This window comes from Mycobacterium sp. AZCC_0083 (assembly GCF_014202335.1).
GTDB lineage: Bacteria > Actinomycetota > Actinomycetes > Mycobacteriales > Mycobacteriaceae > Mycobacterium.
This window is the reverse complement of sequence record NZ_JACHGP010000005.1, coordinates 283,515-500,416: the sequence shown is the minus strand read 5'-3', so window position 1 is coordinate 500,416 and position 216,902 is coordinate 283,515. Positions and strand designations below refer to the sequence as shown.

Below are 216,902 nucleotides of genomic sequence, written 5' to 3'. Positions count from 1 at the left end.
GTGGGAACTGTAGCGGTTTGTCGAGTGCGTAGCCGAGCAACTGGGCAGGAGTAAAGGATTTGTGTGGGTCGGCTATGTATGGATCGGAGAACTGCCCCTGAGCGGCCGAGTCCTTCAGCCGGTCGCGATGCGCCGTGATGGCGTGCCACGCCTCGGCGTCGATCCCCACTGGTTGCGTCAGGTCGAAATCATCGGCCATACCAGGAGTTTCGCAACGGCCCAAGGTGGCGCGCCGCTAGAGTCGCATCGGGAGCGTCCTTGCCTGTTCGGGACCGCGAGCTTGTGCCACGTTTGCGTCGGGCTCCTCGCTATGTGTGTGCCTGCCGCTGGCGCAGCCGCGTGAAGCCACCAGCGGCGAGGCGATACACGATGCGTGACGGCGGCATTAGGTAGGACGCCCGGGTGTGCGGTGCGTAGAACACCTCGTCGATCGCCTCGAGCCAACCGGTGTGAACTGCCTGGCATTGGCCGGCAACTCCACGGGAAAACCAGTGCGCCGTCAACCCCGCGCGGCGCGATCCCGGCGGCACGAGCTCCTGCGGCGCCCGGAGGGTGAGGCCCCGCGGACCGGTGCCCACGACATCGACCGGCACGACAAACGGGCGTGCGTCATTGCCGACCCAACCCAGCAACACGTCGGGCAACAGGCGCGCCGCCACAGCCGTGAGCGTCAACCCGACGCGGGGACCGGTCCCGTTTGCCGGTGGTCTCTGCGAGGGCGGCGGTGTGTCTGGAAGAGGGGCGCCGTGCACGGTGACCTTTCCTGCGCACCTGAGGTTTGACCACGCGGCGATGCGCTCGACGGCGACGCCGACCTCGACACGGCGTGCATACACCCGCATCCACCACTTCCACGCCGGGCCCGACGTACTCCACGGCTCGAAGCGCTCCCAATGCTCCAGCACCGTCGATGGGAAGTCTTCGACGATCGGCCCGACCGTTGCCGAGCCCTGGACGAGCACATACTCGCCGCGATCGTGGGTGGCGTGCGCACGCGTGTGAAATGCCAGCGCCACGTTCGGATTTCGCCGAATGTGAGCGATCTTCCGCCACGCGCCCACCGACGTATTAAACGTCACGACCCCGCGCCCACGATCGTGCATGCCGAAGTTCGTCACCGGGGTGAGCACCACCCCGCCGGCGGGTGTCACGTAGCCGAGCATCGCTACGTGATCTCCCGTGAGGATCGCCTCGACCTCGTCGGTCCAGCCAATAATGGACGTCACGTCTCGGAACATTATCATACGACTCGTCCAGTAACATGGTGGCCATGACCGTACGCTCGCCAGGACGCCCACGTAGCGAGGCGGCGCGCCACGCAATCCTCGGCGCCGCCACCGCCCTGATCGACGAGCAGGGCTACGGCGCAACCACGATGGAGGGCATCGCCCGGCGTGCCGCTGTGAGCAAGCAGACCATCTACCGCTGGTGGCCATCACCGGCTGCGATCGTCCTCGAGGCCCTCAATGAGGGAGCCTCGCGCATCGCGCCCGCGGCCGAAACCAGCGACCTCGACCACGACTTGCGCCTTTTCGTGCGGCGCAGCGTGCTTGGTGCCCGAGGTAAGGTCGCACGGCTGCTTACCGCGCTGATGGCAGAGGCACAACGCGATGAGTCGTTCGCCGAGTCCTTCCGCGAAGGTTTTCTTGCCCAACGCCGTGCGGTGATGCGAGAACTACTCCACCGGGCCCGTTCCCGCGGACAACTGCAGGCCGGCGTCGACATCGACTTCCTGATCGAAATGTTCTACGGCGCGCTGTGGTATCGCCTGCTTGCTGCCAGCGGGCCGATCAACCAGCGTTTCGCCGACGACCTCACCGACTCGCTGCTCGTCCTTGCACAACGCGGCCGATGACCAGGCGAGTCCCACAGAAGGATGGACGCCGGCGTCCCTAGGAACTGCAGGGATTCGTGAGACAAACCGGACCGCGATCAAGTTGAGACAACTTGGAATATCGCAGATCAGTGCGTCCGCCATGCCCAATCGCCGCTGAGACGAGTTAGCCGCGGGCTCTTTCGGCGTATCTCTCTGACGTTAGGGCGCTCGCCCCGTGTCACTCCGCATAGTTCCCCGCCGCGAGGTCCTCGAGCAGGCTCGGGTGCGTTGGCTGCCACGGCGAGAACTCGGCCATCGGGGCGGTTCCGGCTCTCGCGGTGAACCGCCGCAATTTGATGAAGCTGACGGGAACCGGCGTAGCGGCACTGGGCGCACTGTCCATCGCTGGCTGCGCCGCCGCCACGACGGACGATGCCGCGCAAAGTCCGGAGTGGGACAAGACCTTCCCACCGAGCGACCTGGTGAACGTGGAACGCGTATCTTTCGTCAACCGGTTGGGCATCGACCTGGTCGGCGATCTGTCCGTCCCGACGAACTTGGACCGGTCGACACCGTCACCGGCCGTCATCGTGGGCCACCCGTACGGGGGCGTGAAGGAACAGACCTCTGGGCTCTACGCCCAGCAGATGGCAACGAGAGGCTTCGTCGCGTTAGCCTTCGACAACTCCTACGGGGCGAGAGCGGCGGATCACCGAGATCCATCGCCTCGCCGGAGGCCTTCGTCGAAGACTTCAGCGCCGCGGTCGACTACCTCGGACTGAACCCCGTGGTGGACCGCAGCCGCATCGGCGTCATCGGGGTGTGCGCCAGTGGCGGCTGGGCGTTCAGCGCAGCGCAGATCGACCACCGGATCAGGGCGCTGGCCACCGTCAGCATGTACGACATGGGCCGACTGAGCCGCCAAGGCCTGCACGACGCCGTCCCGTGCCAACAGCGGATGTCGACGCTCGATGAAGTGGGTGCCGAGCGCTGGACGGAAGCTGGCGGGGCGCAACGTGAAATGGTCGGGCTGCCAACACAGCTCAGCGCCGACACGTCGGCGGCGGATCGCGAGTTCTTCGACTACTACCGGACCCGGCGAGGGCAACATCCGCGCTCGACGACGGAGTTCACCTTCACCGGATCGGCGGTGCTGAACAACTTCTTCCCGTTCGCCCAGATCGAGACCATCTCCCCGAGACCGATCCTGTTCGTCGTCGGCGAGAACGCACACTCCAGGTACTTCAGCGAGGACGCCTTTGCCAGAGCCGCCGAGCCCAAGGAGCTGTTCGTCGTGCCGGGGGCGGGCCACGTCGACCTCTACGACCGGGTCAACCTGATCCCGTTCGACAGGCTGCAGGCGTTCTTCGACCAGCACCTCTCCGCCGAATGACCGACGCGCAACCGAGTGTCTAATTGGAGTCGGCGGACATGCCGACGTCGACGACGGCGATCAGGTCGCCACCTTCATCGCCTCGATCGTCTCCCCACGCACGAGGCCGGGGAATTGCGGTAGCTGTCGACGAGAGCACCTTGGCTCACAACGGCTTTCACGGGAAAGTCATTCTGTGAACTACGTCTAAGCGTCTGCCCGGGCAGAGAGATGGGCTCACGGGAAACAGCAATAGGTGCCTCAAGGTGAGTGGGTTTGGGTCAGACTTGCTCCGAGGTGTTGGCACTGACTCGGTGCGTCCAGCGAGCCAGCTTTGGCGGTGCTCCCAGTGACCATCAGTGCCACCCCTAACAAGGCGACCATCGCCGCCCCGGCCTTCGGCCTTGCTCTACCACGGGGTTACGGGCATTTCCGAACGCGGTCAGCTACGCGTGGCCACCGCCGCTCTGCGATCAGCTGCGGAGACACTCATCGACGCCGCGACGAAAGGTGGGCGGTGATCACCATGCATCGCAGCGCAGCATTCGACGGCTTTTCCCTGAGCCCATAACGACTCTCACCACGACAGCGCCAGCACCTGGTTGACGATTTGCATACTGGGCGGGCTGTCGGCGGCTGTGGGCTCACCGTCGCACTCCGAACCGCCCGTGCCGCCCGTAATTAGGAAGGCCTGAACATGCAGCCATTCACCGTGGCCTGGGACGAGGCCGATCTCCGGCGCTTGCGCCAGCGGGTGCGGGACTACCGCTTCCCGGTCGCGCCCGAGAATGCGGGATGGCGCTACGGCTGCGATCCGGAGTTCCTGCGGAGATTGTGCGCCTACTGGGTGGACGGCTTCGACGTCCGTGCCGCCGAGGCAAAGCTGAACCGATTCCCGCAGGTGCTCCACCGCGTGGAGAACATCGACATCCACGCCGTCCATGTCGTCGGCGAGGCCGGGTGCCAGCGTCCGCTGCTGCTGACCCATGGATGGCCCGGCTCGGTGTTCGAGTTCTGGGAGGCGATTGAGCCGCTGGCATTTCCGTCCCGTCACGGCGGCGAACCGGAGGATGCGTTCGATCTCGTCATCCCCTCGCTACCGGGCTTCGGTGTCTCGGGCAAGCCGCGCTCGCCGGTCGGGGCCCGCACGGCCGCACGCCTTTTCGACGCGCTCATGCGCGATGGGTTTGGCTACTGGTCCTACCTCGCCCAGGGCGGCGACTGGGGCGCGGCAGGTACCGCGTGGTTGGCATTGGAGCATGCCGGGTCCGTGCGAGCGATCCACCTCAACTCCGTCCTCGTGCAGCCCGACGCCGAGCCGGACACCGACGAGGAGAAGTCCTGGCGGACTAGCCGCACGGAGGCCGAAAATCAATTCGGTGGCTATGAGATGCTGCAACGGACTCGGCCCCACTCGCTCTCCTATGCCATGCAGGACAATCCCGTCGCCCAGGCCGCGTGGATCGTCGAGCGGCTGCATGACTGGGCCGACCTCCGCGAGCGGCCGTTCGGGGCGGTCTTTACCATGGACCAGCTGCTCACCGAGGTAATGATCTACGTCACCAACGACGCTTTCGCGACCGCTGCGTGGTTCTACGCCGGCGCGCAAGCCGAGCACGCGAACGTCATGCCGAAAGGCCTCCGGGTTGAGGTGCCCACTGCGATCGCCGCCCACCCCGATCCGCGGGCACCGTTCCCGCCGCGCAGTTGGCTCGAACGGGGCTACGACGTCGTACGCTGGACCGAATTGCCCCGCGGCGGCCATTTCGTCGCCATGGAAGTGCCCGAACTTTTCGTCGCCGACGTGCGGGCATGGGCAAGGGATCATCCCGGCGGATAAGACTCTTCACGAAGAGCTTGGGTTGTTGACAACCTCTGACAGGGTTGACCATCAACCATGATTTGACGTCAGCGGGGACGGTAACGCGATCGGAATCAGACGCAACACGCGGCGGCCGGAGGCCAACTTCGCGGCGGTGGGCGCAGCGGGGTCGAAGGTGAGCGGCTCACCGGGCACGCCCAGCGCGCCCGGGGTGACGTTGCGAATGTCGCACGGTCGCAACGGATGTTTGATGACGGCTCGATCGCGAACCTTCGCCTGCGCCGCGCCGATGGCGTTGATCGGCGGATAGCGAGCCGGTGTGCCACCGGCTAAGTCCGGTAGAGCCGGCGATTATGGTGCGGAAATACGCCAACGCGCCCCCGGCGTCCACGGCAATCGGTTCCGGTGGATTTCGAGCCACGCACCGCGCCCGTAACAAACTGGCATCGACGAAACCGGTCGAAATGGACTAACGCCGACATCCCGAAGCGAGCCACCATAACCGCATGAGCCAACGCCGAGTCGGCGCTACCGCGGAGTCAATGAGCCGTTGGTGTCATGAGCCGCCGAATCACGGTGCACCGCGACGAGGCAGCGCTGTACGCCGTTCGCTGACGAGTCAACCAAAGGAGTCAAAATGTCCACTCAGCAATTCGACGTAGCCGACGAATCCTGCTCTGCAACAACGGAGTCAAGCCCGCCCGAGCAGGCCGGCCAGAAGTTGGCCCGCAACCTCAAGCTGTGGCAGGTGGTGGCGATCTCGATCGGCGTCATGGCGCCGTCCTTCGCGATCACCAGCCAACCCCAGTTCGCCGCCGCGAGCGTGGGCCGTGCCGCTCCGCTGTCGTATCTGCTGGCGCTCGTCGGGGTCCTCACCGTGGCCTACGGGTTGGGACGGCTCAGCCAGCGGATGCACCACCCCGGTGCGGTGTATGGGCTGGTCGGCGCCTCAGTCGGTCCGCGGACCGGAGTCGTCGCCGCCTGGGCACTGGCGGGCACGTACTTCTTCCTTGTGCTGCTGTGCTCGATGGCGGTCGGCATCTTCGGATGTGACCTGTTGGAGAACCTCGGTGTCTGGCACGACCCGCCCAGCTGGGCGGCCTACCTGCTCGCAGTCGTCACCGTGGGGCTATCCACCTGGTTGGGCATCGTTCCGGCCCGCCGCGGTACCAGCATTGTCATTGTCTGCGAGGCGATTACGGCGTTGCTGATCACGCTCGCCGCGGTCATCGTCCTGGTACGGCTGGCCTCGGGGACCGCGCCCACGGGCAATCACATCGACTTCCACGTCTTCGTCCCCGAACCCGGATCCTCGCCATCGGCGTTGTTCGTCGGAATCGTGATGGGGTTCTTGTCGTTCGCCGGATTCGAGGCCGCCGCCGTCGCCGGTGCCGAGGCCGAAAACCCGCGCAAGAACATTCCCCGCGCGATCGTCGGAACGACGGTGGTCATCGGATTGTTCTACGTCTTCATCGCCGCCACGGCGATGATGGGTTTCGGCACGTCGCCCGGGGGGGTCGACAAATTCACCAAGTCGCCGTCGCTGATGGGTGATCTCGGCACCTCCTACGTCGGACACGGATTCGGCAACCTCATCACCGTGGGCACCATCATCAGCGCCGCCAGTTGCGCACTGGCCTGCGCGGTCGGCGCTGCTCGCATCATCTACACGCTGGCCTTCGACGCCACCGAAGGCAAGTCCGCGCTGGCGTCGGTGTCGACCAAGTACGCCACACCCTGGGGCGCCACCGCGGCGGTCGGCGTCACCGCCCTGGCGGCACTCGCGCTGTTCGGCTGGGGAATGCACGCCGATGCACAGAATGTCTTCGACTGGACCGCGACGATCGGCACCCTGCTGCTGCTGGTGGTCTACCTGCTGGCAACCGTCGGTGCATTGCGGGTGCTGTTCTTCAACGGCCCACTCCTGGTCCGCCGATGGGAGATCGTCATTCCACTGATGGCCATGGCCATTCTGGTGTTCACGCTGTACAAGAACATCCATCCCACCGACACGCCGATTGGAGAGCCCATCACCGCGGTCATCTGGATTCTGTTGGCTGCTCTGCCGGTGCTGATCATGCCGGCCGCGGCGCGCAAACTTGGCAAGGCGATACGCGATCACGACGGCATGCGTGTCGTGCCGACCGCCAAACACGCGGCACCCGCCACGGGGGCTGCGTCGTCATCCAATGGCGAGGCCTTCCAGGCAGTTTGAGGCACACCCCGGGGGCGGGAGCAGAGTCTCTCTGCTCCCGCCCCGCTGTGCCCCTGGGCAAGCACTGGTTGCCTCACGTCCACGTCGTCGATTCCCCCGTGACGCACAACCCGTTCTCCGTGGTCACGACCACCCGGACGCGCGGCGAAATTACGCCCCGCCGGATCGTGACTCTGCGTCGGAATCCTAGAAGCGCCCGCTCGGTCCGCCGGCGCTGGTAACCACTCAACCAAACCACCGCTGCCGTCAGGGGTTTCAACGATCACCGGCCTGCGCGGCCTACACACCATGTCATGCCGCGATAACGCAAATAGATTGCGATCGCACGTAATTGACGGCCGAGCGTGATGCTTGCGATGACGATCGTAACGTGGTCGATTCGCGACCAGCGCCCGGCCGCCGCGGCGCCTGGGCCCCCGGGAAGCCAGTTGCACTCGGTGCGGTGCATCCGGCGAGACCAATCGACGCCGCCGCAGCAGACCACTATGTTGCCGCGTGCAACCACCGCATGACATCGATGCGAACAAACCCAGGTGATCACAGATCCCGGCGATGCCGTCGCAGGAGGGGGTGGGCACCCCGGGATGCGCAGCTGCAGCGGCAGGCTCACACTGCGAAAGGAGGTGATCACGCATGTCGTCCGGCTTGGACATTCCCATCACCGTAGATCGCAACAGCCCCGTACCGTTGCGCGAACAAATCGTGTCCGAACTTCGCGGCGCGATCCGGCGCGGACTACTGCAGCCCGGATACCCGATGCCCTCCACCCGCTTGCTCGCGCAGGAAACCGGGCTCTCCCGCACCACCATCGTCGCCGCCTATCTCGAGTTGGAAGGGGAGGGCTGGGTCGAGGGCACCCAAGGGTCGGGCACCTTCGTAGCTCACCGCGACGACCTCGAGTCGACGCCCGCGACGCCACGGCCGAGCGCTGCACCCAGAGCGATCCCGCTGCTCGACTTGCGGCCCGGTGATCTGGACCCCTCGCTGGTGGCCCTCGGTGAGTGGCGCGCGGCGTGGCGAAAGGTCGTACCTCGTAGCGCCCCGCCACCGGCGGAAGGTACGCCCGAATTGCGGAGCGCCTTGGCGTCCTATCTCGGCGCGGCCCGCGGTCTGCCGTGCGAGGCCGACGACATCTTTCTGTGCGCCGGAACGGCAGAAGCGATGGTCGTGCTGGCGTTGGCGTTCGGTTGGGTCGGACGCACCGTGGTGGTCGAAGAACCCGGATATCCCGCGGTGCGCGCCGCGCTCACCCGGTTGGGCGTCGACTGGGTACCCGTCGATGCAACCAACCCGGAATTGCTGCGCTCCAACCTCGACGCGCTGCCCAGATCCGTTGGCGCGCTCTACATCACTCCCAGCCACCAATATCCGCTGGGCCACCGGCTGGATTCACCAGTGCGCCGCGACCTGCTGGATTGGGCCCAAAAGAACGGCGCCGTGATCGTCGAGGACGATTACGACGCCGAATTCCGCTTCGGCGTACCCCCGTTGCCCAGCCTGGCCGGTCTCGACGAAGGATCCAACGTCGTCTTCATGGGCACCATGTCCAAGGTGCTCGACCCCGGCCTGCGGCTGACTTACCTTCGCGTTCCCGGGCATCTGCGCGCCGCGGTCGCCGCGACCCGAAACGACCTCGGATCGACCGTCGCCGCCCCCACCCAGGAAGTCGTGGCCGATCTGATCACCACCGGGGTCCTGACCCGCCACATCGCCCGGGTCCGCAAGGTCTACGCCGACCGCCGCCGCGTCATGCTGCGCGAACTGAAGCGACTGCCGGCGATCAGCGGCCTGCGCGGCATAGACGCTGGCCTTCATCTGGTAGCGGACCTCCACAGCGTCTTCGACACCAGCCTCATCGCCCGCCAGGCCCGGGCACGCAATCTTCTGATCGCCGCGCTCGACGAATACCGAGTCACACCAGACCCGGCCAACCCGGCACTCGTGCTGGGATACGCCAAGGTGACCCCCACCGAAATCAAGACCGGCATCGGTGTGCTGGCCGAAGTCCTCGACCGCAGCCGGTGAGTCCCATCTCGACGCACCCCGGTGATCGCCGAACTGCGTCGGACCGCTGTAACAGCCGTAGCGCTGCGTTAACACAGTGGTCTGATGTAGAACAGCGAAAGTGGCCTACCAACAGTGGATTCGGGTAATCGAGGATGGAGCGCATGACCACCACTGCCGACACCGCCAAGGACCTCCCCGAGTCCGGCGACCTCGAAGTCCACCGCTACAAACAACTGCAGCGCTGGGCGAGCCGGGACCTGTTCGACGTACTCGACGCCGGGCTCATCGCACACGTCGGGTTCGTCCGCGACGGCAAGCCCGCGGTGATCCCGATGGCCTACGCCTTCACCGACGACGCGATCCTGATGCATGGCTCCACAGGTGCCGGCCTGAACAAGGCGGCCAAGCGCGGGGTCGACTTGGCGGTGACCATCTCGGTATTCGATGGACTGGTCTACGCCCAATCGCTGTTCGACTCCACGGTCAACTACCGTTGCGCAGTCATCCTCGGCACCGCCGAGCCAGTTCCCAACGAGGACAAGGAAGCAGCGGTCAAGGAGATCTCGCACCGTCTCACACCCGGCAGATGGGATGAAGTCCGCCCGCCCACCCCGCGTGAACTCGCCGCCACCTACGTTCTGCGCATGGCGCTGGACCAGGCCAGTGTCAAGATCCGCTCCGGGCATCCCGACGACGACCCCGAATCGGGCATATGGACGGGCTATCTACCGTTTCAGACGATCGTCGGTGACCCCGTGGCCCAAGACGGGGTCGACTGTCCGCTAACGCCCGCGGTGCACGACGCCAAGGCCCAATGGGCACGTCGACTGTCCTGACGTCGCGGTCTGGCGACTGAATATCCTGCACGGGAAGGAAACTGGCATGTCTGCTCTCTCTAGTCCCGCCGTCGCCAACAATGGTGCAGTCACGGGGCTTCCAGGATTCGTCGAGGCCCACGGGCGGTGGACACCGCAGCAGCACGCCGCCGCGGGCGAGCTGGCGAAACTGATCTCCGACGACCGGCTGGATCTGGTGCGGGTCGGGTTCACCGACCCCCACGGCCTGGTACGAAGCAAATGCTTGAGCGCCAAGGTATTCGGCGAGGCGCTGCACGCCGGAATGGACTGCAGCGCCTTTCCCTTCATCTCCGACACCGGAGGCGACCTCGTCGTGGACCTGTTCGCGCCGGGCGCGGGCGTGGGCATCGCAGACCTCGAAGGATCCTCGGACATCATCATCGTGCCCGATCCGCTCACCTTCCGGATTCTGCCGTGGACGACGGCGCGCACCGGCTGGATCCTGTGCGACGAATACTCCAAGTCCGGTGAGCCACTGTCGCTGTCACCGCGGGCAGCCCTCAAGGCTCAACTCGGCCGGCTCGCTCAACGGGCGCAGAGCCTGGTCATCGGACTCGAAATCGAGTGGCATCTCACCCGGCTCACCGACCAACCGCTCCGGACCAACGACATCGGCGGATTCGGCCGCCCCGGCTCACCGCCGACCGTAGTCCCGGTCGACGTCGGATACCAGTTCAACAGCGACCTGCTCAACGACGCGGTAGCCGGTATCGTCGAACCCCTGTGCGCGACACTGCGTGAGCTGGGACTGCCTTTGCGCAGCGCCGAACACGAATCCGGCCCCGGGCAGATGGAGTTCACCTTTGAACCCATGGACGCCCTGGCCGCAGCCGACGCCGCGGTGCTCTTCCGAAGTGCGGTCAAACAGATCTGTTGGCGCCACGGCTACCACGCCTCCTTCATGTGCAAACCGGCCCTGCAAGGTTTCGACCCCAGCGGGTGGCATCTGCACCAGTCACTCAAAGACCAGCAGTCCGGTGAAAACCTGTTCATGTCAACCGATCCCGACCAGCTGCTGTCCACCCTCGCTGCAGACTACGTCGGCGGTCTAGTTCGCCACGCCCGCGAGTCCAGTCTGCTGACCGCCCCAACCGTCAACGGCTATCAGCGCTACCGCCACGAACACACCCTCTCACCCAGTGTCGCGGGATGGTCGAAAGACAACCGCGGAGCCATGATCCGGGTCCTGGGTGCGCCATGGGACTCCAGCTCGCACATCGAGAACCGCATCGGCGAGCCCGCGGCCAATCCGTACCTTTACATCGCCTCGCAGGTCATCGCCGGCATCGACGGGATGGACAACCATCTCGACCCCGGAGACATGACCTCCGACCCACACCACCATGACGGACCCGCCATCGCGACCACGTTCCAAGACGCGGTCGACGGACTGGACGGCAGCATGTTGTATCGCCAACACCTCGGGGATCATCTCGTCGAGATGCTGTTGCGGATGAAACGCAACGAATGGAAGCGATTCAGCGGCACGCGCACCGATCAGGCAACGATCGCCAACGACGTCACCGACTGGGAGCAGCGTGAATACTTCCGCTTCTTCTGACCCGAAACCGCCCGCCGCTCAGACGAAAGGAAGTACTCGTGCAGATCCTGGTCCTACAACACGTCGACTGCGAACCGCCTGCTGCCTACACCAGCGAACTCGGCCGGGTCGGCGAGATCCACACCGTCCGGATGGGCGTCGACGCCCTGCCCGCGGCTACCGACTTCGCGGCAGTGATCGCCATGGGCGGCCCGATGGGGGTAGGGAACCGCGACCACTTCGACTGGATTGATGCCGAAATCGACTACCTGCGTGGAGCGCTCGCCGAGGGCCTACCCGTGTGGGGGGTGTGTCTGGGCGCTCAACTCCTGGCCGCGGCGCTCGGCGCCATCGTGTACACCGGCACCGTGCCCGAGGTCGGCGTCGACCGGGTCCGACTGACCGCCGCGGGGAAGGAAGACCCCGTGTGGGGCAGCTTCGACACCGAATTCCCCGTCCTGCAGTGGCATTCCGACACATTTGCGCTGCCCGCCGGCGCCGAACTGCTGGCCAGTTCCGACACCTACCTCCATCAAGTGTTCCGCCACGGCACCAGCTACGGCGTGCAGTTCCACATCGAGGCATCTCACGACCTGGCCAGCCAATGGCTGGAGATCGCCGAATACCGCGCGTCGCTCGAGCAGGCGCAAGGGCCCGGCGCCGCCTCCGGCTTCCTCGCCCAGCTCAAGAAGGCCGAACACGCGATCTTGGCGCAAGCAGCCAACGCCATGTCGGCGTGGCTGCAGAACTGCGTCCTGAGCCGCGTGCGCTGAACCGCGATGACACCTTCTGCTCCCTCGACCGACGACCTGACATGTCTGAGCAGCCGCGATCTAACCGACGGCTACCGCACACATCGATTCAGGCCCTCCGAAGTCACCGACGCCGCACTCGCGCGGATCTTGGCCACTAGCGACAAGTACAACGCCTTCATCACGCTGTCCGAAGAACACGCGCGCCGACACGCAGCCGACCTCGATCAGCTCGTGATGACCGAGCCCGACCGGATCGGTCCGGGCTTCGGGATACCGATCACCATCAAAGACATCACGGCGACCGCCGGAATCCGCACCACCCGCGGCGCGGCCAGGACCGCGGAATGGGTGCCCGACTTCGACGCCGAAGCCGTCGCACGCCTCAGGCGTGCCGGCGCGATCGTGCTCGGCAAGACGAACACCTCAGAAGCAGCGTGGAAAGCCGAAGGCTCCAACCCGACCTTCGGGTCCTCCTTGAACCCGTGGGCGCCCACGATGACGCCGGGCGGATCCAGCGGCGGCGCGGGTGTGGCCACGGCAATGCGGTACGGAACCTGGGCCACCGGCACCGACGGTTTCGGCTCCATCCGCGTGCCGGCGTCCTTCTGCCACGTCGTCGGCTTCAAACCCACCCTGGGATCAGTCCCTTACTATCCCGTAAGCACCGAATTCCTCTCTCACATCGGCCCGCTGGCACGCACCGTCGGCGATGCGCGTGACGCCTACCAAATCATGTGCGGCCCGCACCGCCGGGACCCGCTCGCCACGACCACCCCGACGCCGGCCATATCCAAGACGCACATGACCATCGGCGCGATCGACGAAGTCGACTCCGACCACGTGGACCCGTTCATCCATGCCGCGTTCGACCAGTTCGCCGCCTGGTTCGACGACCAGAGCCACCGAACTCGATCCATTCAGCTGCCCGCAGGCGGAGCCGACATCGTCGGCACCATCATCTCCGCCTTCACCGCAACCGAACTCGACGGCGAAACCGACACCCAGCTCGCCCGCCGCGATCCGGACCTCGTCGCGTTGGCCCACGCAGCCCGAAAACTGTCCGCAGTCGACCTCGCCACCGCACAGAGCCGCCGCATCGACTACTTCCACGCAGTCGAAGATCTCTTCGATACCGTCGACTACCTCATCTCCCCGACAGTGTCGAGACTGCCATTCCCGGCGGGACAGCACTCGCCGCCGCCGTATCACCAGCAGGTCACGCATTGGCACCGGTGGTGCAGCATGACCTACCCCTGGAACATCGCCGGGAACCCCGCAGTGTCGATTCCGTGGACCCGAACAGTCGACGGGCTACCCGTCGGCATGCAGATCATCGGCCGGCACGGCGACGACCTCGGTGTCCTCGCTCTCGCGGAAACCCTTGAAGAACAACGACCCTGGGCCGGGGAATACGCACTGCTGTGACTGCGCCCGGTCAAAACGGTTATGCCCGCTGGGCCGAGCCAGGCGAGGAACGAGATCTGGGCACGATCGCGTTGCGTGAGTTGCGCGCCGCCGCTACTGATCTCAACTAACGTGCGAACGACGAGCCGCCATCTGCACGCCACGTGCTGCCGGCCAAGGGTGCGGCCGCGGAGGCGTCGACCGCAACGGCCAACGGGAGCCCGATGCGAGATCAGGTATCGAGCGAGGATGGGCCAGCGCCTTTGCAACAGATGTCACGTGACGAAATCACTTGCCTACGCGCCATCATCCGAGCTGAGCGTCCCGCAGCCTGAATATGTGCCATTCACGGGAGTGGACACGAAAATGGGAATACCTAGTGTGGACATCGAATGAGACAGCCGATATCGGCGCAGTTCAGGGCACCGCGGCTGACACTGGACATGAAATTCGAGAATCTACATCTGTCTGCCATGATCTCCAGCGCACGAGACCTCAGGGCAGACAACGGCTATCCGATTCGCCAACGAGGCCAAACGTGTCCACCACCGTGCAATTGGGCAGCCCGAAGCGCCGTCTGACATGAGCATCGAATTGCCTCAGCAACATGAAAACCACAATGCCGCAAGTACATCCACAAAAAAACGACCCATACATCGGGCGCGCTGAGTTGAGTCAATCCGTGACGGGTGCATCTGAGGGCCCGTGAAACGTGCGGCGGTAGGCGCTGGGGGATACGCCGATCGTGTTCCGCAGATGCGCCCGCAAGGAGGCTGCAGTACCGAGGCCCGCGGCGCCCGCGATTTGATCGATGGGCAGTTCGGTCGATTCGAGCAGGCGACGCGCGTGGTCGATGCGCTGCCTGATGAGCCACTGACTCGGGCTCGTACCCGTCTCGTCGCGGAACCGTCGACTAAAGGTCCGAATGCTCATCGAGGCGTGACGGGCCATGATCGCCAGCGTCAGGTCGGAATCCAAGTGCCGCAGGGCCCATCCGCGGGTGGAGGCTGTAGACGCGTCACCGCTGTCCGGCATGGGGGTCGCGACGAATTGGGCTTGCCCGCCTTCCCTCCACGGCGCGACGACGCACGCGCGCGCAACGGCGTTGGCGATACCGCTGCCGTGATCTAGGCGGATGAGGTGAAGACAAAGATCGACGCCCGCCGCCGCCCCGGCCGACGTGAGCACATCACCGTCGTCGACGAACAGCACGTCGCGGTTGAGCAGCACGGTGGGGAATTCGCAGGAGAATGCTGCGGCGTGGTTCCAGTGTGTCGTCGCCGGGCGGCCGTCTAACAGTCCGGTCATCGCCATGATCTGAGCGCCAGTGCAGATGGACAGGATTCTCGTGCCCGGCCGCGGGTGGCGAAGTGCCTTGACTACCAAGTCAATCTGGCACCGGTCTAGCCGGCACAGGTCCACTGCAGGTACGACGATCGAGTCGGCCGATCTGATCGCACTGAGATCCGAACCAGGCTTGATCATGAAGTCGGCATTGGTGCGCACGGATTCTCCGTCCACCGACGCGGTGACCACTTCGTAGAGCGGTCGTCCGGCCCCGTCTAGGGCTGCCCCGAACAGGCGGGCGGGTATCGAGAACTCGAACGGGATGACCCCATCCACCGCAATCACCACGACACGGTGCCGCCGTCCATCTGTCCCCTTATCGATCATGGCCAGATTCTTTCACTTATTGGCGTTCGGGCCACTGTCGGCCCCGCAGCTCAGGCCGCAAGCTGGGCGACATGCAGATCGGAATGGGTTTCTTCGCATCATCCGTGCCAGACAACGTCGCCTTGATCAGACGGGCGGAGCTTGCGGGTGTACCGGCGGCTTGGGCGGTCATGCCCGTAACTAGTTACGACACGCCCACACTGTTTGCCGCCGCGTTGGCCCGAACCGAACGCGTCATCGTCGGCACCGCCATCGTGCCCGCGTTAACGCGTCACCCGGTCGCATTGATCAGCCAGGCTGCCACCCTCGAAGCGCTTGCACCCGGCCGGCTGCGCCTAGGCGTCGGGACCGGCAATCTGGTCGTGACGGCGGACGTACTTGGCGCGCCGGTGTCGCAGCCCTTGGCGCGGATGGCCGAATACGTCACTGTCCTGCGGTCCGGGCTTCGGCAAGGAGAGGTGCATCACCAAGGAACCTTCTACACCGTCGACGCCGTATTCCCTTCCGCGCCGGGGACTCCCGTCGTGCTGGCCGCGCTGGGCCCCAAAGCCTTCGAGACCGCTGGAGTGGTGGCTGACGCGGCGATGTCCTGGCACTGCCCGCCGGCTTACCTCGACGACATCGCCCGACCTGCACTCGCCCGGGGCGCCGAGTCGACCGGCCGTGCTGTTCCGCACATCGTGCAGCAGGTGTCCGTTGCCGTCACCGAGAACCGTGCGCAGGCCTTGGAGTGGGCACGTCCGCACCTCGTACCCTTCGTGAACTCACCGGTGTACGCAACCATGTTCGCCGCGGCCGGATATCCGCAGTCCGGCGACGGCACGGTCACTGACGATCTGCTCGATGCGCTGGTGATCTGCGGCTCGCAGGAAGCGATCGCCGAAGAACTCGCGCGACGAGCTGAGGTGGACGAGGTGTTCGCCACTCTCATGGCTGGACCGGACGCCGACGCCGAGATGGACGTCCTGTTGCGCGCCGTGGCCACCGCCGCGCGATCGGCTTGAGCCTGGCCAGGTGTGAGCGCATTGACCGATGACTCTGTTCTCTCGCACCATTTCCGTTGCCTGTCACAGGGACGAAACCCGGACCTGCACCACCGCAGGCTGGGACTTCGGGAAATGACACGGAGTTTGAGAACCGACATTGATGTCGTCCCTGTAGGCCTGTGAGGTTAGTTGATGTGGTTGGAAGCGTAGATGCGGCGTGGCGCGTAGGGTCCGAGTGTGGCCGAACTGATCTATCGACCGCCGACCGAACTGGATTACTTCGATGTCATTGTCGCTCTTGACAAGTGGTGGGATTATCCGCAAGCCGATGCTCGGAGCATGCAGCGGGCCGCGTTGGTGCCCCGCCTATTCCTTCAGCACTTCACAGATACGAGCTTCGTTGTGTTCGACGAGGACCGGCTCAGAGCTTTCCTCATTGGCTTTCTGTCTCAATCCCGGCCGGAAGAGGCCTACATCCACTTTGTCGGCATTGACCCCGGCTATCGAGGCCGTGGGCTGGGTGCTGACCTGTACGAACGGTTCTTCGCTATCGTCCGCAAGCACCGCCGTCGCACCGTCCGCGCTATCACGTCTGCTTCCAATGCCAGATCGCAGGCTTTTCATCGACGCATGGGATTCAGCGTTAGTGACCCCATCGCGAACTACGACGGTCGAGGCAGTATGCACGTGACGTTCGTCCGAGAACTCTGACACAGTATCTGGCGAGACGTCGTCTGTTCGTAGCATCGCAAACGCCACTCACCACGCTTGCACGCCAACAGCTAGTGACGTCCATGTCTCGTTTCCAAAGAAACGAGACTGCGATGAGCGCCCCTAGTCGCGGTCCAACGCGCGACGTCGCGGTGTCTCGTTTCCGGTTTCATATCGCGCAGGCATGCCCTCGAACGACGGGAGGCAGTGGACACGCTATTCGCATCGTAGGAAATGAAGCACTTCGTGAGACACACGGCGGTGCAGCCGCCGTGAGACAGTCTAGGAATGCCCAGCTCACCTTCGAGTTCGTCATCAACGGTCCGCAAGGGCAGGCGCGCGGGACATTGAGTGATGTGACGATACTGAATCAGCCGGGGCCGCCGTTGCCATTGAGTTGGACGATCGGCCTGCTGCCGCTCATCGCCCTCGCCGTGTTCATCACCGTTGCGTCGCGACGCACCAAGCCGAGGCGCCAGCCGTTGACCGTCTAGGTTTGTGATGTTTCGACGCCGACCGGAATGACCGGCAGCAGGAGATAGGACTGGTACGGCCCGTCGGTGTGGAGTGTGGCGGTGCGGCCGTAGATGTCGGCGGGCGGGTCGCGAACGTCTTGGTGGACGAATGGACCGGATCCGACGGGGCCGCCGAAACCGGTGGATGTCACCTTGGTGTGTCTCCCAGCGGCGCCGGGGTAGAGAAACCGTCCTGGCCCTGGTGTCGCGCACCATTGAAGCTGGAACGCCCCGAACGCAACCGCTGATCTCTTGGGTGGCCATGAAAGGGCTCCTCGGCCAGCGGATGGGGACGCTTACGCGACGGCTGCGCCCACCAGATTTCCGATGACGTAGGTGACGCCCAGAGCCAGGGCACCGCCGACGACGTTGCGCGTGATCGCGCGTTGCTTGGGCGCGCCACCCAACGCAGCCGACGCCGCTCCGGTGATGACGAGGGCTAGGAGTACCGCCGCGACCGTCACCGGTACCCGCAATATGTTGGGCGGCAGCAGAATTGCGATCAAGGGCAGGAGTGCGCCGACGGTGAAGGACAGGGCTGATGACAGGGCGGCCTGCCAGGGGTTGGTCAGATTGGTCGGATCGATACCCAACTCCACGTCTGCATGCGCGGCGAACGCATCATGGTCGGTGAGTTCTTCGGCAACTGTGCGCGCGGTTGTCGTCGACAACCCCTTGGCCTCGTACAGCGCCGCGAGTTCGTCCAGTTCCGCCGCGGGGTCCTCGCGTAGCTCTCCGCGTTCCTTATTCAGCAGCGCCTGCTCGGTGTCACGCTGAGTGCTGACAGAAACATACTCTCCCAACGCCATCGAGACGGCCCCCGCGACCATTCCTGCGACTCCTGCGGTCAGGATCGGGTCTCGAGACGCCGTTGCTGCGGCAACTCCGACCACGATGCCTGCCGTTGAGACGATCCCGTCGTTGGCGCCCAAGACGCCGGCCCGCAGCCAATTCAGTTTCGATGACACCGAGCCCACATGTGGCTCGGCGGGATGGGACGTGGTCGACATGGTCGCAACGCTAGACATCGAGGTGGGCCACCGCCAGCAAACGTAGCCTAGCCAAAGGGTCCACGACTGTCCTTGGCTATACGGGTCGCTGCGCCGCTGGCGATGATCGTGACGGCTGTAATGAGGTACTGAGCCACGCGTTTCAGCTTCACCGCGCTTCCCGAATGTGGACGGCGGCGGTGTCAGGGCGTTTCCGAGCGAGCAACCGATTGCTCTCCCCAGGTTGCCTTCGCTCCCGAATCTCCGATGCGATAGACCTGTACTGTCGTCGCTACGCTCGCGATGATGACGACGCCCGCGATGAGCCACCGCGCAAGGGGTTTCACGGATCTCCCGCGCGCCTCCCGGAGATGGACTACTACGAGCAGCATCGCTGCGGCCGTCAACGCGATGGCGAAGTACAGCATCGTGTCGCCCAGCTCGGTGTGGGCGTGCAGTAGCGGCGACCGGCCCTTGAGCTTCTCCAGCCATTCGCCCGCGTCCGTCGTCAAGGGGGTCAGAAGTGTCGTGATGACGGTGAGCGTCAGCACCAGCCATACCAATCGTTGGCGTGCTGCGGGCCACAGCGCACAGATGATCGCGAGAATGGCGGTGAGCGGAGCCAGGACGACGATGAAGTGCACGAGTAGAACGTGGGCGGGTAGCCCGTTGAACGTCGACAAAATTGTTTCTCCTCGAAACGATGTGGGATTGCGCGAAGACACGATCTCGTTCGATCTATGAAGAAGGGCCTCGCTTTCGGTCGGCGGATGCCGGTTCGTCGGTGATCAGTGAGAGGGCAAGCCGAGGGCAGCGGTCAACGGCGTTGTGCGCCTGAGGAAGTGCCGAGGGTGGAACCGCGGGCTCGCGGGAGCCGTCTCGCGCGATGGGGTAGCCCCAGTCGTCGCGGTGAAGGAGCCGCGGCAACAGTTCGGTGCACAGGCCGCGTCCGTCGCAGCGCGTCCAGTCGATGTGCAGGCGTCGCGGGCATGGCGTGTACGGCGTCCTCACAGTGCTCCCGAGTCGGGGCGTGGTGAACGTCCGTTCGGCACCGATGCCAGGGCGGCTTCGCATCCGCCCTGGCGATGGTGGGTGACGTCGGAGGCGAAGGCGTGCAGTGCGCTACGGGCCAGGCGCGCGGTTCCGTCGGGGTGCCGGCAGGCCCCGCGGCCGTCGACGAGGTCGCTGACCCGGTGTATCTCCTCGACGAGGAGGTCGTCGACTCGGCCGTAGGCGAGGTCGTCGAAGAGCTGGCTCAGTCGGGGCAGACCGTTCAGGCAGGGGCCGCATTGGCGGGCGCTGTGTTCGGCGAGATAACCGAGGATGTCTGCAGTGTGCGCGAGGCCACATTCGTCGCGCCCGAGTGCGTGAACGATGCCTGCGCCCGGACTGGCCCGCAGAGGTGCGAGGGAGGACTTCGACAACCGGACGCCGGTCAGCGTCTCGGTCGGGATCCAACTGCCGTGGTAACCGCCGATGAGGACCGCACGCAAGGTGCGATGGTCGCTGAATCCGAACCGCCCGGTCACGTCGGTCAACAACGCTCCGGTGGGCACTTCGACGACGCATCGCTTGTTCAGCGCACCCGACAGCGTGACGAGCATGGAGCCTGGTTGCGTCCGGTCACCGATCGAGCGGAACCATTCGGCTCCGTACCGGGCGATCAGGGCGACGTGGGCGAGTGTCTCGACGTTGTTGATCAGCGTGGGCCGGCCCCGCACACCGGATGCGGTGGTGAGGAGCTTGCGGTCGCGGGGGAGTGCCGGACCGCCCTCGATGCGCCTGACGACCGCCGACTCCTCGCCCGAGATGAAACTGTCGGGAGCCTCGACGGCGGCTACTCGGTACCGGTCACCTCGTGCTGTCGCCCTTTCATCGATGGCGTGCTGCACCGTCGAGAGCAATCGAGACGGGACGTAGATGTACACCTTGTCGGCCGCCACCGCTGCGGCGGCGACGTTCAGGCCGTCGAGGACGAGGTGGGGTGCGCGCGACAGCAGCGCGGCGTCCTTGTAGCTGAGGGGCTCGCCCTCGGCACCGTTCCCGATCACGACCGGTTTGCGGCCGCTGACCGATGCGATCTTGCGGCCGGTCGGGAAACCGGCACCACCCCGGCCGGTCAGACCCGACTCATGAAGCGCGCCAACCAAATTCGTTCCGGCCGAGCCGGGCAGCGCGCCGAACTGCGCACGGTGTTCGGCCAGGCTTGGTCCGTGGGCGGCGAACAGACGATCAGTCGTCGGGGTTTCAGCGGGGTGGTGTCGTGGTGTGGTCACGGACGATGAAGTCCCCGTGCGAATGCGTACTCCGTGTAGTTGGCCCGCAGCCGCCATGCCAGGGCGACGGCAACCGTCAGCGCACAGGTCGCCGCGACCAGCAGAAACCACGTGTGACCGGAATCGGTTCCGTTGCCGAGTGCGTGGGCCAGGGCGATCGGCCAGAGCGCATACGTCGCCCAGTGGACGGCGCGGAAGACCCGCACACCCAGTCGGTGGCGCAGCAGGCTGGTGGCGATCACGACGACGAGCACGTCGAAGGCGAGGGTCCCCAAGCCGAGCCACAGGGGTCGATAGGCCCCGAGGAACGGTACGGCGAAGTCGATGAGCCGTAGTTGTGCATAGGGATCCAAGAACAGCAGCGCGATGTGGAGCGCCACCAGGAGCGTCCCGGCCAGCGCGGCGAACCGATGGACGTCGGCGACGGCGAATCTCGGCAGCACGAACAGCCGCCGACCCGATCGCGTGGCGATGCCCAGTGCCACCGAAATGGTGAGGAACCCGAGCGCCGTGACCCCGGTGCCGCGGCCCAGTGCCCAGAAGGCTTCGTCGGTCATCGGACAGCGTCCGGGTCGGGTTCCGGCCATCCGCCGATGGTGTGCACGCCCCGGTCGCGGTCCACCAGTCGCGCGGGGACATCGAGGGTCCGGATCCAATCCAGCGCACGCCACCCGCGGACGATCGCGGCCGTGCTCACGGTGTTGGCGGCAAGGCAGCTTTGCGCGGCGACGCTGACGGTGCGCCACACCGAATCCGCTGAGCGGCTGGTCTGCGGGTCGATGATGTGGTGAACCAGTTCCTCGCCGTGTCGCCATCGCCGGCGAACCGTGCTCGAGGTAGCGAGTGCGGTTCCGCCCGGCAGGGCCACCGAACTTGCCGGATCCTCGTCGGCGTCGTGGACCAGTACCTGCCACCCGTCCTCGGGTGATGATCCTGCGGTGGCGATGTCACCGCCGAGATTGATCAATACACCGGTCCCGGTGGCGTGGTGGACGCGCTGGGCGCAACGGTCCGCGGCGATTGCCTTGGCCGTGGCTCCGAGATCGAGCACGATCCCCGATGGCACCGTCACCACCCGACCTTTCAGCGCAATCATCGACCAGTGCGCAGGCACACTGACGGACATGGCCGGCTGCCGCTCGCGATCCAATGCTGCGATGTCGCGGTCATAGCCGAGGGCGATCATCGCGCCGCCAATCGTCGGGTCGACGTCACCATCGGTCTGGTGGGCCGCGACGAGGGCTGCGGCCAGCATCTCTGCCAGCACCTCGCTCACGTAGGTGGGCCGACCGGCTGACGCGGCGAGAGCATTGATTTCGGAGTCGGGCCGGAAGCGCGACGCGGCCGCTTCGATGGCGTCGAGTTCGGCATCGACTTCCCGCCGCGCGCAGGCCCGCGAATCCGAACCGGTGACGACGAGCTGCATGTCCGTACTCCACCGTTGCCACCGGGTTGTCGTGGTCTCCTCGTCGGCGATCCGGTCTGCGGCGGTGGTCACGAGCCGCCGGATCTCGTTACGGGACGGGAGTAGTTCGGGGAATTCACCGTCGTTGGGGTGGTCAGGCGCCGCGGGGTCGTCGGCGTCACGGTGGCCTTGGGAGTCGGTATCTGATGGGTGACGGGGACCGGGGCCTGCTCGACGGTTTGTGCGGGTGTGTACTCGGGCACCGGTTGATAGGTCCTGACCGGGGGTTGATCAACCGTGGTCTCGAGGGTGACCTCCGGCGTCGGCGCGTCGATTGTGGCGGGCGGCGCCAACTCGGTGGGCACCGCGGCGTCGACAGGGATGTTCACCACTGGCGGCCTGAAGGTGTCGGCATATGCAAGCGACGAGGCGCCCGCGACACCTGCGGCGCCGATGCCGACCAGCACCCACGAGGTGACGGTGGCGCGGCGAAAGCCCAGCCGAGGTGAGTCCATGTCCCGAAGGGTGTCATCGGCTTCTTACAGCCTTCGAAGAACTGGCGTGGCACGCTCGTGAGGTGGCCGACGGACACCCAGCTCAGACATTGCTGATCGTCGAGGACGACCGTGCGCTCAGCGTGATGCTCGCCGAACTGTTCACCGAGGAGGGTTATCTCGTCGACGTCGCGCACGACGGCCAGCAAGGGCTGCACCGTGGCCTCACCGGCCGCTACGACGCCGTGATCGTCGATCGAGGGTTGCCGGTGATGGACGGTGCCGATCTCGTCGCCGTGCTCCGATCACGTGGTGTCGCCACCCCGGCGCTGGTGCTCACCGCTCGTGGGTCCGTCGCGGATCGGGTTGAGGGCCTTGACGCCGGTGCGCAGGACTATCTGCTCAAACCGTTCGAGATACCCGAACTGCTCGCCAGGGTACGGGCACTGCTGCGACGGCCCGACGGTCGTTCGACGCTACGCGTTGGTGGTCTCTGCCTGGACCGCCTGACGCGCAGGGTCACCGGCAGCGCCGTGGGCGGCGACGGGGTCGAACTGTCCGAGCGTGAGGCGGCGCTGCTCGGCGTTCTGATGAGCGCCCCGAGACAGGTTTTCACTCGGGGCCAACTGCTCGAGAGAGTATTCAATGGTGTCGACTCTTCCGGCGCCGTCGACACCTACGTCCATTATCTGCGCCGCAAACTCGGCCGCGACGTCGTGCGCACGGTGCACGGTACGGGCTATCGCCTCGGAGCCGGATGACGCCGCTCGGCGTGGTTCAACGTGCCGGACGCATCGCCGCGGTTCAAGCGTCGCTTGCGCTGGCCGGGTTGTTGCTGGTGGTGGGCGCCGTCATCTTCTTCGTCGACGTCCGTGTGCAAGGCCAGCAGATCACCTCCCAGCTGAACTCGGTTGCCGCGAGCGCCGACGACGTCAACGATCCGCCGCCGGGAACGATCCTGATCCTGCGGGATCGCTTGGGAAAGGTGCAGGCCAGCACCGATGGTGTACCGGCCGCGGAGCTGCTCGCACGTCCGGTCGGATTCTCCGACCATCAGTTCGGCGGCGCTCACTACCGTGCCGTCGTAGCCGACAAGCCGCAGGGCCGCGTCGTTGCGCTACTCGATCTCGGTCCCTACGACTCCGCTCGGAGTCGTCTGCTGCTGTCGCTGGGTATCGCAGAGCTCGCCGGAATCGTGGCGTCCGTCGCCGTCGTCGTGCTGCTCACCCGACGGTCGATCCGCCCCCTCGCCGAGGCTTTGGCAATGCAACGACGTTTCGTCGCGGATGCCTCGCACGAACTTCGCGCACCATTGACGGTGCTGCACACCCGCATCCAGTTACTCGCCCGCCGCTTCGACGACGCAAACGCCGAGCAGACCAAGGAACAAATCGACGCGCTCGCTGCCGACACACGCGCACTTGGTGAGGTGATCGAGGACCTGCTTGCCTCCGCCGCCATGACCGAAGAGGACGCACCCCGCGATCGCATCGATCTCGCAACTGTCGCTCACGTTGTCCGCGACAGCATGTTCCAGCATGCCGAGACAGCTGGGGTGAGCCTCGTCGTCGAACCCGAGGGCGTCGTCGTGGCCGCCGAAGATCTCGTCGTGCTCGGGTCGGCGTCCGCGCTCCGCCGCGCGATCACCTCGCTAGTCGACAATGCACTCGCGCACGAGCATCCGGGCGGAACGATTGCCATCGCAATCCGGCGCCACAAGGACAACGTCCACATCGACGTGCGTGATGACGGCGTCGGAATCGACCCCTTCGACGTGGACACGTTGTTCACCCGCTTCTCACACGGACAAGCGCACACCGCCACCGGAGATCGTCAGCGCTACGGCATCGGCCTGGCACTCGTTCGAGAGATTGCGCACGCGCACCGCGGCGAGATCACCGTGACGCAGACACCCGGCGGCGGAGCCACTTTCACACTCATCATTCCCGCCGCGACTCTCGACGCCTGACCCCATCACCCGTCAGCGGGTACGGCGGATCCGGGCACGCCGGTGCCCTGCATGCGCCGGGAGTGAACACGACGGTGGCGAGTGAAGATGGCCATTGTCTGGCCAGTTGGTCACAGCTCTGAGATTCGGGATCAATGACAACGCCGGGGTGTCGTGGATCGGTTGGGTTTAGGCGACGCTGGTGTCATGACGGTCCAGGAGCTCGCTAGCGGATCTGCGGGAGATCGAACATGGTGACCAGGCCGGGATCTTCGAATACGACGATGCGGGTGATGCCGGTGGCAGTGACGGTGAGCACCGCGATCCCGAATGCATGCAAGCTGCCGTCCTCGCCTCTGTAGTACGCGGCGGCGGCGGGCTGGCCGTTGGCGTCGATGGCCAGCATGCGCCAGTCGCCGGGCGATCCCAGAACTTGGGTTGCGATGAACGGCAGGCAGGTCGTGCGGCCGGCAAACCAGGTCCGCGATCCAATCATCTCTAGTGCGGCGTCGTGCCTTAGCGCTTCTTCCAACATCGACGGGTCGGCATTTTCGAAGGCAGCGATGTACTGCTCGAGCAGCGCGCGGGCTTGGGGTTCGGTCGGTTCGACTACGTCGTCGGCGCTCGGGGCCGCCTCTTCGATCCGGGCGCGGGCTCGCTGTAACGCGCTCTTGACGGCCGGGACGCTGATGCCGAGCATGGTGGCGACCTCGGCGGCCGGGAACGCGAGTACATCGCGCAACATCAGCACCGCGCGCTGCTGCGCAGGCAGGTGCTGCATGCTGGCGATAAGCGCCAACCGCAGACTCTCGCGCAACGCGACGACGGCTGCCGGATCGTCGGATGGCGAGCTCACCAAGGCAGTCGGAATCGGCTGGAGCCACGCCACATCCGGCCCCGCCGAGACGGGTTCGGCGTAGGGATCGTCGGCGGGACCGCCGAGCGCCGACGGTAATATGCGTCGGCTGCGGTGTTGCAGGGCGGTGAGGCAGGCGTTGGTGGCGATCCGGTAGAGCCAGGTACGTATCGACGACCGGTTTTCGAATCCACCGTAGGACCGCCACGCCCGCAGGTAGGTCTCTTGCACAGTGTCCTCTGCGTCGTGCACGGAGCCGAGCATCCGGTAACAATGCGCCATCAGCTCGCGTCGGAACGGTTCGGTGTCGCGGGCGAACTCTCCCTCGCCCGCCGCGAGATCTACGGCACTCATGCGGTCGCCGGAACGGGTGGCCACTGGTAGACCTTCTCCGGTGTGATGCGCACGATCAGCCGATCGGCCTCGGGCTCGGGCGGCGGCGTGGTTCCACCCATGTATCTGTCGTACATCTCGTACAGCAGCGACTTCTCCGGGTCCTCGGTGATATTGACATTCCCGCGGATCTCGACATACCGGCCTGTGTCGGTGTCCCGCACGAGAAGGCTGATCCGTGGGTCGCGCATCATGTTTCGTGTCTTCAACCGGCCCTTGATGGTGCTGAACAGCACCGTGTCGCCGTCACGCTTGACGAATATGACCGACGACTGCGGTCGGCCATCGACATTCGATGTCGCGATTGTTGCCACGTGCGGCCCGTCGAGGACCGCCCGCGCCACATCGTTGAGGTTTACCGTCATCGCCGTTCCTATCGTTGATGAATCCTGCGTATACGGATCTGGGTGCGGTCGGGAGTGATGTCACGGCCACCTCCACATGAATAGACCGGTAAGTCGCCGGAAAGGAATCGCTGGCGGCAAGACGCAACGGGGAGCGCGAGCCCCGGCGCGCGTTTCACCCCGGGCACGGAGCGGTGATCCTTTGACGCGCCGCCGAGCTGATGATGTCGTTCGACTGCTCCAGATTCGTAGGGATTCGGCTAAGGATCGGACAGCACCTGTGCGATCTCCCAGACGTGCCCGGCGGGTCGGCGAACGCGGCGGTGCGTCGGCCCCACGGCTGATCCACCGGGCCGTTGATCATCGTCACATCGTGCTGCTCAAGTTCGGAGATCACTGCGTGCGCGTCCGTGACGTTGACGGTCAGCAGCGAACGGACGCCGATGCTCTCCGCGGCCACGGAGGCGGGCGCAATCAGGTCGTGTGCCTCGAACGCCACCAGCAGGTTGATCATCACGTTCTTGAGCTTGAGCACCGCGGACTCGTCGTCCTCGGAGATCACCTCCAGGCCGAATACGTTGGTGTAGAAGGTCTTCACCGCTGGTAGGTCCTCCACGAACAATGTGATGACCTCAAGTTCATTCAGTGCCTTGATCACATGCTCGCCTCCACTTGCGCTGTACAGGACTACAGCCCGATGGCAGCACTGCCGTGCGGAGCTGGTCAGCCTGAGATGATTTCGAGCTCCTGCCGCGCGTTGAGCAACATGACGAGTGCACCGCTTCTTCGTTGGCCACGCCGCGATCCTTGGGTCGTGGACGGGTTCACTTCGAACACCGCGAGAGGTTTGGTGTGCCCGGTTTCGTCAAACGGGGGTGACGCGGTAAGGGTAGTTGGCCGTTAACCGTGGCGACTATTGCCGGACGGAGTACAACTGTCAAAAGCTATGGATGTCAGCACATCTCACGCGTCGACTCAACAACTCACAGCCGAACCCGTCACCGCAACCGACCCTCGACCGGCGGTGAAGTACGCAGCGGTGAAGTACGCAACCGAAGCGATCGGAACATTCTTTCTGGTAGTCACCATTGGCACCGCGGTAGGCAGTCACAGCCCTCTGGCCCCGCTGGCCATCGGCGCGGCGCTGATGGTGACGGTCTACGCCGGTGGCCATCTCTCGGGTGGGCACTACAACCCCGCGGTCACTCTGGCCGCGCTGATACGCCACCGGATCGGTATGCGTGATGCGCTCGGATACTGGCTGAGCCAGATCGGTGCCGGGCCGATCGCGGCGCCACTTGCGTAACTCCTGCGAAATAGCCTGTCCAGGTTGACAAATCGAGTTGCGGTCGGCCGATAGTGCGAGGACTATTTGGATATGCGAATCAAACGGAGAGATTCGGATCGTCCGTGTCTGGGGTAACTGCGGGCCGCCTCCAGGGTTTCAGCCGAGCACACCTTGACGCTGGGTCCCGGCCGGTCCGGCCGCACTCGGCCGCGGCCGCCATGCTCGCCCACCTGCTGTAGTTGGAGATTGCACGATGGTTCGTAGGACGCTTGTACTCGCGATCGGCTCGGTCGCGCTCGGGGTGCTCGGATGCTCGCCTGCTGGACAGTCACAGGTACCAACCGCAACGGCCACGAAAGAGGACGTCGGCAGCGCCGGATTGCCTCCGCCGCTCGTGGTACCGGCAGGGAACAGACTCACCTCGTCGCTCGACGGTTCCGGTGTGCAGGTCTATCAGTGTGTCAAGGGCCAGTGGACGCTTTTGCAGCCCGCAGCCATCTTGACCGAGGGCGGTAAGCCGGTCGGTTTGCACTTCAAAGGCCCGGTTTGGGTCTCCACGGTCGATGGCAGCGAGGTGGGTGCGGCACCGGTGGCGACGGTCACCCAGAGCGGCGCCATACCGGAACTGCTGCTCAAGGCCAACCAGAATCAGGGAGAGGGCATGTTCAGCAAGGTGACATACGTTCAGCGGCTACGGACCTCGGGTGGCGTGGCACCGGCCGGATCGTGCCCGGAGGGGTCGCAACAGGCCATTCGGTACTCGGCGGTCTACCGCTTCTGGTCCGCCCCCTGACCGCTCGAACGAGGTCGACGGTCCGCATGGTGACCGGGTGGCTACAGTCGACCGACTACGAAGCTCGCGGCTTGCGCCGCCATACCGTTTGCAACATACGAGCCGTGAGCGCCGGTCGGTGGTCCAGGGGGAGCGCCGTTGCAGATCGTGTCGCCGGGCGCGCACAGGTCGATGGTCTTCGGGACGTAGAGCGGGCCGATCGTGATCTGCGGGGCGCCGGAGTCGCCGAGAAACCGATTCGACGGTTTGCCGAACAAGGTCACTGCGGCCACGTGGGCGGCTACCTCGGGCGGCATGGGCGGGGGTACGAACGCGGCAGGAACTCCAGGGGGCACGTCGGGTGAGGTGACAAAGCCCGCAACCGCCGCGCCCTGCGAGAACCCGCCAAGCACGATCCTGGTGCGGGGACAGTCCGCGGCCGTTGCCTGGATGTGGTTGGTCGCATCCCTGATGCCGTCGATGACGCTCAGGGCGAACTGCAGAGGGTCGCCAAAGTCGTCGCTGGCGGCGTAGTTGACGGCGTACGCGTCGACCGACCTCGCACCAGTCTTCGAGCGCAACGCATCAACGAAGCCCTGCCCGATTCCGCCGACGCCGGGTGGCTCGTCGGTGCCGCGGGCGAACACCACTTCGACGTCGGGGCACGGTTGCGCGTGCGCGGGCGGGGCCGAGGTGCCCAACATTGCCCACGTAACGATGAGAGTTGCGACGAACGCACGGATCATTAGGCCACCAAGCACTCCAAGAGTCCGTCCGTTGGTGTTGATCAAGACCATCTCGCTTCCATCACTCGCGGGCCGCGGTCCTCCCCGACGATGCTACGCAGCCGGGAGATGTGCGGCAGCGCTGCGGGCATGGGTGGCCGCGCGCGCAGAGTCGCGCCTTGGGGGACGGCTGGACCTACGCAGTCGGTGATCGTCGCGGAAGCCACGTGAGCCGAAATTGGCGGAAATCATTTCGCGAAAGCGCATGCGCAAGCGCTTGCCCAGTACCTAGGCTCCTGAACAACACGCGGCGCGACCGGCGTCGCATCGGGGACAAGGGAGTCCAGATGTTCGGAAAGCGCAACAGAAACTTGCACGTGGTCGGGACGGTTCTCATGGCAGGCTCGCTGATTCTCGGTCTGACCGCCTGCGGCGGATCGAGTTCGGACAGCGTCAAGGTCGGACTGATCACGAAGACCGATTCGAACCCGTACTTCGTGAAGTTGCGTGAGGCCGCCCAGGCGCAGGCCGACAAGGACGGCGCCCAGTTGATCGCGCTGGCGGGTGCGTTCGACGGTGACAACGAGGGCCAGGTCGCGGCCATCGAGAACATGGTCGGCCAGGGCGTGAAGGGCATCCTGATCACCCCGAACTCGTCCACCGGTGTGCTCGACGCGATCAAGAAGGCGCGTGACGCCGGCGTCGTCGTCATCGCTCTCGACACCGCGACCGACCCCGAAAACGCGGTCGACGCCACCTTCGCCACCGACAACAAGGCCGCGGGCGTCAGCCAGGGCAAGTGGGTGAAGGCCGCACTCGGCAACGCGGCGCCTCAGGTGGTGATGCTGGACGGAACGCCGGGTGGCACTGTCGACACCTTCCGCCACGATGGATTCCTCGAGGGCTTCGGCATCACGAACGACTCACCGGAGATCGTCGGCCGGGAGAACACCAACGGTGACCAGACCAAGGCGCAGACCGCGATGGAGAACATTCTGCAGCGCGCTCCGGGCATCAACGCGCTCTACACCATCAACGAGCCGGCAGCCGCCGGTGCGTACCAAGCGATCCAGTCCGCGAACCGCGCCGCGCAGATCACCATCGGGTCGATCGACGGAAGCTGCACCGGTGTTGCGGACGTGAAGGCCGGAAAGATCGGCGCCACGGTGATGCAGTTCCCGGCGAAGATGGCCGAGCTGGGTGTGCAGGCCGTGGTCAAGTTCGCCAAGGACGGAACCAAGCCCAGCGGATTCAACGACACCGGGTCGCAGCTGATCACGGACAGGCCCGTGCCCGGACTCGAGTCGCAGGACACCGCATGGGGCGAAAAGAACTGCTGGGGCACAGCCAGCAAATGACCACTGGCGCTCCCGCTACCGCGACGCCATCGGTGTCGAGTCGATTCAACGTGGGGAGCATCCTGCGTGAACCGTTGCTCGGTCCGCTGGCGGCGCTCGTCATCGCCATCGTCATCTTCAGTGCGGTCTCGGATTCGTTCCTCAATCCGCAGAACGTGTCGCTGATCCTTCAACAGTCGGTGGTCGTCGGCATTCTCGCCGTGGGCCAGACGCTGATCATCCTCACCTCCGGCATCGATCTCTCGATCGGCGCGGTTGCCGTCTTCGGAACCATCGTGATGGCGCAGAGTGCGGGCGCCAACGGACCGGTCGTGGCGCTCGGGTCGACGCTCCTGGTGTGCGTGGTCTTCGGTGCGGTCAACGGCGGGCTCGTCACGACCCTGCGATTGCCACCGTTCATCGTCACGCTGGGAACGTTCACCGCGATACAGGCGGCCACCCGCCTGCTCGCGGGCTCCGAGACCTACCGCGTGGAGAAGGGACCGCTCACCTTCCTGGGCACGTCCTTTCGCATCGGGTCGTTCTCGACCACGTTCGGCGTCGTGGCGATGCTGCTGGTCTACCTCGTGATGTGGTACGCACTGTCCCAAACCTCTTGGGGCAAGCACATTTACGCTGTCGGTGGCAATCCGCAGGCCTCGAATCTCTCGGGCATCAAGTCCGGGCGGGTGCTGTTCTCCGTCTACGTCACGACGGGTGTGATCGCCGCCATCGCCGCGTGGGCTGCTCTCGGGCGAATCCCGAATGCCGACCCGAACGCGTACCAGAACGCCAATCTCGAGACCATCACCGCGGTGGTCATCGGCGGAACCAGTTTGTTCGGTGGGCGCGGAGGCGTCGGCGGCACACTGGTGGGCACGTTGATAGTCGGCGTTCTCCGCAACGGTCTCACTCAGGCCGGCGTCGACAATCTCTACCAGAACATCGCGACCGGCATTCTCGTGATCGTCGCGGTGGCCGTGGATCAATTCGCACGCAGGAGATCACAATGACCATCCCGACGAGCGGCGTACCCGTTCTCGAAGCGCGCGGCCTCGTCAAGAAGTACGGCAGCGTGACGGCCATCAACGGAGCTGACTTCGAGCTCCGCGAGGGCGAGGTCCTCGCGGTCATCGGCGACAATGGCGCCGGAAAGTCCAGTCTCATCAAGGCTTTGGCAGGCGCGGTGATCCCAGACTCGGGTGAGATCCTGATGAACGGAACACGCGTGTCGTTCAGGAACACCCGAGACGCCAGGGCAGCCGGAATCGAGACGGTGTACCAGGATCTCGCAGTGGTACCGGCTCTCGACATCGCGTCGAATCTGTATCTGGGACGCGAGGTGCGACGAAAAGGTATCGCGGGCAGCCTGTTCCGCCGACTGGACATGCCGAGAATGCGCCAGGAGGCGTCGCAGCACCTTGCGGACCTCAAGATCGGCATCAAATCCGTGAACCAGGCCGTGGAGACGTTGTCCGGTGGGCAGCGTCAGGGTGTCGCGGTGGCGCGGGCTGCCGCGTTCGGCCGCGGCGTGATCATCATGGACGAGCCGACCGCTGCTCTCGGCGTTCGGGAGTCAGGACAGGTCATCGACTTGATCCGGTCGATCCGCGACCGCGGTATTCCAGTGGTGCTCATCAGCCACGACATGCCGCACGTGTTCGAGGTGTCCGACCGGATCCACATCCATCGACTCGGACAACGTTCCGGCGTCGTCGATCCCAAGAAGCGCTCGATGTCTGAGGTAGTCGCGCTCATGACTGGTGCAGAGGAGCCGACCGATGAGGAACGCGCCGGTCTCTGAGAAGGCTCCCGTCGGGGTCTTCGTCGGGTTGGCGACTCTCGACGTGATTCACCGCATCGCGAAAGCGCCTGCGGTGAACCAGAAGATCACGTCGACCGCTCAGTTCGTCGCTGCGGGCGGACCCGCCGCGAATGCGGCCGTCACCTTCGCGGCACTGGGCGGCGACGCGATCCTCGTGACCGCCCTCGGCGACGATCCGCTCGCCGATTTGATCCGAGCCGACCTCGCCGCGTACGGCGTCAGCGTTCTGGATGCGGCGGCGGGCACCACCCGAGCGGTGCCCGTCTCCGCGGTGTCAGTCGTCGAGTCGACGGGTGATCGATCGGTCGTCTCGCTCGACGCCGTGAACTCCGACGCGCCGCCACCTGGAGACCTCGGTGACCTCGTGGCGGATGCCGACGTGGTGCTCGTCGACGGGCACCACCCCCTGATCGCCAGTGCTGCCGTTCGACAGACGGCTGCACGGGGCATCAGACTCGTCGTCGATGCCGGCCGATGGAAACCGGTGATGGACGACATCATTCCGTACGCAACGGACATGGTGTGCTCCAACGACTTTCGAATGCCGGGCGTCGGCGGCCCGGGGTCTACCGCCGCGGCGCTGGTCCGCAGCGGTGTTCGCACCGTCGTCTCCACGCACGGCGGCGATCCCGTCGAGTGGTGGTCGGACGGCGCGTCCGGGTCCGTACCGGTGGAACCGGTGGTGGTTGTCGACACACTGGGCGCGGGCGATGCCTTCCACGGTGCGTATGCGTACTTCTCGACCCGGCTCGAGAGCGGCGTCGCCGAGCGCATCGATCGCTCAGCTCGCGTGGCGGCACTACGGTGTTCGGTGGTCGGGCCTCGGGCATGGCTGAGCGAACTCCTCACTGAGCTGACTCGAAAGCGAGAACGGTGACCATCGAGCACGACGTGCAGGACGCCACACTGGACCAATTGCTGGACTCGGCCAAAGCGCTCGTCGTTCCCGGCGAACGCCGCATCCTCGGTCTTACCGGAGCCCCGGGAGCCGGGAAGTCAACCGTCGCAGAACAACTCGTCACCGCTCTGGGCTCGGATACCGCAGTGCTCGTTCCCATGGACGGTTTTCATCTGGCCAACGAAGTCCTGATCGACGTGAGGCGTCGGGATCGCAAGGGCGCGCACGACACGTTCGACGACGGCGGGTACGCCCGGCTGATCGCGGCCCTTCGAGCACAGCGCGTGGGCGACCCAGTCGTGTACGCGCCCCGGTTCCGGCGCGAGCTCGAAGAGTCGATCGGCTCGTCCATTCCCGTCCCGCCGACGGTGCCGCTGGTCGTCACCGAGGGCAATTACCTTCTGCTGGAATCCGACGCATGGCCGGCGGCACGGGCCTGCATCGACGAGGTGTGGTTCTTGGCCCCCGACACCGACGTTCGCCACGCACGGCTGCTGTGCCGACACGAGGCGCACGGCAAGTCCCCTGAGGACGCGGCGTTCTGGGCCTTCGGCTCCGACGAGCGCAATGCCCAACTGATCGAGTCGACCGCAGGGCGCGCGGACCGGATCGTGCGACTCCAATGACCACGATGGTCGACGTCGCCCGCATCGCCGGCGTCTCCGCGTCCACGGTCTCGCACGTGCTGAACGGCACGCGCAAGGTCGACAAGGCCACTCGCCTGCGCGTCGAGGCGGCCATCGAGAAGACCGGGTACCGGCGCAACGTCGTCGCACGATCACTCGCGGCAGGGCGCACGCACACGGTCGGACTCTCGATCTCCGCGCTGACGAACCCGTACTTCGGGAGCCTGGTCCATGCCGTGGAACGGGCGCTGTCGGACGCCGGGTACGTGCTGATCGTCGGAGATTCCCACGACGACGTGGATTCGGAGAAACGCGTCACCGGCTCACTTCTGGACCGGCAGGTCGACGGGATGATCGTGGCACCAGCGGCCGGGTCGGAGCGGGTCACTCTCCCCGAAATCACCCGCACCGGAACCCCTCTCGTTCTGATCGACCGCGGCCTCGACATCGAGTGCGATCAGGTCGGCCCGGAGAACTTCTCGTCGGCGCGGTCGTTGACCGAGCACCTGCTCGACCTCGGACATCGTCGGATCGCCGTCGTGCGCGGGATTGCCGGGATCTCGTCCACCACTGAGCGATTCGATGGTTATTCCACGGCGCTCGCAGACCGCGGTATTGCGGTCGACGCCGATCTGGTCCTCGACGGCTACTCCAACACAGACGTGGCAGAACGCGAAGTCCACTCGCTGATGTCGGGGGAGAGCCGGCCCACCGCGCTGGTGTCCTTGAACAACGCCATGACCATTGGGACGCTCAAAGCCGTCCGCAGTCTTGGTTTGACGATTCCGGCCGACGTGGCATTCGTGTGTTACGACGACTTCGAATGGTCGGACCTCTTCGAACCCAAGCTCACCGCGGCGGCACAAGACGTCGAGACGATCGGCGCCACCGCGGTCCAACTGCTCTTGGACCGTATTCGGGGACACGATGGCGCGCCGCAACGAATTCGCGTGCCGACGACGTTCCACCATCGCAATTCGTGCGGATGCACTTAACGCTCACCGATAGGACCTCCGATCATGCCGATGGCAACACCCGATCACTACGTTGCGATGCTCGATCGCGCCAAGGAGGGTGGGTTCGCCTAGCCAAGCCGTGCGCTGAGATTGCCCGCGGCCTGGCACACCGCGGCGCCGAAGCCGGCTTCGGATTCCTGGGTCAGGCGGCTCATCGGGATGTTCACACTGAGGCTCGCGATCGGCTTCTCGTGACCTCCCATGACGGCTGCGGCAACCGAGCCCACGTCGGACCTCCACTCCCCACGATTGACGGCGAACCCCCGTTCCCGGATCGCGGCCAGCTCGGCGCGCAGCTCGTCGGGGTCGGTGATCGTCGTGTCGGTATAACGCGGCAGCTCGTCGACTAGCAGTGGTCTGAGGACCTCGGAACTGCTATTCGCGAGTACCGCCTTGCCGTTGGCGGACGCGTGCAGGGGTAGTGCGTGCCCGAGCGCCATGCTGGTGCGTACCGGTTTGTCCGTCTCCAGCCGCTCGATCAGGACCATCTTGCCGTCCTCGGGGACCGTCAGGTGAATGGTTTCCCCGGTGCGCCGGCGCAGCTCCTCCATGATCGGCAAGGCCGCACCGCGCAGATCGAGATCGCCGCTGGCCCGACCGCCGACCGCGAGCGCCCTGGTGGTGATCACCCACCGAGTGACCTCGCCCGCCGCCGGTCGAATCCACCCAGCTGTGTGGAGCGTGACCAGCGCACGCTGCACCGAACTCTTGGGCATGTCGAGTACACGAGCCAACTCGCCGACGCCGATCGGCTGCCGTGACGCGACCTCTTCCAACACGCGGAGCGTGTTCAGCACGTTTCGCAATGTCTTGACTCCTCGACGGCTCATACCTACTATCGCCGGACCTTTTCACGGCACATTGTGCCATCTCACAGCACAGAATGGAACTTGGTGTAGTGACCGCTCACAGTGGACGGCATTTCCTGCAAATCCCCGGACCGACCAACGTCCCCGACCGGGTGCTGCGCGCCATCGCGCAACCGACCATCGACCACCGCGGACCCGACTTCGCCGAGGCCACCCGGGACTTGTTGCAACGGGTCAAACCGGTGTTCGGCACCAGCGGTCCGGTCGTCATCTATCCCTCTTCCGGCACCGGGGCATGGGAAGCGGCGCTGGTCAACACCCTCTCGCCCGGCGATCGCGTGCTGGCGTTCGAAACCGGTCACTTCGCCAGCCTGTGGCGTGAAATGGCGGAGCGCCTCGGGCTGGTCGTCGACTTCGTTCCCGGGGATTGGCGGCGGGGTGTCCAGCCCGCGGCCGTCGCCGAACGGCTCGCCGCCGACACGGCACACAGCATCGCGGCGGTGATGGTCGTACACAACGAGACCTCGACTGGAGTCGCCAGCCGGATACCGGACGTCCGGGCAGCCATCGACGAGGCGGGTCATCCTGCGCTGCTGCTCGTCGACACGATCTCCTCGCTGGGGTCCATCGACTACCGGCATGACGACTGGGGTGTCGACGTGACGATCAGCTGCTCGCAGAAGGGGCTGATGCTGCCCCCGGGCTTGGGCTTCAACGCGATCAGCGAGAAAGCGCTCGCCGCCGCACCGGAGGCGGGGCTGCCGAAGGCTTACTGGGACTGGGCGCCCATTCTGGAGGCCAACGAGCGCGGTTTCTACCCCTACACGCCGGCCACCAACCTGCTCTACGGCCTTCGGGAAGCGTTGCTACTCCTCGAAGAAGAGGGGCTGCCCAACGTGTTCGCCCGGCACAACCGCCACGCCGAAGCGACCAGGGCAGCCGTCCGGGGCTGGGGCCTCGAGGTCCTGTGCGCCGACGAGCGCGAGTACTCCAGTTCCCTGACCGCCGTTTTGGTGGGAGCGGAACACGATGCGGACAAGGTCCGCCAGATCATCCTGGACCGCTTCGACATGTCACTGGGCACCGGCCTGAGCAAGCTCGCCGGGCGCGTGCTCCGGATCGGCCACCTCGGCGACTTCAACGACCTGACGCTCGCCGGAACTCTCGCCGGCGTCCAGATGGGGCTCGAACTGGCCGGCGTGGACGTCGACCCCACCGGGCTCCAAGCCGCGCTGGAGGTGTTGCGTGCCGAATGAAACCCCGGCGCGTACCGGCTTTTTCGACGACGAAAGGAAGTGAGCAGCGGTCCATAGCGGTTTCTCGGTGGATCACGTCGTAAGCCCGCTACGGGCGCACGGCGGATCCGCGAGGTCGGCGCCGGAACCCGGCGTCTCCTCCTGCTCTCGACTCTCAATGCTGTGCCCCAAGCCGGCGCCGACTGCGCCGACGCACCTACAAGGAGGTAGGTAGTTGATCGAGCGTGCCCCTCGGCGCCTGTCCGACATGAAGCGATGGACCTATATCTTGCCGGTCATCGTCTTCATATATGTCATCTGTTACATCGACCGAACGAACATCAGTTTCGCGCTGCCCCACCTCAAGACCGACATGCATCTCACGGGGGCTCAACAGGGTCTGGCGAGCGGCATCTTCTTCTGGGGGTACCTGCTTCTGCAGATCCCCGGCGGATACATCGCCGAACGATGGAGCGCGAAAAGGTGGGTCGCGATCCTATTGGTGCTGTGGAGTGTGGCCGCGATGGCCTCCGGCTTCACCCACACCTTCGGCGAACTCATCTTCGCCCGTTTCCTCCTCGGGGTGGCTGAGGGTGGCGTGCAACCCGCACTGATGATCACCATCCGGCGCTGGTTCCCATTCGCCGAACGAAGCAGGGCATACGCGATCTTCAAGCTGTACACACCGATCGCGGCGATAGTCGCCGCCCCGTTCTCCGGCATCATCCTGACCTACGGGGACTGGCGCTGGATGTTCATCATCCAGGGCGGGGCTCCGCTGGTCGTCGGGCTGATCGCCTGGCTGGCGGTGGTCCGCGACACGCCCGCCAAAGCGGGCTGGCTGTCCGAGACCGAGCGCAACTTCATCGAGAGTTCTCTGATCGAGGAAGGCGAGCCACTCAAGCATCAGGCGACGTTCAAGGCCGCCTTCACGAGCCGGATCGTGTGGCAGTTCGCCCTCATTTACACGTTGACGCAGATGGGCCTGCTCGGCCTCACTTTGTGGCTGCCGAGCGTGCTCAAGAAGGCCTTTCACACCGACATGCAGGTGGGTTTCGTCGCGATCCTCCCCCAAATCGCCGCGGGTGCCGCCATCATTCTCGTCGGCCGGTCGGCGGATCGGCGGGGCAGCCACGTCGCCCATATGTCGGTGGTGCTCGGTGCCGCGGCGGTGATCCTCGCAGGCGCAAGCCTGATCTCCCCGCAACAGAAGTGGTTCGTGCTCGGGGCGATGATCCTCGGCACCGCGGCCTCGATCGCGTGGTACGGGCCGTTCTGGGCGACGGTTACCAAGCTCGTCCCCGTGGCGGCCGCGGGCGCGGGGATGGGCCTCATCAACGGCGTCGGCAACCTGGGCAGCTTCTTCGGGCCGTACATCGGCGGATGGCTGAGCGACCTCAGCGGCGGGGGATACGCGCTCACCCAGGCGTTCTTCGGCGGGGTATTCGGCATCGCGGCACTGCTCGTCCTGACGTTGCGCAAACAGTTGCGCGCAGCGACGACCCTCGAACCGGCCGGAACGGAGAAAGTACCGAAAGAGGAAGAACCTGCTTCGAACCCCGTGTGACTCAACTAAGCCACCGTGGCGGCGGGCCCGCCTGGCGGATCGGCCGCCGCGGTGGCGCCCGTTGCGAATGACAGCGGCGCGAAAGGACTCGTGATGACCTTCCCCACGACTGATACAGCCGCGACTGATCGGTCAGGCGTGGCCCCGCGCCTAGAGCGTGCGCTCAGCGCGGCGATTGACGGCGAGGTGGCCTTCGACGAGTACAGCCGCCACATATTCGCCCGCGACGCCAGCATGTACTCGATCACTCCGCTGGGCGTCGTGTTTCCCCGTCACGCCGACGACGTCGCGGCGACGGTGAGGATAGCCGGTGAGCTCGGCGTGCCGATCGTGCCTCGGGGCGCGGGAACGAGCCTGGCCGGCCAGACGGTGGGACCCGGCCTGGTGGTCGACCTGTCGCGCCACCTGAACCGGATCGCGGAGCTCGACCCGGTGGCCCGCACCGCGCTGGTGGAGGTCGGGGTGGTGCAGGATCAGCTCAACCAGGCCGCCGCCGCCCACGGGCTGATGTTCGGCCCGGACACCTCAACCAGCAACCGGGCCACGATCGGCGGGATGATCGGCAACAACTCCGCGGGAAGTGGCTCCCTGACGTACGGCATGACGATCGATCACGTGCGGGCACTGGACGTGGTGCTCTCCGACGGCTCGCGCGCCCGTCTGGAACCCGTCGACGAGGCCGAGCGGAAACGCAGGGCGACGGCGGAGACGCTGGAGGGCCGTATCTACCAAGGGCTTTCGGATCTGGTCGGCGCGAACGAGCAGATCATCCAGGCCGGGATGCCTGCTTTCTGGCGACGCGCGGGCGGTTACCGGCTCGACCGACTGGTGGGCTTCGGGGATGACAATCCGTTCGATCTGGCCAAGTTCGTGGTGGGTGCGGAGGGCACGCTGGTGATCGTCACCCGCGCTCTCGTGGACCTGGTGCCCAAGCCCGCGCGCACGGTCTACGCCGTCGGCCACTTCACCGACACCGCGAGCGCAATCGCGGCTACCACGGATGCGTTGAGCTGCGGACCCCACCAGGTCGAGCTGATGGACCGCACGATCCTGGACCTGTCCCGGCAGAAGATCGAATACGCCGAGCTCGGAAATATCCTCGTCGGCGACCCGGGTGCACTGCTGTTCGTCTCGTTCACCGGTGACGACGAAGTGAGCCAAATCGCCAAGCTGGACCGGCTCGACGGGCTGTGGCGGCAGAACGGGCACGGCTACCACACGCTGCGCGCGATCAATCCCGCCGATCAAGGGGCGTTGCTGAAGGTCCGCAAGTCCAGCCTGGGCTTGCTGATGGCCGCCGGCGAAGGCACTCGCCGCCCGCTCGCCTTCGTCGAGGACACCGCCGTCGATCCCGCTCAGCTGGCCGATTACACCAGGCGGTTCAAGGAGATCCTCGACGACCACCAGCTGGAGGCGGGTTTCTACGGCCACTGCTCGGTCGGCTGCCTTCACGTCCGCCCGTTCGTCGACCTGACGAAACCAGACGAAGTGATCAAGATGCGCATGGTCGCCGAAGCGGTCAAGGATCTCGTCGCCGAGTATGGCGGGGTCAACTCCAGCGAACACGGAGACGGCCTTGCCCGCAGCGAGTTCAACCGGGAGATCTTCGGCGACCGCCTGTACGAGGTGATGCGCACGGTCAAACGCATCTTCGATCCTGGTAACGGCATGAACCCGGGCAAGATCGTCGACGCGCCACCGATGACCGAGAACCTGCGCGACCGTGACGCGCTGCCGCCCGCCCAGCCCGTGACGACGGCGCTGCGGTTCGAGGTCGTCGGCGGCATGCGTGGCGCCGCAGATCGCTGCATGAACATCGGCCTGTGCCGGAAGTCCACTTCGGGTGTGATGTGCCCGTCCTACATCGCGACCAACAACGAGGAGCACTCCACCCGCGGCCGGGCCAACGCGCTGGTGAAAGCACTGTCCGAACCGGACCCGCACGCCGCTCTTGGCGGCGAGCGGCTGCACGAGATCCTCGACCTGTGCCTGATGTGCAAGGCCTGCAAGAGCGAGTGCCCGATGAGTGTGGACATGGCCTCGCTCAAGGCCGAGACGCTCGCGCATCATCACGAGATCCACGGAGTCCCGCTGCGCTCGCGCATCTTCGGCTCGATCCGCCTGCTCAACAGGATCGGCTCCGCGACGGCCCCCCTATCGAACCTGCCCGGCCGGTCCGCATTCGTACGCCGGATCATGGACGGTGCGCTCGGCATCACGGCTGCCCGCCCACTGCCCGTTTTCCAGCGGGACAGCCTGCTCCGCTGGTTCCGCCGCCACCGGCGGGCCGTGCCCCGGGTCCAGGCGTCGTCCGGCACCGTCACCTGGCTCGCCGACTCGTTCACCACCTTCACCGAGCCGCACATCGGCGCTGCGGCCATCGAACTGCTGGAGCGCTCGGGCTGGCGGGTCGAGCTCGCGGGCGGCGGCTGCTGCGGTCGCTCGAGCATGTCCAAAGGTTTGCTCGACGACGCGAGGAAGAAGGCATCGGCGTTGGTCAGCTCGCTGGCGACCAACACCGACCCGGGCTCGCCGATCGTCGGCTGCGAGCCGTCGTGCCTGTTCATGCTGCGGGACGAGCACGTCGCACTGCTGCCCGGCTCGGAGTCGGTGCACGCGGTCGCGGGCCGGGTCAGGCAGGTGGAGGAACTGCTCGTCGAAGCGATCGACGAGGGTCGGCTGACCCTGCGCGCGGATTCCCGGCTCGCGGGGCGGCGGATCCTGTTCCACGGTCATTGCCACCAGAAGGCCGAGGTCGGCACGGCCGCCTCGATGGCCTTGCTGCGCCGGATTCCGGGCGCGCACGTCGTGGAGATCGACGGCGGCTGCTGCGGGATGGCCGGCTCGTTCGGTTTCGAGTCGGAGCATTACGACATGTCCATCACCGTCGGCGGGGACCGGCTGTTCCCGGCGCTCGCGGCCGAGCCGGAGGAAACGATCGTGGCCGCGACCGGTGTGTCGTGCCGGCAACAGATCTTCCACGGAGCTGGCCGCACCGCGTGGCACCCGGTCGAGCTGGTACGCGAGGCGTTGGCCGGCCCCGGCCAGGAATAGGAGACACAATGCGTCTTGTTCGCTACTCGCTTGACGGGAGGACCGGGCGTGGCGTGGTGGTCGGGGATGTAGTGCACGAGTTTCCCGGCGGGAATGCCAAGCCGGGCAACGTGGTGGGGAAGCTGGCGGAGCTGACGTTGCTCTCCCCATGCGATCCCCGCACGATCGTCTGTGCCGGTAGCAACTACGCCGGTCAGATCGCGGAGAAGGGCAGGCCCTGGCCGGAGCAGCCACCACTGTTCCTCAAGTCCCACAACGCGATAACCGGCCCGGACTCGGTCATACTGCGGCCTACGGAGGTCCGGCGCTTGGAGTACGAGGGCGAGCTGGCCGTCGTCATCGGCCGCACCGCCCAGGACGTGCCTGCCGATCGTGCGGCGGACTTCGTGCTCGGCTACACCTGCGCGAACGACGTCACTGCGCACGACTGGCGTGACGACGGACAGTGGACCCGCGCGAAGAGCTCCGACACCTTCTGCCCAATGGGGCCGTGGATCGAGACCGACATAGCCGATCCGTCGGCGTTGCAGATCACCACCCGGGTCGGCGGCCGAGTCGTCCAAGACGGATCGACCTCGGACATGGTGTTCGGGATAGGCGAGCTGCTGGCGTTCGTCACTCGATGGATCACGCTCGAACCCGGGGACGTGCTGCTGACGGGCAGTCCTGCCGGGGTAGGTCCGATGGTGCCCGGTGACATCGTCGAGGTCGAAATCTCCGGTATCGGCACGCTTCGCAACACGGTGGCGGACCGGGGCTGATCGAACCCCGATTCACTTCGTACGGCGGGAACCATGAAGGCGGAGGACAAATTGACGACAGGATCGAACCCACCCTTGACCGGCGTCACAGTGCTCGAGGTCGGCGCGTTCATGGCCGCTCCGTACGCGACGATGCAACTGGCCGATCTCGGCGCCCGGGTGATCAAGGTAGAGAATCCGGACGGAGGCGATCCCGTCCGCGCCAGCGGGCCGTTCATCGACGGGGAAAGCTCCCCGTTCGTGCGGCTGAACCGCAACAAGGAATCGGTCACGCTCGATCTCAAGGCTGAGCGCGACAATGCCGCATTCCGGGAGCTCGTACGGGCGGCCGACGTCCTGGTCGAGAACCTCCGGCCGGGGGCGATGAGCCGGTTGGGACTCGACTATGCGGCCATGCGCCAGGAGAACCCGCGGCTGATCTATGCCTCGGCGTCCGGGTGGGGCCAGGACGGCCCGCTCGCCCACCTCCCTGGTCTGGACATCATGGCGCAGGCGCGCAGCGGCCTGATGAGCGTGACGGGCTTTCCCGATCGCGAGCCAGCCAAGGTCGGCGTCCCGATCTGCGACCTGGTCTGCGCCCTGTACCTCGCCTTGGCGGTGACCGCGGCACTGCGCGAGCGCGACCGGTCGGGGGAAGGGCAGCACATCGATGTCTCCCTGCTGGAATCCGGAGTCTCCTTCGCGGTATGGGAAGCCGGTATGTATTTCGCCGACGGAACCGTCCCGCGCCCGAACGGATCCGCACATCAGAACAACGCGCCCTACCAGGCCGTGCGGACTGCTGACGGCCACGTCACCATCGGCGCGACCACTGCAAAGACCTGGCCGGCGTTCTGCCACACGCTGGGCCTCGACGACCTGCTCTCCGACCCGCGATATGTCGATGCCTACTCAAGGCGGCAACATCGCGAAGAGCTCGTCGAGACCATTGAAGAGATCACCACGACCCGGACTACGCGGTCCCTCGTGGACGACCTCGAGCTGGCGGGGGTGCCGTGCGCGCCGATCCTCGATTACTCACAGGTGTTCACCGACGAGACGTTGCGACAACGCGACTTCTTCTGGGCCGCACCACACCCCACGCTGGGCACGGTCGAGCAGCTGGGATCTCCGATGCGCTTCTCGCGCACGCCCGTGCGGCGGGCGCATGCCGGACCGCCTCTTGGCGATTCGACCGCCAAAGTCCTCGCAGAGATCAACCATGTCAACAGAAAAGGTGACGAGCAGCGGTGAACACTTCCGAAGTTGAGATCGGCGCCGAAGACCACGTGCTCACCGTGACGTTCAACCGGCCGGATCAGCGCAACGCGATGACCTGGGCTATGTATGAGGCGCTCGAGCAAGCCTGCGACCGAGCCGACTCCGACGGCGACATCCGGGTCATGGTCCTGCGCGGCGCCGGCGGTCGCGCATTCGTCGCGGGTACGGACATCAGCCAGTTCGCCCAGTTCTCCACCGGTCAGGATGGGGTGGACTACGAGCGCCGGGTGACCGCGGTGCTCGACCGGCTGCAGGCCGTGACGATCCCCACCGTCGCGTCGATCGACGGCTACTGCGTGGGCGGCGGTCTCGGCATCGCCTGCGCGGTCGACCTCCGTGTCGCGACACCCCGAGCGAAATTCGGAGTGCCGATCGCACGCACACTGGGGAATTGCGTCTCGGTGGCCACCCTTGACCTGCTCGTCAAGAACCTCGGTCACTCACGAACGATCGCGCTGTTGCTGACGGCCGAGTTGATGAGCGCCGAGGAGGCCCATTCGGCGGGATTCCTCGTGGCGCTGGCGGACGATCTGGAAGAAGCAATCAAAAAGATCACCGACGGCATCGTGGCCCATGCGCCCTTGAGCATGTGGGCATCCAAAGAGGGCCTGCGCAGACTGCACCGCAGCGGACGCGACGCTGACATGACCGACATCGTGTCGCGCGTCTACGGCTCCGCTGACTTCCGGAACGCGGTCGAGGCGTTCACGGCGAAACGAGCGCCGAGCTGGAATGATCACCGCGACTGGACGACCAGCGAAGGCCCCTAGCGTCGCGGCCGGACGGGCGATGCGCTGAGCCAGCCAACTGATGGGCGCATGCTGGGCGCGTAATTCTCTACACCTGCTCCTCGACCTGGCAGAGTGACGCCGTGTCCGAAGACGACGACGCCGTCCGCGCCTTGCTGGCCTACCTGGGCGCGGCGATGGTGGCCACGGGGCAGCCGGTCGGCGACGTGGAGGACGAGCTAGCCGAGGTGAGCAACGCACTGGGCTACCCCGATGTCCAGATCGCGGCATCACCGACCGGCGTCTTCTTGAACCTGATCAGCGGCGCCCCCGCAACGTTCGAGTCGGTCAAGGGTGGACTGCGTCTCGACCAGGCCGCCGAGGTCCGAGCGATCCGTCATCGGTTGTCGCAGCGTGCCCTGACGGTGGCCCAGGCCACCGAGGAGCTGCTTGATTTGCGCCATCGTCCGCCCCGCTACCCGCAGTGGATGGCCAACCTCGGCTGGATCGCGATCGCCACGGGAATCGCTCTGATCCTCCAGCCCGGTGGTGCCAACGTCGCCTTCGCCGCCGTTGGGGCGGTCGTGGTGGTCGCCCTCTTCCGGCTGGGACAGCGGTTCGGCCTGATCGCCACGCTGCTCCCGACGCTTGCGGCCTTCCTTCTGGCGTGCGGGGTGTTCGCAGCCGCCAACGCGGGTGTGCTGGACGGACCGCTGCGTACCCTGCTGCCGCCGTTGGCGGTGCTATTGCCCGGCGCGTTGATCGTCACTGCGATGTCTGAGTTGGCCGCCGGCGACATGGTGGCCGGAGCATCACGGTTGACCTTCGGGCTGGTCCAGCTGCTCCTGTTCACCCTGGGCATCGTCGCGGCCAGTCACGTAATCACGGTGCCCGCAGCAGAATTGACCAATCTCCGCGTCGACACACTTGGCTGGTGGGCCGCGCCGTTGGGGCTGATCCTCATAAGCATCGGAATCGGGGTCCTGGAGAGTCCACCGGTGCGGCTGCTGCCCTGGATCACCGTGGTCTTGATCCTTGCCTTCGCTGCCCAGAGTTTCGGGCAATACGTCGGTGGCGCGGCGCTCGGCAGCTTCCTCGGCGCCGTCGCCGCCACCCTGGGGTCCTCGCTCGTGGAGGCCGTTCGCCCAAATCTGCCCCGGTTGGTGGTCTTTCTGCCGGCCTTCTGGCTGCTCGTCCCCGGTAGCCTCGGTCTGCTCTCCACCACGGCCCTCATCACCAATCCCGGCGGTGGTGGTGCGAACGCGTTCGGCGTGGTGACGGTGGTCTGTGCCATCGCGGTCGGGTTGTTGGTCGGTGCGGCGGTCGCACGGTCCTTTGGCGGTGCTCTCCACAGGCTGCGCAGCGGGTACCCGCTGCGCCGACGCGGTCGGCTGGGTCGGAGCCTGCTGCGCTGACGACTCCCTCGCGCAGCCAGCGGACCGGACTAGCCTTTTGAAGACGCGCCCCGAGGCACTGGAGGTCACCGCATGACGCCACCGGCCCAGCCACTGATGAGCGCCGCCGAGACCGTCGTTCACGATCTTCGAGCCGTGCTGCCACAGGGACGGGTAATCGTCGACGCCGACGTCGTCCGCAGCTTCAGCCGGGATCAGGCGGCCGGAGCTCCGGCCGGTGAGCCAGCAGCGGTCGTGCGTGCCCGCAGCACCGAAGAAGTCCGTCGGGTGGTCGAGATTTGTCTACGTCACCGCACCCCGGTCGTGGCGCGCGGAGCGGGCACCGGGCTGTCCGGTGGCGCAAACGCCATCGACGGCTGCGTGGTGCTCTCACTGGAGGCGATGTCGGAGATCCTCTTGGTCAATCCGTTGGAACGGTTGGCGGTGGTCCAGCCGGGCGTGGTCAACGACCACCTTCGAGCGGCAGTGGCGGAGCACGGGTTGTGGTACCCACCAGATCCCGCGAGTTCGCCGTGGTCGACGCTCGGTGGCAACGTCGCCACGAACGCAGGCGGAGTGTGTTGCGTCAAGTACGGCGTCACCCGTGAGTACGTGCTCGAACTCGAGATGGTGACCGGTTCGGCGGAAGTGGTGCGCATAGGGCGCCGGACCGCCAAGGGCGTCGCCGGCTACGACCTGGTCGGCCTAATCGTCGGGTCCGAGGGCACATTGGGCATCGTCACCGAGATCACGGTCCGCCTCCGCAGCTTGCCAAGCGCGCCCATCACGGTTGCGGGGTTCTTCCCGTCGCTGGTGGCAGCCGGTGTCGCGGTGCGCGCGGTCGGGGCGGCGGGCATCACCCCGTCGGCGTTGGAGCTGATGGACAGGTATTGCCTTCGCGCCGTGGATGATTGGAAGAACATGGGCCTGACGGCCGCGGGAGATGTGCTGTTGCTCGCGCGGGTGGATGACCCGGACCCCACCGGCACCGCACTTGCCGATGCGATCGTCGAGCACTTCCGCGCCAGCGGCGCGTCCTGGGCCGAACGGTCGAGTGACCCCGATGAGGGTGAGGCCTTGTTCGCGGCTCGTCGTCTGGCCTACCCGGCACTCGAGCGGCTGGGACCGGTGATCACCGAAGACGTGTGCGTGCCCAAGGAGCACGTCCCCGAGATGCTGGCGCGCATCGAGGCGCTGGCGGCGCAACATGGGGTGCAGATCGCCAACATCGCGCACGCCGGCGACGGCAACCTGCACCCCTTGATCATCGGACCACCAGACGACGACGCCGACCTGTGGCGGCGGATCCACGCCGCATTCGACGGCATCCTCGATGCCGCGTTGTCCTTCGGCGGCACCATCACCGGCGAGCATGGTGTCGGCTTGCTCAAGCGCCGCGGTCTGGTAAACGAATTGTCGCCTGCGGTAATGGGACTCCACCGGGCGATCAAGGATGCACTCGACCCCGCGGGAATCCTCAACCCCGGCAAGATCTTCGATCAGGTGGACGGTCATTTGGCGGCGACATCACGTCAGGCCTAACTCACGCAATCGACGATGCCCGACGTTGCACGACCCCATAGAACGCTCTCGCCGCAATCAGTCGAACAGCAACTCGCGCATGACTTGGATGTGGTCGGGCAAGACCTTGGCAACGAGGGCTTCGCGAAGCGGTGGCGATAGCGCGAGCCGCCGGTCAGCAACTGGTCATTGCGCCAAGGCGCGCGAGGCGGCCGAGCAGCGATACTTCGCCGAAGAGAACGAGCCATTGCGCGACGATGGCGTGCCCTTCGTCGGCGAGGTCGCCGGCGAGATAAAGCTTGCACTGCTGGGCGGTGCGACGGCGCTGCTCAATCCGATTCAATGGCCCGAACCCTTCGGGCTCGTGATGATCGAGGCGGCCACCTGGACACCACGCCGCTGCAATACCTTCGCCGGATTCGACTGCACTACGCCCACCACGAGCTGTTGGCCGCCGACCGCAGGTAGGTCACTGTCGCCGCGATCGCCTCCCGCTGGGGATTCATGCACGCCAGTCGCTTCGCAGTCTTCTACCGCCAAACCTATGGCCGAAGTCCACACATCACGTCGCGAAGCTGACAGCCTGCGGACTCGCCAAGCCACGCCGGCGACACGGCCGATCTTGGTCGGTCGGCCACCGCCGGAGGCATGAATGTGCTTTCGTGACAGCACTACTCACCGGCGCGGGCAACCCCTTGGGACGTGCAGGAGAAACGCTACCGGCGTCCCGGCCGGAAGGTCACAGCCCATTGCAATCACTTCCCCACCACTCCAGGTACCGGTCCGGTCGCTCCATGACAACCACTGTGCTGACAGGACCAATCCTTGGTGACATTTCCGGCTCCCTAGGCGCACGCGGTATCCGAATCTGATTGCCAGACTCGTTGTTCGGAGGTTACCGGCGGGCCATACGTTCGAGCCATCGGCGGTCGGAGCCTCCGTTGCACCCACCCGTGCGGACATAGGAGTAGTCATGGCATTGATGCGATTCGATCCGTTTCGCGAACTCGACCGGTTTGCCGAGCAGGCGTTGGCCGGCGCACGCACTGCGCGAACTCTGCCCATGGAGGCGTTGCGGCGCGGTGACCAATTCATCGTCGCCCTCGATGTACCGGGCATGACCGCCGGTGACATCGACGTGACGGTCGAGCGGAACGTCATAGAGATCAACGCGCGCCGCCGTCCGCTGCGGCAGGAGGGCGATGAGCTGATCGTCGACGAGCGGCCACAGGGCGAGTTCCGGCGCCAACTGTTTCTTGGCGACAACCTCGATCCGAACAAGCTGAGCGCGGTATGTGACAGCGGCGTGCTGACCTTGACCATCCCGGTGTCGGAGGCGAGCAAGCCCCGCAAGGTTGAAATCGACACCGCCAACGACGGCCAGCAGGCCATTCAGGCCGAGTCCGCGCAGCGCCAAACCGTGGACGCATAGGGGCTGTTCGATTGGATCCAACCATTGGTCTCCGCGCTGGTGCTGGCAGGCTACGGCCTGGTTTTCGGTGCCATCGTCGGCGCCCTGATCGGCCTCGCGATCCACGCGATGCAGGGCGGTCGACGCGACTTCCACTCGGTCAGCGGACTACGGCCCAGGTCCTACGACGTCCTCGCCGAGGTTGGGGTAGCCGATCGTGCGCTGCAGATGTTGACCAGTGACGAGCGAAGTCGGGAGTAGACGCTGGCAACAGCGCCAGCAACCATCGCCCTGGATTGATTGCACGAAGATCCGACGAGTCAATTGGAGTGAAATGTGACTCAAGTTGCCTACCTCGAAACGGGAGGAACCTTCACCGAGGCGGCGCTGGTCGGAATGGCCGCGGACGGCATGGTCCCTTGTCTGCTCCCAACGGCTGGGCTGACACCCGTGCCGGTCCACACCAGCCCGGCCGCCTTGGCCGCTGTCCGGTCCCATGACGCCGACTACGCGTGCGTACCGATTGAGAATTCGGTCGACGGGTCTGTGTTGCCGACGCTGGACAGCCTGGCGACCGGGACGCCACTGCAGATCTTCGCCGAACTGACCCTTGACATCGACTTCGCCATTGTGGTGCAGCGCGGCCTCACAGCGGCCGACGTCAAGACCGTGGCAGCGTTTCCAGTCGAGGCCGCCCGGGTGCGGCACTGGCTGGCGGCGCACCTGCCCAAGGCGCGTGTGGTACCAGCTGACTCCAACGCGGCTGCGGCGCATGCCGTTTCGCACTTTCGCGCCGATGCCGCGGTCAGTACCGAGTTGGCCGCCGCACGGTATGGAGTGCCGCTATTCGCTTTCGATATCGCCGACCAACGCTCGCGCACCAGATTCGTCCTGGTCGGCCCACCGGGCTTGCCGGCGGCCCGCACCGGTGCCGACCGGACATCGGTGGTGCTGTGCATCGACAACGCCTCGGAGGCGCTGGTGTCGGTCCTGCCGGAGCTAGCGGTCCGCGGGGTCGAGCACGCCCGTATTGAATCGTGGTCTACCCGAACCAATTTGGGCACGCGCACGTTCTTCCTGGACTGTGTCGGACATATCGAGGACCCACCGGTTGCCGAGGCCCTCACGGCGTTGCACCGACGTTGCGTGGATATGCGATATTTGGGTTCGTGGCCAATGGGGTAGGCCGCGGGCGATATGCGCCGAAGGTGGTCCAGGCGTCCAATGGTTTGGCACCGCCCGTCGGATGTGGCTCGTGCAGCTCGCCGGGTGATCCACTCACTCGTCAGCGCGCTTCAGCGCCGCGTCCAACTCACGCGACACCTCGTCGGTGATGCGGGCCGCCATCGCGCTCGGGTCGGACGGCGCGGGCGCCTCCGCGGTGACGCCGGCATAGGCCTCCAGTGCCTCGGACGCCAGCGGACTCCACTTCTCGATCCAGCCCCACACCACCTCGGCATTGGCGGTGTTGTCGTCGACGATGTGCCGCAACAGCGCCGCAGTCCACTCACGATGCCAGCGAGCATCCTCGTCGAGCACAAACAGAACCTATTTTCTTCGGTCTGCCAGGACAGTTTCGGGCCAGAGTCTTCGCAACCTCGGAATGATCGACCAAGCATTTCATCGGCGCACCTGACAGCTGGGAAACGACTGGTAGTGCCTGCAGGCAAGACTTCGAAGTGCCCTGGCTAGTTCGGTCGGGACTGCCAACGTTGGACCGGCTGCCCTTCTGACCGAATTGATCCAGCAGGTCGAACTTGCCAGGGCGGGTCGACTTCGCACGCCAGCGGGACCGCCACCTGTAACCGGCGAAGTGGTTTGACCCCAACCACCGACTCGAAGGTGGACAGGCCGGTGAGTCTCTCCTCAGCCTGTCAGGCCAGGTGCGTGCGTCGGGCTTGGGACCGACAGGACCATGTGGATGACGGCATTGAGGTGGAAGGTTCTCATACAAGCGGTCGCCTGCGGTTGATGGCCACACGACCCGAATTGGTTTGGGTGCGTGCCGATTCCGCAGGGATGCGGCCTAGCGGAGTGCTGGGCCGCGGCAACCGGCAGTGAAGTCGAGTGGAGACGGAGGCGCTGAGCTGATGCACCAATCGTCGACCCTACGGCCCGGGATTTGGATACTGCGGCTGCTCGCCGTCATGGTCACTTTCCTGGCCGCATGCAGCAGCTCGACCAACTCCGACTCGACCAGCACTCCGGCGGCACCCCCCGGCTCGACGGCCCCAGTCACGGCGGCCGGCGCGGATCTACCGGCACTGGTCCGACGGGTTGAGCCCTCGGTGGTCACTGTGCTCACCGAGGGCGGCCTTGGCAGCGGCATCGTCTATGGGAACGACGGCACGATCGTCACCAATGCCCACGTGGTCGCAGGCGCGCAGGACGTCACCGTAGCCCTCGCCGACGGGCAGCAGGTGCCGGCAAAGGTTCGTGGCGCCGATGAGATTGCCGACGTCGCCGTCATCCAGGCCAACCGTAACGGCCTGCCTGCTGCGACATTTCAGAAGCCGCTGCCGCAGGTCGGTGAACAGGCCGTAGTTCTGGGCAGCCCGCTGGGATTCGAGGCCACAGTCACATCCGGCATCATCTCGGGACTGCACCGTCAGATTCCCGGGTCGGCTGCCACCGGCGCACCGCTGGTCGACCTGATCCAGACCGACGCCGCCATCTCGCCGGGTAACTCTGGGGGTGCGGTACTCGATGCGCAAGGAGACGTCGTCGGGATGAGCGTGGCCTACATTCCGCCGGCGGCGGGTGCGGTAGCCCTCGGGTTCGCGATCCCGGCTGCGACCGTCGTCGACGTCGCCGACCAGCTGTTGGCCACCGGTGCCGCCCGCCACGCGTATATCGGTGTTCAGCCCGCCACCTTGACCCCAGAAATCGCGCGGCTGCTGGGAATCAACCGCACCAGTGGTGTGGTCGTCATGCAGGTCGAGACGCCAAGTCCGGCAGCGGAGGCAGGCATCCAACCGGGCGACATCATCACGAGTTTCAACAGCCGGGACACCGCGACGGCAGAGGAGCTCATAGCGGCACTTCGCGGCCTCAAACCGGGTGACCGCGTCCAGTTGACCGTGCTCCGCGGAGCGGAGACCCAACAGATCACGCTCACGGTCGCAGAGCGCGCCCCTACCTAGAGCTGACTGTCGCTACATCGTCCGACGTGCGTTCCCTGGGTGCCATTGACCTGTTGGGCCGAACCAGCCCGGCGAGATTGCGCCTGCGGGTCCGATTCGGTGTCACCGACGGCATGCCAACGTTGAGTGGGACCCGTCCGGGCGGGTCTGGAGCGTTGGAACGGAGGTAACGTGTGACCCATTCGTCGGGTATTCCATTGTTCGAACGGTTCTTTCGCTCGGTCGCAAGCATCAAGGTCGACAGAAACGACGTCCGTCGATTTCGGGAGTTCGTCGACGAGCAGATCGATGACATTGCCATCGCGGCGCGCAACTCGGCTAAGTGGAACGGGCGTGATGTGATTGTGGCGCAGGATCTTCCGATCACCAAGGGCGTCCAGGAGCGCATGCGCGAATTCGACAAGCTGGAGGAGGCCGAGGAGATCCGTGAACTGTTGCGCCAGGTAGTCCGACTACCACCCGGGGACGTCACGTTCGCGGAGGATGCGGAGGCTCTGTTGCCAGAGTTGTTCGGCGGGTTGAGTATCGCGTTGGCCCGTTCGTTTCGCGTGGTGGACGCGACGGTGTCCAACCCGTCGACCGAGCATTGGAATCAAGTGTTCACGCTCTTTCGTCTGGTGTTCTGATGTCCATCGGTCTGCACGCTGTCGTAACCGCGTTCTCTGATGACAACCACTGATGAACGGAGAGGGGAAGTGAAATGACATTGTCACTGCAACGTTCTGCCAGCCAGGCGGACAGGTGGCACCCGTTGCGCGAGTTCGAGAATCTCTATTCCGAGATGGATCGGTTTGCGCAGTCGGTGTTCGGTGGACTCACGGGTGAGGGTGCCTGGGCGCCCGCGGCCGATATTGTCGAAACCGACAGCGCTTACATCATCGAGGTCGAGCTCCCAGGGGTGCGGCGCGAAGACGTCGATGTCACGCTGAACGGCAACGAATTGGTGGTGACCGGCGAGTTGAAGGAGCGCAAGCGCGAGGGCTTGTTCCGCCGCCGTACACGAAGGGTCGGTGAGTTCGAGTTTCGTGTCACGTTGCCGGGCTACCTGCGGGATGGCGACATCGAGGCATCTTTGGCGTATGGCGTGCTGAAAGTCTATGTGCCGAAAGCGGAAAGCACGAGGTCAAAGAAGATCACCGTGAGTGAATCGGGCAACGGCCCACTCTAGACATCCGTTAGCCGGGCTGCGGTCAGGCATCGAGGTTGAGGAATCGCCACGCCCGCGTCGCTGCATGGAGGTTGAATCGGGTATCGACCTTGTGGAGATCGTGGCCGGTGAGTTCAGCGATGCGTGCCAGCCGGTAGCGCAGCGTGCTGCGATGGATGTGTAGTGCGGCTGCGGATTCGTCATAGTTTCCACCGCATTCCAGATAATCGCTGAGAGTCAGGACCAGTTCGGAGTTCCTGCTCTCGTCGTAGTCCAGCAGCGCGCCCAGCCATTCGCGCACGAAGGCTTCGACCGCACCGCCGCCGTGGGCAGCGTCGATGAGGCGGTAGAAACCGAGTTCGTCGAACGCCGCTGCGCCTTCCGGATTGGCCGAGCGCAGCCGGATGTTCATGGCGCGACGGGCGTTGATGAAGGACTGCGGCAAGTCATCGGGTACTTCGCAGCGAGTGCCGATTCCGATCACGCTGGTCGCCCTCCCGAGCCTCTCACTGATTGCGTGGTGCAACGCGCGCGGCTCGGGGCGGCCGCCGGTGACCAGAACGACCAGGCCCTCGTGGCGTCCCTGCAAGTAGTTCAGATGCAACGCGGTCGCAGCGTCCCCGGCGGCGGTTGCCAGCGCACTCTCCGCGCGATCGGCGGCTTGCACCACCACCACGTAGTGCGGGCGTCGCAGGTCATGGCCCAGTGCATCGGCCCGGGCGTAGGCGCCGTCCCGGTCGGTTCCGGCCAACAGATCGTCGACCAATTCGCGGCGGAGGTGGAGCGCGGCCTCGGCAAGATTTCGCTCGTGGGAAAGCTCCAGCGCCAACACCACGGTGCCGTAGCGCAGGGCGAACATGCTGTCCTCGGTCACCGTGTCATCCGGATCCTGCAATACCAGGACCCCGAGGATCTCGGTCCTGGGCTGGACGAGCGTGAAAACCCGGCTCCCGATCCGCGCGGGACCGTTCTGTGCCGCCAGGTGGTGCAGCAATTGATCACGCTCGTTGGGTGTCTGTTTGGGATAGGGGTGGGGTTGTCCGGGTCCGGCCCAGCAACGCAGGTTGCCGAACCTGTCCTCGAGCCCGACCGGCAATGCCGTCAGACCAAACAACGCTTCCGCGATGCCCTGCTCGCCCATTCCCGCCGCTACCGCCGCACTCAGAACCTCGTGCATGTTCGTTTGCCATTGCAACCGCAAAACCGTGGTGGCGAGATCGCGATTCGTTTCCTCCAGATCGGTGTTCGTCTGTGCCAGCTGCCCGGTGTAGCCGATGTCGCGCTCGTGCATCGCGACGTATGCCAAGGCAGCGCCGGCTTGTTGGGCGAGGATTGTCAGCAGCAGGATCTGATTTTCAGGCGGTGCACTGAGGGCACCAAGCACCAGGCAACCCTTGACGGTGCTTAGGTGAGTCAGCGGAAGCGCCCACCCCCACCCGTCTTGAACGTCGACGTGCCCATCGCAGCCGCACTCGCGAAGCTGCCGTTCGATTTCGGGATGCTCGGGTTGGGAGGGTGGGAAGCGAACGAATCCGCCGTCCACGGACCGGTAGCTGGACACGACCTGACACTGTGAGAGGTTGCCGACGGCGACCGTGGCATCCCGGAAGATCTCGCCGACGTCGCGATCACTAAACGCGATGTGCGAGAGAGTGGCCAAACTCCCTGACGAAACCTGTCCGGCTTCCATGCTGCGTCCTCGTGGGCTAAGCGATCCACCGTCACGTTCGAGTGGCCGTGCTTGGCAACTCCCTCGCGTGCCACGTCGGAGCGTCTGTTGACGCGCTACTGCGACGGCATACCCACCGCTGGCGATCCCGAATCGTATTACCGGTCCGACAGTGCTCGTCGTATCGACCTCGTGGTGCTGCCAGGACGAATCGGAACCGCGAATTTCGGCTGTCCGGGCGCATGCGACGGTTCCTGCTGATTGCCAGACTCCTTGATTGGGAAGCGATTACGACGAGTGCGCGACGGCCAGCGGTTGCCGGCGCTTCCGTGAAACGCGTTCGCAACATGGGAGAAGCCAGCGATCCGCGGGCCGTGATGTGGACGAGGTTGGGGCCGTGCGCTGCCAACCCTGACCAGTGACAACCGAAGGGAAGAGACGATGGCAACAGCGGTAGGCATCGACCTCGGGACCACGAACTCGGTGATCGCCGCCTGGCAGGGCGGGGAACCGATCGTCATCCCCAACGCCGAAGGAGCGCGCACAACGCCCTCGGTCGTGGCGTTCACGGAAGGTGGCGAGCGCCTGGTGGGGCAACTTGCCAGGCGCCAGTCGATCATGAACCCCAAGGGCACCATCTATTCGGCCAAGCGATTCATCGGCCGCCGCTTCGACGAGATATCGGAAGAAGCCAAGGCGGTCAGCTTCGACGTAGTCGAGGGCGACGGTGGCGCCGCCCGGTTCGACGTACGCGGCAAGAAGTATTCGCCCGAGGAGATCAGCGCTCAGGTGCTGCGCAAACTGGTCGACGACGCAGGCAAGTTCCTCGGCGAGCGGGTCAAGGAAGCGGTGATCACCGTTCCGGCCTATTTCAACGACGCCCAACGCAACGCCACCAAGGATGCCGGCCGCATCGCCGGCCTCGACGTGCTGCGCATCATCAATGAGCCCACGGCTGCGGCGCTGGCCTACGGGCTGGACAAGAAGGGGCACGAAACGGTGCTCGTCTTCGACCTCGGCGGCGGCACGTTCGACGTCAGCCTGCTCGACGTGGGTGATGGGGTGGTGGAGGTCCGTGCCACCGCCGGCGATTCGCACCTGGGTGGCGATGACTTCGACCGCCGCCTCGTCGACTACCTCGCCGATGAGTTCCAGCGTGAGGACAACATCGATTTGCGGAAGGATCCGCAGGCGTTGCAGCGGCTCTTCGAGGCGGCCGAGAAGGCCAAGGTCGAACTGTCGTCGGTGACGCAGACCCAGGTCAATCTGCCGTTCATCACCGCCGACGCAAGCGGACCGAAGCATCTGACCACCACGATCATGCGATCGAAGTTCGACGATCTCACCGCGGACCTGGTCGAGCGAACGATGGGCCCGGTCAAGCAGGCGATGAGCGACGCCAAGGTGAGCGCAAACGACATCGACGAGGTGATCCTGGTGGGCGGTTCCACCCGGATCCCCGCAGTCCAGGCCTTGGTGCGCCGGCTCACCGGCGGCAAGGACCCCAACATGAGCGTGAACCCCGACGAGGTCGTCGCGCTCGGCGCCGCGATCCAGGCCGGTGTGCTCAAGGGCGAGGTCTCCGATGTCTTGCTGCTCGACGTCACCCCGTTGTCGCTGGGGGTCGAGACCGCAGGCGGGCTGATGACCAAGATCATCGAGCGCAACACCACCATCCCGGCGCGGCGCAGCGAGGTGTTCACCACCGCGGCGGACAACCAGCCGGCCGTGGATGTGGTCGTACTGCAGGGTGAACGGGAGCTCGCCCAAGACAACCGGGCGCTCGGTCGATTCAAGCTGGAGAACATCCGTCCCGCACCCCGGGGTGAACCGCAGATCGAGGTCACCTTCGACGTCGATGCCAACGGCATCCTGAACGTCACGGCACGCGACAAGGACACCGGTGCAGAGCAGGGAATCACCATCAGCGAGCAGTCCAACCTCGACAAGAGCGAGGTGGACCGGATGCTCGCCGAGGCCGAGGCCAATCGCCGCGAAGACGAGCAACTGCGCAAGGCCGTCGAGGCGCGCAACGCCCTCGACTCGGCGGCATACCAGGTGGAGCGTCGGCTTGCCGAACTGGGCGATTCGGCGGCGCCGCACGATCGGGCACGCGCCGAGATGCTGGTCGCCGATGCGCGACAAGCCGTCAAGGAAGACGCACCGATGGACCGGGTGCAGTCCCTGACGTCCGAGCTGCAACAAGTGCTCTATGGGCTACAACCCATGCCGTCCGGCGGCGGCAACGGGCAACCGACCGGTAACGGGCAGGGCTCTGTTGTCGGTGACGACGATGTGGTCGACGCCGAGTTCGACAGGGGCTGACCGGCAATGGTCAGCCACGCAGAGCAGTCCAAGACCGAAGAGGACGACGGCCGAGTAGACGAAAGTCCGTCAGGAACGGTTGCCCACCAACACGATTCGGACAAGGAACTGGCTAAGCTCGAGGACCGATGGCGGCGTGCCGTGGCAGATCTGGACAACTTGCGCAAGCGATATGCCCGCGAACTGGATCGCGAACGAACAACGGAACGATCCAGGGTGGCCGGCGCGTGGCTGCCCATCGTGGACAACTTGGAGCGGGCGATCAGTCACGCTGGTGACCAGTCCGACGCGGTCCTCGATGGCCTGCGAGGCATTCTCGAACAAGCGCTACAGGTCCTCGAGCAGTTCGGCTATCCGCGCGACGCGCAGGCGGGGGTGCCGTTCGACCCGGAGCGCCACGAGGTGGTCGGTGTGGTGGACCAGCCGGACACCACACCCGGGACGGTCGTCGAAGTCGTTCGACCCGGCTACGGCGACGGTTCGAGGCAACTGCGCCCGGCGGCCGTGGTGGTTAGCCGACGCGGGGAGTGATGCTCCGTGGCCCGCGACTACTACCAAGTGCTCGGGGTTTCGCGGGATGCGACCGCCGATCAGATCCAGCAGGCGTTCCGCACCTTGGCCCGCAAGTATCACCCCGACGTCAACAAGGATCCATCGGCCGAGGATCGGTTCAAGGAAATCAACGAGGCCTACCATGTGCTGACTGACCCCGAAACCCGCAAACGCTATGACCGATTCGGCGAAGACTTCAACAAGGTTCCCGAGGACTGGGAAGAGCGTGTGGGCGCCGGTGCTGGTGGCTTCCGCGGCGGACGGCCCTCCGGTGCTCGGGTCCGCTACGGCCAGGGCTTCGGCGGCGCCGGCGGCATCAACATCGAAGACCTCTTCGGCGACATGTTCAGCGGCAGTGGCGGATTCGGGCCGATTCCGGGCGCCGACCAGGAAGCAGTGCTCGAGCTGACCGTCGAGGAGGCCTACCGGGGCGGCAAACGGCAGCTCTCAATAGGTGGCCGCGACTACGGAGTGAACATTCCCGCCGGCGTCGTCGACGGTCAGCGGATACGGCTGGCGGGAGAGGGAGGCCGCGGCAGCGGCGATGGACCGGCAGGAGATCTGTACCTGCGGGTGCGCATCAAGCCGCAGCCCCGCTTCCGGCTCGACGGCCGCGACATCACCGTCGATCTGCCGGTGTCGCCGTGGGAGGCGGTGCTGGGAACCACCGTCGCCATCCGGACTCCCGGCGGCGAAGCGAAAGTCAAGGTGCCGGAGGGGTCTTCGACCGGCCGGCGCTTGCGGCTGCGCGGTGAAGGCATGCCCAACCCGCACGGTGCCGCTGGCGACCTTTACGCGGAAATCAAGGTGATGGTGCCACCGAAACCCACTGCTCGGGAACGCGAGCTGTTCGAGCAACTAGCGGCCGAGTCCACCTTCGACCCAAGGAGGGGACGATGACCGCCTCACGATATGTCTTGGTGCGGCGGCCAGGAATGCAGCTCGACGACTTCGCCACACGCTGCGGCTTGCATCCCGACATGGTGCGCCGACTGGTGGCGCTGGGCCTGCTCGCATGCCGGCAGGATGCCCGCGGCGATATCTGGTTCGAGCCGTCTGCGCTGGTGACAGTCGGCCGCATCCAACGGTTGAGGGCCGGGCTGGGACTGAACTATGCGGCGATCGGATTGGTACTCGACCTGCTCGACCACATCGAAGAGCTGGAATCGACTTCTCGCCGAAGGAGGACATCACGGTGGACATCAACAAGCTGACGCAGAAGTCACAGGAGGCGTTGGCCGAAGCGCAGAGCATTGCGACCCGGATGGGTCAGAACGAGGTCGACGGCGAACACCTGTTGATGGCGCTGATCGACCAGCCCGAGGGCCTGGTACCGCGGCTGCTTGATCAGGCCGGCACCGACACCGCGGCATTGCGCGCAGACGTGGAACGCGAGCTGAACCGCCGGCCGAGGATGAGCGGCCCGGGTGCCGCGCCGGGCCAGGTCTCCGTCACCAGGCGCCTGGCGAACCTGCTGGAGGCCGCCGAACGGGAAGCCAAGCGGCTCAAGGACGACTACGTGTCGGTGGAACACCTCGTCATCGCCCTTGCTGAGGAAGGTTCGGCGACCGCCGCCGGACGGATCCTGGCCTCCCACGGCGTGACTCGGGAATCGTTCCTCGGCGTGCTGACCAAGGTCCGCGGCAACCAGCGGGTCACTTCAGCATCGCCGGAGGCCGCCTACGAGGCCCTGGAGAAGTACGGCCGCGACCTGGTTGCCGAGGCCCGTGCGGGCAAGCTGGACCCGGTGATCGGCCGAGACGCCGAGATCCGCAGGGTCATTCAGATCCTGAGCCGCAAGACGAAGAACAATCCGGTGCTGATCGGCGACCCCGGCGTCGGCAAGACGGCGATCGTGGAGGGGCTGGCCCAGCGGATCGTGCGCGGCGATGTTCCGGAAGGCCTGCGGGACAAGACAATATTCTCCCTCGACATGGGTTCGCTGGTGGCAGGTGCGAAGTATCGCGGTGAGTTCGAGGAACGGCTGCAGGCGGTGCTATCAGAGGTGAAGGCCGGCGAGGGCCGAATTCTGCTGTTCGTCGACGAGTTGCATACCGTGGTCGGCGCCGGGGCGACGGAAGGGTCGCTGGACGCCGGCAACATGCTCAAGCCGATGCTTGCCCGCGGCGAGTTGCACATGATCGGCGCCACCACCCTGGACGAATACCGCAAGCACATTGAGAAGGACGCCGCGTTGGAGCGCCGGTTCCAGACCGTGCTGGTCGACGAACCTGACGTCGAGGACACCATCTCGATCCTGCGCGGCCTGCGCGAGCGCCTCGAAGTCTTTCACGGTGTGCGGATTCACGATGGGGCGCTGGTGGCGGCGGCCACGCTGTCGCACCGCTACATCACCGACCGGTTTCTGCCCGATAAGGCCATCGACCTGGTGGACGAGGCCTGTGCCCGGCTGCGCACCGAAATCGACTCGATGCCAGCTGAGTTGGATGAGATCACCCGTCGAGTCACCCGACTGGAGATCGAGGAGGCGGCGTTGGCCAAGGAGACCGACGCAGCCAGCAAGTCCCGTCTGGAGGAGCTACGCAAGGAATTGGCCGATCTGCGAGCGGAGGCAGATGCCCGGCACGCCCAGTGGGATGCCGAACGGCAGGCCATCCGGCGGGTGCAGGAACTGCGCGGGCAGCTCGAGCAGCTCCGGCACGAGGCCGAGGAGGCCGAACGCAACTACGACCTCAACCGGGCCGCCGAACTGCGCTACGGCCAAATCACCGAGCTGGAACGCAAACTGCACGCGGCCGAGGAACAGCTGATGTCCAAACAGGGCGAACAGCCGCTGCTGCGTGAGGTCGTCACCGAAGACGAGATCGCCGAAATCGTGGCCGCATGGACCGGCATCCCGGTCGCGCGGTTGCAGGAGGGCGAACGGGAGAAGCTGCTGCGGCTCGACGAAATACTGCACGAGCGGGTGATCGGCCAGGACGAGGCGGTCCAGCTGGTCGCCGATGCGGTGATTCGAGCCCGCTCCGGTATCCGCGACCCGCGCCGCCCGATCGGCTCGTTCATCTTCCTCGGACCCACCGGGGTCGGTAAGACCGAGCTCGCGAAGACGCTGGCCGCCGCATTGTTCGACAGCGAGGACAACATGGTCCGGCTCGACATGAGCGAGTACCAGGAGCGGCACACTGTGAGCCGGTTGGTCGGTGCGCCACCGGGATACGTCGGTTACGAGGAGGGCGGCCAGCTGACCGAGGCGGTGCGTCGCAAGCCGTACTCGGTGGTGCTGCTCGATGAGATCGAAAAGGCGCACGCCGATGTGTTCAACACTCTGCTGCAGGTGCTCGACGACGGCCGGCTCACCGATGCACAGGGACGGCAGGTCGACTTCCGCAACACGGTGGTCATCATGACCTCCAACATCGGCTCGCACCATCTGCTCGACGGCGTCACCGCGGACGGCGAGATCACGCCCGACGCGCGCGACCGGGTGATGGCCGAGCTGCGCGGACACTTCCGGCCCGAGTTCCTCAACCGCGTCGACGACATCGTGCTGTTCACCCCGCTGTCGATGGTGCAGATCGAGCGGATCGTCGAGCTGCAACTGGCCGAGCTGCGGGATCGGTTGGCGGAAAGGCAAATCGAACTCGACATCTCCCCGGACGCGCGACGGATGATCGCCGAACATGGCTACGATCCGGTGTACGGGGCGCGGCCGCTGCGCCGCTACATCGCCCACGAGGTGGAGACCAAGATCGGCCGGGCGTTGCTAAGCGGCGACATTGCGGGCGGTGGCAAGATTCGCGTCGCCGTGGAGAACGGCGAACTCGGCGTGGGCTATTTGGAACCGGCCCTGGCGGCCTGACGGAGGAGGCGCCATGGAAACAGACATCCTGACGTGCCCGCACTGCGGGAAACGCAACCGGGTACCCGCGGTCGCCGCGGGGAAGCCCCGGTGCGCCAATTGTCACCAGTGGCTGCCGTGGATCGCGGCGGCCGGCGACGAGGACTTCGCTGACGTTGCCGAAAAGTCCGCGGTTCCAGTACTCGTCGATCTGTGGGCGACCTGGTGTGGACCGTGCCGCATGGTGAGTCCGGCACTCGAGCAGCTCGCAGGAGAACGCGCCGGACAACTCAAACTGGTCAAGGTCGACGTGGACAAGGCACCGAAGATTTCGCAGCGGTTCTCGGTGCAGGCGGTGCCGACGCTGCTACTCCTCGATCACGGGGAAGTGCTTGGGCGACAGGCAGGTGCCGCCCCCGTTGCGGCGCTGCGCAATTGGCTGGACCAGTCATTGTCGGCGAACAGCGCGAAGGGTGCACGGTCATGACATCAGTAGCTACGGATCCACACGTGGCGGCGATTCGCCAGGTGCGCCCGCACACGAACGGCTGCGAGGAATGTCTGCGGCTCGGCACACCGTGGGTGCATCTGCGGCTGTGCCTGACGTGCGGACATGTCGGCTGCTGCGACTCGCCGCCCATGCGGCATGCCCGCGCGCACGCGCACACCGTGGGCCACCCGATCGTGCAGTCCATGGAGCCGGGACCGGCGTGGCGGTGGTGCTACGTCCACGAGAACTATGTCTGAGGTCGTCACCGACCAGCCCGCCTCGACTCCGCTGGCGGAAACCCCCGACGTCTACGGTGCGTACCCGCGACTGTCCGACGATCAGATCGCCAGCCTCGAGGCAGGCGCCGCCCGGCGTGCCGTCGACATCGGCGAAACGCTTGTCCGCGAGGGCGAGTGCTCCGACTACTTCTTCGTGATCCTGTCCGGCAAGGTCGCCGTCGCCACCACCGACGACATGGGCAATCGGCGCGTGATCCGGGTACATGGCCCAGGGCGGTTCCTCGGGGAGGTCGGCGACCTCGAAGGTCAAGCCGCGTTCTACACCGCCGAAGTGATGGAACCCGGCGAAGTACTCGTGGTACCGACCGAGCGGGTGCGGGCCCTGGTCGCCCACGATCCGGTGCTCAGTGACCTCATCATGCGCGCGTACCTGGTACGCCGCTCGCTGCTCATCCAGGGCGGAACCGGATTTAGGATCATCGGCTCCTGTTATGACCCGGATACGGTGCGGTTGCGCGAATTCGCTGCGCGAAATCGGTTACCGCACAGATGGATCGACCTGGAACGTGACAAGCGCGCCGCCCGGCTGCTGCACCGGTTCGGAGTATCGCCCCAAGACACCCCGGTGGTGATCTGGGGCGGTGAGGTGCTGCGCAACCCGACCAACACCGAGCTCGCCCGCCGGGTCGGACTACCGGTACCCGACACAGTGCCCGACGAGGCCGACGTCGTCGTGGTGGGCGCCGGTCCGGCCGGGCTTGGCGCGGCGGTGTATGGCTCCTCGGACGGTCTGATCACCGCGGCCATGGAGCGGATCGCAACCGGCGGGCAGGCCGGGACGTCATCGAGGATCGAGAACTACCTCGGATTCCCTGGCGGCATATCGGGCGCCGACCTGGCCGAACGGGCCGTCCTGCAGGCCGGCAAGTTCGGCGCGCGGATCATGGTCTCCGCGGAGGTCACCCGGCTGGAATCCGACGGCGGGCACCACCGGTTGACGCTCGCGGACGGCGGGTCGGTGGTGGCCAGGGCGGTGGTGCTGGCCACCGGAGCGCGGTATCGAAAGCTCGCCGTACCGGGGATCGAATCGAACGAGGGCAATGGCGTGTACTACGCCGCCACCTTTCAAGAGGCGTTGATGTGTGGCGCCGGTCCAGTCGTCGTCGTGGGGGGTGGTAACTCCGCCGGTCAGGCAGCGATCTTCCTCGCGTCGCGGGTTTCCCGGGTGTATGTGGTGATCCGCGGCGACGACCTGAACAAGGGCATGTCCCGATATCTCGTCGACCAGATCAACCGGCACACCCGCGTGACGGTCCTGTCGTGTACCGAGATCGGAGAGGTGCACGGAGACGGTGAACTCAGCACCGTGGTCACTGAGGACAAACGGACCGGTGAGCGCCATTCGATCCAGGCCCGCGCCCTGTTCGTCTTCATCGGCGCGGATCCGAATACCGCGTGGCTCGCCGGCGCCATCGAACTCGACGACCGCGGCTTCGTGCCGACCGGTCCGGCAGCTCTGTATTCGGACACCGACGGCGGTCAGGGGCGAACGCAGCGTCGGCCGATGATGCTGGAAACCAGCCGGCCCGGTGTGTTCGCGGCGGGCGACGTCCGTAGTGGTTCGGTCAAGCGGGTGGCGTCCGCGGTCGGCGAAGGATCCATGGCAATCCGCCAAATCCACGAGTACTTCGGGACCTGATCGGCGGCGGTCGGCGGCGGAGTATTGATGCCGTGCTGGTGCCCAGCACGGCCACCAGGGACGTTTCACGTAAGCGGGTACGGGTATCCCAGACCCAATGACTGGCGCCCTGTCATCAATCTTGCTGATCGCCGATCCCGGTGTCCCGGCGTTGATCGCCGAACGCCTTTCTGAATCGCTTCCCAGTGCGCTGACGGACCGTGCGGACGGTGCTTTCCCGTCTGCAGCTTCTGACGGGCATCGTCTACGCCAACCGCCCATGGCGATTGGCCGTTGGTTTGTACAAGGTGTTGATGGCGGCGTTCGCCGCGGGAGCCGTGAGCCTTGCGTATCCGACGATTTGGCAGCTGTCGGCCACCATGGGTCCGTGGCGGTTGGGCGCCGCCACGATCTTGGCGAGCACGGCAATGATCGCGTGGCTCATCCTCGACCACGAACTATGGGAAAGGCCACGTTCGGCCGGCGAACGTGAACGCGCGGCGCTGTACAACGTAGCGACGGTGGTCACCCCGACGATCGGCGTCGCCATCCTCCACATCGGGCTGTTCGTCCTGCTGCTGCTGACCGCATGGTGGACGCTTCCGCCGCAACTGGTCGCTGACACCATCGGCCATCCCGTCGGCCTCTCGACCCTTCTGATGATGGCCTGGCTGGCGGCGGCGGTCGCAACCTTGGGTGGCGCCCTGGGATCGGGTTTGGAGGATGACGAGGCCCGTGAAGGCAGCGGCATATGGGGTCCGGCAACGCCAGCGATTCGACAAAGCGAACTGACGCACCGCGTGACACGACGCGAGAGACTATCGCCTGCACTGCAGTTCGGGCGGCTTCAGTGCCCCCGGCCCGAGACGATGTCGGCCATCGTCGCGATCGGAGAGGTGTTGCGTCGGCCGCGCGACTCTGCCCGGTCGGCGGCGTAGTAGGCCGCATACATGGCTTGGACGGCGATGTACCGCAGGGGTTCCGGTTCCCACTTGCGCACCTGGTGGTTGACCCACGGTAGTTCGGTGAGCGGCGACGAGGACTTCAGTATCAGGTCGCGCAGGGTGCGGCCCGCGAGGTTGGTCGACGTAACGCCGGTCCCCACGTAACCGCCCGCCCAGCCGAGCCCAGTCGAGGGATCGAGTCCCACCGTCGCCGACCAATCACGCGGAACGCCAAGCACTCCCGACCAGACGTGCTCCACCGACGCCGAAGCCGTCGAGGGAAAGAACCGGGTCAGGATGGTGCGCAAGAGGTCGACGGTCTTCGGGTCGGTCGCTCCGTCGACGTCGGTGCCCGAGCCATAGCGGTACGGAGCTCCTCTACCGCCGATGGCGATGCGGTCATCAGCCGTGCGCTGGGCGTACATGTAGGCGTGGGCCTGGTCCCCGAGCGTCTCGTAGCCGTTCCACCCGATCTGTGCCCAGGTCTCGGCCGGTAGGGGTTCGGTGACGATGAGCGAGGAGTTCATCGGTAGCCACGTACGCCGGAGGCCGTCGATCTGCGCGGTGAAACCCTCTGTCGCCCTGACGATCGTGTCGGCCGTGACCGTGCCAAACGTCGTCGCTGCCTGGTGCGGGCGGATCTCGGTAACCCGCGTGCCTTCGAAGATCTCGACTCCGAGCGATTCGACGACCCGGGCGAGCCCCGAGGCGAGCTTGGCCGGGTGCAGCCGTGCGCAGTGCGGGTGCCACATCGCTCCCGTCGTACCGTGCACGTTGATGCGTGCCGTGGCCTCTGCCGCGCTCAGGAGCTCGACATCGGTCATCGGCCACGTTTGGGCCTCGGCGGCGGCGCTCACCAAGCGGGCTTGCTGGGCGGCGTTCGTGGCAACGGTGAACTCGCCGCCCTTGATCAGGTCGCAGTCGATGGTCTCGGCGTGGGTGACCCGGATGACCTCATCGACCGATTCGTTCATCGCAGTCTGGAAGCGCCCCACGGACTCTCGTCCGTGTGACTTCAGATAGGAGGCGCGACCGCCCGTGATGTCGTTGGTGAGCCAGCCACCGTTGCGGCCCGACGCGCCGAAGCCCGCGAAGCGTTGCTCCAGCACGACGATCCGCAACTGGGGTGCTGCCTTCTTGAGGTAGTAGGCCGTCCACAGACCGGTGTAGCCGGCCCCGATGATGCAGACGTCGGCCTGGGTGGAACCCGGCAGGGAAGGCCGCGGGGCCTCCCGTCCAATGCTGTTCCACCAGAAGGAGACATCGCCGTTGACCAGTGGCATGCTCAGCGCCCCACCATCGCGCTCGTCAGGCCGGCGGCCCCACCGCCCGAACCCGTTGGATCCCTGCGGAGTATCAGCGCCGCGATGCCGAGCACGATCAGGGTGAGTACCAACATCAGTGTGGACATGGCAGCGATCTCCGGCCGCAGCGACGCCTTCAGCGACGCGAAGATGTACACCGGCCACGGCGTCGAGCCGGCGACCGAGACGAACGACGAGACGACCGTGTTGTCGAGGCTGAGGGTGAAGGCGAGCAGTGCACCCGAGATGACGGCCGGACGAATGAGGGGCAGCGTGATGTCGGTGAACCGCCGCAACGGCGGAGCGTACAGGTCGGCGGCCGCCTCTTCGAGGCTCTCGTTCATCCCCGTCATGCGGGCACGCACGATGAAAGTGACGACAGCGCTTGCGAAGAGCGAGTTGGCGATGATGAGGCGCACCTGACCGATGTTGAAGGCGGCGAGCCCCCCATCGACACCGAGGGTGACGAACCAGGGGAGCAGCGAGATTGCGCTGACGATCTCCGGCGTCACCATGACGAGCCCTAGCAGGATCAGCAGCCCGGGCGCCCACCAGCCGGGCCGACGGGTCAGTGCGATCCCGGCGAAGGTGCCGAGCAGTGTCGCGACTACGGCGGTGCCGGTGGCGGTGATCAACGAAACGATGATCGAGTTGGTGATCGCCGGATTATTGAGGGCCGCGACGTAGGCCTCCATGCCGACCCCGTCGAACTGCTGCAGGGTGCGCCCGGAGTTGAACGAGAACACCACGATGACGACGATCGGGAAGAAGAGGAACGCCAGACCCAGTAGTCCCCAGACGGTCAGGAACGTGTCGGCGGGACGAATCCCGTGCCGACGGGAGGCACCCGTCACCGCCACGGTCATGAGGGCTCCTTGGATGGGAGTTTCAGGGATGTCATGGCGGTGATGATGCGACCGGCCACTTTGAGGACGCCGCCGACCACGGCGCTGGTGCCGAAGATGGCCAGCATGAGCAACACGGCCATCGCTGCGCCGAGCGCCCAGTTTTGCGCGCTCTGGAACTGGGCGGCCACCATCTGACCAACCATGCTGCCGCTGGCCCCACCGAGAACTGTGGGGGTGATGTAGTCGCCCATCAGTGGGACGAACACCAGCAGCATTCCGGCGGTCACTCCTGGCGCGGCGAGCGGAATCGTAATGCGGCAGAGCGTGTCCCACGCCGTGCCGCCGAGGTCGCGACTGGCTTCGAGCAGCTTCGGGTCGAGACGTTCCAGCGCCACGTACAACGGAAGGATCATCAGCGGCAGATAGTTGTAGACCACGCCGAGCTGAACCGCAGCCGAGGTGTACAGCACGTGCAGCGGCCCGTCGGTCAGGTTGGCCCATTGCAGCAGCTTCGATACGAAACCCGTTGGGTTCAGCGAAATTTGCCAACCGATGGTGCGAACGAGAAAGTTGGTCCAATACGGGATGAGCACCAGGCCCAGCACGACACCGCGCCACTTCGGGGCCAGCTTGACCGCCATCCAGTAGGCCATCGGAAACGCAATCACCAGGCACAGCACGGTTCCCGTCACGGCGATCTTCAGCGTGCGAATGAAGATCGCGAAGAACGCGGGTGAGGCAGCCTCGCCGTAGCGGTCCAACGAGAGGATGTCGTTGGCATGGGTCGTGTAGATGCCGGGTTTGTGACCGAAGCTGTACCAGACCACGAGGCCGAACGGGAGGATGAAGAACAGCAGTATCCACACGCTGATCGGCAGGGCGCCGAGTCCGTTGGGCAGTCGCAGCCGTCGTCGCGAGGGCTGGCCGTCCGCCGCACTCGGCACCAGCCCAGGGCGTTCCTCCAAGACGGTCACTTGCCCGCCGCGGCCTTTAGCTCGTCGTAGATGCCGATGATCGTGCCCTCAGCCGACGTCATTTGGCTGTAGACGAGCTTCTTCATGACGGTGTCGCTGATGAAGACCAAGTCGGGCCGCTTGATGTCGGCCTTCTTGGCTGCCTCCTCGATGCCTTCGATCCCGGTGTTGTAGCCGATGTAGAGGAGTTCCTTGAGGGAGACGACCGGGTCGAGCACGTAGTTGATGAATTCGTACGCAGCGTCTTCGTGTGGTGCGCCCTTGACGATGGCCCAGTTGTCCTGCCAGAGGTTGGCGCCCTCCGACGGCCAGACCCACTTGTACCTGTCGGGTTCGGCGTTGGCGAGTATGCCAAGGCGGGCGTCTCCGTTCCAGCAGTGAATCAGGGTGCGGGCCGAGGACGAGATGGAGGCGTTGGTCGACGACTCGAAGGCTTGCACGTGCGGGGCGATCTTGTCGAGGATGAAGGAGCGATAGGCCGCGATGTGGGCGGGATCGGTTGTGTTCTCGTCGATTCCGTTGGCGTAGAAGTAGGTGTACGAGACCTCGCTCTGGTCTTCGAGGAGCGACGTGCTTCCAGATGCCTCCTTCTGTGCGGCGTCGAGGAAGTCAGCCCACGATGTCAGGTCGCGCTTGATGACGGTGGTGTCGTAGACGTAACCCGTCGAGCCCCAGTCCTTGCAGACGCTGTACTTGTTGCCGGGGTCGAACTCGGTGTTGACGACTTTTGCGTTGAGGTTCTTCATGTTTGGCAGCTTGGTGTGGTCGAGCTCGGTGAGCAGCCCGGCGGTCGCCATCTGTTGAATGTTCGAGTGGGTGGGTACGCAGATGTCGTAGCCCGTCGTGCCCTTCGCCGCACTGAGTTTGGCGATCATCTCGGGGTTCGAGCCATAGGAGTCGACTGTGATCTTGGGGCCCTTGGCCGAGGTGAAGTCGGTCAGCACGGCGGGGTCGTCGTACTCACCCCAGGTGTAGATGTTCAAGCCGTCTGATGACGAGCCGCCGCTACTCGACCCACTGGAGCACGCGGCGAGAAACGCTGTGACCCCGAGCGCCGCGGTGCCGCCGAGGAAGGTTCGTCGGCTGAGCGAGTTCTTCAACACTTCGGGAACGAGAACGCGAATGGGCTGGTGTTGATTCATGAAGTGCCTTCCAAGTCGGGGTCGGGGGAGCTGTGGGGCGAGCGAAGCGACGGGATGAGAGATGGCAGGGGGGCGAGCGGCTACGACGTGAAGATCCGCACGGCGTCGGCCGACCACGAACACGTCACGGGCGAACCGAGTTCCGTGGGCGGGTTGGCTGCGCGGGGCAGACGGGCGAGGATCTGATCGTCGCTCGGCGTGTGAACGACCAACTGCAGGCTGTGGCCGAGTTCTGAGACCCCGAGCAGCGTGCCGGTGACGGAGTTGACCGGGCCGTCTGACGCGGGACCCGGGGCTCCCGACTGCGACGAACTGACGACCACCGACTCCGGCCTGATCGCCGCGGTGACCTCAGCGCCGCTCGAGGCTGGCACGCCGCCCTTGGTGGGGCGTGAGGAGTAGAGCGAGAGGCCGGCGGTCTGCACGCGCACCCCCGCACTGTCGAAGGACGAGATCGCGCCCGCGAAGGAGTTCTGCCTGCCGATGAACCCCGCCACGAAGGACGACTCCGGAGAGTCGTAAACACTTGAGGCCGTGCCGATCTGCTCGATGCGTCCGTCCTTCATCACCGCGACCCGATCGCTCATCGAGAGTGCTTCCTCTTGGTCGTGCGTGACGAAGATGAACGTCGTGCCGAGTTCACGCTGCAGCAGCTTCAGCTCGACCTGCATCTCCTCCCGTAGCTTGCGGTCCAGCGCGCTCATCGGCTCATCCAGCAGCAGAACGGCTGGCCGATTCACCAAAGCCCTTGCCAGAGCGATGCGTTGCTGTTGGCCACCGGAGAGCTGTGCCGGCTTGCGGCTGGCGAAGGCCGTCATCCTCACCATGTCGAGGGCGCGACTCACCCGGTCGGCGACCTCCGCCTTCGGCACGCCCGAGAGCCGCAGCCCGTAGGCGACGTTGTCGGCGACCTTCATGTGTGGAAACAGCGCATAGGCCTGGAACACCGTGTTCACCGGGCGTTTGTGAGGTGGCAGGTTCTCGACGTTCTTGCCGGAGATCTGGATGGAACCGTCGTCGGGGAACTCGAATCCACCGATCAACCGAAGCGTCGTCGTCTTGCCGCACCCGCTCGGCCCCAGCAGGCTGAGGAACTCGCCGGCCTGCACGGTGAGGCTGATGTCGTCCACGGCAGCGGCGTCCCCGTACCGCTTGGTGAGCGAGCGCAGTTCGACGGAGCCGGACGCGGAGGTCACGTGGGCGGGGGCTTCGGTGGTCACATCCATGATGCTCATGCCGAGACCAGACTCGAAGTCGCCTCGTAGACGATCTCGCCGCCGATGATGGTGTAAGCGACGGTGGCTGAACCGATCTCGGCCACCGGGGCGGCGAAGATGTCGCGGTCGAGGATGACGATGTCTCCGGCCTTGCCGACCTCGATGCTGCCCGACCGCTGCTCGTCGTGGTTGAGGTAGGCCGTGCCGAGGCTGTGTGCGATCAGCGCGTCCGCGAGGGACAGCGCCTGCTCGCCGAGGAAGGGTGCAGCGGCCAGGCCGGCCGCACCGACGTGGGCCCGGTTGACGCTGGTGTGGATGATCTCCAGCGGATTTGCCGTGCTCACTGGCCAGTCGCTTCCCGAGGCCAACGGCGCCCCGGCTCTCTGCAGTGAACCGAACGGGTATTGCCACGCGGCCCGACGGGTGCCGAGGAACGGAATCGTCAAGAGGTCCATCTGATCCTCGTGCCTCGCCCAGAGCGGCTGCATGTTGGCGACCACCTTGAGCTCGGCGAACCGGGGGACGTCATCGGGGTGAACCACCTGAATGTGTGCCAGCGTGTGGCGGAGGTCGGTGTCTCCGTTGGCCTCTCGGGCGGCCTCGACCGCGTCGAGCGACTCGCGCACGGCCCGATCGCCGAGGGCGTGGAAGTGCAACTGGAAGCCAAGGGCGTCGAGCTGAACCGCGATCTCCTTGAGCGTGGTGGGGTCGACGAAGCTCTTGCCCATGTTTTCACCGGGGCAGCCGCACGCGTCGAGATAGGGCTCGAGCATCCCTGCCGTGAAGTTCTCGGCGACCCCGTCCTGCATGATCTTGACCGTGGTCGCCGTGAACCCTGCGGCCAGAGCGCGCTCGCGCTTCTCGACGAGTTCGGGAATCTGCTCGAGTCCGCGGTTGCGGTCCCACCACAACGCGCCGACGACGTGCGCCTTCAGCACGCCGGATGCGGTGCCACGCAAGTACGAATCGAGAGGGTCGGGGGTGCCGTTCGTGGCGCCGACGATCGCGTCTTGCCAGCCGGTGACGCCCCAGGCGAACAGTTGCTTCTGAGCGATCTTCAGCGCCTCGTCCATGTCGTCCTGGCTCGGCGGTGGCGTGTGCCGTGCAACGAGGTCCATGGCTCCCTCCTGCAGCGTGCCGATCGCGTGGCCGTCGGCATCACGCTCGATCCGACCGTCGAACGGGTCGGGCGTCGAATCGTCGATACCGCCGATCTCGAGGGCCTTCGTGTTGACCCAGGCGCCGTGACCGTCGCGGTTGGGAAAGAACGCCGGCCGGTCGGGAACGACGGCGTCGAGCGCCGCGGCGGTGGGCAGCCCGCCTGGGAATGAGTCCATCGACCAGCCTCCGCCGACGATCCACGACAGCTCGGGATTGGCCGCCGCGTACTCGGCTATTCGCGTGAGGTAGCCGTCGGCGCCGTCGTACGGGGACAGGTCGCAGGCGATCATGTCGAGACCGGCGTGATACGGATGGATGTGGCTGTCTTGAAAGCCTGGGGAGACCAGGCCGCCGGCCGCGTCGATCTCGACGGCATCAGTGGTGGTGAGCGCGTCCGCGCCGATCGCGGTGATGATGCCATCCTCGATGAGAACGGGCTGTTCAACGATTCCGGCGGGTGTGAAGACGTGGCCTCCGGTGATCAGCAGGCGGTCGGGAGTAGCCATGGTGTCATTCCTTAATCTGGTGTGTGGGTAGCGAATTCAGCGGATTCGTGTCGATCGGCGGGGTGAAGTGCGACGTGATCCACATGGCTTGGGCTTGCGTCGCACCGATGTTGACGGCCCGGTGGGGAACCGACGACAGGTACTCGACGCTGTCTCGGGGTCCAAGGATGAACGTTTGGGAGGCGATCGAGATCTCGATGTGGCCACTGAGCACGTAGAAAAGTTCCTGCGCGTTGTCGTGGGCATACGCTTCGGGTCCGGTCGAGCCGCCGACCTCGAACGTGCCCTCATACACTTCGAGCTGCTGGATCGGCGGCCGCGAGAGCAGCAGCTTGTGCAGTCCGACGTCGGTGGAGAAGACGGGTCTCTCGTGCGCCCGCAACACGGGTCGCGCAACGGGTGCTTCGTCTGAGAGCAGGTCGGCCACCGAGATGCCGACGGCCGCTGAGATGCGCTTCAGCGCACCCACCGAGACTCCGCACTTGCCGTTCTCCAGCTGGCTGATGAAGCCTGCACTCACCCCTGCCCGAGCCGCGACATCCCGCGTCGACAGTCGGGCGCGTTCGCGGGCCTGCCGGAGCCGGGTTCCGAGCTTGGCACGGGCCGCAGAGTCGACGTCGGTCACGGCAGTCGTGGGTTCAGAAAACACGTGCCTCATTTCGCTAAGACGTACTTAACAGATCGCTTACTGTCGAACGTTATGACCAGAATCGTCGAGGCGCAAGAGGGGGCGCTCAGGCCCGCGAACTCTTAACACGTCGGAAATGCAGACCTCGATCAACACTGGTCGGAGGCCGTTTTCGCCGTAGTCTGGTGGGTCAGCCGTCCGTCGACAACGGAGAATCTCAGAGTGTCCGCTGCCCAGATAACCGACAGGATCCGCCGTGAACTGGCCGCCGCTGGTGACCCAAGCCGCGCTCCCGCGATGCAGGAGTACATGAAGTCGGACATCCCCTACTACGGCGTTCGGCTGCCCGACGTTCGTCGGATCTGTCGACCGATCTTCGCCACGCACCCCATCGAGTCAGCAGCTGCCTTCGACGACACCGTCGAGGGTCTATTCGTCGCCGCAATGCACCGTGAAGAGCGGTACGCCGCAATCGAACTCGCGAAACACCCGCTCTACCGCACGCACCAGACACCGGACAGAATTCCGCTGTACCGCCGACTGATCATCGCCGGCGGTTGGTGGGACACCGTCGACGACATCGCTAGCAACTTGATTGGCCCGATCTTGGTGGCCCACCGCGCCGAAGTTGGGCCGATCGTGCTTGCCTGGGCGACTGATCAGAATCTGTGGGTGCGCAGAACCGCGATCATCGCGCAGTTGGGCTCGAAACGGCGCACGGATCTGACACTGCTCACTCTGGCCATCGACGCGAACGCCGGTGACACCGACTTCTTCATTCGCAAGGCCATCGGGTGGGCGCTGCGGCAGTACGCGCGCACTGACCCGGCGTGGGTTCAAGCGTTCGTCGATGCCCGGGAAGATCAACTCAGCGGGCTTTCGAAGCGGGAGGCTCGGAAGCACCTCTGAGTGCTTCCCCGTTCAGCGCGCTAACGCTTCCGCGCAGGTCGTCGACAACACAGGCATGACCCCATTCCGTGTGGCCGCATCCCTCGCCGTCACGCTGGCCGCACCTTGGTCATGGGTGGCAACGGCCCACGCCGAAGCTTTCGCGCAACTCGGTGCAGTTCCGGTGGTGGCGTCGCCGACGTGTGCCGGAAACGTCAGCGCCGAGGCCCAGGTGACGCCGGTGCAGGTCGACGATCGCGTCGATGACGGTGTCCGCGTTGCGATTCACTACGACGCCGGCATCTACGACGGTTCCTGCGCGGTTACCGTGCACGCCGATTGGGCGAATCTCGACACCGGTGCCTCTGGAACCGGTGACATCACCGCGGTATCCACGATTGACGGGCACTACGGTTTCATCGGTTACGCCAACACCACGTTCGCAACGGGTAGCGGCACGGTGGTCGTCACACTCAGTTCGCATCCGGGCGCAGAACTGCGGATCACGGCGTAGGACTTGGCTGCGCCGAGTCCCGATCACGACGGGCCTAGGCGAGCCACTGGCGCGCGTGGTTCTCCGTTGTCAACGCTTGCACTGGCGTCGATACTGAGTGACTGAACCTCGTCCAACGCGTGCGGGGTGATCTCTCCCCACACCCGCTCCTGGCCCCGATGGCCGGGCGTATCGGGTGGGGAGAGGGAAGAGGAACGGCCGAATGACATCTGCCACTGAAGAATCTCGCTCCGAGAAGGGTTTGGCGTGGGTCGCCCAGTCGCTGGCCAGTTGGACGGAGAAGTGGTTTCCGGACGCGTATGTCGTTGCCTTGGCAGGTGTCGTCCTCGTCACCGTCGCCGCGCTCGCCAACGGGTCCTCTCCGCAGACGGTTGCCAACGCCTTCGGCAACGGCTTCTGGGATCTGACGGCCTTCACCCTGCAGATGGCCATGGTGGTGCTGACCGGATACGTCGTCGCCACGAGCCCGCCGGTGGCCAGCCTGATCGATCGCCTCGCCGGCGTGCCCCAGTCGGCGAGGAGCGCAGTGAGTTTCGTTGCGTTCCTGTCCATGTCGGTCTCCTTCCTGAACTGGGGACTCAGTCTGGTGTTCGGTGGTCTGCTGGCCCGCGCCATCGCACGTCGAACCGATCTGCGGGTGGACTACCGTGCGCTCGGCGCCGCGGCCTTCATGGGACTGGGTGCGGTGTGGGCCCTGGGGATGTCCTCCTCGGCCGCTCAGCTGCAGGCAACCGCCAGCTCGCTGCCCGACGCGCTACTGAAGATCACCGGGGTTCTCGACTTCGGCACCACGATCTTCACGTGGCAGTCCCTGCTCACATGCGCCATCCTCATCGCGCTGACCGTGGTGATTGCGCATTTCTCCGCACCGCGGGGCGCGGCCATCAAGACCGCCGAGGATCTGGACGTGGACCTCGACGACCAGACCGAAGAGGTGCCGCCACGCGCGCGGCCGGGAGAGTGGCTTGAGTACAGCCGCGTCCTGCCCGTGCTGGCGGGCCTGATGACGTTGGGGTGGTTGATCTCCCAGTTGGTCACCAAGCCAGTCCTGACCGTCGTCAGCAGCCTCAACGGATATCTGCTGGTCTTCCTCATCCTGGGCCTCGTCCTGCACGGCACGCCACGCAGGTTCCTGCAAGCCGTCGCCAAGGCCGTTCCAGCCACAGGCGGCATCCTCGTCCAGTTTCCGCTGTACGCCGCCATGGCGGCGATCCTCACCAAGGCAGAAGGCAGCGGCGGCCGGACGGTCTCGGATCTGCTGGCGGAACTGTTCACGAACGTCGGCGGCGGGGCCTTCGCACTCGTCATCGCCCTCTATACCGTCGTGCTGGGTCTGTTCATCCCATCCGGCGGCGGAAAATGGTTGGTCGAGGCCCCCTATGTCATGCAATCGGCCACGGATGTCCACATGAACCTGGGCTGGACGGTTCAGATCTACAACGTGGCCGAAGCGCTGCCGAACCTAGTCAATCCGTTCTTCATGCTGCCGCTCCTGGCGGTGCTCGGGCTTAGGGCCCGCGATCTAGTCGGATTCACGTTCTTGCAGTTCATGTTTCACCTGCCGGTGGTTCTGGCGCTGGTGTGGCTGCTCGGAATGACCTTCGACTTCGTCCCCCCTGTTATGCCCCCTGCACAGTAAGCCCAGCATGCTGGCTCTCCGACTCGCGACGGCATGACACTCCTTGCAGCACATCACTGCCATGCCTGCCATCACGACGTCTTGGGCAGCCCTGGCGGATTGATCACCGAGCTCTTGACCGCCTCGCCGCCCAACCCCCAGTGATCGAGCGCCTTTTGGTACGTACCGTTTTCGATCGCGTGATTGATCGCCTTCTGAACCGACTCGATCAACCCGTTGTCCTTCTTGGTCAATGCGGCGATCTCTCCCTGAAGCTTGTCACCCGCGCCGGAGAAGGTGGCCAGGATCTTGGTCTCCTTCGTCGACGACGAGTGGTAGACGGCGGTTGGGTTGGGCCCGAGGTATCCATCGAGGCGATGTGAAGCCAACGCCAGGTAGTAGTCGCCGGAGTTCTGGAAGTAGACGATCTCTGCCGGCTTCACCCCATCGGCGACGTTCTGAGCGTTCCAGTCGACCAGCAGCTGCTCCTGATTGGTACCGGAGTCGACCCCAATCCTCTTGCCTGCGATGTCCTTTCGCTCCTTGAACTGCCAATCGGAGTCCTTCGGCACCTCCAACGCGAGGTTGTCCAGCCGGTAGGTGGCGAAGTCGTACTTCTCCTTGCGTTCCTCGGTCACCGTGACGTTGGAGATGAACAGGTCGGTTTCGCCGGAATCGATCTTGACGAAGTTCTGCGCCCAGTCATAGTTGGATCGCTCCACCTTCAAGCCAAGGACGTCACCGATGAGGTGGGCGATGTCGACCTCGCTACCAATGGGGGTGGCATTGTCGGTGGCGTAGAAGCCGAGTGGTGGAACCGAATCCACCGATCCACTGACCCGCAGGGTGCCGCGGTCGCGGATGGCCTGCGGAACCAATGCCGCGATCTCGTCGACCTTCCCGGTGGTGACCCGACCCGACTGCTGAGCCGTCAGGTCGAACGTCACGCCGTTGTCGGCCTTCAAGGTGTCGCCGGACGTGGGTTCGCTGCAGGAGCTGACCGTCAATGCGGCGACAAACAGTAACGCGGTGACGACGCGGCTCGTTCCAATGGTCACGGCTCGAACTTTCTGGCTGATGGGGTGGGGTTACAGCACGTGGGACAGGAATTCCTTGGTCCTGGCATGCGCGGTGTGGTCGAAAACCTCTGTCGGCGTACCCTGTTCGACGACGACGCCGTCGTCCATGAACACCACGACATCGGCGACTTCACGGGCGAATCCGACTTCGTGGGTGACGATCACCAGCGTTGCGCCGTCTCGGGCGAGCTGGCGAATTACCTCGAGGACTTCACCAACCAACTCGGGGTCGAGGGCAGAGGTGGGTTCGTCGAACAGGATGACCTTGGGCCGCAGCGCAAGTGCACGTGCGATCGCGACGCGCTGCTGTTGACCGCCGGACAGCCACCGCGGATAGTCGTGCGCTTTGTCTGCGACACCGACACGTTCGAGCAGCGCTTTGGCCTCCGCCTCGACCTCGCTGCGACGACGCTTCTGCGCCGAAACTGGTGCCTCGACGACGTTTTCGAGCACCGTCAGATGGGGGAAGAGGTTGAAGTTCTGGAAGACGAAACCGATCTGGGAGCGCTGCTGTCGGATCTCACGGGTGCTCAGCTCGTGGAGTTTGCGCCCTTTGAGGCGGTAGCCGACGAGTTCTCCGTCCACGCGGATCAAACCCGCGTCGACCTTCTCCAGGTGGTTCAGCGTGCGCAACAGCGTTGACTTACCCGACCCCGACGGGCCGAGGATCGCGACGACCTCACCGGGCCGAACCGTGAGGTCGACGCCCTTCAGGACTTGGTTGGCGCCGAAGGACTTGTGCACACCCCTGGCCTCGATGGCCAACCGCGAATGAACGATCGGCGACGTCGCCAGGCCAGGCTTTGATTGGTGCTCAACGGTTTCGGTCACTTCGTCACCCCACGCGGTGGGAGCGGCAGATCAGCGATCGTGCGTCGGAGCCGTTGAATCGGAGTAAGCGGCGGGTTGCGAAGCGCGCCCTTGGCGTAGTGGCGTTCAACGTAGAACTGCACGATCGACAGCAGGGAGGTGAACACGACGTACCAGACAGTGGCGACCATCAGCATCGGTACCACCCGTCCGCTGCGGCCGTAGATGATCTGCACCTGATAGAACAGTTCGGCGATGGCCATCACCGAGACGATGGAAGTGCCCTTGAAGAGCGAGATCACCTCGTTGGTCGCGTTCGGCAGAATGGACCGCATGGCTTGGGGCAGGATGATTTTGAAGAACTCGCGGCGGCGTGGAATGCCCAGCGCCGCAGCCGCCTCCGTTTGACCCTCGTCGACGGAGATGATCCCGGCTCGGACGATCTCCGCGGAATACGCCGCCTGGTGCAAGGCCAATCCGATGACGGCCGCGGTCGAGCCGTTGATCACGCTGTTGACGTTGAACTCGAAGAATGCCGGGCCGAAGGGAACTCCGACGGCCAACGTCTGATAGAGGTAGCCGATGTTGAACCAGAACAGCAACTGCACGATCAGGGGGATGGACCGGAAGGCCCACACGTAAGACCAGGAGATCACCTGAAGCACGGGGTTGCGCGACAGCCGCGCCGCCGCCAGCACGACGCCGAGGCCGAATCCGATGAGCGTTCCCCAGAACGTCAGCTGGATCGTCAACCACAACGCCAACATCACCGATCTCGCGGTGAAGTACTCCGAGAAGGTGTCCCAGTTCCACCCGGGATTCGTGGCGAGCCCGTGCAGGAACTGGGCGACGACAACCAATGTGGCGATGCTGGTTACCCAACGCCATGGGTGCCAATTGCGGGCAACGGTGAGTTCGCTTGCGGGAATCAGGGTGCCGTCGTGGGCGACGATGCCATCGGTGCCGACATCGGAATCTGTGCCGTGCGGCGATATCGCGCCGGTGGACACCGCGGTCAATGCGGACTTCTTTCGTCGATCGGCGCTGGGTCGGCACCGTCCCAAGTTCCTGCGGCCGCACTCGCGGCTGGAGGAAAACCTAGGCCGCCGCCGGGAAATGAGCGACGATTTCTACCGGCGTGATCCGATGTGCGGACCGTGAACGTGCCGGTGTCAATCGCGCCCGAGTCGTCGGGGGTCGCCCAAATCAGTGGTGATCGAGTCGGTGATGGCATCTTCCACGCGACGCGGCCCTTCATCGTCGAGGCCCGTCGCCGCTCTGAGGAACGGCCCGAACAGCCGCCAGCCCAGCTGAAGAGCCAGGGCGTCTGCGGTGGCCACCCGAGCCGTGTACTCGTCGCCGTGGTGATCGCGGGCAGCCGCGACGAGCTGTTCCACGTTGGGGAACCGGTGCTGAAGCTGCCCGACGTCGAATCCGTCCAACAACGCGCGGGCGATGACCTTCCAACTGCGTTCAGCGCGGGCTTCTACGACGTCGCGAGATGCGCATGCATCTCGTGCGGTCACCAGGTCTTCGGCGAGATAGTCCAGGACCGACGCCACGATGGCTTCCTTGTTGCCGATGTGGCGAAAGATCAAGCCGGCGTTGACTCCTGAGCGGTCGGCGATGTCCCGCAGCGATGTGGCTGCCGGCCCACGCTCGGCGAACAGATCAGCCGCATGGGACAGCACGGTCGACCGAACACGCGTGCCCGCGTCGTTGCGCCCGCCGCTTGCTGTAGTCATTCGACTACAGTAGCGTGTAGTCAATCGACTACAGATGCGCGAGGATCTTGAATGACGGACACATTGCAGGGCGACGACGTCCCCGCCTCTCCCGGTCGACGGCAGGTCCTCGGCCTCCCGCTCACCGTGGGACCGTTCAATCACGTTGCAGCCGAACGCGATCGATTGGCGTCTCTGCAATGGCAGCACTTCGACGCCGAGCAGATCGGCGTGACGGTGGGGGCACGCATCTCCGGTGTGGATCTCACCGAGCCGCTCAGCGACGGCGTGCTCGGTGAACTGCGCACGGCGCTGCATGACTACAAGGTCCTCTTCTTCCGGGAACAGCCCTTGACGGCGCAGGCGCACGCCTGCCTGGCCCGCCAATTTGGTCCGCTGGAGGTACATCCGCTCCTGCCGTCCAACGGCGCGGATCCCGCGTTGGCCCGCTTCCAGAAGGACGCCACCACATCGGGCTACGAGAACGTGTGGCACCACGACGTCACCTGGCGACCCGAACCGTCGATTGTGGCGATACTGCACGCCATCGACGTGCCCCCCATCGGCGGTGACACGTTGTTCGCGGACATGTACGCCGCCTACGACTCACTCGACGACGAGACCAAATCCGAGATCGAGCACCTCGACGCGGTACACGACTTCACGAATGCCTTCGGCGGGCTGTTGCCGGCGGCCAAAGTCGCTGAGCTGCAGGCGATGCATCCGTCCGTGCGCCATCCGGTGGTATGCACACATCCGGTAACCGGGCGCCGGCACCTGTACGTCAATCACGCGTTCGTCCGCCGCATCGACGGATACTCCCAGGACGCCAGCATCGACCTGCTGGATCGGTTGTGCCGCACCGCGAACGCACCCGAACACCAGTGCCGTTTCCGGTGGGCCGTCGACTCGGTCGCGATCTGGGACAACCGAGCCGTGCAGCACTACGCCGCCAGCGACTACTGGCCCCATACCCGGGTGATGGAGCGTGCATCGGTGATCGGTCCGCGGCCGCAACGCTGAAGGGCACACCGTGGAAACAACTGCGTACATCGATAGAGGAGAGAACATGCCAGACCTCATGGTCAAGGACCACGAGTCGCACGACGCCGGCCGTTGGCTCAAGTCCTATTACGCTCTGCGAGGCGCGGTCTCGCTCATTTGGGTCGCTACAGCACTGACCGTCGGAACGTCGTCGCCGTTGGTCGCAGGCGCACTGCTGATGATCTACCCGGCATGGGATGCCCTCGCCAACGTGGTCGACGCGCGGCAGAACGGCGGCCTGCGCCGCAATCCGACCCAAGCGTTCAACGCGGCGGTGAGCAGTCTGACCACCGTTGCGGTGGCGGTCGCCCTCGCCGCGAGCATGAACGCGGTTCTTGGGGTGTTCGGTGTGTGGGCCGGGATGTCCGGCCTGCTGCAACTGGCAACGGCCGTGCGTCGTTGGAAGCACGCCGGTGGGCAATGGCCGATGGTCGTCAGCGGCGTCCAATCCGCGGCTGCCGGTGCGATGTTCCTCGGGAAGGCCGGCGCACCTGAGGCGCCCAGCGTTGCCGACATCGCTCCCTACGCCGCGTTCGGCGCCTTCTACTTTCTCGTGTCCTCCGTCTGGTTGATCGTGGCGGCTGCACGGCGCCGACGACAACTCACCATCCATGCGGGCCGGTGAACCAGGCTGACCTCACGGCCCGGATTCGCAGTGGTGCAGCTCACGTCGCCGAGGTGAACATTGTTGCCCGCGGGCTCGTAAAGGGGACGCAAGGTTTCCCACCACCGGAGGTAGGCACGTGACGATTTCAGCTGACCGACAGGCACTCCCGACGCGCACGGACCTGGTGGGCAGGGCCGTCGCCCTGCAGCCGCTACTGCGGGAGCATGCGGGCGCCGGGGACGCGGATCGCAGGCAGGCTGACGCGGTGATCGCCGGGCTGACCGAGGCGGGGTTGTTCCGGCTGTTCACGCCGAGCAGGTTCGGCGGCTTCGAGACCGACCTGCGCACGGTCCTCGAGGTCACCGAGGCGCTCGGAGAAGCCGACGGCTCGGCGGCCTGGCTGGTGTCGGTCGCGTCGGTGGCTGCCTGGATGACGGGGTTCGCCTCCGCGCAGGCGCAGCAGGACATCTTCGGCCCCGACTCCGACGCCCGCATCGCCGGCGGCAGCGCACCCGCACCGGCGCGCCGGGTGAGCGGCGGCCTGCGGGTCAGCGGGCGCTGGGCGTATGCCTCGGGGTCACACCACGCCACGTGGGCGTCGCTGGGCGCCATGGTGAGCGATGACGCAGGCAACCCGGTCGACGCGGTGCTCTGTCTGGCACCGGCCGCCGATTTGCAGTTGGAGGACACCTGGCGGACCGTCGGGATGCGCGGCACCGGCAGCAACACCTGGATCGCCGACGACGTCTTCGTGCCTACGCACCGGATCATCTCGATGGGCGCCCTGGCAGCGGGCGAGTTGACCCCAGAGACCGACGAGGTGATGTACCGGATGCCGTTCGTGCCGCTGGCCACGCTGCCGCTGCTTGGTCCGCTGCTCGGACTCGGCCGCGCCGTTCTGGCGTTGACCGTGCACGAGGCGCCTCGAAAGGCGATGCACCACACCTTCTTCGCCCGCCAGAGCGACTCGGTGGGGGTTCAGGTGCAGATCGCGCAGGCTGCGCTGATGCTCGATACCGCTCGGCTGCACGCCCATCACTGCGCCGACGAATTGGACGCCACCGCCGCGCGTGGTGAACAGACCGACTACGCCACCCGCGCTCGCGTGCGGGCCACCGCCGGGTATGCCGCCCAGCAGGTGCTCGACGCGATCAACATTCTGATCAACGTGCACGGCGCCGCCAGCTTCGCCGAAAGTAGCCGGCTGCAGCAATTCTGGCGCGACGCCAACACCGCCGCCCGCCACGCCGGGCTCAACGTGGCGGTGGGTTACGAGATCCTCGGCAAGGACCTACTGGGGATCGACGAGCCCATCAGCCCGATGGTGTGAGTCCTCGTACCAGCTAGCGGTGGACGACGACCTTGCCGACCATCCGGCCCGTTTCGACGTCGCGGTGGGCCTCGGTCAAACCCGAAGCGTCGAACGATGGAATCGACGGTGCGCGTCAACAGGCGCTGCTGCGCGATCAGGTCGTAGCTGAACAGCGGCCGCGTGAACATCAGCTCCCAATGCCAAGCGATGCTCTTGGCCTTGAGCGGCAACACGTCCAGGCCGGCGGGCTCGTCGATGGCAGTGATGTGGCCGAACGGGCGCACGATGTCTACGAAGGTCTCGACGTTGCCCTTCGAGTGGGGCGAGAACAGGTAGTCGACACCGTCGGGTGCCCAGTCCTGGGAATCCGCTCGGCTGGCCGTCGCGATCACCCGTACCCCCGTCAGCGCCTTGGCCAGCTGCACCATCACCGACCCGACACCACCGGCGGCGCCGAGGACGAGCAGGTCTCCCCGTGACTCGCTGGTCAGTCCGAATCGCTCGAACAAGGTTTCCCACGCGGTGATGGTGGTCAACGGCAGGGCGGCAGAATCCTTGAAGGACAACGACTTCGGCTTGGGTCCGACAATCCGCTCGTCAACGGCCTGCAACTCGGCGTTGCCGCCTTGGCGGGTGATGTCCCCGGCGTACCAGACCTCGTCTCCCGGAGAGAACGTCGTCACCGCAGCACCGACGGCTTCGACCGTGCCTGCGGCGTCGTATCCGAAGATGACCGGCGTCGCGGACGGGTCCAAGCCGGCACGCCGTTTGACGTCGACCGGATTGACCGACACGGCAGCGACGCGCACCAGGACGCGGCCGCACTTCGGGGACGTCGATCTGGACGTCCTGCAGTGCGTCGCTGGCGGTGAGGGGTTGGCCCACGAACGATCCGACGGCAGCCATCGTGCCCATTGGTGACTCCTGTCCTACGGTTGTGCCCGGCCGATATGGCCAGGCGAGCGGTGGCAGCGTAGGACGGCGACGACGGTTTCCCGCAAGGCCACCTACTATCACTGGATATCGATGGAGGCGACGCGGGTAGTGGCCTATTCGACGGAGTCGAGGTGGTGCTCGGCCCACCTTCGTAGCGATGCCAGCGGTACCGCCGCGCTACGTCCGGTCGCGGTGAGCTCGTAGTCCACGCGCGGAGGAACGGCGGCGTACGCCTGCCGTGCGACAGGTCGTAATCCTCTAGTCGACGCAACGTCTTCGTCAGCGACTTCGGGGTCACATTTCCGACCCCGCGTTGCAACTCGCCGAATCCAAGGGGCCCGTCGTGCAGGGCTCCGATGACCAACGCGGACCACTTGCTTGCCAAGACGTCCAACAGGTCCCGGCAGGGGCAGTCCGCGTCGTAGACGTCGTGGTTGCCGTGGCGTCCGGTACTGCAGGCCGTGCATTGCTAGCAAAGTGCCGATTCGAGCCAACGCGCATTTTGGCGGCGATACGCTGCGAAGATTCGCGAGCGGCAAACGTCAAAGCGATCGATTTGAGTCCCCGTTTGAAGGAGCGACAGATGAGTTGGGTGACGGCTTCAGAAGTGCGCGGCAGGCTGGCCAGAACGGCATTTGCGGCAGGAGTTGCCGGAGTAGCCGTGATCGGCGCGACGATTCCGGCGAACGCAGCGCCAGCCTTCGGTCAGGACGATCCGGCATGCGACTGGTTGGGGTGGCGGCATCCCCTCTGCGCTGGAGGCATGTTCGATTCGCCGCCGGATGATGGGATACCGGGCGACAACGCGGCGATAGGCGGGATACCGGCCCCGGCGATGGTGCCGAACATCGATGGCTCGCTCAGCCCTCCCGGCACGCCGGGCGCCATCTAGGCGCCGGCGAAATCTCACCGGCCGCTCGGCGATTTCGCTTCCCCTGCGCTGGACGGCGGACGGGCTGCCACTGGGCGTGCAGTGGCGCTCCCGTTGGCGGATCGGGCGGCTCCCATCTAGGCCGCTATACCGAAAAAGACTGTTCATCACACCAGAGGGACATACTCCGAAGTTGCTGTGAACTGTTCGTAGTTCGTCCACCTCATCGGCGAGGCGCGACTCGCCCCAGTCCGGTGTTGTGGAGTTCGGTTCCGTGTCGTACCGTCAACCAAGTTGATTAGCTTTGCTACAGGAAATTTACTACCGTCCGCGCCTGTCGCCGCTCATGAAAGGGTCACGGATGCAGCGGGTTTCGATCAGACGGCGACTGAGCCAGCGCTGGATGGTACTGGTGGCGGTGGCTGTGATCGCGGTGGCCGGCTTTGCCGTGTATCGGCTGCACGGAATCTTTGCCTCTCAAGACGTCACGTCCACACCCAGCGGCTCCGGAAACGACATCGTCCCGTTCAACCCCAAACACGTGGTCCTGGAGGTCTTCGGCCCGCCGGGCACGGTGGCAACCATCACCTACCTGGACGTCAACGCCCAACCGCAACGCGCCGACGCCATCACGCTGCCCTGGGCGTATGACACGACCACCACACAACCGGCGGTCGCCGTCAACGTCACCGCTCAGGGCGACAGCGACTGGATCGGCTGCCGAATCAAGATCGACGACGTGGTCAAGGACGAGAGATCGGTGAACAAGGTGAACGCCCTCACCTACTGCCTGGACAAGTCCGGATGAGCACCCAACGGGTTCCGGACCTCATCCGACGGTTCGCGGTGCTCATCGCACTGTTCTGGCTGGCCCTTGCGGTGCTGACGAACGTCTTCGTGCCGCAGCTGGAGACCGTTGCCGAATCGCACAACGTGTCGCTGAGCCCGCAAGATGCACCGTCGTTGCAGGCCAGTAAACGCATCGGCAAGGTGTTCGGCGAGTTCGACTCCGACAGTTCGGCGATGATCGTCCTGGAGGGCGATCAGCCGCTCGGTGCCGACGCCCACCACTACTACGACGGCTTGGTCGACAAGCTCTCCAAGGACACCAAGCACGTCGAGCACATTCAGAACTTCTGGGGGGATCCGCTGACCGCGGCCGGGTCGCAGAGCTCCGACGGCAAATCGGCGTTGGTGCAGGTGTACCTCGCAGGCAACCAGGGCGAGTCGCTGGCCAACGAGTCGGTCGATTCGGTGCGCAACATCGTCGACCACACACCGCCGCCGCCGGGTGTCAAAGCGTATGTCACAGGCGCCGCGCCCCTGGTCACCGATCAGTTCGAGGTGGGCCGCCACGGCACCCTGAAGACCACCCTGATCACCCTTGGCGTGATCGCGATGATGCTGTTCTGGCTCTACCGCCGCCTCACCACGGTGTTTCTCGTGATCTTCACGGTGATGATCGAGTTGACCGCGTCTCGCGGCGTCGTCGCCGTGCTCGCGAACGCAGGCATCATCAAGCTGTCGACGTACTCGACCAACCTGCTGACGCTCCTGGTCATCGCCGCCGGAACCGACTATGCGATCTTCATTCTCGGCCGCTTCCACGAAGCGCGTCATGCCGGCGAGGACCGCGTGTCGGCGTTCAACACGATGTACCACGGGACCGCGCACATCATCTTGGGTTCGGGCCTGACGATTGCCGGTGCGGTGCTCTGTCTGACCTTCACCCGGCTCCCGTATTTCCAGAGCCTCGGCGTGCCCGCCGGTATTGGCGTCCTCGTCGCCGTGGTGGCGGCGTTGACCCTGGCACCGGCCCTGCTGATCATCGGCCGCCATTTCGGGCTGTTCGATCCCGCGCGCCCGTTGCGCACGCAGGGCTGGCGGCGCATCGGCACGGCCATCGTCCGCTGGCCAGGGCCCATCCTTCTGGCGACGATCGCCGTCGCGCTCATCGGTCTGCTCGCCCTGCCCGCCTACAAGACGAGTTACGACGCCCGGCCCTACATGCCCGCCAGCGCCCCGGCCAATGTCGGCTACGCGGCGGCCGAACGCCACTTTTCCCAGGCGCGGCTGAATCCCGAGCTGTTGATGATCGAAGCCGACCACGACCTACGCAATTCCACCGACATGATCTTGTTGGAACGGGTCGCCAAGGCGGTCTTCCACACCGACGGCATCGCACAGGTGCAATCGATCACCCGGCCGCTGGGCACGCCCCTCGACCACACGTCGATACCGTTTCAGATCAGCGCGGGCAGCGCGTCGCAGATCAACAATCTGCCATTTCAACAGGCCCGCGGGGCCGACCTGCTCAAACAAGTTGACGTGATCAACAATTCGATCGACGTTCTGCGCCAGCAGTATGCGCTGCAACAACAATCCAGCGCCGTCACCGACGAACAGGCCAGGGCGTTCCAGAGCACCGTGGCCACGGCAGGAGATCTCCGGGACAAGATCGCCAACTTCGACGACTTCTTCCGGCCACTGCGCAACTACTTCTACTGGGAGCCACACTGCTTCGACATCCCGGTCTGCGCGGCGCTACGGTCGCTCTTCGATGCGCTCGACGGTATCGATCAGCTGACCAGTCAACTGTCCGACGTCGCGGGCAGCATCGCCAAACTCGATGCGCTGCAGCCGAAACTACTCGCGCTGATACCGCCACAGATCGCCACCCAGCAGACCAACCGCGACCTGACGCTGACGAACTACGCCACCACTTCGGGTATCAACGACCAGACTGAGGCGGCACTGCAGAACTCGACTGCCCTCGGCCAGGCGTACGACGCGTCGAAGACCGACGACTCCTTCTATCTACCGCCGGAGGCGTTCACCAACCCCGAGTTCCTGCGCGGGATGAAGCTGTTCATGTCACCGGACGGCAAGGCCGCCCGCATGATCATCACCCATGACGGCGATCCCGCTACGCCAGAGGGTATTTCGCACATCAGCGCCATCAGGCACGCCGCCCAGGAAGCCGTAAAGGGCACTCCGTTGGCCGGGTCCAAGATCTACATCGCCGGCACCGCTGCCACCTACAAGGACATTGCGGACGGCGCCAAATACGATCTCATGATCGCCGGGATCGCAGCGCTCTGCTTGATTCTGCTCGTCATGATGTTCATAACCCGAAGCATCGTCGCCGCGTTCGTCATCGTGGGTACCGTGGCGCTGTCGTTGGGTGCCTCGTTCGGGCTGTCCGTGCTGATTTGGCAGGACATCTTGGGCATCGATCTGTACTGGATCGTGCTCGCACTGGCGGTGATCTTGCTATTGGCGGTGGGGTCGGACTACAACCTGCTGCTGATCTCCCGGTTCAAGGAGGAGATCGGTGCCGGCTTGAACACCGGCATCATCCGGGCGATGGCCGGCTCCGGCTCGGTGGTGACGGCAGCCGGTCTGGTGTTCGCCGCCACGATGGCCTCGTTCGTGTTCGCCGACTTGCGGATCCTCGGCCAGATCGGGACGACGATCGCGCTCGGCCTGCTGTTCGACACGCTGATAGTGCGTTCCTTCATGACGCCATCCGTCGCAGCATTGATCGGCCGCTGGTTCTGGTGGCCCCTGAAGGTGCGTCCCCGCCCAGCCAGCCAAATGCTTCAGCCCTACGGATCACGTCAAGCGGTTCGTCAGCTGCTGCTATGGGAAGACGACGACCCGATCACCGAAGCGCCGCGACACGCCAAACCGTGATCGGATGATCGTGCGTGATCGGATAATCGTGGAAGGCAGCCGCTTTTGCTAGCAGACTGTGGCCAGCTCGTCGGTCCGCTCGGGCTCCAGCACCGGCACGTCCTGCAGTTTCCCCTTCAGCCCCGCGACCCTGCGCAGTTGCGCGGCCATGTTCATGGAGGTCAACATCGGGATGCCTCCGATGAACGTTCGGAAGGAGGGATGGCCGCCGTCGAGATGAAGCATGAAGAGGCAGCCGACCACGTAGAAGAATCCGATCGTGAACAGAGCTGCGGGTATCGCGTACGCGAGCGGTGATCGAGCGTCAGCAACCAGCTCGGTCGCATAGTCCACTTCGTCTTGCGACATCGGTTCGCGCTTGCGGAGTTTGGCCAGCACCGCCTTGTGGGCGCCCACCTTTTCACCCAACGGATGGGATGTCCGAGTCTCCAGCCGACCGATGTACACGAACACGCAGGTGGCGAATACGACCTCCATCACGGCAGCGAGCACCGTGAGATCGCCCCATGGACCGAGATTCACACTTCAAAGATTACCTGAACTAAGTATCTATGTCGGCTCTCACAGGAACATCACAGGAAAGGCCATTCCCGCCGTATCACCCTGACCGTTTGTGCATCTGGCGACGCCCCAGCGGCGTGTTGCGTCGTCAGATTCACACGCCCGCGATTGCGCGCCGCGCAAGCCGTGTCGTAGGGCATGGGTAGCGTCGGTCGGGCGTTGACCTCGACGTGAGGGGGTGCGATGGCTGAGTTCGCCGCGACGCCGATCTTGGCGACGGGCACCGCTGGCGTATGGGACGTGATGTGTCCAGGACACATTCGGCCTCTCGCTGACGAAGAGTGCGCAACGTCCACCCACCTGGTCTTCCCGTATCGCGGTGTCTACGTTCATCACGTCGGCAGCAATCACACCGTCGTCGACGCCAGCCAAGTCCTGTTCATCAACGAAGACGAGCCCTATCGGGTCAGCCATCCGGTCGACGGCGGAGATTCGACATTGTCGATCAGGGTCGAACCCGAAACACTGATGGAGTTGACGCCAATCGGCTATCGACATCCGAACGGCAGGGCAGCGTTCGATCGCCTGGGGGTCCACGCCGACAACCGCACCCAACAACTCGCGGCCACCGTACGTCAGCGTCTTCGCCGCGGCACCGTCGATGCATTGGAAGCCGAAGAGCTGACGCTCGAACTAGTCCGGCACACGCTCGGCGAGAAGAGATGGAGCGCTCCCAACAGCAGTGGGGCCGGTCCGCGCAGACTCGCCGACCGGGTGAAGTTGCTGTTGTCGTCTGACGTCGGTCGCCGGTGGACCTTGAGCGAAGCCGCCAGATCGGTTGGGGTTTCCCCGGTGTACTTGACGCAGGCCTTCAAGCACTTCGAGGGCGTTCCGCTGTATCGCTATCACCTGCGGTTGCGCCTAGCGCGGTCCTTGGATCTTCTCGCCGACAGCGACGACTTGACCAACTTGGCTCTCGACCTTGGATTCACCAGCCACAGTCACTTCACGGCCGCGTTCGGGAAGGTCTACGGCGTGACGCCGTCGGCATTCCAACGCTCCGTCGCTTCCTGAATTTTCTGATAGCGCCGCTCTGACGCGCCCCCGTAGCGTCGAGCACATGAGTCAGAACGACAAGGCGGCCCGGTTCGCCGAACTGCACGTCAAGGGCACGCCCCTGGCGCTGTTCAACGTTTGGGACGCGGGCAGTGCCAAGGCGGTCGAACAGGCGGGAGCGCCAGCGGTCGCCACCAGCAGCTGGTCGGTCGCCGAGGCGCAGGGTTACCGCGACGGCGAAGACATCCCGATCGCGCTCGCCAGACAGATCATCGAACGCATCGCGGCAACCGTGGACGTCCCGGTCAGCGCGGACTTCGAGGGCGGCTACACCGACGACGATGCTGCGTTGGCGGACAACGTCTCTCAACTCCTGGGTCTCGGCATCGTCGGGATCAACTTCGAAGATCGCGCGATCAAGGGATCGGGCTTGTACGACACCGAACGGCAGGCCACACGGATCAGCGCCATCCGACGAGCTGCGGACAATATGGGTGTTGCTCTGTTCATCAATGCGCGCACCGATCTGTTCCTCGGTCAGGGCAACGAGCCCAGTGTGACCGTCGACGAGGCCGTCAACCGGTCCAAGGCCTACGCAGACGCCGGGGCATCCGGGTTCTTCATTCCGGGCCTCCAGGAGGAGGCGTTGATCGCACGGATCTGTGAGCAGTCGGCACTCCCCGTCAACGTGATGGTGATGGACGGTCTTCCCGACAACGAACGACTGGCCCAAATCGGTGTTGCGCGAATCAGTTACGGCCCCATTCCATACATCGAGGCCATGAATGGCGTGCAGGATCGGGCCGCACGACTTTGAGCGTCGGTCAGGGTGGGGACCTGACTCTCTTCGATGAGCCTCGCGACCAACAACAGCCGGCAGTCAACATCGCTGCCTTCGACGGCGCGACGGACCATCAACTCGATGAAGAGTCTTCGATCACCCAGGTACATGGACTGGTCACCGGTCACGACGAACTCCTACGCCAACTCGGCGAGCTCGCCGGATGGGAGCAACGGCGACGCTGGATGTACAACCGTGAAGTCGACGAACCGCGGCTCACCCACGAGTACCGCGACTTGGCCACCGCCCCAGCGTTTCTGGTCGAACTGGCCGCAGCGCTCGGCGAATACTGCGGCGTGCCCTACGACGGGATCTGGATGAACTGGTATCGCGACCACCGGGACAGCACCAGCTGGCACGCCGACCGACCGGCCAACGTCCCCCAGACCGCGATCGTTCCGGTACTCAGTCTGGGAGCCACGCGCCGATTCCTGATTCGGCCGAACACTGGTGGACGAAGCCATCCCCCGTCGCTGCGCTCACCCCAGCGCACGACGTTCGTTCCCGCCGGCGGAGACGTGCTGATCATGCGGGGACGGTGCCAGCGAGACTGGGTGCACAGCGTCCCGAAGCAACAGTCACCCGCGGGTCCGCGCATCAGCGTGAACTTCAGCAGCAGCACCCAAGTGGGGGCCTAGGGTCAGCGGAAGCAGACGTTCAACGTCGCGAGGCCGAAGATCTTCCGGTCACCGGACTTCGCGGCGACGATCACCACACCGCTGCGGGTCGCCGGGTCCAACGACTTGATCCGGCCACTGAACTCGATGTCTGCGCCCCCGGCGGCCGATACGATCGCGGGCGCAGACAACCGCACCGCGTAGCGGGTGACCGCGCCGGGATCGCCTGACCATGCGGACGCGAAACCGGCACCCAAACCCATGGTGAGCATTCCGTGCGCGATCACGTCGGGCTGCCCGGCCAACTTGGCGATGTCCTCGTCCCAGTGAAGCGGGTTGGCATCGCCGGACACGCCCGCGTAGTTCACCAGGTCGCCGCGGGACAGGCGGGCGTGGTGCACCGGTAGCTCGTCGCCGACGTTCACGTCATCGAAGGACGGCGTTCCCAGCGTGCGGGTGGAGTCGGCCGCGGCGATGCGAACATCGCCCTCGGGTCGCACCGTCTTCCGGTATTCGGCGCCGGTTCCATCGGCTCCGAGCATGTTCACGTCGTGCATCATCACGCCCTGCACGGCCGACTTGATCGCCGGATCGACGTCCTCGGCGGTGACGCCGACGACGGTGGTGTGCAGGGTGTGTACCCGCTCGCCTGCCGCGTCGGTGAAGGTGTTGGTCACGGTGACGAGGTCTCTGCCTGCAATCCTGCGCACCGACGACAGTTCGACGTCGGTGCGCAGTTCGTCGCCGGCCACGATCGGGCGGTGCTGCTCGAAGACTTCCTCGGTCTGCAGGTACATGTCATAACCGACGACCACCGACTCGAACATGCGTTGATTGCAGGCCATGGCCGGTGCCGACGTGAACGTCAGCGGCGCCACGACGTCCGGGTACCCCAGCTTTACGGCGGAGGCGACGTCCCAGTGCGCGGGGTGATAGTTCTGCACTGCACGGGCGAACTCGCGGACCTTCTCGCGGCCGACCAGATAGGTGCCGTCAGCCTGGTAATAGTGGCCAACCCGCGATTGGAGCTCCGACGCTTCTGCTGCTGCGGTCATGAACTTGCTCAACTCCTGTTCGCTGCGGCCGACGAAGGCACACTAACGCGCGGACACTGCGGCAACCCACACCGATGGGGTTCGAACCGACTCCCACCTGAATCGCTCTATGATCGATTGCTTTGATCGCGAGATCTGGGACGGCGCTCCACGGGGGGTTGAGTTGGTCTATCGCGTCATTCAATGGGGTGCCGGTAACAACGCGCAGGCCCTGATCCCCGCGGTTCACCAACACCCGGATCTGGAGCTCGTCGGCTGTCGGGTGTGGAGCGAAGAAGAGGACGGGATCGACGTCGGCGTTCTCGCGGGTATCGGACCCATCGGTATCAGCGCCACTAGCGATGCGCAATCGCTCGTCGATACCGACGCCGACGTCGTCCTGTTCTTGCCTGCGATGCTTCCGGATACCACCGAGAGCGACCGCGAGGCCGTCGAACTGTTGCGATCGGGCAAGAGCGTGATCTCGCTGACCGGCGACCACTCGATGCCCGCTGCCGCTGGGAACGGATTCGGCGAAGCCGTCGAAGAAGCCTGCCGCATAGGCCGTTCCACGTTCACGGCGGCCGGAGTCAACCCGGGCTTCATCGCAGAACGCCTGGCGCCCACGCTCACCGGGCTGTGCGCCGACGTCACGGCAGTGACCATCGCGGAGACCTATGATTGCAGCAACTCAACTGCCGCACTGCTTTTCGATACGATGGGCTTCGGCCTTGAGTTGAAGGATTGGTCGCCCGAGTCCTGCTCGGACGACATTCCATCGGTGCTGGTATCCCGATGATTCCCGAGGTGATCAAAGCCGCACCCGGGATACTTCTGCCGAAGATCCAGGCACCGTTCCGGCGGCGGCTCACGGGCTGACAGTATCCCGTCAGCCAGCACGTGGATAGTGGGACGCATGAGTGCCGACCTGATCGCCGCCCTACCCAAAGTCGAACTCCACGTTCACCTCGAAGGCACGCTCGAGCCCACGATGCTGCTGGACCTGGCCTCCCGCAACGACATTGAGGTGCCCTGGAGCAGCGTCGACGAGCTGCGCAAGGCCTATCTCTTCGATGGACTGGAACACTTCCTGGTTCTGTTGTTCCGCGGGGCGGGCGTGCTGCGACAACGTCAAGACTTCTACGACCTCACCGCGGCCTACCTGCAGCGCGCGCACCACGACGGGGTCCGTCGCGCCGAGATGTTCTTCGGGGCGCAGACCTTCCTCGATGGCGGCGTCGACATCGGCGTACAACTCGACGGCGTGCTGTCAGCCATCGTCGACGCCCGTGACGATCTCGGCATCGACGGCGCGCTCATCCTCACTGCCCAACGACATCGGACACAACAGGCCGCCCTCGAGCTGGTCGAGTTGACCAAGCCCTGGCATCACCGCGTGCTCGGGTTCGGGCTCGGTGGCGCTGAACGGGGAAACCCGCCGTCCAAGTTCGTCGACTACTTCAGCACCTGCCGGCGGCTCGGCATGCGCACCACCATCCACGCCGGCGAGGACGGCCCATCCAGTTATGTTCGCGAGGCACTCGACCTCTGCCATCCCGAACGCATCGACCACGGCGTGGCCGCGGCTGACGACCCGGATCTGGTCAAACGCCTTGTCGACGAGCGCATCCCGCTGACCATGTGCCCGCTGTCCAATCAGCGACTGCAAGTCACGCCAGACCTGGCGAAGCACCCACTTCTCCAATTGCACGACGCCGGGGTGCTCGTCACCATCAACTCTGATGACCCGCCGTACTTCGGCGGATACGTCAACGACAACTATCGCGCCGTCGCCACGGCCCTCGACCTGTCCGATTCGGTGCTCGCAGAAATTGCGGCGAATAGCTTCCGTGCGAGTTTCGCCGGTGCGGCTGACGTCCTGGCTGGCCTGACGGACATCACTGCCTGCCTGCAAAGTCAGTGAACGGGGGTCCTACTCGGCGTCGGTTCGGAGTAGATGGACTGCTTGCCAGTCGATGCCCGACGGAGCCGCTGCGAGTACGGCCGCCAATAGGCCGAGGCGAGCCTCTCGCAGATCCGGTTGGTCTGCCATCACAAGCACGTCGTCGAAGAACTTCTGGAGCGCGGCGACGAGACCTGGGGTACGCGAGGTCCAATCGACGAGGGGTACGTCCGGCAGTTGGGCGACTTCGGCGAGCGCGTTGACCAGTCCGACTTCGGCCTCAGTGGTCAAGATCGACACATCGTAGGAACGGACTGCATCGGGCGGCAGGATGCGGATGACCCGCTGCAATGCCTCCACCAAATCGAAGAACAGCTGCCCGTGCCGGGTCATCGACTCCGCGATGTCTGCTCGCAGACGATCCGCGCGGAGAGGCGATGCCGTTGCTGTCGGCGCCACCGCCGAGATCAAGGCGGCGGGAACCTGCTCGTCGCGCAACCGCTGTGCGAAACGGGCGTCCAACAACTCACTCGCAACGGTGAGAACGCCTATGTCGACCGTGCATCCACTGGTGCGCAGGTGCTCCGCTGCCGTCTCCAAGCCGAACGGGAGTGTGAGGGCGGCCAATTCTGGTGCCGTGCGCAGGATTCTCACGATTCCCAGCGCTGCTCTTCGCAGCCCGTAAGGGTCTGACGTGCCGGTGAGCTTGGCTCCGACCGCAAGCATGCCGACGAGCAGATCGAACCGGTCGGCAAGGGCGAGAATCTTGCCGATGGTGCTGACCGGCAGGTGGTCCGCGTGGTGCCTGGGCAGCTCCATCTCGTAAAGGGCTTGGGCAACCTCTTCGGATTCCCCTGCCTTCATGGCGTATTCGCGGGCCATGATTCCCGCCAGCGAGGTGAACTCGACGACCAAGTGGGATGCCAGATCGAACTTGGTCAGCGAACTCGCCTGCGCGAGGTTCTCCATCTCAGTACTCGAAAGTTCGGCGCGGGTCGCGAAAGCCTTTGCAAGAGTCGCGATTCTGTCCGCTCGGTCCGACACTGATCCGAGCCGCTCATGAAACGTCAACGCCGTGAGTCGACGCCGCAGTTCTCGCGGTTCGATCTCGCGGTCGGCCCGCCAGAAGAAGGCGGCGTCTTCGAACCGTGCGCGCACGACGGTTTCGTTCCCGCGGCCTACGATCTCGTGATCACATTGCCCGTCGGCCATGGTGATGAAGAAGGGCAGCAGCTCGCCCGTGGTGGTGCGAACGGGCAGATAGCGTTGGTGCTTGCGCATCACCGTGGTGAGGACGTCATCGGGCAGGTCGAGGTATTTCGGGTCGAACCGACCGAGGATTCCGACCGGCGACTCGACCAGATCCGTAATCTCATCTAGCAGTTCGGCTTCGGCGTCAGTATCGACAACGCCACCGGCTTGCCGCGCCAAGTCCTCGGCGAGAGCAACGACAGCGATACGCCGGTCTAATCTGTCGATGAGGATGCCCTCGGACTGCATGAGCGGCGCGTACTCCTCGGCATGCGTAAGGGTGGTGGACGCTGAGTGCGACTGCTTGCGATTGCCTCGGGTGACCCGCCCCGCGAGAAGGGCTCCCGCGGTGACTGGCAAGACGGTGTTCCCCAACAGTGCGAGCATTGCCCGGATCGGTCGGCTGTAGGTCAAGACGGGGTCGTTCCACCGCATGTTCTTGTCGGATCGCAATCCGGCCACGAGCTTCGACAGCAGCTCGGTCAGGACCGCCGTCGCCGGGCGCCCCGGCTGTGGAACGTCCAGTGCGACATGCTCGGTCCCGTTGAAGTCGATGCGACTCAGATCGGCAACGTCGGCAGACTGCGTCCGCAGAAACCCGAGGAGTGCCGGTGTCGGCGCTCCGTCCGCGGCAAACGCCGAAGCCACCTTTGGCCCACGCTTGACGTCGACTCGGTCGCTTTCTCGTTGGGCGATGTCTTCGATTCTGACCACGACGCGCCGGGGTGTGGCGGTGACATGCACTCGCCCATGGGACAACGCTGTGTTGGCGAGTAGCTCGGTCAAAGTCTGTTCGACCTCGGCGGCCACGGTCTCGACAACGTGCGGTGGCAGTTCCTCGACCAGGATCTCGAAGACCAACAGCCCTTCGGCGACGTCGTCCACCGGATCTGGCGCGGACGCCAGCGGGAGAGGCGTATGGGTCCCGCGTGGATGACCAGCGCTGGCCCTCAGCTCGGTCCACAGTTCGGCGACCGCGCGTGATTGCGCACGCATCGTGGCGAACCACTTGGCGCGTTCGGTCGTCGACATGGCGCCGCGCGCGTCGAGGACGTTGAATGCGTGCGAAGACTTCAGCACGAAGACGTGGGCGGGAACGGGCAGGCGAAGTTCGGTGAGTCGGCTTGCTTCGTTGGAATAGGTCTCCAGCAGAACACGTGTCGCGTCAACGTCGGCCTCGTCCAAGTAGTATCGCGACATCTCGTATTCGGACTGTCCGAATACCTCGCCGTAGGTGATGCCAGGCGCAAACAGGATGTCCTTGAAGTGGTTGACCCCTTGAATGGCCATGAGGATGCGTTCCAGGCCGTAGGTGATCTCCACGGGAACCGGGTCGAGATTGATGCCACCTACCTGTTGAAAGTAGGTGAACTGCGTGATCTCGAGGCCGTCCAGCCAGACCTCCCAGCCAAGGCCCCATGCGCCGATCGCGGGCTGTGCCCAGTTGTCCTCGACGAACCGCACGTCGTGTGCGTTCACGTCGATGCCCAACACAGACAACGAACGAAGGTAAAGCTCCTGCGGATTGCCGGGTTCCGGCTTCAGGATCACCTGAAACTGAGTGTGCGTCTGGAGGCGGTTCGGGTTCTCGCCGTATCGGCTGTCGTCGGGACGGACCGACGGCTCGACATACGCCGATCTCCAGGGCTCCGGGCCGAGCACACTGAGAATCGTTGCGGGATTCATGGTGCCCGCACCCACTTCGGTATTGAATGGCTGCGAAATGACACAACCGATCTCGGCCCAGTAGTTCTGCAGGCGAAGTATCGATTCCTGCATCGACAGCGGATCGGCGGGCATCCGGAAATATTAGCCTGCGCGGAGCGGGGCGAAATCCGCGTCTACGCTGTGCTCGGCATGCTTCCCTCGCACGCCCAATTATCAAGGTAGCAAGGCAGTTCCGGTCAATCGGCGCCGCTGACGTCGCGGCCCGAGTTCGCAACGCCGGCTACGTCACGGCGTTGGACAACGCCGAGGACCTGCCGTCACACGGCGCCGCGGTGAACATCCGCTTCTTCGGTTCCTAAACCCAACGGGCCCTGCGCGATCGCGCCGCGGCGGTCGCCGCCTGCTACGGAGCGTCGTCCTCAGTTCCGAAGGCCTCGGGATCGGCGAGCGGAATCAGCAGGTGTGACGGTGTCAGGCCGCCCTGCTTCACCCGGTAGACGCCGCCGAGCAACGCCTGCCGTGCCGGCTTGGTGGGCACCAGCTGCGGGAAGTCGTACGTCGTCATCGTCAGGCGCAGGCGGTGATTCGGCGCGATCAATGCCGCGGTCGGGAAGATCTCGATGTCGTAGCGGGTCAACTCGCCGGGCTCCACGGGCTGTGCGGCCGCGGTGGAGCTGACGTGATGAGGCCTCAGCACGGTGCCGTCGGGCAGATACCAGGTGCGCTCTGGGTCCAGTGCGCGATGCGAGCCGAGCAGTGCGCCCTCGGTCAGGGGGCGGCTGGCGCCATCGGGGGCCACGTCGTCGAGGTGAGCGACCCACACGGTCTCGGACGTGGTGGCCGTCGCGTGCACGGTCAACGTGATCGGCCCGGCGACCAGCTTGGGGGAGTCGAACGCTTCGGTGGTGTAGGTCAGCGCCTCGCGCTGTAGCCGGCGGTTGTCGAGGTCATAGCGGATGGGTCTGCCGCGCCGGGAGGCCAGGTAGCTGGTCATGCCAAGGCTCCACTGCTCAAGGCTGCGCCCCGCGATCGGGCCGCGCGCCACGTAGTTCAGCGTGGCCTCGCTCTCTGTCGCGTCGGGATCCGGTGCCAGCCGGTTCGCCGACGACAGATGGAAGCGGGTCGGCGTCGCGTCGGGGAACGGGTAGTCGCTGCTGCGGAACCATTGGGAGCTGCCGATGGGCTGGACCACCACCGGCGGTCCGGACACCGCCGCGGCGGGCGCGTCCTTGAGCCACTGGTCGAACCAGCGCAATTGCAGGGCGTTGAGGTGCAGTCCGTCGAAATCCGACACGTGATACCAGGGGCCCATCAACAGCCGAAAGCGGTCAGACACCTCCTGACCGGACTCCATCGGCGCGTAGACGGGCCGCCCGGCGGCGGCGTTCTGCAGTGCGGCGTAGTTCAGCGGGGCGCCGCGCTGGAAGGCGTCGTGCCAGCCGCCCACGAGGAAGACCGCCACCCCGTTTGCCACGATGTTCGGCAGCACCGCGCCGGGCCGCATGTTGTCCCAGAACGGTCCGTCGAACGCGGGCTCCCCGCCGCGGGCGGCCTCGGCGGCCAGGGTGCGGAAGTACTGGCGTTGGGCACGTCCCCGCCGCCGCACCTCGGCGACTCCGCCTGCGCGGGGCCGGGGGTGGCCGCCGCGGGACGCGAACTCCAGCGTCGGGTTGACCAGGTTGAGTAGGGAGTAGGTCGCGCCATACGCCCGCACCGTGCGCATGTGCGGGATGCCGCCCATGGTCGTCGCATCGCGGTAGAAGTCGTTTGCGGCCATCACCGGGAAGATGGCCTTCAGCGGCGAGTCGGGCCCGACGGCGGCCGCGGTGAAGAGCTGGTTGATCGCGAGGTAGGAGATGCCGAACATGCCAACGCGCCCGTTGGCGTTCGGCAGCTTCGACGCCCACTCGACCAGGTCGACGCCGTCCTGCGCCTGCTCCGGCCCGAACATCTCGAACGAACCGCCGGAGACGCCAGTGCCGCGCACGTCGACCATCACCTCGATGTAGCCGCGCCGGATCAGGTACGGGGTCGCCCCACCACCGATCTGCGCGGCCGGTGGCGGCGCTTTCTTCCCGTACGGCGTCAGTGACAGCAGCACCGGGAACGGTCCGGTGGCAGGTTGTCCGGTCGCCGGCTCGGTCGGGTAGTGGATGTCGGCGCGCAGTACGACGCCGTCGCTCATCGGTACCGCGATGTTGTGCCGCACGCCGATCCCGTATCGGGCAGGCGGGGCGTCGAAGGCCGGTGTCAGCGGCGACGAACTGGTTCGCCGCGGTGCGCGCTTCGTCGTCGAGCCGGCTACCTGGCGCGGTACGCGCAGTTTCATCCCACGACCGTATGACTTGGCTGTGGGCGTAGCGCACAGCGGGTCCGGGCCATGGCCCGCCGAGGGCTACCTCTCGCCGATGTCAACTTCACGCAGACGGAACCCGCCGCAGGCCGTCGACCACGAGCGCCAGCAGCCGAGAGCGCTGAGCGTCACCGCGGCCCTGGTCGCCGAGCCAGGCGATGGCGGCGGAGATGTCGAGCAGATCCTCGCTGGCAATGTCGTCGCGAACCTCACCCGCTGCGACGGCGCGCTCCAACAGCGCCGCCCCGGCGCGCTTGCTGCGTTTGCAGTTGGTGTCATTGCCTGCCTCCGGGTTGACCAGGGTGCGGGCAAGGCCGTCGAACAACCCGGCCTGTGCAATGAAGGCTTCGAGCCAATCAGTAAGCGCAGCAACGGGCTTCGTCGAGGTCAGCAGTTTGTCGCCGAGTTCGGCGAGCGCCAGCAATCCGTCGTCGATCACGGCGAGGGCCAGATCGTCACGGCTGGGGAAGTGCCGGTACAACGTGCCGGGACCCACGCCGGCTGCCTTGGCGATGTCATCGAGAGACGCGCTGACGCCGCCACGGTCGAACGCCTCCACTGCGGCGTCGAGCAGAGCGCGCCGGTTACGGGCAGCGTCGGCGCGCAATGGCCGAGGCGCGGTCGACGACCCAGTCATCCTGACACCTTTCGCTCGACAAGCGGAGACTCTCTCCGTATGGTTACCGGAGAAGCTCTCCGAATTCTAGCGAGGTATGAACCGATGCTCATCACCGCAATGCCCATGCCGAACCCCGCGCACTCGCTGCCGCGATTCGTCGACGCGTTGACCGACATCGCGGAAGGGGGATCGGAGTCGATATGGCTACCGCAGCTGCCTGCGATGCCGGGCATCGCGGGCTGGGACCCGCTGATCGTTCTCGCGCTGCTTGGCCAGCGCGCACCCGCGGTGAAGCTGGGCACCGCCGTCAGCGTGATCTACGGACAGCATCCCTTCACGCTGGCCCGACAGGCGTTGGCTGCGTCGGCTGCCGTTGGCGGTCGCCTGACGCTTGGGCTGGGCCTCAGCCACCCCCCCGTCGTCGAAGCCCTGGGTTACCGCTACGACAAGCCCGCCGCGTTCATGGACGAATACCTGACTGCGCTTCTGCCCGCACTGGCCGGCGTGGCCGTCGACGTCCACGGCGAGTTCATCACTGCCATCGGACAAGTCGAAGCGCGGGATGCGCCTGTGCCCTCGGTCGTCCTCGCGGCACTGGGTCCACGGATGCTGCGTATCGCAGGATCACGCACCGATGGCACCGTGACCAGCTGGGTCGGACCGCGCACCCTGGATGCGCACATCGTGCCGCTGTTGACGAAGGCGGCCGCCGCCGCGGGTCGCCCTGCGCCGCGGGTCGTCGCAGGCCTTCCCGTGGTCGTCACGGACTGCCCTGACGATGCCCGCGCCGTCATCGACGAGGAATTCGCTGCCACTGGCAGCCTGCCCGCCTACCGTGCGATGTTCGAACGCGAAGGCGTCACCGGACCTGGAGACGTCAGCCTCGTCGGCGACGAGGCGGAGGTAGAAGCCCAGTTGCGCCGTCTCGTCGAAGTCGGCGTCACCGAATTCGTCGGAACGCCGCTAGGCGATGCCGCAAGCCAGGCCAGGACGCTCGAATTTCTCGCAGCCGCACGCACGCACTAGGGAGCGGGCGGGAAGTCGATGACGTCCCATGCCAACGGCAGCTGGTTCGTCCGCTCGCTGGGCTTGGCTTCTGGCACGAACCGCGCACCGTCGAGCCTGCCGGCGAAGGTGAACCGGTCGATCTCGAATGGCACGTTGTCGCTGGAGAGCGGAACCGGGGCCCGGGTGACGTGGAAGTGCAGGTGAGCCTCGGTGGTGTTGCCGGAGTTGCCGAGGCGTCCGATGACCTGGCCGCGGGTGACCTTGTCGCCGACCTTCACCGACGCCGAGCCAAGGCGCATGTGGGCATAGAAGGCGAAGTTGCCGCTGCCGATGTCGATGATGACGTAGTTCCCGCCCAGTTCCTTGAAGGCTTGGTCTGGGGTGATGACTTGCGGTGTCGCGTCCCTGTTGTCGGACACCACCACTGCGACGGTGCCGTCGGCCACGGCCAGCAGCGGGGCGTCGTAGGCGAGGTAGTCCGCGTTGCGCGTTCCGTCGCCGGTATGCGTGGTGACCGGGTTCTTGGCCGGGTCGATGCGCAACCAGTCGATGGCGTAGCGCTCGCTGCCGTTGAGCCTGCCGCCGACCCCCATGACCGCGCCGCGGTGCGGTGAAACGACGCAGCACGCGTTGCCTGCCACCCAGTCGTCACCGGCGAGTGGTGGCCCGATCACGACGGGCGCCGCCGCGCTGGTGCGGACCGCGCCACCGATCTGCGTGACGGAGTCCGGGTATTGAGCGCTGACGGATGGCTGGTACTCCGGCGTCGCCTTGCCGAGCGTGATGGCCAGTCGGTGCGTGACGTCGGCGGGGACCTCTCCGCGACTGTCGTACACGTCGTCGAGCACGAGAACTGCGGTGCGTCCCGCGGGGATCTCGGTGACGGGGGCTGGCGACAGGTTGGGGATGAGGATGGTCCGCTCCACGGTTTCCTGCTGTCCGATGGTTGCGACTGCCGCGCCGTCTGGCCCGTCGGCGAGCGTGTCTACCTTCGTGATCGTCGCTGGTCGCGGGCCGGAGTTCAGCACCGAAAGCTCGTAGGCCACGTGGACCTTGCCGTCGGTTCCCGTGACCGGGATCGGGTCGGGGCCGATCGTCGTGATGGCGAGTGGCGCGACGACGTCGACGTCGAGGGGGTAACCGGGCGGAATGCCGCCACGGTTGTCGGCGGCGGGCGTCGGCGCTGGACTCGAGGTGCCCGACCCCGTCGAGTCCGAGGACGACGAGCACGCCGCGAGAAGTACGGCACAAGCCAGCAGGAGGGTCGGTGACGTGCGCATGAGATGACTTGCCTTGCCTGTAGGTGGTGACGGTAAGCAAGTGATTCGTCGGTGGTGCCGTCTCGCGCCGGAAGCATAACTGGTCGATCCCGCTGGACGGGGTGTTTCCGTGCGCTAAGAATGTGGTCTGGAGTGGTGGAAAGGACTGCATGGCAAGTCTATTGAGGCGGCCACGGTCGCGCGGGCTAGGAAAGCGCGCATGGTTGCTGACGTGGTCGATTCGTCTGATCCTCTGGACGCTGGGCTTCACGCGCGTCATCCGAACCGAGATCGTGAACGACGACATCGTGCCGGACAAGGGCGCGGTGATCCTGGCCGCCAACCACACGTCGATGATCGACGTGTTCTTCATCCTGGCGGCGCTCCGGCGTGAGGGGATCGCGATGGCGATGGCGGAGCTGTGGAAGTCGCCGCTCACCCGCTGGCTCGTGGAAGTGCTTGGCCAGATACCCGTCGTCCGGGGCGACTCGGAATCTGGGAAGGAGGCGATGGAGAGCGCAGCCCACGCCTTGGAGGACGGGGCGTTGGTCGGGATCTTTCCCGAAGGCAAGTGCGTCAAGCCAGGAGACGTCGCGCCCTACCGGCCCGGCGTCGCGGTGCTGGCCAAGGACACGGGCGTGCCGATCATCCCGGTCCGCCTCGTCAACGCCAATGAAGTCCTGCCGCTGGACAAGAAGTTCCCAAGATTCGGAAGCACCGTGTACGTGATCTTCGGGGAGCCGATCGATCCCGATGAGTTCGCTACGGTCCCAGAACTACTCGACGAGGTGCAGCTGCGCATCAGCTGCCTGGAAGTGCCGCAGTGATCAACTTCTCGATCAACTGGGCAGGCGCGTCCTCCGGCAGTAAGTGGCCCGCGTCGTCGATCCACGTGAGTCCCTGGTTGGTGACGTGTTGTTCGACCCACTGCCCGTGAGCCGCGGGCAGGATCTGATCGTCACGACCCCACAGCAGAGTTACGGGAATGTCGATGGTGTCGAGTAGGTGTTCGTATTCGGCGGTATCGACCTGGCTGAGCTGGCGGTACTGCCGGTAGAACGCGGCTTGCCCGTCGGGCCCGAGCCATGGTGCCAAATAGGTTTCGAGCACATTGGGCCGATAGCCCTGTCGAGTGCCTGCACGCAAGTGAGCGGTAACCAGAGCTTCGTGGGCGTAGGCGGGGAGTCGTTCGAAAACGCCGTGGTGCTCGCGGATCAGCCCGAAGAGGCCGTGCTCCCACGCGCCTCCGACCACGGCGTCGAAGAGGGTCAGATCCGAGTACGCAGTGTGTTCGAGCAGCAGTGCTCGCAGCACGATGGCACCCCCGATATCGCAGGCAACTACACTGGGACACTGCAGGTTCCACTGATTGAGCAGTTCTGCAAAATTGCGTCCCTGCGCAGCGAGGGTGAGGTCCTGGCCGTCGCGTCTCTCTGATTGGCCATACCCGAGGTGATCGAAGACGTAGACGCGACGCCCGCTGCGGGCGAGTGCCACCGCAACGTCCCGCCACAGGAACGACGAGTAAGGCGTGCCATGGACGAGGACGATCGGTGGCCCTTCGCCGAGGGATTCCCAGCGCACGGTGCCGTCCGCGAGTTCTATCGATCTGCTCAAGATCCAGGTCATTCGGACTCTCTATCCGGAAGTAGATCGCGGCGGGCATGCTGGCCGACCTCGTGGTGTGGTCCGACGATCTCTATAGCCACGAACGCGAGCCCGAGGAGCTGCTTGATCAGCATGCAGAAGTGACGCTGGTCGGCGGAGAGATCGTGCACTCAGCAGGCGCGCTCTCCGATCGTGTCGGCGCCGTGCTCGGCGAGGACCCGGTGAGCGCGGGGACGGCCGTGTCCCACGTGCACTGCCACTGACCTTCTCAGGCGGCGGTCATGAGGTAGTCGGCCCCGCCGACGTAGACGATCCCCTGGGGGTTCGGGGAATCGGCGGCGCCGACGATGGCAGCGGCGAACTCGTCGACGGTCGGGAGCGTCCCATGTGCGCGGCGAGCATCCACTTCGACCGGATCGCGTCGTTCCAGGAGCTTGACGATGATGGTGCCCTCGATCATGTCCCCGGAGACCACGGTGAGGTGGACACCGGCTCGGCTGAACACGGAACGCATGGCATAGAGCGCGGTTTCGCCTGCGCGCTTGCTTGCCGCGACCGCGGAGTAACCCTTGGGCACCGCCTTGTTTGGAAAGAAGTGGGCTTGGTGGCTGGTCACGAAGACGATGCGTCCGTCCGCAGGCATCACGGGCAGCGCCAGCTGGGCGAGACGTCTCTGCGCGTCGCGATTGAGGCGCATGGCGTAGCCGGGGTCGCCGTTCAGTTCGAGGCCACCCGAAGCGTTCAGAATGAGGGCATCCAAGCGCCCGAAGCGCGACTTGACGGAGTCGATCATCGCCGTTGCTTCGGCTTCATTGGAGATGTCGGCGCCCATCGTCGACGCGTGGCCGCCTGCGTCGCGGATGGCGGCGGCGATGGTGCTCGCGCGCTTGGCCTTCTCGCGATAATTCACGATGACGTGCGTGTCGGGGCTGGCGAACTGCCGCGCGACTTCCGCGCCGACGCCCCTCGATCCGCCGGTTACCAAGACGATTCGCGTAGGTCCGTTGTGCATGTGCGGCTCCTTCCGTCAGTGGTGAGTACCGAGCGATGGGTGCAACCGTACACCTAAAATAAGGAACATAAGAGAAAAATAAGATCACGTTAAGGTGTCGGGGGCCGGCGGCGTCCGGCGCACGCGTCGCCGTCAGGGGCGCTGATGCGACGATGGGCGCATGACAGCAACGCTCGTCGCGAAGAACGTGGCAGGCGGATTCGCCCATCGCACCCTCTTCGAAGGAATCGACCTGACCGTGGCGCCGGGCGACGTCGTCGGCGTCGTCGGCGCCAACGGTGCAGGCAAGAGCACACTCCTGCGGATACTGGCCGGGGATCTGGAGCCGCTCGAGGGTGCGATCAGCCTCGCGCCGGCCGATGCGTTCGTCGGGTGGCTGCCGCAGGAGCACGAGCGGGTGCCGGGGGAGACCGTTGCCACCTACATTGCGCGCCGCGCAGGATGCGCCGCCGCGACGCAGGCCATGGAGGCCGCCGCCGCGGCGTTGGCTGACCCGAACCACAGTGCGGCGGAGGCCGACGCCTACTCCGCTGCCTTGGATCACTGGCTCGTCACCGGCGCTGCGGATCTCGACGAACGGTTGCCCGCCGTTCTAGCCGACCTCGGGCTGGATTCTGATGCGGTGCGCCCGGAGTCGACGCTGATGACCGCTCTGTCGGGTGGCCAGGCGGCGCGGGTGGGATTGGCGGCGCTGATGGTGTCGCAGTTCGACATCGTCCTTCTCGACGAGCCGACCAACGATCTGGACCTCGACGGCCTGGCGCGGCTCGAACAGTTCGTCCGTGAGCTGCGCGGCGGTGTGGTGCTGGTGAGCCACGACCGGGAGTTCTTGGCCCGCACCGTGACCCGCGTCCTGGAACTGGATCTGGCCCAGAACATCACCACCGTCTTCGGCGGCGGGTACGAAAGCTACCTGGAAGAGCGTGAGGTCGGGCGTCGGCACCGACGCGAACAGTACGACGAGTTCGCCGACAAGAAGGCCGACCTGGTCGCGCGGGCACGTACGCAGCGTGAATGGTCGAGCCAGGGTGTCCGCAACGCGATGCGCAAGGCTCCCGACAACGACAAGAACCGGCGCCGCGCGGCCACCGAGTCCAGCGAGAAGCAGGCGCAGAAGGTGCGTCAGATGGAAAGCCGGATCGCCCGCCTCGAGGAGGTCGTCGAGCCGCGCAAGGAATGGACACTCGAGTTCACCATCGGCGCCGCGGAGCGGTCGAGTTCGGTCGTTGCGACACTCGACAATGCCGTTGTGCGACAAGGCGAATTCGTTCTCGGCCCGGTGTCGTTGCAGGTAGATGCGGGCGAGCGGATCGGCATCACCGGCCCCAACGGGGCAGGAAAGTCGACATTGCTGAGGCTGCTCCTCGGCCGCCAACAACCCGACGAGGGTCGCGCGAGTCTGGGCGCCAACGTCGCCATCGGCGAAATCGACCAGGCCCGAGCCGATTTCACCGGCGTTGAGCGACTCGTCGATCGCTTCGAGCAGCGTGTGCCGTCGTGGTCGACCGCCGACGTACGCACCCTGCTGGCGAAGTTCGGGTTGCGCGCCGACCACGTGGAACGCCCGGTCGACGACCTCTCGCCCGGTGAGCGAACCCGCGCGGGCCTAGCACTGCTGCAGGCAGTGGGCACCAACGTGTTGGTTCTCGACGAGCCGACGAACCATCTCGACCTCGCCGCCATCGAGCAGCTCGAGCAGGCACTCGAAACCTTCGACGGTGCGCTGTTATTGGTGACGCATGACCGTCGGATGTTGCAGAACGTCCGGTTGGATCGTTCGTGGTTGGTGGACAACGGCCGCGTCGCAGAGTTGTAGCCTCAGGCCGGCGGCTATCAAGGATGCGTAAGTATTTGCTCAGCAAGTGTCAAGAGCGCGTACGAGACCGGCCGACGGGTGAGCCTGCGCGTACATCTGGATTCATGACACCTGTTCCTGATACCTCGAACCATCCTCCGCGACTGCATGACTCGATTCAGCTGACGCGCCGCGTCATCGCGGGTGCCGGATACGGCGTACCCGCGTCCGCGCTGAACGATCACGCCTTGGCGGCCTGGGTTCGGGAGCAGGGCATCACGGTCACCGCCCACGACGACGATGACTTGGACTTCTTGCAGTACAACCGCATTCGGTCCAGCCAGATCGTGTTCCAGTGCGGCCCGGCGACCGGGTGCACGCGCCGGGCGGTGAACCTCGGCGTCTTTCGCTTCATCGTGCGCACGGAACAGCACATCGCCCGTTTGGGCGAGTGCGCTCAGCGGACGCTCTACGTCTACCTCGACGACCGCTCCCCGCTGGTGCTGGGGGACCGCCGATTGAAGGTCGTCGGACTACACAGCGACGTGGACGATTCCGGGGGTGCATTGGAATGGGCGTCGGCAGCCGAGCGGCTGCTGTGCCGGTCGGCGCTGCTGAAGACCTGCGGATCGCCGATACATCGCATCATGCTCAGCGGTGGATCGACCGAGATTTGGTTGAATGACCAAGCACCGCAATTGACGGCGATAGTCAATGCCGTCGACGACGCGTTGCGTGACGGATGCGAACGGTGGCAGGTCGCACGGCCAGCCGTGACATTGGCGCCGGCGGCCGAGACGAGCAGGGTGTTGGTTCGGTCCATGCCAGCTGCGTGACCTCAGCCCGCCAATCCATGCGAAGGCTCTCGCGAGGACGGCTTGGGTGCGGCTTGTAGCGTATCGACGGTGATCTCCACTCGTGTGTCTCCCTCCGTTGCCCTGGCAGCTTGCGCCGCATCATTCGCCATGACGCTCGCCGCATGCGCTACCACCGCCGAAACCGCATCAGCCGCAGGCACGTGCCCAACGGCAGCGCCGCAGAGCGGTGCCCCAGCAGGTTGGACCCTTGCGGGGACCACCGGCAGCATCTCGGTCATCGGTCCGACGGACACGACGGCACCGCTCGTCAACGTTGCGGGACCGTTCAGCGTGACCGAGACCGACGTGCACACGCTGACGACCGGTGACGGTCCGGTCGTGAAGAACTCGCAGACGGTCTCGGTGTGCTACCAGGGCGTCAACGGCCGCGACGGGTCCGTCTTCGACAGCAGCTTCCAACGCGGCGCCCCGGCGGAGTTCTCGCTCCTCCGAGTCGTGCCGGGCTTCCAGAAGGCGATCGCAGGACAGAAGGTCGGGTCGACGGTCGCGGTCGCGATGGCCTCTGCCGACGGCTACCCCGACGGTCAGCCCAGCGCAGGCATCCTGCCGGGTGACTCGCTCGTCTTCGCGATCAAGATCCTCGGCGCCAGCTAGCTCGGTGCCCTACTGGCCCGCGTTGCGGGCCAGGTCGATGGCGAAACTGTTGACGAAGCGGCCCGCGCCAGGATCTCCCTGGCCGCACGAGCCGTCGGACTCCCCTGGACGCTTCACCCACAGGAAGGCGTCGACGTTTCCGTTCCCGGTCGCGGTGGTCGGCGCGGCGCCGAGGGCCCGCCCACTCGGATTGCACCAGTACATCTCGCCGTCGGCTGGCCCGGCTCCGTTGCGGGACGTGTCAATGACGTAGTGCGCACCGTTCGTCATCCCCGAAATCGCGTCGCCGTAACCGACTTCCTCGCCAGTGCTGAAGAAGTTCGCGGTGTTGAGGCTGAACCCCCGCGCCTTGCCAACGCCGACCTGGTTGAGCATCGCAGCCATCTTGTCGGCGCTGACCCAACGCGAGTGACCGGCGTCGATGTACACAGCCGTGGCTGGATTGCGGGTCAGCGTGTCGACGGCGTAGCTGATCAAGTCGAGGCGTTCCTGGCGCTGGCCTGCTGAAAGACAGTCGGCCATGGCCAGCGCGTCGGGTTCGAGGATGACCGCGGCAGGCCCGCCACCGATGGCGCCCGCGACGCCGTCGATCCAGCCCTTGTACGCATCGGCCGATCCGAACCCGCCTGCGGCGAAGCTCCCGCAGTCGCGGTGCGGGATTCCGTAGAGCGCCAGAATCGGCATGGTGCCGGCAGCCTGCGCCGCGGAGATGTACTTCGCGTCCACGGCGGGAGTGGACAGATTGTCCATCCAGTAGGCCGTCGGCGTGTTGGCGATGGCGTTCAACTCGGCACTCGGCGGATTCGCACCATCCGCGGCTGCCTTCGCCTTCGAGGCCGGGTTGACATAGAAGTTCTGTCCGTCGAGCGGGTTGGCGTTGTCGACCAGGCGCACTGCCGGGGCTCGGACGATCTCTAGGTCCGTCGAGGAAACGAAGCCGGCGACGGTCGTCACCGCCATGAAGGGAACGATCCATCGTGCGACTCGACCAGCAGCTGAGGACATCACCCCGAGAAAATTAGTGCCATCCCGCAGTAAGCGCCAATCCCGTCGTTAGATCTGCCAGTCCTGAGCGCCGTCGTTCTCGGTGTAGTTGCCGACGGAATTCTTGACCACGACGGGGTCCCCGGTGCCGAAGTTGTCGTAGAACCACTGTGCGTTGGCCGGGCTGAGATTGGGGCAGCCGTGACTGACGTTGCGCTTGCCCTGGTCGTTCACCGACCACGGTGCGTCGTGGACGAAGATGCCGCTGTTGCTGATGCGGACGGCGTCTTGGACCTTGAGCTTGTAGCCCTCGACCGAATCGATCGGAACGCCGTACGTGGACGAGTCCATCACGATGTCGGCGAACCTCTCCAATACGTAGTAGGTGCCGTTCGGGGTTTCGTGACCCTTCTTGCCGAGCGACACGGGGATCGTCTTCTCGAGTTTGCCGTTGCGCACGACCTCCATTTGGTGCGTGGCGTCGTCGATGGTCGCGACGAGCGCATCACCGGTCCGGAAGCTCGACTTGGTGCCGCCGGCATCGACGTCGACCGTGGTGTGCGCGGGCCAGAAGTCGAAGGGGCGTCATCTCAACTGGGTGTCGCTCATCCAGTAGAACTTGCCGGGGACCGGTGGATTGGACGAGACGTGCACCGCCTGCTGGGCGAGGGGCCGGTCCGCGATGGGCCGCTGGAAGTTGATGACGGGTGGCCCGACGTAGGGCGTCGGGTTCTGCCCGGCGGGTGCCGGCGGAACGGGGAACGTTGGGTTCAGATGGAACAGACCCGGTGGGACGGGCATCTCGGAGTCTGGCTCGGCGGAGGCCGGTGTGGAGTGCGCGAGCCCGCCCATGACTCCAGCCGCCATCACGGCGGTGACGAAGCCGTGTCTCATTCGATGCCGCATTGTCACCCTTCCATCGTTTGAAACTTATCTACTACGTACGTACCTAAATAGTAGATAACGATACGGAAAGCCGAGTGCTCATGACGACACGTCTTTGCTCCTCGTCGATTAACGTTTGCGGAGAACGAGTTTCGAAGACGCACCGTGACCTCCCCGTGATCTACAGCGCTCGACTACGGCATCCGAATGTGCAGTCGCACAGTGAATTACACATCTGTAGTTCTGTTACGAGTGTGACTAGCGGGGCTGAAGTGATGTACCTTCGGAATGTGTCCGGTGCCCTTACGTACTTAGTTGGTCCGTAGATGAGCGTGGCAGAGCGGCGAATCGGCCGCAGGCGGCTCCTCCTTCTCGGATGTGCGGTTGTCGCCATCGTCCAGGCGACGCCCGCCCAGGCTGATCCCGTCGGCGGAGGTTGGGACCCGTTGCTGCCGAAACTTCTGAGTGCAGGGGCGCCAGGGGATCCGTTGGCGATCGCGAACGCCTCGCTACAGGCCACGGCGAACGCGGCCCAAACCACCATGGACATGGGACGCCAGTTCTTGACGGGTCTTGGCATCATCCCGGACGCCGATCCAGGCGCAACTCTCAGTGGCAACCGCGTCTACGGCAAGCAGGCCATCGAGTACGTGATCCGTCGAGCCGGATCGCAGATGGGCGTGCCCTATTCATGGGGCGGCGGCAGTCTCAACGGACCGAGCCGTGGAATCGACTCCGGCTCGGGCACCGTCGGGTTCGACTGCTCGGGCCTGGTGCGCTACGCGTTCGCGGGTGTCGGCGTTCTGCTTCCTCGTTTTTCCGGCGATCAGTACAACGCAGGCCGCAAAGTTGCTCCGTCCCAAGCCAAACGCGGTGACGTGTTGTTCTGGGGTCCGGGCGGGGGCCAGCACGAAGCACTCTACCTCGGTGGTGGCCAGATGATCGAAGCGCAACAAACCGGGGTGCCGGTGAAGATCTCGCCCGTACGCACCGGTGGAATGACCCCGTATGTGACCCGCATGATCGAAAGCTAGTGGCCGCTACCCTGATGTTCAGGCCAGCCGACGTCGTCGAAGGAAGGAGATGGCAATGCAACAGCGAGCTTTCGGCGACCTCGAAGCGGTGATCATGGACCGCGTCTGGGATCACGAAGAGGCCGTGACCGTACGAGAAGTCTTCGACGAGCTCTCCGCGGAGCGTCAGATCGCGTACACCACTGTTCTTTCGACGATGGACAACCTGCACCGCAAGAACTGGCTGCAGCGCGAGCGCAGCGGGAAGGCGTACCTCTACACGGCGGCAATGAGCCGGGAGGAACGGTCGGCGAGATTGATGCGGGACGCCTTCGAGTCGGGCGGCGACACTGACATGGTGTTGGCGTTCTTCGTCGAGCAGATGAATGCAGAGGAATCCGCGCAATTCAAGGCGGCCCTGCGGCGTGCGGGACGCCAGCGGTGACCACGGCTCTGTGGCTGCTGGTCTATGGCGGCGTGCTGACGTGGCTGGCCCCGCCGCTGCTGACGCGTTTGACGCGTTCCGGCGTCACCCCGCACATGGGAATTGCGGCCTGGCTGACTGCGATCGGCGCGGCCCTGCTGTCCTGGATCGGGGCGGTCGCTCTCCTGGCCGTCGCCGTGGTGGACGGAATCAAGGACTCCTCGGCAGTGACGTTGTGTCTCAAGCTGTTCGGTCTCTCTGAGCGCGCCCCTCTGCCAGGCCGCCTGGGTTCGGTGGTGCTGATCGTAACGGCCGTGGCCATCTCAGTCGTCGTGATCGGCCGCGTCAGCCGGTCGGTCCTCGGCCTACGTGCCCGCAGTCACGAGCACGCGCGTGAGGCCAGGATGATCGGACACCCCACCGATAGGCCAGGAGTGATCGTCGTCGACGCTCACCGCCCTGCGGCCTACTGCGTCTCCGGTAAACCCAACGCGATCGTCGTCACGACGGGCGCACTGGATGCATTGGATCGCTCCCAGCTTTCCGCAGTGCTCGCCCACGAGAACGCCCACATCGCCGGTCACCACCACGAGCTCCTGATGGTCCTGCGAGGGCTGGCGACCAGCCTTCCCCGCCTTCCACTGTTTCGCAGCGGCGCCGCTGCGGTCGCCGACCTCTTGGAGATGTGCGCCGACGACGCCGCGGCACGGCGGTTCGGGACCAGACCGCTGCTCGCCGGCCTGCTCACTCTGGCAGGGCCACAGCGCTTACCCGCCGACGGGCTCGCTGCCGCGGGCACCGCGGTGCTCGCCCGCGCAGTGCGGCTAGCCGATCCGGCCCAGCCGGGGATGCAATGGCGGCAGCGCATCGCCCTTGGGGCAACGATGGTCTCGACGGTCAGCGCGCCCGCGGTGATCGACTTGCTCTGTCACTGAAACTGATTGGCCACCGCGGTTCGCCGATAGGGTTGCGCCATGCCCGTCGTCGAGAACTCGGAGTTGGTGTCTGCCTACGCGGCCCAGTTCAATCGGTCATTGCTTGGCCGGCACGCCGTGGCGTCACCGTTGGGCCTGTGGCTGTTGCTGGCGTTGGTCGGCGCCGCCACCAAGGGTGCTAACCGCCGCGAGCTCGAGGCCGTCCTCGGTACGACGGTCGACGACGCCGCAGCGAGGGCACGGACACTGCTGAGCGACCCACATCCCGCGGTGTCCGCAGCGGCGGCAGTGTGGGACCGCGCGCTGGGGCCTGCCTTCGATGAATGGGCGCGGACCCTGCCCGACGTCGTGGAGCGGGGCCCAGTGCCGAGTCAGGCGCAGGCCAACGCCTGGGCGCAGGCTCGCACGAACGGCCTGATCGACGAATTCCCGCTCCAGATAGACGAATTGACCAGGCTGGTGCTCGCCTCGGCGCTGGCGGCCGACATCACCTGGTCCGTGCCACTGGACACTACCGACGACCTCGGTGGCGAATTCGGTTCGGTGATCGCCCGCGCTCTGACGCTTGATTTTGGGATTCAGTTGGTGGCCGAGACCAACGCGGCCGGGTTGGTTGCGGTGGCAGCACCACGTGCATCGTCGGCGCTGGACGTCCTCAGCGTGATTGCGGCACCTGATGTGACACCCGCCGATGTGGACACTGCGGCGCATCAGGTCGCCGCGATGCTGCGAGGCGACGAACGAACCGCGCGCCGGGTGCCAGTCGAAGAGCTGGCAGACGGCCACGCGTGGACCGTGACGGACCGACGGGAACAGCGCGTCGGCGGCCCATCCGTCCAAGCAGAGTGGCGCAGCCATCTGCCGGCCTGGTCGGCGACGAGCGACCACGACCTGACGACCGCACCCGGCGTGCCGTTGGTGTTCGACGCGCTGACCGGTTTTGCACGGGACGAGGACTTGCCGGTGGACTTCAGCGCGAAGCAGACCGCCGTCGCCTCCTATTCGAAGACCGGATTCAAGGCGGCAGCGGTGACCGCGATCGCGATGGTCGCAGGCAGTATGCCCTCGCGCCCCAAGGCGCGCGAGGTGTTGGTGCGGAGAATCGACCTGCGCTTCAACCGCCCCTACGCGGTCCTGGCGTGCGCGGCGCGAGATGACGGTCCATCGGCATGGCGCGGCGTGCCGGTATTCAGCGCGTGGATCACCGAGCCAGAAGAGACTGCCGCCGAACCGCCCGGCGTCCCGCAACCGGTCCCAGTTCGCCGCTGAGCCGTTCTGGTGGCACCATCGGCCGCGTTCGATTGCATCTTCACGGCATTCAGCTACCCGCGCTGCCGGAGCATCTCCCGCGCGCCCCACCGGCTATAGACTGTCCAGCAAAGAATGGTTACGATTGGTTGCAGTAAATATCGAATACGGCAAGTGGTTCATATCAAATCCATATAAGTAACACAGGTCACGCTTACTGCGCGTGATCTTGGATTTCATACCAAACGAAATAGTGCGCATTATCGATGTGGTCCGACAACGCGAAAGCCGCGAAGCCACTTGGTGTCCAAGTGTCTCCGCGGCTTCGAGTCGGCTGTGCGTGCAGAGGTGGTGGCCACCCGCTGCGCGGCCCTCAGTTTCCGAAGAAGGGGGCCGGTGACGAGAACTCGCCGTAGCTCCGCGCCTTCGACACGTTAGGCGGCGTGACCTGGATTGACACGCTGCCAGGCGATTGAGTGGTGGTGGCGGTGCCCCCAGGATTGGTGCTGGTGATCGCGTTGGCGGCCGATGCACCGGGTGCTCCGGCGATCGCGGCCGCTGCGGCTCCGGTAGCGAGCATCGTGGCGATGTAACGTAGCTTCATGTCATTCCCCTTGATTGATTGCTTTACTTGATGGATGTGCAATCAGTGGCCGATTCAAGTGCTCCTAGTAGATAGGCCAGCTGGTTACAAAATCCAATTTAATGGCGTTTCGCCGATTGCCCAGGCCTTCATACGAAACGCAAATCTTGAACCTGAAATGGGTGGCAATGGCAAACACAATATCCTCGCACTGGCAGTCCTAGGAAAACCCGGCTACTGCCTGACCATCCGAATTTGGCCGAGGTTCGACCGTGGAAACGACGACCGGCACCCGTACGTGCACCGCTAGTGGCCTGAGTCATTGGTTGGGGTGCTGCAGCCGTTTACCGGGCTCGTGTCCAGTTGGTTAGAACGGTGGTGGGTCGTCGTCGATGGCGCGTTGGTTGCGTTGGCGTTCGGCGTGGAGTCGTTGGGCGGTTTGTTGGGCGCGGGTGTGCTTGCGGGTGGGCATGGTGAGGCCGCGTTCGGGTGTCGCGGTGGCCGCTTCTGGCGTGATGGTGCCCGGCGGTAGCGGTGTGGTGGTGTCCCAGTGTGGGAAGTGCATTCTGCTGCCCGGTGGTCGGGTGTAGCGGTGTCCGGTGGGACTGATCCACACGATGGTCCCGTCGGATAGCTGGTGGTCGGTCCAGCCGGTCGGGCCGATCCAGAAAGTCTTGACTAGGTGGTGTTTTCGGCATAGGGCTTTGATGTTGCCGGGATGAGTCAGCCCGCCCGGCCCGTGGGGTGTGCTGTGGTCGAGGTCGCAACGCTCGGCGGGCCGGTCGCAGCCGGGGAAGGTGCAGGTTTGGTCCCGGTTGCGCACGAAGCGCGCCAGCTTCGTTGATGGTCGGTAGCGCGGCTCGCTGCACAGTTCGGCCGGGTGGACGACGGGGCGTATGGGGGCGCCGAGGCGGACGAGTTCGGCGAGTAGTGGGGTGGGTACGATCCCGCCGCCGGCGATCACCGCCAATCCCGAACCGGTGCTGCGGTGTTCGGGCTGCGGCTGGTGCTCCGACGGTTCCGACGGTTCGGGTTCGGGGGTGGGTGCCGGTTCGGTTTCGAGGTCGGGTGTCGGCTGCGCTGCTGTCCCGCGTTGCGGCCCGGGCGGTGGTGTGTCGGCATTCGGCCCTGGGTCCGGCGGTGGTTGTCCCACGTCGGGATCATTCGGCCCTGGGTCGGGCGGTGGTTGGTCGGCCATCGGTCCGGCATTGGGCCCTGGGTCGGGTGGTGGGGGTGCGTCGTCGGGGTGGTGGTCGGTGAGGATGTGGATGACGATGGCCTCGGCGCGGGCGTCGGGTCCGGGGGCGGTGCAGTCGGGGCGTGCGCAGGTGCAGGGCAGGTGGGTGCCGCGGGCGCTGAGCACGCCGAGGGCTGCGGAGCGGCGTTCGCCGATGCTGCGCGGGTCGTGGGGGCAGACGGTCGCGGCGAGCTGAGCGACACATCGCGCCACGAGCTCGGCGTCGGTGACGGTCAACCGCCCCCACATCGAGGTGGTGCCGGTGGTGTCATCGGCGTCGCCGAACTTCACGTCACAGCTCTTGGCGGCGGTGTGGAAGCGGCACACGGCGGCGGGGTCGTGGATCAGGATCGCGGCATCGATGGCGTTCTCCAGCTTGGTCACCGACATCGGACCGAAGGATGCGGCGATGGCGGCGAGGTCGGCATCAACCCGGGCCAGGATGTCGGGGTCGTCGATGAGTCGGGTGCGCCAGCTGATGGTGTGGGCCAGCGGGGCGGCCAGGGTGCCCTCGGCGACCAGTTTCGCGATCTGGGGCAGCCGGTGGCGCAACGCCAGTGCTTGGCACATCTGCGTGGATGCCGTGCGTGGACTGATCCCGCTGGCTGCGGCGATCTCGGCGGCCGCACTGTCCCAGCCATCGCAGGCCCACAACTCACGCTCCACGGCCTGTTCGGAGGCGCAGCGCCGGTGGGTGAGTTCGGCGATGACCGCCATCCGGTGATGGGCCACGGTGGCCGCGGCGCGGGTCCAGCCGGTGAGGGCATCGACCAACGCCGCATCATCGACATGCGCCAGGTCATCGCACTGGGCTAGTTCCTCGAACACGCTTCCAATCGTGCTCAGGAACCACGACATTCATGCCCACAAACCCCGACATTCAGCCGCCCCACAACCTCGGCCTGTGGATGAAACTCCGACTGTGGACAACTCAGCCGAACACCGACGTCGAAGGCCCGAGTCAGTGCCGCATGCTACGGCCCAGGACGGGGCCGTCGCACGTAGTACACGAATGCCGGAGGCAGGTTTCTGATCACGGCGCGACTGGCGACGACCTCTTCGAAGCGGGTCGTGAGCATACGCCGGAAGCGCCGCCCCGGCGGGAGTCCCCGGACGAGGGTGTAACCAAAGGTCGTGAAGGCTCCGCCAGGAGCCAGAACGTTCCTTGCGGCGTCCAGAGTGGCCTCGGCCACGGGTGCGGGCATGGACACCCAGGGCAATCCGCTGACGATGAAATCGGCGTTGGCGATGCCGCGGTCGGCCAGGATCTCTGGCAACGTGTCGGCGCTGGCGTGGACCATGTCGACCCCGCGGTGGCGGCTGGCGGTCAGGGTCGCCAACCGGGGATTGAGCTCCACCGCGATGTGGTGCCCGCGGGTACCCAGCCGCGCTTGGATCGCTTCGGTAAAGGCACCGGTGCCGGGGCCGAGTTCCACGACGACGGGGTCACCGTGGTCGGGGATGGTCGCCGTGACCGCCGCGGCAAGGCGCCGCGAACTGGGGGCGACTGCACCGACAAGGCTTGGCTTGCGGGCGAATTCGAGCATCAGGACTGTCGCGTCGACCAACGTCGCGCGCCGAGCTACCGCGGTCACCGAGCGCTGTCCCGCAGGAAGCGGCTGTATCCGTCGAGGACGCGTTCGGCACGGCCATAGGTAATGGCGTGGCCGGCGCCGTCGAGTGTCAGAAGCTCTGCCTGGGGCGCGTACCGCTGTAGCAGCCTGGTCCGCCCGTAGGGGGTGACGGTGTCCTCGGTGCCCCACGCCGCGAAGACTGGCACTCCTGAGCGTCCGAGCGCTTGGAACACATGCGGGCGGCATTGGAAGTCGTAGTGCCGCAGGCTATTCAGCATTCCCTCAGCAAAACCCCGATACTTCGAGTGCTCGATCATCCAATCCAACATAGCGTGCTGTCCTGGCGATCCGGCATACGCGGTGGCCATCTGACGAGTGACCAGGTCGGCACGGAAGACGCGGAACACCCAGTCTCCGATCAACGGCGTCAAGAGGACTGGATTGACGACGTGGCTCTTGCCCAGCCCCCGCCGAGTCTTGCGAGTGCTCCGGTGCCCACCGCCATGATTTCTCCGTTGGAATTAAATGGAGACTTTCCCTCCGGTTGAGTATGCCGTAACGGAGGGCGGGCCCGGTATTCTAAACTGAACGGTCAAGAACTAGTCGGGGAGCGAACATGACCCAGCTCGAGAATGCATCGGCGCAGGCACGGGCGCCGCAGGCTCTGGTCGAAACCGACCTGCACGAGGTTGGGCCGGGGCGATATGAGGCGTACCTACCGGAGGCGTGGACCGCACTGCAGGGAGTTCACGGCGGGTTCGTCGCCTCGCTCGCCGTGCGCGCGGTCTCGCGCACGATGGCCGATCCGGCCCGGACTCTTCGTGCGGCGACCTTCGGTTTCCTTCGAGGGGTGCGACCGGGCCCGGCGACGTTCGACGTCGAACAGGTTCGGGTCGGCCGCTCGCTGGCGACCTATCACGTCAGCATGGCGCAGGGTGACGGTCCGCCATCGGTTGTGGGTCGCATGCATCTGTCACCGCCGTGGGAGGGAGCTGAGTTCAGTGACATGACGACCCCCGCACTTCTCGCGCCTCCCCCCGATGCCCAGCGCTTCGTCATTCCTGGCGGGCGCGGACACGTTCACCACCTGCCGACGTGGCTGCATCCGGAGACGACGATGTTCGCGGGCCGGGCTCAAGCGCGTTGGATGGCATGGACCCGTCCCACCGACCCCGATCGCGTCGATGCGGAGTGGCTGACCATGCTCGGTGACTACTTTCCGCCGGCGGTCACGGTGCGCAACACCGAGCCGAGCCGCGCAGTGACGATCGAGTACGGAATCCAAATTCACACCGGCGCAGAGCCTTACCCGCTCGAAGCGGGCCAGTATCTTGCGTGCGAGATGCACGCCACGCACGCCGCGTCCGGGTTCGCCGTCGAGGACGGCACCATCTGGGCGCCTGACGGCACCCTCATCGCCACGGTCCGTCAGACGCGTCTGGCCGGCTAGACCAGTACCGACTCGGCCAGGCTGGTGACCGCGTCGGCCAGCACGTCGGGTTCCACCCCTGCGGTGGCCAGCGCATCGAGTCCGCGCAGCGTGGCAAGAAGGTGGCGGGCGGTCGTCCTGGGGTCGCGGGTGACGGCGACGGTGCCGGCCCGCTGAGCCGCGACGACACTTTCGAAGAGAAGGTTCTCCAGCTGGTCGAAGGTGCGGCGCGCGAGGGCCTGCACTTCGGGGTCGAGAGCGGCGAGTTCTGCCGTCGCCTTGGTGAGGAAACACCCCTGGGGCGCCGTCGCGGAGGCGCCGGTGCCCGCGATTCCGTCGAACAGTGTGCGGAGCCGTTCGACGGCCGTCTCGTCGGGGCCGTCCAGATGCGTGGCGACCTGCGCGACGACGTCGTCGCAGTAGCGCTCGAAGGTGCGCAGATAGAGCGTGTGCTTGTCGTTGAACGCGTTGTAGATGCTGCCCTTGCTGAGGCCGGTCGCGTTGACCAGGTCGTCGAGGCTGGTCGCGGCGTATCCGAACGACCAGAACTGGTCTCGTGCGGACTCGACGACCGTCGTTTCGTCGAAAGCTCTCGGGCGCGCCACGGCCCAATAATACCAGTTTTGGACCGATTGGTGTAGAACTGTTTTAGAACGAACGGTCGCAAATGGATGAGGAGAGCACGATGGGACAACTCGAAGGCAAGACAGCACTGGTCACGGGCGCAAGCACCGGGATCGGTTTCGCGACTGCGCGGCGATTCGTCGCAGAGGGTGCGCGTGTCTTCATCACCGGCAGGCGTAGGGATGTGCTCGTTGCCGCGGCAGAGCAGCTGGGCGAGCGGGCGATCCCCGTGGTGGGCGACGTCTCGGACCCATCGGATCGGGACCGGCTGTTCGACGAAGTCAGCGACAATGGGGCGGGTCTCGACGTGGTGTTCGCGAACGCCGGTCTCGGCGAACTCGCCACCATCGACGACCTCACCCCGAAGGCCCTCGACTATGTCTTCGGGGTCAACGTGGGCGGGACGGTGTTCACGGTTCAGAAGGCGCTCCCGCTGTTGAACGAAGGCGCAAGCATCGTGGTGACTGGATCGAGCTCGGCATATCGGGGCACGCCCGGCTTCGGCGTGTACTCGGCGACGAAGGCTGCGTTGCGCCAGTTCGTCCGGGTATGGGCGGCCGAGTTGGCTCCTCGCGGCGTACGGGTGAACATCGTCATCCCCGGCCCCACCGACACACCGGGACTGCGCGGGATCGGACAAGAAGAGTTCCTGCAATCCGCCGCGGCTTCAACTGCTTTGGGTCGCCTTGGCGACCCCGACGAGGTCGCCGCCGCGGTCGTGTTCCTGTCGACGGCGCAGTCCAGCTTCATGACCGGCAGCGAGCTGTTCGCCGACGGCGGTGAAGTCCAGGTCTACCGCTGACGGGTCGCTTCCGACAAATAACTATTTGCCGCCTATCATGGGTGCGGACGGAAGCGCGGCACGTGGGTGCCGCGACCGCATACCGAGAGGGACGAGTGACCCGCACCGAAGCCGCACCACAACGCCGACCGCGTGGACGGCCGCGCACCGAGGAGTCGCCCGCGTCGCTTGACGAGATCTTCGAGGTGGCCTTGCGGGCGTTCGCAACTCAGGGCTACGACGGCGTCGTGCTGCGCACCCTCAACCGTGAGCTGGGCGGTAGCCACAATCTGCTCAACGGCCGGTTCGGTTCGAAGGAGGCGCTCTGGTACGCCACGGTGGACTGGGCGTTTCAGCCACTGGTCATGCGGTTGGCGACGGCGTTCGACCCCACCTTGACCGATCCACTGGAACAGCTGCGGATCACCATGCGCACCTTCTTGATCTACTCGGCGGAACGGCCTGCGCTGAACGGGCTGATGAACATCGAAGGCCGTCTGGACACCGAGCGGCTGACCTACCTCTACGACACCTACATCGGTCCGTCGCTGGCTCCCGTGGACCGGCTACTGAAGTTTCTCGCCGACTCCGGCCGGATTCGACCCATCAGCCTGCGCACCCTGCACTTCCTGTTGGCCCACGGTGCGGCCGCCCCCTACACACTGGATGCACTGGCCCGCCATTTCGACGACGTAGATCCGTTGGACCCCAAGGAGATCGAAGCCCACGCCGACCTGACGGCGGACCTGCTGATCCGGGCGTTGGAGATCCACGAACCTCCGCTCGAGAAGCCCAAGAAGCCCAGCCGCGGCAAGTGAGCTCAGCCGCACCGCATCATTCACCCGGCGGGTTTTCGGCGACAACCCGATTCTCGATCGCCCCGATGCCCTCGATCTCGATGCGCACGCTCTGGCCTGGACGCAGCATGCGGCCGCTGAACAGACCAACACCGCCGGGGGTTCCGGTCGCCACCAGGTCGCCGGGTTCCAGCGTGCATACCTTCGAAAGGGCCGAGACCATGTCGGCGACCCCCGTGATCATCTCGGCTGTCGAACCGTCTTGGCGCAGATCCCCGTCCACCCATGTGCGGATCCTGGCGTCGTCGGGGTTGAGCTCGTCGGGGGTGACGATCCACGGTCCGATGGGTCCGTGCGTGTCAAAGCTCTTGCCTGGCCACATGGTTGGCGTGTCCTGCTGCCAGTCACGCACCGATACGTCGTTGCCCACGGTGTATCCGGCGACCGCGGCGAGCGCGGTGGCAGGGTCGGCGCGACGCAGCCTCCGCCCGATCACGGCGACCAGCTCACCTTCGAAGTCGAGCATCTCCGAGTCATACGGCGCCAGGATCGGGTCGTAGGGTCCGGCGATACATGACACCTGCTTGTTGAAGAACGTCGGCAGCTGCTGGTCGGCGTACGCCTGGCGCAGGTGACCGAAGCGCTTCATCGCCTCGGCGAACCGCGGTTGCGTTGCGGCTTCCTGGATTTCGGTGAGATGGGACTTGTAGTTGAACCCGATCGCCAGATACTTCGATGGGTGGGGGATCGGCGCGCCGAGATCGGCTTCGACCAGCGGGCTGCGCTGAGCGGCGTTGGCCGCCTTGCGCGACACGTTGGAGGCCAGCTGAGGCCCGCCGGCCAGCACTGCGATGACGTCATCGGGCACGCCGTCGAGACTGGCAAGGGCGACGACCTGGTGGTCGACGACCACGACGCCGGTGCCGTTCTTGAGTGTTGCGAGTTTCATGAACACCAACCATACGTGTGCCATTGTCGTATGGCTAGTTTTATTTTGACGACTATCATGTTATGAATGACCATGGCTGACGGACATCCTGTCGACGGCCACGCCGACCTGCACAGCGAACACGGCGCCAACCGCGGTGAGCACACCGGGCGCTGCCTGAACCCGATCATCAAGGTGACCGACCTGGCCTGGCTGGAGTTCGTCAAACCCGATCTCAAGCGCGCCGAAACCTTCGCTCGCGACTTCGGTTTCGTCGTCGCCGCGTCCAAGCCCGACGCGTTGTACCTGCGCGGTTCCCTGCCGGGCACGCCCGCCGTGGTGATCCGCAAGGGGATCAGCTCCCGGTTCGTCGGACCCACGTTCAAGTCAGCCGACCGAGAGGACCTGCAGCGGCTGGCACGGGCCACCGGCACCCGAGTGCAGCCGTTGGGTGACGTGATCAGCGGAAGTGTCGTGCGCCTGAGCGACCCCAGCGGGTTCGCCGTCGCCGTGGCCCATGTCGACGACGAACTGGCCGAGCTTCCCGAACTCGCACCTCAGGTCCTCAACGTCGGCACTGCGCAACCGCGGGTGAACATCACTCAGCGTCCGCCGAGGGCGCCTGCGCCCGTGCAGCGACTCGGGCACGTCGTGCTGCAGACGCCGCACTTCGTCCACACGTTGAACTGGTACCTGGACACGTTCGGGATGATCGTCAGCGACTTCCAATTCCCGCCTGGGCGGCGCGATCTCGGGCCGGTGATGGCGTTCATCCGCTGCGATCGCGGAACTGTGCCCGCCGACCACCACACCCTTGCGCTGGTGCTCGGCCCGGCCGCCGGGTACGCGCACTCGGCCTACCAGGTCACCGACTTCGACGCGATCGCCGCGGGCGGGGAATACCTACTGGAGAAGGGCTATCACCGGGCGTGGGGCATCGGTCGCCACACCCTCGGCAGCCAGATCTTCGACTATTGGACCGATCCGGACAGGATCTTCGTCGAGTACTTCACCGACGGCGACATGTTCGACAACAGCCTCCAACCCGGCTGGGAGCCGCTGACCGCGTCCAGCCTCGCCCAATGGGGGCCAAGGGTGCCCGCCGAATTCCTCGGCGCCAAGCCCTCGCTGAAGTTGGTGCGCGAGGTGGCATCCGGGCTGCGCGGCGACAACGACTACACACTGTCGAAGCTGGCCGCGATGGCGAAGGGCGCCAGGGCGTGAGCGCGCATCGATTATTTGTCAAACAACAGGCAGTTATTTGACAGATAGCATATACGGCGTACGCTGACCGCATGGACGTACGTACGCCAGAGCAGGTCGTCGCTAGCTTCTTGGACGCACTCGGACGTCATGACTTGGAAGCGTTCAGGCGGGTGTGCGCCGAGGACATTGTCGAACTGCTGCCAGGGGCGCCACCGATGGAAGGCATCGACGACGAACTGGCGTTCGCCGCTGCACTGGTCGCGGCGTTCCCCGACCTGGAGATCGAGGTAACCCGGGTGATGGCCGTCGACCAGGTCGTCGCGGTCGAGTGGATACGGCGCGGAACGTTCACCGGCGCAGACTTTCAGGGCTTGCCCGCCAACGGCGCCCGATTCGATTCGCCTGCCGCCGGCTTCTTCGAGATCGAGAACGGCCTGGTCAAGCGGCTCACGGTGTACACCGACATGAACAAGCTTGGACGCGACCTCGGCGTCGTCCCGGCAGAAGGATCACGGGCAGAACGCCTGGCCCTTGGCATGTTTCGCACCCGTGTGCGCATCAACCGCCTCGTCCGCACGCTGACCCGTCGCGAAGGATGGAACTGACATGGCCGTGCGAATCAAGCGCAGGTGGGAACGAGCACTGGTCACCGGCGCCTCGGCGGGCATCGGCACCGCATACGCCCGGGAACTGGCGGCGCAGGGAACGAAACTGGTGCTCGTCGCCCGCAACGTCGAGCGGCTGGAGAAACTGGCTCAGGAACTCCGGACCGATCACGGAGTCGACGTCGAAGTGCTTGCGGCCGATCTGTCCGATCCGAGTCAACTCGCGCACGTCGAGGACCGGCTGTCCAGTTCACCGAGGCTTGACCTCGTGATCAACAACGCCGGCATGGGGTCCTTCGGTGCGTTTCAACGGAACACGGTCGACGGCGAACTAAGCGTGATCGACCTCAACATCGGTGCGCTGGTGCGTTTGTCACACGCCGCAGCCGCCAGCATGGCCCGCCACGGAACGGGCACCGTCTTGAACGTCTCGTCGATCATGGCGCTGGCGCCCTTCCCTGGCAGCGCCACCTACGCTGCCAGCAAGGCGTTCGTCAGCAGCTTCTCCGAAGCCCTGCACGAGGAGCTCCGCGGCACTGGAGTCACCGTCACCGTGGCGCTGCCCGGCATCGTGGCGACCGAGTTCATGGACCGCGCCGACGCGCATCACCTCGAAGGCATACCCGGATTCGCCACGCTCAAGCCGGAATTCGTGGCCAAGACCACGTTACGGGCCGCCCGCAAGGGAAGGGCGGTGTCGATTCCGAGCACGAGCTACCGGATCGCAGCCGTCTTGATCGGTGCCACACCACGTGCGGTGTTGCGCCGATTCAACGGAGTCTCGGCGCGCAGCGGAGTCGGGGCACTCGCATGAGCACGTCAAATCGACAGGTGTGGTTACGTTCTCGTCCCACCGGAATCCCAAGAGCCGCCGACTTCGGGTTGCGAGAGGCCGCGGTGCCACCGCTCGACGACGGCGCGTTCCTCGTCCGCAACGAATTCCTTTCGGCTGATCCCGCGATGCGGGGCTGGATCACCGATCGCAACAACTACGCGCCACCCGTCCAGATCGGCGACACCATGCGTGCCTTCGCCGCGGGGGAAGTCGTCGAGTCCCGCAACGACGCGTATGCGATCGGCGACCGCGTCATGGGTCTGTTCGGATGGCAGGCGTACGCCGCGGCGACTCCGGCGCAGGTGTGGCGCAAGGTCGGCGAGCACGACCTACCGCTGTCGCTGTCGCTCGGCGTGCTCGGCTTGAATGGGCTCACGGCGTACTTCGGGCTACTCGACGTGCTGCGCCCCGTAGCGGGCGAGACAGTCGTCGTATCGACGGCGGCTGGCTCGGTGGGGTCAGCCGTCGGACAGATCGCAAAGATCAAGGGCTGCCGCACAGTTGGAGTGGCAGGCGGGGCCGACAAGGTTCGCCTATGCGTTGACGAGTTCGGCTACGACGCCGCCATCGACTACAAGAGTTCCGACGATCTGGCGACCGCCCTCTCCGAGAACTGCCCCGATGGGATCGACGCCTTCTTCGACAACACCTCGGGCGTCATCCACGACGCGGTGTTGGGCCTCGTCAACCTGCACGCCCGCATCGCGATCTGCGGGACCGCGTCGTACCCGAGCTGGGAGCCGTGGAATCACGGACCGAGGCCCGAGCGGCACCTGCTGGTCAAGCGCGCCACCATGCAGGGCTTCTTGACCGCTGACTATGCGGCGCGGTTCGACGAGGCGATCGGTGACCTTGCCTGCTGGATTCGAGATGGCCGCCTCACTTACCGCGAAGACGTCTACGACGGCATCGAGACCGCACCGAGGTCCATCGAAGATCTGTACTCAGGACACAACACCGGCAAGCTGGTGATCCGCGTGTAGCGCGTCCACTCTGCGGTACGGGTGTGGGCCACTCGCACTTCCGCACCCTTACCGCAGGATCGACTTGGGTGGAGGGCGTCACGGTCGTTCACAGGAGTCGGCCTATGCCACTGGCCGCAACCTGCAACGCGCCGAGCAGTCGCTGGCGGTCGCGCTTGAGGTTCGACACCACCGCACCGATGGCGGCGACGACCGAACCGTCGGACGGCCGGGTCACCGGAACGGCAAGTGAGCAGGCGCCCAGCGTCCTCTCCTCGGCGGTGGTGGCTACGCCGTCGCGTCGGATGCGCTCCAGCTGTGAGGCCAGAAGCGGCGGGTGCGTGATGGTGTGCGCGGTAACGCGGGTCAGCCCCGCGAACACGTCGCCGCAGTGCAGCTATCCGCTCACCGGATTGTGCTGTGTGAGCCGGGTGTACACCGATCATGAGGTGTTCGAGATCGACCCGTCCCGAGGCACGGTCACGGGACCGAGAGACGTACGGGATCTCGGTCGACGAACTGCGGTCACGGCTGGAGATGGACCTGCTGTGACCCGGCTGCTGAGAGCCCTTTGCATCCGCAGGACCGCGATACCCGCCGAGGCGCTCGCCCGCGCAGCCCGCCGTCGACCGTCGCCGGTGTGCGCGCCAAGGCAACTGACGTCGACGTGTCGATCCGGCCGCGCGAGGAGTGGGCGCGAATGGACGAGCAGAAGCAGCTGGCCAAGGCCTGACGTCAGGCGGAACTTGCCCACCGCGGGCGGCTCGGTTAGCCCCCCAGCACCAGTGGTTCGAATGGGCTGAGCGAGTGATCCCTGCTGTTGGGCGCGAGACCGGGGCGTATCGCGGACGGTCCCGCCTCTTTGGCTAGCATCACCCCGACGATGCGTCGAGCGCGCAGGGCGGCCGCGTCAGCCTGAAACTCCACCCCGCCGCGCCACCCGTCGTAGCCCGAGTGGTCGGACGCCATTTCCAGAATGGATGTATCCCGTTGGCTGACTCCGTCCAGGAACGACCTCAGACCGTCGGTCACCTCGCCGCTGTCCGTTGCATAGTTGCGCGACGACTCCATGAACACGTGGGTGGAGGCTGCCGTCTCGGGCGTGATGCCGTGCGTACGAGTGGTGGTGTACACCTTGCCGTCCGACGCTTCGATCTCCCAATACTGGCGGTGCATTGCCGGCGAGACGAATGTGCCGCCTTCACGATGTTTGTACGACAGGGCACCATCGAGTCCGGTCGCGTCGACCTGCCAGCCCGCGAGGGGAAGTTCCGGCAAGACTCTGGTGTAGGAGACCGTCGTCTCGGTGACCTCGACATCGTTGAAGGCCCCCATGGTCTCGAGTCCCGGAGGCAGATCTCTGGTGTGAACGACGGGGGCGTAGCTGAAGTCCAGATAGTGCTCGTGGACCATCATGTAGTTGGCGCCCACCTGCCACGCGCTTGCGAATGTCGACCACGCCGGATCGTTGATCCATGGCATGCGCGGCGGCTGGCCGCCCGCGGCTGCGGCGGGCGGTCCCAGCCAGATCCAAACGAACGGCGGCTCCTCGACCAAGGGAAACACACGGACCCTCATCCCCGTCGGGACTTGGGGTTGGGTCGGCGTGTAGACGCATTTTCCGTCGGTGTCGTAGGTGCAGCCATGGTAACCGCAGACCAGTCGGTCACCGTCGACCCGACTATGTGACAGCGGGAATGCCCGGTGCGCGCAACGGTTTTCGAAGGCATTGACGCACCCGCTTGCACCGCGCCACAGGACTACGTCCTTCCCGAGCAGGCGGCGTCCCATGGGGGATTCGGTGATCTCGTCACAGGTAGCCGCGACGTACCAGCACTTCATTGGGTAGTTGCTCACAGATCCAGCACCAACCTTTCGGTGCGCGAGCGCGACACGCACACCAGCATGACTTCGCCGGCATTCTTTTCAGGCTCGGTGAGCATCGAGTCGCGGTGATCGGGAGTACCCTCCAGCACTCGCACTTCGCAGGTCCCGCAGACGCCTTCGTAGCAGCTGGCCATGATCGGAACGTCGGCTTCCTCGAGGACTTCCAGGATCGACTTGTCGGATGTCACCTCGAATGCCACCCCGGAGCGCTGGCACACCACTTCGAACTGCTCGAGCGCTTCGGCGGCCTGCTCCGCAGTGGGTGCCTTGGCGGCGAAGCGCTCGATGTGAAGTGCCCCTGCCGGCCATGGAGTGCAATGCTGTTCGACCGCAGCGAGCAATCCCTCAGGCCCACAGCCGTACACCAACGTGCCATCCTCGGGATCCTTGAGAAGCGACTCGAGGTCGAGCAGACCCCGTTCGTCCTGCGGCCACACCGTCACGCGCTCGGGGTAGCGTTCGGCAAGCTCGTCGGCGAAGGCCATCGACGCCCTGGTCCGTCCGCCGTACAGCAGCGTCCAGTCGCCTCCAGCTCGTTGCACGGCCTCGATCATCGCTGCAATCGGGGTGATGCCAATACCGCCGGCGATGAAGCGATAGCGCGGCGCGTCGACGAGCGGAAAGTGGTTGCGGGGCCCCCGAACTCGCAGAGTCGTTCCCTCTTTGAGGTTTTCGTGAACGTAGCGCGAGCCACCGCGACTGTTGGGATCGAGCAGAACCCCGACCCGCCAGACAGCGAGATCGCCGGGATTGCCGCACAGCGAGTACTGGCGCGTGAGGCCATCTTCGAGCATCAGGTCGACGTGGGCTCCCGGTTCCCAACGTGGCAGGTCGTAGTTCCCCGGGTGGGCAAGGTCTAGCACCACCACACCGTCGGCCGGCGTGCTACGGCGCCGCACCACCAGGTCGGTGGTGAACTCGTGGACGTTAGCGCTGGGTGTAGTGACCGTGGATGCTGACATTGGCAACTTGTTCCGATCCGTGAGGTGACACGAAATCAGTTGGCAGGCGGGGGCGGCAGGTAGATGGTCTTGTAGACCTGGAACGCGTGCAGCCCCTCGGGACCGAGTTCGCGTCCCATGCCGCTCTGTTTGATGCCGCCGAACGGGGCGACGGGATCGTTGACGTAGTGGTTGACCCCGACGGTCCCCGAGCGAACGCGGCGGGCGACGTTGGCGGCTCGTTCGGGATCCGATGACCACACACTCCCGCCAAGGCCGTAGACACTGTCGTTGGCGATTGCGATGGCTTCCTGCACGTTGGAGTAGGGGATGACCGAGAGCACTGGGCCGAAGATCTCTTCGCGTGACACCGTCGCGTTGTTGTCCAAGTCGGCGAACACGGTGGGTTCGAGGAACCAGCCTCGGTCGAATGGCCGCGAACCACCCGTGGTCATTCGGGCGCCTTCACTCTTGCCTTTGGCGATGTAGCCCTCGACGCGCTCGCGCTGACGCTTCGACACCAGCGGGCCGACCTTGGTCTCGGGATCGAGGGGATCGCCCACCTTGAGCGAGCGCGCCATATCGGTAATGGTGTCGACGATTTCGGTGTATCGGCTGCGGGGGACTAGCACCCGGCTGTTGAGCCAACAGATTTGACCGTTGTTGAGCAGAGTGCACCCGAAGAAGGGCTCGATCGAGGCGGCTAGGTCAGCGTCGTCCAGGACGATCGCCGCCGACTTGCCGCCGAGTTCGAGGGTGACCGGCCGAAGCAGCCGCCCGCACGCTTCGGCGATCCAGCGGCCCGCGGCGGTGGAGCCGGTAAACGAGACCTTGTCGACGCCCGGGTGCTCGACCAGGTAGGCGCCCACGTCACGGCCACCGGGAACAACGTTGACGACACCGTCGGGTAGGCCCGCTGCGGCGGCGGCCTCGGCCATGAGGAACGCGTCGAGCACGGTTTCCTCGGCCGGTTTGAGGACGACGGAGCAGCCCGCGGCCAACGCGGGTGCGACTTTGAGGAACGTAATCCCTTGCGGGACATTCCAGGGCACGATCGCGCCAACGACGCCGACGGGATGCTTGGAGACCAGCGATGTGCCGCCGAACATGCCGGCACGCGATTCCTCTACTGGTGCACTGGTCATCAGATCGCTGTAGTAGCGCACCAGCAGCGGCGGAAAGCCTGCCTCGAATTGCTGGGCGAGCCAGATCGGCATCCCGTTCTGCATCGACACCCGTCGCGCCGTTTCGGCGCCGCGCGCTTCCAGTTCCACCGCGAACCGTTCGAGCACGTCAGCGCGGTCCTTCGGTTCCCAGGTCGCCCATCCGTCGGCGGGGTCGAACGCTGTCCTGGCCGCAGCGACAGCGGCGTCGATATCGGCCTCGCTGCCCCTGGGCACTGAACCGATCCGCTCCTCGGTGGCCGGGGAATGGACCGCGATGGTGTCGTGGCCGGCAGGGGCGGTCCACGTGCCGCCGATGTAGAGCTGGGGGTAATCGATTGTGGTCATGGACATCTCACCCGTTCACGCGAAGTTGAGCTTGGCGGGCAGGTGCTGCAGGCCGCCGACGAAATTGGTCTGCGTGTACTTCCCGGGTCCGAGCAGCTCGATCGACTCCAGGCGGGGCAGCAGTTCTTCGAGCATCACCTTCAGCTCGAGTTTGGACAGGTGCTGGCCGATGCACATGTGCGGGCCGTGGCCGAAGGCGATGTGCCTGTTGGGCTTGCGGTCGATGTCGAACTCGTAGGGGCGGTCGAAGACGTCCTCGTCGCGGTTGCCCGATTGGAACAGCAGCATCAGCCGGTCACCCTTCTTGATGGTCTGTCCCCGCATCGTGTAGTCCTGCTCGGCGCGGCGCGTGAAGTGTTTGACCGGCGCGACCATCCGCAGGGACTCCAGAACGAGGTTGGGCACCAACTTCAGATCCGCCTTGACGCGGGCCAGCACATCGGGGTGCTGGGACAGCAGCTGAAGGGTGCCGGCCAGGGTTGCCGAAGTGGTGTCGTGCCCGGCGGTGGCGATGGCCATGTAGTAGCCGTAGGAGTAGGACTTCGGTAGGTACTCACCGTCGGGTCCCTTCGCGGTCGCGACGATGGTGGCGAGGTCGTCGCGGGGATTGGCGCGGCGGTCTTCGGCCAGCACGTCGAAGTAGGCGCAGAAGTCTTGGTAGGTGGCCGCGAACTGTTGGGCCATCGCCTCGGGCGCCAGCTCCTCGACGTCTTCGCGCTGATGTTCAGGATCGGCGGTGCCGAAGAACTCCTGGGTGAGCTTCATCATCTTCGGCTCGTCCTCCGGCGGCACCCCGAACAGCGTCATCATCACGTGCAGCGGGAAACCAAGGGCCCAGTCATCGAGGAGGTCGATGTCGCCGCTTGCCGATACCTTCTCGAGCTTCTCGACGGACGCCGTGGCGAGGTCGCGGATCTGGTCAGTCCATTTCTGGAGCTGGGTGGGCCGGAACCAGTCGTTGGTAATGACCTTGATTTGGGTGTGCTCTGGCGGGTCCATGTACGGCAGGGCGTCCATGATGCGCAGGCTGCCGCCGAGCATGCTCTTCATGAACTCGTCGCCGGCCGTGTTCTGCAGGATCGGGTTGTTCGCACCGGGGTGGTCTGGACCGCCGCCTGCGCTGAACACCTCGGGCTGGCTCTCGACCTCCTGCAGGTCGGCGTGCTTGCTGATCAGCCAGATGGGGTCGTAGCCGTCCACGACGGCCTTGGCCAGCGGCGCGTTGTTGCGCACCCATTTGTAGGCTTCGTGCAGCGCGGCGAGGTCGCCGTGCCCCTCGGGGAGCACGATCTGCCGTGCAATCTCGTCGGGGATGGTCGTTGATTCGGTATGTGCGGCGGTCGTCATGGACGTCCTCTTTCTGCGGTATCGAGTGCCCCACACCGCGCTTCCGCACGACTTCGTGGGCATCGGGTGCTGGTGATCCAAGTCTCACTGCAAGGCGCTCGCGCCGCGTCACCATGACGGGGGGTCATCGCTCCCACTTTGGAGGTAGGCGCCGTGCTCAGTCGCCGCCGGCCAAGGCGATCACTTCGTCGAAACCTTCGCGGAGGCACGTCGAGAACGCAGCGATGTCGGTGATCGCGTCAGGGTCGAAGTTGACGGCAATGCAACAGGTTCCGTCGTAGGACAACATCGCCACCATCGCCGGGATACCGGGTCGGGGACCCATCGGGTAGATCCGCGTCACCCGCGCACCCGCCAGGTACAGCGGACGACCGATCGCGCCGAGGTTGGAGGCCTGTAGGTCGGAGAGGCCGGTCATCTGACCTGCGATTGCGGTCAGCGCGATCTCTGGCAGGCGGCTCAGCACCGGTGCGAGAAGGTCCAGGAATCCGAGTGCGGGTTCCCTGCGTGCGTTGGTGATGAAGCGGTGGATGGCAGCGATGCGCGCCTTGGGGTCCCGTTCACCGACCGGCGCCACGAACCGTGCACCGGCGAACTTGTTGGCGCCCATCGGGTCAGCGTCGGTGCGCAGGCTGACCGGTATCGCCATTGGTATGGAATCGACGGTGAGGGAAAGCTTTTCGTGATAGCGCCGTACCCCACCGAGTACACCCGCAAGGAATGCGTCGTTGACCGAACCTCCTGCGGCCTTCCCCGCTGCCTTCAGGTCGGCGAACGGCACGTCGAAGGTGTCCAGCCGGTAACCGGATCCGTGCCCCGTAAGCGCGGGGGAGTGGGGTGCATCCGTCGGCGCCAACACTCGCCGCAGCGACATCGCGAATTTGACGGCGTCGGTCGTCGCTCCGACGGGGTCGCCGGCGAAGCGGCCTGCGGCGGAGAGCGCGTCGCGAACCGCGCCCGCGGGCGCGCTGATGGCCCTGGCGGCGAGCCGGTTTACCAGCAGCCCCTCGGGCGACTCCATGCGTCGAGGCGTGGGCACCGGCGCATCGCTGGCCGGTCCGGGTTCCCGGCTGCTCCCGTGCGCCAGGTCCAGCAGTTGCAGCAAGCCAATCCCGTCGCTCAGACTGTGATGCGGCTTGAACAGGTAGGCAGCCTGGCCGCCGGTCACGCCGAGCACCAGCAGGGCCTCCCACGGGGGACGCTCGGGATCCAGCGGGCGGGCGGCGAACTGGGCCGCCAGGGCGTGCAGTTCGGCCATCGACCCGTCGCCGGGCGCCCGCACCCGTTGCAGGTGATACTCCAGTTCGAAATTCGGATCCGGAGACCATGCCGGCGGAACGAGGGGCAGCGGTGGCGCAACGACGCGTTCTCGCAGCCGCGGTACCCTCTGGGTGAACCGATCGTGGGCCGCCACCAGCCGATCCCAGTCTGGCTCGGTATCGAGCAACTCGATCATTACCCCGGTCGAACGGGTGCGGTGGTCGCCCTCGGAGCGCCACATCAACGCCTCCCACGCGCTGAGGTCCTGTCCACCGCCCCATGAGGCAAGCGCGTCGTCGTCGGTGCTAGGCATTGTCATCAGCCCTCTCGGTCGACACGTCCGCGCCATCGACGGCGCCGGTTACCTGAAGGATCAGTTCCGCCACCCCGGCGGGGTCGTCGGACATCGGGACATGCCCCACGCCCCGAAGGCGGATCAACTCCGCCCCGGGCAGCCGTTCGAGCATTGCCGAACCGAAACCGTCGAACGGAATCACCCGGTCACGGTCGCCCCAGACCAACCGGACGGGGTAGTCCCGTGCGATTGGCAGGGGTTCGACCTGGCGAATTGGGAGGTCCCGCAGCAGTGGCGCGACGACGGGGGCCAGCGCGCCGGCCCTGATGTAGGCGGCCAACTCCTGCGGTGGGACGCGATTGGGATAGGCGACCTGGCCTGCCAACAGAAACCAGCGCAGTAGGGCGTTGGCGGCGATGGCATCGGCGTGGGACGCGTAGCGGCCGAACGCGTCGACCGAGAGTCGTATCGCGGCTGCCCGGGCCTCGATGCTTCGCTGTGAGCGCCAGGCCCCCGCTGGGCTGAACAACACCAGGGAGCGCGCCCGGTCGCGCCGCGCGAGCTCGATTCCAATCCAACCTCCGAGCGAGTTGCCGGCGATGTGAACTTTCTGCAAGCCCAGCTTGTCGAGCTCGCCTTCTAGTGCGTCGGCAAGGGCCTGAACCGACGGCGCGATCTGCGTATCCAGTGGCGGGCCGCCTCCGTGACCCGCCAGGGTGGGCACGATGACGTCATGGTGCGGCTCGAGAAACGGAAGGACGGGCGACCAGGCCCGCCAGATGGCGCTGACCCCATGCACCAGCAGCAGCGGCGTTCCCTTGCCTGCGCGGTGCAGCGGCGTCAGCTCCAGCTGAGCCGGTGCGGGGTGCGGCCCGTCCGCGACGCGCCGAGCGATGGGAATCGCCGCGGCAACGGCGCCGCCGGCCAGCAGTGCCGCGGCCACCGTGGCCCTTCGGCGCGGGTTATTCGTCATTGAATGTCGTCCGATGTTGCGTCAGGGTGTCAGCACGGCCTTGAGGATCTCGCCGCGGTGCTGGGCGGCCACCGCCTCGTTGATCTGGGCCAGCGGCATCGTGGTGATCAGCTTGTCGAACGGGAACTTCCCCTGACGATGCAGATCGAGCAGATAGGGGATGAAGGTCTGCGGGTCGGCGTCGCCCTCGACGATGCCCCGGATGGTCAGGCCGAGCAGGGTGGGCTGGAACAGCCCGACCGAGAAGACGGCCTGCGGATCGGCAGGCACGCCGATCAACCCCAGCATGCCGCGCATCCCCAGGGAGGCAAGCAGCTGTTCCACGACGGGGGTCACCGCGGTGGTGTCGATGGCGTAGTCGGCGCCCGCAGGAGCGATCTCCCGGATCTGATCGGCCAGTGGACCGGCCTGCGGGTCGATGGCGTGGGTGGCGCCGAGCTCGGTGGCCAGCACCCGCCTGCTCTCATGGAGGTCGACCGCGATGATCGTCGCGGCCTCGCGCACCACGGCGGCCATCACGGCCGATAGACCCACCGCTCCGGCGCCGGTGATGACCACGGTCGATCCGGACTGGACGTCGAGTGAGTTCAACACCGCGCCCGCCCCGGTCTGGATGCCGCATCCTAGCGGCCCCACTAGCTCGACTGGGGCGCCGGGCGGCAGCTTGACCACGTTGCGCTCGTGAGCCAATGCGTGGGTCGCCAACGAGGACTGGCCGAAGAAGTTGCTCCCCAATTTGGTTCCGGCAGAGGCCAACCCGGAGGATCCATCGGGGCGCACCCCGCCGAAATTGTATTCGAGGAACCCGTGACAGTAGGCCGGTTCGCCTTTGGCGCACTGCGGGCACGCGGCGCAACTGTTGAAGCTGATCGCGACGTGATCACCCTCGGCGACCGTCGTCACATCGGCACCCACCGACACCACGGTTCCGCTGCCCTCGTGGCCGAGGACGCCGGGAAGCGGGAACGGCAGGTGGCCATGCTGGACCGCGACGTCGGTATGGCAGATACCGGCTCCGGCGATCTGCACCAGCACTTCGTCGGGTGCCGGGTCTTGAATGTCGACCTCGGTGAGCTTGAATGGTGCGCCCACCTCCTGCACCACCGCGGCTGAGATTCGCATCTGCTGCCCCTTTTCCATTCTGCGGGTTCGGCCCGCGGTGCTTCCGGGCGGACCCGGGGCGGACCAGATGATCCGGTCCGGGGTCGGCTGCAATGTCTGCTCTTCGCGCAAGCGCTCATCGCCGCTGACCCCTGTGGTGCGAGTGTGAACGACCGACCCGCACCCCCGCGTCACCACATCGGGCGGTTGTTACTCCCGCAGCGGAGGTATCTCTCCCCGGACACACTTGGCCAGGCCAGGATGACTCTTCATAGTGGGATGGCCGGAGCTCTCGGTGACAGCTCGCCGCGAGGGTCTGGGTGGAGGCAGGATATGAGATGACCGGTACGACATCGCCGATCGCGGTCGACGACATCATCGACGACATCAAGGCCGGACCGAGCGGTCCCAAGGTCGCGGCGTTCTTCGACTTCGATGGAACCCTGATCCAGGGATATTCGGCCAGCGCTCTGATCACGCACCGTGCTCGAAACTTCGAATTGGGGCCCGACGAGTTCGTCCGCACCATGCGCGCTGCCCTTGGTGGCCCTCTCGACGAAGCCGCGTTCAAAGACCTGATGCTGCAGGGAATCCGGGGCTGGGTGGGCCGAACCGACGACGAGCTGCTGGAACTCGGAGATCAATTGTTCACCCAGGAAATCGCCGGCGCGCTCTTCCACGGAACATGGCGGCTGGTGCGCGCCCACCAAAACAAGGGCCACACCGTAGTCATCGCGACGTCGGCGACTCGGATGCAGGTCCAGCCCATGGCGAGCGAGTTGGGTATCGAGCACGTCCTGTGCACGGAGCTCGAGACCGAGCAAGGTGTGCTTACCGGTCGCATAGCAGGACGCCCGCCGTGGGGCGAAGGCAAGCGAGCGGCGGTCACACAATTCGCGAAACGCGAAAGAATCCCCATGAAGAATTGCCACGCGTACGCCAACGGCAACGAGGATGTGCCCTTCCTCGACGCGGTCGGCCACCCGCACCCGATCAACCCGGGATCGGACCTGGCCCGCCACGCCCATGAGCGCGGATGGCGCGTCGTGCAGTTCCGGGGCAAGCGAAGCCAATACCATCCGATGGCGCTAGTCCGGACGACGGGCGTGTTCGGCGGCTTCGCCGCGGCGGTGGGCGCGGGCGCGGTCGTCGGGGTGCTGACCAACGATAGTCGGGGTGGCGTCGACATCGCCACGTCGCTGTTCGGCCGCCTCGCAGGGCAACTCGGCAACATCCAGTTCGACGTCATCGGTGAGGAACACAGCACGCACCGCCCCGCGGTGTTCTTCATCAATCATCAGAGCACGCTGATCGACGCGCTCGTCACCTCACGGGTCGTGCAACGGGGCTTCACGGTGGTGGCCAAGGCCGAGGTGAAGCAAGTGCCCGTGCTTGGACAATTGCTCACCATGGCCGACGTCGCCTTCCTGGATCGGACGGACACCTCGAAGGCCATCTCGGCGATGCAGCCCGCGGTGGACAGGCTGCGCGCGGGCATTTCGATCGCCATCTCACCGGAAGGCACCCGATCGCTGAGTCCGAAGGTCGGGGCGTTCAAGAAGGGCGGCTTTCACCTGGCCCGCGACGCGGGGGTTCCGATCGTTCCGATCGTCATCCGCAATGCCGGCGAAATCATGTGGCGCAACGCGAAGGTCTCCCAGGAAGGCACGCTCGAAGTCGTTGTTCACGAACCGCTTCCGACCGCCAACTGGACCAAGGCCGATCTCGATGGGTGGGTGCCGCGAATGCGCGAGCTCTACGTCGACACCCTCGACGATTGGCCGGGCATCGAGGCCGGCAAGAACTGGTCCAAGGCGATCGCTCAGGCATCCGCGGCGGCCCGGACGTGATCCGCCCATCGGCGCTACCGTCGCGGCGTCGCGACACTCCTGAAACCACGGCGTTGCTGAAGTCTGATGAATTCCTCGGTGTCACAGCAGAAGTGGCGTCGCAGTTAGGCCGCGAGGTGGCCGACGTACGGGGCGAGGCCGCGGTCTACGTGCGCGAGATGGCGGCATCTCACGTTCCTCCAGTGGTGCGCGCCTGGCACGCAATGTCCGCGTGGATGGTCCGCGGATTCCAGGTCGTCATCGACGAGGACGACCTGGCCAAGCTGCGGGCACTGGACCGTGACAACGCCCTGATCTTCTTGATCTCGCACCGCTCCTACCTGGATCAGTTCTCGTTTCCACCGCGCCTTACGCAGGGCGGCATTGCGCCGACGTTCGGGCTGGCCGGCGCCAACCTCAACTTCTTTCCACTGGGCACTCTGGCCCGACGCAATGGGTTCATCCCTGTCCGGCGCGCGACGGGGGACATACCGGTGTACCGGGTGGCCCTGCGCGCCGTCGTCGGCAGGATGGTTTCCAGCGGCAGTAACCTGGTGTGGTCGATCGAGGGAGGCCGGACGCGCACCGGCAAACTACGGCCACCCCGATACGGGCTGCTGAAGTATGTGACCGACGCGGTCGACTCCGTGCACTCGGAGCAGACCCTCGCCGTCCCGGTTTCGATCCTCTTCGACCAGTTGCCGCTGCACGAAGTCAAGCTGATGGTTGCCGAATCGCGGGGCCTTCCCAAGACGCCCGAGAACGCTCGCTGGCTCTTCAGTTACGCACGGGGCCTTCGGCATCGCCTGGGACGCATCTACATCAACTTCGGGGCGCCGGTGCCGCTGTATGAGCGAATGACCGCGCTGCGCGCCGAAGGCTTGACCGACCGGCAGGTGGTCGAGCGTGTCGCGCTGGACATCTGTCACCGCCTCAACCAGGCCACGCCGGTGTCTGCGACGGCCGCCGTGAGCGTCGCGATGCTTGGCGCCGACCGCGCCCTGACGCTCGATGAAGTGTGCGCGACCATCGCGCCCCTCGCGCGGTACCTTGCCGCCAGGGGCTGGCCCGTTGCAGGGGGTGCCGACCTCACCGACCGTGCCACGGTTTCGCAGACGCTGCACGACCTGGTCGGGTCCGGTGTATTGACGAGCTACTCCGAGGGGCCGGAAACGGTGTGGGGGATCGGCGACGACCAACATCTGATCGTTGCGGTGTACCGCAACAGTGCGATCCACGTTCTGTTCATGCGGGCGATCGCCGAACTTGCCTTGTTGGCGATCGTGCAGACGCCGGGAGCAACCAAGCGCACCGGGTGGGAGAAGGCACTCGCCGTGCGAGAACTGTTGAAGTTCGATTTCTTCTTCGCCGGCCGTGCTGAATTCGCCGATGAACTCTGGCACGAGTTCGCGATCATGACCGGACGCAGCCAAGACCGGACCGCACCGCTCGATACCGAGGAGGCCGCGCGGAGTCTCAACGAAAGTGAGCTGCTCGTAGCGCATCTGGTGCTCAGGCCGTTCGTCGACGCGTACCGAGTGGTGGCCGAGGAACTTGTCAACCTCGGCCCCGGCCGGGACGTCGACGAACAGCAGTTGCTCACGAGGTGCCTCCGCCTCGGCCGGCAATGGTCACTCCAGCACCGCATCACGGAGGAGTCGGTGTCGGGTGAAATGTTCAGCACCGCTGTGAAATTGGCGCGCCACCGCGGTCTGCTCGACCCCGAGGGCGTGGTAGACGACATTACGGATCGTCGGTCGTCCCTCGTCGTTGAGCTCGACGACCTACAGCGCTCGATCGGCGAGCTGGCGCGGATGGGTCGGGACTTCGTGCCCGTGTGAGTCAGTCGGCAAATCGCCGCTTTGCGCCGGCCCACCCGTTTGGTAATATGGTTAGACCATAATGTGCAGGCGGACAGTGACCGTGGCTTTCAACGAAGAGAGGCAACCGATGACCGAGTTCACCGATATAACCTACGAGGTCGACAACGGCCTGGCCTGGATCACCATCAACAGGCCCGAGCGCTACAACGCGTTTCGGGCGCGCACCCTCGACGAGCTCATCCGTGCCTTCAAGTTGGCGTGGGGAAGCTCAGAGGTCGGGGTGATCTGCCTGACGGGGGCTGGCGAGAAGGCGTTCTGCACCGGCGGGGACCAGAAACAGCGCGCCGAGACCGGTGATTACGGACCGTCCGAAACCGGCCTGTTCGAAGTGGATTCGCTGCACCGAGTCATCCGTGACGTGCCGAAGCCGGTCATCGCGGCGGTCAACGGGTTCGCCATCGGCGGCGGTCATGTCCTACACGTGCTGTGCGACCTTACGATCGCCGCGGACACCGCGGTGTTCGGCCAGAACGGTCCGCGGGTCGGGTCGTTCGACGCGGGCTTCGGCACCGGCTACCTGGCGCGGGTGGTCGGGGAGAAACGCGCCCGCGAGATCTGGTTCCTGTGCCGTCGGTATTCGGCGGACCAGGCCGCCGACTGGGGGCTGGTCAACAAGGTCGTGCCCGCCGACCAATTGAAGTCCGAAGTGCGGGCCTGGGCGGACGAGATCCTGCAGCTGTCGCCAACCTCGTTGAAGATACTGAAGCAGTCGTTCAATACCGACACCGAACAGTTCGCGTCCGTCGGCCAGATGGCGTACTCGAGCCTGAAGTTATTCGGCGAAACCCCGGAGGCGCAGGAAGGTGTCACCGCCTTCAACGACAAGCGCTCCCCCGAGTTCGCCGCCTATCGAGGCAACTGAACCAGGTGTCGCGAGATGTTCAACGTCGAACAGCCCGGGTCGGGGGCCGACGAGCGCAGCGGGTCGCTGGCGCCGGTGGTCCTATCGGTGCTTAGTGCCTATGCCGGATTGTCCTCGGGGCTAGCAGGTTTCGTGCTGGAGAGGACGGCTTTGGTCATCGGGGGAATAGTCCTCGTCGCGTCCGCATCGGTGCTGGTCCGGTGGCCCGGTTCCAAGCGCACCAGAAAGGGTGATCAGTGCGAGTCATTACGTCCATCGATGAGGCCGTTGAGGCCGTCGGCCAGGAACTCGGTGTCTCCCAGTGGGTTACCGTCGATCAGGAACGCATCAACGCATTCGCTGACGCCACCGGCGATCATCAGTGGATCCACGTCGACGTTGAACGGGCCCGCACTGAAGGTCCGTATCGCGCAACCATCGGGCACGGCTTCTTGACCTTGTCGCTCATTCCCGTGTTGAGCAAGGACAACTACCGCGTCGACAATGCGAAAATGGGCATCAACTACGGGCTCAACAGGGTGCGCTTCCTCGCGCCGGTGCGGGCCGGCAGCCGCGTCCGGCTCCGATCAGACCTCCTCGAGGTGAGGAAGGTCGACGACAGAACGGTGGATCTGACCGTGCGGCAGACGGTGGAGCTCGAGGGCTCGGACAAGCCGGCCGCAGTGGCAGAAGTCATCGCGCGGATGGTCTTCTGAGAACGGACCTGGAAAGCCTGAATCCGCAGTGAACTCGGTTTCTGCTCTTGTCACAGCCACCCGTCACGGGAGGGCGAAACGATCATCATCGTCACCGCAGTCCTACTGGTAGTGAGCGTCGTCGGATTGATCGCCGCGGTGATCGTCGGCGGGCCGGCGGCCTCTCACCCCAGACACGGCACCTTTGGTATTGACGGGTTCGATGGCAGCTTCATTGCGTGGGCGTGCGTCGGCTCGTGCGCGGTAGGTCTGCTCCTGCTGTTCATCGACTCGAAGCGGGAGAAGTCGACTAGATCCAGCGCGACACGAGTGAGGCTGGACACCACTGCCAACACGTGAGCCTCCGTCGCCAGTACGTCGTGGCAATGATCTGACCGGTACATTGGGCCTTACCTTTAGGCCGAATGCATGCGGAGGACCGACGATGGCGCCAGTGGAGTCGAAAGCGACCTCGACCCGTTCGACTGTCGTGCTCACCCCGGTGGAGGTACCCAAGGCCTCGGATGTGCTGGCACGCGAGCTGCGCGAGCGGATTCTCAGCGGCGAGTTGCCCGTGGGTACAGCGCTTCCCGCGGAGCGCGAACTCGTCAAGCAGACGCAGATGAGCCGGGCCACGGTGCGAGAGGCGTTGCGCATCCTGGAGGTGCAGAATCTGGTTCGGGTCAGGGCCGGCCGGGCCGGCGGCGCCTTCGTCCAGCGACCCACGACGAAGTCGATGGCCAATTCGGTGGGCTTGATGATTCGCGGGCAGAAGATCAAGCTGGCCGACCTGATGGAAACCCGCGAGGCGTTGGAGCCGTTCTGCGCCGAACTCGCGGCCCGCAACCGCACCGATGACGACATGGCGGTGCTCGACAAGGCGAACGACGACATCGCCGACCCGAAAGCTGACTTGCCGGCGTTCCTGCAGGCCAATCTCGACTGGCACGTCGGTGTGGCCATGGCCGGGCACAACGAGTTGTTGATCGGGTTCATGACCGCGTTGTCGCATGCCATCTACACCGGAACTGAGAACGCCGCGTTCGTCGACGATGCGGTTCGAAGCGTGACCCAGCGCGCCCACCGGTCGATCACTGCGGCGATTCGCAGTCGCGACGCCGAGACGGCCAGCCGGCGCATGCGCCGACACGTGCACAGCTACGCGAAGGCCGCACTTGCCATGGACGAGCGCGACGCGATCAGCGTCGACGGCTGAGCGCCTCGTCCGCGACGAGGTCGCGGATCGCGGTGACCGCATCGGGATTTTCCGCGCCCGACAGGTCCCCGGGGTCGATGCCGAGGGCGGCAGCCCGGATCGCGCGGCGCATGATCTTGGCCGACCGTGTCTTGGGTAGCGCGGCCACCCGCCACACCCGCGACGGCGTGAACGGTTTGCCCAGCTCGCGTCCAACCAGCGCTGCCAGCTCAGTGGCGATCTGATCGGCGGTCTCGTCGTTTCCGTCGTCGCCTCGCGAGACCCAAAATGCCCAGACCGCCTCTCCTTTGACCGTGTCGGGCACACCGACGGCGGCGGCCTCGGCGACCCGCGGGTGGGTGATCATCACCGATTCCACTTCGGCGGGGGCCAGCCGCTTGCCGGCCACGTTCATGACGTCGTCGGAGCGTCCGAGGATGAACCACTGGCCGTCGCCGTCGACCATCGCGAAGTCGCCGTGCGTCCAGATGCCTGGGAAGTGCGACCAGTACGCCTGAAGGTAGCGCTCGTCGTCGTTCCAGATGCCACGCGTCATCGACGGCCACGGCTGACGGCACACCAGCTCGCCGACCTGGCCGCGTACGGATCGGCCGGTGTCGTCGACGACGTCGACGTCCATCCCGAGCGATGGTCCGCCCAGCGAGCAGCTGCGGATGGGTTCGACCGGGTAGGGCGCCAGGAACGATCCGCCGACCTCGGTGCCTCCGGAGAAGTTGATCACCGGGACGCATCCGCCGAACACGTCGCGGGCCAGCCAGTCGTAGGACCCGGGGTCCCAGGGTTCACCGGTCGAGCCCAGGACGTGCACCGATGACAGGTCTGCCGTGGGCCGCTGGCTAGGGTCACTGGACCGCAGCGCCCGGACCAGGGTGGGCGACACGCCCAGCATGGTGACCCGGTGGCGCTCGACCAGCTGCCATAGCCGGGTGCTGTCGGGTCTGTCGGGTGATCCTTCATACAGCAGGAGCGTCGCGCCGTTGGCGTGCGTGCCGAAGACCGACAGCGGGCCCATGATCCAGCCCATGTCGGTGACCCAGCTGAACACCCCGCCGGGTTTCACGTCGAACGAGTAGGCGACTTCGCTGGCCGTCTTCACCAGAAATCCGGCGTGGGTGTGCACCGCCCCTTTGGGTCTGCCGGTGGTGCCCGACGTGTACCCCAGCAGCAGCGGATGCATGGCGGCGACCCCGACGGGCGCCAACGGAGCGTCGTGGTAGGTCAGCTGTGACCACAGAACCATCTGCGCGCCAACGTATTCCGGGGGATGATCAGAACCGTTGGGCACCACGATCACGTGTCGGACGGTGGGACACTGCGCCAGCGCCGCACTAACCTGCGGCAACAGAGGTAGCGTCCGCCCGCGCCGGATGGTGACGTCGGCCACGATCACGGCCTTGGCCTCGGCGTCGGCGAGCCGGGACGCGATGGCCGAGGAAGCGAAACCGGAGAACAGCGGCACCAGGGTTGCCCCAAGTGCTGCCACCGCGTAGCACGCGACCACCGCTTCGGGGATCATGGGCAAGTAGATCGCGACGGCGTCGCCGGGTCCGATTCCCAGCTCGCGCAGCCCATTTGCGGCGCGGGCGACCTCGGTGGCCAGCTGGCTGAACGTGATCTCACGGATCCGACCGGATTCGTCCTCGTGAACCACGGCGATGCGGTCGGGTGTTTCGTCGCGCCAGCGCAGCAGGCACGAATCGACGATGTTCAGAGTCGCGTCGACGAACCAGTCGGGATGCTCAATTCCTTTGCTCAGATCCACCACTCGGCTGTAGGGGGTGCGGAACCGCAGGCCCAGGTCGGTGGCGGCCGCGTCCCAATACCAGGCCGTGTCGGCGACCGAGCGCGCCCGCAGCTCGTCGATGCCGGCGAGACCGTGCATGCGGGCCAGCCGTGTCACGTTGGCTTGCTCGATGTAGTCGGCCGTCGGATTCCACTGGTAGCTAGTCACCTTGACTCCGCAATCTCAGCTCTTGGGCATGCCGAGGATGCGCTCGGCGACGATGTTGCGCTGGATGAACGTCGACCCGCCTGCGATCGCGGTACCGCGGGCTTGATACGCCAGCCGCAGCCACCGCAGTCCGTCGGTCGGTAACGCGTCGGCGCCACCCTTCTCCTCGGGCGCGAACTGCCCGCCCATCTCGTCGAGCTCCAACCCGAAGTCGGCGATGTCCTCCACCAGCGGGCAGAAATACAGCTTCCCGATCGAGGTCACCGGGCCCGGGGGGCCGTCGCCGGCCGCGCCGGTGACGACCCTCTGGCCGATCAGGTAGTGCACGAGAGCGCGCCCGTACAGATCGGCGATCCGTTGCCGCACTAGGGGATCGGCACCCAGCGAGGTGCCGTCGTCGGCGGTGCGAGCGGCGATCTCGCGGATCAAATCGTTCACCGCACCCGTGGTGTTGACACGGCCGGTGGCGATCGCGACCCGCTCGAACGCCAGGGTGCCCATCGCGACTCGCCAGCCGTCGTCCACCTCAGCCAGGACGCCCTCGTCGGGGATGAACACGTCGTCGAGGAACACCTCGTTGAATTCCGCCTCGCCCAGCATGTGGGCCAGTGGTCGGACGTCGACGCCGGGGGTGTCCATCGCGAGCAGGAAGTACGTGATCCCGCGGTGCCGCGGTCCGCCACCGGTGCGGGCCAGCAGGATCGCGTGAGCTGCGAATTGCGCGCGGCTGGTCCAGATCTTCTGGCCCTGGATGCGCCAGCCGCCGTCCACCTTGGTCGCGGTGGTGCGCAACGAGGCCAGGTCCGAGCCCGCCTCCGGCTCGGAGAACAACTGGCACCAGACCTCTTCGCCGGTGAGGATCGGCCGGAGGTAACGCTCCTGCTGATCAGGGGTGCCGAACTCGATGATGGTGGGGCCGGCGAAGTCCTCACCGATGATGTTGAGCCGCTCGGGCGCACCGGCCCGATCGAGTTCCTCGTTGAATATCGCGCGCAGCTTGGCGTCCGCGCCGCCCCCGCCGTACTCCTTCGGCCAGGACAGACCCGCGTACCCGGCGTCGTACAGCAGCCGCTGCCAGGTGCGCCAGTAGTCGAGTTTGTCCTCTAGGCGTGCGGGTTCAGCTCCGCCGAGCCGCGGAAGGTTGTCCTGCAGCCACTCGTGCGCCGCGGTGCGGAATTCGGCCTCGGTGGGACTGTCCTTCAACTCCATCAGCGAGGGCTCGCCGCTTCGGGGGCGCGGGCGGCCTCGGCCTCGAGGCGATTCGCGATGTCATTGCGCAACTCTTGTTTGAGGACCTTGCCGGTCGCGGTCATCGGCAGGGCGTCGACGGCGACGACGCACTCGGGCGTCTTCTGGACCGGCATGCCGCGCGTCAGCAGGAAATTGCGCAGGTCCTCGACCGTCGGGGTGGTGTGCCCGGGTGTGGTGACCACGTAACAGCACACCCGCTCGCCGAGCCGCTCGTCGGGCATGCCGACACACGACGACGCCACGAGGTCCGGATGGTCGGCCAGGTTGTCCTCGATCTCGCGAACGCTGATGTTCATCCCCCCGCGAATGACGATGTCCTTGGTCCTGCCCGTCACGCGTACGTAGCCGTCGTCGGTCATCACCCCCAAGTCGCCCGACTTCGACAGGCCGTCGGCGGTGAACAAGGCCGCGGTCTCCTCGGGGTTGGCGAGATATTCGATCATGTGGGCGGGCCCGCGGTAGGCGATGTCGCCCTCGGTGCCGCGGGGGACCTCGTTCCCGTCGATGCCGACGATCCTGACCTCTGCACCCGGCACCGCCGAGCCGTCCGAGGTCAGGGCCTGTGACACCTCGTCGTCGACGGAACACGTGGTGGTGACCAGGTTTTCGCTGCGCCCGTAGAGGCTGAGCACCTTGATGTTGGGAAGCGTCACGCTGGCCCGCTCGACTACCGCGGCGGGAATCGGTGCGCCCGCACACACCCACAGCCGCAACGTCGAAAGGTCGTGGCGCTGCGGGTCGTACTCCGTCAGTAACCCATGCAGGAATGTTGGGGCCGTGACCGCTGCCGTGCACCCGAAGCGCTGAATCTCATCCATGCCGCGGGCGGGATCCCACTCGGCCATCAAATGCGTCGATGCCCCGGTCAGCATCGGGACCAGCACGCTGGTGACCAGACCGGTGGTGTGGGCGACTGGGGAGGGACCGAACTGGACATCGGTCTCGGTGTAGCCGAACGGTGCGATCAGCGAACGCGCGCCCGAACAGTACGTGTTGAACGTGTGCACGCACCCTTTCGACCGCGAAGTGGTTCCCGAGGTGTACACGATGACGAAGGGCTCGTCCGGGCCGGGCGGATCGGGGAGTTCCGCACGGGCGCTGTCGTCATCGGTGTCGGCTTCCAACCCGGCGAGGGTGAAGACAGCGGCGTCGGCGTCGGCGACGTCCTCGGCGACGCTGTCGGGGCGGGTGACGACGATCTCGAGGTCCGAATGATCCCGGCGCAGATCGCGATACATATCCAGATAGCTGAACTTCTTGAAGGTCGCCGGTGTGAACACCGCCCGTACCCCGGCGTTGGCCATCACATAGCCGACTTCCTCCTTGCGGTAGATCGGCATGATCGGCACGGTGACGACGCCGAGCCGCGACAACGCTGCCAGCACCTGCACGAATTCCGCCCAGCTCGGCAACTGCACGGCGACCGTGTCGCCTGCCCGCCAGCCCCGCCGGTGCAGACCGACGGCCAGTCGCTGTGCGCCGTCGAAGAGCTGCCGGAACGTCAGCGATCGGGTTCCGTCGGTCACGAAGACCTTGTCGGGGGTGGCTTCGACGTGCCGGAGCAGCAGGTCATGGAATGTGTCGGTCGACCACAGTCCGGCGCCGTAGTGGGCATCGATCTGGGGCTGGCTGTAGCGGACGGTGTAAGGGCTGGGCTTCATCGCACCTTCCTCGGTCTCGGGAGCCGCCGTCCGGGAGTCACGCCGGAGGGCACCACTACCTCAAATCGTAGAATGGTCAGACCGAAAGGGTAATCACTCGAAAGAGGGATAAATCCATCCATTCATGCGTTACGCCACCGCGGTGAACGCGTCGGCGACGAGTGAGGCCTGCACGGGGATCACGGCACCTCGTCGAGGATCGCGGGAGATGAGGACCGGTGGAACCCGTCAAAGGCCACATTGTTCTTGGCCGGTTGCAGATCCCACCATCCACGGCGAGCGTTCGGCGCTCCTCCGTCGATGCGGATGCACGAGCCGGTGATGTAGCTCGCCGCCGGCGACAGCAGATAGACGATCGCCGCTGAGACTTCGGCTTCAGTTCCGAACCGCTGCAACGGGATACCTGGAGTGAGGTCGTTCTGAATGAACGCCGTGTCCTTGTCTTCGTAGGTGTCAAGACCCTGCGACGCGATCGATCCGGGGGCGACGGTGTTGACACGGACACCGGATTCGGCCCATTCGGTTGCCGCGCATTCGCTCAGCGTGAGCATTCCGCCGCGCGCCGCGGCGGAATGTGAGAAGTGCGGCCACCCGTGCCAGATGTCGGCGATCATGTTGACGATCGCGCCACCGTGGTCGATCATCCAGCGGTTGTAGACCTCCCGCATGACGATGAACCCGCCGGTCAGGTTGCTCTTGACGACGGCCTCGAACCCCTTCGTCGAGATCGTCTTCAGTGGTGCCCGATACTGGCCGCCTGCGTTGTTGACCAGGCCGTCGATGCGGCCGTGGTCGGCCAGCACCCGTTCGATGGTGGCGATGACCGCGTCCTCGTCGCGGATGTCGGCGATATGCGTGGAGATCGAGCCACCGTCGGATTCGATCTCGCAGCGGACCTGTTCGAGCTTGACCTCGTTGCGCCCGACGATCGCGACATGGGCACCGAGGGAGGCCAACTCGTGCGCTGTGCAACGCCCGATACCACTGCCGCCGCCGGTGACGACGACAATCTGATCACCGAACAGTCCCCGGTTGTAGATCGAGTTGTACGACATGGCTTCGTCCCTCGGGCTCGTCAGATTCCAGTTGAGTTGGTCGTCACCCGGTCGGCGTCGCGCCGCTCGATGAACTCTTCTTTGCGTTCGACGATCTCCAGGTTACCCATGGTCGAATAGCCATACAGGCACTCCAGCCTGAGCTGGTCGTCCAATGGGCGGCCGATGACCTCAAGGATGGTCTGCTTCGCAGATTCGACTGCGGCCCTTGGGTTTCGCAGAATCTTGGCCGCGATGTCCTCGGCCGTGGCCATCAGGTCGCCGTGGGGCACAACGCGATTGACCAGATGTACTTCTTTGGCCCGGTGCGCGTCGATGGGTTCGCCCATCAGTTCCAGTTCCATCGCGATGCCCACCCCGACCGTGTTGACCAGCCGGACGATGCCCCCGTCGGCGAAATGCATGCCGCGGCGCATGTGGAAGAACCCGAAGTTCGCCTGCTCGGAGGCGATCCTGATGTCGCAGGCGAGGGCGAGTTCGATACCGCCCCCGATGACCCATCCGTTCAGCGCCGCGATGATCGGTTTGGGGGTCCGGTGCAACCCGCGGGTGATCCGCCCGGCGAAACCCTTTTCCAGCAGGCTACGTCCGAGTTCGGGTCCGGCGTTGAGCCACGGATCGACGTGCGACTTGAGGTCGGCGCCCGCGCAGAAGGTCTTGTCTCCGGACCCGGTGAGGATAGCAATTCGGACATCCGGATCGTCGCGGAAATCTGTCCACGCCTCGAACAGCAGCTCATCGGTCTCGGTGTCGATGGCGTTGTGAACCTCGGGCCGGTTCAGCGTGATGTACGCGATCTGGCCCCGCTTTTGGTAGATCACCTTGGGCATGGTTTCCTCCGGGTCATGCCGACACCGCACTGCGGCCGGCCTTGTGTCGGGCGATGACGAGTTTCATGATTTGCGCGGTGCCGTCGCCGATCTGCAGCCCGAGGACATCCCGGAGCCGTTGCGCATAGGGCATTTCCTCGGTATAGGCGCCGTGCCCGTTGAGCAGCAGACAGGTTTGCACGGTGTCGAACGCCAACTTGGGCCCCCACCACTTGCACATCGCTGCCTCAGCGGTGTGCGGCAAACCCTGGTCCTTGAGCCACAACGTCTTCAGGCACAACAGGCGACATGCCTCGACTTGAGTCTCTGCCTCGGCCAGCGGGAACGACACCCCCTGATTCGAGATGAGCGGTTTGCCAAAGCTCGACCGCTCGGCGGTGGAGACCCACGTTTCGTCCAGAGACTGTCGGGCGACCGCCAGACACTGCAACCCGATCAGCGCCCGGCTGTAGTCGAACCCCTGCATCACCTGCACGAAGCCTTCGTTCTCCCGCCCGATCAGATGTGTTGCGGGTATCGCGACCCGGTCGAAATGGACCGACCCGCGGCCCGCGCAGCGCCCCCCGAAGTCGTCGAACTCACTGGTTTTGATGCCCGGCAGGTTCAGCGGGACGAGGAAGGCGCTGATTCCGCGCGCGCCGCTCGACTGCGCTCCGGTGCGGGCCCAGACGATCGCGAACTCGGCCTGGGTCGCAAAGCTGGTCGACGTCTTCTCGCCATCGAGGACATACGTGTCGCCGTCCCTGGTCGCCCGCAGCGCCAGGTTCGCGGCATCCGATCCACCCCCGGGTTCGGTCAAGGCGATAGCGGGGATCATCTCCCCCGCCGTTACGCCATGCAGCCACGGCGCGACGACGTCAGGGTCTCCGTGTCGGGCCATGATCGCCCCGCTCAACGACATCGTCACCATCAGCTGGCCGATGTTGTAGTCCGCCCGGCACAGGGCTTCCAGGACGAGACCCGCTGTGGTGCAGTCCAGTCCGAGGCCGCCGTACTCTTCGGCCAACTCCACTCCGAACAGCCCGACCTTGCCCATCGCCCGCAGTGTCGCGCGGTCGAACGAGCCTTCCTGCTCACGTTGCTTGTAATGGGGAGCCAGCTGTCGCTCGCCGAAACGGCGGGCGACGTCGACCAGCGCCTCCTGCTCCGCGCTGATCGCGAAGCTCAACGGCCCCGTCATGGCCCTCCTCGTGGTGACTGCTGGCGACGTCCGCCGTGATAGCCGTCGTGACGCCTGAACGCGACGATCACCGTGTCGGCGACAGCCGATCCGGTGTGCGACACCTAAGTCACCACCATGATACTCCAACGCATCGCATGATGTGAATATGTTCCAAGCGAGAGTATCCTGCCGCAAAGACGACGGAGCCGAACCGGTGGTCAGCGGCGCGCGCCGCGGCGGCCCCCGACTATCCGCCGCTGTATTTTCTGAGACGCTCCGAATAGTTGGCGTTGAAATCGGTGTAACGCTCTCGAAGTCGATCGCCTGGCCAGCCCGCCGGGAGCAGCTCGTCCGGCAGGTATGGATCGAGCAACAGGTGTCGAATTACCTCCGCAGTAGCCAAGAACCCCTCGGCGAGACTGTCTGCCTCGTCAAGCACCGTCAGCAATCGGTCCGCCTCGGCACCCCATCCCGGCAAATCCCAGAGCGACGCTGCCAGGCTTGGCGAGTCACCGTGGTGAGCGACAAGAAACTCACACTGGTCGGCAATGATGCCGTCGAGTTCACGAGACAGGTTGTCCGGCCGCATCCACACACCCTCACGCAATTCGCCCATGCGGTATCGCACCATGCTCTTACGCAACGCCACCCGCTCTGCCAAGGGTCGGGTCGTACTCGTGACGATGGCCATCTCCCACCCCCCAGTCCACCGCCGGGTGGGGGGCGACGTGAGCCCATCCTGTTCCGCCTGCCGTCGCAGCAGCCGCTCGGACAGGCGATAGACGCCATTGTCCGCGGACACCTCGCCGTCCTTCACCATGCGCGTCAGGGCGACGCGGGTGGCGCGGTCGGTGATCCCGAATAGCTCGCCGACCTTCACCAAGGCGTTAACCGGAAGCGCCGGGGGGTGGTATCCGAGCAGAGTGCTCAACGCGACCGACCTCGCGGTCAGCGGGGTGATCGACGGCAGGTGGCGGTCCGGGACGGCGGGATACATTCGTCAACTCCATCACGCATCGGCTGATGCGAACCTATTGCAGTGCGCAGGCAACTTGCAGTGCGCAGGCAACGTGTCTCCCTAGTACACCCGGTCGGTCAGAGTTTGGTGTGTAGTACACCCGGTCGGTCAGAGTTTGGTGCGGTGTCCGAATCTCGCGACGGCCCCGAATGGCTCGGCGTAGCCGATGGCGGAGCCCTCCAATCGGCGCCGGATCAGAGCAGGTAGACGGTCAGGATCAGCGCGGTGACCGCGAGCAACCAGCCGTCGCGGACAAGCCGCAGCGCCAGTGGCGCCCGACGTACCTCCATGAAGTGACTCATCACCAACCGCACCTTGATGGCGGCGATGAGCATGATGGCCACGGTCGCCACCTCGGGCGTGACCGAGCTCCCGGAAAGCAACCACGTCGTTGCGCAGGTGGCCAGCATCAACGTGGCCCACACGATGGTGGCCGGCTTGCGAAGCATCTCCATCGTCACCTCACCAGATACAGGAGCGGGAACAGGATGATCCAGAGCAGGTCGACCATGTGCCAGTAGATCGCGCCACATTCGAGAACGACGGGGCGCTGCGGGTCGAACGACTGGGATCGGGCCTTGAACCACAGCACGAGCAGCACCACGTTGCCGGTGACGACGTGGAACAGATGAATTCCGGTCAGCGTGAAGTAGTACATGAAGAAGTCATTGGTCAACAGGCTGATGCCGGCGTTCAACTTCTCGGTGTACTCGATTGCCTTGGAGACCATGAACGCGACGCCGCATAGGAAGGCGCCGCCGATGAAGTGCTGAGCCAGCGCAAAACGGGACTTCCGCACCGCGTCGAGCGCGAGCGCGGCGAACCACGAACTGGTGAGCAGGATGAGCGTGTTGACACCACCGAAGTTCGGGTTCAGGGCGTGTCGCGACGCTTCGAAGAGGGCGGGGTTGTGATGCCGGCCGAGCATGAAGGACCCGAACATGACGGCAAAGACCGTCATGTCGGCCATCACGAAGACCCACACGCCTTCGACTCCGGGCAGTCGCCGCTTTGGCTCGCCTACCGATACGAACTGGGTGTCGGTGTCCGGATTCATCACAGCACCACTCATCAACACTTTCCCTAGGCGACGAGGTGACCGGACCACCGCTGAGCAATGACGCCGGCGGGCGCAGGCACTGATGGCCGTCCGCTCCCGTCCGCCCCCGACGCGTGCGAACTCTTGTCGCAACACCGTCGATGAATCGCGCGGACGGGAGCCGCGGCCACCACGAGGGCACCTGCCCGATGATGCAGGTCAGGACGCGAGGGCCGCCGCCCGAGGGCCACCATCCGCCGAGGGGCTGTTCTCGAACTCGCGCATGCGTCGACGAACATCCTTGATCAAATAGGTGCTCGTAATTATTTCCCAGCACAGCCAGCAGAAGTACGGGAAGTAGTAGCTCATGACGCCATTCCAGGCGAACGGCCCGGTCTTCAGAACGCCGGTGAGGCTCGCCGGGAAGAAGCTGACCGCGCAGAAGATGGTCAGGTAGCACACCCAGTTCGGCATGAGAGGCATCCCCTTGCTCTTCCGATCCGACAGAACGGCAAGGGCCAGCGCCACCATCTGCAACGTCGTGCACGCATACTGCAGGTCGATGATCAGCCAGCCGGAATCGGTGAGCAGCTGGATGAGCGCCGGGTCCCGGTCGGGCCGGAATGCCGCGATGGCCCAGAAGCAAGCGCTGAACGACACGACCATGACGGTCAGAGCGCCACCGATGAGCTGAAGGTTGGCCAGGACCGGGTATCCGCCCTCGATCTTCGCCATCCGGGCGCTGATGTACGAACACCACGGCATGTACAAGCAAACGATGATGAGGGAGACGATGAAGCCCAGACGAATCTCCCCCAGGTTCTCCGAATAGCGAGCGGCGAGGTCTGTCGCGCTCAACGCGGGTGACGGATTCGGGAGGTTGTGCCCGAGCACCCCCCAGAACAGCACGAAGGTAACCAAGAAGGCGGGGCCACACCAGGCGCTGATGAGCTGGAACCTGAAGCTTGTTTTCTGATCCATGTTTCGCTCCTTTTCTGACCGATTCCGGGCGATGGCTGATTTGAGCCGACTCATAATAACATCGCTCGATGCAGAAGTGTAACATCACTGAGGGGGCGTGACAACCCCACGGCGCGGGCCCGGAAGATACGGAAACCCCGCCCCCGGGGCCCTCATGTGTTGCGCCACTGTGGCAAACGCTTTTCTTTGAAGGCCAGTACCCCTTCGGCCAGATCGTCGGTGGTGAAGGCCAGGGCGAGCTGGGCCTGGAGGTAGTCCAACGCGGAGTCGAGCGGCAGATCTCGAGTCGCCGCCAACGCCCGCTTTCCCATGCCGAGCAGCAACGGCGATTTGCCGGCGATGTCGGCGACCCACTGGCGCACCGCGGCGTCGAACTCGGCGTCGGGCACCACCTTGTTGACCAACCCGGCGCCAGCGGCCTCGGTCGCGGTGATCAGTCGACCGGTCATCATCAGCTCGTTGGCGACCAGCCGCCCGGTGGCGCGGAAGATCAATGCCGAGATCATGAACGGAAACGCGCCAACGTTGATCTCCGGGCAACCCAGCCGGATCGACTCCTTGGCGATGACGAGGTCGCAGGCCAAGGCGATGCCCAGCGCACCCGCCAGCACGTCGCCGTTCGCCGCGCAAACCACCGGCTTGTCGATCCCGGTGAGCGTGCGGAACAGCGCTGGGAAACGTGACAGGCCCGCGTACTTGGCGATCGTCGCGCGATCGTCGGCGAAAGCGTCGAGGTTGCCTCCGGAGGAAAAGATCCGCGGGTGTGACGACGTGAGCACGATGACCCTGACCCGCGAGTCGGCGACGGCGCTTTGCAGCAAAAGGCTGAGTTGATCCAGCAGCGCGTCGGACAGCGCGTTGCGTCGCTCCGGGTCGTTCAATGTCAGGTAGGCCGCCAGGGCATCGTCCCCCGCGGATTCGAGGTGATACTCGACGAGTTCGCGTGACTCCGTCATCGGGTCTCCTAGTCGTGCGTTAGTACGCATTTGCCGAACGTGCGTCCACGCTCGAGGTGTTGGTGTGCTTCGGCGGCCCGGTCAAGCGGGAACTCGCGATCGATCACCGGCGGCTGCACCGAGCAGCGATCGATCATATTGAGAAGGTCGGCGAAGTCCCTGCTGCTGCCCATCGTCGTGCCGAGCAGATCGAACTGACCGAAGTAGAAGGCTCGGACGTCCATGGGGGCCGTCTGTGCGGCGTTGGCGCCGAGTACCACGAGCCGGCCGCCGCGCCGCAGCGCGCGCACGGACTCGCTCCACCGGCCGACGGGGTCGAGGATCAGATCGAAACCGGCGTTGTTTGGCGACATTGCACGGGCGTGCTCCGGCCATTCCGTTTCGCTATGTAGCACGCCACCGCGGGCTCCCGCAGACACCGCGCGTTCGATGGTGTCGGCCGACGAGGAGGTCACGGTAATGCTGACTCCGGCGGCCACCGCGAGGGCGATCGCCATGGTGGCGATCCCGCCGCCGGCGCCGATCACCAGCATCGACTCACCCGACCGTAGGCGTCCGCGGACGAACAGGGCCCGGTAGGTCGTCACCCCCACCAGTGGCAGCGCCGCAGCCTCGGCCCAGCTCAGGCCTGCTGGCTTGGCGGCCAGGCAGTCGGCGGGCACGCTCACCAGTTCGGCATAGGTGCCGGGGGAGTGGTCGCCCAGAATCTCCCAGTGGCTGCTCGGCGCTTCGTCGCGATCGCCCCAGTTCAGCGATGGCAGTACTACCACTTCCTCGCCCGTGTCGGTGCGCACGCCGGCGCCGTCGGCGCCGATGACGTGCGGCAGCGGCGAGCTGTAGCGGCCCTGGCGCACCAGGACGTCATGCCAGTTCAGTGCGCTGGCGCGCAGCGCCACGGTCACCCAGCCCGGCCGTGGGGTCGGGTCGGGAAACTCCCCGGGACGCAACACCGCGGCGGTGCCGAATTCGTGCATGACAACAGCGTGCATGCTCACCTCCAATATGGCCTGACCATTAGACCATTGGGTAAGGCAGCGCACAAGGACGGATGGGCTCGATGGGGCGGACCCCGACAAATATTGACGCCGGCGTGACACCCGGCACTTTTGCCGATCCGTTGTGACATGAACAACAACTCGCTATAGTTTGGTCTAATGGTCTGACCGTAAATGCCGGACAGGCTCGAACGACCGAGAGGGGTAGTAATGGTCTCCCGAGTGTTCATGGCCTCCAGCGCCGAGGATGCGACGGTGGTTGGGCGTGCCGAGGCGGCCGTCGCGGCCGCGGCCGACCATCTCGCGCTGCCCCTTTCGGATCTGCCGCCGACCGCGTTGGGACTCCAGTTGGAGGACCTGACGCAACGCCTCGAGCAGCGGATCGCTCTATCACCCGAGTCGACGGACGAATCGGCGGCAACTGCCGAACTGTTGGTCACGATTCTGAGGGTGCGGTGCGAACTCCTCGACCACGATCTCTCTCGACGGATGAGATGCCTGTCGGAGATCCGTAACACTTTGGGGGACCTACGGGGCCTGTCGCCGCGCGAGATGATCTACGCCGCCCCGGCGGTGCTGAGCCGTGAGTTTGGATTCGCGCGGACCCTGATCTCCACCGTGCGGGGTTCGGTGTGGCTGCCCCAACACCTGTATATCGAAGACGAAGGGGCCGATCCCCACTCGCGACGGTTCCACGAGTTCGTAGCTGGCGCCCACATCCAACTTGCAGACGCTCCGCTGGAGACTGAACTCATCCGCAAGCGCTGCGGAGCCTTCGTGCCGTCGCCGAGCGACGACAAGCGCACGTTCAAGGAGATCGTCGAGGCCTCCGGCTCCGTTGGCTATATCGCCGCCCCGATCACTGTTCAGGGCAGGGCAATTGGGATGCTGCACGCCGACCGCCCCGAGCCCGACGGAATGGTGACGATGGACCATCTCGACCAGTTGGAGGCGTTCGCCGAGTGTCTGGCCGTGGCGTTCGAGAGCGCAGTGCTCGAAGAAAAGGCCGCGCAACAACGCGTCGAAGTCGACAGTCTGTGCGGCAACGTCGAAGAACTGCTCAGCCTGTCGACCCATCCGGCGTTGTGGTCATTGTCAGGTGCCACGCCGGCACAAAAACACGGTGCTTACTACCACCAGGATCAGTCCGCTTTGGCATCGTTGACCGCCCGCGAACGAGAGATCATGTCGTACGTGGCGACCGGGGCCACCAACGGCCAGATTGCCCGGTGCCTGGTGATCTCAGAAGGGACTGTGAAGTCCCATCTCAAACACATTGCTAGGAAGCTCCATACGCCCAGCAGGGCAGCGGCGGTCGCTGTCTTTGCCGGCATCGCCACCGCTGATGCCTGGGAGTCGCGATGAACACCCGCGCGATTGTCGCCAGGCTCAACGATCTCGACGAACAGCTGTGCAGCGCGTTCGGCGTCCCCCGATCAGGTGATGCGGCAATCCTCGACGAGGCCATCACGATGTCGACCGCCACAACCGATCGACTACTGACCGGTGCATGCGTCAGCCGCAACGACACCGCGTCACCGATCGGGCCGAACCCTCTGACGGAGTTCCTGAAGGCACAGATCGACGCGCGCCAGATGAGAGCCGGTGATCGCGCCGATGTGGTGCGGTCATTGACCGCAGGCATCCGTCGCATGAAGAAGGCCGGCTCGTTGCAGGGGCTCGGGCGCCAAGCCTGTACTGAACTTTGTGACGCGCTCGGTTTCGACAATACGTTGCTGTCGTTCGTCGAAGACGACGGATTCGTCGTCGAGGAATCCGAGCACGGCATTGGTGGCCCCACCGTGATCGCGCGTCGTGGATGTGTGCCCGAACGGCACTGTATTCGCCACCGCGACACCGTCCAGACGAATGAGTCCGACATGCCCTCGGCGCACGGCTACCGGGAGCTGCTCGGTTCGGCGCACTATCTCGTCGCTCCGATCATTGCCGAATCGCGGGTGGTCGCCCTTCTTCACGTGAGCCGCTGTGGAGAGGACGGCCTCACTGTCCGTGACATCGATGTGTTGGATACGTTCGCCTCTGCCTATTCGTTGCTTCACGAGCGGATGCTGAAAACCGAACGGGTCCAGCAACAGCGGACCTCGATCGCTCGTGCGGCAGCGCGGCTGACCGAGGCAGCAGACCGCATCGCCGCAACGGCCATCACCCTTGACATCGAATACGACAATCGTGCCGAGCCCCCGACCATAGCGCCGGATTCCGGGTTGGCGGCTACGCTGTCGGACCGTGAACGACAAGTGTTCGAAAGGCTGGTCCTGGGAGCCTCCAACGCCGAGATCGCCGACGAACTCGTCATCACCGTCGAAACGGTCAAGACCCACGTCAAGAGGATCCTTCGCAAGATCGGCGCCATCAACCGGTCAGAGGCGATCGCCCTCTACATGGAGGCCAGAACCCGGTCTCAGCGATACAGCCGGTGACGACGACAGACAACCCTTTTGACCCTGCGCTGTGGGAACCGGTGCCAGGGTTCGACGAACTGACCGATATCACCTACCACCGCCACATCGCCGACGGCGCGTTGCAGCCGACGGTCCGCGTCGCCTTCAACCGCCCGCACGTACGCAACGCGTTTCGGCCGCACGGTGTCGATGAGTTGTACCGGGTCCTTGATCATGCGCGGACGTGGCCGCAGGTCGGTGTGATCCTGTTGACCGGCAACGGGCCGAGCTCCAAGGACGGCGTGTGGGCATTCTGTTCGGGCGGGGATCAGCGCATTCGAGGGCGCAGCGGCTATCAATACGCATCGGGGGAGACCGGCGACACCGTGGACGCGGCCGGTGCGGGTCGGTTGCACATCTTGGAGGTGCAGCGGCTGATCCGGTTCATGCCCAAGGTGGTGATCTGTCTGGTCAACGGGTGGGCTGCGGGGGGAGGGCACAGCCTGCACGCAACGTGTGACCTGACGTTGGCCAGCCGCGAGCATGCGCGATTCAAGCAGACCGATGCCGACGTCGGCAGCTTCGACGGTGGTTACGGCAGCGCGTATCTGGCGAAGCAGGTGGGGCAGAAATTCGCTCGTGAGATCTTCTTTCTCGGCCGGCCCTATACCGCCGAGCAGATGCACGCGATGGGCGCGGTCAACGAGGTCGTCGAGCATGCGGACCTGGAATCGGTGGGCCTACAGTGGGCGGCGGCGATCAACGGCAAGTCCCCCCAGGCGATCCGGATGCTCAAGTACACGTTCAACCTGACCGATGATGGGCTTGTCGGTCAGCAGCTGTTCGCCGGTGAGGCAACGAGGTTGGCGTACATGACTGACGAGGCCGTCGAGGGCCGCGACGCGTTCCTGCAGAAGCGCGACCCGGACTACGGGCAGTTCCCGCGCTACTTCTGAGGAGTCCCGAGCGGTGCTACACCGCGCTGGGCCACGGCATGAAGGGCACGCGAACTGGGTGACGGTGGCGGCCAGTGCCGCGTCGACGCCAGACCGATGCCCCGCGGGGTCAATCACGAGTCATTCCTCCGGTTTCGCGCAGCGGGACGACCGAGGCCCGCCGCAACCACCCCTGGAGGTCGTCGATCACCTGTCTCCGGTTGATCTCGTTGAGGACCTCGTGTCGCGCGTCCTCGTACACGCGAATGGTGACGTCGCAAAGACCGGCGTCGCGGTATCTGTCGACGAGCGGCCACAGCAGGGCGAGGTCGGCGTTGACAGGGTCTTTCGAACCGACCGCGATGTACAAGGGAAGGTAGCGAGGCATGCGCGCTACCTCGGCGGGATCGGCGAGTCGGCGTGCACCGGCGAACATGTCTCTGGCCGATCCGGCGTCGATCCCGAACCCGCACAACGGGTCGGCGAGATAGGCATCGACCATCGCCTCGTCACGCGAGAGCCAGTCGAAATCCGTACGCGCAGGCGCAAACGCGGCGTTGAAGGCGGACAGATCCAGATCACGGCTGGGATCCAAGGCCGGCTCGAGAAGGTCGAGGGCGGCGGTCCCGATGAGCGCGACAGCATCGACGTCCGTGCCGTGATCGAGCAGAAACTGTTGAGTCGCAAAGGAACCCATACTATGCGCCACCACCACTACCGGAAGGCCAGGGTGGCTTGATTTCGCTTGGTCGATCGCCAGGCCCAAGTCGTCAATCAAGGTGGCCCATCCGTTGGGGCCGAGGTGGCCCGGTTCTTCGTTGGCGACCAGCGAGGCGCCATGGCCTCTGTGATCGTGCCCGTACACCATGTAACCCGCGGACGCGAGCGCGTCGGCGACATGGTCGTACCGGCGGATGTGCTCACCCATGCCGTGCAGTAGCACCACGACGCCTGAGGGCGCCTGCCCGTCATCAGCGTCCCAGCGATAGGCGGCCAGCTGCCGGCCGTCGGCGGACCCGTAGCTGAATCTGACCGGGGCGGTAGAGGTCATGGGGATGACATTAAAATGGTCAGACCGAAATGGCAAGGCTGAATGTGACCTACTTGCCGGTTGCGGCGAGGGATGAAGTGATGGCCCATTCTGGCGGGAGGGCGCTCAGCCCATGCTGGCGGCGCCGTTGACGTAGATCGTCTGTCCGGTGATGAACCGGCTGTCTTCGGCTGCGAGAAAGGCGACGGCTGCGGCGACTTCGTCGGGTGTTCCCGGCCGTCCGATCGGAACGATGGCGGTGGCTTGCTCGACGACTTGGAGCAGACGCGGTGGCGCGCTGTCGGTTTCGAATAGTGCGGTCAGTTCGGGGGTCTGGATGTAGCTGGGCGCCACGGTGTTCGCGGTGAGGCCGTCCTTTGCGTACTCGACCGCCAGCCCGGTAACCATCGCATGCACGCCGCCCTTGGCAGCGTTGTACATCGCGTGGTCCATCAGCCCGGTGCGCACCGAGTCGGCGCCGATGTTGATGATTCGGCCGTGGGCTCGAGACACCATGTGGGGCAGCGCGGCTCGCACACAGTAAATCGTGGTCCACAGGTTGTTGTCGACCGTGGCTCGCAGCGTCTCCTCGGTGTGTTCCAGCGTCGGCGCGATGACGCCGCCGCCGGCGTTGTTCACCAGGATGTCGATATGACCCAACTCGCCGATCGCAGTGTTGACCAGGTCGTCGGCCACGCCAGCCCGCTGGAGCTCTCCGAAGAATCCACCTGCGACGCCGACCTGCTCCAAGACCTTTTCCAGGTCCTCCTTGCACCGCGTTGCGGCGAAGACGCAGGCACCGTCGGCGGTGAGCCGCCGTGCGATACCCAATCCGATTCCCGACGATGCGCCAGTGACGACCGCGGTGCGGCCCGACAGCGCGGCGCTCACAGGATGATCGCCACGTCCGAGACGGCGCGCAGATCCGTCATGTCGAGCTCGGCGCGCTTGAATGCAATCCGGAAGCCGTTGTCGGACTGGCGAAGCCGGTACAGGTAGCGCCCGACGTAACAGCTCGTCTTGCCGCCGCGGAACCGCCACACCGTGAACGACGCCGTCACGCCGATCTCGCCGGCATCGTCGGGGTCCGCCACCCTGACGTTGAAAATCTGGTGGTTGGTGCGGGAGTGCGGGTATTCGCGGTGGGCGCGGCGGCTGTTGAGCCTAGTCACCCGTGCCCGCAGGCGCGGGTAGTCATCGTCGATGAGCAGCAGGTCGGTATTGGGGTCGCCGTCGGGTGCATCGTTGCACGGCACCTCGTACTTGGCATCGACGTCCACTAATGCGAGCCAGTCGTCCAGCGACCAGGTATCCAGCAGGGCCGCTTCGCTGTAGAGGAAGTCCTCGACCTGTTGTCTCGATACGGCCAGAACAGCGCTCATCTCGCACCTGCCCGATCTGCCGCGGATCCCATCTGCTGTTGCCAGCGCCGCCAGAACTCGCGCATTTGCTCTTCGTCGTTGGCCAGCGGTCCGCGCCCCATCCCGCGTGAGATGTCGTTCCATTCGACGCCGCCGCCTGCGTAGCCCTGCTGGCAGGACTCCAATGCCTCGACGTCGTCAGGCGTGGCGAAGCCGCCCGGACCCAGGAACGTCAGGAAGCTGTCGAGCCGGCGCTGCCGCAGGCTGGGCAGTTCGTCGCGGGGCGCGAGTTGCCAGGCCGTGACATCGACCCGGTCTGGCGCCGACGGGAACAGGGTGCGCACCGTGACCGCCATGATGTCGTTGATGATCAGGTTGGGATAGATCAGCAGGTTGCGGTTCACCTCGGCCATGCTGTGGGCCCGTTCCTCGCCGTAGCGGCTCACCAGATCAGCACGCAGCCGGTCGATTTCGTCACGGGCCTCCTCCCCGAACAACGGCTCCCACCTGGCGACAGGACGTCCCCACGGAGCGGAGTACTCGATCACCGCGTGCCCGTTTCCCAACGCGATGGCACGGCCCTTGACGCCGCCCTGCAGATCGGTACCGATCGACACCAGGTACTTGAAGTATGTGTCATGGGTGGACTGCGCGTGGTAGCCGTCGATGCTGTTCTCCACCAACAACTTCCAGTTTGCGGTGAAGCTGTACTCGTTCGTCCCCCTGGCTAGCTCGACATTGCCGCCGCACCCATCGACCACCAGGTCGATGTAATCCTTCGCGCCGGCGAGATAGGTGGTCAGATCGACGATCTTGGGATCGAAGCTCGCGAAGACGAAGCCGCGGTAGGACTCGACACGCGCTACCCGTTTGAGCCCAAGCTCGTCGAATCTCAACCCGCCCGCGTAGGCATCGCGGTCCGGTACGCCCTTGAGCTTGCCCTCGGTGTCGAACGACCAGGCGTGGTAGAAGCAGGAGAACACCTTGGCTGTGCCCGTATCCTGGCGGCACACCAGCGCACCGCGATGCGTGCACGAATTGTGGAACACGTTGATGTTCCCGCTGTCCACGCCGCGAACCATGAATATCGGCCGCCCGGCCAGCGGCCGGCGCACGAAGTCGCCGGGATGCGGGATCTCCGACTCGTGGCCGACGTAGAGCCACGACGTGGTGAAAATCCGTTCGATCTCGGCTCGATGCACCTGCGGCGAGGTCATCGCTGACCGATGCACCCGGAAGGTCTGATTGACCTGATCGTCGACCACCAGCGGCTGGATCGCGGTGTCTTCGGTGGCCGTGGTGGACTCGGCGGTCCATCTCTCGGTGCCGGTGCTCACGAGCGGCCCAGGAAATCGCAGACCAGTGCGGAGAACTCGTCAGCGCGCTCGATCTGGGTCCAGTGGCCGCAGTGGCTGAACACGTGCAGGTCGGCGTTGGGCAGCAGACCAAGCATCGTGACCGACACCGACAACGACACCACCCTGTCCTCGCGGCCGTGTACCAGCAGTGCGGGGGTGGTGATGGCGCGCACCTCGTCCTCGGTGATGCCGAGTTCGGATCCCTTGTGGCGCGGATCGAAGAACATCGCTCGGTATGCCTCGTAGGCGCCGTCGGCGATGCTGGCCTCGTAGCGGATCGCGACCAGCTCGTCGGTGATGAGCGCGGGGTTCACCGCAAAGTAGTTGCGCAGCAGCGCACGCATCGCGTCGTGTGACGGCTCGTAGGCGCGCAGCGCGGCAAGACCGTCGGTCGGCGTCATGCCCACCCCCGGCGAGCCCATCAGGACCATCCGGGAGATTCGGTCAGGCCGGTCCGTGGCCATCTGTAGTGCGATGCGCCCCCCCAGGGAGTTGCCGACGATCGCCGTCTTCTCGATGGAGTGCGCGTCGAGGAACCCCCACACGTGGTCGGTCCAGGCGCGCAGCGAATAGACGATGTCGGCAGGACGCTCGGTGCCGCCGAACCCAATGATGTCGGGGGCCAGCACGCGGAACTTCTCTGCCAGCACGGGAATGTTGTACTGCCAGTTAGCCGTCGCCGACACACCCGGACCGGAGCCGTGCAGCATCAGGACCGGATCACCGGAACCGGCCTCGAGGTACGTGGTCGTGATTCCACCAGCCTCCATGGTCAGGGGCGTCATCGTCGGTGGTGCCGCACTGGATGTCGTCATGGTTTCTTTCCTTCGGCGAAGACGGCGAAACATTTGTTGGAGTTGAAGACGTCGGTGACCACGAGGTCGGACCACGCCAGGGCCAGGCCCAGTTCGTCGGCGGCGCCGGTCAGGCAGAACCAATTCAGCATTTCGTGCTGTCCGGCATCGACGATCTGGGCAGTGGTGGTCGCTTCCCACTTGGCGTAATCACCGGCGGCGAACAGGTCGTAGAGCCGTAGGTCTGCCTCGGTGTCCGGGGTGATGTGCCAGGTCTTGTCAGCCAGAAACGCGTGCGACCAACTCGACGAGGCGACCAACGCGACGCGAAGGTCGGTGTCGGCGAACGACTGTGCCACCGCTCGGCCCAGCGCAAAGCACCGCGCAGGGGACGGGCCGACCGGATCCAGTTTCTCCGTGGCGATCTCGGCGAAGCGAGCCAGCCCGCCGCGCCGCGCGATCGCGTGCTGGCCGTAGCAGTTGACGGTGATCGGGATCATCCGATAGGGGAACTGGCGGCCGGCGTACGGATAGTCCAGGAACAACTGGGTGTTGGCGATGGCATGCGGGAAGGGCGATTTGGTCCGCTTCTGATACGAATAGGCCACGTCGAAGCCGCGTTCGAGCAGCCCGTCGGTGAGCTGCCGGGCGCCTTCGGCGTCGCCGTGCAACGTCATGGTGGTGTCGTCGGGTAGTCCCCACACGTTGGGGCTGCCCCGGTTGGTCATCACCTCGAACGGATCTACCTCGACATCGCCGTAGGCCAGCACGCAGAACGGGGGGATGACTTCTTCGCGAAAGTTCTCATACTGGTCGTCGCCCCACACCACGATGACGTCTGGTGCGAATTCGTCCAGCGCACCACGGCACCGGGCAAGGTTATTCACCAATAGTTTTCGATGTTGGGCGGCAGCGGCGACACCGTTGTCGGTACCCCACTCGGCGCGCATCGATGCGGACCAATTGGCCGGGTCCTTGGCCTCGGCGGGGATGTCGGGGTCGTTCAGGGTCCACCTCAGCAGACCCGCCATGTGGTCGTCAGTACCGGCCAGCAGCGGGTAGTGAGTGATGCCCAGACCCAAGAAGTGCGCCATGAATTCCCTCCACATTGGTTCGGCCGATCCGGTGGCGTAGATCGGGAGGCAGGTCGGCCACGACGTCCTCGATCGGATCGGGCATGGCCGGAAACGGGTAGTCGGAGCCCAGGACGACGTGATCGGCCCCGAACACGTCGATGGCCGCCAGCAGTGCCGGGCGGTGATACGTCAACGAGTCGCACCACAGTCGGGCCGCCTGCCTGCTGGGTAGATCGGGTGACGTGCGTGGCGTTCCGGCGATGAGCGCGCCCTTGTCGAGTCGGCCGATCATGGCAGGCAGCGTTCCGGCCCCATGCGCGAAGCACAAGCGCACACCGGGTCGGCGCTCGAGCGCTCCACTGGTGATCAGCAGCGCGGCCGCCACGCCAGTCTCGACGGGCATCCCGGCGCCGAATCCGATGCCGGCCTGCGCCATTCGTGGAAGCAGGTCCTGGTCGTTGGGATGCACGAGCACCAGGGCACCGAGTTCGGCAGCGACGGCGAAGAATCGGTCAAAGCTCGGGTCCGCTAGTTCCAGGCCGCCGACCTGGGTGCCGATCTCCACCCCGAGAAATCCAGGAGTGCGCATGCATCGGCGCATCTCGTCGATTGCCCTGTCGCTGTCCTGCAGTGGAATGGCTGCGAGCGCAGCGAATCGGTCGGGATGTTCGCGGACGATCGCAGCGAAGAAGTCGTTTTGTGTGGCCGCCAGTTCGGCCGCCCCTGCCGCCGAGTTGTGGTAGCAGAATGTCACTGGAATTGGTGAAAGTACTTGTACTGCAACACCATCGCGATCCATGTCGGCCAGCCGGGCGACCGGTGACCAGCACCGGTGGTCGATCCGGCGGTACGGGGCTCCGCCGAATGTCAAGGACGCGTCGGTGTCACTCGTCCGCTCGACGCCTGGCCAGCGATCGTGTGGGTAGGCCTGGCGCAGGTCGGGCAGGTCGACGTCGATGGCGTGGGTGTGAACATCGACGAGTCCTGGGCGGGGGTTCCGGTCCGCGTCGATCGTGCGGCTCCCAACGTTCTAGGGGACTGGTCGCTTTCAAACGTAGCAATTATGACTGCATAATTCAAGACATGCATTCACAATGCTGTGGATCACAGCGAGGAGGTGGTGGTGGAGCGTATGCGCGCAGGACGCAACCCAACGTGGAAACGTGAAATGCAGAGGTACCCGGCAGATCGCGGGCGACGTCGGTCAGGGATGCTGCGGGGTGTCCGGCGTGCGGTCCGGGTCGTCGGCGCGGATCAGGTCGTGATCATGGCGGTTGATGGCGTCGACGAACGACGGCTGATCATGCAGCGCGATCGACGCCACGATGTCGTCGTGCACGTCCAAACTCCTGGCCAGCAGCTCCTGGTGGTCGCCGACGAACACCACCCGGGTCAACACCGCCCTGATGCTGGTCACCACGAGCTGATGCATCCCCTCCAGTACGGGAATGTGCGCCGCGGCTGCGACGACGCCGTGAAACGCCAACACCCCGTCGAAGAACTGCTGCGCACTGGTTGTGCTGGCCCGCAGCGTGGTCATTGCCGCGCGCATCGCGCCGACGTCGTCGGGGGTGGCCCGCTCGAACGCCGCCTTGGTCAGTCCGAATTCCAAATACAACCGGGCTTCGAAAAGGTCGAGAGGGTGCGGCGTGGAGGTCTGAAACCACAGGTCGAGCGCGCCGACGCGGACTTGTGGGGGTGCGCTGGCCACGGTGATCCCGCCACCGGGCCCCGGCCGGACGCTCACCAGGTCGCGATCACGCAGGATGCGCAGCGTCTCGTTCATCACGGTCGGGCTGATACCGAATCGGTCCATGAGCTCCGACCGGCGGCCAAGGTGGGCACCGATCGGCAGGCGGGCGCTGAGGATCTCGTGCTCGAGATCGGCCGCAACTCGTTCAGCCCGAGAGGAGCGCAGCGCAGGCTCGCGAGGTGCCACGCGCAGCCTCCTCGTCCGGGTCGGCGCCGCGGTGACGGCGCAGAGCAAGTCTCCCATCAATCGAAGACAGGGGTATGGATCCATGGATCGAGAGTCAGGGGGAGCAGCGTACCGCGCGGCGCGCGACCTGCTGGTGCGACACCGCGAGGACCACGAGGCCGCCGGCGAGCGGGTTCGACCCGGCCCGATGGTTGCGGAGCGGTTCAATTTGGCGCTGGGCTGGTTCGACCCCCGGCAGATTGGCTGCCTATCAACGCATCCGGCTCATCGACCTCACGGAACTACCGAAGACCATCTCGGGCAAGGTCCGGCGCGTCGAATTGCGCATCCGCGAAAACTCTTGCCAGCCAGGCATTTCCGCAGGTGAGTACCGAGACGGCGGAACCACTGGTATCAGGGATTGACGCGGACGCAAGTTTGGGTGCTGTGCAGACCGACGAAGCGACGGGTGCCGCACCACAGGTTGAAGTGACTCTGACGAGGTACCGATAATCCCTCTTGGTGGAGCAGTCACCGTAGTGATCGGGTCGATACCGTTCCGCCATGCCGACGGCTGAGCGTGACGATGCGCAACATCGGGTGAAGACGACCGGGTCGTGGGGGCGGACGGGATGACGGCGACGTCTACTGCCACCAAGCCGGTGCGCGCACTCGGCGACTTCTTTGCAATGTCCCTTGACACCTTGGTCCAGTTGTTCAAGCCGCCGTTCGCCTGGCACGAGTACGTCCTCCAGTCATGGTTCGTGGCACGCGTCTCGGTACTACCGGCGTTGATGTTGACCATGCCGTACTCGGTACTGCTGGTGTTCACCTTCAACATCCTGCTGACCGAGTTCGGCGCTGCGGATTTCTCCGGGACGGGTGCCGCGATCGGCACTGTCAATCAGATCGGCCCGATCGTCACGGTGCTGGTGGTCTCGGGCGCGGGCGCCACCGCGATGTGCGCCGATCTGGGGGCCCGGACCATTCGGGACGAACTGGATGCACTGCGGGTGATGGGGATCAATCCCATTCAGGCGCTTGTGGTTCCGCGCGTGTTGGCGGCAACCACCGTGTCGTTGGCGCTGTCGGCGACGGTGATCCTGGTCGGCTTGACCGGGGCATTCTTGTTCTGCGTGTTCATCCAGCATGTTTCGGCAGGTGCGTTCATCGCCGGCCTGACTCTGCTCACCGGCACAGCCGACGTCGTCGTCTCGATGGTCAAGGCGATGCTGTTCGGGCTCGGCGCCGGGCTCATCGCTTGCTACAAGGGCATTTCGGTCGGCGGTGGCCCGGCCGGTGTCGGCAACGCGGTCAACGAGACCGTGGTGTTCACCTTCATGGTGTTGTTTGCGATCAATGTGATCGTGACCGCCGTCGGCATCCAGTTCACGGTCTCCTGAGGTGAGCATCCCATGACGGCGACCATTCCCAGCAAACAGTATGCACGGCTGAAAAGCAGCAGGGCCAGCCTGGTCGCCGGGTGGATGCGGATCGGGACTCAGACACGGTTCTACGCCAAGACACTCAAGGCGATTCCCGATGCGATCATCAACTACCGGACCGAATTGTTGCGGTTGATCGCTCAGATGGGATTGGGTTCCGGAGCGCTGGCGGTGGTCGGCGGAACCGTCGCGATCGTCGGCTTTCTCACGATGACCACCGGAGCGTTGGTCGCGGTGCAGGGATACAACCAATTGGGTTCCGTCGGTGTGGAAGCCCTCACCGGATTCGCGTCGGCATTCTTCAACGTCCGGCTGATCGTGCCCGGAACCACCTCCGTTGCGTTATCGGCAACCATCGGAGCTGGCGCCACAGCGCAGATCGGTGCGATGCGGATCAACGAAGAGATCGACGCCCTGGAAGTGATCGGAATCCGCAGCGTCACCTACCTGGCATCGACGCGCGTGCTCGCCGGGGTGATCGTGGTCATCCCGCTGTACTGCGTTGCGGTCATGATGGCCTTCCTGGCCGCCCGCGTCGGCACCACCGCCATTTACGGCCAGGGATCCGGCGTCTACGACCACTACTTCAACACATTCCTCAACCCCACGGATCTGGTCTGGTCGTTCTTCCAATGCGTGGCAATGACGGTCGTCATCATGCTGGTGCACACCTACTACGGGTACACCGCCAGCGGTGGGCCTGCCGGCGTGGGCGAGGCAGTCGGCCGGGCGGTGCGCACCTCGATGGTGATCGCGGCGGTTGAGATCGCGATGATCTCGCTCGCCGTCTATGGGCAGTCCGGCAACTTCAACCTGGCGGGGTAGCGGCTATGGAACCACGGCCAGGAGAACAACGGATCCCCACCGGATGGTGGACGGTGATCCTGGTGACGGCGATCGTCGCATTCCTGGTGGCCACCGCGGCCATCTTTGCCGGCACGTTCAGGTCCTACGTCCCGGTGACCCTGACATCGGATCGGTCCGGGCTAATCATGGAAACCAACGCCAAGGTCAAGCTGCGCGGCGTGCAGGTAGGACGGGTGAGCCAGGTCTCGACCGCCAAGGACGGGGCCAGGTTGACGCTTGAGATCCAGCCCGACCAGATCCGCTACATCCCGGCTAACGTGCAGGCAAAAATCCGGGTGACCACGGCGTTCGGCGCCAAGTTCGTCGACTTGGAGTACCCGCAGAACCCGAGTGCTGCCCGGCTGGCCGCCGGTGCAGAGCTGATTTCGAACAACGTCACCACTGAGGTGAACACGGTCTTCGAGAACGTCGTGGATCTGCTTGACATGGTCGATCCGGCGAAGCTGAACGCGGTGCTCAGCGCCGTTGCCGAGGGAGTACGCGGGCAGGGCGAGCGGATGGGCCAGGCCACCACCGACCTCAACGAAGTGTTGACCGCACTCAACGCACGCAGTGAGACCATCCGCGCAGACTGGCAGTCGTTCAAGAAGTTCAACGACACCTACGCCACGGCCGCCGACGACATTCTGACTATCCTCGACGCCTCCAGCACCACCGCCACGACCGTCGTGAAGCATTCGAGCGCGCTGGACACCTTGCTGCTCAACGTCATCGGCTTGTCGAAGTCGGGGACCGAACTGCTCGGCTCGAGCAAGGACAGTTTCATAAAGTCGGTCAACACCCTCGAGCCGACGACGAACCTGTTGCTCAAGTACAACCCGGAGTACACCTGCTGGCTGCAAGGGGCGACGTGGTTCCTCAACAACGGCGGCTATTCGGTGTGGGGTGGCGCTGACGGCCGGACGATCAACCTCGACGTCGGCCTGCTGCTCGGCAACGACCCCTACGCCTATCCCGACAACCTGCCCACCGTGGCGGCCAAGGGCGGACCCGGAGGAAAACCCGGGTGTGGCTCGTTGCCCGACGCCACGAAGAACTTCCCGGTGCGCCAGCTCGTCACGAACACCGGATGGGGAACCGGCCTCGATATGCGGCCCAACCCGGGCATCGGGCATCCGTGCTGGAACGACTACCTACCGGTAACCCGGGCCATACCCCAGCCGCCCAGCATCCGACAGTGCATCCCCGGGCCGGCAATCGGGCCGGTCTCATATCCGGGCGCACCTCCGTACGGTGCGGCGCTATACGGGCCCGGCGGGGTGCCGCTATGGCCCGGATTGCCACCGGCACCACCCGGCCCAGGCCCAGCTCAGCCAGACCAGAACGGCCAGACGCCACCGTGACCGCCGACGATTTGCACAACCCGGAGGAAAGCTGATGGACAACTTCAGAGGAGCCGCCTGGCGTCTGACCATCTTCTTGACGGTCTGCCTATTCGGTGCGTTCGTGCTGCTGACGATTTTCGCAGAGTTCCGGTTCACCGAGGGTAAGACGTACTCCGCCGTGTTCAGCAACGTGTCCAACATGAGAAAGAACAGTCTGGTGCGGATCGCCGGCGTGGAGGTCGGCAAGGTTCAGAACATCTCCGTGAACCGGGATTCGACCGTGCGGGTCGAGTTCACCGCCGACGATTCCGTTGTTCTCACAGAAGGAAGCCAGGCAGTGATCCGGTACGACAACCTGTTCGGCGACCGCTACCTGGCCCTGGATGAAGGTGCCGGGGGAGTCAAGAAACTCAACCCAGGCGATACGATTCCCCTGTCGCGCACGCAACCTGCATTGGACCTGGACGCAGTGATCGGCGGCTTCCGGCCGCTGTTCCGGGCGTTGAGTCCAGACCAGGTCAACGATTTGAGCGGCCAGTTGCTGCAGGCGTTCCAGGGACAGGGTGCCACGATCGGCTCGTTCCTGGACCAGGCGGCCGCAGTGACCAACACGCTGGCCGACCGCGATCAGCTCTTCGGGCAGGTCATCACCAACCTCAACGTGGTGCTGGGGTCGCTCGGCGGGCAAAGCGACAAGCTGGACAAAGCGGTGACGTCGCTGTCGGAGCTGATCGATCATCTGGCGCAGCGCAAGGTGGACATTTCGAACGCGGTGGCCTACACCAACGCCGCCGCCGGCTCGGTCGCCGACTTGATGTCCCAAGCCCGTGAGCCCTTGAAGAAGGTGGTCCACGAGACCGACCGGACCGCTGGCATCGTGCTGGCCGACCACGAGTACGTAGAAAAGATCATTGACACCCTGCCCGACAAGTACAGGGCGCTGGGCCGTCAGGGTATGTACGGCGATTTCTTCAGCTTCTATCTCTGTGATGTCGTGCTGAAACTCAATGGCAAAGGCGGCCAGCCGGTCTACGTCAAGGTGGCAGGCCAGAGCACGGGACGGTGCGCGCCCAGATGAAGACATTCTCCGAGCGCAGCCCCTTGGTCATTGGCGCCGTCGGCGTCGCGGCAGTGCTGACCCTCGTGCTGGGCGCACTCAACTACCAGAAGCTGCCCTTCGTGAACCAGACCAACGAATATTCGGCCTACTTCGCCGACGCAGGAGGGCTACACACAGGCGCCTCCGTCGACGTCTCGGGCTTTCCAGTAGGCAAGGTCTCCAGCATCGAACTCGAAGGGCCCGGTGTGCTGGTCACGTTCAGTCTCGACAAGGACGTCTTTCTGGGGGACCGCACCGAGGCCGCGATCAAAACCAAGAGCTTGCTGGGCAGCAAGGCGATGGACGTCATACCCCGTGGCGACACCGAGCTGACCGCCACCATCCCGATCGACCGGACGGCGTCGCCCTACCAGCTGCCGGACGCGCTTGGCGACTTGTCCAGCACCATCAGCGGGCTGAACACCAACCAGCTGTCGGATTCATTGGCCACCCTCTCGCAAACCTTTGCCAACACCGCCCCGGATCTGCGAAATGCCGTATCCGGCGTGGCGCGGTTCTCGCAGACACTCAACGAACGCGACGCCCAACTGCGCACCCTGCTCGACAACGCGGCCAAGGCCACGGGTGTGCTCGCCAAGCGCACTGACCAGGTGGTCAGCTTGGTGCGCAACACCAACGCCCTGCTGGCGCAGCTGCAGACGCAAAGCGCTGCACTGGATCAGATCTGGACCAACATCTCGGCCGTTTCGCAGCAGTTGAAGGGGTTCATCGCCGAGAACCGACAGCAATTGCGCCCTGCGCTGGACAAGCTCAACGGAGTGCTCACGATCGTCGACGATCGCAAGGATCGCGTGCAGCAGGCCATCAAGCTGCTCAACTCCTACGCCATGTCGCTAGGTGAATCTGTTTCCTCGGGGCCGTTCTTCAAGGCATATGTGGTCAACCTGTTCCCAGGACAGTTCGTGCAGCCCTTCGTCGACGCGGCGTTCTCCGACTTGGGATTGGACCCAGCCACCTTGCTGCCGTCGCAGCGAACGGATCCGCAGACCGGCCAGCCAGGGACCCCGCCCCTACCGATGCCATACCCGCGGACAGGGCAGGGCGGCGAGCCGCATCTGAACCTGCCGGACGCGATCACCGGAAACGCCGATCCGAACTTACCGACCCAATTCCCAGGCCGTTACCCCTACCGCGAACCCCTGCCTGCCCCGCCGCCGGGCGGTCCGCCACCGGGTCCGCCCGCTCCGTCGCCGCCGGAGCTGCAGTCCACACCAGAGCCGACGCCCGCTCCGGTATACGTGACCGCACCCGGTGAAGTGCCGCCGCCGAATCAACCTGGGGGCCAGCCATGATGACACGACTACGACGCCCGCGCGTTGTGCTAGCGGCGTTGCTCGTCGTCGTCCTCGCCGCCGGCGTGTTCGTCGCGATGAGGGGGACAGGCCAGTTCGCCAGAACCAAGGTGGTTGCCTATTTCGAGAACAGCACCGGGGTGTTCCCTGGCGACGACGTGCTGATCCGGGGCGTGCCGGTGGGCAAGATCGACACGATTGAGCCGCAGCCTGAACGAGCAAAGATCACCTTCTGGTTCGATCCCCGCTACAAGGTGCCGGCCGACGTCAAGGCTGCGATCCTGTCGCCTCAACTGGTGACGGGCAGAGCCATCCAGCTGACGCCGCCATATGCGGGCGGTCCAACGATGGAGGACGGCGCGGTCATCCCACAGGACCGCACCGCGGTGCCGGTCGAGTGGGACGACATCAAGGTCCAACTTGAGCGGGTAAGCCAACTGTTGCAGCCCACCAAGCCCGGGGGTCTCAGCACACTCGGCGGATTCATCAGCACCGCCGCGACCAACCTGCGGGGGCAAGGTGCCAACATCCGCGACACCGTTATCAAGTTGTCTCAGGCGGTGTCCGCGCTCGGGGACCACAGCCAGGACATCTTCGCCACCTTCAAGAACCTTTCGACGCTGGTGACGGCGCTGCATGACAGCACCGATCTGCTCGAGCAGCTCAACCAGAACCTGGCCTCGGTGTCCTCGGTGTTGGCCGATGACCCGAACAAAGTCGGTCAGGCCGCCCAGGATCTCAACTCGGTGGTCGGCGATGTGCAGAGCTTTACGGCGGAGAACCGCGAAGCGATCGGCACCACGTCGGACAAGTTGGCGTCAATCACGAACGTGCTGGTCGGCAGCCTTGATGACATCAAGCAGACACTGCACATCGCCCCCTCGACGATTCAGAACTTCAACAACATCTACGAGCCTGCCAACGGCTCGCTGACCGGCGCTCTGGCAATCAACAACTTCGCCAACCCGATCTCGTTCCTCTGCGGTGCCATCCAGTCGGCTTCCCGCATGGGCGGTGAGCAATCGGCAAAGCTCTGCGCGCAATATCTGGCGCCGATCGTGAAGAACCGTCAGTACAACTTTCCCCCGATCGGGGAGAACCTCTTCGTCGGACCACAGGCCAGACCAAACGAGATCACCTATAGCGAGGATTGGATGCGGCCTGACTTCGTTCCACCGGCCGCCGACGTCCCGCCCCCCGCGGAGGCGCCGCCGGGCCCGCCGCTACCCGCGGAAGCACAGACCGCGGATACGCCGACGCTCGCGACCGATCCCACCGCAGGCCTGCCCGGCCTGATGGTTCCGCCCGGAGGTGGCTCATGAGGCTGCACTCACCGCGCCGGAAGGCGCTGACCCTGGTGATGACGATCGTGGTTCTGGCAGCGATCAGTGGTTGCGCCAGCTGGCGCGGGCTCAACACGCTTCCGCTGCCGGGCACTCAGGGTGGTGGGCCTGGCTCTTTCGAGGTCCAGGCACAGATGCCGGACATCAGCAACCTGCAGCCGAACGCACGAGTACGGGTCTCCGACGTAACGGTGGGCACCGTGACCAAGATCGAGCGCCAGGGCTGGCATGCGCTTCTGACGATGAAGCTCAACGGCGACGCCGACGTGCCCGCCAATGCGACCATCAAGCTCGGCCAGACCAGCTTGCTAGGGTCGTTGCACGTCGAGCTGGCACCACCGAAAGACGCCCCACCGCAAGGCAAGCTGCACGACGGCTCGCTCATTCCGTTGTCGCAGGGCGGAGCCTTTCCCACGGTCGAGCAGACACTGGCAGCGCTGTCGATGGTGCTCAACGGTGGCGGACTAGGCCAGGTACAGGACATCACCGAGGCATTCAGCACGGCGTTCCGGGGGCGGGAGCAAGACCTGCACAGTCTGATCGGGCAACTGGACAAGTTCACCGCATACGTCAACGATCAAACCGGTGACATCATTGCGGCCACCGACAGCCTGAACCAGCTGGCCGGAAAGTTTGCCGCGCGCCAACCCGTTCTGGACAAGGCGCTCAACACCATCCCCGAGGCCCTCGCGGTGCTCAACGGCGAGCGGGACAACCTCGTCGAGGCCGCCGATCAGCTTGGCAAGTTCAGCGCCTTGACCACCGACACGGTCAACCAAACCAAGGAAAATCTGGTCAAGGAGCTACAGCAGGTAGGACCCGTGTTGGAGTCACTGGCCAATGCGGGCCCCAGCCTGACGCGATCACTCGGCCTGATTCCCACCTACCCGTTCCCGAACGAGACGATCGAAAAATGGCAGCGAGGGGACTACGCCAACCTCACGGCGATCGTTGACCTGACGCTCAGCCGCATCGACTCGGGATTCTTCACCGGCACCCGTTGGGAGTGCGATCTGACCGAGCTGGAGCTTCAGTGGGGCCGCACAATCGGGCAGTACCCCAGCCCGTGCACCGCCGGGGGCCCAAACAACCCGGGCAACCCGCTGACCATCGCGTACCGCTGGGACCAGGGGCCGTAAATGCACTTACATCGACAGATCAAGATCCAGCTGGCCATCTTTTCCGTCATCGCGCTCGTCGCGATGTCGCTGATGGCGTTTCACTTCATGAAGTTGCCAGCCAACCTATTCGGTGTCGGCCGCTATACGGTGACGCTGGAACTGCCGGAAACCGGTGGGCTCTACAGCACCGGCAATGTCACCTATCGCGGTAGCGAGGTGGGCCGGGTGAAAGCGGTGCAGCTGACCGACAGCGGTGTACAAGCGCTGTTATCGCTCAAATCCGGGATTGACATCCCGTCGGATCTCAAGGCCGAGGTGCACAGCCAGACGGCGATCGGTGAACAGTTCGTCGAGTTGGTGCCCCGCAGCGGCACCTCCCCCCCGCTGAAGAACGGCGACGTGATTCCGCTAGCCGACGCCTCGGTGCCGCCCGACATCAACTCGCTGCTCGACACCCTCAACACCGGTCTGAGAGCGGTGCCTCGCGACGACCTGAAGACCGTCATCGACGAGTCCTACACCGCCGTAGGCGGTCTCGGACCCGAATTGTCCCGCCTGGTCAAGGGCTCATCCGACCTGGCCATCGAAGCGCGCAAGAATCTCGACCCACTAATCGCATTGATCGAGCAATCCAAGCCGGTCCTCGATTCGCAAACCAACACGTCCAATGCGATTCAGGCGTGGGCGTCAAACCTGGCCACCGTGACCAGTGAGTTGAAGAACCATGACGACGACGTCGCCGGCATCATCGACAAGGGCGGCCCCGCCGCAGGCGAGGTACGCCAGCTGGTCGAGCGGCTACAACCGACGTTGCCGATCCTGCTGTCGAATCTCGTCAGCATCGCTCAGGTCGGGCTGGCCTACCAGAACGACATCGAGCAGCTCCTAGTCCTGTTGCCGCAGTCCGTCGCTTACGGACAGGCGGGCATCCTGGCCAACGTCAACACCAAGCAGGCTTACAAGGGCCAATACCTCAGCTTCAATCTCAACCTCAACCTACCGCCGCCATGCACCACCGGTTTCTTGCCCGTCCAGCAGCAGCGGATTCCCACCTTCGAGGACTATCCCAACCGCGCGGCTGGCGACCTGTATTGCAGGGTCCCACAGGACTCCCCGTGGAACGTGCGCGGCGCCAGGAACATCCCGTGTGAAACCGTGGCAGGCAAGCGCGCACCGACGGTGAAGATGTGCGAAAGCGACGAGCAGTACGTGCCGCTCAACGACGGCTACAACTGGAAGGGCGATCCCAACGCCACGCTGTCTGGCCAAGCCGTCCCACAGTTGCCGCCAGGAACGCCCCCCGCGGCAGCTCCTGATCCTGCCTCGCCGCCACCGATAGCCACCGCCACGTACGACCCGGCGACCGGCAAGTATGTCGGCCCCGACGGCAACGTCCACACGCAGTCCGACTTGGCCCAGACTGCGCCTGAGGAGAAGACATGGCAGAACATGCTGATTCCGCCGTCGGGTTGAGGGGCCAGGTGCCGGTGCGTCGGCCGCCAACGGCCCAACGGCATCGGCTTGAGCGCCGACCGGGGTTCTTCGACAACACCTCCCGCGACGATGATCGGAAGATGGTATGCCGCTAGCGACTGATTGTGCAGATACCGACGGTATCCTCGATTTCGAGGAGTTCTCCGCCGAGCCCGCCGAAGACGACGCAGACGGTGGCGCCGCCGTGCAGTCGAAACAGCCCACCTCCGTGGTGAAGCGAGCAATCCAGTTCGGAATTGCCACCGTTGTGACGTTGGCGGCCGTGGCGGGATGGTTGGGCTTTCATGCCTACCAGGCGCAGCAATTGCAGGCCGAGCGAAGTCAGCTCCTTCAGGCAGCCAGGCAGGGCGCAGTCAACTTGACCACGATCGACTGGCAGCAGGCCGACCGCGATGTGCAACGAATTCTCGAAGGGGCCACCGGACAGTTCTACGACGACTTCTCCAAGCGGTCACAGCCGTTCGTCGAGTTGGTCAAGAAGACGCAGTCGACCACGGTCGGCACTGTCTCCGAGGCCGGGCTGGAGTCGCAGTCGGCCGGGAACGCTGAAGTGTTGGTGGCCGTGACGGTGGCGACGTCGAATGCCGGTGCGCCGCAGTCAGATCCGCATGGCTGGCGACTGCGCATCGCGGTAACCCACGTGGGCGACCAAGCGAAAGTCTCCAATGTGGAGTTCGTGCAATGAGGTGGCCCATGTTCCGCCGCGGAGCCGGCCCGACGGCAACCGAAGCCGTCGATGACGATTCTGCCGCATCCAGCCCGACTGGCGAATCAGACGAAGTTGAACGGCCCCGAAGTGCACGGCGCATTGGCTGGTCGCGGCTGGCCGCCTACGTGCTCCTGCCGGGATTGGCGCTGATCGTCGCATCGGGTGCGGGCTATCTGAAGTGGCAGGGCGGCGCCCTGCGCGAGGAGCAGGCAACCCAGCCACAAACCGTGCAGGCTGCGGTCGAAGGCACCATCGCGCTACTGTCATACCGCTCCGAGACCGTGGACAAGGACCTCGAAGCGGCCAAGAGCCGTCTGACGGGAGCTTTCCTGGACTCGTACTCCACGTTGACCCGTGATGTGGTGATTCCGGGCGCAAAGCAGAAGCAGATATCGGCGACGGCCACCGTCTCGGCCGCGGCGCAGACGTCGGCGACCGCGACTCACGCATCGGTGCTGCTGTTCGTCAATCAGTCCGTCGTCGTCGGTAAGACCGCGCCGACCAACACGGCGTCCAGCGTCCGCGTCACGGTCGACAAGATCGACGGCCGTTGGCTGATCTCACAATTCGACCCCGTGTGATGTCGACCCTGAAGATCAGCCATTGATCCGGCCCTGGCGATCAGCGGCATCGAACTAGTCAATCAGTCGTATTACGACCCGGCATATCTCGCGATCATGCAGAACTGCGCGTACACCAAGATCGGCGTGTGGTCACAGAACAGCATTGATCGTACGGTCGCATACGGACCGCCTCGATAGAGCAAATGGCCTCACTCGCGCGGACAGCCCAACAGCGCAGATAGGCAAAGGTGCGCCTCCGAAGAGGCGCACCTTTGCCTACCGAACACCTTGCGCTGTGCCGCGTCCCATGGCTCTGCGGATTCGCGTGGGCTAGGACAACGCCGCGGCCGGCTGTGCCCTGCGCATCCTGGCGACCGCGCGAACTCCGCGGAGACTCCGGTGGACTACGGCGACGAGCGCCGGGATGAGGGGAGGGGAGACGACCATGAGGAGGAAGGCGATTGCGGTGAAGTACTGCGACATGTTCTAGGTCTCGTTTCCGCTCGGTGGGTTTGGATCCTGAACTTCACGGCGCTTCGCGCACCGCCTGCGTGATCCTGTTGTTCTCCAAGTGTGGTCACCTTTCCGCTGTTGCGCGTCTCCTCATTGAGCGGCTCTTGCCTCTCGAAGGGGGCAATTCGATCGTCGACGGTGGTGCCGAAACGTCGTTGCGGGCAGGTCGGCCGCAGTACGCTGCAACAGCCGCAGCAAAGGTAAAGCGGAGGTAGCGCTTGTCGGGCGAGCGGGGAGTATCGATGAGCAGTCCTGACGACACACAGCGCAGGCTCGCTACCGGAATCGTCGCCGAACTCGAGGCAGAGGGTTACGAAGATGCGCAGCCAGTGGGCCGCGGCGGCTTCGGCGTCGTGTACCGCTGCGGGCAGCCGTCATTGGACCGCGTCGTGGCGATCAAGGTGCTCAACTCCGATCGAGATGACCCCGACCTCGAGGATTTCGCCCGTGAGCAGCGTGCGATGGGACGGGTGTCGGGGCATCCGAACATCGTGCCGGTCCTCCACAGCGGCCTGACCTTCGCGGGCCGTCCGTACATCGTGATGCCCTATCACAGTCGTGACACGCTGGGCTCCTGGATAAAGGGACATGGACCGCTCGAGGTCAACGAGGCGTTGACGATCGGGGTGCGATTGGCCGGTGCGCTGGAAACCGCTCACCGAGCCGGCGTTCTTCATCGGGACATCAAACCGCCCAACGTCTTACTCACCAATTACGGTGAACCACAACTCGGAGACTTCGGCATTGCGCGCATCGCGGGCAGCCGTGAAACGGCGGCGAACGTCTTGGTCGGATCCCCGTCGTACACCGCGCCCGAGCTGTTCGAGGGACGTGCCGCATCGGTCGCCGCCGACGTGTATGGGTTGGCTGCGACTGTCTTCACACTGCTCAATGGCGAACCCCCGTTCGTGTTTCGGCCAGGCGAGAACCCCGCCGCATTCGTTCGTCGCGTGCTGGCCGGTCCGATTCCAGATCTGCGGGCCAAAGGTGTGCCCGATCCGGTTGGCTCGGCATTGGAGGTCGCGCTGGATATCGACCCCGTGCGGCGCCCCGGTTCTGCCGCGGCATTCGGGGAGATCCTGCGTGAGGCAGGCGCCCACGTCGGGCTCAGCATCGCCGCTGTTCCGCTCGAGTTGGCGCCCTCGCAGGCCGAGGCAGATGACGCGGTTTCCGACGTCGGCATCGCCGCACGTGGGCACTCGGGCTCGGGCCGGCGGGCGCATTACCCGCCGAGCGCGCCGACGCGGTTTCGTCCACCCACCTTCACTCGACCGACCGTTCGGCGGCACCGAATCCTCGAGCGCCTCGGCTCGGGACGACGGCCGAAGCTGGTCCTCATTCACGCCCCGGCCGGCTATGGCAAGAGCACCGTGGCTGCGCAGTGGGGCGAAGCCCTCACTCGAGGCGGTCTGAAGGGCGCATGGTTGGCCATCGACGGCGACGACAACAATGTGGTCTGGTTTCTCGCGCATCTGATCGAGGCGATTCGGCGCACGATGCCCGACCTCGCCGACGCGCTACAGCAGGAGTTCGAAGGGCATGTGGACAACGCCCAGCAATACGTGCTCAATGCCTTGATCGATCGACTGCACTGCGACAAGGAAACCCTGGTGCTGGTGCTCGACGACTGGCATCGCGTCGATGACACCGAAACCGCGAAAGCGCTCGCCTATCTAGTCGAAAACAGCTGCCATCACCTGCATTTGATTGTCGCAAGCCGAACCCGCACCGACCTTCCCCTCAGCACCCTTCGAGTTCGGGGTGAGCTCATCGAGATCAATGCGACGCATCTACGCTTCGACAGCGCCGAAACCGAGGCGATGCTGGTCGACCAGGGTGGCCTGCACCTGACCGCAGCGAACCTGGCCGAACTGGAGGAGTGCACAGACGGCTGGGCAGCTGCATTACAGCTGGCGTCCTTGACGCTGCGTGATCGGGCTGATCCGGCCGCGCTCATCGAGCATCTGTCCGGACGCAACGAAGCATTGGGTGAGTACCTAGCGTCGAACGTCTTGGACAGCCTTGAACCGGGCCTGCTCGACTTTCTGCTTGCGACGTGCATTCCCAAACAGATCTGCAGCGGACTGGCCGCCGCGCTGACCGGCGACCCGCGCAACCGAAGCCGCCTCGAAGAGATCGAAAGACGTGACCTGTTTCTTCGCAGGACCGACGCCGAGGGAACATGGTTCGAATACCACCACCTGTTCGCCGAGTACCTGCTGCAGCGCCTCGAGCGGGACGCAGAGGATCGGATACCGCAGCTGCACCGAAGAGCAGCGCAGTGGTTCACCGAACACCACATGCTCAGCCAGGCCGTTGATCATCTGATCCTCGGCGGCCAGGCTCTGCAGGCGGTGGACGCCGTCGAGCGCGCGGCCACCGACCTGATGGAACAGTCGCAGATGAGCACGTTGATCGGGCTCGCGGCCAAGCTGCCTGCCCAACAAGCCGATGCCCGCCCCAGGCTTCAAGTCGACCTTGCGTGGGCAAACGTCGTCCTTCACCGGCTGGCCGCCGTCGAAGAGGCACTTCGGCTAGCCGAGGTAGGCATGGACTCGGCTACGAAGGTCGAAGAGGGCGATCTGCGCGCCGAAATGGACCTGATTCGAGCGGTTATCGCCGCGTTCCAGGACCGTGTCGGCAGCCTGGCTGAAACCGCCGTTGAGGCGTGTGTCGACAGGTCAGACACACTGCGGCCCTTCATACTTTGCCGCGCAGCCGACCTCGCATCATTTCGGGCGCTCCGGGCGTTGGACTTCGATGACGCGCTTCGATGGCAGCGGTGGGGACGTCAATTCCACGATCGGATCTCAGGCACGCTGAGCGTGAGCTACGGATACTGTTTTGCCGGGATTGCCGCCAACGAGCAACTCGACATTGCAGGCGCCGAAGCGCACCTGCGCCACGCGATGCGCATCGCACTATTGCCGTCCGGTCGCCCCACCTATATCGCAAAGCTTGCCGGAGCCTTGTTGGGGGAGCTTTTCTACGAACACGGCCAACTCGACGAAGCCGAACTACTGCTCGACGACGCATACGCTTTGGGCGCCGAGGGCGGAATCGTCGACTTCATGCTCGCCAGCTTCGGAACTGGAGCGATGCTGAAGTTCGCTCGCGGTGACGCAGCGGCCGCGCACCGCCGACTCGCCGAGGGGCTCGACATCGCCAAGACTCTGCAACTCCCGCGACTGCAGGCTCGGCTTGTGAACGTCAGTGCCCGGATTGCCGCCCTGTCGGGGATGCCGATCGACGACTCTCTGGCGCTGCGGATCACCCATTCGCAGTCTGAACGCCCGGACGAACTCGATGGCGTGACAGCCGAACTGATTGAAGGCACACAGATCCGAGTGCTCCTGCAAGCCGGGACGCCCGAGGCGCTGGATGAAGCATGCGCGCGGGCCCGCGCTTGCCGTGATCGCATCGATCAGCACGATCGCCCCCGTGCCCACCTCGGCGCAAGTCTCCAATTCGCGCACTGTCTCGGCGTGGCAGGCGACCACGACGAAGCGGTCCACGTCCTGTATCCAGCGCTGAGAACCTGCGCCGCGCTTGGGCTTAGCCAGTTGCTCCTCGATGAGGGACCGCAGATGATCCGCCTCGCGCAGGACGCGATTCACGCGAGCGGGTCCAGATCCCCGGATCAGTTCACGCAGGAAAACGTCCGCGATTTCGTCTCGAACCTGTCCGACGCGTCAAGCGTTTGACACGTCACGTGGCAGGCTGGACGGCCGACTCGGGTGACGGGGCATGCTTGTCGAGGTAGCGCTCGCGGACGACCAGGTACACCGGGAACGCCATCGAGACGCCGATGTAGGACAACGCCACGAAGGCCCAGCCCCACTTGTACCCCAGCCCAATCCTCTTGCTGTCGGACACAACCCACACCATGAAGACCAGCCAGGCGATGGCCATGTCGATGCTCAGGAAGGCGGCGGTGCCGCCTGCCGCTATTGCGTCACCGAAGAACTCGATCGGGTTGAGGATGTTTCCGCCGGCCGCCATCCAGGAAAATGCATGCGGCCAGGTCAACACCAGCGCCACGGCGCCGGCGGCGATGTAGAAGCCGTGACGAATGTTTGTGGACGTGGTTGCGGCCATGAGCAAAGCTCCCTGGGTGATTGTCTACGTGGGATGCGGCACTTCTGCATCAGCACTCGCCGATTTTTGCGGCAGAAAGGATGACTCCATGCGCACCAGCACGACCGCGAAGCTGATGCTGAGCATGGTTGCCGCAGCGGTCAGCGGTGTCGAGGGGTGCTCAAGGTGTACGGCGATGATGGTGGGCCAACCCGCGCCGAAGTTGACCCCGAAGAATGTGATTGGAAACAGGACGAACAGGATCAGCAGTTGCCGCTGACGGGTGCAGCGGGCACGCAGCTGCGACGCTGCCACCGCGAAGCAGATCACTTGAGCAGCTTCGAGCACACCAATCACCAACGGGTACTGCAAGATCCGGAAGACATGTGGACCCCAGTAGGTGTAGAGACCGCCGTTGATGCCGACCATCTCGAACGCGGCCGATTCGAGCAGCGTGATGCCGGCCAAGACGAACAGCTTGTTGCGGGTCATCGTTCCGCGGGCGATCTGGTAGGCGATGTAAATTGCCGGGGCGGCGTACAAGACCACATAGCCACTGTGCGTCCAGATCGGCTGCGGGATGTCGAACGCGGTGAAATGCGTCCACATGCCCGCTGTCGAGTAGAAGTACAGCATCATCGCCACGTCGTAGAGCGGCTCGGCAAAGGCGCCGAGCATGGCGGCCAACACCATGAGCGCGTAGAACGGCGTGCGCTCGCGTATCCCCATCCGAATGGCCAGCCCGAGGATCACCGCGGTCAGCGCCCAGCTGCCATACGTCAGGATCGCCTGCGTGGTGAGGTTCAGCTCGTGATCGACCGGCGGCACACGGTCACGGTATGCGCACATGGCGCCACATCGCGTCCCTCGGCGAGGGGCTTTTCGATCCCTCTGAGGAGACAGGCGATTGTCGGTCGGGATCGCAAGCCCGTTACCGGCCCAACGTCACCGGTCACCTGCCAAGCTGGTGGTACTTGGTGACCGCGTCGGTCCGGTTGGCCGCGCCCAGCTTTCGCAAGATGTGTTTGACATGTGATTTCACGGTGCCCTCCGCCACGAACAGACTGAGAGCGACTTGCGCGTTGGTCTGACCAGCGGCCATCCCACGCAACACGTCGATCTCTCGGGCGGTCAGGTCGCGAAGGTGTCCGCCGGCCGGGCCGAACGTGGGATGTCGCAGCGGGTCTGATGTCTGCAGCAGCTGCTCCACCGGCGCGGAGGCAGAGCCGGCGCGGTCCATCACGTCGAGGGTGAAGTCGTCGGCCAACGCGGTCGCCGCACGCAGGTGTTCGTCGGCGGCTCTGCGCATGGCTTGGAGCCGGTCCATCATCAGGTTGCGCTCGAACGCAAGACCGAGACCCTCGGCGAACATTGCGAGGACATCGCGGTCGACCTCGTGGACACCGGGTCGTTCGGTGCTGCGGTCGGCGTGCAGCAGCCCGATCGGCCTGCCCCAAGTCGACACGGGTGCCGCGACGTATCCGGCAGTTTTGGTCACCGCCGCCAATTCGGGGTGAACGCGCGGGTTGGACTGAGGGTCGCGCACCAGGATCGGAACTCCGCGCCGCACCATCTCACTTTCCATCAGGGGCCCGCTGAGGCGTCGTGGATTGGCCGCACCGACGGCCACCATCGTCTGGGCGAACTCCTCGTCCTCGTCCGCCCACGCCGAGCAGGCGATCCAATTGCCATCGCGGATCCGCGAGAACAGGATCCGGCTGAATCCCATCCGGTGCGCAGCGGCGGGCGCGCGCTCGGCCAGCGACGCCACCGTCGCGACGCCACGCAGGCTGCCGAGTGCTTCCTGCGCGCCGAGCACCATCTCGGTGTGCCGGGCCAGAATGGCGTCCTTCAGCGAAACTTGCGCCAGTTCTGAGCGCAGCAGCAACGCGGCGATCTCGCCGTGACATCCGTCGTGCGGTGCGACGAGGGAACCTTGGAGGTGCTCGCACAACGCCCGCCGGGCCGCGGATAGTGCCGCATCGGCGGCTTGCAGATCGGCGTCGCCGAAGCTGGCGCAGACTTCACGGCCGTCGAGCACGTGTTGGGTCAGGCGGACGATCTCGCGCGCGCGCTCGATGTCGTCGGCAGCGCGGTCCATGTGTTGTGCCAGCATCACTTCTCCTCCGGTGTGACGGGCACCACAAGCCTGCGCGACCATCGTCTAAATGTCAAACGTTTGATATGGTCAGACCGAAAGCTCTTTCGTTTGACGATGAGAGGCACGGCGCCGAGATGTTCACCACCGATCAATTGGAATTCGCCGCCGCGATCGAGCACTTCTGCGCGAAGAACTGCGCCACGGCACGACAACGCGAGGCGCTCACCGACGACGGACGGCTGTCGAACAGTCCCAAGGTGCTGCGAATGTTCGCAGAGCTCGGCTGGCTCGGGGTATCGCTACCCGCCGAGTATGGCGGTGGCGGCGCGGGGATGGTCGAGGAGTGCATCTTCCTCGAGGAGACCGCGCGGGGGCTGGCCCCGATCCACGCCTACGGCACCGGGCTGACCGCCGCGCAGACCTACCTGCGCCACGGCGACGAGCAGCAGAAGAAGGAAGTGCTGAACAACCTGTGCAGCGGTCGCTTCGAGGCGATCGCCCTCTCCGAGCCAGGCGCGGGGTCGGATCTGAGTGGCGTGACCACCAAGGCGGTGCGCGACGGCGATCGGTTCGTGGTCAACGGCCAGAAGACCTGGATCACCGCGGCGCACCTCGCCGACCATCTCCTGGTGCTCACCCGCACCGACTCCAGCGCCGGCAAGCACGATGGGCTGACGCTGCTCTACCTGCCGACCGACTCGCCGGGACTCGACATCCGGCCGATCGAGACCATGGACGGCCATACCGTCAATGACGTGTTCTTCACCGACGTGTCGGTACCGGTGGCCAATGTCGTCGGCGGAATCGGCGACGCCTGGCACCGGTTGATGCGCGGGCTCAACGTGGAGCGGCTCATCATCGCGGCGATGTCACTCGGTGCGGCACGCCGGTCGCTGGAAGACGCCATCGCCTATGTGCGCACCCGTGAACAGTTCGGCAAGCCGATCGGCAGCTTCCAGGCGGTCCGGCACAGCATCGCCGATCTGGCCACCGAGGTCGAGTATTGCAGGGCCTTCGTCTACCACGTAGCCGCCCAGATCGACGCCGGGTTGGAGGACCAGTTGGCCCGCGAAGGCTCGATGGCCAAACTGAAGTGCACCGAAGTAGCCAAAATGGTGGCCCTGGAAGGCCTTCAGCTGATGGGCGGCAACGGCTACACCGTGGAGTTCGGCATGGAGATGCAGGTGCGCAAGGCCCTGGCACCCCCGATCTATGGCGGCGCCAACGGGATTCAGCGCGAAATCATCGGCAAGAGTTTCGGATTGTAGATCGACGAGAAGGAAGTACGGCCATGGGCGCAACGACGCGCGACATCTTCGCACCCGACCTGTTGTCGGACAAGCGGATCCTGATCACCGGCGGCGGAACCGGTCTCGGCCGGGGAGTGGCGGCGCGACTGGTCAAGTACGGGGCCGAAGTGCACCTGTGGGGGCGCCGCGAAGCTGTGCTGGCCGCGGCCGCCGAAGAGGCCTCGGTCGGTCGGGAAGGAGCGGCGCACTATCGAGCCGTCGACGTGCGGGATTCGTCGGCGGTCGACGCCGCGGTTGCCGAGATCTGGGAACGGCACGGGCCGCTCACCGGGCTGCTCAACAACGCCGCGGCAAACTTCATCGCCCCGACCGCCAGCCTCAGCCAGCGTGCCTTCGAAGCGGTGACGTCGACCGTGATGACCGGGTCGTTCAACACCACGGTTGCCGTGGGCAAGCGTTGGATCGCCGCCGGTCTTCCCGGCGCGGTGCTGTCGAACCTCACCACGTGGGTTTGGTCCGGGTCGGCATTCGTGGTCCCGTCGGCCATGGCCAAGGCGGCGGTGCACGCGATGACGATGTCGTTGGCGGTGGAGTGGGGGCGATACGGCATCCGGGTGAATGCCCTTGCACCCGGGCCCATTCCGACCGAGTACGCATGGGAGATGCTCAATCCGACGGACAAGAGTTCAGTCGGCGCCACGCAGGAGGACCAGATCCCACTCGGCCGCTCCGGAACCATCGAGGAGCTCGCCAACCTCACCATCTTCGCGTTCTCGGATGCCTGCGACTACCTGACCGGTGAGACCATCGCGATGGACGGCGGCCAGCGGCTGGCCGGGCCGAACACCTTCGCCGGCCTCACCGCGATGACCGATCAAGACTGGGCCGAAGCTCGTGAGCGGAGCAAAGCCGCGTCCGAGTCTGCCAAGGCACAGCGATCGGTGTAGTCGCCGGTTCTACGCGTCGCAGGCCAGCCGCTCGCCGGCAGCCAGGAACGATGGCACCAACTCCGGATCCGCATAGTAGGGGTCGCCGATCTCGCCCTCGAACCGCCGGCGGCTGTACTCGTAGAGTGCGGCGAGCTTGTACATCGCCAGCGTGGCATACCAATTCACCCCGGACACATCGGCCCCGGTGCCGTCGGCATAGCGGTCGAGCAGCTCCACCCTGCCCGGATAGCCGGGCTCGAGCACTGCGGTGCCCATCGCGGAGGTCGGAACCAGCGGCTCACCCCGGGCCGGGTACGACGCCAGCAGATACCCCACGTCGGCGAGCGGATCGCCGATGGTGGCGAGTTCCCAGTCGAGCACTGCGGCGATGCGCCCGGCTCCGATGTCGACGATCACGTTGCCGATGCGAAAGTCGTTGTGAACGATCGATGTCGCGGAATCGGGCGGCAAGTGTGCATGCAGCCAATCGTCCAGCGAAGCAAACTCTTTCGGCACTTCTCCGTCGACTGCGATCAGTGACCGCATTCGGCGTAGCTGCCGAGCGTTGAACCCGTCGGGCCTGCCGAAGTCGCCGAGGCCGACCTCACGCCATCGCACCCCGTGCAGCGCGGCGAGGGTGTCCACCAGTGATTCGGCGATTCGCCGTCGTAGTTGTTCGTCGTCAGGTGGCGCCGGCGTTGATTCGGTGATGACAGCCCCGTCGACGAAGTCCATCACGAACACGGGAACGTCGAGCAACTCGTCGGCGGCTGCGGTCGCCAACACTCGGGGAGCTGGGACGTCGGTGGCGGCCAGCGCGGCCAGCAGTTGCGCCTCCCGCAGCACGTCATGCGCACCGGGTGGCAGCGGGGGAGGCGGTGGTCGCCGCACCACGACACGTGACTGGCCGTCCGATACCAAGAACGTCAGGTTGGAATGGCCGTCACCGATCGCAGCGGCGGTCACCGTCGGGCCGCAGAGGCCTCGTTCGGCCAGGAAGCGGCCCAGCTGCTCCAACTGGTCGCCAGACCAGGTCCACATCAGGGGCCCTGCGCCGACAGATAGTCCAGATAGCTTCCTTGCCAGTGGGTTTCGAACTGTCCTGCACCCTGTTCGCCGTCGATGGCCGCGCGGCAGGCACCTTCGCGGATCACCGTTTGCAATCGGTCATGGGTGGGCAATTCGATTACCCCGAAGACGTCGAGTTCGAGTTCGGTCCTGGCGCCGGTGACGTCGGTCAGGGTCGCCAGGAGCCGACGCTGGCGCATCTGTTCACCGTATTCGGTGTGCTGGTCGATGTGCCGAATCGGATATGTCACCCCGTCGCGCACCACGTACCCGGCGAAACCCCATTCGCCCTTCGCGATCCAGATCCATCCATTGATCGCCCTGCCCGATTCGGTGTAGGCGACGAACCACTTCCAATGTTGCGGTACCCCCCAGTCGCGTACTCCCCAGGAGTGATCGCGATGACCCATGCGGTCCCACAGGATGTGGCGGCCGGCGACCTCGATCCCGCCGCGCACCCGCCCGGTTTGCTCGATCCGGTTCGTCGCGAACCACGACGGCAGGCCGTCCGGATTGCTGTGATAGCTGAACGCTTCGTGAATGCCGTTGAAGGCGAACTCGATTCGCACGCCATCGCGGTCGTAGGTCATCAGGCAGGATTTGCGCAATTGCGGCTGAGTGAGGGTCAGCCCCTCGAACGCGAACTCGTCCAGGTCCGTATGGTCAGCTATCTTCCCGCGGTGCTGGTGCATAGCCAGTGGTCGCTCGTCCGGGCCCCAGACGCAGACGTTGTAGCCGGCCGTCCCCCTGCCGGTGAGGTAGAGGTAGACCTGCACGCTGAGTTGTTCCTCTGGCATGGTCAGCTGCCAGAACAGGCTGTCGCGGGTTCGCTCGCCGGCGACGGGTCGGTGCCGCAGGTCATCGGTGGGCCGCAGCCCGGCGTCGAGCTTTCCTGCCGCGGTCATCGCGCCTCGCCAAGGAGATCCGTCAGTGCGCGACCGGTCGTCGGTACCTGTACCGCCAGCGCCTGGCCGCGGTTTTCCAGCTCCAACGCAGAATGGAAGGAGTTGATCTCCATATTGCGGACAAACGCGTTCTTCGTGGACCTCACGCCGTCGTCCGAATTGTCGGCGATGGTTACGGTCAGCTCGAGTGCCGCGTCAAGCGCGGTGCCCGTCTCGGTGAGCCGGTCGGCCAGCCCCATCCGGAATGCCTCGGCGGCTCGAACGGTCCGTCCGGTGAACGCCAGCTCCGACGCCCGGCCCGGACCGATCAGCCGGACCAAGTTCCACGACGTGCCGAGTTCACCGATGGACAACCCGACGCGAACGAAGCCCGCGCTGAAACTCGCGGTCTGGTCGGCGATCCGGATGTCGGCGGCCAGCGCCAGCGACAGCCCGCCGCCGGCCGCGGGTCCACTGACGGCGGCGATCACCGGGTACGGCAGTGCGCGTATGCCGGTGGAACCGGCCGCCGCGGTCTCCACCAGGTCGGTGAAGTCGGAAACCGATAGCGTGGTGATGATCTCGACCTCGTCAAGGTCGAAGCCGGTGCAGAACGCCTTGCCGCCCGCGCCGGTCACGATGAGTGCCCGCAGCGGCGCGTTACGCAAGGTCGCGGCGGCCCAGGCGATCTCACCGAACATCTCGACGGTCTGGGAGTTCGCCCGATCGGGTCGGTTGACCGCCATCACCACGACGCCGGGATCATGTTCGTCGAATGTCAGGGTGCGCGCCGTACGTAGCTCGTCGAGCACGTCGGGCAACGGGCGGCGTGACACCCGATTCCAGCGGGTTGAGGCGGTGCTCATGCTCACCGCCCGGAGAAGTTCGGTGCGCGCTTGGCCTTGAACGCCTCTAACGCCTCGGTCATGTCGTCACATCGCGTCAGCAGCGCCTGTCCGCGGTTCTCGAGCTCCAGCGCCGCCGCGAAGGAGGCGATTTCCATGTTGGCCTGCAGTGCACGCTTGGATAATCGGATGCCACCGGGGGAGTTGGCACTGATTTGACGCGCCATCGCCAATGACTGGTCCAGCAAGTCGTCCGGGCCGGTGACCCGGTTGAGCAGACCGAGCCTCTCGGCCTCCTCGGCGTCCACGATCCGTCCGGTGAAACCGATCTCGGCAGCGGCCGACGGACCGATCAGTCGTGGCAGCAGCCAGGATGCGCCCAAATCGCCTGCGGACAGCCCGATGCGGACGAACGCGGCGTTGAACTTCGCCGCAGGTGATCCGAGCCGGATGTCGGCCATCAGTGTCAGCGACATGCCGCCGCCGGCGGCCGGTCCGTTGACTGCGGCGATCACGGGAACCGGGACCGCTCGCACGGCGCTGAGAGCGCGGGCGGCGCGTTCCTGCCGGTCCAGCATGCCCAGCGCGGACAGAGTCGGGAGCTCCTTGGCTTCGTCGAGGTCGTAGCCCGCACAGAACGCTCTGCCCGCACCGGTCAAGATCAATACCCGGATGTCATGGTCGTCACCGATCGCCCGCGAGACTGATTCCAGTTCGTCGAACATCGTCACCGTCATCGCGTTGAGACGACTGGGCCGGTTCAGCGTCACCTGGACCACGCCGTCCGCGGGCGAAGCGAGAAGCAATGTCTCATAGCGCCGTTCGAGATCAATCATGAAACGAACTCCGATCGTTCGATATTGCCGCTCGCGGTCGAGGCCGACGGGCGGCCCAGCAGATCACGAATTCCGGCCAGGATCTGCCTGGTGCCGTGCAGCGTCTGCTCGTCGGACAGTCCCCAGGGCGGCGCGATCGCGTCGACGTGATCGAATCCCTGCGAGGCCGCCAGGAGCCGGGTGGGAAAGTCTCCCGGGGTGCATGCGATGGCGATCGCGTCGACGGCCGCCTCGGGTACCGCCCTGACGAGCGCAGCGGCGTCGCGGTCCCGCGCGGCCTCGCGGATTCGTTCCTGGGCGGCGGACCAGCCGTGTAGGGCGAAGAGCCGGTCATAGACCCGCGAGGCGGCGTACTGCCCGATCGCGAATGCCGCGTTCCGTCGGGCCGCTTCCTCGTCGTCATCGATCGAGCAGATCCGGATGCCCGTGACGGCGATCTGCTCGACGTGGCGCCCTGCCTTGTTTGCACCCGCGGAGAGTTCCGGGCGCACCACCTGCTCGACGTAGTCGGTGCTGAACATTGGATGCCCGATGAGCCCGTCGGCCACGCGGCCGGCCGTGCGGATCATCACCGGGTTGACCCCGGCGATCCAGATCGGCAGGTGGGCGCGCAGCGGTGGGGACACTTCGCCGCCGGGTGCGACGTGCATGGTGTAGAACCGGCCGTCGTGGTGCACTGGCCCCTCGTGCAGCCGCCATAGCTTGCGCAGCACGGTGACCAGCTCGGCCATCCGGGCCGCGGGGGCCTCCCCGCTGACGCCGTGCCAGCTCTCCATCATCTTCGGCGTGCCGTTGCCGAGGCCGAGGATCAGCCGTCCGCCCGACAGTTCGTCGAGATCCCTTGCCTCGGCCGCCCAGATCAACGGCGATCGCCCCACGCCGTAGGCGATGTTCGACCCGATCAGCACCCGACTCGTCGTCGCGGCCAGCACCGCCATCGGTATCGTCGCCGAGCGGCTGTAGAGCTCGCTCGTCCACACCGCAGCGCAGCCAGCCGCCTCGGCCTCGCGGGCCAGTTCCGTCATGGTGTCGAACCGCTTCCGCCCGCTGCCGCAGCCGAATGCGTTGATACCGTAAGACGTCGGCACCGGGCCGCCAACGCGTGGTGTGAAGTTCATCGAAAGGTCTTTCTGATCAGACGAATTCGGGAGCGCGCTTGTCGATGAAGGCGCGGATGCCCTCGACCGCCTCGCCCCGCTCGAACAGCTCTTGGATCTGGTCGACCTCATACCGCAGGCCGTCCGCCAGCGGTCGGTCGAACGCCGCGTCCACCGTCCGTACGACCGCGCGCTGCGCGGGCGACGAGGGTCGGCAGAGTTCGTGGGCAAGTTCACGCGCCGCGGTGGTGGCCGTACCCGCAGGCACGAGTCGGTCGACGAGCCCGATGCGCAGCGCTTCCTCCGCGTCGACGTGTCTCCCGGTGAGCATGATGTCCAGCGCCCGTCCGCGACCGACCAAGCGGGGCAGTCGCTGCGTGCCACCCGCACCGGGAATCAGGCCGAGGTTGACCTCGGGCAGGCCCATTCGTGAGCCCGCGCCGGCGACGCGCAGTGTGCACGCCATCGCCAGTTCCAGTCCGCCTCCCAGTGCCAGCCCGTCGATGGCGGCTACCGACATCGCGGGGTGGGCGGCGAGGCGTTCCACCGCCGCACGCAGTTTGTCCCCGTATTCGGCGAACGATGCGGCGTCGACCGAGGACATGTGCTTGATGTCGGCACCGGCAGCGAAAAAGCTGTCAAGCGCGGAGGACACCACAATCGCCTTAGCGGGCAGTGAGTCGGCGGCATCGAGTCCCGCGTGCAGGCCCTCGATGATCGGCAGCCCCAACGCGTTGGCCGGCGGGCGGTCGAGCGTGATCTCGACAATTGATTCCTCGGCGTGCCAGGTTACCGGTGAACCGTTGTGGGACAACATCGTTGATGTACCTCCTAGTTTAGTGTGCGACGGTGACGGTCACGCCATGGTGAGGCCACCGCTGACGGACAGCGTCTGACCGGTGATGTACCCCGCAGCGTCGGACGCGAAGAAGGCGACCGCGGCGGCGATGTCCGCCGGCTCGGCCAAGCGCTTCATCGGCACCGAGCGGGTCATTCCGCCGATCACCTTGTCGGCGTCTTCGCCCGAGCGATCGGCGAACTTGCGCAGCGCAGGGGTATCGGTGGGGCCGGGGCAGACCGTGTTTGCGGTGACTCCCTTGGTCGCCACCTCACGGGCGAGGGTCTTCGTGAACGCGATGATGCCGCCCTTGGCGCCGGAGTAGACCGCTTCCAGGGACGAGCCGACGCGGCCGGCGTCCGAACCGATGTTGATCACCCGTCCGAATCCGCGCTCCACCATGCCGGGCACGACCGCGTGGATGACGCGTAGCGCGCCCTTGAAGTTGATGTCAAGGATCTTGTCCCAGAAGTCCTCTGAGGTCTTCAGGAATGGCATGAAGTCGTCCCAGCCGGCATTGTTCACGACGATCTCGATGTCCCCCAGTTCGGCGACGACGGTCGTGACCGCGCTGCGCACCGATTCGGTGTCCGTTACATCGACGTGGACCGCGATGGCCTCGCCACCGGCGGCGGCGATGCGCTTGGCGGTGGCTTCTGCCGCCTCCAGGTTGAGGTCGGCTACAGCGACGCGAAACCCGCTGGCGCCCAGGGTTTCCGAGATGCCCTGGCCGATGCCTTGGGCTCCGCCGGTGACGAATGCGACGCGGTTGCTCATGTTGTATCTCCTCGCGATGTGTTGGTTGTATGTCTACCGGCAGGACGGAGCGTCTGTCGTCGGTTCCCAGTCGATCGGACCTGCGACGATGGAGTGACTCGTCAGTTTGCGTCCGAGTACTTGCTGAGCGGCGCGGGCGGCGTCGATCATCGCCGGGAGCGACACCCCGGTGGAAACGCCCATCTCCTCGAACATGCTGATCAGATCCTCCGAGGCGATGTTTCCGGTGGATCCGGCTGGTACCGGGCAGCCGCCGAGTTCGCCGAAGCTGGACTCGAAGCTGGTGCAGCCGACCTGCAGTGCCGCGTATGCGTTGGTCAGTCCCTGGCCGCGGGTGTTGTGGAAGTGGGCGGTGACCTCGACCCCGGGCAGCCGTTCGATGGCGGCGGCGAAGAACTCACCGACATAGGCGGGGTTGGCCATGCCGGTGGTGTCACCGAACCCGACTTCGGTGGCGCCCGCCGCGGCGAACTGCTCGGCGATGTCGAGCACCCGGTTCATCGACACTCTGCCCTCGAAGGGGCATCCGTACGAGGTGGCGATGACGGCGGCGCAGCGCAGGTCTTCCGCGACGATGCGTTTCGCGATGATCTCGTTGTCGGCCATGGACTCGGCGATGGTCCGATTCACGTTCTTCGTGTTGTGTGTCTCCGACGCACTGACGAAGATCGCTACCTCGGAGAAGGTTTCGCGCACCTTGAGTGCGTTGTCGAGGCCCTTGCTGTTTGGCACCAGCACCATCAGCGAGACGTCGTCGGGCACATCGATGCCGCGAAGCACCTCGATGCCGTCGGAAAGCTGCGGGATGACGTCGGGGCGCACGAAACTGGCCACCTCGATTCGTCGCAGGCCGGTGCGGGCCAACCGGTTGATCAGATCGATCTTGTCGGCGGTGGCGATGGTTTCGGGTTCGTTCTGGAAGCCGTCGCGCGGCCCCACCTCGCGGATGTCGACGTGTGCGGGCAATCCGTTCACAATGTGCTCCTTTCGCGATCGAGCTGTTCGCGGAACTCGGGGGCTGCGATCGCGGTCAGCCTGCGTGCTCGCTCATCGATGCTGCAGCCGCGCAGGTGCGCGACGCCGTACTCGGTGACGACGGCGTCGACGTCGGAACGCGTGGTGGTGACCACCCCACCCTCGAGCGTGGTCTTGATCGTCGAGGCGCCCCGCGAGGTCGCCCGCAGCGCGAAGATCGATCGTTTGCCGGTCAGCGCTGCGGCCCTGGCGAAGTCGACCTGGCCGCCGACGGCACCGACATACACGCCGCGGCTGACCTCGGCGCCCACTTGGCCGCTGACATCGACCTCGACGGCGAAGTTGATCGAAATGAGTGAGCGCAGACGCGAAAGCACCTGCGGCGCATGGGTATAGCTGGTCGGCAGGAACAGCACCGGCAGATCGCCGGCGCGTCTGTATAGATCGGCCGATCCCAGCGCGGTGCCCACGACGACCTGGCCGGTGTCGATCTCCTTGCGCCTGCCGGTGACCACGCCCTTGTCGATCAGGCGGAGCAGGCCATCGGTGATCATTCCGGTGTGGAAGCCCAGATCCTCGTGCCGGGTCAGGGCGTCGATCACCGCCGTGCCCATCGACCCGACGCCGAGTTGCAGGGTGTCGCCATCGTCGACGAGTTCGGCGATCTGGGTGGCGATGACGCGCTCGGCCGCGCCGGGCGCCCGCAGCGCATCCTCTGGAAGCGCGCGGTCGGTGGCGATGGTGGCGGCAAACCGATCGACGGGTATCCGCGGGGTTCCCCTGGTAGCCGGCATCTGGGCGTTCATCTCGGCGATCAGCACCGGAGTGTGCGGAATCGCGTCGGCCACGTAGTCGACGCCGACGCCCAGCGAGCACATCCCCTCGGCGTCGGGCGGCGATACCTGCACCAGGCCGACGTCGCAGGGCAGCCGGTGCTCGGCGAACATCCGGGGCAGTGCCGAGTAATGGCACGGAATGACTTCGAGGCGGCGCAACCGGCTCAGCTCACGCAGCTCGCCGAGCCCGCCGTAGGACACCATCGACATTCGAGCGGGCATGGTGACGGCGAGCTGGTCGTTCCAGCTGAGCCCGGTGAACGTCCGGATGGGGCCGATCTTGGCGCTCTGCGCGATCAGTGCGTCGACCAGTGGACGTGGTTCGGCGGCCGCCTGGCCCCACCAGACGCCGTCGCCACGCGCCAAGAACGTGCCGAAGTCGATCACGTCGTCGGCACCCGCTGGATGAGTGTGCCGGTGCCCAATCCGCCCCCGCAGCACATGGTTACCAGGCCGAGGTCGGCTTCGCGACGTTCGAGCTCGGCGACCAGGGTGGCGATCAGCCTGGCGCCGGTGGCGCCGACTGCGTGGCCCAGCGCGATGGCTCCGCCATTGACGTTCACGCGGTCGACGTCGGGATTCAGCTCACGCTGCCAGGCCAGCACCACCGAGGAGAACGCCTCATTGACCTCGAAGAGGTCGATGTCGTCGATGGTCAGGTTGTTGCGCTGCAACAACTTCTGGGTCGCAGGGATCGGCCCGGTCAGCATGATGACCGGGTCGACACCAACGGTGGTCTGGTCGACGACGCGGGCGCGGACTCGCAATCCGAACCGGCGGGCGGCGCTCCCGGAGCACAGCAGCACCGCGGCGGCTCCATCGCTGATGGGCGAGGACGACCCGGCGGTGATTCGCCCGCCCTCCTTGCGGAACGCCGGCTTCAGGTTGGCCAATGTTTCCACGGTGGTCTCCGGGCGCACGCATTGATCGGCGTGGCGGAGCTGGCCGTCGAGAGCCAATGGCACCATCTCGGCGTCGAACCGGCCGTCGGCGATGGCCTTGGCGGCGTTGTGGTGCGACCGCGCGGCGAAGGCATCAATCTCCTCGCGGCCCAGCTGCCAGCGGTCGGCGATCAGCTCGGCGCTTTCGCCCTGGTGCACGAAGCCGTACTGGTCGCGCAGCTCGGCGGGCCAGGGATCGCCGTACAGTTCGGCGATCTTGCCGGGCGAGTCAATGGGGATGTGGCCCATGTGCTCCACGCCGCCGGCGATCACGACGTCGTGAGTGCCCGAGGCCACCAGTGCCGCAGCCATTTCCACCGCGGTCTGTGCCGAGCCACAGCGCCGGTCCAGCGTGGTGGCCGGTACCTCGGGCGGATACCCTGCCTGCAGCCAGGCATTGCGGGCGATGTTGCGGGACTGTTCACCGAACGGGGCCGTGCAGCCGATCACCAGATCTTCGACCGCTGCGGGCTCGACCCCGCTGCGCGCGATCAGCTCGCTGTAACAGGCGGCCAGCATCGCGTTGGGATGGATGTCGCGGTACCACCCCCGCTCGGGATGTGATTTGCCGGTCGGGGTGCGAACGGCTTCGGCGATGTAGACATCGCGGCCTGTCGAGGCGAATGGTCCGGTCACGTTGTGGCTCATCAGATTACCGTCCCGCCGTCGACCGGCAGCACCTGTCCGGTGATGTAGGACGCGGCGTCCGAGGCCAAGAAGACAAACGTCGGTGCGACCTCGTCCGGGAAGGCCCAGCGTCCCAACGGGATCCGGGCCAGGGTCTTGGCGGCCAACTTCTCGTTGTTGCGGATGTTCTCGGTCATCGCCGTGGCCGCCAGCGGCGCCACGGCGTTGACGGTGATGGATTTGCGCGCCAGCTCGCGCGCCAGCGATTTCGTCAGGCCGACGATGCCGGCCTTGGCGGCCCCGTAGTTGGCCTGGCCGATGGTCCCGGTGAGCCCTGCCGCGGACGTGACGTTGATGATGCGCCCGGTGCCGTCGGTCGGCAGGTGTGCCAGCGCCGCCTGGCTGCACACGAAGCTGCCCACGAGGTGGATGTCGACGACGCGGCGAAAGTTCTCCTCCGACATGTCCTCGAACATGGCCGGCGCGATGGCGCCGGCATTGTTGACCAGGATGTGCAATGCGCCGCCGCCCAGGTCGGCCGCCGCTGCGGTGGCTTCGGTCGCCGCCGCCGAGTCGCGCACGTCGAGGACGAATGGCTGCGCGGTGCCGCCGGCGGCGGTGATGGATTCCGCGACGGCCACCGCGGCGTCCTTGTCGACGTCGGTCACCAGCACAGCTGCCCCCGCCGCGGAGAAGGCGCGGGCGATCGCCTCACCGACGCCGCCGCCCGCACCGGTCACCAGCGCCGAGCGCCCGTCGAGCCGGAAGACGTCACGGTCCTGGGTCATCAGTAGCTCCTCGGCAGACCCAGGACGTGCTGCCCCAGGTAGTTGAGCACCATTTCCTGGCTGATCGGGGCGATGCGCGTCAGCCTGGCCTCGCGGAAGTACCGCGCCACGTGATACTCCTCCGAGTACCCCATGCCGCCGTGGGTCTGCAAGGCGCGGTCGGCCGCGTCGAAGGACGCGTCGGCACACAGGTACTTGGCCGTATTGGCCTCGCGCGCACAGGGTTTGCCGTTGTCGTAGAGCCAGGTGGCCTTGCGCAGCACCAGCTCAGCAGCGTCCAGGCGGGCCAACGAGTCGGCCAGTGGAAATTGCAGTCCCTGGTTCATTCCGATCGGCCGGCCGAACACCTCACGCTCGTTGCCGTAGCGCACCGCCGTACGCAGCGCGGCGCGGCCTATGCCCAGCGCCTCGGCGGCGACCAGGCAGCGCTCGGGGTTCAGGCCGTCGAGAATGTAGCGGAAACCCTCGCCTTCCTCGCCGACGCGGTCCTCGACGGGAATCTCCAGACCGTCGATGAACAGTTCATTCGAGGTCACTGCGTTTCGGCCCATCTTGGCGATGGGCTTGATGTCGACCTTGCTGCGATCCAGGTCGGTGAGGAACAGGGTGAGCCCATCGGTCTTGCGGGCGACGTCCTCGAACTTCGTGGTGCGGGTCAGCAGCAGAACCTTCTCCGATTCCACTGCCTTGGAGATCCACACCTTGCGGCCATTGACGATGTAGCGATCACCCTCGCGGCGGGCGAAGGTGGTGATCTTGGTGGTATCCAGTCCGGCGCCGGGCTCGGTGACGCCGAAGCAGACGTGCAGGTCACCGGTCACGATGCGGGGCAGCGTGCGGGCCTTGAGTTCTTCGGACCCGTGCACGATCACCGGATGCATGCCAAATATCGACAGGTGCATCGAGCTGGCAGCGTTCATCCCGCCGCCGCTGGCCGCAACTTCCTCCAGCAGGATCGAGGCCTCGGTGATGCCGAACCCGTGGCCCCCGTATTCCTCCGGCGTGGTGATGCCGAGCCAGCCGCCCTCCGCGAACGTGTCGTAGAACTCCGTCGGAAACTCGTGAGCCTGATCCTTGGTCATCCAGTAGTGATCGTCGAACTTGCTTGCCAGTTCAGCGACCGCGGCGCGGATCGTCTGCTGATCCTCGTTCAACTCGAAGTCCACATTGATCTCCGCTCCACGAACCTTGAATAGTTAACCTAAGTTCGAATTATACTAATGGACAGACCAAAATGGAAGTCCGCCTGGCGCAGTTCGCCCGGCCGCTGGTCAGGCCGTGACGGGGAGTAGCGGCAGAGCCTCGGCGATGCGCTCGTTCCACGCCGTCGGCGTGCCGAAGAGCACGCGGTCGAGCTTGGCCCGCTTGTAGAACAGCTGCAGATCGTGCTCCCAGGTGTAGCCGATCGCGCCGTGCAACGTGAGCGCGCTGTCGGCGAGCTCGGCGCTACTGCCCGTCACCTGTGCCTTCGCCACGGCCGCGTGAGTTGCGCGATCGGGCAGGCCCTCCTCGGCCGATTGTGCCGCGTAACAGACGATGGTCAACGACGCCTCCACGGTGACCAGCATCTGTGCAGCAGCATGTTTGACCGCCTGGAACGAGCCGATCGGCCGCCCGAACTGATGGCGCTGCTTGCTGTAGTCGACAGCCAGTTGCAGCATCCGTTCGGATGCACCCAGTGCGTCGGCGGCGACCAGAACAGCTGCCCTGGTGGCGATATCGCCCAGCGATACGGTGGCATCGATGTCGAGTCGGCGTGCCGGGACGTCATCGAGGGTGATGTCGGCGACGTCGCGCGAGCGATCCAGCAGCGGCCGGGGGTTAACCCCCACGCCCCCGGCCGCGCTGTCCACCAGCCAAAGCGACGTCGCGTCGACGTGGTGGACGGGCACCAGCAATCGCTGCGCCCGAGCTGCGCCGAGCACACACGGGATCCGTCCGCTCAGTCGGTCGGCGGAGTTCTTCACCGAAGGCGCCGCGGCTGGGATGCGGTCCGCCCGGACCGCCAACGCGGTCACGTCGCCGGACTCCGTTGCCGCGCACATCAACGCCGGCTCGTCAACCAACGCCGGCGCGACGATCGCCGACTGCAGCCAGCTGGCCGAAGGCGCTGCCGCGCGCCCCAACTCGCGCGCTGTCAGCGCCAGTTCGAGCAGGCCGCCGCCCTGGCCACCGAGGTCCTCGTCGAATCCGACCCCGGCCCAGCCCTCGCCGACGAAGAGCCGTTCGAACCCGGCGGGATCGCCGGTGTCCAGCCAACTGCGGACCGCCGCCGAGTCGGCGCGTTCGTCCAACCACTCGCGCAACGACGCGGTGAAGAGCTCCTGCTCGTCGGAAAGTTCCCAGCGCATCAGCGTTTCTCCTGCCGCCTATCGACCGTGGTCAGACTGGACATGTTAACGGTCCAACTAAATAAATGGTATCTTAGGTCTGACCATAATTCATTAGGGGCATGCGATGGAAGTAGCGGACGCCGTGACCACACCCTCGCGATCCGACCTCAGGTTGAGCCCCGTCGACGTCCCCAAGGCGTCCGACGTGCTCGCCGGCGAGCTGCGCGAGCGGATTCTCAACGGCGAACTTCCCGAGGGTGCCCCACTGCCGGCGGAACGCGAGCTGGTCAAACAGACACAGATGAGCCGTGCCACCGTGCGCGAAGCGCTACGCATCCTCGAGGTGCAGAACCTCGTTCGAGTCAAGGCGGGGCGTGCCGGCGGCGCGTTCGTTCAGAGGCCCACCACCAAGTCGATGGCCAGCTCCGTGACCATGCTCATCCGCGGTAGACGCATCAAACTGGTCGACCTGATGGAGACCCGGGAGGCTCTGGAACCGTTCTGCGCCGAACTTGCCGCCCGCAACCGCACCGACGAAGACCTCGCCGAACTAGACCGGGCCAACGAGGCGATCGCCGACCCCAAGGCCGACCTCGAGCAGTTCTTGCAGGCCAACCTGGACTGGCATGTGGGTGTTGCGTTGGCCAGTCACAACGAGCTGTTGATGGGCGTCATGATCGCGCTATCACAGGCGATCTATGCCGGCACCGAGGACGAAGCCTTCGTTGACACCGCGGTTCGCGCGATCACAACCAAGGCACACCGGGGGATCACGTCTGCGATTCGCGAGCGCGACACCGCGGCTGCCGGCCGGCGCATGCGTAGGCACGTGCACGGCTACGCCGACGCACTGGCCGAATCGGATGAGCGCGACGCGATTGTGTTCAACGAGCCTGCCGTGGGCGAATAGCTGCGACCTCGGCGATCGCGTCCGGCGGCATGTCCGGGGTGTGACCCGAAGGGGAGAGCACAATGCGCTCTTCCGGGGGAAGCCGGCGGCGGCCGTGCCGACGAGGATGGCGATGTCTTAGAAGTGACGAGGTTCCCAAATGTCAATGTGGCTGCGGCGAGCCGCCGCCCCACGAGTCGTCCGGTGCCCGGGCCGGTCCCAACCCCCGCCAAGGATAAGGGGGCACACGCGAGATGACATCAGTGCAGCCAGATTTCGAAACCGACGCTCTTGGCGAATGCAAGATCGTCTCCCCGTTCCGCGCAATCCGCTTCATGGATTCATCGAAACGACTCTTGTTCCGCACCGACATCGACGATCTGCGCGCGCAGCTGCTTGCCGGCGTCGACCCGCCTGCCCTGGAGCTGGCGGGGCCGCGGGAGAGGATCTACTTCGATCCCGCCAGCCTGAGGTGTGGGATCGTCACGTGTGGCGGGCTCTGCCCCGGCTTGAACGATGTCGTCCGTTCCATCGTCTATTGCCTGCACGAAAAGTATGGCGTCCCCACGGTCTACGGCTTCCGGTTCGGTTACGAGGGTCTCGTCGAGCGGACCGCACTGGCACCGATCGAATTGACGACCCGCAGAGTAGGTCAGATCCACGAAGTCGGTGGGACGGTGCTGGGCTCATCCCGCGGTCCGCAACCGGTCGATGAAATGGTTGACACGCTCGAGCGCTTGGGAATTCAGCTTCTCTTCACCATCGGTGGCGACGGAACGCTGCGCGGTGCGCACTCGGTCGTCGAGGAGACACGGCGAAGGGGACTGGACATCGCCGTCGTCGGCGTACCGAAGACGATCGACAACGATATCTCGTTCATCGATATGAGTTTCGGTTTCGACACCGCCGTCGAGGCGGCGCGGCAAGCGACGCGCGCGGCATATGTGGAGGCGTCGTGCTATCGGTCCGGCATCGGTCTGGTGAAACTGATGGGCCGCGATTCGGGGTTCATCGCCAGCTTCGCCGCGCTGGCGGATACCCAGGTGGGCTTGTGCCTCATCCCGGAAGTTGAGTTCAGCATCGATGGGGTCGTCCGAGCCGCCGAACAGCGCATCAAACGAGATGGTTTCGTGGTGGTCGTGGTGGCAGAGGGGGCAGGACAAAGCCTGCTTTCCGAAGTAGCGGAGTGGGACGCTTCTGGGAATCGACGCCACGGCGACATTGGCGCATTCCTACGAGACGAGCTCAGGGAATTATTTCGCGCTCGTGGAACACCGGTCAACGTCAAGTACATCGATCCGAGCTACATGATCCGCAGTTTGCCCGCCAACGCCAGGGACAGTAACTTCTGCCTCCGGTTGGGTCACGCGGCCGTTCACGCTGGCATGGTGGGCAAGACGGACACGGTCATTGGTTCCTGGCGACGCCGATTGACCCATGTACCGATTCCCTTGGCGGTCTCGTCCCGGAAGAAGGTCGATACCAACGGTTATCTGTGGCAGACGGTGCTTTCAGTGACGGGTCAGGCCGACGACCTGGTATCCACAGCCATGGGTGAGATTTCCGGGGCGTGACCCAAAGGGGAGAGCACAAAGCGCTCTTCCGGGGGACGCCATCGACAGTCATGTCGCCGAGGATGGCGGTGTCTTCGAAGTTGGGCGGGTGCCGTAGTGGATGCAAGGACGCGTCGAGCGCCTGCGCAACGTGAACCCAATGTCGTTGTTCTCGGTGGCGGCTCCTGGGGTACCACCGTGGCGTCCATCTGCGCACGGCGCGGGCCGACGCTGCAGTGGGTGCGCTCCGAGGAAACCGCCGCCGACATCAACGAGAACCATCGCAACTCGCGCTATCTCGGCAACGACGTCGAGCTGTCTCCCACGTTGATGGCTACCACCGATTTCTCCGAGGCCGCCGACACCGCCGACGTCATCGTGATGGGTGTGCCCTCGCACGGATTCCGCGGGGTGTTGACGGAACTCGCCAAGGAGCTGCGCCCCTGGGTGCCGGTCGTGTCGCTGGTCAAGGGTCTCGAGCAGGGCACGAACTACCGGATGAGCCAGATCGTCGACGAGGTGCTGCCCGGCCACCCGGCCGGCATTCTGGCCGGGCCGAACATCGCGCGTGAGGTGGCCGAGGGCTTTGCCGCCGCGGCGGTGCTCGCGATGCCCGACACGAAGTTGGCCGCCAATCTCGGACAGTTGTTCCGCACCAAGCGATTTCGCACCTATACCACCGACGATGTCGTCGGGGTGGAGATGGCCGGTGCGCTGAAGAACGTGTACGCGATCGCCGTCGGGATGGGTTACTCGATCGGCATCGGGGAGAACACCCGCGCGATGGTGATGTCGCGCGCGGTGCGGGAGATGTCCAAGCTTGGCGAGGCCCTGGGCGGGCACCGCGACACGTTCGCGGGTCTGGCAGGGATGGGCGATCTGATCGTCACGTGCACGAGCCAGCGCAGCCGCAACCGTTACGTCGGTGAGCAGCTCGGCGCGGGCAAGCCAATCGACGAGATCATCGCGTCGATGAATCAGGTCGCCGAAGGCGTCAAGGCCGCCAGCGTGATCATGGAGTTCGGCAACGAGTACGGAGTTTCCATGCCGATCGCGCGCGAGGTCGACGGTGTCATCAACCACGGCACCACCGTCGACGACGCCTACCGCGGCCTGGCCGCCGAGAAGCCCGGACACGAGGTCCACGGTGCGGGGTTTTAAGACATGGAAAGTCGCAGTCCCGAAGCCACACCCCGATGTGGGGGCCGAATAGTACCCGTTCGGGGGAAGTCAGGTGTCCCCGCGTCGGCGAGGATTGATTGGTACCTTCATCAACTAAGGAGCCCGTCCGATGGCAACAAACATCGACTCCGGCTCGGCCGCGGCGACTAAGCCCGGGCGTGACCTGTCGCCGTATCCGACCGACTACAGAACGTGGAAGATCTTGGCGTGGACCGGCCCGGTTTTCCTGTTCGCAGTCTTCGTTCTCTGGGGGATCCTCGCCCACAACATGCCGCCGTTCCCGGCCAGCGCGACGCCGGACGAGGTCAAGGCGCACTTTCAGGAGCTCAGGCTTCCGCTGATGATTGCCTTGAGCATCTGCCTCACCATGACCGCCTTCTACATGTCGTTTAGCGTGGCGGTCGCCCGGGTGATGGAACGCATCGAGGGTCCTGGCGGGGTGTTGTCCAAGCTCGAGATGATGGGCGGCACGATCACCTGTGCGCCCGTCATGGTGACCATGGCGATCTGGCTGACCGCCGCACACGAGGTAAACAACCTCAGCCCGGAAATCATGCACATGCTCTACTGGTTTGGCTGGCTCATGTTCGATTTGGCGTACTTCGTCACGTCGTTCCAGATCGTCGCCATCAGCATCGTGTGCATGCGTGACAGGCGGGAGAAGAAGCTGGTCCCGGACGCCGTCAGTTGGTGGGGCTGGGTCACGTTCGCGTCGTTCTTCGCGGTGAGTGCGATCCCGTTCGTCACCACCGGGCCGCTGGCGTTCAACGGCGTGATCAGCTTCTGGATCGCGTTCTTCACCTGGTTCATCTGGATCCCGAGCCTGTCCTTCTTCATCATCAAGGCCATCCCCCGGCTGAAGGCCGAGGACGAGGCCGCAGGGCGTGTCAACGCCTAGCCTCGTGGAGGTCGCTACCGCCGACTGCGTGAAGCCCAGGCGCCTTCCCGGTGTGGATGGCGTCTGGGTCTTCATCGGCGCGGACGCCGTCATCTTCGCGTTGCTGTTCGGCAACTTCATGTCAGAGCGGCTCCACAACCCGGCCGTCTTCGAGGCGTCTCGCCACACGCTCAACATCAATTTGGGTGGCATCGACACGTTGATTTTGCTGACCAGTTCCTGGTCGGTAGCCCTTGCGATCCAGGCCCTCAAGCGCGACCTCGTCGACCGAGTGCCCCGCTATCTGCTCGGCGCCGTCCTCACCGGTCTGATGTTCATGGTGTCCAAGTCCGTTGAGTATTTCGAGAAATTCGACGACGGCATCACGCCGGCGACCAATGAGTTCTTCATGTGGTACTTCACGTTGACCGGAATCCACCTGCTACACGTCGTAATTGGCACCAGCCTGCTGACGTATCTGTGGATCAAGTCTCGGCGCGGCACCTACGGCAGCTCCAACAGGGTGACGCCGGAATGCGTGGCCTCCTATTGGCACTTGGTCGATCTGCTGTGGATTATGATCTTTCCCTTGCTCTACCTACTGAGAGCAGTCTGATGTCGGTGTTGCGCGAGCGGGTCACATGGGTGTGGCTAGGCCTGATGGTGGCCACATGTGTGACGACGTGGGGGCTGTCCAAGGATCTGCTCAGCCCCGCGGTCGCGGTGGTCGGGATCTTCCTCATCGCCGCGCTGAAGGTCAGGTATGTGGTGCTCGATTTCATGGAACTGCGCGACGCACCCATCCCCGTGCGCGTCGCCTTCGAGGCGTGGCCCGTGGCCGTGGCGGCGATGATCCTCGGCTTCTGGTTTGCCACTGGCGCCGGCGCGTAGTGGCGATCGTCCATCGGCTGGCGAGTGCCCCTGTCGCGGTCGGCGGCGTCGCCGAACCGATTGCAAATGTTGGGCTTCTAACTCCGGAGCCCAGTCATCGCGTGTACGCGGGCGGAGCACTGGGTGGCAACGGATACTCGAGTCTTGGGCTGCCTAGCTGACAGGTCGGGGTGGGCACCTTCACGTCTACGCGGGCAGCCTGGCATGGCTGGGGTACAAGGCGAGATTCGTGGTCGCGAAAGTCATTGGCGAACATCGTTTCTCCACCTCGCCAAAGGTGCTCGCGGCCGACGCTAGTGGTGTGCCCCGCAATCGGCCGACGTTTTCGAGTGCGATCCGTCCACGCGCAACTTTGGCGAGGATGGACTCGGCGGTGGCGGTCCACACGTACGGCTTGGGGCCGTCGTTGTGGGTGTCGATGTATTCCTGGATGGAGGCGATCAGGTCGGGCACCGAGTGGAAGACGCCGCGTCGCAGCGCTTTATCTGTCAGCTCCCGGAACCAGCGTTCGACGAGATTGAGCCACGACGAGGAGGTCGGGGTGAAGTGCAGGTGGAACCGGGGATGTTTCTCGAGCCAGCTGCGGAAGTCTTCGTGCCTATGAGTGGCGCAATCATCCAGGATCAGGAGAATGTGAAGGTCCTTGGGCACCTGTCGGTCGATGGTCTTGAGGGATTTCAACCATTCCTGATGGCATGATGGCATTTGGTGGCCTTGGCTCTCGGCGCGGTCTCCCAGAAGCAGTCACCGCCGCATGGACCAGCGTGAACGTCAATTACTTTGGCCCATTCTTCACCCCGTTCGGGGGAGCGAGATTACCCCCTCGGGGGCTGACGCACACTACAGGCGCGGTGGTTTCATGGGGTATTGGTCACAGCAACCCTAGGCGCCTCCAGCGAAGCGGACACTCTGGCCGGGATAACCGGCGTGCACCCCGTGTTCGGGACGCATCAGCGACCGCCCACCGACCGAACTGAATCTGGGAGTACGCGTGGCACATGCCCCTCATTGTCCGGCGGCCGAAGTGGCTGTGCCGGGTTCAGCGGCCGGCCGTTGGGAGCCTCCCCCCGGGATGATTCGCTTCGCGACCCGGCAAGCCAAGTCCTTTGGGCGTGGTGCGAAACGCGCCATCGATTCGTGGGCGGGCCCGCGGTGCTCCTGACTGCTGCACCCGCGGCACCACCCATTGCCGTCGCGTACTACGACCGGGCGACACGTGCCTATATGGGGCCAGACGGCCGCCGGTACCAGCAATCCGACCTCGCTCAAACCACGCCGAAGGACACGACATGGCAAGCGATGCTGCTGTCTCCGACACCATGACGATGCCCGTAGACACCGAGGACGTAACCGATGCCTCCGTCGACACCGAGGAGGTACGAGATGGCGGAGACGCAATCACGGCGGCTCCAACCGCGCAGCACCGCAGGAGCTGGTCGGCATTGCGACACCCAATGGCCTTGGGGGCCATCACCGTTGCCGTATTGACGGCGCTGATGGGCTGGCAGGGATTTCAGTCCTACCAGTTACGTCACGCGACGGTTGAACGCGGCGAGTACCTCCAGTCCGCGCGGCAGACGGCGCTGAATCTCACCACCATCGACTGGCAGCACGCCGATGAAGACGTGAAACGGATCATGGGCGCTGCTTCCGGAGAGTTTTACGACGACTTCGCCCAGCGTTCGCAGCCATTCATTGAAGTCGTCAAACAGACACAGTCAGTGTCGGTTGGCACTGTGACTGAGGCAGCCTTGGAGTCATACTCCGCCTCGGACGCCCAAGCACTGGTGGCGGTCTCGGTGAAGACATCTAGCACAGCTGGGGCAGAGCCCGTCCCGCGCGCCTGGCGCATGCGCATATCGGTTCAAAAACTCGATAGTCAGTTGAAGGTCTCAAGAGTGGAGTTCGTGCCATGAAGCTACTCAAGGCCGTCCGTTCCGACGCAGCGAGCGTTGAACTGAACCAGGGTGATTCGGCCGACGCAGCGGTTGCCGACGATGTTGTGATCGCAGAACTTGTGGACGACGTTGATAACGACCAACGTGCGCCCATGCCATTGCAGCGGCGGCGGATTGGCTGGCGACCGGTGGTGACGTACGGAGTTCTTCCTGCACTGGCGGTCTTGCTGGTAGTGGGATTCGGCTACCTCAAGTGGCAGAACTCCGCGGCGGCACGAGACCACGTTGCTGCCACCGATTCCGTGCGCGCCGCTACCGAGGGAACGGTCGCAATGCTGTCCTATCGCCCCGATACCGTCGCAAAGGATCTCGATGCCGCGCGCGGCCGATTGACGGGTCAGTTCCTCGACTCCTACACCTCACTAACCCACGATGTGGTCATCCCCGGTGCCCAGCAGAAACAGATCGCGGCGACGGCGACGGTCCCAGCCGCTGCGTCGGTGTCGGCGTCGGGTGCGCATGCCGTGGTCCTGTTGTTCGTCAATCAGACGACCACCGTCGGAACCGGTACACCCACCAGCACAGCGTCCAGTGTCCGGGTCACCCTCGACAGAGCCGACGACCGTTGGCTCATATCGCAATTCGACCCGGTGTGAGCGGTCGCGATCATGAACCCTGACACACCAGCACAACCCGCTGAAGATACGGAGCCCGGGATGCCAAGATGTCGACTGACAGCAATGCTCGTGGCCGCAGCCGCCATCCTGGTGTTGTCGGCGCCCTATGCACACGCCGACGGCGACAACAACACCTTGGTGCCGAACAACAAGCGCCTCAACGACAGCGTCGTCGCCAACGTCTATACGGTGCAACACCAGGCCGGCTGTCAGAACGACGTCAAGATCAACAAGCAGTTACAGCTTGCGGCGGAATGGCACGCCGACGACGTCCTGAACAACCGCGCCCTCGACGGTGACCTCGGGTCAGACGGCTCGACCCCCCAGACAAGAGCGCTCGCCGCGGGCTATCACGGCGAGGTGGCCCAGACGGTGGCGATCAATCCCGCCTTGGCGATCAATGGTGTCGATGTCATGAACCAGTGGTATTACGACCCAGCCGACTTCGCGGTGATGTCCAACTGCGCCTACACCCAGATGGGGGTGTGGTCGGTCAACAGTCTGGACCACAGCGTGCTCGTAGCCGTCTACGGAAAGCCGCAATGAACAGCCGCGGCGATCGCTGCCGAAATGCCGAAACCACCAACGGAAAATGGCGAGTGTTGAGCAATGGACCCCAACCCCGATTACGACGCCAGTGACGAGATCGAGTACTTCTTCAGTTGGTTTCCGTGGGCGCTTCGCGGCGTGTACCCGCCTCCGGCCTATCCGCCGGTGTGACGCGAAATGACTATCGAGACAGATGGTTCAACGGCGGTGAAGTGGCTGATCAGTGCACTACGCGCCGCGCTGGCGGCCGTGCTCACCGTATGTTTGTGGAGTGCGGCCACCGCCAAGGCCGCCACCGTCGAAACGCTAATGGTGCCCTCGGCGGCCATGGGTCGCGACATTCCGGTGGCGTTCCAAGCGGGGGGCCCACACGCAGTGGTTCTGCTCGATGCCTTCAACGGCGGACCCGACGTCAGCAATTGGGTGCGAGCGGGCGCATTCAATACCCTTGCGGGCAAGGGGATTTCGGTGGTGGCATCCGCGAGCGGCGCCTGGAGCATGTACGCCAACTGGGAAGCCGACGGGTCCAAGCAGTGGGAGACATTTCTGGCCGACGAACTGCCGAACTGGCTCGCCGCCAACAAGGGGCTGACCTCGGGAGGGCACGGGATCGTCGGTGCTGCGCAGGGCGGGACCGCAGCGCTAACACTTGTGGCATTCCACCCCGATCGCTACCGCTTCGCAGGATCGCTGTCGGGCTTCCTGACTCCATCGGCGACCACGATGAACGGCGCGATCACCGCGGGGCTTGCTCAGGACGGTGGAGTCAACACCCAATCCATGTGGGGTGCTGCACAGCTGGGGCGGTGGAAGTGGCGTGACCCCGATGTGCACGTACAGCTTTTGTCCGACAACAACACTCGGCTGTGGGTGTTCAGCCCATCAACACTGTCCTGTAGCGATCCTGCCGCCATGATCGGTTACTGCGACCAGGCTCAAGGCAGCAATCGAAGCTTCTATCAGCACTATCGCGCTGTCGGCGGTGCCAACGGTCATTTCGACTTTCCGGCCGAAGGACAACACGACTGGCTCACCTGGGGCCTGCAACTAGCCGCGATGTCCGCCGACCTAGCCGCCGCCATCGCATAGGAATCGATTGTGAACATCATCGTGTCAGTTGGCAACCGGATCGGGCTCTTTGTCGCCGCGACATTGCTTGCAACCGCTCCGGTCGCGATGGCCACGCCGGCCGCTGCTGATCCGGGCTCCAATCCCTGCCAGCTCGCCTTCAGCCCGTTCTGTCGAATGGTGCCAATCGCGCCGGACTTGGATCGCAACCTGGACTTGACCCAGGGCCAGCCACCGGCGGACCCCGCCGCGACACTGCCTGATGACTTTCCACCACCTGATCCCTGCGCGGCCGGCTGCGTCTAGGCGGCGTCGACAGTCCCGAAATGTTAAGGAGATTTACCCATGGGCATCGGTATTCAGGTTGAGGGACTGACCAAGTCCTTCGGGCCCCAGCGAATCTGGGAGGACGTCACCTTCGAGATCCCCGCTGGTGAGGTCAGCGTGCTGCTCGGCCCGTCCGGTACCGGTAAGTCGGTGTTCTTGAAGTCGTTGATCGGGCTGCTGCGCCCCGAGCGCGGCAAGATCCTGGTCGATGGCACCAACATCATCGAGTGCTCGGCCAAGGAGCTCTACGAGATCCGCACCCTGTTCGGGGTGATGTTTCAGGACGGTGCGCTGTTCGGCTCCATGTCGCTGTATGACAACACCGCGTTCCCGCTTCGTGAGCACACGAAGAAGAAGGAATCCGAAATCCGCCAGATCGTGATGGAGAAGATGGAACTGGTCGGTCTGACCGGTGACGAGCAGAAGTTCCCCGGTGAGATCTCCGGTGGTATGCGCAAGCGCGCCGGGTTGGCCCGTTCGCTGGTGCTCGACCCGCAGATCATTCTCTGCGACGAGCCGGACTCCGGTCTGGATCCGGTCCGTACGGCGTACCTGTCCCAGCTGTTGATCGACATCAACGCCCAGATCGACTGCACCATCCTGATCGTCACGCACAACATCAACATCGCCCGCACTGTGCCCGACAACATGGGCATGCTGTTCCGCAAGCACTTGGTGATGTTCGGTCCGCGCGAGGTGTTGTTGACCTCCGATGAGCCGGTGGTGAAGCAGTTCCTCAACGGTCGCCGGCTGGGTCCGATCGGGATGTCGGAGGAGAAGGACGAGTCGCAGATGGCCGAGGAGCAGGCGCTCGCCGATGCCGGTCACCACGATGGTGGCGTCGAGGAGATCGAGGGTGTGCCGCCGCAGATCCTGGCCACTCCGGGTATGCCGGAGCGCAAGGCCGTTGGCCGTCGTCAGGCCCGTGTGCGCGAGATCATGCACACGCTGCCGCCCGCGGCGCAGGAAGCCATCCGCGACGACCTCGAGGGCACGCGGCGCTCCGAGCCGCGCCAAACGCCCGATGAAGCCACCGACGTTCTCCTCGTCCCGGTCGAAGGTGCGGCGAGGTGATGTCAGGGCGTGGCGATCACAGCGGCATGCGGTCGCCTACCGCCTTTGACCCCGAAGCGGAGTTCAAGTGCTTCGTCGCCGGGCTAGGGGAGTCTGCGGTTACCGCTGAACAGACGAAGTGCGGCGCCTCGTCACGATCCCGTAGCCGTACGGGTCCTCCGCCCTCGATAACATCCGAGGCCGTCTACGATCACGCCCTGCGAGTGCTCGATGGCGACGGGCTTGGTTCCCTGACGATTCGTCGCCTTGCGAGCGATCTCAAGATCTCGACCAGGACGCTCTACAAGCGCATCGGTGGCCACGACCAACTCATTCGCAACGTCGTGGCCTTGCATCTATCACGTCTGAATCCGCCGATCCACCACCGTGATTCCTGGCAGACAACGCTGACCGACTGGTGCATGAACCTCCACCACCAGATGATCGCGCACCCGCATCCGACGTCGCTACTCACTCAACATGACCACGTCCGGCTGAGCCCACGCATTCAACGGCTCGCAGAAGTCGTTACGCGGCAGGGTTTGTCAGACGACAAGGCGCACGATCTGTGCCGTTGGTCAACCCAGGTTGCGTTTAATGCCGCAATCGTTGCGGCCCGGTCGGAACGCGGCATTGCGAGCAGATCCGACTCGCCGGTAGCGGGGACCGCCATAGTGCGCGACCTCCAGTCGACTATCGAGATGATCCTGTCGGGGCAGTATCGAGATCACGATCGCAGCGCCTTGGCGATCGAAGTCCAGTCTCGGGATCCGCGCCCGACATCGCACAAACCCGCGGAGTCGGTGTGTACGTAAATCGATTCGACCAGCGATCGCTGGCATGGACTATGGCTGCTCTCGCCGCGCCCTACCTGAAGCCCGACGACCTGACTTGGCTCTGGGTCGAAATCGGCGCGGGCGATTTGGAGAGCGCCTTGGTGACGCTCGTAGGTTGCTGCGTGCGGAACGACGTCCGCTTTCCCCCCAACGTGGCGACGACTCTGCGCGGCTGGCTAGACGGCTACTCCGGCACCGCGGTATCGGCAGCATTCGAGCCGTATGCCGAGCGGATCGCAATGGCGGCCTGCGTCGGCGAAGTCGACTCGGGGTATGAAGGATTGCACGTCGGCGCAGAGTCACTCGGCAAACACCCTCGTCAAGACCTCCCCGGCGTGGGAATTGTCCGAGGGCGATGGGCGATACCCGGCAGGCCTCATCGCACGACAGTGCCGGCGCAGCGGAGTCATGCATGACCGAACGCGTCTGGCAAGGATGACGAGCACTACCGGAATTCGACGGGGTCGGAGATCGAATCATGTTGCACAGGTGGGTATCCCACGGCCCGATAGGTAAATGGAACATTGCGCCGAACGCTCGCAACCTGATGGGGAGGTCCGGATTCAACTACTCGGACATCCCAGTAATTCGGATGTTGGACAGCAGTCTGCTCTCCAACGCCCGTTGGACGTCTCCAATAAGGGTTTGGCACACATGTCCGGTGGTTTCGATCAGGTACTGACTAGGGTCGAGGGATCCGTGGGATTCGCAACGCTGAACCGTCCCAAAGCTATCAATGCGCTGACCCACGAGATGGTGACTGCGCTGCACGCCGTGCTTGTCGAATGGGCCAGCGATCCAGCCATTACCGCCGTGGTCCTCGATGGTGCGGGCGACCGTGGCCTGTGCGCTGGCGGCGATATCGTCGCGATCTACCAGGATGCCATCGAGGGAGGTGGCGCGACCCGTCGATTCTGGTTCGACGAGTACCGCCTCAACTCGTACATCGCCTCGTACCCCAAGCCCTACGTCGCCATGATGGATGGCCTCGTCATGGGCGGTGGCGTCGGAGTCGGCGCCCATGGCAGCCATCGCATCGTCACGGAGAAGTCCAAGATCGGCATGCCCGAAGTCGGCATCGGGTTCATCCCCGATGTCGGGGGTACCTACCTGCTTTCGCGTGCCCCTCGTTCGATGGGCTTGCATGCCGCACTTACTGGCGCGCCGTTCTCGGGAGCCGACTCCATCGCGCTTGGATTCGCCGACTACTTCGTGCCCCATGACCGACTTGGCGACCTTGCCCGAGCGATCTCCGCCGACGGCGTCGATGCAGCGATCGCCGAACATGCGGTCAAGCCACCACCGAGCCAACTGGCTCAACTGCATTGGATCACCCAGTGCTACGCCGGCGATTCCGTCACCGACATCGTCGCTGCCTTGCGCGCGGACGCCGAACAGCAGGCCAATGCTACGGCCGAGCTGATTTCGAGCCGTTCGCCAATCGCGCTGGCGGTGACACTGGAGTCGGTGCGCAGAGCCGCTGACCTTCCCACATTGAAAGACGTCCTGCTCCAGGAGTATCGGGTTGCCTGTACGGCACTAAACTCTCATGACCTCGTCGAAGGTATCCGAGCACAAGTCATCGACAAGGACCGCAATGCGAAGTGGTCGCCCTCGTCGGCATCAGACATCACCGCCGGGGACGTCGACGGATACTTCGCCAATACCGGAACTGACTTGAAATTCGACGTCGTCATGGACTCGTGAACTCAGCGCGATCGCGTCGTCGTCCAGTGCCTGCCAGGGTAGTGAACCTGTTGCACTGAAACCGCGTTCGTGGAGTGCCGGTGGCGGGTTAGAGCGGAGGCGGTGCGTCGTCCGCCGAGGGTATGCGGCTGCTTTCAACATTAGCGGACCCGTTCGCCGGCCAAGTAAGCCGGCGTCGTCGATTCGCGCAGAAATGGACAACGTTGTTGCACTGTTTCAAGGTGTCTCGCTGTGGGAAGGTTAGTCAGTGTGTGGAACTCGACGCCGATTCGTAGCCATTGCGCTGACTTTGGTGATGCCGTGGGTGGCTGTTTATGGTGCCCCGCAATCGGTGGCCGTGCCAGCGCCGGAAGTGGAATACACGTACAACGTGGTGGTGCGGCGTCACTTCGACTTTCCTAATAACGATGCGCTCGGTTACGGCTATGGAATCTGCGACAAGGTGATTCGAGGTGGGCGGTACGCCGAGGTCATGACCGATGTGAAACGTGATGTCTTCCCGAATGACGAGGGCGCGGCTAACTACGTGGTCTCATACGCCGTCGGCATCTTGTGTCCCGCCCAGATCTGGCAACTTCGCGACTCTGCTGCAGGTTATCGACCTCCTACTTAGGGCAATGGCCCGTTGTGGTCGCGGCGGTGGTACTGGGCTTCTGGTTCGCCACTCCGGCCTTTCCGGAAGCGGCGCGCACAGCTCATCCCGTTGCCGTCCAATGGCTTTGGACGGCGGCGCCGATCAAATTTCACAGTCCGTATGGTCTGACCATAATTACTATTGACTATTAGACACAGTTCTGCAACTCTGACCGGTAGCTGGCCAGTTGCGCCGAGACCGCTGCCGGAGGGCTGACATGAGGGGTGTCCTTCGCGAAAATCGTTGAACTAGCTCGCCATTGAGGAAGTATGTGCACGCCGAGGTCTCGGCCAGATGTCGATGATGTCTGCGTTCTTGGAGCAGGCAGGCCTTCCAAGTCACAGATCCGCCATCGAGTGATGGCGCAATTATCGGCGACACCAACGGGTTGTTGGCAGCTCGCACGAAGGACCGCGATGACGATGTCACGGCGCCGGTCGATGCAGGAAACTCCGCCCTATAGGACGGCCGGCCTGGTCGTATTGGTGGTGGCCGCAATCATTACCACGTCCGATCTAATCGACGTGACATCGGTGAGCACGGAGTTCAACCCGCTATTCGAGACCGTGGTGTCGGTGGCCGAACAGGTGGATCCGATCAAATTGAATCAGACGCTGGCCGCGACGGCCGAAGCCCTCGACGGTTTGGGGGATCGGTTCGGCCAGTCGATTGTTCATGGCAACGCGATCCTGGCCGACTCAATCCGCAGATGCCCCAGATTCGTCGCGACAACCAGCTGCTGGCCGACCTCGGAGAGACATACGCCAACGCCGCTCCTGATCTGTTCGACGGCCTGCAAGACGCGGCCACCACCGCGCCCCCTCAACGAGCAGCAGGGCAACATCGATCAGGCGTTGATGGCCGCGGTCGGGTTCGGCAACACCGGCGGCGAGGTCTTCGAACGCGGCGGGCCGTACCTGGTGCGCGGCGCGCGGGATCAGGTCTCGACGTCTCAGGTTCTGGACAGGAACAGTCCGGCGCTGTACTGCACGATCCGCAACTTCCACGATGCCGAGCCCCTGGCCTCGAGAGTCCTCGGCGGCAACGGCTACTCGAGCAACGGCCGGACCATGGTCGTTGGGCCCGGAAATCCGTACATGTATCCGGACAACCTGCCGCGGGTGAACGCCAAGGGCGGTCCCGAGGGGAAGCCGGGCTGCTGGCAGCCGGTCACCCGAGATCTCAGGCCCGCGCCGTACCTGGTGATGGACACCGGTGCCTCCATTGCCCCCTAGAACCATCTCGAACTCGGCCAGCCGATCCTGATCGACTACGTCTGGGGACGCCAGGTCGGCGAGAATACGATCAACCCGTAAGCGCGCCGCGGCGCCTCGTTAGTATCGCCCGCAGTTTGGGGTCGTGGGCAACCCGTTGAAACGGTCGGCGACCCCATGCATTCCGCGTTCATCGTCGACGAGTGGGGTGAGGACCTGGTTGATGCTGAGTTTGTTCAGTAATGACCGTCGCGGTACATGACCGCGTCATCGTCAGCGTGGGCCGTGGCGCTAGCGATCCGCGAGCAGCATGGCGCTGGCGTGCTCGGCCACGGCCATGATGGTGCCCACCGGGTTGACCGAAGGAATGGTGGGGAACACCGAGGCGTCGACGACCCGCAGACCCCGAACGCCGCGGACCCGCAGGCGGGAATCGCACACGGCCATCGGGTCGTCATCGGCGCCCATCCGGCAGGTTCCCGACACGTGATAGACGGTCTGATGCGTCGCGCGCAGAGCCTCCGACAACTCTTCGTCGGATTGCATGGCGGGTCCTGGAAAGACCTCGCGGACGATCCAATCCGCCATCGGCGCCATCGCGGCGATGCGGCGGGCCAATCGGATACCCGCGATCAGAACGGCTTCGTCGTGGCCATCGGGGTCGGTGAAGTACCGGTAGTCGATCGACGGGGCGCTGGTGGGATCGGCGGAGGTCATCCACACCCGTCCACGGCTGTGCGGCTTGGCCACGTTGGGTGCGATCGACACGATGCGGTCGGGCATCGCGACGCCGCGCGCAACCGCATGGTCGGCGACCGCCTCGACGGGGAAGTGCATCAGCACGTCGGGCCGCGCAGGACTGTCGTCACGAAGGCGCACGGCAGCGCCGGCGTCCCATCCGGTCGCGCAGGTGTCGGGAACGTCGGCGCCTGCCTCCCAGACGATCAGCCCCTCGGCGTGGTCCATCAGGTTCTCGCCCACCCCAGGCGATGGCACCAGCACCGGGACGCCCGCCGCCTGCAGCACGTCCACGGGCCCGATCCCGGACAGCTGCAGCAGCTTTGGCGTGTCGATGGCACCGCAGCACACGATCACCTCGCGATCGGCACGAAACTCCCGCCGGTTGCCGTCGCCGTCGCGGGCGATCACCCCGACGGCCGCGCCGTCCTCGATCAGGATCCGTTCGGCGTGCAAGCCGTGCTCGACCACCAGGTTGTCCCTGGAGGCGATGGCGTCGTGCAGGTAGTGCACGGAGGTCGAGGACCGCAGGTGGCTCTCCGGGGTGTACCCGATCTCGAAGAAGCCTGCGCCGATTCCGGTGGCGGCGAAGTCGGGATCGGAGTTCCAGGCCCGGCGGGCGGGTAGGTCCAACGCCCGCCGGGCGGAGTCGACGACGTCGTTGACGTAGGGGTTGCGGTGTTCGTCGGCGACCGGTTGCACTGGGGCGAGGATCCGGGCGTAGGCCTGGTGCACCGTGGCGGTGTCCCATCCCGAGACGCCGAGTGCGGCCCACTCGTCGAGGTCGGCGGGCAGTGGCCGCCACGTGATCATCGTGTTCGCGGTCGAGCAGCCACCGAGGATCCGCATCCTGGATTGCCGGATGTCGGAGTTCCCCCGCTGCTGCGGCACGCTGCGGTAGTCGAGGTCGTACTCGCTCTCCAGCATCTGCGCCCAGCGCCGGATGTCCCTTGCCCGCGGCTCGTCCCGATCGGACGGACCCGCTTCGAGCACGGTGACCGTCACGGCCGGATCCTCCGAAAGTCGCGACGCCACAATGCATCCAGCAGTGCCGCCGCCGACGAGCAGGTAGTCGGTCACGCGACCGCCGCGACCGGAACCGAGGCGTTCACCTTCGGGCGCATCAACACGTAGTACAGCGGACAGATGACGGCCAGTCCGACGATCCACGAGATGTCGACACCGCCGAGCGCCTTGGCAATGAAACCGGTGAACAGGGTGGTCGACAGGAACGGGATCTGCACGCCGATCCCGATGAAGTAGCAGGCGATGGCGGTCCAGTTGAATCTGCCGTACCGCCCGCCGTCGCGCTCGAACAAGGACGCGATGTCGTAAACCCCGTGCCGCAGGAGGTAGTAGTCGACGAGGTTGACGGCCGTCCAGGGGATCAGGACGCAGAGCAGCAGCGCCAGGAAGTTGGCGTAGTTGGCCAGGAAGTCCTCCGCGCTGACCAGTGCGGGGATGATCGCGACCACGAACAACGCGACCGCGGTCACCGCGCGGCTGCCAGCGCCTGGCCGCCAGCGCGGAAACAGGCTCTGGCCCACCGTGATCGTGGACAGCGCTCCGCAGTAGAGGTTCATCGCGTTGGTGGCGGTGATGCCGATCGCGAAGATGGCGAACAGGCCCGTGCTGACGCCGCGGGTCAGTGCGGATAGCCCATCGAGCGTCTCGTCGCCAGGTAGCGCCGCCCCCACCAGAACGCCGAGGAGCATGGGCAACACTGAGCCGAGAACGCATCCGGCGTAGGTGCCCCAGAACGCGGCCCGCTGGCCGGTGTCCTTGGGCATGTACCTGGTGTAGTCCGAAACGTAAGGAGCGTAGGCGATCTGCCACAGCGCGGCCACCGACAGCGTCGCCATGAACCCGGCCCAGCTGAACCCGCCGGAGTGCCACGTCTCCGCGGGCACCCCGTTCACCCCGACCATCCAGACGAACGCGACGACCAGTGCGCCGCCCGCGACGACGGACAGCACGGCGGCGACACTGTGGATGAGTCGGTAGCCGACGATGGTGGCGACGACGCTGATCAGCCCGATGATGGTGATCGACCAGTTGGTGGGAAGGCCGGTCACCTTCGCCAGCGCCTGACCCCCGAGCACTGCGTTGGACGCGAAGAAGCCCAGGTACATGAACACTACGAGGACGACCACCAGAAGGCTGCCGTAGGAACCGAACTGGGCCCGCGTCTGCAGCATCTGGGGAACGCCCATCTGCGGACCCTGCGCGGCGTGCAGTGCCATCACGATGCCGCCGATGACGTTGCCGAGCACGATCGCCACTACGCCTGCCCACAGCGGTAGCCCGAACACCGTGGTGGCAAGGGCGCCGGTGATGATGGTCAGCAGCATGATGTTGGAGCCGAACCAGACGGTGAACAGGTCGCGGGCGCGGCCATGGCGCTCATCGACGGGGACGTGCTCGATGGTGCGTTGTTCGACGGGTGCTGACACCGGCGCCTTTTCAAGTCCCCGTCGCTTCGCTCGCCCAAGTTCGTTCATTTGACTTCCCATCTACAGTGCGATCCACGTGGTCTTGAGTCCGGTGTACTTCTCGAGTGCGTGCAGGGACAGGTCGCGGCCGAAACCGGATTGCTTGAAGCCGCCGAACGGCGTCTGTGCACTCAGCGCGTCGACGGTGTTCACCGAGACGGTGCCCGCGTGCAGTGCCGCAGCGACGCGATGGGCCCGCGACAGGTCGCGTGTCCACACCGAGGCGGCGAGTCCGTAGACGGTGTCGTTGGCCATCGCGACTGCCTCGGTTTCGTCACCGAACGTCTGCACGGCAAGGACTGGGCCGAAGACTTCGTCGGTGATCAGCTCGGCAGCGGGCGAGAGGTTCGCGACGATCGTTGGTGCCACGAAACAGCCACGGCCATAAACGGTTTCGCGGGTGCCCCCGATGAGGATCTCGCCATCGGCGCGGGCCCGGTCGATGAACCCGACGACCCGCTGGGTGTGCTTCTCGTCGACGAGGGCGCCCAGTGTCGATGTGGGGTCGAGCGGATTGCCTGGCCGCACCTCGGCGGCACGCCTCACCAGCTCGGTGAGGAACTCGTCGGCGATCGACGCGTGCAGCAGCAGACGGGAATTCGACGAGCACACCGCGCCCTGGTTGTAGAACGCCCCGAAGATCGCCTTGTCCACCGCGGCATCAAGGTCGGCGTCGTCGAACACCACGTTCGGGCTCTTGCCGCCGCACTCCAGCCAGACCTGTTTGGCGTTGGAATCCGCCGCGTAGCGCAGGAACCGCTTGCCGGTCTCGGTGGATCCGGTGAAGGCGATGACGTCGACGTCCTGGTGCAGGCCGAGGGCCGCACCTGCCGTCGGACCGAGGCCGGGTACCACGTTGAGCACGCCCTCTGGCAGGCCCGCCTCGACGGCCAGTTCGGCGAGCCGCACCGACGACAGTGGTGCCTGCTCGGCGGGTTTGAGCACGACGGAGTTGCCCGCCGCCAGAGCGGGGGCCAGCTTCCACACCGCGAGATCCAGCGGGAAGTTCCACGGCGTCACAGCACCGACCACCCCAAGGGGCTCCCTGGTCACCAGGGCGAGATTGCCCGGCTCGGTGGGAGCGATCTCTCCGCCCTGTTTGTCGATCGCCTCGCCGTAGAACGCGAAGAGATCTGCGGCAGAAGGGACGTCGACGGCGTAGGCCTCGGCGACCAGCTTGCCCATGTCCATCGAGTCCAGCAGCGCCAACTCTTGGGCGTTGTCCGTGATGAGCTCGGCAAGGCGCTGCATGA

General features: G+C 65.3%; 204 protein-coding genes and 11 pseudogenes (1 of these 215 only partly in view). 118 read left to right on the top strand and 97 right to left on the bottom strand.

Going from position 1 to position 216,902, the window contains the following annotated elements; all coding sequences use genetic code 11:
• Both HNP02_RS15540 and HNP02_RS15535 read right to left on the bottom strand, forming a co-directional pair.
• Nucleotides 1–199: pseudogene (locus HNP02_RS15540) on the bottom strand (hypothetical protein); the annotation flags it as partial.
• A 109-nt stretch (nt 200–308) separates the two neighbouring features.
• Complete coding sequence (locus HNP02_RS15535; protein ID WP_184439812.1) at nt 309–1,226, bottom strand: pyridoxamine 5'-phosphate oxidase family protein; 918 nt, start codon at nt 1,224–1,226, stop codon at nt 309–311.
• 44 nt (nt 1,227–1,270) lie between these two features.
• Between HNP02_RS15535 and HNP02_RS15530 the strand changes: the two genes are divergently transcribed.
• The 10 genes from HNP02_RS15530 (at nt 1,271) to HNP02_RS15490 (ending at nt 13,809) form a co-directional block, all read left to right on the top strand.
• A complete protein-coding gene (locus HNP02_RS15530; RefSeq protein ID WP_184439810.1) occupies nt 1,271–1,855 on the top strand; it encodes a TetR/AcrR family transcriptional regulator in 585 nt (194 codons plus the stop codon).
• Nucleotides 1,856–2,154: 299 nt separating this feature from the next.
• Nucleotides 2,155–2,598, top strand: coding sequence for an alpha/beta hydrolase (locus HNP02_RS42735; RefSeq protein ID WP_255506582.1), 444 nt, complete (start codon nt 2,155–2,157; stop codon nt 2,596–2,598).
• A gap of 5 nt (nt 2,599–2,603) precedes the next feature.
• A complete protein-coding gene (locus HNP02_RS15525) occupies nt 2,604–3,209 on the top strand; it encodes an alpha/beta hydrolase (RefSeq protein ID WP_309241570.1) in 606 nt (201 codons plus the stop codon).
• A gap of 676 nt (nt 3,210–3,885) precedes the next feature.
• Nucleotides 3,886–5,028 (top strand): epoxide hydrolase family protein, encoded by a 1,143-nt coding sequence (locus tag HNP02_RS15520; RefSeq protein WP_184439808.1) that lies wholly within the window; start codon nt 3,886–3,888, stop codon nt 5,026–5,028.
• A gap of 619 nt (nt 5,029–5,647) precedes the next feature.
• Nucleotides 5,648–7,225 (top strand): APC family permease, encoded by a 1,578-nt coding sequence (locus tag HNP02_RS15515; protein WP_184439806.1) that lies wholly within the window; start codon nt 5,648–5,650, stop codon nt 7,223–7,225.
• Nucleotides 7,226–7,858: 633 nt separating this feature from the next.
• A complete protein-coding gene (locus HNP02_RS15510; RefSeq protein WP_221317612.1) occupies nt 7,859–9,250 on the top strand; it encodes a PLP-dependent aminotransferase family protein in 1,392 nt (463 codons plus the stop codon).
• Nucleotides 9,251–9,393: 143 nt separating this feature from the next.
• On the top strand, nt 9,394–10,068 hold the full coding sequence (locus HNP02_RS15505) for a pyridoxamine 5'-phosphate oxidase family protein (RefSeq protein ID WP_184439804.1): 675 nt from the start codon (nt 9,394–9,396) through the stop codon (nt 10,066–10,068).
• A gap of 46 nt (nt 10,069–10,114) precedes the next feature.
• A complete protein-coding gene (locus tag HNP02_RS15500; protein ID WP_184439802.1) occupies nt 10,115–11,650 on the top strand; it encodes a glutamine synthetase family protein in 1,536 nt (511 codons plus the stop codon).
• A gap of 38 nt (nt 11,651–11,688) precedes the next feature.
• Nucleotides 11,689–12,402 (top strand): type 1 glutamine amidotransferase, encoded by a 714-nt coding sequence (locus HNP02_RS15495; protein ID WP_309241569.1) that lies wholly within the window; start codon nt 11,689–11,691, stop codon nt 12,400–12,402.
• Between the two features lie 6 nt (nt 12,403–12,408).
• Entirely contained in the window at nt 12,409–13,809 is a 1,401-nt protein-coding gene (locus HNP02_RS15490; RefSeq protein WP_184439800.1) for an amidase, read from the top strand.
• A gap of 654 nt (nt 13,810–14,463) precedes the next feature.
• Here the strand turns inward: HNP02_RS15490 and HNP02_RS15485 are convergent.
• Nucleotides 14,464–15,462: a GlxA family transcriptional regulator gene (locus tag HNP02_RS15485; RefSeq protein WP_184439798.1), complete on the bottom strand. Its 999-nt coding sequence runs from the start codon at nt 15,460–15,462 to the stop codon at nt 14,464–14,466.
• A gap of 71 nt (nt 15,463–15,533) precedes the next feature.
• On the opposite strand from HNP02_RS15485, the gene HNP02_RS15480 reads away from it, so the two are divergent.
• The 3 genes and pseudogenes from HNP02_RS15480 to HNP02_RS15470 form a co-directional block, all read left to right on the top strand.
• Complete coding sequence (locus HNP02_RS15480; RefSeq protein ID WP_184439796.1) at nt 15,534–16,466, top strand: LLM class flavin-dependent oxidoreductase; 933 nt, start codon at nt 15,534–15,536, stop codon at nt 16,464–16,466.
• Between the two features lie 219 nt (nt 16,467–16,685).
• Nucleotides 16,686–17,159 carry a GNAT family N-acetyltransferase gene (locus tag HNP02_RS15475; protein WP_309241568.1) on the top strand — a complete coding sequence of 158 codons (474 nt, stop codon included), beginning with the start codon at nt 16,686–16,688 and terminating at the stop codon, nt 17,157–17,159.
• Between the two features lie 302 nt (nt 17,160–17,461).
• Nucleotides 17,462–17,653: pseudogene (locus HNP02_RS15470) on the top strand (hypothetical protein); the annotation flags it as partial.
• On the opposite strand, the gene HNP02_RS15465 reads toward HNP02_RS15470, so the two are convergent.
• The 8 genes from HNP02_RS15465 to HNP02_RS15430 form a co-directional block, all read right to left on the bottom strand.
• The gene (locus HNP02_RS15465) at nt 17,650–17,826 is read right to left on the bottom strand and encodes a hypothetical protein (RefSeq protein WP_184439792.1); all 177 of its coding nucleotides are present in this window, start codon (nt 17,824–17,826) and stop codon (nt 17,650–17,652) included. The pseudogene HNP02_RS15470 and the gene HNP02_RS15465 sit on opposite strands and share 4 nt — an antisense overlap.
• A 144-nt stretch (nt 17,827–17,970) precedes the next feature.
• Nucleotides 17,971–18,684: a VIT family protein gene (locus HNP02_RS15460; protein WP_184439790.1), complete on the bottom strand. Its 714-nt coding sequence runs from the start codon at nt 18,682–18,684 to the stop codon at nt 17,971–17,973.
• Between the two features lie 182 nt (nt 18,685–18,866).
• Nucleotides 18,867–19,346 (bottom strand): DUF2231 domain-containing protein, encoded by a 480-nt coding sequence (locus HNP02_RS15455; RefSeq protein WP_184439788.1) that lies wholly within the window; start codon nt 19,344–19,346, stop codon nt 18,867–18,869.
• Nucleotides 19,347–19,401: 55 nt separating this feature from the next.
• The gene (locus tag HNP02_RS15450) at nt 19,402–19,737 is read right to left on the bottom strand and encodes a ferredoxin (protein WP_184439786.1); all 336 of its coding nucleotides are present in this window, start codon (nt 19,735–19,737) and stop codon (nt 19,402–19,404) included.
• Nucleotides 19,671–20,939, bottom strand: coding sequence for an NADH-ubiquinone oxidoreductase-F iron-sulfur binding region domain-containing protein (locus HNP02_RS15445; RefSeq protein WP_309241567.1), 1,269 nt, complete (start codon nt 20,937–20,939; stop codon nt 19,671–19,673). The genes HNP02_RS15450 and HNP02_RS15445 overlap by 67 nt, the downstream gene beginning before the upstream one ends.
• Nucleotides 20,936–21,496, bottom strand: coding sequence for a ferric reductase-like transmembrane domain-containing protein (locus tag HNP02_RS15440; RefSeq protein ID WP_184439782.1), 561 nt, complete (start codon nt 21,494–21,496; stop codon nt 20,936–20,938). The genes HNP02_RS15445 and HNP02_RS15440 overlap by 4 nt, the downstream gene beginning before the upstream one ends.
• A complete protein-coding gene (locus tag HNP02_RS15435) occupies nt 21,493–22,437 on the bottom strand; it encodes an FAD:protein FMN transferase (RefSeq protein WP_309241566.1) in 945 nt (314 codons plus the stop codon). The genes HNP02_RS15440 and HNP02_RS15435 overlap by 4 nt, the downstream gene beginning before the upstream one ends.
• Nucleotides 22,434–22,859, bottom strand: coding sequence for a hypothetical protein (locus HNP02_RS15430; protein WP_184439780.1), 426 nt, complete (start codon nt 22,857–22,859; stop codon nt 22,434–22,436). The genes HNP02_RS15435 and HNP02_RS15430 overlap by 4 nt, the downstream gene beginning before the upstream one ends.
• Nucleotides 22,860–22,921: 62 nt before the next feature.
• Here HNP02_RS15430 and HNP02_RS15425 point away from each other — a divergent pair, with 62 nt between their 5' ends.
• Both HNP02_RS15425 and HNP02_RS15420 read left to right on the top strand, forming a co-directional pair.
• Nucleotides 22,922–23,599 (top strand): response regulator transcription factor, encoded by a 678-nt coding sequence (locus tag HNP02_RS15425; RefSeq protein WP_184439778.1) that lies wholly within the window; start codon nt 22,922–22,924, stop codon nt 23,597–23,599.
• The gene (locus HNP02_RS15420) at nt 23,596–24,807 is read left to right on the top strand and encodes a sensor histidine kinase KdpD (RefSeq protein ID WP_184439776.1); all 1,212 of its coding nucleotides are present in this window, start codon (nt 23,596–23,598) and stop codon (nt 24,805–24,807) included. Before HNP02_RS15425 ends, HNP02_RS15420 begins: the two co-directional genes overlap by 4 nt.
• 205 nt (nt 24,808–25,012) lie before the next feature.
• Here the strand turns inward: HNP02_RS15420 and HNP02_RS15415 are convergent, their stop codons facing one another.
• The 3 genes from HNP02_RS15415 to HNP02_RS15405 form a co-directional block, all read right to left on the bottom strand.
• Nucleotides 25,013–25,996, bottom strand: coding sequence for a sigma-70 family RNA polymerase sigma factor (locus tag HNP02_RS15415; protein ID WP_184439950.1), 984 nt, complete (start codon nt 25,994–25,996; stop codon nt 25,013–25,015).
• Nucleotides 25,993–26,400: a PPOX class F420-dependent oxidoreductase gene (locus tag HNP02_RS15410; protein ID WP_184439774.1), complete on the bottom strand. Its 408-nt coding sequence runs from the start codon at nt 26,398–26,400 to the stop codon at nt 25,993–25,995. Before HNP02_RS15410 ends, HNP02_RS15415 begins: the two co-directional genes overlap by 4 nt.
• A 154-nt stretch (nt 26,401–26,554) precedes the next feature.
• Nucleotides 26,555–27,037, bottom strand: coding sequence for a VOC family protein (locus tag HNP02_RS15405; RefSeq protein ID WP_221317611.1), 483 nt, complete (start codon nt 27,035–27,037; stop codon nt 26,555–26,557).
• A gap of 288 nt (nt 27,038–27,325) precedes the next feature.
• Here HNP02_RS15405 and HNP02_RS15400 point away from each other — a divergent pair, with 288 nt between their 5' ends.
• Together HNP02_RS15400 and HNP02_RS15395 are read left to right on the top strand one after the other, a co-directional pair.
• The gene (locus HNP02_RS15400; RefSeq protein ID WP_184439772.1) at nt 27,326–27,685 is read left to right on the top strand and encodes an aquaporin; all 360 of its coding nucleotides are present in this window, start codon (nt 27,326–27,328) and stop codon (nt 27,683–27,685) included.
• A 235-nt stretch (nt 27,686–27,920) separates the two neighbouring features.
• Complete coding sequence (locus HNP02_RS15395) at nt 27,921–28,460, top strand: DUF3455 domain-containing protein (RefSeq protein WP_184439770.1); 540 nt, start codon at nt 27,921–27,923, stop codon at nt 28,458–28,460.
• Between the two features lie 41 nt (nt 28,461–28,501).
• On the opposite strand, the gene HNP02_RS15390 is transcribed toward HNP02_RS15395, so the two are convergent.
• The gene (locus HNP02_RS15390; RefSeq protein WP_184439948.1) at nt 28,502–29,185 is read right to left on the bottom strand and encodes a cutinase family protein; all 684 of its coding nucleotides are present in this window, start codon (nt 29,183–29,185) and stop codon (nt 28,502–28,504) included.
• A 326-nt stretch (nt 29,186–29,511) separates the two neighbouring features.
• Here HNP02_RS15390 and HNP02_RS15385 point away from each other — a divergent pair, with 326 nt between their 5' ends.
• From HNP02_RS15385 to HNP02_RS15360, 6 genes are read left to right on the top strand one after another with little or no spacing between them, the layout of a single operon-like run.
• Complete coding sequence (locus HNP02_RS15385; protein WP_184439768.1) at nt 29,512–30,522, top strand: substrate-binding domain-containing protein; 1,011 nt, start codon at nt 29,512–29,514, stop codon at nt 30,520–30,522.
• On the top strand, nt 30,519–31,514 hold the full coding sequence (locus tag HNP02_RS15380) for an ABC transporter permease (protein ID WP_184439766.1): 996 nt from the start codon (nt 30,519–30,521) through the stop codon (nt 31,512–31,514). Before HNP02_RS15385 ends, HNP02_RS15380 begins: the two co-directional genes overlap by 4 nt.
• On the top strand, nt 31,511–32,305 hold the full coding sequence (locus tag HNP02_RS15375) for an ATP-binding cassette domain-containing protein (protein ID WP_184439764.1): 795 nt from the start codon (nt 31,511–31,513) through the stop codon (nt 32,303–32,305). The genes HNP02_RS15380 and HNP02_RS15375 overlap by 4 nt, the downstream gene beginning before the upstream one ends.
• Entirely contained in the window at nt 32,283–33,203 is a 921-nt protein-coding gene (locus HNP02_RS15370; protein ID WP_184439762.1) for a PfkB family carbohydrate kinase, read from the top strand. The genes HNP02_RS15375 and HNP02_RS15370 overlap by 23 nt, the downstream gene beginning before the upstream one ends.
• Nucleotides 33,200–33,850, top strand: coding sequence for a nucleoside/nucleotide kinase family protein (locus HNP02_RS15365; protein WP_184439760.1), 651 nt, complete (start codon nt 33,200–33,202; stop codon nt 33,848–33,850). Before HNP02_RS15370 ends, HNP02_RS15365 begins: the two co-directional genes overlap by 4 nt.
• Nucleotides 33,847–34,845: a LacI family DNA-binding transcriptional regulator gene (locus tag HNP02_RS15360; protein WP_184439758.1), complete on the top strand. Its 999-nt coding sequence runs from the start codon at nt 33,847–33,849 to the stop codon at nt 34,843–34,845. The genes HNP02_RS15365 and HNP02_RS15360 overlap by 4 nt, the downstream gene beginning before the upstream one ends.
• Before the next feature lie 89 nt (nt 34,846–34,934).
• Here the strand turns inward: HNP02_RS15360 and HNP02_RS15355 are convergent, their stop codons facing one another.
• Nucleotides 34,935–35,663 carry an IclR family transcriptional regulator gene (locus HNP02_RS15355; protein WP_309241565.1) on the bottom strand — a complete coding sequence of 243 codons (729 nt, stop codon included), beginning with the start codon at nt 35,661–35,663 and terminating at the stop codon, nt 34,935–34,937.
• Between the two features lie 101 nt (nt 35,664–35,764).
• Here HNP02_RS15355 and HNP02_RS15350 point away from each other — a divergent pair, with 101 nt between their 5' ends.
• The 8 genes from HNP02_RS15350 (at nt 35,765) to HNP02_RS15315 (ending at nt 47,216) form a co-directional block, all read left to right on the top strand.
• Nucleotides 35,765–36,931 carry an aminotransferase class V-fold PLP-dependent enzyme gene (locus tag HNP02_RS15350; protein ID WP_184439756.1) on the top strand — a complete coding sequence of 389 codons (1,167 nt, stop codon included), beginning with the start codon at nt 35,765–35,767 and terminating at the stop codon, nt 36,929–36,931.
• Nucleotides 36,932–37,145: 214 nt separating this feature from the next.
• Nucleotides 37,146–38,477, top strand: a complete 1,332-nt coding sequence (locus HNP02_RS15345; RefSeq protein ID WP_184439754.1) for an MFS transporter — start codon at nt 37,146–37,148, stop codon at nt 38,475–38,477.
• A 93-nt stretch (nt 38,478–38,570) separates the two neighbouring features.
• Nucleotides 38,571–41,531, top strand: a complete 2,961-nt coding sequence (locus HNP02_RS15340; RefSeq protein ID WP_184439752.1) for an FAD-binding and (Fe-S)-binding domain-containing protein — start codon at nt 38,571–38,573, stop codon at nt 41,529–41,531.
• An 8-nt stretch (nt 41,532–41,539) separates the two neighbouring features.
• Nucleotides 41,540–42,292 carry a fumarylacetoacetate hydrolase family protein gene (locus HNP02_RS15335; RefSeq protein WP_184439750.1) on the top strand — a complete coding sequence of 251 codons (753 nt, stop codon included), beginning with the start codon at nt 41,540–41,542 and terminating at the stop codon, nt 42,290–42,292.
• A gap of 75 nt (nt 42,293–42,367) precedes the next feature.
• On the top strand, nt 42,368–43,525 hold the full coding sequence (locus HNP02_RS15330) for a CaiB/BaiF CoA-transferase family protein (RefSeq protein WP_221317609.1): 1,158 nt from the start codon (nt 42,368–42,370) through the stop codon (nt 43,523–43,525).
• Nucleotides 43,522–44,322, top strand: a complete 801-nt coding sequence (locus HNP02_RS15325; protein ID WP_184439746.1) for an enoyl-CoA hydratase — start codon at nt 43,522–43,524, stop codon at nt 44,320–44,322. The genes HNP02_RS15330 and HNP02_RS15325 overlap by 4 nt, the downstream gene beginning before the upstream one ends.
• 101 nt (nt 44,323–44,423) lie before the next feature.
• Entirely contained in the window at nt 44,424–45,695 is a 1,272-nt protein-coding gene (locus tag HNP02_RS15320) for a threonine/serine exporter family protein (RefSeq protein ID WP_309241564.1), read from the top strand.
• Nucleotides 45,696–45,767: 72 nt separating this feature from the next.
• Nucleotides 45,768–47,216, top strand: a complete 1,449-nt coding sequence (locus tag HNP02_RS15315; protein ID WP_375373670.1) for an FAD-binding oxidoreductase — start codon at nt 45,768–45,770, stop codon at nt 47,214–47,216.
• Nucleotides 47,217–47,370: 154 nt separating this feature from the next.
• On the opposite strand, the gene HNP02_RS15310 is transcribed toward HNP02_RS15315, so the two are convergent.
• Nucleotides 47,371–47,538, bottom strand: a complete 168-nt coding sequence (locus tag HNP02_RS15310; protein ID WP_184439744.1) for a hypothetical protein — start codon at nt 47,536–47,538, stop codon at nt 47,371–47,373.
• Between the two features lie 41 nt (nt 47,539–47,579).
• On the opposite strand from HNP02_RS15310, the pseudogene HNP02_RS42730 reads away from it, so the two are divergent.
• The 4 genes and pseudogenes from HNP02_RS42730 to pheA all read left to right on the top strand — a co-directional run.
• Nucleotides 47,580–47,774 (top strand): annotated as a pseudogene (locus tag HNP02_RS42730) (helix-turn-helix domain-containing protein); the annotation flags it as partial.
• Nucleotides 47,775–48,168: 394 nt separating this feature from the next.
• Nucleotides 48,169–48,627 (top strand): Hsp20/alpha crystallin family protein, encoded by a 459-nt coding sequence (locus HNP02_RS15300; protein ID WP_184439742.1) that lies wholly within the window; start codon nt 48,169–48,171, stop codon nt 48,625–48,627.
• 24 nt (nt 48,628–48,651) lie between these two features.
• Entirely contained in the window at nt 48,652–48,867 is a 216-nt protein-coding gene (locus HNP02_RS15295) for a hypothetical protein (RefSeq protein WP_184439740.1), read from the top strand.
• A gap of 75 nt (nt 48,868–48,942) precedes the next feature.
• Nucleotides 48,943–49,940, top strand: a pseudogene (gene pheA / locus HNP02_RS15290) (prephenate dehydratase).
• Here the strand turns inward: pheA and HNP02_RS15285 are convergent.
• Nucleotides 49,885–50,145, bottom strand: a complete 261-nt coding sequence (locus HNP02_RS15285; protein WP_184439735.1) for a hypothetical protein — start codon at nt 50,143–50,145, stop codon at nt 49,885–49,887. The pseudogene pheA and the gene HNP02_RS15285 overlap by 56 nt on opposite strands.
• A 551-nt stretch (nt 50,146–50,696) precedes the next feature.
• On the opposite strand from HNP02_RS15285, the gene HNP02_RS15280 reads away from it, so the two are divergent.
• The 3 genes from HNP02_RS15280 to HNP02_RS15270 all read left to right on the top strand — a co-directional run bounded on the left by HNP02_RS15280 (nt 50,697) and on the right by HNP02_RS15270 (nt 52,917).
• Entirely contained in the window at nt 50,697–51,749 is a 1,053-nt protein-coding gene (locus tag HNP02_RS15280) for a S1C family serine protease (protein ID WP_184439733.1), read from the top strand.
• Between the two features lie 173 nt (nt 51,750–51,922).
• Nucleotides 51,923–52,375 carry a DUF1931 family protein gene (locus HNP02_RS15275; RefSeq protein WP_184439731.1) on the top strand — a complete coding sequence of 151 codons (453 nt, stop codon included), beginning with the start codon at nt 51,923–51,925 and terminating at the stop codon, nt 52,373–52,375.
• A gap of 74 nt (nt 52,376–52,449) precedes the next feature.
• Nucleotides 52,450–52,917: an Hsp20/alpha crystallin family protein gene (locus HNP02_RS15270; RefSeq protein WP_184439729.1), complete on the top strand. Its 468-nt coding sequence runs from the start codon at nt 52,450–52,452 to the stop codon at nt 52,915–52,917.
• A 22-nt stretch (nt 52,918–52,939) separates the two neighbouring features.
• Here HNP02_RS15270 and HNP02_RS15265 read toward each other — a convergent pair whose 3' ends face one another.
• Nucleotides 52,940–54,586 carry a CdaR family transcriptional regulator gene (locus HNP02_RS15265; RefSeq protein WP_184439727.1) on the bottom strand — a complete coding sequence of 549 codons (1,647 nt, stop codon included), beginning with the start codon at nt 54,584–54,586 and terminating at the stop codon, nt 52,940–52,942.
• 420 nt (nt 54,587–55,006) lie between these two features.
• Between HNP02_RS15265 and dnaK the strand changes: the two genes are divergently transcribed.
• The 9 genes and pseudogenes from dnaK to HNP02_RS15220 all read left to right on the top strand — a co-directional run.
• Nucleotides 55,007–56,890 (top strand): molecular chaperone DnaK, encoded by a 1,884-nt coding sequence (gene dnaK, locus HNP02_RS15260; protein ID WP_184439725.1) that lies wholly within the window; start codon nt 55,007–55,009, stop codon nt 56,888–56,890.
• A 6-nt stretch (nt 56,891–56,896) separates the two neighbouring features.
• On the top strand, nt 56,897–57,421 hold the full coding sequence (locus HNP02_RS15255) for a nucleotide exchange factor GrpE (RefSeq protein WP_184439723.1): 525 nt from the start codon (nt 56,897–56,899) through the stop codon (nt 57,419–57,421).
• Nucleotides 57,422–57,427: 6 nt separating this feature from the next.
• Entirely contained in the window at nt 57,428–58,342 is a 915-nt protein-coding gene (locus HNP02_RS15250; protein ID WP_184439721.1) for a DnaJ C-terminal domain-containing protein, read from the top strand.
• The gene (locus HNP02_RS15245) at nt 58,339–58,656 is read left to right on the top strand and encodes a chaperone modulator CbpM (protein ID WP_184439719.1); all 318 of its coding nucleotides are present in this window, start codon (nt 58,339–58,341) and stop codon (nt 58,654–58,656) included. The genes HNP02_RS15250 and HNP02_RS15245 overlap by 4 nt, the downstream gene beginning before the upstream one ends.
• Nucleotides 58,638–61,262: an ATP-dependent chaperone ClpB gene (clpB, locus tag HNP02_RS15240; protein ID WP_184439717.1), complete on the top strand. Its 2,625-nt coding sequence runs from the start codon at nt 58,638–58,640 to the stop codon at nt 61,260–61,262. Before HNP02_RS15245 ends, clpB begins: the two co-directional genes overlap by 19 nt.
• Nucleotides 61,263–61,275: 13 nt before the next feature.
• Nucleotides 61,276–61,728, top strand: a complete 453-nt coding sequence (gene trxA / locus HNP02_RS15235) for a thioredoxin (protein ID WP_184439715.1) — start codon at nt 61,276–61,278, stop codon at nt 61,726–61,728.
• A complete protein-coding gene (locus tag HNP02_RS15230; protein WP_184439713.1) occupies nt 61,725–61,988 on the top strand; it encodes a UBP-type zinc finger domain-containing protein in 264 nt (87 codons plus the stop codon). The genes trxA and HNP02_RS15230 overlap by 4 nt, the downstream gene beginning before the upstream one ends.
• Entirely contained in the window at nt 61,981–63,669 is a 1,689-nt protein-coding gene (locus HNP02_RS15225; RefSeq protein ID WP_184439711.1) for an FAD-dependent oxidoreductase, read from the top strand. Before HNP02_RS15230 ends, HNP02_RS15225 begins: the two co-directional genes overlap by 8 nt.
• A 212-nt stretch (nt 63,670–63,881) precedes the next feature.
• Nucleotides 63,882–64,440, top strand: a pseudogene (locus HNP02_RS15220) (hypothetical protein); the annotation flags it as partial.
• A 55-nt stretch (nt 64,441–64,495) separates the two neighbouring features.
• Here the strand turns inward: HNP02_RS15220 and HNP02_RS15215 are convergent.
• The 7 genes from HNP02_RS15215 to HNP02_RS15185 form a co-directional block, all read right to left on the bottom strand.
• Complete coding sequence (locus HNP02_RS15215; protein ID WP_221317608.1) at nt 64,496–65,875, bottom strand: FAD-binding oxidoreductase; 1,380 nt, start codon at nt 65,873–65,875, stop codon at nt 64,496–64,498.
• A 2-nt stretch (nt 65,876–65,877) separates the two neighbouring features.
• A complete protein-coding gene (locus tag HNP02_RS15210) occupies nt 65,878–66,762 on the bottom strand; it encodes an ABC transporter permease (protein ID WP_184439709.1) in 885 nt (294 codons plus the stop codon).
• Entirely contained in the window at nt 66,759–67,718 is a 960-nt protein-coding gene (locus tag HNP02_RS15205; protein ID WP_309241563.1) for an ABC transporter permease, read from the bottom strand. The genes HNP02_RS15210 and HNP02_RS15205 overlap by 4 nt, the downstream gene beginning before the upstream one ends.
• Nucleotides 67,715–68,860 (bottom strand): PotD/PotF family extracellular solute-binding protein, encoded by a 1,146-nt coding sequence (locus HNP02_RS15200; RefSeq protein WP_184439707.1) that lies wholly within the window; start codon nt 68,858–68,860, stop codon nt 67,715–67,717. Before HNP02_RS15200 ends, HNP02_RS15205 begins: the two co-directional genes overlap by 4 nt.
• An 80-nt stretch (nt 68,861–68,940) precedes the next feature.
• Nucleotides 68,941–70,095 carry an ABC transporter ATP-binding protein gene (locus HNP02_RS15195; protein WP_184439705.1) on the bottom strand — a complete coding sequence of 385 codons (1,155 nt, stop codon included), beginning with the start codon at nt 70,093–70,095 and terminating at the stop codon, nt 68,941–68,943.
• The gene (locus tag HNP02_RS15190) at nt 70,092–71,744 is read right to left on the bottom strand and encodes an amidohydrolase (protein ID WP_184439702.1); all 1,653 of its coding nucleotides are present in this window, start codon (nt 71,742–71,744) and stop codon (nt 70,092–70,094) included. The genes HNP02_RS15195 and HNP02_RS15190 overlap by 4 nt, the downstream gene beginning before the upstream one ends.
• A gap of 4 nt (nt 71,745–71,748) precedes the next feature.
• Nucleotides 71,749–72,393, bottom strand: a complete 645-nt coding sequence (locus HNP02_RS15185; protein WP_184439700.1) for a helix-turn-helix domain-containing protein — start codon at nt 72,391–72,393, stop codon at nt 71,749–71,751.
• A gap of 201 nt (nt 72,394–72,594) precedes the next feature.
• On the opposite strand from HNP02_RS15185, the gene HNP02_RS15180 reads away from it, so the two are divergent.
• From HNP02_RS15180 to HNP02_RS15170, 3 genes are all read left to right on the top strand, one after another.
• A complete protein-coding gene (locus HNP02_RS15180; protein WP_184439698.1) occupies nt 72,595–73,281 on the top strand; it encodes a DNA alkylation repair protein in 687 nt (228 codons plus the stop codon).
• 55 nt (nt 73,282–73,336) lie between these two features.
• Nucleotides 73,337–73,774 (top strand): hypothetical protein, encoded by a 438-nt coding sequence (locus tag HNP02_RS15175; protein ID WP_184439696.1) that lies wholly within the window; start codon nt 73,337–73,339, stop codon nt 73,772–73,774.
• Nucleotides 73,775–73,976: 202 nt separating this feature from the next.
• Nucleotides 73,977–75,413: a short-chain fatty acid transporter gene (locus HNP02_RS15170; protein WP_184439694.1), complete on the top strand. Its 1,437-nt coding sequence runs from the start codon at nt 73,977–73,979 to the stop codon at nt 75,411–75,413.
• Between the two features lie 71 nt (nt 75,414–75,484).
• Here the strand turns inward: HNP02_RS15170 and HNP02_RS15165 are convergent, their stop codons facing one another.
• The 4 genes from HNP02_RS15165 to HNP02_RS15150 all read right to left on the bottom strand — a co-directional run bounded on the left by HNP02_RS15165 (nt 75,485) and on the right by HNP02_RS15150 (nt 79,026).
• A complete protein-coding gene (locus HNP02_RS15165) occupies nt 75,485–76,444 on the bottom strand; it encodes an ABC transporter substrate-binding protein (protein WP_184439936.1) in 960 nt (319 codons plus the stop codon).
• 36 nt (nt 76,445–76,480) lie between these two features.
• Nucleotides 76,481–77,236 carry an amino acid ABC transporter ATP-binding protein gene (locus HNP02_RS15160; protein ID WP_184439935.1) on the bottom strand — a complete coding sequence of 252 codons (756 nt, stop codon included), beginning with the start codon at nt 77,234–77,236 and terminating at the stop codon, nt 76,481–76,483.
• 62 nt (nt 77,237–77,298) lie between these two features.
• A complete protein-coding gene (locus HNP02_RS15155) occupies nt 77,299–78,234 on the bottom strand; it encodes an amino acid ABC transporter permease (protein ID WP_375373676.1) in 936 nt (311 codons plus the stop codon).
• Nucleotides 78,235–78,453: 219 nt separating this feature from the next.
• The gene (locus HNP02_RS15150) at nt 78,454–79,026 is read right to left on the bottom strand and encodes a TetR/AcrR family transcriptional regulator (RefSeq protein WP_184439692.1); all 573 of its coding nucleotides are present in this window, start codon (nt 79,024–79,026) and stop codon (nt 78,454–78,456) included.
• A 51-nt stretch (nt 79,027–79,077) separates the two neighbouring features.
• Here HNP02_RS15150 and HNP02_RS15145 point away from each other — a divergent pair, with 51 nt between their 5' ends.
• The 3 genes from HNP02_RS15145 (at nt 79,078) to HNP02_RS43725 (ending at nt 81,986) form a co-directional block, all read left to right on the top strand.
• Nucleotides 79,078–80,028: a TauD/TfdA family dioxygenase gene (locus HNP02_RS15145; RefSeq protein WP_184439690.1), complete on the top strand. Its 951-nt coding sequence runs from the start codon at nt 79,078–79,080 to the stop codon at nt 80,026–80,028.
• 46 nt (nt 80,029–80,074) lie between these two features.
• Nucleotides 80,075–80,674 carry a DUF308 domain-containing protein gene (locus tag HNP02_RS15140; RefSeq protein WP_221317607.1) on the top strand — a complete coding sequence of 200 codons (600 nt, stop codon included), beginning with the start codon at nt 80,075–80,077 and terminating at the stop codon, nt 80,672–80,674.
• Between the two features lie 118 nt (nt 80,675–80,792).
• On the top strand, nt 80,793–81,986 hold the full coding sequence (locus HNP02_RS43725; RefSeq protein WP_184439688.1) for an acyl-CoA dehydrogenase family protein: 1,194 nt from the start codon (nt 80,793–80,795) through the stop codon (nt 81,984–81,986).
• Here HNP02_RS43725 and HNP02_RS15130 read toward each other — a convergent pair.
• Both HNP02_RS15130 and HNP02_RS15125 read right to left on the bottom strand, forming a co-directional pair.
• A complete protein-coding gene (locus HNP02_RS15130) occupies nt 81,926–82,762 on the bottom strand; it encodes an alcohol dehydrogenase catalytic domain-containing protein (protein WP_309241562.1) in 837 nt (278 codons plus the stop codon). The two genes, HNP02_RS43725 and HNP02_RS15130, sit on opposite strands and share 61 nt — an antisense overlap.
• A 255-nt stretch (nt 82,763–83,017) precedes the next feature.
• A pseudogene (locus HNP02_RS15125) lies at nt 83,018–83,289 on the bottom strand (winged helix-turn-helix transcriptional regulator).
• 198 nt (nt 83,290–83,487) lie between these two features.
• Between HNP02_RS15125 and HNP02_RS15120 the strand changes: the two are divergent.
• The 3 genes from HNP02_RS15120 to HNP02_RS15110 all read left to right on the top strand — a co-directional run bounded on the left by HNP02_RS15120 (nt 83,488) and on the right by HNP02_RS15110 (nt 87,471).
• Nucleotides 83,488–83,796, top strand: a complete 309-nt coding sequence (locus HNP02_RS15120) for a hypothetical protein (RefSeq protein WP_184439686.1) — start codon at nt 83,488–83,490, stop codon at nt 83,794–83,796.
• 340 nt (nt 83,797–84,136) lie between these two features.
• Nucleotides 84,137–84,583 carry an MmpS family transport accessory protein gene (locus tag HNP02_RS15115; RefSeq protein WP_184439684.1) on the top strand — a complete coding sequence of 149 codons (447 nt, stop codon included), beginning with the start codon at nt 84,137–84,139 and terminating at the stop codon, nt 84,581–84,583.
• Nucleotides 84,580–87,471, top strand: a complete 2,892-nt coding sequence (locus tag HNP02_RS15110) for an RND family transporter (RefSeq protein WP_184439682.1) — start codon at nt 84,580–84,582, stop codon at nt 87,469–87,471. The genes HNP02_RS15115 and HNP02_RS15110 overlap by 4 nt, the downstream gene beginning before the upstream one ends.
• Before the next feature lie 48 nt (nt 87,472–87,519).
• On the opposite strand, the gene HNP02_RS15105 is transcribed toward HNP02_RS15110, so the two are convergent.
• Nucleotides 87,520–87,993 carry a hypothetical protein gene (locus tag HNP02_RS15105; protein WP_184439681.1) on the bottom strand — a complete coding sequence of 158 codons (474 nt, stop codon included), beginning with the start codon at nt 87,991–87,993 and terminating at the stop codon, nt 87,520–87,522.
• A 222-nt stretch (nt 87,994–88,215) separates the two neighbouring features.
• On the opposite strand from HNP02_RS15105, the gene HNP02_RS15100 reads away from it, so the two are divergent.
• Genes HNP02_RS15100 through HNP02_RS15090 form a run of 3 tightly spaced genes read left to right on the top strand, consistent with a single transcriptional unit; the run spans nt 88,216 to nt 90,507 of the window.
• Nucleotides 88,216–89,046, top strand: coding sequence for an AraC family transcriptional regulator (locus tag HNP02_RS15100; RefSeq protein ID WP_184439679.1), 831 nt, complete (start codon nt 88,216–88,218; stop codon nt 89,044–89,046).
• A gap of 46 nt (nt 89,047–89,092) precedes the next feature.
• Nucleotides 89,093–89,845, top strand: a complete 753-nt coding sequence (locus HNP02_RS15095) for an isocitrate lyase/phosphoenolpyruvate mutase family protein (protein WP_184439676.1) — start codon at nt 89,093–89,095, stop codon at nt 89,843–89,845.
• Nucleotides 89,842–90,507 (top strand): alpha-ketoglutarate-dependent dioxygenase AlkB, encoded by a 666-nt coding sequence (locus HNP02_RS15090; protein WP_184439675.1) that lies wholly within the window; start codon nt 89,842–89,844, stop codon nt 90,505–90,507. The genes HNP02_RS15095 and HNP02_RS15090 overlap by 4 nt, the downstream gene beginning before the upstream one ends.
• 2 nt (nt 90,508–90,509) lie before the next feature.
• Here the strand turns inward: HNP02_RS15090 and HNP02_RS15085 are convergent, their stop codons facing one another.
• A complete protein-coding gene (locus HNP02_RS15085; RefSeq protein WP_184439673.1) occupies nt 90,510–91,541 on the bottom strand; it encodes a fused (3R)-hydroxyacyl-ACP dehydratase subunits HadA/HadB in 1,032 nt (343 codons plus the stop codon).
• Nucleotides 91,542–91,650: 109 nt separating this feature from the next.
• Here HNP02_RS15085 and HNP02_RS15080 point away from each other — a divergent pair, with 109 nt between their 5' ends.
• Together HNP02_RS15080 and HNP02_RS15075 are read left to right on the top strand one after the other, a co-directional pair.
• Entirely contained in the window at nt 91,651–92,319 is a 669-nt protein-coding gene (locus HNP02_RS15080; protein WP_184439671.1) for a hypothetical protein, read from the top strand.
• Between the two features lie 117 nt (nt 92,320–92,436).
• On the top strand, nt 92,437–93,444 hold the full coding sequence (locus tag HNP02_RS15075; protein WP_184439669.1) for an adenosine deaminase: 1,008 nt from the start codon (nt 92,437–92,439) through the stop codon (nt 93,442–93,444).
• A gap of 9 nt (nt 93,445–93,453) precedes the next feature.
• Here the strand turns inward: HNP02_RS15075 and HNP02_RS15070 are convergent, their stop codons facing one another.
• The 3 genes from HNP02_RS15070 to HNP02_RS15060 all read right to left on the bottom strand — a co-directional run bounded on the left by HNP02_RS15070 (nt 93,454) and on the right by HNP02_RS15060 (nt 99,332).
• Nucleotides 93,454–96,474, bottom strand: a complete 3,021-nt coding sequence (locus tag HNP02_RS15070) for a glycine--tRNA ligase (protein ID WP_184439667.1) — start codon at nt 96,472–96,474, stop codon at nt 93,454–93,456.
• Nucleotides 96,475–96,745: 271 nt separating this feature from the next.
• On the bottom strand, nt 96,746–98,557 hold the full coding sequence (locus HNP02_RS15065) for a CocE/NonD family hydrolase (protein ID WP_184439929.1): 1,812 nt from the start codon (nt 98,555–98,557) through the stop codon (nt 96,746–96,748).
• 202 nt (nt 98,558–98,759) lie between these two features.
• On the bottom strand, nt 98,760–99,332 hold the full coding sequence (locus HNP02_RS15060; RefSeq protein WP_184439665.1) for a TetR/AcrR family transcriptional regulator: 573 nt from the start codon (nt 99,330–99,332) through the stop codon (nt 98,760–98,762).
• Between the two features lie 84 nt (nt 99,333–99,416).
• Here HNP02_RS15060 and HNP02_RS15055 point away from each other — a divergent pair, with 84 nt between their 5' ends.
• A complete protein-coding gene (locus HNP02_RS15055) occupies nt 99,417–100,340 on the top strand; it encodes a TIGR03564 family F420-dependent LLM class oxidoreductase (RefSeq protein WP_184439663.1) in 924 nt (307 codons plus the stop codon).
• Here the strand turns inward: HNP02_RS15055 and HNP02_RS15050 are convergent.
• Nucleotides 100,337–101,602, bottom strand: coding sequence for a M23 family metallopeptidase (locus HNP02_RS15050; protein ID WP_184439661.1), 1,266 nt, complete (start codon nt 101,600–101,602; stop codon nt 100,337–100,339). The two genes, HNP02_RS15055 and HNP02_RS15050, sit on opposite strands and share 4 nt — an antisense overlap.
• A 149-nt stretch (nt 101,603–101,751) precedes the next feature.
• Between HNP02_RS15050 and HNP02_RS15045 the strand changes: the two genes are divergently transcribed.
• Entirely contained in the window at nt 101,752–102,408 is a 657-nt protein-coding gene (locus HNP02_RS15045; protein WP_221317605.1) for a 1-acyl-sn-glycerol-3-phosphate acyltransferase, read from the top strand.
• On the opposite strand, the gene HNP02_RS15040 is transcribed toward HNP02_RS15045, so the two are convergent.
• Nucleotides 102,383–103,210 carry an alpha/beta fold hydrolase gene (locus HNP02_RS15040; protein WP_184439657.1) on the bottom strand — a complete coding sequence of 276 codons (828 nt, stop codon included), beginning with the start codon at nt 103,208–103,210 and terminating at the stop codon, nt 102,383–102,385. The two genes, HNP02_RS15045 and HNP02_RS15040, sit on opposite strands and share 26 nt — an antisense overlap.
• A gap of 35 nt (nt 103,211–103,245) precedes the next feature.
• On the opposite strand from HNP02_RS15040, the gene HNP02_RS15035 reads away from it, so the two are divergent.
• Nucleotides 103,246–103,452: a hypothetical protein gene (locus tag HNP02_RS15035; RefSeq protein WP_184439655.1), complete on the top strand. Its 207-nt coding sequence runs from the start codon at nt 103,246–103,248 to the stop codon at nt 103,450–103,452.
• A 5-nt stretch (nt 103,453–103,457) separates the two neighbouring features.
• Here the strand turns inward: HNP02_RS15035 and HNP02_RS15030 are convergent, their stop codons facing one another.
• Nucleotides 103,458–104,201 (bottom strand): SDR family oxidoreductase, encoded by a 744-nt coding sequence (locus tag HNP02_RS15030; protein WP_184439653.1) that lies wholly within the window; start codon nt 104,199–104,201, stop codon nt 103,458–103,460.
• Between the two features lie 160 nt (nt 104,202–104,361).
• Between HNP02_RS15030 and HNP02_RS15025 the strand changes: the two genes are divergently transcribed.
• From HNP02_RS15025 to HNP02_RS15015, 3 genes are all read left to right on the top strand, one after another.
• Entirely contained in the window at nt 104,362–106,017 is a 1,656-nt protein-coding gene (locus HNP02_RS15025; RefSeq protein ID WP_184439651.1) for an ABC-F family ATP-binding cassette domain-containing protein, read from the top strand.
• Nucleotides 106,018–106,121: 104 nt separating this feature from the next.
• Entirely contained in the window at nt 106,122–106,832 is a 711-nt protein-coding gene (locus HNP02_RS15020; RefSeq protein ID WP_255506524.1) for a hypothetical protein, read from the top strand.
• Between the two features lie 129 nt (nt 106,833–106,961).
• Nucleotides 106,962–107,468, top strand: a complete 507-nt coding sequence (locus HNP02_RS15015; protein ID WP_184439649.1) for an FKBP-type peptidyl-prolyl cis-trans isomerase — start codon at nt 106,962–106,964, stop codon at nt 107,466–107,468.
• A 9-nt stretch (nt 107,469–107,477) separates the two neighbouring features.
• Here the strand turns inward: HNP02_RS15015 and HNP02_RS15010 are convergent, their stop codons facing one another.
• Both HNP02_RS15010 and HNP02_RS15005 read right to left on the bottom strand, forming a co-directional pair.
• Nucleotides 107,478–108,473 (bottom strand): glycoside hydrolase family 6 protein, encoded by a 996-nt coding sequence (locus HNP02_RS15010; protein WP_184439647.1) that lies wholly within the window; start codon nt 108,471–108,473, stop codon nt 107,478–107,480.
• A gap of 48 nt (nt 108,474–108,521) precedes the next feature.
• A pseudogene (locus HNP02_RS15005) lies at nt 108,522–109,319 on the bottom strand (L,D-transpeptidase family protein).
• A gap of 344 nt (nt 109,320–109,663) precedes the next feature.
• Here HNP02_RS15005 and ripB point away from each other — a divergent pair.
• From ripB to HNP02_RS14985, 4 genes are read left to right on the top strand one after another with little or no spacing between them, the layout of a single operon-like run.
• Nucleotides 109,664–110,371 (top strand): NlpC/P60 family peptidoglycan endopeptidase RipB, encoded by a 708-nt coding sequence (ripB, locus tag HNP02_RS15000; RefSeq protein WP_184439645.1) that lies wholly within the window; start codon nt 109,664–109,666, stop codon nt 110,369–110,371.
• A gap of 55 nt (nt 110,372–110,426) precedes the next feature.
• Complete coding sequence (locus tag HNP02_RS14995; protein WP_184439643.1) at nt 110,427–110,795, top strand: BlaI/MecI/CopY family transcriptional regulator; 369 nt, start codon at nt 110,427–110,429, stop codon at nt 110,793–110,795.
• On the top strand, nt 110,792–111,709 hold the full coding sequence (locus HNP02_RS14990; protein ID WP_184439641.1) for a M56 family metallopeptidase: 918 nt from the start codon (nt 110,792–110,794) through the stop codon (nt 111,707–111,709). Before HNP02_RS14995 ends, HNP02_RS14990 begins: the two co-directional genes overlap by 4 nt.
• A gap of 39 nt (nt 111,710–111,748) precedes the next feature.
• Nucleotides 111,749–112,978 carry a serpin family protein gene (locus tag HNP02_RS14985; RefSeq protein WP_184439639.1) on the top strand — a complete coding sequence of 410 codons (1,230 nt, stop codon included), beginning with the start codon at nt 111,749–111,751 and terminating at the stop codon, nt 112,976–112,978.
• Between the two features lie 352 nt (nt 112,979–113,330).
• On the opposite strand, the gene HNP02_RS14980 is transcribed toward HNP02_RS14985, so the two are convergent.
• From HNP02_RS14980 to HNP02_RS14965, 4 genes are all read right to left on the bottom strand, one after another.
• The gene (locus HNP02_RS14980; protein WP_184439638.1) at nt 113,331–113,561 is read right to left on the bottom strand and encodes a hypothetical protein; all 231 of its coding nucleotides are present in this window, start codon (nt 113,559–113,561) and stop codon (nt 113,331–113,333) included.
• A gap of 346 nt (nt 113,562–113,907) precedes the next feature.
• Nucleotides 113,908–115,605 (bottom strand): HNH endonuclease signature motif containing protein, encoded by a 1,698-nt coding sequence (locus HNP02_RS14975; protein ID WP_184439636.1) that lies wholly within the window; start codon nt 115,603–115,605, stop codon nt 113,908–113,910.
• 146 nt (nt 115,606–115,751) lie between these two features.
• A complete protein-coding gene (locus tag HNP02_RS14970; protein ID WP_221317604.1) occupies nt 115,752–116,372 on the bottom strand; it encodes a methyltransferase domain-containing protein in 621 nt (206 codons plus the stop codon).
• On the bottom strand, nt 116,369–116,782 hold the full coding sequence (locus HNP02_RS14965) for an alpha/beta fold hydrolase (protein ID WP_184439634.1): 414 nt from the start codon (nt 116,780–116,782) through the stop codon (nt 116,369–116,371). The genes HNP02_RS14970 and HNP02_RS14965 overlap by 4 nt, the downstream gene beginning before the upstream one ends.
• A 185-nt stretch (nt 116,783–116,967) precedes the next feature.
• Here HNP02_RS14965 and HNP02_RS14960 point away from each other — a divergent pair, with 185 nt between their 5' ends.
• Nucleotides 116,968–117,801 carry an acyl-CoA thioesterase II gene (locus HNP02_RS14960; RefSeq protein WP_184439631.1) on the top strand — a complete coding sequence of 278 codons (834 nt, stop codon included), beginning with the start codon at nt 116,968–116,970 and terminating at the stop codon, nt 117,799–117,801.
• Here HNP02_RS14960 and HNP02_RS14955 read toward each other — a convergent pair.
• Complete coding sequence (locus tag HNP02_RS14955; RefSeq protein ID WP_184439629.1) at nt 117,798–118,385, bottom strand: TetR/AcrR family transcriptional regulator; 588 nt, start codon at nt 118,383–118,385, stop codon at nt 117,798–117,800. The two genes, HNP02_RS14960 and HNP02_RS14955, sit on opposite strands and share 4 nt — an antisense overlap.
• 80 nt (nt 118,386–118,465) lie before the next feature.
• Here HNP02_RS14955 and HNP02_RS14950 point away from each other — a divergent pair, with 80 nt between their 5' ends.
• Nucleotides 118,466–119,206 carry an SDR family NAD(P)-dependent oxidoreductase gene (locus HNP02_RS14950; protein ID WP_184439627.1) on the top strand — a complete coding sequence of 247 codons (741 nt, stop codon included), beginning with the start codon at nt 118,466–118,468 and terminating at the stop codon, nt 119,204–119,206.
• 95 nt (nt 119,207–119,301) lie between these two features.
• A complete protein-coding gene (locus tag HNP02_RS14945) occupies nt 119,302–120,003 on the top strand; it encodes a TetR/AcrR family transcriptional regulator (RefSeq protein ID WP_184439625.1) in 702 nt (233 codons plus the stop codon).
• A gap of 16 nt (nt 120,004–120,019) precedes the next feature.
• Here HNP02_RS14945 and HNP02_RS14940 read toward each other — a convergent pair whose 3' ends face one another.
• On the bottom strand, nt 120,020–120,931 hold the full coding sequence (locus HNP02_RS14940) for a fumarylacetoacetate hydrolase family protein (RefSeq protein WP_184439623.1): 912 nt from the start codon (nt 120,929–120,931) through the stop codon (nt 120,020–120,022).
• 66 nt (nt 120,932–120,997) lie between these two features.
• Here HNP02_RS14940 and HNP02_RS14935 point away from each other — a divergent pair, with 66 nt between their 5' ends.
• From HNP02_RS14935 to HNP02_RS14920, 4 genes are all read left to right on the top strand, one after another.
• The gene (locus HNP02_RS14935) at nt 120,998–122,134 is read left to right on the top strand and encodes a VOC family protein (protein WP_375373669.1); all 1,137 of its coding nucleotides are present in this window, start codon (nt 120,998–121,000) and stop codon (nt 122,132–122,134) included.
• 71 nt (nt 122,135–122,205) lie between these two features.
• Nucleotides 122,206–122,721, top strand: a complete 516-nt coding sequence (locus HNP02_RS14930; RefSeq protein WP_184439621.1) for an ester cyclase — start codon at nt 122,206–122,208, stop codon at nt 122,719–122,721.
• Between the two features lies 1 nt (nt 122,722).
• The gene (locus HNP02_RS14925) at nt 122,723–123,535 is read left to right on the top strand and encodes an SDR family oxidoreductase (protein ID WP_184439620.1); all 813 of its coding nucleotides are present in this window, start codon (nt 122,723–122,725) and stop codon (nt 123,533–123,535) included.
• On the top strand, nt 123,532–124,539 hold the full coding sequence (locus tag HNP02_RS14920) for an NADP-dependent oxidoreductase (RefSeq protein WP_184439618.1): 1,008 nt from the start codon (nt 123,532–123,534) through the stop codon (nt 124,537–124,539). Before HNP02_RS14925 ends, HNP02_RS14920 begins: the two co-directional genes overlap by 4 nt.
• An 88-nt stretch (nt 124,540–124,627) precedes the next feature.
• Here HNP02_RS14920 and HNP02_RS14915 read toward each other — a convergent pair.
• From HNP02_RS14915 to HNP02_RS14880, 8 genes and pseudogenes are all read right to left on the bottom strand, one after another.
• Nucleotides 124,628–124,900: pseudogene (locus tag HNP02_RS14915) on the bottom strand (IclR family transcriptional regulator C-terminal domain-containing protein); the annotation flags it as partial.
• A 386-nt stretch (nt 124,901–125,286) separates the two neighbouring features.
• Nucleotides 125,287–126,375 carry a Rieske 2Fe-2S domain-containing protein gene (locus HNP02_RS14910; protein WP_184439616.1) on the bottom strand — a complete coding sequence of 363 codons (1,089 nt, stop codon included), beginning with the start codon at nt 126,373–126,375 and terminating at the stop codon, nt 125,287–125,289.
• Entirely contained in the window at nt 126,372–127,367 is a 996-nt protein-coding gene (locus HNP02_RS14905; protein ID WP_184439614.1) for a PDR/VanB family oxidoreductase, read from the bottom strand. Before HNP02_RS14905 ends, HNP02_RS14910 begins: the two co-directional genes overlap by 4 nt.
• Before the next feature lie 35 nt (nt 127,368–127,402).
• Nucleotides 127,403–128,857, bottom strand: coding sequence for an aldehyde dehydrogenase (locus tag HNP02_RS14900; protein ID WP_184439612.1), 1,455 nt, complete (start codon nt 128,855–128,857; stop codon nt 127,403–127,405).
• Between the two features lie 15 nt (nt 128,858–128,872).
• Nucleotides 128,873–130,204: a cytochrome P450 gene (locus tag HNP02_RS14895; RefSeq protein WP_184439610.1), complete on the bottom strand. Its 1,332-nt coding sequence runs from the start codon at nt 130,202–130,204 to the stop codon at nt 128,873–128,875.
• Between the two features lie 157 nt (nt 130,205–130,361).
• On the bottom strand, nt 130,362–131,783 hold the full coding sequence (locus tag HNP02_RS14890) for a wax ester/triacylglycerol synthase domain-containing protein (RefSeq protein WP_255506522.1): 1,422 nt from the start codon (nt 131,781–131,783) through the stop codon (nt 130,362–130,364).
• A complete protein-coding gene (locus tag HNP02_RS14885) occupies nt 131,770–132,732 on the bottom strand; it encodes an alpha/beta fold hydrolase (protein WP_184439608.1) in 963 nt (320 codons plus the stop codon). The genes HNP02_RS14890 and HNP02_RS14885 overlap by 14 nt, the downstream gene beginning before the upstream one ends.
• Before the next feature lie 21 nt (nt 132,733–132,753).
• A complete protein-coding gene (locus tag HNP02_RS14880) occupies nt 132,754–133,854 on the bottom strand; it encodes an NAD(P)-dependent alcohol dehydrogenase (protein WP_184439606.1) in 1,101 nt (366 codons plus the stop codon).
• Nucleotides 133,855–134,171: 317 nt separating this feature from the next.
• On the opposite strand from HNP02_RS14880, the gene HNP02_RS14875 reads away from it, so the two are divergent.
• From HNP02_RS14875 to HNP02_RS14855, 5 genes are all read left to right on the top strand, one after another.
• A complete protein-coding gene (locus HNP02_RS14875) occupies nt 134,172–135,683 on the top strand; it encodes an HAD-IB family hydrolase (protein ID WP_184439604.1) in 1,512 nt (503 codons plus the stop codon).
• A gap of 92 nt (nt 135,684–135,775) precedes the next feature.
• The gene (locus HNP02_RS14870) at nt 135,776–137,503 is read left to right on the top strand and encodes a 1-acyl-sn-glycerol-3-phosphate acyltransferase (protein ID WP_184439602.1); all 1,728 of its coding nucleotides are present in this window, start codon (nt 135,776–135,778) and stop codon (nt 137,501–137,503) included.
• 109 nt (nt 137,504–137,612) lie between these two features.
• Nucleotides 137,613–138,407, top strand: coding sequence for an enoyl-CoA hydratase-related protein (locus tag HNP02_RS14865; protein WP_184439600.1), 795 nt, complete (start codon nt 137,613–137,615; stop codon nt 138,405–138,407).
• A gap of 236 nt (nt 138,408–138,643) precedes the next feature.
• Nucleotides 138,644–139,102: a MaoC family dehydratase gene (locus HNP02_RS14860; RefSeq protein ID WP_184439598.1), complete on the top strand. Its 459-nt coding sequence runs from the start codon at nt 138,644–138,646 to the stop codon at nt 139,100–139,102.
• A gap of 424 nt (nt 139,103–139,526) precedes the next feature.
• Nucleotides 139,527–140,297, top strand: coding sequence for a FadR/GntR family transcriptional regulator (locus HNP02_RS14855; protein ID WP_184439596.1), 771 nt, complete (start codon nt 139,527–139,529; stop codon nt 140,295–140,297).
• Here HNP02_RS14855 and HNP02_RS14850 read toward each other — a convergent pair.
• The 12 genes from HNP02_RS14850 to HNP02_RS14795 form a co-directional block, all read right to left on the bottom strand.
• Nucleotides 140,281–142,248 carry an AMP-binding protein gene (locus HNP02_RS14850; protein ID WP_184439594.1) on the bottom strand — a complete coding sequence of 656 codons (1,968 nt, stop codon included), beginning with the start codon at nt 142,246–142,248 and terminating at the stop codon, nt 140,281–140,283. The genes HNP02_RS14855 and HNP02_RS14850 overlap by 17 nt on opposite strands.
• Nucleotides 142,249–142,263: 15 nt before the next feature.
• On the bottom strand, nt 142,264–143,457 hold the full coding sequence (locus HNP02_RS14845) for an acyl-CoA dehydrogenase family protein (protein WP_184439592.1): 1,194 nt from the start codon (nt 143,455–143,457) through the stop codon (nt 142,264–142,266).
• Complete coding sequence (locus tag HNP02_RS14840) at nt 143,457–145,160, bottom strand: AMP-binding protein (protein ID WP_184439590.1); 1,704 nt, start codon at nt 145,158–145,160, stop codon at nt 143,457–143,459. The genes HNP02_RS14845 and HNP02_RS14840 overlap by 1 nt, the downstream gene beginning before the upstream one ends.
• A gap of 179 nt (nt 145,161–145,339) precedes the next feature.
• On the bottom strand, nt 145,340–146,215 hold the full coding sequence (locus tag HNP02_RS14835) for an SDR family oxidoreductase (RefSeq protein ID WP_184439588.1): 876 nt from the start codon (nt 146,213–146,215) through the stop codon (nt 145,340–145,342).
• A 20-nt stretch (nt 146,216–146,235) separates the two neighbouring features.
• Entirely contained in the window at nt 146,236–147,045 is an 810-nt protein-coding gene (locus tag HNP02_RS14830) for an enoyl-CoA hydratase/isomerase family protein (protein WP_184439586.1), read from the bottom strand.
• Between the two features lie 13 nt (nt 147,046–147,058).
• A complete protein-coding gene (locus tag HNP02_RS14825; protein ID WP_184439584.1) occupies nt 147,059–148,225 on the bottom strand; it encodes an acyl-CoA dehydrogenase family protein in 1,167 nt (388 codons plus the stop codon).
• A 229-nt stretch (nt 148,226–148,454) separates the two neighbouring features.
• Nucleotides 148,455–149,204 carry a PaaX family transcriptional regulator C-terminal domain-containing protein gene (locus HNP02_RS14820; RefSeq protein WP_184439582.1) on the bottom strand — a complete coding sequence of 250 codons (750 nt, stop codon included), beginning with the start codon at nt 149,202–149,204 and terminating at the stop codon, nt 148,455–148,457.
• 215 nt (nt 149,205–149,419) lie between these two features.
• The gene (locus HNP02_RS14815; protein ID WP_255506520.1) at nt 149,420–149,674 is read right to left on the bottom strand and encodes a cytochrome C oxidase subunit IV family protein; all 255 of its coding nucleotides are present in this window, start codon (nt 149,672–149,674) and stop codon (nt 149,420–149,422) included.
• An 8-nt stretch (nt 149,675–149,682) separates the two neighbouring features.
• Nucleotides 149,683–150,297 carry a cytochrome c oxidase subunit 3 family protein gene (locus HNP02_RS14810; protein WP_221317603.1) on the bottom strand — a complete coding sequence of 205 codons (615 nt, stop codon included), beginning with the start codon at nt 150,295–150,297 and terminating at the stop codon, nt 149,683–149,685.
• A gap of 186 nt (nt 150,298–150,483) precedes the next feature.
• Nucleotides 150,484–151,245 (bottom strand): hypothetical protein, encoded by a 762-nt coding sequence (locus HNP02_RS14805; protein WP_184439578.1) that lies wholly within the window; start codon nt 151,243–151,245, stop codon nt 150,484–150,486.
• A gap of 152 nt (nt 151,246–151,397) precedes the next feature.
• Nucleotides 151,398–152,201, bottom strand: coding sequence for an enoyl-CoA hydratase/isomerase family protein (locus tag HNP02_RS14800; RefSeq protein WP_184439576.1), 804 nt, complete (start codon nt 152,199–152,201; stop codon nt 151,398–151,400).
• A gap of 8 nt (nt 152,202–152,209) precedes the next feature.
• Complete coding sequence (locus HNP02_RS14795) at nt 152,210–153,190, bottom strand: zinc-binding dehydrogenase (RefSeq protein WP_184439574.1); 981 nt, start codon at nt 153,188–153,190, stop codon at nt 152,210–152,212.
• Nucleotides 153,191–153,406: 216 nt separating this feature from the next.
• Here HNP02_RS14795 and HNP02_RS14790 point away from each other — a divergent pair, with 216 nt between their 5' ends.
• Genes HNP02_RS14790 through HNP02_RS14780 form a run of 3 tightly spaced genes read left to right on the top strand, consistent with a single transcriptional unit; the run spans nt 153,407 to nt 156,554 of the window.
• Nucleotides 153,407–154,561 carry a LuxR C-terminal-related transcriptional regulator gene (locus tag HNP02_RS14790; RefSeq protein WP_184439572.1) on the top strand — a complete coding sequence of 385 codons (1,155 nt, stop codon included), beginning with the start codon at nt 153,407–153,409 and terminating at the stop codon, nt 154,559–154,561.
• Nucleotides 154,558–155,637, top strand: coding sequence for a LuxR C-terminal-related transcriptional regulator (locus HNP02_RS14785; RefSeq protein WP_184439570.1), 1,080 nt, complete (start codon nt 154,558–154,560; stop codon nt 155,635–155,637). The genes HNP02_RS14790 and HNP02_RS14785 overlap by 4 nt, the downstream gene beginning before the upstream one ends.
• Complete coding sequence (locus HNP02_RS14780) at nt 155,634–156,554, top strand: 1,4-dihydroxy-2-naphthoyl-CoA synthase (RefSeq protein ID WP_184439568.1); 921 nt, start codon at nt 155,634–155,636, stop codon at nt 156,552–156,554. The genes HNP02_RS14785 and HNP02_RS14780 overlap by 4 nt, the downstream gene beginning before the upstream one ends.
• 109 nt (nt 156,555–156,663) lie before the next feature.
• Here the strand turns inward: HNP02_RS14780 and HNP02_RS14775 are convergent, their stop codons facing one another.
• The 8 genes from HNP02_RS14775 to HNP02_RS14740 form a co-directional block, all read right to left on the bottom strand.
• Complete coding sequence (locus HNP02_RS14775; protein WP_184439566.1) at nt 156,664–157,584, bottom strand: alpha/beta hydrolase; 921 nt, start codon at nt 157,582–157,584, stop codon at nt 156,664–156,666.
• Nucleotides 157,585–157,689: 105 nt separating this feature from the next.
• On the bottom strand, nt 157,690–158,454 hold the full coding sequence (locus HNP02_RS14770; protein ID WP_184439564.1) for an SDR family oxidoreductase: 765 nt from the start codon (nt 158,452–158,454) through the stop codon (nt 157,690–157,692).
• Complete coding sequence (locus HNP02_RS14765; RefSeq protein ID WP_184439562.1) at nt 158,451–158,945, bottom strand: aromatic-ring-hydroxylating dioxygenase subunit beta; 495 nt, start codon at nt 158,943–158,945, stop codon at nt 158,451–158,453. The genes HNP02_RS14770 and HNP02_RS14765 overlap by 4 nt, the downstream gene beginning before the upstream one ends.
• Nucleotides 158,942–160,261 carry an aromatic ring-hydroxylating dioxygenase subunit alpha gene (locus HNP02_RS14760; RefSeq protein ID WP_309241560.1) on the bottom strand — a complete coding sequence of 440 codons (1,320 nt, stop codon included), beginning with the start codon at nt 160,259–160,261 and terminating at the stop codon, nt 158,942–158,944. Before HNP02_RS14760 ends, HNP02_RS14765 begins: the two co-directional genes overlap by 4 nt.
• Nucleotides 160,258–161,097 carry an alpha/beta fold hydrolase gene (locus HNP02_RS14755; protein ID WP_184439560.1) on the bottom strand — a complete coding sequence of 280 codons (840 nt, stop codon included), beginning with the start codon at nt 161,095–161,097 and terminating at the stop codon, nt 160,258–160,260. The genes HNP02_RS14760 and HNP02_RS14755 overlap by 4 nt, the downstream gene beginning before the upstream one ends.
• Nucleotides 161,094–162,170 (bottom strand): extradiol ring-cleavage dioxygenase, encoded by a 1,077-nt coding sequence (locus HNP02_RS14750; RefSeq protein WP_184439558.1) that lies wholly within the window; start codon nt 162,168–162,170, stop codon nt 161,094–161,096. Before HNP02_RS14750 ends, HNP02_RS14755 begins: the two co-directional genes overlap by 4 nt.
• Nucleotides 162,115–163,164 (bottom strand): amidohydrolase family protein, encoded by a 1,050-nt coding sequence (locus HNP02_RS14745; protein WP_184439913.1) that lies wholly within the window; start codon nt 163,162–163,164, stop codon nt 162,115–162,117. The genes HNP02_RS14750 and HNP02_RS14745 overlap by 56 nt, the downstream gene beginning before the upstream one ends.
• Before the next feature lie 192 nt (nt 163,165–163,356).
• A complete protein-coding gene (locus HNP02_RS14740) occupies nt 163,357–164,091 on the bottom strand; it encodes an FCD domain-containing protein (protein WP_309241559.1) in 735 nt (244 codons plus the stop codon).
• 611 nt (nt 164,092–164,702) lie between these two features.
• Between HNP02_RS14740 and HNP02_RS14735 the strand changes: the two genes are divergently transcribed.
• From HNP02_RS14735 to HNP02_RS42720, 11 genes and pseudogenes are all read left to right on the top strand, one after another.
• A complete protein-coding gene (locus HNP02_RS14735) occupies nt 164,703–165,473 on the top strand; it encodes an ABC transporter permease (RefSeq protein ID WP_184439554.1) in 771 nt (256 codons plus the stop codon).
• 12 nt (nt 165,474–165,485) lie between these two features.
• Nucleotides 165,486–166,340: an ABC transporter permease gene (locus HNP02_RS14730; protein ID WP_184439552.1), complete on the top strand. Its 855-nt coding sequence runs from the start codon at nt 165,486–165,488 to the stop codon at nt 166,338–166,340.
• 5 nt (nt 166,341–166,345) lie between these two features.
• The gene (locus HNP02_RS14725; RefSeq protein WP_184439550.1) at nt 166,346–167,725 is read left to right on the top strand and encodes an MCE family protein; all 1,380 of its coding nucleotides are present in this window, start codon (nt 166,346–166,348) and stop codon (nt 167,723–167,725) included.
• Nucleotides 167,726–167,759: 34 nt separating this feature from the next.
• The gene (locus tag HNP02_RS14720; RefSeq protein WP_184439548.1) at nt 167,760–168,785 is read left to right on the top strand and encodes a virulence factor Mce family protein; all 1,026 of its coding nucleotides are present in this window, start codon (nt 167,760–167,762) and stop codon (nt 168,783–168,785) included.
• On the top strand, nt 168,782–170,119 hold the full coding sequence (locus HNP02_RS14715; RefSeq protein WP_184439546.1) for a virulence factor Mce family protein: 1,338 nt from the start codon (nt 168,782–168,784) through the stop codon (nt 170,117–170,119). The genes HNP02_RS14720 and HNP02_RS14715 overlap by 4 nt, the downstream gene beginning before the upstream one ends.
• Nucleotides 170,116–171,441: a virulence factor Mce family protein gene (locus HNP02_RS14710; RefSeq protein WP_184439543.1), complete on the top strand. Its 1,326-nt coding sequence runs from the start codon at nt 170,116–170,118 to the stop codon at nt 171,439–171,441. The genes HNP02_RS14715 and HNP02_RS14710 overlap by 4 nt, the downstream gene beginning before the upstream one ends.
• A gap of 38 nt (nt 171,442–171,479) precedes the next feature.
• Entirely contained in the window at nt 171,480–172,601 is a 1,122-nt protein-coding gene (locus HNP02_RS14705; RefSeq protein ID WP_375373675.1) for a virulence factor Mce family protein, read from the top strand.
• Nucleotides 172,602–174,056: an MCE family protein gene (locus HNP02_RS14700; RefSeq protein ID WP_184439541.1), complete on the top strand. Its 1,455-nt coding sequence runs from the start codon at nt 172,602–172,604 to the stop codon at nt 174,054–174,056.
• A gap of 106 nt (nt 174,057–174,162) precedes the next feature.
• Entirely contained in the window at nt 174,163–174,762 is a 600-nt protein-coding gene (locus HNP02_RS14695) for a mammalian cell entry protein (protein ID WP_255506519.1), read from the top strand.
• Between the two features lie 122 nt (nt 174,763–174,884).
• Nucleotides 174,885–175,367, top strand: coding sequence for a hypothetical protein (locus HNP02_RS14690; RefSeq protein ID WP_184439907.1), 483 nt, complete (start codon nt 174,885–174,887; stop codon nt 175,365–175,367).
• An 18-nt stretch (nt 175,368–175,385) separates the two neighbouring features.
• A pseudogene (locus tag HNP02_RS42720) lies at nt 175,386–175,547 on the top strand (CAP domain-containing protein); the annotation flags it as partial.
• A 132-nt stretch (nt 175,548–175,679) separates the two neighbouring features.
• Here HNP02_RS42720 and HNP02_RS14685 read toward each other — a convergent pair.
• Entirely contained in the window at nt 175,680–175,832 is a 153-nt protein-coding gene (locus HNP02_RS14685) for a hypothetical protein (protein ID WP_184439539.1), read from the bottom strand.
• 272 nt (nt 175,833–176,104) lie between these two features.
• On the opposite strand from HNP02_RS14685, the gene HNP02_RS14680 reads away from it, so the two are divergent.
• Entirely contained in the window at nt 176,105–179,566 is a 3,462-nt protein-coding gene (locus tag HNP02_RS14680; protein ID WP_184439537.1) for a serine/threonine-protein kinase, read from the top strand.
• Between the two features lie 4 nt (nt 179,567–179,570).
• Here HNP02_RS14680 and HNP02_RS14675 read toward each other — a convergent pair whose 3' ends face one another.
• The 3 genes from HNP02_RS14675 to HNP02_RS14665 form a co-directional block, all read right to left on the bottom strand.
• Nucleotides 179,571–179,960, bottom strand: coding sequence for a DUF2834 domain-containing protein (locus tag HNP02_RS14675; RefSeq protein ID WP_184439535.1), 390 nt, complete (start codon nt 179,958–179,960; stop codon nt 179,571–179,573).
• A gap of 24 nt (nt 179,961–179,984) precedes the next feature.
• Nucleotides 179,985–180,767, bottom strand: coding sequence for a hypothetical protein (locus HNP02_RS14670; protein WP_184439533.1), 783 nt, complete (start codon nt 180,765–180,767; stop codon nt 179,985–179,987).
• Nucleotides 180,768–180,891: 124 nt separating this feature from the next.
• Entirely contained in the window at nt 180,892–182,055 is a 1,164-nt protein-coding gene (locus HNP02_RS14665) for a LuxR C-terminal-related transcriptional regulator (RefSeq protein WP_184439531.1), read from the bottom strand.
• Nucleotides 182,056–182,174: 119 nt separating this feature from the next.
• On the opposite strand from HNP02_RS14665, the gene HNP02_RS14660 reads away from it, so the two are divergent.
• Complete coding sequence (locus tag HNP02_RS14660) at nt 182,175–183,308, top strand: acyl-CoA dehydrogenase family protein (protein ID WP_184439529.1); 1,134 nt, start codon at nt 182,175–182,177, stop codon at nt 183,306–183,308.
• A 23-nt stretch (nt 183,309–183,331) separates the two neighbouring features.
• Nucleotides 183,332–184,237 carry an SDR family oxidoreductase gene (locus HNP02_RS14655; protein WP_184439527.1) on the top strand — a complete coding sequence of 302 codons (906 nt, stop codon included), beginning with the start codon at nt 183,332–183,334 and terminating at the stop codon, nt 184,235–184,237.
• A gap of 9 nt (nt 184,238–184,246) precedes the next feature.
• On the opposite strand, the gene HNP02_RS14650 is transcribed toward HNP02_RS14655, so the two are convergent.
• The 13 genes from HNP02_RS14650 to HNP02_RS14590 form a co-directional block, all read right to left on the bottom strand.
• Nucleotides 184,247–185,263 (bottom strand): phosphotransferase family protein, encoded by a 1,017-nt coding sequence (locus HNP02_RS14650; RefSeq protein WP_375373674.1) that lies wholly within the window; start codon nt 185,261–185,263, stop codon nt 184,247–184,249.
• Complete coding sequence (locus HNP02_RS14645; protein WP_184439523.1) at nt 185,260–186,192, bottom strand: hypothetical protein; 933 nt, start codon at nt 186,190–186,192, stop codon at nt 185,260–185,262. Before HNP02_RS14645 ends, HNP02_RS14650 begins: the two co-directional genes overlap by 4 nt.
• Nucleotides 186,189–187,037: an enoyl-CoA hydratase/isomerase family protein gene (locus tag HNP02_RS14640; RefSeq protein WP_184439521.1), complete on the bottom strand. Its 849-nt coding sequence runs from the start codon at nt 187,035–187,037 to the stop codon at nt 186,189–186,191. Before HNP02_RS14640 ends, HNP02_RS14645 begins: the two co-directional genes overlap by 4 nt.
• A gap of 2 nt (nt 187,038–187,039) precedes the next feature.
• Complete coding sequence (locus HNP02_RS14635; RefSeq protein ID WP_184439519.1) at nt 187,040–187,852, bottom strand: enoyl-CoA hydratase/isomerase family protein; 813 nt, start codon at nt 187,850–187,852, stop codon at nt 187,040–187,042.
• A complete protein-coding gene (locus HNP02_RS14630) occupies nt 187,849–188,970 on the bottom strand; it encodes an LLM class flavin-dependent oxidoreductase (RefSeq protein WP_184439518.1) in 1,122 nt (373 codons plus the stop codon). Before HNP02_RS14630 ends, HNP02_RS14635 begins: the two co-directional genes overlap by 4 nt.
• A 16-nt stretch (nt 188,971–188,986) precedes the next feature.
• Nucleotides 188,987–189,763: an enoyl-CoA hydratase/isomerase family protein gene (locus HNP02_RS14625; RefSeq protein WP_375373673.1), complete on the bottom strand. Its 777-nt coding sequence runs from the start codon at nt 189,761–189,763 to the stop codon at nt 188,987–188,989.
• Between the two features lie 42 nt (nt 189,764–189,805).
• The gene (locus HNP02_RS14620; RefSeq protein WP_184439514.1) at nt 189,806–190,564 is read right to left on the bottom strand and encodes an SDR family NAD(P)-dependent oxidoreductase; all 759 of its coding nucleotides are present in this window, start codon (nt 190,562–190,564) and stop codon (nt 189,806–189,808) included.
• Between the two features lie 33 nt (nt 190,565–190,597).
• Nucleotides 190,598–191,539, bottom strand: a complete 942-nt coding sequence (locus tag HNP02_RS14615; protein ID WP_184439512.1) for a hydroxymethylglutaryl-CoA lyase — start codon at nt 191,537–191,539, stop codon at nt 190,598–190,600.
• Nucleotides 191,536–192,762 (bottom strand): acetyl-CoA hydrolase/transferase family protein, encoded by a 1,227-nt coding sequence (locus HNP02_RS14610; RefSeq protein WP_184439510.1) that lies wholly within the window; start codon nt 192,760–192,762, stop codon nt 191,536–191,538. Before HNP02_RS14610 ends, HNP02_RS14615 begins: the two co-directional genes overlap by 4 nt.
• The gene (locus HNP02_RS14605) at nt 192,759–193,964 is read right to left on the bottom strand and encodes a thiolase family protein (protein WP_184439508.1); all 1,206 of its coding nucleotides are present in this window, start codon (nt 193,962–193,964) and stop codon (nt 192,759–192,761) included. The genes HNP02_RS14610 and HNP02_RS14605 overlap by 4 nt, the downstream gene beginning before the upstream one ends.
• On the bottom strand, nt 193,964–194,731 hold the full coding sequence (locus HNP02_RS14600) for an SDR family NAD(P)-dependent oxidoreductase (RefSeq protein WP_184439506.1): 768 nt from the start codon (nt 194,729–194,731) through the stop codon (nt 193,964–193,966). The genes HNP02_RS14605 and HNP02_RS14600 overlap by 1 nt, the downstream gene beginning before the upstream one ends.
• Nucleotides 194,731–195,897: an acyl-CoA dehydrogenase family protein gene (locus HNP02_RS14595; protein WP_184439504.1), complete on the bottom strand. Its 1,167-nt coding sequence runs from the start codon at nt 195,895–195,897 to the stop codon at nt 194,731–194,733. The genes HNP02_RS14600 and HNP02_RS14595 overlap by 1 nt, the downstream gene beginning before the upstream one ends.
• Before the next feature lie 105 nt (nt 195,898–196,002).
• Nucleotides 196,003–197,082 carry an acyl-CoA dehydrogenase family protein gene (locus HNP02_RS14590; protein WP_184439502.1) on the bottom strand — a complete coding sequence of 360 codons (1,080 nt, stop codon included), beginning with the start codon at nt 197,080–197,082 and terminating at the stop codon, nt 196,003–196,005.
• Nucleotides 197,083–197,188: 106 nt separating this feature from the next.
• Between HNP02_RS14590 and HNP02_RS14585 the strand changes: the two genes are divergently transcribed.
• The 6 genes from HNP02_RS14585 to HNP02_RS14560 all read left to right on the top strand — a co-directional run bounded on the left by HNP02_RS14585 (nt 197,189) and on the right by HNP02_RS14560 (nt 202,456).
• Nucleotides 197,189–197,974, top strand: coding sequence for a FadR/GntR family transcriptional regulator (locus HNP02_RS14585; RefSeq protein ID WP_184439500.1), 786 nt, complete (start codon nt 197,189–197,191; stop codon nt 197,972–197,974).
• 233 nt (nt 197,975–198,207) lie between these two features.
• Nucleotides 198,208–199,527, top strand: a complete 1,320-nt coding sequence (locus HNP02_RS14580; protein ID WP_184439499.1) for an ATP-dependent 6-phosphofructokinase — start codon at nt 198,208–198,210, stop codon at nt 199,525–199,527.
• A gap of 96 nt (nt 199,528–199,623) precedes the next feature.
• Nucleotides 199,624–200,667 (top strand): NAD(P)H-dependent glycerol-3-phosphate dehydrogenase, encoded by a 1,044-nt coding sequence (locus HNP02_RS14575; protein ID WP_184439497.1) that lies wholly within the window; start codon nt 199,624–199,626, stop codon nt 200,665–200,667.
• Nucleotides 200,668–200,797: 130 nt separating this feature from the next.
• Nucleotides 200,798–201,586, top strand: coding sequence for a hypothetical protein (locus HNP02_RS14570; protein WP_184439495.1), 789 nt, complete (start codon nt 200,798–200,800; stop codon nt 201,584–201,586).
• 28 nt (nt 201,587–201,614) lie between these two features.
• Complete coding sequence (locus HNP02_RS14565) at nt 201,615–202,181, top strand: cytochrome c oxidase subunit 3 family protein (RefSeq protein ID WP_184439493.1); 567 nt, start codon at nt 201,615–201,617, stop codon at nt 202,179–202,181.
• Entirely contained in the window at nt 202,181–202,456 is a 276-nt protein-coding gene (locus HNP02_RS14560; RefSeq protein ID WP_184439491.1) for a cytochrome C oxidase subunit IV family protein, read from the top strand. Before HNP02_RS14565 ends, HNP02_RS14560 begins: the two co-directional genes overlap by 1 nt.
• 318 nt (nt 202,457–202,774) lie before the next feature.
• On the opposite strand, the pseudogene HNP02_RS14555 reads toward HNP02_RS14560, so the two are convergent.
• Nucleotides 202,775–203,149: pseudogene (locus HNP02_RS14555) on the bottom strand (transposase); the annotation flags it as partial.
• Between the two features lie 596 nt (nt 203,150–203,745).
• Between HNP02_RS14555 and HNP02_RS14550 the strand changes: the two are divergent.
• The 12 genes and pseudogenes from HNP02_RS14550 to HNP02_RS44030 all read left to right on the top strand — a co-directional run bounded on the left by HNP02_RS14550 (nt 203,746) and on the right by HNP02_RS44030 (nt 212,440).
• On the top strand, nt 203,746–204,372 hold the full coding sequence (locus HNP02_RS14550; RefSeq protein ID WP_184439489.1) for a mammalian cell entry protein: 627 nt from the start codon (nt 203,746–203,748) through the stop codon (nt 204,370–204,372).
• Between the two features lie 134 nt (nt 204,373–204,506).
• Nucleotides 204,507–205,010, top strand: a complete 504-nt coding sequence (locus HNP02_RS14545; protein WP_221317601.1) for a hypothetical protein — start codon at nt 204,507–204,509, stop codon at nt 205,008–205,010.
• A gap of 84 nt (nt 205,011–205,094) precedes the next feature.
• Nucleotides 205,095–205,577: a CAP domain-containing protein gene (locus HNP02_RS14540; protein ID WP_255506516.1), complete on the top strand. Its 483-nt coding sequence runs from the start codon at nt 205,095–205,097 to the stop codon at nt 205,575–205,577.
• A 63-nt stretch (nt 205,578–205,640) separates the two neighbouring features.
• Nucleotides 205,641–205,751, top strand: coding sequence for a hypothetical protein (locus tag HNP02_RS14535; protein WP_115279417.1), 111 nt, complete (start codon nt 205,641–205,643; stop codon nt 205,749–205,751).
• A gap of 6 nt (nt 205,752–205,757) precedes the next feature.
• Complete coding sequence (locus HNP02_RS14530; RefSeq protein WP_184439487.1) at nt 205,758–206,669, top strand: alpha/beta hydrolase-fold protein; 912 nt, start codon at nt 205,758–205,760, stop codon at nt 206,667–206,669.
• A gap of 9 nt (nt 206,670–206,678) precedes the next feature.
• A complete protein-coding gene (locus HNP02_RS14525; RefSeq protein WP_309241558.1) occupies nt 206,679–206,954 on the top strand; it encodes a fibronectin-binding protein in 276 nt (91 codons plus the stop codon).
• Between the two features lie 39 nt (nt 206,955–206,993).
• Nucleotides 206,994–208,049, top strand: a complete 1,056-nt coding sequence (locus HNP02_RS14520) for an ABC transporter ATP-binding protein (protein WP_184439485.1) — start codon at nt 206,994–206,996, stop codon at nt 208,047–208,049.
• 203 nt (nt 208,050–208,252) lie between these two features.
• Entirely contained in the window at nt 208,253–208,843 is a 591-nt protein-coding gene (locus tag HNP02_RS14515) for a hypothetical protein (RefSeq protein ID WP_184439482.1), read from the top strand.
• Between the two features lie 675 nt (nt 208,844–209,518).
• Nucleotides 209,519–210,571: an enoyl-CoA hydratase/isomerase family protein gene (locus HNP02_RS14510; RefSeq protein WP_184439480.1), complete on the top strand. Its 1,053-nt coding sequence runs from the start codon at nt 209,519–209,521 to the stop codon at nt 210,569–210,571.
• 295 nt (nt 210,572–210,866) lie between these two features.
• Complete coding sequence (locus HNP02_RS14505) at nt 210,867–211,184, top strand: DUF732 domain-containing protein (RefSeq protein WP_184439899.1); 318 nt, start codon at nt 210,867–210,869, stop codon at nt 211,182–211,184.
• A gap of 290 nt (nt 211,185–211,474) precedes the next feature.
• Nucleotides 211,475–211,962, top strand: a pseudogene (locus tag HNP02_RS44035) (MCE family protein); the annotation flags it as partial.
• A gap of 19 nt (nt 211,963–211,981) precedes the next feature.
• The gene (locus tag HNP02_RS44030) at nt 211,982–212,440 is read left to right on the top strand and encodes an MCE family protein (RefSeq protein WP_375373672.1); all 459 of its coding nucleotides are present in this window, start codon (nt 211,982–211,984) and stop codon (nt 212,438–212,440) included.
• Nucleotides 212,441–212,710: 270 nt separating this feature from the next.
• Here the strand turns inward: HNP02_RS44030 and HNP02_RS14495 are convergent, their stop codons facing one another.
• The 3 genes in view from HNP02_RS14495 to HNP02_RS14485 are tightly spaced (at most 60 nt apart) and all read right to left on the bottom strand, a layout consistent with a single transcriptional unit that may run on beyond the window.
• The gene (locus HNP02_RS14495) at nt 212,711–214,237 is read right to left on the bottom strand and encodes a GMC family oxidoreductase (RefSeq protein WP_184439478.1); all 1,527 of its coding nucleotides are present in this window, start codon (nt 214,235–214,237) and stop codon (nt 212,711–212,713) included.
• Nucleotides 214,234–215,610 carry a cytosine permease gene (locus tag HNP02_RS14490; RefSeq protein ID WP_309241557.1) on the bottom strand — a complete coding sequence of 459 codons (1,377 nt, stop codon included), beginning with the start codon at nt 215,608–215,610 and terminating at the stop codon, nt 214,234–214,236. The genes HNP02_RS14495 and HNP02_RS14490 overlap by 4 nt, the downstream gene beginning before the upstream one ends.
• A gap of 60 nt (nt 215,611–215,670) precedes the next feature.
• On the bottom strand, nt 215,671–216,902 hold the 3' portion of the coding sequence (locus HNP02_RS14485) for an aldehyde dehydrogenase (RefSeq protein ID WP_184439474.1). It continues 250 nt past the right edge of the window; the window shows 1,232 of its 1,482 coding nt (coding positions 251–1,482); its start codon lies off the right edge, out of view; the stop codon is at nt 215,671–215,673.

Coding starts and splice junctions, on each gene's coding strand:
- HNP02_RS14905 (WP_184439614.1), bottom strand. CDS start 127,367: ATGTCAGCATCCACGGTCACTACACCCAGCGCTAACGTCCACGAGTTC.
- HNP02_RS15380 (WP_184439766.1), top strand. CDS start 30,519: ATGACCACTGGCGCTCCCGCTACCGCGACGCCATCGGTGTCGAGTCGA.
- HNP02_RS14800 (WP_184439576.1), bottom strand. CDS start 152,201: ATGACGGAGTCACGCGAACTCGTCGAGTATCACCTCGAATCCGCGGGG.
- HNP02_RS15175 (WP_184439696.1), top strand. CDS start 73,337: ATGACCCCATTCCGTGTGGCCGCATCCCTCGCCGTCACGCTGGCCGCA.
- HNP02_RS15530 (WP_184439810.1), top strand. CDS start 1,271: ATGACCGTACGCTCGCCAGGACGCCCACGTAGCGAGGCGGCGCGCCAC.
- HNP02_RS15515 (WP_184439806.1), top strand. CDS start 5,648: ATGTCCACTCAGCAATTCGACGTAGCCGACGAATCCTGCTCTGCAACA.
- HNP02_RS14960 (WP_184439631.1), top strand. CDS start 116,968: ATGACCCAGCTCGAGAATGCATCGGCGCAGGCACGGGCGCCGCAGGCT.
- HNP02_RS14510 (WP_184439480.1), top strand. CDS start 209,519: ATGTCCGGTGGTTTCGATCAGGTACTGACTAGGGTCGAGGGATCCGTG.
- HNP02_RS15070 (WP_184439667.1), bottom strand. CDS start 96,474: ATGCCCGCCGATCCGCTGTCGATGCAGGAATCGATACTTCGCCTGCAG.
- HNP02_RS15035 (WP_184439655.1), top strand. CDS start 103,246: ATGCTGGCCGACCTCGTGGTGTGGTCCGACGATCTCTATAGCCACGAA.
- HNP02_RS15460 (WP_184439790.1), bottom strand. CDS start 18,684: ATGTCGACCACGTCCCATCCCGCCGAGCCACATGTGGGCTCGGTGTCA.
- HNP02_RS14680 (WP_184439537.1), top strand. CDS start 176,105: ATGAGCAGTCCTGACGACACACAGCGCAGGCTCGCTACCGGAATCGTC.
- HNP02_RS15225 (WP_184439711.1), top strand. CDS start 61,981: ATGTCTGAGGTCGTCACCGACCAGCCCGCCTCGACTCCGCTGGCGGAA.
- HNP02_RS14885 (WP_184439608.1), bottom strand. CDS start 132,732: ATGACGAATAACCCGCGCCGAAGGGCCACGGTGGCCGCGGCACTGCTG.
- HNP02_RS14805 (WP_184439578.1), bottom strand. CDS start 151,245: ATGGATCAGAAAACAAGCTTCAGGTTCCAGCTCATCAGCGCCTGGTGT.
- HNP02_RS14810 (WP_221317603.1), bottom strand. CDS start 150,297: ATGAGTGGTGCTGTGATGAATCCGGACACCGACACCCAGTTCGTATCG.
- HNP02_RS15140 (WP_221317607.1), top strand. CDS start 80,075: ATGCCAGACCTCATGGTCAAGGACCACGAGTCGCACGACGCCGGCCGT.
- HNP02_RS14845 (WP_184439592.1), bottom strand. CDS start 143,457: ATGGAGTTGAAGGACAGTCCCACCGAGGCCGAATTCCGCACCGCGGCG.
- HNP02_RS14635 (WP_184439519.1), bottom strand. CDS start 187,852: ATGATTGATCTCGAACGGCGCTATGAGACATTGCTTCTCGCTTCGCCC.
- HNP02_RS15145 (WP_184439690.1), top strand. CDS start 79,078: ATGACGGACACATTGCAGGGCGACGACGTCCCCGCCTCTCCCGGTCGA.
- HNP02_RS15200 (WP_184439707.1), bottom strand. CDS start 68,860: ATGAATCAACACCAGCCCATTCGCGTTCTCGTTCCCGAAGTGTTGAAG.
- HNP02_RS15505 (WP_184439804.1), top strand. CDS start 9,394: ATGACCACCACTGCCGACACCGCCAAGGACCTCCCCGAGTCCGGCGAC.
- HNP02_RS15030 (WP_184439653.1), bottom strand. CDS start 104,201: ATGCACAACGGACCTACGCGAATCGTCTTGGTAACCGGCGGATCGAGG.
- HNP02_RS15300 (WP_184439742.1), top strand. CDS start 48,169: ATGGCATTGATGCGATTCGATCCGTTTCGCGAACTCGACCGGTTTGCC.
- HNP02_RS14995 (WP_184439643.1), top strand. CDS start 110,427: ATGCAACAGCGAGCTTTCGGCGACCTCGAAGCGGTGATCATGGACCGC.
- HNP02_RS14655 (WP_184439527.1), top strand. CDS start 183,332: ATGGGCGCAACGACGCGCGACATCTTCGCACCCGACCTGTTGTCGGAC.
- HNP02_RS14580 (WP_184439499.1), top strand. CDS start 198,208: ATGACATCAGTGCAGCCAGATTTCGAAACCGACGCTCTTGGCGAATGC.
- HNP02_RS15265 (WP_184439727.1), bottom strand. CDS start 54,586: ATGGAAGCCGGACAGGTTTCGTCAGGGAGTTTGGCCACTCTCTCGCAC.
- HNP02_RS14570 (WP_184439495.1), top strand. CDS start 200,798: ATGGCAACAAACATCGACTCCGGCTCGGCCGCGGCGACTAAGCCCGGG.
- HNP02_RS14795 (WP_184439574.1), bottom strand. CDS start 153,190: ATGCACGCTGTTGTCATGCACGAATTCGGCACCGCCGCGGTGTTGCGT.
- HNP02_RS14735 (WP_184439554.1), top strand. CDS start 164,703: ATGACGGCGACGTCTACTGCCACCAAGCCGGTGCGCGCACTCGGCGAC.
- HNP02_RS15050 (WP_184439661.1), bottom strand. CDS start 101,602: ATGCGCACGTCACCGACCCTCCTGCTGGCTTGTGCCGTACTTCTCGCG.
- HNP02_RS14550 (WP_184439489.1), top strand. CDS start 203,746: ATGGCAAGCGATGCTGCTGTCTCCGACACCATGACGATGCCCGTAGAC.
- HNP02_RS15375 (WP_184439764.1), top strand. CDS start 31,511: ATGACCATCCCGACGAGCGGCGTACCCGTTCTCGAAGCGCGCGGCCTC.
- HNP02_RS15520 (WP_184439808.1), top strand. CDS start 3,886: ATGCAGCCATTCACCGTGGCCTGGGACGAGGCCGATCTCCGGCGCTTG.
- HNP02_RS15010 (WP_184439647.1), bottom strand. CDS start 108,473: ATGTCCTCAGCTGCTGGTCGAGTCGCACGATGGATCGTTCCCTTCATG.
- HNP02_RS15480 (WP_184439796.1), top strand. CDS start 15,534: ATGCAGATCGGAATGGGTTTCTTCGCATCATCCGTGCCAGACAACGTC.
- HNP02_RS15115 (WP_184439684.1), top strand. CDS start 84,137: ATGCAGCGGGTTTCGATCAGACGGCGACTGAGCCAGCGCTGGATGGTA.
- HNP02_RS15015 (WP_184439649.1), top strand. CDS start 106,962: ATGACGCTCGCCGCATGCGCTACCACCGCCGAAACCGCATCAGCCGCA.
- HNP02_RS14665 (WP_184439531.1), bottom strand. CDS start 182,055: ATGCTGGCACAACACATGGACCGCGCTGCCGACGACATCGAGCGCGCG.
- HNP02_RS15335 (WP_184439750.1), top strand. CDS start 41,540: ATGCGTCTTGTTCGCTACTCGCTTGACGGGAGGACCGGGCGTGGCGTG.
- HNP02_RS14765 (WP_184439562.1), bottom strand. CDS start 158,945: ATGAGCGCTGTTCTGGCCGTATCGAGACAACAGGTCGAGGACTTCCTC.
- HNP02_RS14785 (WP_184439570.1), top strand. CDS start 154,558: ATGAACACCCGCGCGATTGTCGCCAGGCTCAACGATCTCGACGAACAG.
- HNP02_RS14865 (WP_184439600.1), top strand. CDS start 137,613: ATGACCGAGTTCACCGATATAACCTACGAGGTCGACAACGGCCTGGCC.
- HNP02_RS14590 (WP_184439502.1), bottom strand. CDS start 197,082: ATGCGCTGGGAACTTTCCGACGAGCAGGAGCTCTTCACCGCGTCGTTG.
- HNP02_RS15215 (WP_221317608.1), bottom strand. CDS start 65,875: ATGCCACTGGTCAACGGCGATGTCTCCTTCTGGTGGAACAGCATTGGA.
- HNP02_RS15230 (WP_184439713.1), top strand. CDS start 61,725: ATGACATCAGTAGCTACGGATCCACACGTGGCGGCGATTCGCCAGGTG.
- HNP02_RS14925 (WP_184439620.1), top strand. CDS start 122,723: ATGGCCGTGCGAATCAAGCGCAGGTGGGAACGAGCACTGGTCACCGGC.
- HNP02_RS15400 (WP_184439772.1), top strand. CDS start 27,326: ATGGATGTCAGCACATCTCACGCGTCGACTCAACAACTCACAGCCGAA.
- HNP02_RS14985 (WP_184439639.1), top strand. CDS start 111,749: ATGCCCGTCGTCGAGAACTCGGAGTTGGTGTCTGCCTACGCGGCCCAG.
- HNP02_RS15045 (WP_221317605.1), top strand. CDS start 101,752: ATGGCAAGTCTATTGAGGCGGCCACGGTCGCGCGGGCTAGGAAAGCGC.
- HNP02_RS14695 (WP_255506519.1), top strand. CDS start 174,163: ATGCCGCTAGCGACTGATTGTGCAGATACCGACGGTATCCTCGATTTC.
- HNP02_RS14880 (WP_184439606.1), bottom strand. CDS start 133,854: ATGCGAATCTCAGCCGCGGTGGTGCAGGAGGTGGGCGCACCATTCAAG.
- HNP02_RS14895 (WP_184439610.1), bottom strand. CDS start 130,204: ATGACGACCGCCGCACATACCGAATCAACGACCATCCCCGACGAGATT.
- HNP02_RS15025 (WP_184439651.1), top strand. CDS start 104,362: ATGACAGCAACGCTCGTCGCGAAGAACGTGGCAGGCGGATTCGCCCAT.
- HNP02_RS14560 (WP_184439491.1), top strand. CDS start 202,181: ATGTCGGTGTTGCGCGAGCGGGTCACATGGGTGTGGCTAGGCCTGATG.
- HNP02_RS14835 (WP_184439588.1), bottom strand. CDS start 146,215: ATGTCGTACAACTCGATCTACAACCGGGGACTGTTCGGTGATCAGATT.
- HNP02_RS14605 (WP_184439508.1), bottom strand. CDS start 193,964: ATGAGCCACAACGTGACCGGACCATTCGCCTCGACAGGCCGCGATGTC.
- HNP02_RS15150 (WP_184439692.1), bottom strand. CDS start 79,026: ATGACTACAGCAAGCGGCGGGCGCAACGACGCGGGCACGCGTGTTCGG.
- HNP02_RS15510 (WP_221317612.1), top strand. CDS start 7,859: ATGTCGTCCGGCTTGGACATTCCCATCACCGTAGATCGCAACAGCCCC.
- HNP02_RS15315 (WP_375373670.1), top strand. CDS start 45,768: ATGACGCCACCGGCCCAGCCACTGATGAGCGCCGCCGAGACCGTCGTT.
- HNP02_RS14530 (WP_184439487.1), top strand. CDS start 205,758: ATGACTATCGAGACAGATGGTTCAACGGCGGTGAAGTGGCTGATCAGT.
- HNP02_RS14940 (WP_184439623.1), bottom strand. CDS start 120,931: ATGAAACTCGCAACACTCAAGAACGGCACCGGCGTCGTGGTCGTCGAC.
- HNP02_RS14730 (WP_184439552.1), top strand. CDS start 165,486: ATGACGGCGACCATTCCCAGCAAACAGTATGCACGGCTGAAAAGCAGC.
- HNP02_RS15100 (WP_184439679.1), top strand. CDS start 88,216: ATGGCTGAGTTCGCCGCGACGCCGATCTTGGCGACGGGCACCGCTGGC.
- HNP02_RS14820 (WP_184439582.1), bottom strand. CDS start 149,204: ATGTATCCCGCCGTCCCGGACCGCCACCTGCCGTCGATCACCCCGCTG.
- HNP02_RS15500 (WP_184439802.1), top strand. CDS start 10,115: ATGTCTGCTCTCTCTAGTCCCGCCGTCGCCAACAATGGTGCAGTCACG.
- HNP02_RS14535 (WP_115279417.1), top strand. CDS start 205,641: ATGGACCCCAACCCCGATTACGACGCCAGTGACGAGATCGAGTACTTC.
- HNP02_RS14935 (WP_375373669.1), top strand. CDS start 120,998: ATGACCATGGCTGACGGACATCCTGTCGACGGCCACGCCGACCTGCAC.
- HNP02_RS15055 (WP_184439663.1), top strand. CDS start 99,417: ATGCTCATCACCGCAATGCCCATGCCGAACCCCGCGCACTCGCTGCCG.
- HNP02_RS14825 (WP_184439584.1), bottom strand. CDS start 148,225: ATGACGGGGCCGTTGAGCTTCGCGATCAGCGCGGAGCAGGAGGCGCTG.
- HNP02_RS15110 (WP_184439682.1), top strand. CDS start 84,580: ATGAGCACCCAACGGGTTCCGGACCTCATCCGACGGTTCGCGGTGCTC.
- HNP02_RS15340 (WP_184439752.1), top strand. CDS start 38,571: ATGACCTTCCCCACGACTGATACAGCCGCGACTGATCGGTCAGGCGTG.
- HNP02_RS14930 (WP_184439621.1), top strand. CDS start 122,206: ATGGACGTACGTACGCCAGAGCAGGTCGTCGCTAGCTTCTTGGACGCA.
- HNP02_RS14685 (WP_184439539.1), bottom strand. CDS start 175,832: ATGTCGCAGTACTTCACCGCAATCGCCTTCCTCCTCATGGTCGTCTCC.
- HNP02_RS14725 (WP_184439550.1), top strand. CDS start 166,346: ATGGAACCACGGCCAGGAGAACAACGGATCCCCACCGGATGGTGGACG.
- HNP02_RS15040 (WP_184439657.1), bottom strand. CDS start 103,210: ATGACCTGGATCTTGAGCAGATCGATAGAACTCGCGGACGGCACCGTG.
- HNP02_RS14790 (WP_184439572.1), top strand. CDS start 153,407: ATGGTCTCCCGAGTGTTCATGGCCTCCAGCGCCGAGGATGCGACGGTG.
- HNP02_RS14950 (WP_184439627.1), top strand. CDS start 118,466: ATGGGACAACTCGAAGGCAAGACAGCACTGGTCACGGGCGCAAGCACC.
- HNP02_RS15430 (WP_184439780.1), bottom strand. CDS start 22,859: ATGGACTCACCTCGGCTGGGCTTTCGCCGCGCCACCGTCACCTCGTGG.
- HNP02_RS15420 (WP_184439776.1), top strand. CDS start 23,596: ATGACGCCGCTCGGCGTGGTTCAACGTGCCGGACGCATCGCCGCGGTT.
- HNP02_RS14755 (WP_184439560.1), bottom strand. CDS start 161,097: ATGACGACATCCAGTGCGGCACCACCGACGATGACGCCCCTGACCATG.
- HNP02_RS14890 (WP_255506522.1), bottom strand. CDS start 131,783: ATGACAATGCCTAGCACCGACGACGACGCGCTTGCCTCATGGGGCGGT.
- HNP02_RS15020 (WP_255506524.1), top strand. CDS start 106,122: ATGACACCTGTTCCTGATACCTCGAACCATCCTCCGCGACTGCATGAC.
- HNP02_RS15440 (WP_184439782.1), bottom strand. CDS start 21,496: ATGACCGACGAAGCCTTCTGGGCACTGGGCCGCGGCACCGGGGTCACG.
- dnaK (WP_184439725.1), top strand. CDS start 55,007: ATGGCAACAGCGGTAGGCATCGACCTCGGGACCACGAACTCGGTGATC.
- ripB (WP_184439645.1), top strand. CDS start 109,664: ATGAGCGTGGCAGAGCGGCGAATCGGCCGCAGGCGGCTCCTCCTTCTC.
- HNP02_RS14505 (WP_184439899.1), top strand. CDS start 210,867: ATGCCGTGGGTGGCTGTTTATGGTGCCCCGCAATCGGTGGCCGTGCCA.
- HNP02_RS15255 (WP_184439723.1), top strand. CDS start 56,897: ATGGTCAGCCACGCAGAGCAGTCCAAGACCGAAGAGGACGACGGCCGA.
- HNP02_RS15245 (WP_184439719.1), top strand. CDS start 58,339: ATGACCGCCTCACGATATGTCTTGGTGCGGCGGCCAGGAATGCAGCTC.
- HNP02_RS14645 (WP_184439523.1), bottom strand. CDS start 186,192: ATGACCGCGGCAGGAAAGCTCGACGCCGGGCTGCGGCCCACCGATGAC.
- HNP02_RS14720 (WP_184439548.1), top strand. CDS start 167,760: ATGGACAACTTCAGAGGAGCCGCCTGGCGTCTGACCATCTTCTTGACG.
- HNP02_RS15195 (WP_184439705.1), bottom strand. CDS start 70,095: ATGAGCATCATGGATGTGACCACCGAAGCCCCCGCCCACGTGACCTCC.
- HNP02_RS14710 (WP_184439543.1), top strand. CDS start 170,116: ATGATGACACGACTACGACGCCCGCGCGTTGTGCTAGCGGCGTTGCTC.
- HNP02_RS14585 (WP_184439500.1), top strand. CDS start 197,189: ATGGAAGTAGCGGACGCCGTGACCACACCCTCGCGATCCGACCTCAGG.
- HNP02_RS15360 (WP_184439758.1), top strand. CDS start 33,847: ATGACCACGATGGTCGACGTCGCCCGCATCGCCGGCGTCTCCGCGTCC.
- HNP02_RS14855 (WP_184439596.1), top strand. CDS start 139,527: ATGGCGCCAGTGGAGTCGAAAGCGACCTCGACCCGTTCGACTGTCGTG.
- HNP02_RS15490 (WP_184439800.1), top strand. CDS start 12,409: ATGACACCTTCTGCTCCCTCGACCGACGACCTGACATGTCTGAGCAGC.
- HNP02_RS15450 (WP_184439786.1), bottom strand. CDS start 19,737: ATGCGAAGCCGCCCTGGCATCGGTGCCGAACGGACGTTCACCACGCCC.
- HNP02_RS14750 (WP_184439558.1), bottom strand. CDS start 162,170: ATGGCGCACTTCTTGGGTCTGGGCATCACTCACTACCCGCTGCTGGCC.
- HNP02_RS15120 (WP_184439686.1), top strand. CDS start 83,488: ATGAGTTGGGTGACGGCTTCAGAAGTGCGCGGCAGGCTGGCCAGAACG.
- HNP02_RS14980 (WP_184439638.1), bottom strand. CDS start 113,561: ATGAAGCTACGTTACATCGCCACGATGCTCGCTACCGGAGCCGCAGCG.
- HNP02_RS14705 (WP_375373675.1), top strand. CDS start 171,480: ATGACGATCGTGGTTCTGGCAGCGATCAGTGGTTGCGCCAGCTGGCGC.
- HNP02_RS14875 (WP_184439604.1), top strand. CDS start 134,172: ATGACCGGTACGACATCGCCGATCGCGGTCGACGACATCATCGACGAC.
- HNP02_RS15270 (WP_184439729.1), top strand. CDS start 52,450: ATGACATTGTCACTGCAACGTTCTGCCAGCCAGGCGGACAGGTGGCAC.
- HNP02_RS14630 (WP_184439518.1), bottom strand. CDS start 188,970: ATGAACTTCACACCACGCGTTGGCGGCCCGGTGCCGACGTCTTACGGT.
- HNP02_RS15390 (WP_184439948.1), bottom strand. CDS start 29,185: ATGATCCGTGCGTTCGTCGCAACTCTCATCGTTACGTGGGCAATGTTG.
- HNP02_RS14660 (WP_184439529.1), top strand. CDS start 182,175: ATGTTCACCACCGATCAATTGGAATTCGCCGCCGCGATCGAGCACTTC.
- HNP02_RS14700 (WP_184439541.1), top strand. CDS start 172,602: ATGCACTTACATCGACAGATCAAGATCCAGCTGGCCATCTTTTCCGTC.
- HNP02_RS15385 (WP_184439768.1), top strand. CDS start 29,512: ATGTTCGGAAAGCGCAACAGAAACTTGCACGTGGTCGGGACGGTTCTC.
- HNP02_RS14830 (WP_184439586.1), bottom strand. CDS start 147,045: ATGCCCAAGGTGATCTACCAAAAGCGGGGCCAGATCGCGTACATCACG.
- HNP02_RS14640 (WP_184439521.1), bottom strand. CDS start 187,037: ATGAGCACCGCCTCAACCCGCTGGAATCGGGTGTCACGCCGCCCGTTG.
- HNP02_RS15095 (WP_184439676.1), top strand. CDS start 89,093: ATGAGTCAGAACGACAAGGCGGCCCGGTTCGCCGAACTGCACGTCAAG.
- HNP02_RS15190 (WP_184439702.1), bottom strand. CDS start 71,744: ATGGCTACTCCCGACCGCCTGCTGATCACCGGAGGCCACGTCTTCACA.
- HNP02_RS15170 (WP_184439694.1), top strand. CDS start 73,977: ATGACATCTGCCACTGAAGAATCTCGCTCCGAGAAGGGTTTGGCGTGG.
- HNP02_RS15080 (WP_184439671.1), top strand. CDS start 91,651: ATGATCGATTGCTTTGATCGCGAGATCTGGGACGGCGCTCCACGGGGG.
- HNP02_RS15280 (WP_184439733.1), top strand. CDS start 50,697: ATGCACCAATCGTCGACCCTACGGCCCGGGATTTGGATACTGCGGCTG.
- HNP02_RS15370 (WP_184439762.1), top strand. CDS start 32,283: ATGAGGAACGCGCCGGTCTCTGAGAAGGCTCCCGTCGGGGTCTTCGTC.
- HNP02_RS14840 (WP_184439590.1), bottom strand. CDS start 145,160: ATGAAGCCCAGCCCTTACACCGTCCGCTACAGCCAGCCCCAGATCGAT.
- HNP02_RS14900 (WP_184439612.1), bottom strand. CDS start 128,857: ATGACCACAATCGATTACCCCCAGCTCTACATCGGCGGCACGTGGACC.
- HNP02_RS15415 (WP_184439950.1), bottom strand. CDS start 25,996: ATGAGTGCCGTAGATCTCGCGGCGGGCGAGGGAGAGTTCGCCCGCGAC.
- HNP02_RS14545 (WP_221317601.1), top strand. CDS start 204,507: ATGCCATTGCAGCGGCGGCGGATTGGCTGGCGACCGGTGGTGACGTAC.
- HNP02_RS14600 (WP_184439506.1), bottom strand. CDS start 194,731: ATGACCCAGGACCGTGACGTCTTCCGGCTCGACGGGCGCTCGGCGCTG.
- HNP02_RS14620 (WP_184439514.1), bottom strand. CDS start 190,564: ATGAGCAACCGCGTCGCATTCGTCACCGGCGGAGCCCAAGGCATCGGC.
- HNP02_RS15075 (WP_184439669.1), top strand. CDS start 92,437: ATGAGTGCCGACCTGATCGCCGCCCTACCCAAAGTCGAACTCCACGTT.
- HNP02_RS14520 (WP_184439485.1), top strand. CDS start 206,994: ATGGGCATCGGTATTCAGGTTGAGGGACTGACCAAGTCCTTCGGGCCC.
- HNP02_RS15060 (WP_184439665.1), bottom strand. CDS start 99,332: ATGACTGGGTCGTCGACCGCGCCTCGGCCATTGCGCGCCGACGCTGCC.
- HNP02_RS14715 (WP_184439546.1), top strand. CDS start 168,782: ATGAAGACATTCTCCGAGCGCAGCCCCTTGGTCATTGGCGCCGTCGGC.
- HNP02_RS14815 (WP_255506520.1), bottom strand. CDS start 149,674: ATGCTTCGCAAGCCGGCCACCATCGTGTGGGCCACGTTGATGCTGGCC.
- HNP02_RS14775 (WP_184439566.1), bottom strand. CDS start 157,584: ATGACCTCTACCGCCCCGGTCAGATTCAGCTACGGGTCCGCCGACGGC.
- HNP02_RS15085 (WP_184439673.1), bottom strand. CDS start 91,541: ATGACCGCAGCAGCAGAAGCGTCGGAGCTCCAATCGCGGGTTGGCCAC.
- HNP02_RS14675 (WP_184439535.1), bottom strand. CDS start 179,960: ATGGCCGCAACCACGTCCACAAACATTCGTCACGGCTTCTACATCGCC.
- HNP02_RS15410 (WP_184439774.1), bottom strand. CDS start 26,400: ATGACGGTAAACCTCAACGATGTGGCGCGGGCGGTCCTCGACGGGCCG.
- HNP02_RS15210 (WP_184439709.1), bottom strand. CDS start 66,762: ATGACCGTGGCGGTGACGGGTGCCTCCCGTCGGCACGGGATTCGTCCC.
- HNP02_RS15485 (WP_184439798.1), bottom strand. CDS start 15,462: ATGATCGATAAGGGGACAGATGGACGGCGGCACCGTGTCGTGGTGATT.
- HNP02_RS14920 (WP_184439618.1), top strand. CDS start 123,532: ATGAGCACGTCAAATCGACAGGTGTGGTTACGTTCTCGTCCCACCGGA.
- HNP02_RS14540 (WP_255506516.1), top strand. CDS start 205,095: ATGCTCGTGGCCGCAGCCGCCATCCTGGTGTTGTCGGCGCCCTATGCA.
- trxA (WP_184439715.1), top strand. CDS start 61,276: ATGGAAACAGACATCCTGACGTGCCCGCACTGCGGGAAACGCAACCGG.
- HNP02_RS15395 (WP_184439770.1), top strand. CDS start 27,921: ATGGTTCGTAGGACGCTTGTACTCGCGATCGGCTCGGTCGCGCTCGGG.